This window comes from Halioxenophilus sp. WMMB6, from assembly GCF_033283405.1.
Lineage (GTDB): Bacteria > Pseudomonadota > Gammaproteobacteria > Pseudomonadales > Cellvibrionaceae > Halioxenophilus.
Genome location: NZ_JAWMQR010000003.1, coordinates 403,700 through 634,385, shown reverse-complemented (window position 1 = coordinate 634,385; position 230,686 = coordinate 403,700). Strand labels below are relative to the sequence as shown.

188 protein-coding genes, 2 tRNA genes, 3 pseudogenes and 1 riboswitch (1 of these 194 only partly in view) are annotated in these 230,686 nt (G+C 55.6%); of the genes and pseudogenes, 105 read left to right on the top strand and 88 right to left on the bottom strand.

All coding sequences use genetic code 11. The features are described from left to right. A protein-coding gene (ggpS, locus tag SBL51_RS11715) for a glucosylglycerol-phosphate synthase (protein WP_317931118.1) crosses the window boundary here: on the top strand, nt 1-2 show a 2-nt sliver of it. It extends 2,230 nt beyond the left edge of the window; only 2 of the gene's 2,232 nt are visible here; the start codon falls outside the window, past its left edge; only part of the stop codon is in view: it crosses the left edge, with 2 bases visible at nt 1-2. 129 nt (nt 3-131) lie between these two features. Here the strand turns inward: ggpS and SBL51_RS11710 are convergent, their stop codons facing one another. Further along, on the bottom strand, nt 132-689 hold the full coding sequence (locus tag SBL51_RS11710; protein WP_317931117.1) for a hypothetical protein: 558 nt from the start codon (nt 687-689) through the stop codon (nt 132-134). A gap of 797 nt (nt 690-1,486) precedes the next feature. On the opposite strand from SBL51_RS11710, the gene SBL51_RS11705 reads away from it, so the two are divergent. Next, nucleotides 1,487-2,359 carry an AraC family transcriptional regulator gene (locus SBL51_RS11705; protein ID WP_317931116.1) on the top strand — a complete coding sequence of 291 codons (873 nt, stop codon included), beginning with the start codon at nt 1,487-1,489 and terminating at the stop codon, nt 2,357-2,359. Nucleotides 2,360-2,396: 37 nt separating this feature from the next. Here SBL51_RS11705 and SBL51_RS11700 read toward each other — a convergent pair whose 3' ends face one another. The 6 genes from SBL51_RS11700 to SBL51_RS11675 all read right to left on the bottom strand — a co-directional run bounded on the left by SBL51_RS11700 (nt 2,397) and on the right by SBL51_RS11675 (nt 10,752). Continuing rightward, nucleotides 2,397-3,257, bottom strand: a complete 861-nt coding sequence (locus SBL51_RS11700) for a TauD/TfdA family dioxygenase (RefSeq protein ID WP_317931115.1) — start codon at nt 3,255-3,257, stop codon at nt 2,397-2,399. Between the two features lie 5 nt (nt 3,258-3,262). Further along, entirely contained in the window at nt 3,263-3,730 is a 468-nt protein-coding gene (locus SBL51_RS11695; RefSeq protein WP_317931114.1) for a hypothetical protein, read from the bottom strand. Between the two features lie 78 nt (nt 3,731-3,808). Beyond that, on the bottom strand, nt 3,809-5,188 hold the full coding sequence (locus tag SBL51_RS11690) for an aromatic ring-hydroxylating dioxygenase subunit alpha (protein WP_317931113.1): 1,380 nt from the start codon (nt 5,186-5,188) through the stop codon (nt 3,809-3,811). Nucleotides 5,189-5,488: 300 nt separating this feature from the next. Continuing rightward, complete coding sequence (locus SBL51_RS11685) at nt 5,489-7,891, bottom strand: TonB-dependent receptor (RefSeq protein WP_317931112.1); 2,403 nt, start codon at nt 7,889-7,891, stop codon at nt 5,489-5,491. A 554-nt stretch (nt 7,892-8,445) separates the two neighbouring features. Further along, entirely contained in the window at nt 8,446-10,092 is a 1,647-nt protein-coding gene (locus tag SBL51_RS11680; protein WP_317931111.1) for a SulP family inorganic anion transporter, read from the bottom strand. Between the two features lie 9 nt (nt 10,093-10,101). Continuing rightward, nucleotides 10,102-10,752 (bottom strand): carbonic anhydrase, encoded by a 651-nt coding sequence (locus SBL51_RS11675; RefSeq protein WP_317931110.1) that lies wholly within the window; start codon nt 10,750-10,752, stop codon nt 10,102-10,104. Nucleotides 10,753-10,889: 137 nt separating this feature from the next. Here SBL51_RS11675 and SBL51_RS11670 point away from each other — a divergent pair, with 137 nt between their 5' ends. Continuing rightward, a complete protein-coding gene (locus tag SBL51_RS11670) occupies nt 10,890-11,831 on the top strand; it encodes a hydrogen peroxide-inducible genes activator (protein WP_317931109.1) in 942 nt (313 codons plus the stop codon). A gap of 127 nt (nt 11,832-11,958) precedes the next feature. Here SBL51_RS11670 and SBL51_RS11665 read toward each other — a convergent pair whose 3' ends face one another. After that, the gene (locus SBL51_RS11665) at nt 11,959-12,510 is read right to left on the bottom strand and encodes a phosphate ABC transporter substrate-binding protein (RefSeq protein WP_317931108.1); all 552 of its coding nucleotides are present in this window, start codon (nt 12,508-12,510) and stop codon (nt 11,959-11,961) included. 777 nt (nt 12,511-13,287) lie between these two features. Next, nucleotides 13,288-13,430: riboswitch (TPP riboswitch) on the top strand. A 167-nt stretch (nt 13,431-13,597) separates the two neighbouring features. Here SBL51_RS11665 and thiC point away from each other — a divergent pair. From thiC to SBL51_RS11635, 6 genes are read left to right on the top strand one after another with little or no spacing between them, the layout of a single operon-like run. Then, nucleotides 13,598-15,499, top strand: coding sequence for a phosphomethylpyrimidine synthase ThiC (thiC, locus tag SBL51_RS11660; RefSeq protein WP_317931107.1), 1,902 nt, complete (start codon nt 13,598-13,600; stop codon nt 15,497-15,499). Nucleotides 15,500-15,504: 5 nt separating this feature from the next. Next, on the top strand, nt 15,505-16,596 hold the full coding sequence (gene thiO, locus SBL51_RS11655) for a glycine oxidase ThiO (protein ID WP_317931106.1): 1,092 nt from the start codon (nt 15,505-15,507) through the stop codon (nt 16,594-16,596). A 4-nt stretch (nt 16,597-16,600) separates the two neighbouring features. Beyond that, a complete protein-coding gene (thiS, locus tag SBL51_RS11650) occupies nt 16,601-16,804 on the top strand; it encodes a sulfur carrier protein ThiS (RefSeq protein ID WP_317931105.1) in 204 nt (67 codons plus the stop codon). Between the two features lie 3 nt (nt 16,805-16,807). Continuing rightward, entirely contained in the window at nt 16,808-17,596 is a 789-nt protein-coding gene (locus SBL51_RS11645; RefSeq protein ID WP_317931104.1) for a thiazole synthase, read from the top strand. Next, nucleotides 17,593-19,119, top strand: coding sequence for a thiamine phosphate synthase (gene thiE, locus SBL51_RS11640; protein WP_317931103.1), 1,527 nt, complete (start codon nt 17,593-17,595; stop codon nt 19,117-19,119). The genes SBL51_RS11645 and thiE overlap by 4 nt, the downstream gene beginning before the upstream one ends. Continuing rightward, nucleotides 19,112-20,278 carry a HesA/MoeB/ThiF family protein gene (locus SBL51_RS11635; protein WP_317931102.1) on the top strand — a complete coding sequence of 389 codons (1,167 nt, stop codon included), beginning with the start codon at nt 19,112-19,114 and terminating at the stop codon, nt 20,276-20,278. The genes thiE and SBL51_RS11635 overlap by 8 nt, the downstream gene beginning before the upstream one ends. Before the next feature lie 4 nt (nt 20,279-20,282). Here SBL51_RS11635 and SBL51_RS11630 read toward each other — a convergent pair whose 3' ends face one another. Next, a complete protein-coding gene (locus SBL51_RS11630) occupies nt 20,283-23,462 on the bottom strand; it encodes a multidrug efflux RND transporter permease subunit (RefSeq protein WP_317931101.1) in 3,180 nt (1,059 codons plus the stop codon). Between the two features lie 108 nt (nt 23,463-23,570). Then, nucleotides 23,571-24,767: an efflux RND transporter periplasmic adaptor subunit gene (locus SBL51_RS11625; protein WP_317931100.1), complete on the bottom strand. Its 1,197-nt coding sequence runs from the start codon at nt 24,765-24,767 to the stop codon at nt 23,571-23,573. A 437-nt stretch (nt 24,768-25,204) separates the two neighbouring features. On the opposite strand from SBL51_RS11625, the gene SBL51_RS11620 reads away from it, so the two are divergent. Beyond that, nucleotides 25,205-25,807: a TetR/AcrR family transcriptional regulator gene (locus SBL51_RS11620; protein WP_317931099.1), complete on the top strand. Its 603-nt coding sequence runs from the start codon at nt 25,205-25,207 to the stop codon at nt 25,805-25,807. Nucleotides 25,808-26,284: 477 nt separating this feature from the next. Beyond that, complete coding sequence (locus tag SBL51_RS11615; protein ID WP_317931098.1) at nt 26,285-27,880, top strand: alpha/beta fold hydrolase; 1,596 nt, start codon at nt 26,285-26,287, stop codon at nt 27,878-27,880. A 27-nt stretch (nt 27,881-27,907) separates the two neighbouring features. On the opposite strand, the gene oadA is transcribed toward SBL51_RS11615, so the two are convergent. Both oadA and SBL51_RS11605 read right to left on the bottom strand, forming a co-directional pair. Then, entirely contained in the window at nt 27,908-29,692 is a 1,785-nt protein-coding gene (gene oadA / locus SBL51_RS11610; protein ID WP_317931097.1) for a sodium-extruding oxaloacetate decarboxylase subunit alpha, read from the bottom strand. A gap of 14 nt (nt 29,693-29,706) precedes the next feature. Further along, nucleotides 29,707-31,122: an acetyl-CoA carboxylase biotin carboxylase subunit gene (locus SBL51_RS11605; protein ID WP_317931096.1), complete on the bottom strand. Its 1,416-nt coding sequence runs from the start codon at nt 31,120-31,122 to the stop codon at nt 29,707-29,709. Between the two features lie 126 nt (nt 31,123-31,248). Between SBL51_RS11605 and SBL51_RS11600 the strand changes: the two genes are divergently transcribed. Beyond that, nucleotides 31,249-32,199, top strand: a complete 951-nt coding sequence (locus tag SBL51_RS11600; protein ID WP_317931095.1) for a LysR family transcriptional regulator — start codon at nt 31,249-31,251, stop codon at nt 32,197-32,199. Here the strand turns inward: SBL51_RS11600 and SBL51_RS11595 are convergent. Continuing rightward, nucleotides 32,165-33,025 carry an alpha/beta fold hydrolase gene (locus tag SBL51_RS11595; protein WP_317931094.1) on the bottom strand — a complete coding sequence of 287 codons (861 nt, stop codon included), beginning with the start codon at nt 33,023-33,025 and terminating at the stop codon, nt 32,165-32,167. The genes SBL51_RS11600 and SBL51_RS11595 overlap by 35 nt on opposite strands. A gap of 241 nt (nt 33,026-33,266) precedes the next feature. On the opposite strand from SBL51_RS11595, the gene SBL51_RS11590 reads away from it, so the two are divergent. The 6 genes from SBL51_RS11590 to SBL51_RS11565 all read left to right on the top strand — a co-directional run bounded on the left by SBL51_RS11590 (nt 33,267) and on the right by SBL51_RS11565 (nt 41,724). Further along, nucleotides 33,267-33,845: a TetR/AcrR family transcriptional regulator gene (locus tag SBL51_RS11590; RefSeq protein ID WP_317931093.1), complete on the top strand. Its 579-nt coding sequence runs from the start codon at nt 33,267-33,269 to the stop codon at nt 33,843-33,845. 345 nt (nt 33,846-34,190) lie between these two features. Next, a complete protein-coding gene (locus SBL51_RS11585; protein ID WP_317931092.1) occupies nt 34,191-35,996 on the top strand; it encodes an acyl-CoA dehydrogenase in 1,806 nt (601 codons plus the stop codon). A 45-nt stretch (nt 35,997-36,041) separates the two neighbouring features. Then, nucleotides 36,042-38,156, top strand: a complete 2,115-nt coding sequence (locus SBL51_RS11580; protein ID WP_317931091.1) for a 3-hydroxyacyl-CoA dehydrogenase NAD-binding domain-containing protein — start codon at nt 36,042-36,044, stop codon at nt 38,154-38,156. A 36-nt stretch (nt 38,157-38,192) separates the two neighbouring features. Next, on the top strand, nt 38,193-39,377 hold the full coding sequence (locus SBL51_RS11575; RefSeq protein ID WP_317931090.1) for an acetyl-CoA C-acyltransferase: 1,185 nt from the start codon (nt 38,193-38,195) through the stop codon (nt 39,375-39,377). A gap of 9 nt (nt 39,378-39,386) precedes the next feature. Then, the gene (locus SBL51_RS11570; RefSeq protein WP_317931089.1) at nt 39,387-39,842 is read left to right on the top strand and encodes a MaoC family dehydratase; all 456 of its coding nucleotides are present in this window, start codon (nt 39,387-39,389) and stop codon (nt 39,840-39,842) included. Between the two features lie 91 nt (nt 39,843-39,933). Continuing rightward, a complete protein-coding gene (locus SBL51_RS11565; protein ID WP_317931088.1) occupies nt 39,934-41,724 on the top strand; it encodes an acyl-CoA dehydrogenase C-terminal domain-containing protein in 1,791 nt (596 codons plus the stop codon). Nucleotides 41,725-41,829: 105 nt separating this feature from the next. Here the strand turns inward: SBL51_RS11565 and SBL51_RS11560 are convergent, their stop codons facing one another. Next, entirely contained in the window at nt 41,830-42,891 is a 1,062-nt protein-coding gene (locus SBL51_RS11560; protein ID WP_317931087.1) for an AraC family transcriptional regulator, read from the bottom strand. A gap of 830 nt (nt 42,892-43,721) precedes the next feature. Here SBL51_RS11560 and SBL51_RS11555 point away from each other — a divergent pair. The 7 genes from SBL51_RS11555 to SBL51_RS11525 all read left to right on the top strand — a co-directional run bounded on the left by SBL51_RS11555 (nt 43,722) and on the right by SBL51_RS11525 (nt 52,968). Then, nucleotides 43,722-45,923, top strand: a complete 2,202-nt coding sequence (locus SBL51_RS11555; protein WP_317931086.1) for a TonB-dependent receptor — start codon at nt 43,722-43,724, stop codon at nt 45,921-45,923. A gap of 143 nt (nt 45,924-46,066) precedes the next feature. Further along, nucleotides 46,067-47,659, top strand: a complete 1,593-nt coding sequence (locus tag SBL51_RS11550) for an AMP-binding protein (RefSeq protein WP_317931085.1) — start codon at nt 46,067-46,069, stop codon at nt 47,657-47,659. Between the two features lie 321 nt (nt 47,660-47,980). Continuing rightward, on the top strand, nt 47,981-49,006 hold the full coding sequence (locus SBL51_RS11545; protein WP_317931084.1) for a phosphotransferase: 1,026 nt from the start codon (nt 47,981-47,983) through the stop codon (nt 49,004-49,006). A gap of 12 nt (nt 49,007-49,018) precedes the next feature. After that, entirely contained in the window at nt 49,019-49,996 is a 978-nt protein-coding gene (locus SBL51_RS11540; protein WP_317931083.1) for an NADPH:quinone oxidoreductase family protein, read from the top strand. Between the two features lie 27 nt (nt 49,997-50,023). After that, nucleotides 50,024-50,788 carry an SDR family oxidoreductase gene (locus SBL51_RS11535; protein WP_317931082.1) on the top strand — a complete coding sequence of 255 codons (765 nt, stop codon included), beginning with the start codon at nt 50,024-50,026 and terminating at the stop codon, nt 50,786-50,788. A gap of 12 nt (nt 50,789-50,800) precedes the next feature. Further along, nucleotides 50,801-51,562, top strand: a complete 762-nt coding sequence (locus tag SBL51_RS11530) for an SDR family oxidoreductase (RefSeq protein ID WP_317931081.1) — start codon at nt 50,801-50,803, stop codon at nt 51,560-51,562. Nucleotides 51,563-51,720: 158 nt separating this feature from the next. Continuing rightward, entirely contained in the window at nt 51,721-52,968 is a 1,248-nt protein-coding gene (locus tag SBL51_RS11525) for an acyl-CoA dehydrogenase family protein (protein WP_317931080.1), read from the top strand. Between the two features lie 71 nt (nt 52,969-53,039). Here the strand turns inward: SBL51_RS11525 and SBL51_RS11520 are convergent, their stop codons facing one another. The 8 genes from SBL51_RS11520 to SBL51_RS11485 form a co-directional block, all read right to left on the bottom strand. After that, on the bottom strand, nt 53,040-53,558 hold the full coding sequence (locus SBL51_RS11520; RefSeq protein WP_317931079.1) for a hypothetical protein: 519 nt from the start codon (nt 53,556-53,558) through the stop codon (nt 53,040-53,042). A gap of 196 nt (nt 53,559-53,754) precedes the next feature. Continuing rightward, entirely contained in the window at nt 53,755-54,930 is a 1,176-nt protein-coding gene (locus SBL51_RS11515) for a hydroxymethylglutaryl-CoA reductase (protein WP_317931078.1), read from the bottom strand. Nucleotides 54,931-54,985: 55 nt separating this feature from the next. Beyond that, complete coding sequence (locus SBL51_RS11510) at nt 54,986-55,447, bottom strand: thioesterase family protein (RefSeq protein ID WP_317931077.1); 462 nt, start codon at nt 55,445-55,447, stop codon at nt 54,986-54,988. Then, entirely contained in the window at nt 55,447-56,613 is a 1,167-nt protein-coding gene (locus SBL51_RS11505) for an iron-containing alcohol dehydrogenase (RefSeq protein ID WP_317931076.1), read from the bottom strand. The genes SBL51_RS11510 and SBL51_RS11505 overlap by 1 nt, the downstream gene beginning before the upstream one ends. Before the next feature lie 768 nt (nt 56,614-57,381). Beyond that, the gene (nagB, locus tag SBL51_RS11500; RefSeq protein ID WP_317931075.1) at nt 57,382-58,206 is read right to left on the bottom strand and encodes a glucosamine-6-phosphate deaminase; all 825 of its coding nucleotides are present in this window, start codon (nt 58,204-58,206) and stop codon (nt 57,382-57,384) included. A 19-nt stretch (nt 58,207-58,225) separates the two neighbouring features. Beyond that, nucleotides 58,226-59,071, bottom strand: a complete 846-nt coding sequence (locus tag SBL51_RS11495; protein WP_317931074.1) for a PIG-L deacetylase family protein — start codon at nt 59,069-59,071, stop codon at nt 58,226-58,228. Nucleotides 59,072-59,445: 374 nt separating this feature from the next. Beyond that, entirely contained in the window at nt 59,446-60,342 is an 897-nt protein-coding gene (sigJ, locus tag SBL51_RS11490; protein ID WP_317931161.1) for an RNA polymerase sigma factor SigJ, read from the bottom strand. Next, the gene (locus SBL51_RS11485; RefSeq protein WP_317931073.1) at nt 60,342-60,896 is read right to left on the bottom strand and encodes a hypothetical protein; all 555 of its coding nucleotides are present in this window, start codon (nt 60,894-60,896) and stop codon (nt 60,342-60,344) included. Before SBL51_RS11485 ends, sigJ begins: the two co-directional genes overlap by 1 nt. A 184-nt stretch (nt 60,897-61,080) precedes the next feature. On the opposite strand from SBL51_RS11485, the gene creD reads away from it, so the two are divergent. The 5 genes from creD to SBL51_RS11460 all read left to right on the top strand — a co-directional run bounded on the left by creD (nt 61,081) and on the right by SBL51_RS11460 (nt 66,293). Continuing rightward, nucleotides 61,081-62,451, top strand: a complete 1,371-nt coding sequence (gene creD, locus SBL51_RS11480; protein ID WP_317931072.1) for a cell envelope integrity protein CreD — start codon at nt 61,081-61,083, stop codon at nt 62,449-62,451. A gap of 93 nt (nt 62,452-62,544) precedes the next feature. Further along, on the top strand, nt 62,545-63,480 hold the full coding sequence (locus SBL51_RS11475) for a D-2-hydroxyacid dehydrogenase (RefSeq protein WP_317931071.1): 936 nt from the start codon (nt 62,545-62,547) through the stop codon (nt 63,478-63,480). A 93-nt stretch (nt 63,481-63,573) separates the two neighbouring features. Next, on the top strand, nt 63,574-64,905 hold the full coding sequence (gene yegQ, locus SBL51_RS11470; RefSeq protein ID WP_317931070.1) for a tRNA 5-hydroxyuridine modification protein YegQ: 1,332 nt from the start codon (nt 63,574-63,576) through the stop codon (nt 64,903-64,905). A 419-nt stretch (nt 64,906-65,324) separates the two neighbouring features. Continuing rightward, a complete protein-coding gene (locus SBL51_RS11465) occupies nt 65,325-65,999 on the top strand; it encodes a polymorphic toxin-type HINT domain-containing protein (protein WP_317931069.1) in 675 nt (224 codons plus the stop codon). A 15-nt stretch (nt 66,000-66,014) separates the two neighbouring features. Then, complete coding sequence (locus SBL51_RS11460; RefSeq protein WP_317931068.1) at nt 66,015-66,293, top strand: DUF2185 domain-containing protein; 279 nt, start codon at nt 66,015-66,017, stop codon at nt 66,291-66,293. A gap of 337 nt (nt 66,294-66,630) precedes the next feature. Here SBL51_RS11460 and SBL51_RS11455 read toward each other — a convergent pair whose 3' ends face one another. The 5 genes from SBL51_RS11455 to SBL51_RS11435 form a co-directional block, all read right to left on the bottom strand. Beyond that, on the bottom strand, nt 66,631-67,620 hold the full coding sequence (locus SBL51_RS11455; protein WP_317931067.1) for an endonuclease/exonuclease/phosphatase family protein: 990 nt from the start codon (nt 67,618-67,620) through the stop codon (nt 66,631-66,633). Between the two features lie 270 nt (nt 67,621-67,890). After that, the gene (gene ybaK, locus SBL51_RS11450) at nt 67,891-68,358 is read right to left on the bottom strand and encodes a Cys-tRNA(Pro) deacylase (protein ID WP_317931065.1); all 468 of its coding nucleotides are present in this window, start codon (nt 68,356-68,358) and stop codon (nt 67,891-67,893) included. A gap of 34 nt (nt 68,359-68,392) precedes the next feature. Next, on the bottom strand, nt 68,393-68,572 hold the full coding sequence (locus SBL51_RS11445; protein WP_317931064.1) for a DUF3012 domain-containing protein: 180 nt from the start codon (nt 68,570-68,572) through the stop codon (nt 68,393-68,395). 118 nt (nt 68,573-68,690) lie between these two features. After that, nucleotides 68,691-71,024 carry a penicillin-binding protein 1C gene (pbpC, locus tag SBL51_RS11440; protein ID WP_317931063.1) on the bottom strand — a complete coding sequence of 778 codons (2,334 nt, stop codon included), beginning with the start codon at nt 71,022-71,024 and terminating at the stop codon, nt 68,691-68,693. Continuing rightward, nucleotides 71,021-76,756: an alpha-2-macroglobulin gene (locus tag SBL51_RS11435; protein WP_317931062.1), complete on the bottom strand. Its 5,736-nt coding sequence runs from the start codon at nt 76,754-76,756 to the stop codon at nt 71,021-71,023. Before SBL51_RS11435 ends, pbpC begins: the two co-directional genes overlap by 4 nt. 474 nt (nt 76,757-77,230) lie before the next feature. Here SBL51_RS11435 and SBL51_RS11430 point away from each other — a divergent pair, with 474 nt between their 5' ends. Further along, the gene (locus SBL51_RS11430) at nt 77,231-77,791 is read left to right on the top strand and encodes a hypothetical protein (RefSeq protein WP_317931061.1); all 561 of its coding nucleotides are present in this window, start codon (nt 77,231-77,233) and stop codon (nt 77,789-77,791) included. Between the two features lie 8 nt (nt 77,792-77,799). Here SBL51_RS11430 and SBL51_RS11425 read toward each other — a convergent pair whose 3' ends face one another. Then, complete coding sequence (locus SBL51_RS11425; protein WP_317931060.1) at nt 77,800-78,390, bottom strand: hypothetical protein; 591 nt, start codon at nt 78,388-78,390, stop codon at nt 77,800-77,802. A 229-nt stretch (nt 78,391-78,619) separates the two neighbouring features. Next, entirely contained in the window at nt 78,620-79,255 is a 636-nt protein-coding gene (locus SBL51_RS11420; RefSeq protein ID WP_317931059.1) for a LysE family translocator, read from the bottom strand. Nucleotides 79,256-79,587: 332 nt separating this feature from the next. Here SBL51_RS11420 and SBL51_RS11415 point away from each other — a divergent pair, with 332 nt between their 5' ends. Both SBL51_RS11415 and SBL51_RS11410 read left to right on the top strand, forming a co-directional pair. Further along, on the top strand, nt 79,588-81,168 hold the full coding sequence (locus SBL51_RS11415) for a peptide chain release factor 3 (RefSeq protein ID WP_317931058.1): 1,581 nt from the start codon (nt 79,588-79,590) through the stop codon (nt 81,166-81,168). 89 nt (nt 81,169-81,257) lie between these two features. Beyond that, on the top strand, nt 81,258-81,881 hold the full coding sequence (locus tag SBL51_RS11410) for a 1-acyl-sn-glycerol-3-phosphate acyltransferase (RefSeq protein WP_317931057.1): 624 nt from the start codon (nt 81,258-81,260) through the stop codon (nt 81,879-81,881). 23 nt (nt 81,882-81,904) lie between these two features. On the opposite strand, the gene SBL51_RS11405 is transcribed toward SBL51_RS11410, so the two are convergent. After that, on the bottom strand, nt 81,905-84,709 hold the full coding sequence (locus SBL51_RS11405) for a putative bifunctional diguanylate cyclase/phosphodiesterase (RefSeq protein ID WP_317931056.1): 2,805 nt from the start codon (nt 84,707-84,709) through the stop codon (nt 81,905-81,907). Between the two features lie 626 nt (nt 84,710-85,335). Next, nucleotides 85,336-86,115: a phosphoribosylformimino-5-aminoimidazole carboxamide ribotide isomerase gene (gene hisA, locus SBL51_RS11400; protein WP_317931055.1), complete on the bottom strand. Its 780-nt coding sequence runs from the start codon at nt 86,113-86,115 to the stop codon at nt 85,336-85,338. A 277-nt stretch (nt 86,116-86,392) separates the two neighbouring features. Between hisA and SBL51_RS11395 the strand changes: the two genes are divergently transcribed. Further along, complete coding sequence (locus SBL51_RS11395; protein WP_317931054.1) at nt 86,393-86,803, top strand: TraR/DksA family transcriptional regulator; 411 nt, start codon at nt 86,393-86,395, stop codon at nt 86,801-86,803. Nucleotides 86,804-86,867: 64 nt separating this feature from the next. Here the strand turns inward: SBL51_RS11395 and purK are convergent, their stop codons facing one another. Next, nucleotides 86,868-87,950: a 5-(carboxyamino)imidazole ribonucleotide synthase gene (gene purK / locus SBL51_RS11390; protein WP_317931053.1), complete on the bottom strand. Its 1,083-nt coding sequence runs from the start codon at nt 87,948-87,950 to the stop codon at nt 86,868-86,870. 28 nt (nt 87,951-87,978) lie between these two features. Continuing rightward, the gene (gene purE, locus SBL51_RS11385) at nt 87,979-88,464 is read right to left on the bottom strand and encodes a 5-(carboxyamino)imidazole ribonucleotide mutase (RefSeq protein ID WP_317931052.1); all 486 of its coding nucleotides are present in this window, start codon (nt 88,462-88,464) and stop codon (nt 87,979-87,981) included. Between the two features lie 243 nt (nt 88,465-88,707). Here purE and pgm point away from each other — a divergent pair, with 243 nt between their 5' ends. Next, on the top strand, nt 88,708-90,351 hold the full coding sequence (pgm, locus tag SBL51_RS11380; protein WP_317931051.1) for a phosphoglucomutase (alpha-D-glucose-1,6-bisphosphate-dependent): 1,644 nt from the start codon (nt 88,708-88,710) through the stop codon (nt 90,349-90,351). A 35-nt stretch (nt 90,352-90,386) separates the two neighbouring features. Here the strand turns inward: pgm and pepQ are convergent, their stop codons facing one another. Continuing rightward, nucleotides 90,387-91,706, bottom strand: coding sequence for a Xaa-Pro dipeptidase (gene pepQ / locus SBL51_RS11375; RefSeq protein WP_317931050.1), 1,320 nt, complete (start codon nt 91,704-91,706; stop codon nt 90,387-90,389). Between the two features lie 130 nt (nt 91,707-91,836). Between pepQ and putP the strand changes: the two genes are divergently transcribed. Next, the gene (gene putP, locus SBL51_RS11370) at nt 91,837-93,327 is read left to right on the top strand and encodes a sodium/proline symporter PutP (RefSeq protein WP_317931049.1); all 1,491 of its coding nucleotides are present in this window, start codon (nt 91,837-91,839) and stop codon (nt 93,325-93,327) included. Here the strand turns inward: putP and SBL51_RS11365 are convergent. Then, nucleotides 93,276-95,057, bottom strand: a complete 1,782-nt coding sequence (locus tag SBL51_RS11365) for a putative bifunctional diguanylate cyclase/phosphodiesterase (protein ID WP_317931048.1) — start codon at nt 95,055-95,057, stop codon at nt 93,276-93,278. The two genes, putP and SBL51_RS11365, sit on opposite strands and share 52 nt — an antisense overlap. Nucleotides 95,058-95,688: 631 nt before the next feature. Here SBL51_RS11365 and SBL51_RS11360 point away from each other — a divergent pair. The 22 genes from SBL51_RS11360 to SBL51_RS11255 all read left to right on the top strand — a co-directional run bounded on the left by SBL51_RS11360 (nt 95,689) and on the right by SBL51_RS11255 (nt 128,705). Then, nucleotides 95,689-95,982: an STAS domain-containing protein gene (locus tag SBL51_RS11360; RefSeq protein WP_317931047.1), complete on the top strand. Its 294-nt coding sequence runs from the start codon at nt 95,689-95,691 to the stop codon at nt 95,980-95,982. 86 nt (nt 95,983-96,068) lie between these two features. Continuing rightward, nucleotides 96,069-96,431: a response regulator gene (locus SBL51_RS11355; RefSeq protein WP_317931046.1), complete on the top strand. Its 363-nt coding sequence runs from the start codon at nt 96,069-96,071 to the stop codon at nt 96,429-96,431. A gap of 16 nt (nt 96,432-96,447) precedes the next feature. Continuing rightward, nucleotides 96,448-98,739, top strand: coding sequence for a chemotaxis protein CheA (locus SBL51_RS11350; protein WP_317931045.1), 2,292 nt, complete (start codon nt 96,448-96,450; stop codon nt 98,737-98,739). Nucleotides 98,740-98,790: 51 nt separating this feature from the next. After that, entirely contained in the window at nt 98,791-99,327 is a 537-nt protein-coding gene (locus tag SBL51_RS11345) for a chemotaxis protein CheW (RefSeq protein WP_317931044.1), read from the top strand. Beyond that, nucleotides 99,320-99,844 carry a chemotaxis protein CheW gene (locus tag SBL51_RS11340; protein ID WP_317931043.1) on the top strand — a complete coding sequence of 175 codons (525 nt, stop codon included), beginning with the start codon at nt 99,320-99,322 and terminating at the stop codon, nt 99,842-99,844. The genes SBL51_RS11345 and SBL51_RS11340 overlap by 8 nt, the downstream gene beginning before the upstream one ends. Nucleotides 99,845-100,022: 178 nt before the next feature. Then, nucleotides 100,023-101,954: a methyl-accepting chemotaxis protein gene (locus SBL51_RS11335; protein ID WP_317931042.1), complete on the top strand. Its 1,932-nt coding sequence runs from the start codon at nt 100,023-100,025 to the stop codon at nt 101,952-101,954. A gap of 298 nt (nt 101,955-102,252) precedes the next feature. Beyond that, the gene (locus SBL51_RS11330) at nt 102,253-103,122 is read left to right on the top strand and encodes a protein-glutamate O-methyltransferase (RefSeq protein ID WP_317931041.1); all 870 of its coding nucleotides are present in this window, start codon (nt 102,253-102,255) and stop codon (nt 103,120-103,122) included. Continuing rightward, nucleotides 103,112-103,795, top strand: a complete 684-nt coding sequence (cheD, locus tag SBL51_RS11325; RefSeq protein WP_317931040.1) for a chemoreceptor glutamine deamidase CheD — start codon at nt 103,112-103,114, stop codon at nt 103,793-103,795. The genes SBL51_RS11330 and cheD overlap by 11 nt, the downstream gene beginning before the upstream one ends. 5 nt (nt 103,796-103,800) lie before the next feature. Continuing rightward, nucleotides 103,801-104,853, top strand: a complete 1,053-nt coding sequence (locus SBL51_RS11320; RefSeq protein WP_317931039.1) for a chemotaxis response regulator protein-glutamate methylesterase — start codon at nt 103,801-103,803, stop codon at nt 104,851-104,853. Between the two features lie 61 nt (nt 104,854-104,914). Then, complete coding sequence (locus tag SBL51_RS11315; protein ID WP_317931038.1) at nt 104,915-105,682, top strand: hypothetical protein; 768 nt, start codon at nt 104,915-104,917, stop codon at nt 105,680-105,682. Between the two features lie 18 nt (nt 105,683-105,700). After that, nucleotides 105,701-105,991, top strand: a complete 291-nt coding sequence (locus SBL51_RS11310; protein ID WP_317931037.1) for an STAS domain-containing protein — start codon at nt 105,701-105,703, stop codon at nt 105,989-105,991. Nucleotides 105,992-105,996: 5 nt separating this feature from the next. Beyond that, nucleotides 105,997-107,706 carry an ATP-binding SpoIIE family protein phosphatase gene (locus tag SBL51_RS11305; RefSeq protein WP_317931036.1) on the top strand — a complete coding sequence of 570 codons (1,710 nt, stop codon included), beginning with the start codon at nt 105,997-105,999 and terminating at the stop codon, nt 107,704-107,706. Nucleotides 107,707-108,218: 512 nt separating this feature from the next. Beyond that, complete coding sequence (locus tag SBL51_RS11300) at nt 108,219-109,040, top strand: sulfite exporter TauE/SafE family protein (RefSeq protein WP_317931035.1); 822 nt, start codon at nt 108,219-108,221, stop codon at nt 109,038-109,040. Nucleotides 109,041-109,159: 119 nt separating this feature from the next. Further along, nucleotides 109,160-110,320 carry an aminotransferase class I/II-fold pyridoxal phosphate-dependent enzyme gene (locus tag SBL51_RS11295; protein WP_317931034.1) on the top strand — a complete coding sequence of 387 codons (1,161 nt, stop codon included), beginning with the start codon at nt 109,160-109,162 and terminating at the stop codon, nt 110,318-110,320. A gap of 593 nt (nt 110,321-110,913) precedes the next feature. Next, nucleotides 110,914-113,469: a TonB-dependent receptor plug domain-containing protein gene (locus SBL51_RS11290; RefSeq protein ID WP_411860471.1), complete on the top strand. Its 2,556-nt coding sequence runs from the start codon at nt 110,914-110,916 to the stop codon at nt 113,467-113,469. Nucleotides 113,470-113,882: 413 nt separating this feature from the next. Continuing rightward, nucleotides 113,883-115,010, top strand: coding sequence for an efflux RND transporter periplasmic adaptor subunit (locus SBL51_RS11285; RefSeq protein ID WP_317931033.1), 1,128 nt, complete (start codon nt 113,883-113,885; stop codon nt 115,008-115,010). Between the two features lie 15 nt (nt 115,011-115,025). Further along, complete coding sequence (locus SBL51_RS11280) at nt 115,026-118,133, top strand: efflux RND transporter permease subunit (protein ID WP_317931032.1); 3,108 nt, start codon at nt 115,026-115,028, stop codon at nt 118,131-118,133. Nucleotides 118,134-118,146: 13 nt separating this feature from the next. Continuing rightward, nucleotides 118,147-119,856, top strand: a complete 1,710-nt coding sequence (ggt, locus tag SBL51_RS11275; RefSeq protein WP_317931031.1) for a gamma-glutamyltransferase — start codon at nt 118,147-118,149, stop codon at nt 119,854-119,856. 8 nt (nt 119,857-119,864) lie between these two features. Next, nucleotides 119,865-121,154, top strand: coding sequence for a dipeptidase (locus SBL51_RS11270; RefSeq protein ID WP_317931030.1), 1,290 nt, complete (start codon nt 119,865-119,867; stop codon nt 121,152-121,154). Nucleotides 121,155-121,288: 134 nt separating this feature from the next. Beyond that, a complete protein-coding gene (locus SBL51_RS11265; protein ID WP_317931029.1) occupies nt 121,289-122,008 on the top strand; it encodes a YebC/PmpR family DNA-binding transcriptional regulator in 720 nt (239 codons plus the stop codon). A gap of 348 nt (nt 122,009-122,356) precedes the next feature. Continuing rightward, a complete protein-coding gene (locus tag SBL51_RS11260; RefSeq protein ID WP_317931028.1) occupies nt 122,357-123,121 on the top strand; it encodes an MBL fold metallo-hydrolase in 765 nt (254 codons plus the stop codon). Nucleotides 123,122-123,701: 580 nt separating this feature from the next. Beyond that, nucleotides 123,702-128,705, top strand: a complete 5,004-nt coding sequence (locus tag SBL51_RS11255; RefSeq protein WP_317931027.1) for an EAL domain-containing protein — start codon at nt 123,702-123,704, stop codon at nt 128,703-128,705. A gap of 72 nt (nt 128,706-128,777) precedes the next feature. Here SBL51_RS11255 and SBL51_RS11250 read toward each other — a convergent pair whose 3' ends face one another. Next, entirely contained in the window at nt 128,778-129,800 is a 1,023-nt protein-coding gene (locus SBL51_RS11250) for an NAD-dependent epimerase/dehydratase family protein (RefSeq protein WP_317931026.1), read from the bottom strand. 314 nt (nt 129,801-130,114) lie between these two features. On the opposite strand from SBL51_RS11250, the gene SBL51_RS11245 reads away from it, so the two are divergent. The 6 genes from SBL51_RS11245 (at nt 130,115) to SBL51_RS11220 (ending at nt 134,592) form a co-directional block, all read left to right on the top strand. Continuing rightward, nucleotides 130,115-131,893: a DUF4382 domain-containing protein gene (locus SBL51_RS11245; RefSeq protein WP_317931025.1), complete on the top strand. Its 1,779-nt coding sequence runs from the start codon at nt 130,115-130,117 to the stop codon at nt 131,891-131,893. Between the two features lie 43 nt (nt 131,894-131,936). Next, nucleotides 131,937-132,203 (top strand): hypothetical protein, encoded by a 267-nt coding sequence (locus tag SBL51_RS11240; RefSeq protein ID WP_317931024.1) that lies wholly within the window; start codon nt 131,937-131,939, stop codon nt 132,201-132,203. After that, nucleotides 132,193-132,660 (top strand): DUF3106 domain-containing protein, encoded by a 468-nt coding sequence (locus SBL51_RS11235; protein ID WP_317931023.1) that lies wholly within the window; start codon nt 132,193-132,195, stop codon nt 132,658-132,660. Before SBL51_RS11240 ends, SBL51_RS11235 begins: the two co-directional genes overlap by 11 nt. A gap of 2 nt (nt 132,661-132,662) precedes the next feature. Further along, nucleotides 132,663-133,529: a hypothetical protein gene (locus tag SBL51_RS11230; protein WP_317931022.1), complete on the top strand. Its 867-nt coding sequence runs from the start codon at nt 132,663-132,665 to the stop codon at nt 133,527-133,529. 9 nt (nt 133,530-133,538) lie between these two features. Then, nucleotides 133,539-134,081, top strand: coding sequence for an RNA polymerase sigma factor (locus tag SBL51_RS11225; RefSeq protein ID WP_317931021.1), 543 nt, complete (start codon nt 133,539-133,541; stop codon nt 134,079-134,081). Nucleotides 134,082-134,181: 100 nt separating this feature from the next. Then, nucleotides 134,182-134,592: a DUF3619 family protein gene (locus SBL51_RS11220; protein WP_317931020.1), complete on the top strand. Its 411-nt coding sequence runs from the start codon at nt 134,182-134,184 to the stop codon at nt 134,590-134,592. Between the two features lie 51 nt (nt 134,593-134,643). Here SBL51_RS11220 and SBL51_RS11215 read toward each other — a convergent pair whose 3' ends face one another. The 5 genes from SBL51_RS11215 to SBL51_RS11195 all read right to left on the bottom strand — a co-directional run bounded on the left by SBL51_RS11215 (nt 134,644) and on the right by SBL51_RS11195 (nt 139,968). Next, nucleotides 134,644-134,946: a metalloregulator ArsR/SmtB family transcription factor gene (locus tag SBL51_RS11215; RefSeq protein WP_317931019.1), complete on the bottom strand. Its 303-nt coding sequence runs from the start codon at nt 134,944-134,946 to the stop codon at nt 134,644-134,646. Then, the gene (locus SBL51_RS11210) at nt 134,924-135,166 is read right to left on the bottom strand and encodes a DUF2892 domain-containing protein (protein ID WP_317931018.1); all 243 of its coding nucleotides are present in this window, start codon (nt 135,164-135,166) and stop codon (nt 134,924-134,926) included. Before SBL51_RS11210 ends, SBL51_RS11215 begins: the two co-directional genes overlap by 23 nt. A 125-nt stretch (nt 135,167-135,291) precedes the next feature. Then, on the bottom strand, nt 135,292-136,581 hold the full coding sequence (locus tag SBL51_RS11205) for a hypothetical protein (RefSeq protein WP_317931017.1): 1,290 nt from the start codon (nt 136,579-136,581) through the stop codon (nt 135,292-135,294). Between the two features lie 5 nt (nt 136,582-136,586). Beyond that, nucleotides 136,587-137,390 (bottom strand): outer membrane lipoprotein-sorting protein, encoded by an 804-nt coding sequence (locus SBL51_RS11200; protein WP_317931016.1) that lies wholly within the window; start codon nt 137,388-137,390, stop codon nt 136,587-136,589. Beyond that, nucleotides 137,383-139,968, bottom strand: a complete 2,586-nt coding sequence (locus tag SBL51_RS11195; protein WP_317931015.1) for an efflux RND transporter permease subunit — start codon at nt 139,966-139,968, stop codon at nt 137,383-137,385. Before SBL51_RS11195 ends, SBL51_RS11200 begins: the two co-directional genes overlap by 8 nt. A 285-nt stretch (nt 139,969-140,253) precedes the next feature. On the opposite strand from SBL51_RS11195, the gene SBL51_RS11190 reads away from it, so the two are divergent. The 10 genes and pseudogenes from SBL51_RS11190 to SBL51_RS11145 all read left to right on the top strand — a co-directional run bounded on the left by SBL51_RS11190 (nt 140,254) and on the right by SBL51_RS11145 (nt 148,571). Then, nucleotides 140,254-140,871: a class I SAM-dependent methyltransferase gene (locus tag SBL51_RS11190; RefSeq protein WP_317931014.1), complete on the top strand. Its 618-nt coding sequence runs from the start codon at nt 140,254-140,256 to the stop codon at nt 140,869-140,871. A 117-nt stretch (nt 140,872-140,988) separates the two neighbouring features. Then, the gene (gene iscR, locus SBL51_RS11185; protein WP_317931013.1) at nt 140,989-141,438 is read left to right on the top strand and encodes a Fe-S cluster assembly transcriptional regulator IscR; all 450 of its coding nucleotides are present in this window, start codon (nt 140,989-140,991) and stop codon (nt 141,436-141,438) included. Nucleotides 141,439-141,572: 134 nt separating this feature from the next. Then, a complete protein-coding gene (sufB, locus tag SBL51_RS11180; RefSeq protein WP_317931012.1) occupies nt 141,573-143,009 on the top strand; it encodes a Fe-S cluster assembly protein SufB in 1,437 nt (478 codons plus the stop codon). Between the two features lie 94 nt (nt 143,010-143,103). Further along, nucleotides 143,104-143,826, top strand: a pseudogene (gene sufC / locus SBL51_RS11175) (Fe-S cluster assembly ATPase SufC); the annotation flags it as partial. Continuing rightward, complete coding sequence (gene sufD, locus SBL51_RS11170) at nt 143,823-145,082, top strand: Fe-S cluster assembly protein SufD (RefSeq protein WP_317931011.1); 1,260 nt, start codon at nt 143,823-143,825, stop codon at nt 145,080-145,082. The pseudogene sufC and the gene sufD, both read left to right, overlap by 4 nt. Before the next feature lies 1 nt (nt 145,083). Continuing rightward, nucleotides 145,084-146,301 (top strand): cysteine desulfurase, encoded by a 1,218-nt coding sequence (locus tag SBL51_RS11165; RefSeq protein ID WP_317931010.1) that lies wholly within the window; start codon nt 145,084-145,086, stop codon nt 146,299-146,301. 82 nt (nt 146,302-146,383) lie between these two features. After that, a complete protein-coding gene (locus SBL51_RS11160; protein ID WP_317931009.1) occupies nt 146,384-146,749 on the top strand; it encodes an iron-sulfur cluster assembly accessory protein in 366 nt (121 codons plus the stop codon). Nucleotides 146,750-146,805: 56 nt separating this feature from the next. Next, entirely contained in the window at nt 146,806-147,339 is a 534-nt protein-coding gene (gene sufT / locus SBL51_RS11155) for a putative Fe-S cluster assembly protein SufT (protein WP_317931008.1), read from the top strand. An 11-nt stretch (nt 147,340-147,350) separates the two neighbouring features. Further along, the gene (locus SBL51_RS11150) at nt 147,351-147,761 is read left to right on the top strand and encodes a SufE family protein (RefSeq protein ID WP_317931007.1); all 411 of its coding nucleotides are present in this window, start codon (nt 147,351-147,353) and stop codon (nt 147,759-147,761) included. 6 nt (nt 147,762-147,767) lie between these two features. Next, nucleotides 147,768-148,571, top strand: coding sequence for a siderophore-interacting protein (locus tag SBL51_RS11145; RefSeq protein WP_317931006.1), 804 nt, complete (start codon nt 147,768-147,770; stop codon nt 148,569-148,571). A gap of 50 nt (nt 148,572-148,621) precedes the next feature. Here SBL51_RS11145 and SBL51_RS11140 read toward each other — a convergent pair whose 3' ends face one another. The 3 genes from SBL51_RS11140 to SBL51_RS11130 all read right to left on the bottom strand — a co-directional run bounded on the left by SBL51_RS11140 (nt 148,622) and on the right by SBL51_RS11130 (nt 153,279). Continuing rightward, nucleotides 148,622-149,821, bottom strand: a complete 1,200-nt coding sequence (locus tag SBL51_RS11140; RefSeq protein WP_317931005.1) for an MFS transporter — start codon at nt 149,819-149,821, stop codon at nt 148,622-148,624. 271 nt (nt 149,822-150,092) lie between these two features. Further along, complete coding sequence (locus SBL51_RS11135; protein ID WP_317931004.1) at nt 150,093-151,073, bottom strand: calcium/sodium antiporter; 981 nt, start codon at nt 151,071-151,073, stop codon at nt 150,093-150,095. A gap of 133 nt (nt 151,074-151,206) precedes the next feature. Next, nucleotides 151,207-153,279 (bottom strand): M13 family metallopeptidase, encoded by a 2,073-nt coding sequence (locus SBL51_RS11130; protein WP_317931003.1) that lies wholly within the window; start codon nt 153,277-153,279, stop codon nt 151,207-151,209. 380 nt (nt 153,280-153,659) lie between these two features. On the opposite strand from SBL51_RS11130, the gene SBL51_RS11125 reads away from it, so the two are divergent. Beyond that, nucleotides 153,660-154,790 carry a DUF2855 family protein gene (locus SBL51_RS11125; RefSeq protein WP_317931002.1) on the top strand — a complete coding sequence of 377 codons (1,131 nt, stop codon included), beginning with the start codon at nt 153,660-153,662 and terminating at the stop codon, nt 154,788-154,790. 30 nt (nt 154,791-154,820) lie between these two features. Then, entirely contained in the window at nt 154,821-155,600 is a 780-nt protein-coding gene (locus SBL51_RS11120; protein ID WP_317931000.1) for an ATP-binding protein, read from the top strand. Nucleotides 155,601-155,607: 7 nt separating this feature from the next. On the opposite strand, the gene holA is transcribed toward SBL51_RS11120, so the two are convergent. The 5 genes from holA to SBL51_RS11095 all read right to left on the bottom strand — a co-directional run bounded on the left by holA (nt 155,608) and on the right by SBL51_RS11095 (nt 162,097). After that, nucleotides 155,608-156,666, bottom strand: a complete 1,059-nt coding sequence (gene holA / locus SBL51_RS11115) for a DNA polymerase III subunit delta (protein WP_317930999.1) — start codon at nt 156,664-156,666, stop codon at nt 155,608-155,610. Then, complete coding sequence (gene lptE, locus SBL51_RS11110) at nt 156,659-157,243, bottom strand: LPS assembly lipoprotein LptE (protein WP_317930998.1); 585 nt, start codon at nt 157,241-157,243, stop codon at nt 156,659-156,661. The genes holA and lptE overlap by 8 nt, the downstream gene beginning before the upstream one ends. Before the next feature lie 11 nt (nt 157,244-157,254). After that, complete coding sequence (gene leuS, locus SBL51_RS11105; RefSeq protein WP_317930997.1) at nt 157,255-159,852, bottom strand: leucine--tRNA ligase; 2,598 nt, start codon at nt 159,850-159,852, stop codon at nt 157,255-157,257. Nucleotides 159,853-159,952: 100 nt separating this feature from the next. Then, on the bottom strand, nt 159,953-161,602 hold the full coding sequence (gene xrtE / locus SBL51_RS11100; RefSeq protein WP_317930996.1) for an exosortase E/protease, VPEID-CTERM system: 1,650 nt from the start codon (nt 161,600-161,602) through the stop codon (nt 159,953-159,955). Nucleotides 161,603-161,794: 192 nt separating this feature from the next. Continuing rightward, entirely contained in the window at nt 161,795-162,097 is a 303-nt protein-coding gene (locus SBL51_RS11095) for a hypothetical protein (protein ID WP_317930995.1), read from the bottom strand. A gap of 635 nt (nt 162,098-162,732) precedes the next feature. Between SBL51_RS11095 and SBL51_RS11090 the strand changes: the two genes are divergently transcribed. Then, entirely contained in the window at nt 162,733-163,668 is a 936-nt protein-coding gene (locus SBL51_RS11090) for a hypothetical protein (RefSeq protein WP_317930994.1), read from the top strand. Here SBL51_RS11090 and SBL51_RS11085 read toward each other — a convergent pair. The 6 genes and pseudogenes from SBL51_RS11085 to miaB form a co-directional block, all read right to left on the bottom strand. Then, nucleotides 163,610-164,554, bottom strand: coding sequence for a DUF6279 family lipoprotein (locus SBL51_RS11085; RefSeq protein WP_317930993.1), 945 nt, complete (start codon nt 164,552-164,554; stop codon nt 163,610-163,612). The two genes, SBL51_RS11090 and SBL51_RS11085, sit on opposite strands and share 59 nt — an antisense overlap. Further along, nucleotides 164,520-166,094, bottom strand: coding sequence for an apolipoprotein N-acyltransferase (gene lnt, locus SBL51_RS11080; protein WP_317930992.1), 1,575 nt, complete (start codon nt 166,092-166,094; stop codon nt 164,520-164,522). Before lnt ends, SBL51_RS11085 begins: the two co-directional genes overlap by 35 nt. A 57-nt stretch (nt 166,095-166,151) precedes the next feature. Next, nucleotides 166,152-167,009, bottom strand: coding sequence for an HlyC/CorC family transporter (locus SBL51_RS11075; protein ID WP_317930991.1), 858 nt, complete (start codon nt 167,007-167,009; stop codon nt 166,152-166,154). 15 nt (nt 167,010-167,024) lie between these two features. Further along, entirely contained in the window at nt 167,025-167,477 is a 453-nt protein-coding gene (gene ybeY / locus SBL51_RS11070) for an rRNA maturation RNase YbeY (protein ID WP_317930990.1), read from the bottom strand. Continuing rightward, nucleotides 167,474-168,550, bottom strand: a complete 1,077-nt coding sequence (locus tag SBL51_RS11065; protein ID WP_411860470.1) for a PhoH family protein — start codon at nt 168,548-168,550, stop codon at nt 167,474-167,476. Before SBL51_RS11065 ends, ybeY begins: the two co-directional genes overlap by 4 nt. Nucleotides 168,551-168,726: 176 nt before the next feature. Then, a pseudogene (miaB, locus tag SBL51_RS11060) lies at nt 168,727-170,175 on the bottom strand (tRNA (N6-isopentenyl adenosine(37)-C2)-methylthiotransferase MiaB); the annotation flags it as partial. Nucleotides 170,176-170,370: 195 nt separating this feature from the next. Here miaB and SBL51_RS11055 point away from each other — a divergent pair. Both SBL51_RS11055 and SBL51_RS11050 read left to right on the top strand, forming a co-directional pair. Beyond that, on the top strand, nt 170,371-170,703 hold the full coding sequence (locus SBL51_RS11055) for a DUF1820 family protein (RefSeq protein ID WP_317930989.1): 333 nt from the start codon (nt 170,371-170,373) through the stop codon (nt 170,701-170,703). A 62-nt stretch (nt 170,704-170,765) separates the two neighbouring features. Further along, the gene (locus SBL51_RS11050; protein ID WP_317930988.1) at nt 170,766-171,542 is read left to right on the top strand and encodes an alpha/beta fold hydrolase; all 777 of its coding nucleotides are present in this window, start codon (nt 170,766-170,768) and stop codon (nt 171,540-171,542) included. Between the two features lie 66 nt (nt 171,543-171,608). On the opposite strand, the gene SBL51_RS11045 is transcribed toward SBL51_RS11050, so the two are convergent. The 12 genes from SBL51_RS11045 to SBL51_RS10990 all read right to left on the bottom strand — a co-directional run bounded on the left by SBL51_RS11045 (nt 171,609) and on the right by SBL51_RS10990 (nt 181,971). Continuing rightward, nucleotides 171,609-172,886, bottom strand: a complete 1,278-nt coding sequence (locus SBL51_RS11045; RefSeq protein ID WP_317930987.1) for an aminotransferase class I/II-fold pyridoxal phosphate-dependent enzyme — start codon at nt 172,884-172,886, stop codon at nt 171,609-171,611. A gap of 180 nt (nt 172,887-173,066) precedes the next feature. Continuing rightward, nucleotides 173,067-173,885: an HDOD domain-containing protein gene (locus SBL51_RS11040; RefSeq protein ID WP_317930986.1), complete on the bottom strand. Its 819-nt coding sequence runs from the start codon at nt 173,883-173,885 to the stop codon at nt 173,067-173,069. Nucleotides 173,886-174,031: 146 nt separating this feature from the next. Then, nucleotides 174,032-174,646, bottom strand: coding sequence for a hypothetical protein (locus SBL51_RS11035; RefSeq protein WP_317930985.1), 615 nt, complete (start codon nt 174,644-174,646; stop codon nt 174,032-174,034). A gap of 336 nt (nt 174,647-174,982) precedes the next feature. After that, nucleotides 174,983-175,059: transfer RNA gene (locus SBL51_RS11030), tRNA-Met, on the bottom strand. A gap of 83 nt (nt 175,060-175,142) precedes the next feature. Then, on the bottom strand, nt 175,143-176,234 hold the full coding sequence (gene ychF, locus SBL51_RS11025) for a redox-regulated ATPase YchF (protein WP_317930983.1): 1,092 nt from the start codon (nt 176,232-176,234) through the stop codon (nt 175,143-175,145). Nucleotides 176,235-176,330: 96 nt separating this feature from the next. Further along, a complete protein-coding gene (pth, locus tag SBL51_RS11020; protein WP_317930981.1) occupies nt 176,331-176,915 on the bottom strand; it encodes an aminoacyl-tRNA hydrolase in 585 nt (194 codons plus the stop codon). 54 nt (nt 176,916-176,969) lie between these two features. Further along, a complete protein-coding gene (locus SBL51_RS11015) occupies nt 176,970-177,596 on the bottom strand; it encodes a 50S ribosomal protein L25/general stress protein Ctc (RefSeq protein WP_317930979.1) in 627 nt (208 codons plus the stop codon). A 103-nt stretch (nt 177,597-177,699) separates the two neighbouring features. Next, the gene (locus tag SBL51_RS11010; RefSeq protein ID WP_411860476.1) at nt 177,700-178,629 is read right to left on the bottom strand and encodes a ribose-phosphate pyrophosphokinase; all 930 of its coding nucleotides are present in this window, start codon (nt 178,627-178,629) and stop codon (nt 177,700-177,702) included. Nucleotides 178,630-178,766: 137 nt separating this feature from the next. Next, a tRNA-Gln gene (locus SBL51_RS11005) sits at nt 178,767-178,841 on the bottom strand. A gap of 8 nt (nt 178,842-178,849) precedes the next feature. After that, nucleotides 178,850-179,683 (bottom strand): 4-(cytidine 5'-diphospho)-2-C-methyl-D-erythritol kinase, encoded by an 834-nt coding sequence (gene ispE / locus SBL51_RS11000; protein ID WP_317930977.1) that lies wholly within the window; start codon nt 179,681-179,683, stop codon nt 178,850-178,852. Nucleotides 179,684-179,692: 9 nt separating this feature from the next. Continuing rightward, nucleotides 179,693-180,268, bottom strand: coding sequence for a lipoprotein insertase outer membrane protein LolB (gene lolB / locus SBL51_RS10995; protein WP_317930976.1), 576 nt, complete (start codon nt 180,266-180,268; stop codon nt 179,693-179,695). Continuing rightward, on the bottom strand, nt 180,265-181,971 hold the full coding sequence (locus tag SBL51_RS10990; protein WP_317930974.1) for a tetratricopeptide repeat protein: 1,707 nt from the start codon (nt 181,969-181,971) through the stop codon (nt 180,265-180,267). Before SBL51_RS10990 ends, lolB begins: the two co-directional genes overlap by 4 nt. Before the next feature lie 305 nt (nt 181,972-182,276). On the opposite strand from SBL51_RS10990, the gene hemA reads away from it, so the two are divergent. From hemA to SBL51_RS10970, 4 genes are read left to right on the top strand one after another with little or no spacing between them, the layout of a single operon-like run. After that, on the top strand, nt 182,277-183,536 hold the full coding sequence (gene hemA / locus SBL51_RS10985) for a glutamyl-tRNA reductase (RefSeq protein WP_317930973.1): 1,260 nt from the start codon (nt 182,277-182,279) through the stop codon (nt 183,534-183,536). A 12-nt stretch (nt 183,537-183,548) separates the two neighbouring features. Continuing rightward, nucleotides 183,549-184,631 carry a peptide chain release factor 1 gene (gene prfA, locus SBL51_RS10980; protein WP_317930972.1) on the top strand — a complete coding sequence of 361 codons (1,083 nt, stop codon included), beginning with the start codon at nt 183,549-183,551 and terminating at the stop codon, nt 184,629-184,631. Nucleotides 184,632-184,634: 3 nt separating this feature from the next. After that, the gene (prmC, locus tag SBL51_RS10975) at nt 184,635-185,507 is read left to right on the top strand and encodes a peptide chain release factor N(5)-glutamine methyltransferase (RefSeq protein ID WP_317930971.1); all 873 of its coding nucleotides are present in this window, start codon (nt 184,635-184,637) and stop codon (nt 185,505-185,507) included. Continuing rightward, nucleotides 185,497-186,228 (top strand): molybdopterin-synthase adenylyltransferase MoeB, encoded by a 732-nt coding sequence (locus tag SBL51_RS10970; RefSeq protein ID WP_317930970.1) that lies wholly within the window; start codon nt 185,497-185,499, stop codon nt 186,226-186,228. The genes prmC and SBL51_RS10970 overlap by 11 nt, the downstream gene beginning before the upstream one ends. 28 nt (nt 186,229-186,256) lie before the next feature. On the opposite strand, the gene SBL51_RS10965 is transcribed toward SBL51_RS10970, so the two are convergent. Then, the gene (locus SBL51_RS10965) at nt 186,257-187,621 is read right to left on the bottom strand and encodes an MATE family efflux transporter (protein ID WP_317930969.1); all 1,365 of its coding nucleotides are present in this window, start codon (nt 187,619-187,621) and stop codon (nt 186,257-186,259) included. 168 nt (nt 187,622-187,789) lie between these two features. Between SBL51_RS10965 and SBL51_RS10960 the strand changes: the two genes are divergently transcribed. Then, entirely contained in the window at nt 187,790-188,392 is a 603-nt protein-coding gene (locus SBL51_RS10960; protein ID WP_317930968.1) for a DoxX family protein, read from the top strand. Nucleotides 188,393-188,469: 77 nt separating this feature from the next. Further along, entirely contained in the window at nt 188,470-189,909 is a 1,440-nt protein-coding gene (gene rhlB / locus SBL51_RS10955) for an ATP-dependent RNA helicase RhlB (RefSeq protein ID WP_317930967.1), read from the top strand. Here the strand turns inward: rhlB and cysZ are convergent. The 5 genes from cysZ to gatC form a co-directional block, all read right to left on the bottom strand. Beyond that, a complete protein-coding gene (gene cysZ / locus SBL51_RS10950) occupies nt 189,906-190,697 on the bottom strand; it encodes a sulfate transporter CysZ (RefSeq protein ID WP_317930966.1) in 792 nt (263 codons plus the stop codon). The two genes, rhlB and cysZ, sit on opposite strands and share 4 nt — an antisense overlap. Nucleotides 190,698-190,766: 69 nt before the next feature. Next, nucleotides 190,767-191,063 carry a PA4642 family protein gene (locus tag SBL51_RS10945; protein ID WP_317930965.1) on the bottom strand — a complete coding sequence of 99 codons (297 nt, stop codon included), beginning with the start codon at nt 191,061-191,063 and terminating at the stop codon, nt 190,767-190,769. Between the two features lie 26 nt (nt 191,064-191,089). Continuing rightward, the gene (gene gatB / locus SBL51_RS10940; protein ID WP_317930964.1) at nt 191,090-192,544 is read right to left on the bottom strand and encodes an Asp-tRNA(Asn)/Glu-tRNA(Gln) amidotransferase subunit GatB; all 1,455 of its coding nucleotides are present in this window, start codon (nt 192,542-192,544) and stop codon (nt 191,090-191,092) included. Nucleotides 192,545-192,557: 13 nt separating this feature from the next. Beyond that, the gene (gene gatA, locus SBL51_RS10935) at nt 192,558-194,012 is read right to left on the bottom strand and encodes an Asp-tRNA(Asn)/Glu-tRNA(Gln) amidotransferase subunit GatA (RefSeq protein ID WP_317930963.1); all 1,455 of its coding nucleotides are present in this window, start codon (nt 194,010-194,012) and stop codon (nt 192,558-192,560) included. 63 nt (nt 194,013-194,075) lie between these two features. Further along, nucleotides 194,076-194,357, bottom strand: coding sequence for an Asp-tRNA(Asn)/Glu-tRNA(Gln) amidotransferase subunit GatC (gene gatC / locus SBL51_RS10930; RefSeq protein ID WP_317930962.1), 282 nt, complete (start codon nt 194,355-194,357; stop codon nt 194,076-194,078). A gap of 381 nt (nt 194,358-194,738) precedes the next feature. Here gatC and SBL51_RS10925 point away from each other — a divergent pair, with 381 nt between their 5' ends. From SBL51_RS10925 to SBL51_RS10900, 6 genes are all read left to right on the top strand, one after another. Further along, complete coding sequence (locus tag SBL51_RS10925) at nt 194,739-195,773, top strand: rod shape-determining protein (protein ID WP_317931157.1); 1,035 nt, start codon at nt 194,739-194,741, stop codon at nt 195,771-195,773. Between the two features lie 73 nt (nt 195,774-195,846). Then, the gene (gene mreC, locus SBL51_RS10920; protein ID WP_317931156.1) at nt 195,847-196,698 is read left to right on the top strand and encodes a rod shape-determining protein MreC; all 852 of its coding nucleotides are present in this window, start codon (nt 195,847-195,849) and stop codon (nt 196,696-196,698) included. Nucleotide 196,699: 1 nt separating this feature from the next. After that, complete coding sequence (gene mreD, locus SBL51_RS10915; RefSeq protein ID WP_317930961.1) at nt 196,700-197,188, top strand: rod shape-determining protein MreD; 489 nt, start codon at nt 196,700-196,702, stop codon at nt 197,186-197,188. Nucleotides 197,189-197,294: 106 nt separating this feature from the next. Continuing rightward, complete coding sequence (locus SBL51_RS10910; protein WP_317930960.1) at nt 197,295-197,885, top strand: Maf family protein; 591 nt, start codon at nt 197,295-197,297, stop codon at nt 197,883-197,885. A 34-nt stretch (nt 197,886-197,919) separates the two neighbouring features. Then, on the top strand, nt 197,920-199,398 hold the full coding sequence (gene rng, locus SBL51_RS10905; protein ID WP_317930959.1) for a ribonuclease G: 1,479 nt from the start codon (nt 197,920-197,922) through the stop codon (nt 199,396-199,398). 177 nt (nt 199,399-199,575) lie between these two features. After that, nucleotides 199,576-203,772, top strand: a complete 4,197-nt coding sequence (locus SBL51_RS10900; RefSeq protein WP_317930958.1) for a YhdP family protein — start codon at nt 199,576-199,578, stop codon at nt 203,770-203,772. Nucleotides 203,773-203,841: 69 nt separating this feature from the next. Here SBL51_RS10900 and yjgA read toward each other — a convergent pair whose 3' ends face one another. The 11 genes from yjgA to SBL51_RS10845 all read right to left on the bottom strand — a co-directional run bounded on the left by yjgA (nt 203,842) and on the right by SBL51_RS10845 (nt 212,881). Further along, nucleotides 203,842-204,369 carry a ribosome biogenesis factor YjgA gene (gene yjgA / locus SBL51_RS10895; protein WP_317930957.1) on the bottom strand — a complete coding sequence of 176 codons (528 nt, stop codon included), beginning with the start codon at nt 204,367-204,369 and terminating at the stop codon, nt 203,842-203,844. A 77-nt stretch (nt 204,370-204,446) separates the two neighbouring features. Beyond that, complete coding sequence (gene mgtE / locus SBL51_RS10890) at nt 204,447-205,820, bottom strand: magnesium transporter (protein ID WP_317930956.1); 1,374 nt, start codon at nt 205,818-205,820, stop codon at nt 204,447-204,449. A gap of 219 nt (nt 205,821-206,039) precedes the next feature. Then, entirely contained in the window at nt 206,040-206,309 is a 270-nt protein-coding gene (locus SBL51_RS10885; RefSeq protein ID WP_317930955.1) for an HPr family phosphocarrier protein, read from the bottom strand. 34 nt (nt 206,310-206,343) lie between these two features. Continuing rightward, complete coding sequence (gene rapZ / locus SBL51_RS10880; protein WP_411860469.1) at nt 206,344-207,210, bottom strand: RNase adapter RapZ; 867 nt, start codon at nt 207,208-207,210, stop codon at nt 206,344-206,346. An 18-nt stretch (nt 207,211-207,228) separates the two neighbouring features. Then, entirely contained in the window at nt 207,229-207,687 is a 459-nt protein-coding gene (gene ptsN, locus SBL51_RS10875) for a PTS IIA-like nitrogen regulatory protein PtsN (RefSeq protein WP_317930954.1), read from the bottom strand. Further along, entirely contained in the window at nt 207,684-207,974 is a 291-nt protein-coding gene (gene hpf / locus SBL51_RS10870; protein ID WP_317930953.1) for a ribosome hibernation-promoting factor, HPF/YfiA family, read from the bottom strand. Before hpf ends, ptsN begins: the two co-directional genes overlap by 4 nt. A gap of 129 nt (nt 207,975-208,103) precedes the next feature. Next, a complete protein-coding gene (locus SBL51_RS10865; protein WP_317930952.1) occupies nt 208,104-209,660 on the bottom strand; it encodes an RNA polymerase factor sigma-54 in 1,557 nt (518 codons plus the stop codon). 324 nt (nt 209,661-209,984) lie between these two features. Beyond that, a complete protein-coding gene (gene lptB, locus SBL51_RS10860) occupies nt 209,985-210,710 on the bottom strand; it encodes an LPS export ABC transporter ATP-binding protein (protein WP_317930951.1) in 726 nt (241 codons plus the stop codon). Nucleotides 210,711-210,719: 9 nt separating this feature from the next. Next, nucleotides 210,720-211,256, bottom strand: a complete 537-nt coding sequence (gene lptA, locus SBL51_RS10855) for a lipopolysaccharide transport periplasmic protein LptA (protein ID WP_317930950.1) — start codon at nt 211,254-211,256, stop codon at nt 210,720-210,722. Continuing rightward, nucleotides 211,243-211,833, bottom strand: coding sequence for an LPS export ABC transporter periplasmic protein LptC (gene lptC, locus SBL51_RS10850; protein ID WP_317930949.1), 591 nt, complete (start codon nt 211,831-211,833; stop codon nt 211,243-211,245). The genes lptA and lptC overlap by 14 nt, the downstream gene beginning before the upstream one ends. A 76-nt stretch (nt 211,834-211,909) precedes the next feature. Further along, a complete protein-coding gene (locus tag SBL51_RS10845; protein WP_317931154.1) occupies nt 211,910-212,881 on the bottom strand; it encodes a KpsF/GutQ family sugar-phosphate isomerase in 972 nt (323 codons plus the stop codon). A 485-nt stretch (nt 212,882-213,366) separates the two neighbouring features. Here SBL51_RS10845 and SBL51_RS10840 point away from each other — a divergent pair, with 485 nt between their 5' ends. From SBL51_RS10840 to hisD, 5 genes are all read left to right on the top strand, one after another. Beyond that, nucleotides 213,367-214,089, top strand: a complete 723-nt coding sequence (locus tag SBL51_RS10840; RefSeq protein ID WP_317930948.1) for an ABC transporter substrate-binding protein — start codon at nt 213,367-213,369, stop codon at nt 214,087-214,089. A gap of 148 nt (nt 214,090-214,237) precedes the next feature. After that, nucleotides 214,238-214,471, top strand: a complete 234-nt coding sequence (locus SBL51_RS10835; RefSeq protein ID WP_317930947.1) for a BolA family protein — start codon at nt 214,238-214,240, stop codon at nt 214,469-214,471. A gap of 48 nt (nt 214,472-214,519) precedes the next feature. Further along, nucleotides 214,520-215,782 carry a UDP-N-acetylglucosamine 1-carboxyvinyltransferase gene (murA, locus tag SBL51_RS10830; RefSeq protein WP_317930946.1) on the top strand — a complete coding sequence of 421 codons (1,263 nt, stop codon included), beginning with the start codon at nt 214,520-214,522 and terminating at the stop codon, nt 215,780-215,782. Nucleotides 215,783-215,804: 22 nt separating this feature from the next. Next, entirely contained in the window at nt 215,805-216,443 is a 639-nt protein-coding gene (gene hisG, locus SBL51_RS10825; protein WP_317930945.1) for an ATP phosphoribosyltransferase, read from the top strand. 60 nt (nt 216,444-216,503) lie between these two features. After that, a complete protein-coding gene (gene hisD, locus SBL51_RS10820; RefSeq protein WP_411860468.1) occupies nt 216,504-217,814 on the top strand; it encodes a histidinol dehydrogenase in 1,311 nt (436 codons plus the stop codon). Between the two features lie 69 nt (nt 217,815-217,883). Here hisD and SBL51_RS10815 read toward each other — a convergent pair whose 3' ends face one another. Then, on the bottom strand, nt 217,884-219,002 hold the full coding sequence (locus tag SBL51_RS10815; RefSeq protein WP_317930944.1) for a S1C family serine protease: 1,119 nt from the start codon (nt 219,000-219,002) through the stop codon (nt 217,884-217,886). Nucleotides 219,003-219,090: 88 nt separating this feature from the next. Beyond that, nucleotides 219,091-219,570 carry a YhcB family protein gene (locus SBL51_RS10810; RefSeq protein WP_317930943.1) on the bottom strand — a complete coding sequence of 160 codons (480 nt, stop codon included), beginning with the start codon at nt 219,568-219,570 and terminating at the stop codon, nt 219,091-219,093. Nucleotides 219,571-219,832: 262 nt separating this feature from the next. Here SBL51_RS10810 and zapE point away from each other — a divergent pair, with 262 nt between their 5' ends. The 9 genes and pseudogenes from zapE to SBL51_RS10765 all read left to right on the top strand — a co-directional run bounded on the left by zapE (nt 219,833) and on the right by SBL51_RS10765 (nt 227,744). Beyond that, nucleotides 219,833-220,960, top strand: coding sequence for a cell division protein ZapE (gene zapE, locus SBL51_RS10805; RefSeq protein ID WP_317930942.1), 1,128 nt, complete (start codon nt 219,833-219,835; stop codon nt 220,958-220,960). A 340-nt stretch (nt 220,961-221,300) separates the two neighbouring features. Further along, nucleotides 221,301-221,729, top strand: coding sequence for a 50S ribosomal protein L13 (gene rplM, locus SBL51_RS10800; RefSeq protein WP_317931152.1), 429 nt, complete (start codon nt 221,301-221,303; stop codon nt 221,727-221,729). A gap of 12 nt (nt 221,730-221,741) precedes the next feature. Continuing rightward, complete coding sequence (gene rpsI / locus SBL51_RS10795) at nt 221,742-222,134, top strand: 30S ribosomal protein S9 (RefSeq protein ID WP_317930941.1); 393 nt, start codon at nt 221,742-221,744, stop codon at nt 222,132-222,134. 293 nt (nt 222,135-222,427) lie between these two features. Further along, on the top strand, nt 222,428-223,021 hold the full coding sequence (gene petA, locus SBL51_RS10790) for a ubiquinol-cytochrome c reductase iron-sulfur subunit (RefSeq protein ID WP_317930940.1): 594 nt from the start codon (nt 222,428-222,430) through the stop codon (nt 223,019-223,021). 13 nt (nt 223,022-223,034) lie between these two features. Continuing rightward, a pseudogene (locus tag SBL51_RS10785) lies at nt 223,035-224,237 on the top strand (cytochrome b); the annotation flags it as partial. Between the two features lie 219 nt (nt 224,238-224,456). Then, nucleotides 224,457-225,239 carry a cytochrome c1 gene (locus SBL51_RS10780; protein ID WP_411860475.1) on the top strand — a complete coding sequence of 261 codons (783 nt, stop codon included), beginning with the start codon at nt 224,457-224,459 and terminating at the stop codon, nt 225,237-225,239. A gap of 368 nt (nt 225,240-225,607) precedes the next feature. Beyond that, nucleotides 225,608-226,240: a stringent starvation protein SspA gene (gene sspA, locus SBL51_RS10775; RefSeq protein ID WP_317930939.1), complete on the top strand. Its 633-nt coding sequence runs from the start codon at nt 225,608-225,610 to the stop codon at nt 226,238-226,240. Between the two features lie 82 nt (nt 226,241-226,322). Beyond that, the gene (locus SBL51_RS10770) at nt 226,323-226,748 is read left to right on the top strand and encodes a ClpXP protease specificity-enhancing factor (RefSeq protein WP_411860474.1); all 426 of its coding nucleotides are present in this window, start codon (nt 226,323-226,325) and stop codon (nt 226,746-226,748) included. Between the two features lie 375 nt (nt 226,749-227,123). Beyond that, nucleotides 227,124-227,744, top strand: coding sequence for a Yip1 family protein (locus SBL51_RS10765; protein ID WP_317930937.1), 621 nt, complete (start codon nt 227,124-227,126; stop codon nt 227,742-227,744). A gap of 79 nt (nt 227,745-227,823) precedes the next feature. Here SBL51_RS10765 and SBL51_RS10760 read toward each other — a convergent pair whose 3' ends face one another. Both SBL51_RS10760 and SBL51_RS10755 read right to left on the bottom strand, forming a co-directional pair. After that, on the bottom strand, nt 227,824-229,755 hold the full coding sequence (locus SBL51_RS10760) for a M48 family metallopeptidase (RefSeq protein ID WP_317930936.1): 1,932 nt from the start codon (nt 229,753-229,755) through the stop codon (nt 227,824-227,826). 64 nt (nt 229,756-229,819) lie between these two features. Beyond that, nucleotides 229,820-230,416 carry a LemA family protein gene (locus SBL51_RS10755; RefSeq protein WP_317930935.1) on the bottom strand — a complete coding sequence of 199 codons (597 nt, stop codon included), beginning with the start codon at nt 230,414-230,416 and terminating at the stop codon, nt 229,820-229,822. Nucleotides 230,417-230,686 lie beyond the last annotated feature (270 nt).

The following is a 230,686-nucleotide window of genomic DNA, read 5'->3' as shown; positions in this document are numbered from 1 at the left end:
AAACCCGGTGTGACGATATAAGCCACGCTGGGTGGTAGCGCCAAGGTGCACTTCGCCATTCTGTTCGCTTCCCTGCAAATGCTCATGCCGCCGATAATTGGCGGTATGAGCTTTTTGCTTTGCCGATGCAATTATTGATCAATAATACCCAGCGGCAGGGTTAGCCGATTGCCTTTCTCATCGGTGGGGTAGTCGATCGCCCGGTAGGCCTCCAGGGCTTCATCGGCGGTGCTGAATTCACATTTGCCCACCCGTTTAAAAAGTGCATTGGCGAAGCCGATGGTGTCGCCAAATTTTCCGTCCTCCCGCCACTCATGCCAATGGCCAGCGCCGATATTTTCCCGGGAGGCGCTGACCACCTGCCACTGCATGCCATCGTGGCCGATATCCTCGGCATAGTCGCCGTGCATAAAGATTTGGTCGCCCTCCTGGGTGGCGATACCGTTCCAGTCCGGAAAGGTATCGGATACCCAGTAGTACATCTGCTGGGTGCCAACAATGCCCAGGTTGTAAAAACATAAGCCTTGCGTCGCCAATTGTGAGTGGCTGGGGGAGCTGTCGAGATAGGCAGTAACCAGCCAGCGATTACCACTGCTGGTGAGGTCGGGGGTGTGGGGTGGCGCAGCTTGTGTGCCGGCGGCGAAGGCGAGTGTTGCGCTGGATAAGAGTAGTGCGATATTTCTGTTCATGAGCTTGCTCCTTAAGTTTTTGTCCGGCCGATCTACTGATCGGTAAACCCAGGTTAAGCATGAACGGCCTGGCTAAAATAGCGCTAATCCGGTCGAGTCCATTTCAGACAAATTGTATAAATTTATTTTGTTAATTGGTTAGCAGTCCCTGTGTGAAGACGAAATTATTGAAAAGTGGAATTTTTATTGCGAAAAATGGATAGATAAAATATCGGTGCAAAATCTGATATTTATTATTTGTATTTAGTCTTAGTGAACCGGCGTTGAAATAATTAGTACCAGTTTGGACAGTTTTCTGATCTGCATTCTCATTCCGAAGGCACCGTGCATAACCAGCCGGGTGGCAGCGGTGGGTGGGATGCTTATCGCTCGAGCTGCACTTCTTATGATTGGCTGTTGGATTCTATTAAGCGCTACCCTTGGTGCTAAGCCTCTGTATTGCACGCCGTTAAATACTAAAAATACGTTACTGCCACTGCCCGGTTAAAGTGATCGACGCTCAATTGTAGCCGATACCCGTTCATTTCCTGTTGTGTTCGTTTTCTCTCTTCTGTGGCAACTTTTATGGCAAAGCTTTTCAGACGGTAATTGCGTGGTAGTTATCAACAGACGTTATCAACAGACGTTATTGTCTGGTGGTTAGCAGTAAGGGTTATCCAGACGAATATCACTTGCCTCTTGAATTCGTCGGCCGGGGCACCTACATTCCTGTAAGAAATCAATCCGCTGCCGGCTGTTGTGGCCTTTAAGGCAGTGGTTAACCAGTTTGGCGTGTATGGTGTTAGTAGAATCCCACTATGGAACAGACCACCGAAAAGTGTATTGTGCTACCCAATGTGACGGTAGAGCTGGCGACGATCAATTGGGAGGGGGTGGAGGATACCCCCGGTTATGAAGGCTATGTACTGTCGCAACGTCTGTCGGATAACCATGCACCACTGCGGATTGGTAATGTCACTATTCCCGAGGTGATGCCGAGGGTTCGCAGTGTAGGTCTGCTACCCCCTGGCCACCCGCTGCGGCTCTTTCCTGTCGAAAGCCCATTAAAAGTAATCTACTGTTTCTTTGATATCGATTTTTTTGAGTCCACCACCGGTGTCTCGCACGAGATTTGGGAGGCTCACACCGCCGCTCTGGTGCTGATGCGCAATCAGCGTCTGGAAGTGCTGATGCAGGAGATCCATTCGGAGCTGGAGCAGCCGGGCTTCGGTTCTGAATTATTAATTGAATCGGTGACTAATATCATGCTGGTGGAGCTGGCCCGCTATATTCGCGAGCTGCAGTTCAAGGATGAAAAAAAGCGCGATGGTATGGCGCTGGCACCCTGGCAACTGCGCCGCATTCAGGAGCGCATTCAGGCCTCGGCTGAACTGGGTTACCCGGGCCTGGCGGAGTTGGCTGAGCTGTGCAACATCAGCCAGGGCCACCTGGCCCGCTCGTTTAAAGCCTCCACCGGTTGGCAGATTCACAAATACATCGCCGAAGAACGGTTGAATGATGCCAAGCGTCTGCTGGCACAAGCGCCGTTAAGCTGTGAGGAGATTGCCGTGCAGCTGGGCTTTAAAAGTGCCGCCTATTTTTCCACCGCCTTCCGCCGGATGACCGGCAAATCCCCCACCGAATTTCGTCGCAGTTTGGAGACGGGCGGCGCAGGTGACAGTGCCGGTTAACCTGCGCGGCTCTATTTTCGCTACCCCTTTTCTGTGCTTATTGAAACGGCTCTTCACCCTCTAATTTAGTGCGGTGCATTAAGCGGCCGCTGCTCGGGTCGTAGGGAGTGGCCCGGTGCATGGTGCCGGTGTTGTCCCACATCACCATATCACCCGCCTGCCACTGGTGGCTGTAAAAGAAGGGCTCACTGGTGGCCCATTCGCGCAAGCCATGCAATATCTTCGCGCTCTCTTCGGCATCGACATCCAACACCGCCTGGGCGCTATTGCCGAGTACCAGTGATTTGCGACCGGAACGGTGGCGCCACACCAGCGGTAACTCCTTACTGCCCAGTGCCATCCACTCCTCCAGTTTGGCCAGGGTTGGCTCTGGATTGTGATAGAGCTGGGAGCCCCAAAACGCGTGTTTGACCCGCAAGCCATCAATGGCCCATTGCCGATCAGCAGAGAGGGCCTCATAGGCGGCGTAGGTGTTGCAAAACTCTGTATTGCCACCAGTGGCTGGCAGTACCTTGGCGCTGAGGATGGAGGCGAGTATGGGCGTTTCCGACATGGTGCCATCAATGTGCCAGTAAAAGGCCCCTTTTAAATAGTCGGCGCGGGCGTTCTCGTTCGTATCCAGGGTTACCTTATAGATCTCATCGCCAAAGATCTCCCGGGAAAAGTTACCCAGGGTTTTGGTGAAGTCGATCTGCTCCTGGTCGGTGAGGTGTACGCCGGGAAATACCAGCACGCCGCGCGCCTCCAGCAAGCCACGCAGGGCCGAGGTATATTCGCCAGTCAGCAGCGCCGATTTATCGGCATGGATAATACTGCCGATGTTGGGTTTTATATCGGCAACCTGAAAGTCCGATTCACCTTCGCCCGCCATGTCGACCTCCGTGGATTGCTCTTCCATGATGCTTAGATAACCCCTTCGTAATTGCTCAACATGCCTGGGTCGGGGAGCTCCATTTGCAGATAGACATCCACGTGCTGCACTTTGCCATTAGCGTTAAATTCATAGACGGAGAAGGAGTTGACGCTGCTGCTGAAGCCGCCCATAACACTGCGCTCTTCCAGCTCCAAAAAGACTGTGTTGCCCACTTCGGTGATGCGTTTGAAAGAGCACTCCCACTCTGAGCCCATGGCCCAGCCCGTTAAAAAGGCGACGTAACCGCTCCAGTCCATCTCCTCTTTAAAGTTGCCAATGCGTTGGAAATCTTTGGTTTCAATAAGCTCAGCCAGTGGTGCCCAGCTCTCTTCAGAAAAGCCTGGTTGTTTGGCCTGGTCGACCAGGGCTTTCATCAACTGGCAGTAGACCAGTACCTGATGGGACTTCCCGGAATATTGGTTGATAACATCGTCGACGTTTTGCAAGGGTAAAGGCATGATTGATACTCCAGCCGCTTGGTTGCGGGCTTTTTATGATAGATACGGTCGTTATTCGGCAATTGATAATTTATTGGGTTAGCTGTTCGTTTGGCCCGCCATAAACTGGTCGACCACGGAGTGGAAGTGGGCAACACACACCTCCTCCTGGGCCAGGGTCAGTTTTTTCAGCAGTGAGTTGCGCAAGCCTTTTTGTTGGCGCGGCATCTGCTCGTAATCCTGTTGCAGGGCGAGGAAGTAGGGGTAGCTGCCTGGCTCTTCCACCTCCACCAACTCCGCGCGGAAGGCTTCGGCACCGGGCGGCAACCACATGTAACTGGTGACATGCCAAATGCAACGGTTGGGGTCCCCATCGGGGTGTGGTGTTGGCAGAATAATGTGGCACTCGCCGGCGCGCACGGTCATGAAAAAGTTGGGGAAGAGCAGATAGCCGTGGTTGTCGCTCATCTGGTCGTCGGTTAAACCGCTCACATCCAAACCACTGGCGGTGAGGGTTGCCCGGGTGGCTTGCTGTAACAGCGAGCGACCCGAGACCCCTTCGGGAAATTGATGGCTGCCATCGGCTTGCTGGTAGGGGGTGATCAACTGTTCAAACGCGGGCAGAATTGCCGCTACACCGGGGAAGGTGCCGGGCAGGGCGCGAATAGCCGCGATCTCCTGGTCGGCGCCAAAGCTGGTGTCGTTCGCGTGTTTAACATCAAAAGGGGCGACCGCCAGGTTGTGGTATTTGGGGAAATTGTAACGGGTGCGGAATGGGTCGATGACAATTACCTGCAGCAGCTCCGGGTGCACGCCATCAATGTGGTAACCCTCCTGAAAAGCATCGACCACCACCTTCCAGTTGCACTCCAGTGATTCGCGCACATCCATCACCGGTGAAAGCTTGTCGAGGTTATAAGGCTTTAGAAAGCTGACCACATCTTCGCCCAGGTAGTCGGCCAGGGGTTCGGCATTGGGGTCGGGGTTTAAAAAGATAAAGCCGCCCATGCTGTCGACCGAAATCTGCACCAGACCGTGTTCGCTTTTATCGATAGGACCAACCAAATCCGGGCGGCCAACACCAACCAAATTTCCTTCCAGATTAAAAGACCACAAATGGTAAGGGCAGGTGAAGCGGGCGTTGTTGCCCTTTTTTTCGGTGCACAAAACATTGCCACGGTGGGTACAGGCATTCACAAAACCGCGTATCTTGCCGTCGCTGCCGCGCGCCAACAGGAAGGATTGATCGTAAATACGATACTCTTTCCAGTCGCCGGCGTTGGGGATCTCATCCTCCCGGCCGGCGGCTTGCCAGGTTTTCATCCAGATCATCTCCCGCTCGCGCTCGGCGTACTCTTTGGAGGTGTAGCGATCGGTGGAAACGGATAAGTTGCTGCGGTTAAAACCGGTTTCCTGCATGCCCACGCTTTTTTCACGGCGCAGGTTGTCAATGTAATTTTCGTTACTGGCTGATTGCATGAGGTGGTTCCTCGTTATTGTTCTGTAATTATTTATTAGCGGTTTTGTTTAAATTTATTTTTTGGCTGGCTATTTTTAAGCTGAATTTTACTTTATGGTCGCTGGTGGCTGCCGTAAACCAGGCTTTGGCTATTGGCGGCTTTAAATATCAATAAATCGAAAGTCGGTACTAAAAGTTAAAGTAGCCATTTTCCGTTTCTGGCGAAGGGACGATGGTAAGATTTAACGGTAAAAAAAGAGGCTTCGCCGGCACAACTGCTGATGCCGGGGAAGCCAGTCGCCTATCACCATTGAACAAATCTAAAAGTCATACTTAACCCGGGCGCCAACCATTCTGGGCTCGCCGGTTACCCGGAAATCCATCCCCAGAGAGGGCGTATCATAGAAGCCGGTAACATTCACCGGGTACTCCTGGTCGGTCAGGTTGGTACCAAATAACAACAGGTTAAAGTTGGAGCCGGCAATGTTGTTCCAGCTGATATTGGCATTCACCAAACGCCGGGCCGGCAGCAGGCCATAGGTGCCTTCTGTGGCCAGTTGTTCATCCACGTAGCTGTAGTTCAGACCGATGCTGGCAAAGCCCAGGCTACTGGGTAGCGGCAGCTGCCAATTGAGTGTGCTCGACAGTGTGTGCCGTGGCGAAAAGGTGAGGTGACTACCTTCGGCGGAGGTGGCAATAATGGTGTCGAAGGGGCTGTCGGCGGAGATGGCCGGCAGATCGAGACTATCCAACTTGGCATCGAGGTAACTGTAGGAGATATTCAGCGCAAGTGGTTCCAGCAGTTTAAAGCTCGATTCCAGTTCAAGCCCCTGAATAATTGATGAACCTGCATTGACAATACCGGTGGTAATGGAAGCGGTGTTGGTGGAGCTGGAGAAGCCCACCTGTATCTGTTGATCGGTAAGTTCGTTGTAGAACAGCGCCAGGTTGATGAAGCCGGGCACCGGGCCTGCAAAACTCCATTTGCTACCCAACTCGTAGGCGTCGACTTTTTCCGGGTCGTAACTCTGTACCCCTTCGGCACCAAACGGGCTGATGGAGCCCTGGCGGTAGCCCCGCGAGTATTTGCCGTAGAGCATTAAATCCTGAGTCGGCAGATAATCCAAACCAATTAACCAAGTGGGTGCGTCGCTGTCGCTCTCCAGGTGTTGGTAGCAGTCGGGGGTTTGTGCGGTGGAGATAACACAGGTTTGATTGGTGGCCGGGCCAAAGGTATTGTTAGGAAAACCGGTGTAGGTGATCTGCGCGTTGGTGCCTTCGGTTTTATCTTTGGTGTAGCGCAAGCCCAAGGTCGCACGCAGTCGGTCATTGATTTGATAAGTGCCTTCGCCGTAGGCGGCCACGTTGGTGTATTCGATACGGGCGAGACTGGCTTGGGCAAAGCCCTGGCCAAACAGATCCAAACAGGCAAAATCTGAAGCTTCTGCGCCCAATTGATTGCAGGTCATAAAGGTGTTGGACAGGAGCGCGGACCAGCCATCCGGGCGGCTGTTCTCATAGTAGAGACCGGCCTGCCAGGTGAGTTGGGAGTCCATCGCTTCTCCCGAAAATTGCAGCTCCTCAACCATCGTGGTTTGGCTGTTACTGGGCAGGCCGGGTACCAGGTTGGACGGGAAGAAACTGATTATTAAATTAGCGAATTCAAAGTCGGTACCGAAGTTGGAGTTTTGTGTGGCCTGTTCCAAGTCGGCGTAGGAGAGAATATTTTTTACGGTGAAGTTATCGCTGGCACTCCAGGTGGTGGTGTTAATCACCTGCCACTGTTTTAGACGGGAAAATGGGTTCTCGGTCTCATTGGCAACCGCGTAGTAGTCGTTGCCCTGGCTATTGAGCGTGGGTTGGCAGAAGAACGACAGTGCGGAGTTGGGGTTGCAAACAAACAACCCCTGCAGGGTGCTGTTGTTTTTGGAGTTGCTGTACTGGGCGATGGTGTAGTTTTCCAGGTTGTCGGAAAGATCCATCACCAGGCTGGCACGGGCTGCGGTGTAATTAATATCGGACAGGTGGTCGGGGCCGATATCGGTGACGTTATTGATATAACCCTCCCGCTCCATATCGTCGACACCGAGGCGCGCGCGAATATTATCGCTGATCGGTACATTCACTACCGCCTGCACTCGGCGCAGATCGTAATTGCCGCCAGAGACATCGGCATAGCCCTCAAATTCATCGGTCGGTTTAACCGGTACTATTTGAATGGCTCCACCGGTGGTGTTGCGGCCAAACAGGGTGCCCTGTGGCCCTTTTAAAACCTGGACGTTTTGCAGGTCAAAAAAGGCACCGGGGCCGGCGCCATCGCCGGCGGTAATCACGGCGCCGCCGCGGGGGGCGACGACATCGGCAAAGTAGACACCCACCGAGGCGGTGGTACGAAATTCCTGATTAAAACCGCGAATGGCAAACGAAGCCTGGTCGCTACCAAAACGGGTATTAACGTTCAGTGATGGGGTGTATTTCACCAGGTCGGCAGCGCTGATTACGTTGCGTTGATCGAGGGTATCCTGATTAAAAACCGTGACCGAAATAGGAACATCCTGAATGTCCTCCTCTTTACGGCGGGCGGTGACAATAATCTCTTCCAGGTTGATTGCGGATTGTGCTTCTGCTGAAGCCATCCAGCCGGCGCTAAGGGTTGTGGTTGGCAAATACAGGGCGCAGTGCATCAGCGCATTAATTACTTTCTTATTGTGACGTCTCATCATTAGCCTCTTTTATTATTATATTTGCCCGCTGCTGCAGGTTAGCGGTATTGCATAAGACTCTTATGCTCCGGCAAAACACCGTAACCAGCGAGGCGAATCGAAACCGTAAGTCTTGGGCTCTGTTAAGTAAAGCAAGGCCCTGGGCTTTGCCCAAACTAGTGCGGGGAAATCGAAGGTAGATCAGGAAAACGAAAGTAGGCTTGGAGCCATGCCTTGGGAGCAGATTTACACTAAGGTCTACTCGGTAGGCACTGTTAATACGCTTCGGTGCTGGGGGAGGCCTATGGCTCTCGGCATCATGGTTTTTCCACTTGTCATCTGGTGAAGCCGGTACTTACGAAAAATTTACTATTTATGCCGAGTAAAAAGGTGCAGGATTAAGCGGCCAAGTACTGCAAAATAAGAGGCAGCTGAGAAAGCAGCAGTCACTCAAAAGGAAGCCATAAAAGCAGATCAACAGGCTGGCCTGGCAAGCATGGTGTTGGACTGTTTAGCTTTGGCCGGATAAAAAAAGGGCCACCGATGTGGCCCGAATTGAGGGATTAATCAGCAAATTAAGTTTGCGCCAGCGTGTGCGGGGTATTGGCTGTGGGCGGGTCCTGTTGCTGTACCAGATAGACCGCTCTTTGCAACGCCTCCAGCAGTTTGCTATAGCTTGGAATCACCTTGAAATTGGCGTTGATGTTGTTGAGCACGCGGCCAACCTCTTCATTAATGCCACACACGATAAGTTCTCTACCCGCAGCGTTGGCATCTTTGGTTACCGTCTCCACCGCCATCGCCGCTGACACGTCCATGACCGGCACCCGGCTGAAATCGAGAATCAGCACCCGAGAGCCAGGCTTCACTTTTTCCCGCACATGGTGGCCTACATCGGCGGCGGCACCAAAGCTGAGTGGTCCGCCAAAGCTGAAAATGCTGATCTTGCCGCTGCCCTGGCGTAGCAATTCATCTTCTTCCGGGTCTGCCAAGGATTCCGGTAGTTTTTTCAGCTCCTCGATTTGCAGTTGCGCCACCTGGCGAACATAGGCCAGTGCCGCAAGCACCACGCCCACACCCACGGCGGTGATCAGGTCGACAAAGACGGTCAAAGCCAGCACCAGCAACATGAGGGCAAAATCCCAACGGGGGCCGGTGTGGGCGCGTTTGAGGTAGCTCCAGTCGATAATGTCGAGCCCCACTTTCACCAAAATACCGGCCAAAACCGCGTGGGGGATATTTTCCGCCAGGGGGCCGAGTCCCAAAACCACCGCCAGCAGTACCAGCGAATGGGTCATGCCCGAGAGACGGTTTTTACCGCCGCTGCGAATATTGACCACTGTGCGCATGGTGGCGCCAGCGCCGGCGATGCCGCCGATAAATCCGGCGATGGTGTTGCCAATACCCTGGCCGATCAGCTCCTGATTACTGTTGTGGCGGGTGCGAGTCATGTTGTCGGCCACCAGCGACGTTAACAGGCTGTCGATGGCGCCAAGTACCGCCAGGATAAACGCGGCCTCCAGTACCAGCAGCAGATGGCTCTGCTCATAAACCGGCAGATGCAGGCTGGGCAGGCCGGTGGGGATCTCTCCCAACACCGGCACCGGCACCAGAAACAGACTGGCCAAGGTGCCGATAATCAACGCCGCCAGGGGGCCTGGAATAAATCTGGCCAATAGCGGCGGCCACTGATAGGCAATCAGCAGGGTGACCGCGCCCAGGGCCAGGCTGGCGAAGTTGATATCGGCCAGGGCGGTGGGCAGGTAGCCGAGGGCGCCCAAGGTGCCTCCAGGCGGTTCGTGGCCGAGCAGGCGGCCCAGCTGCAAAATAATAATGATGGCGCCGATACCGGTCATAAAACCCGAGATCACCGGGTAGGGGACCAGGCGAATGTACTGGCCCACGCCCAGCAGGCCAAACACAATTTGGATAAGCCCAGCCGCGATCACGGCGGTGAAAATCAGCGTGGCGTCGCCCGATAAGCTGGCAAAGAGCCCCGCCAAGACCACCACCATCGGCCCGGTGGGGCCGGAAATCTGCGATGGGGTGCCACCGAACAGGGCGGCAAAAAAGCCGACCGCGATGGCGCCATAGAGGCCGGCCATGGGGCCGAGGCCCGAGGCGACGCCCAAGGCTAACGCCAGTGGCAGGGCGACGATACCGGCGGTAAGACCACCGGTGATATCGCCGCGCAGGTTGGAGAGATTCAGTTTCAAATTCATGCAAGGCTCCTAGGACTGGCCAGCAATGGCAGTGAGCTCGGCATAGGCCTGCTGCAGTGGGGTGAAGCCACCCTGCAGCTCGTCGTAGCAGAGGATTTCGCCGCTTTCGATGTGATAAACCCAGGCGTGCAGGTTGAGCTGGCCGGTGGCCAGTTTGGCGGCGACAGTCGGGTGGGTGCGCAGGTGTTGCAGCTGCAACAGCACATTCTCCTGGGTAACTTCGGCCAGATGTTCGTGACCAATCTCGCCGTGGCGCTCTTTAACGACCGCCGTCGCCGCCCGGCAGTGTCCCAGCCACTCTTTGACGTGGGGCATGTTGGTGAGCGCTTCCGGCTGCATGGCTCCCTTCATGGCACCGCAGTCGGTGTGGCCGCAGACGACGATATCGGTTACACCCAGGGCCGCCACCGCATATTCGATGGAGGCGGTCGTACCGCCGGTTTGATGGCTGTGGGGTGGCACCACATTGCCGGCATTGCGACAGATAAACAGTTCACCGGGTTCAGTCTGAGTCAGCAGGTTGGGGTCAATGCGTGAGTCGGCACAGGTGATGAATAGAACCTCGGGGTTTTGACCGTTGGCCAGCTTCTTAAAAGTGTTTTGTTTGCGGGGGAAAACCTCGCTTTGAAATTTGGCGACACCGTTGATCACGTGCAGCATGGGTAGGCCTCCTTAGAGCCAAATACAAAATCCAGTGACTATTTAGCGAACGCATCCAGTGTTATCTGATAGATATATAGGAATAAATATTATCTCGTGATAACTTTATTCTATCAGTGACTTAGTAGAGAAAGAGCATGGCCAGCAAAGATCGCCTGCCGGTGTTGAACCAGATTAACTATTTTGTCGAAGTGGCCCGGCAGCAGAGCTATCGCTCGGCGGCTCAGCAGTTGGGGGTAAGTCAGCCTACCCTAACCAGCCAAATCGCCGCTTTGGAGAAAACCCTGGGGGTGACTCTGTTCGAGCGCTCTCGCAGCGGAACCCAACTCTCCCCCCAGGGGCGCATGCTGCTGGAGCCGGCCCAGGAGGTGCTGCAGGCGAGCCTGCGCTTTAGTGATCTGGCGCGGACCATGGCGGATGACAGCCAAACCACCTATCGCCTGGGGGTACCCTCCACGCTTGGGCCCTACCTGTTGCCGTATGTTTTGCCAGAGCTGCACGCCCGTTTTGCCAAACTGAAATTCTATGTGCGTGATGCGCCGCCTTTGCAGCTGGAGCAGGGATTGTTGGCCGGTGAGTTTGATCTGGTGATTTCGCCAATGTACTCGGAATCGTCACAGATCATTGCCGCCGAGCTGTTCGTGGAACCGCTAAAATTTGTAATTCCGAGCGATCACCGCCTGGCCGGGCAGCAGTTTATTGAGCCGGCGGATATCAAAGATGAGAGTGTTTTGACTCTGGAAAACAGCCACCACTTCCACTACCAGATTCTGGATATCTGCAACAAGCTGGGAGCGAAAGTACTGCGCGACTACGAAGGCACCAGCCTGGATACCCTGCGGCAGATGGTGGTGATGGGCATGGGTGTGGCGTTTCTGCCGGGGCTCTATATTCACTCAGAGTTACATCGCCCGGAAGCGCTGCATGTTTGTGAGTTATCGAATATGCCCATTGTGCGCCGGCACAGTTTGGTGTGGCGTAACACCGCCCCTGGAAGAGTATTTTTTCGGGAGCTGGCCGGCCACTTTCGGGAGATTATCGGTCAGCAGCTGGCCAGTGCCGTGAAGGTGTTGGGGTAGTCAATATAGTGGGTATTGGTAGATATCTGCGTATGAAATACATCGCAATTTTTAGCGGGCTCCCTTGCCTGGCTAACCCACTAAATATTGGTTTTCGCTGCGTTGCTCAGTGAGCGTAGAAAATCAGTTATTTAATTTCGAGCACTACCCGCACACTACTGTCCACTTCACTACTGTCGATGTAACCAATAAGTGCCGGGTTTTGCGCGACCAACCTTTTTAACTCACTACCTGAGGCAATGGCTTTGGGTGGAGTACCTTTGCCGGTAAACAGTAGCTGCGCCCAATAAGATTTAATCTGTTGGTTACTTTTTTTCAATACCTGGTTGATAAACTTCTCCCACAGTACATCTCCCTCGGCGAGCTCAACCGGAATCACCTCGGACCCATCCGGAAATGTTTTTACTTTGCCAAGATAAATTCGCGAAACATCTTCTTCACTGATGGTGCTGCTGTTGCTTGGGTGAACAATAACGGCGATATCACTCCAGGCTACGGAGGTGGCCAGCAGGCACAAAACAGCAGCGCAAATGGAAAGCAATGAATGTGGTTGTATTGGTTTCATTTTCTTAGTGTCCCTTCTTTGAACAATGCACCGACAGGTGGTGACGACAGACCATTGGCTAGCCATCACACTTACCAACTGAAAATAGCCCACTGTGTTCAGGGGCGTTGTCATACTCGATAGCAACAGTCAGGCCATTGTGTAGCCAGTTGGTAGTGGTAAAGCTGTAGGCCCGGGTGAGCTTGCGGGCAAGGTTTTCGCCTCCGTCGCCAGGTAACCGGGATGCTGCCGGGCCCACAGAGGTACACCTTGTTGCTTGCAATCTGCTTAATGCTCGGTGGGAAGTTATTGCCACTCGGGTGCCTTTCTATTCCTGGGTTAATACTGTGGTGTACTTGGTTAACTTTATGCCGCAGCTAAGCTGCGTGTGTGACAATCAATCTCTATCTCATGAACCATTGAAAGCTCTGTAGGGCGCAACTTTTCCACAGAAAACAGTGTCAATCTTTGTAAAACAAAATCCGAATCACAAAATTATTATAGAAAGGGATTGGGCAAATACTAAAAAATGTCGGGGTTTTCTCAAAATATCGATATTGGATATATGAATTGGGAATAACGACAACCGGTTTTGCTGGTGGCGCCAATTATATTATTCACTTTGGTTGGAAATTACCTAATTATTAGATTGCTTTATCTGCCCAATGAGGTGATTTTGTTGCGAATAGACTGGATTAATGCACCGGAAAATAGCGGTCATTATCAGCGGTGGCGCGTTGCTGGTTTAGGGGTTTTAGCCGACGCTATTGGCCAGTTGTGAACGAGCTTTCTCCTCGACTTTTTTCCGAAATTACCCCTTTGAGTTAGAACTCCATAACTGGCGAGTGGGTCTGTTGTTTGTGGCTTGTGCTTGCTGTTGATAATTTGTTTGGTTAGACTCGCCGCCTTCAAAGCGACTTGTCGGGGTGCTTTCCCATTTTTAATTGAACACTATTTTTTATTGTGTTCAATTAAGCGGAAGGCTGAGATGATTGTTCGAACCCGTTGCACCTGAACAGGTTAATGCCTGCGTAGGGAACAAGTGTCACAGTGCGTTGTGGCGCCTAAGTGAAGTACAACTTTTGGTTAGCAGAAGCGTGTTGCGCTCGTGGTTTTGGCTGCGGGAATCTCAGCCGTGCCTTTGCGGACCTTGGTTTGTCTATTTGCTATGGGCCCTTGGCGCGTCGGCAGGTTGCATGTGTTTATTCGATTGGAGAAACTCATGCCCAACACCGCCGACACCAGTAACTCCCAGGTTCTACAGCTCAGTAATACCAGTGCGCTTGATAGCCTGTCGAGCAATCCTTTTCCCAATTCCCGTAAATGTTATGTGCCCGCTAGTCGCCCCGATATTCGCGTCGCCATGCGTGAAGTTGAGTTGGCGGAGAGCCCCGGGCCCAATGGCTCTTTACCGGCGAACGCGCCGGTTAAAATCTACGATACCTCCGGCCCTTACAGCGACCCGAACCAGACTATCGACGTGCGCAAGGGGTTGCCAGCCCTGCGACAAGCGTGGATCAATGAACGCGCGGATACCGAAATACTGGCCGAGTTTAGCTCGGAGTATGCCCACCTGCGCGAACAAAATATGGCCTTGGAAAAATTGCGTTTTGCCTTGCAGCGCAAGCCGCGCCGAGCGAAGGCGGGCAACAATGTCACTCAGTTGCACTACGCCCGGCAGGGCATTATCACCCCGGAGATGGAGTACATCGCCCTACGCGAAAACTTAGGGTTGTCGCAGGCGGCCATGCACGCGGCGATGCAGGCACAACACCCCGGCCAAAGTTTTGGGGCCAATACACCGGACTACATTACCCCGGAATTTGTGCGCAGCGAGGTGGCCGCAGGGCGGGCGGTTATCCCGGCCAATGTTAACCACCCGGAATCGGAGCCGATGATTATCGGCAGAAATTTTCTGGTAAAAATTAATGCCAATATCGGCAACAGTGCGGTGACCTCCTCCATTGAGGAGGAGGTGGAAAAACTGGTCTGGTCCACCCGCTGGGGTGGCGATACGGTGATGGACCTCTCCACCGGCAACAATATTCACGAAACCCGGGAGTGGATTGTGCGCAACTCGCCGGTGCCGATTGGTACTGTGCCGATCTATCAGGCATTGGAGAAGGTGAATGGCGTTGCCGAGGATCTAACCTGGGAAATTTTTCGCGATACTTTAATTGAGCAGGCGGAGCAGGGCGTTGACTATTTTACGCTGCACGCCGGATTGCTGTTGCGCTATATCCCCCTCACGGCCAAGCGGCTAACGGGAATCGTTTCGCGCGGTGGTTCGATTATGGCGAAGTGGTGCTTGGCTCACCATCAGGAAAATTTTATCTACAGCCATTTCGAAGAGATCTGCGCAATTATGAAAGCCTACGACGTCACCTTCTCCCTGGGGGATGGGTTGCGACCGGGCTCCATTGCCGATGCCAACGACGAAGCACAGTTTGCCGAGTTGCGTACCTTGGGTGAGTTGACCAAGGTGGCCTGGCAACACGATGTGCAGGTGTTTATTGAAGGCCCGGGCCATGTGCCTATGCACATGGTTAAGGCCAATATGGATGAGCAGTTAAAACATTGCCATGAGGCGCCTTTCTATACCCTTGGACCATTGGTGACCGATATCTCCCCAGGCTATGACCATTTTGCCTCGGGTATTGGTGCCGCCATGATTGGCTGGTATGGCTGCGCTATGCTCTGCTATGTCACACCGAAGGAGCACCTGGGGCTGCCCGATAAAAACGACGTGAAAGAGGGCATTATCACCTACAAAATCGCCGCCCACGCCGCCGACCTGGCCAAAGGTCACCCGGCTGCCCAATTGCGCGATAATGCGCTCTCCAAGGCCCGTTTTGAATTCCGTTGGGAAGATCAATTTAATTTGAGTCTCGATCCCGAGCGCGCCCGGGAATTTCACGATCAAACTCTGCCCAAAGCTTCGGCCAAGGTGGCCCACTTCTGTTCCATGTGCGGCCCGAAATTCTGCTCGATGAAAATTTCCCAGGAGTTGCGCGACGCCTCGGCCAGTTTGGCAACTGCGTTACCCGGCGAGCGGGAAGCGGGTATGCAGGCGATGTCGGAGAAGTTTAAAGCCGACGGCAGTGAACTTTATCACCCGGTGTAGACGCGATGGCAAATTCACGCACAACCATTGCCATTGTTGGGGCCGGCTTAATGGGGCGGGTAGCTGCCTGGCGATTGTTGACAGCGGGTTACTCGGTCACCCTGTTTGATCGCGATGCCATCGCCGGTGGTACCGCTGCCGCCTACACCGCCGCCGGCATGTTGGCGCCGCTCTCAGAATTGGAGAGCGCCGAGAGCTTGGTTTACCACCTGGGCCTGCGCAGTTTGCAGCTGTGGCCTGAGTGGCTGCACAGCTTAAATGCCGGGGCATTGATGGGCAATGGTGGCACGCTGGTGGTCGCCCATGCGCAGGACCGATCCAGCTTTTTGCAATTCCAATCCAATTTAGCGCACAAACTGGCGAGCTCCGATCTGTTGCAGATGTTAGAGCAGCCAGCCTTGGCGGCGCTGGAGCCCGACCTTGCACAACATTTTTCGTCAGCGCTCTGGTTGAAAAATGAGTGTTGGCTAAATACCCATGCGCTGCTCGCGCGCTTGGCCCAGGCGATTCAATCGGCAAAAGCCGTCTGGCACAGCCAGTGCGAGGTGGAGAGCGTGGCGCCCGGACGGGTGACGGTCAATGGCGAGAGCTCAGCATTTGATTGGGTGGTGGATTGTCGCGGCCTGGGTGCCAAAGCCGACTGCGTCAATTTGCGCGGCGTGCGTGGTGAGTTGCTGGAAGTGTACGCGCCGGAGGTGAACTACACGCACATGCTGCGCTTGATGCACCCGCGCTACCGGCTCTATTTGGTACCGAGGCCCAATCACCACTACCTGTTGGGGGCGACGCAGATTGAGAGCGAAGACTACTCGCCTATTTCGGTGCGTTCCGCCATGGAGCTTTTATCTGCGTTGTACACCCTGCACCCAGGTTTTGCCGAAGCGCGGGTTGTTGGCAGCCGCTCTAATTGCCGTCCGGCCTTTAACAATAATCTGCCCGCTATCCACAGCCAACCCGGCCTATTGCGCGTGAATGGTCTCTATCGCCACGGTTATTTAATGGCGCCAGCTTTGGCCGAAGCCGTGCAGTGGCGGCTTGACGGCGAGACAGCGGCGAGCCCCTTTCCCGAACTTTTTCACACAGATTTACCAAGGTGACTTTGTGATTACAATTTTTATTAATGGCGAACGCCAAACGTTGGCCCAGCCCGAGAATTTACAGCAGCTGTTGGCGGGCCTAGCCGGTCTACCCGAAAAATTTGCCCTGGCCGTGAACGGAGCTTTTATTCCTGCGCCCGATTACAGCACTACCGCAGTCGCCAGTGGCGATGAGATTGAACTGCTTGTGCCGATGCAAGGAGGTTAGGGTATGTGGTCTTTAGCTGAACAAAAAATCAATAGCCGGCTGTTAATTGGCTCGGCACTCTACCCGTCGCCGGAAATTATGAGCGGTGCCATTCGGGCATCGGGGGCGCAAGTGGTTACAGTTTCGCTGCGCCGGCAGTTGCCCAACCATCAGGGTGAAAACAGATTCTGGCAAACCATTCAGGCTTTAGGTGTACATCTACTGCCCAACACCGCCGGCTGCTATTCGGTAAAAGAGGCAGTCACCACTGCGCAGATGGCCCGTGAACTGTTCAACACCCACTGGATTAAATTAGAGGTGATCGGCGACGACTACACCTTGCAGCCGGACCCCTTTGCACTGTTGGAGGCGAGCAAAGAGCTGATCAGCCAGGGATTTGAAGTCTTTCCCTACTGCACCGATGACCTGGTGTTGTGTGAAAAACTGGTCGCCGCCGGTTGCCGGATTATTATGCCCTGGGGCGCACCCATTGGCAGTGGCCGTGGCTTGATCAACCCCTATGCGCTAAAAAATTTACGGCAGCGTTTGCCGGAGATTACCTTAATTATCGATGCCGGCATTGGCTCACCCGCACATGCGGTGCAGGCGCTGGAGATGGGTTTTGATGGGGTGCTGCTCAATACCGCGATTGCGCAATCGCCCGAGCCGGTGGCCATGGCGCAGGCCTTTAACTTTGCTGTGCAGGCGGGGCGACTGGCCTACGATGCGGGCATTATTCCGCCAAAGGATTTAGCTCAGCCGAGCACGCCCACGTTGGGTACCCCCTTTTGGCAGCTGGGTAAAGCAGAGTGATTGCGCCACCATTAACGCACTCGTTTATTTTGGCGCGCAGGCAAAAGCCGGTGGTGTTAACCATCTCCGCCAGCGACTCTTCGGGGCTCGCGGGCAGCCAAATGGATGCCCGTTGCCTGCAGGGGTTGGGGGTCCATGCCGCCCAGGCCATGACTGCGGTCACCGCACAAAACAGTGGTGAATTTTCGGCGCTGAATGCAATTTCCGCCAGCCAATTGGAAAGCCAAATTGATGCCGCTCTGGCGCTTAAGCCGCAGTTGATAAAAGTCGGGATGCTGGCCAGTGGCGAACAGGTGGCGATGCTCGCCAAAAAACTGCCCGCATTAAAATTACCGGTGGTCTACAACCCGGTTCTGCAAACCAGCAGTGGCCGGGTGGTGGTTGATGAGTGTCTGCTGGCTCAGATTAAAAAAACACTGCTGCCTGGTTGCGATCTGATTACACCCAACCTGCCGGAAGCGGAACTGCTGTCGGGTTTAAGTGCTGATACCGGCCAGGCGAAAAATAGCGTGGCCGATGCGCTGCAATCGATGGGCGCGAAGGCGGTGGTGATTTGTGGTGGTCACAGCGCCGGGCCTTTTGCGGAAGATTTCTGCTACACCCCGGCCGCCAATTTTTCGCTGCGTAGCCCCAAGCTGGCCACGTCGCATCTGCGCGGTACCGGCTGTGCCTTTGCCAGTTTTATTGCCGGTGCATTGGCGCTCGGCTATGAGCTGCGCGATGCCCTGGTGATTGCCAAAATGGCCATGCAGGAGGGGCTGGCAGCGGGGCTGCCCATCAATGGCGAGCAGGGCCACCTGCAACCCTTGGGCTTTCCGACCAAAGCCTGGCCGCAGCTTATCGATGGGGTGATAAATCCACCGGCCAACAGTGGGCCCTTTGCTGCCTGTGTGGGTGGCGGCGAAGCGGCGTCGCTTGGCCTCTACCCAATCGTTGACCGCGCCAGTTGGCTCGAGCGGTTGCTGCCGCTCGGTGTTACCACGGTGCAGTTGCGCATTAAAGATCTGACGGGACAGTCATTGGCGGATGAAATTCACCGGGCGGTGGCACTCAGCCAGCGCTATGGCGCCCGATTATTTATCAATGACTATTGGCAGCTGGCCATTGCTGCGGGCGCCTACGGTGTGCACCTGGGGCAGGAGGACCTGCACTCGGCCGATTTGGCAGCCATCCAGCGCGCGGACTTGCGTTTGGGGCTGAGCAGCCACAGCCATTTTGAAGTTGCCCGGGCGTTAACTCTGCAGCCCTCCTATCTCGCCTGTGGCCCCACCTTTGCCACCACCACCAAAAAAATGCCCTGGCAGGTGCACGGTTTAGCGGGCTTGGCCTACTGGCTGCAAGCGCTGCCCAGCACACCACTGGTGGCCATCGCCGGTATCGATGAGCACAACATTGCCGAGGTTGCCGCCACGGGCGTCTCCGCTATCGCTGTGATTACCGCCATTACCCGGGCGGCTGATCCTGAACAAAAAACGCAGCGGCTTCTGGAATTGATTAATCAAGCGAGGAGAGCGGATGCCTGAACTGAATAACGTGTTATTTGGCCCCGATGAGCAGGCCCGCTACCTGCGTCAGTTACAGTTGCCGGGCTTTGCTGCAAAGGGCCAGGCGAGCTTGCGGGCGGCCCGGGTGCTGCTTGTGGGTGTGGGTGGGCTCGGCTGCCCGGCGGCGCAATATTTGGCAGCGGCGGGGGTGGGCCGGTTAACGCTGGTGGATGGTGATAGTGTTGCGCTCAGTAATTTAGCGCGGCAGATTCTTTTTACCGAGGCGGATATTGGCCGCAATAAAGCCGCGGTGGCGGCCAGCCGTTTAAGCCAACAAAATTCTTTGGTCACCCTTGCTGCGGTTACGCAGCACTTGGCCGAAGCGAACGCCGAGGCTCTTATTGCTGAGTGCGATATTGTGCTCGACTGCACCGATAACTTTTACACCCGCTATCTGCTCAATGATCACTGTCATCGCCTGCAGAAACCCTGGGTCTATGCCAGTGTCTTGCAATTTGCTGGACAGCTGGCACTGTTCCAGCCCAATGGGGGTTGCTTTCGTTGTCTGTTTCCGGAAGTGAGTGAGGTGGCCGACTGCAACCAGGCGGGGGTGTTGGGGGTTGTACCGGGTATTGTCGGTAATCTGCAGGCGTTAACGGCCATCAAATATCTAGCGGATTTAGACGGTGGCAAACTCAGTACACTTTTTCAATTCTCTGCGCTCGACCTGCAACTCAAACCAATAAAACTGCAGCCATCGCGCGCTTGCCCTTTGTGTGGTGGTGGGGTGAAAACAGAATGGGCATATACGCAGTCGGGAAGCGGCCGGAGCGATGTTTTTATGGCGGCCGCAGAGTCATGGCCGGGGGCACCATTGTCTGGCGACTATCAAATAGCCGCCGCACATTTTTATCAGTTTCTCGAGCGCTACCAACCGCAGTTGATTGACCTGCGCTCACCGGCAGAGCACGCCGCGGCTAATCTCGGCGGAATTAATATCCCCTTGGCGGAGGTTACTCAATGGCAGGGATGGCAGCCGGGGCGCGCCTATCTGCTCTACTGCCAGTCTGGGCGGCGCTCGCAGCTAGCCCTGCAACGCCTGCTGGCGGCGGGCTTGCCGGCCGAGGTGACTCTTAAAAACTTAGCCGGTGGTTGCGACGCGCTGGCTGGCTGGCGCTCGCAAGCCCCCGGCGCATAGCCAATCAAGCGCTGCGGTCGATGACGCCGACGGCTTGCTCATCTTGGCTCTTTTTTCTGCTCAGGCGCTGCACCAGGCTTTGGATCACCAGGAAAAAGATCGGTGTAAAGAAGAGTCCAAACAGAGTGACCCCCAACATGCCAAAGAAGACCGCAATACCCAGCGCCTGGCGAATCTCGGCGCCGGCGCCGTGGGCGATCATTAATGGCAGCACGCCAAAAATAAAGGCGAAGGAGGTCATCACAATAGGGCGCAGACGCAGGCGGCAGGCCTCCAGGGCAGCGTTGGCAATACTCTGCCCCCGGTGCAACTCTTCGCGGGCAAACTCCACGATCAAAATGGCGTTTTTGGCGGCCAGCGCCAGCAGCACAAACAGCCCCACCTGAGTAAAGATATTCACCTCGGAACCCATAATGATGATGCCGGCAATGGCGCTCAACAGGCACATGGGCACGATCAGAATAATCACCAGCGGCAGATTCAAACTCTCATACTGGGCCGCCAGCACCAGGAACACCAATAACACCGACAGCGCCATAATGGGCAGCAGGCTGCCGGAGGCGTTCACCTGCTGATAGGTGATTTCGGTCCAACTGGCGACCATGCCCGGTGGCAGTACCGCTTTCGCCGCCGCCAGCATGGTGTCGATGGCCTGGCCGGAGCTGTAACCCGCTGCCGGTTTGGCGCTGATATTGGCGCTGGGGTAACCGTTAAAGCGCTGTACGGTATTGGCGCCGTAGCTCTGTTTCAGCTCCACCAGCGAACCCACCGGCACCATCTCGCCCTGGTCGTTGCGGGTTTGCAGCACCAGAGCATCTTCCGGGTGGGCGCGAAAACGCTGGTCGGCCTGGACCATTACGCGGAAGGTACGGCCAAACTGATTGAAGTCGTTGACGTAGTAAGAGCCCAAGTAGGCTTGCAGGGTGAAGAAGAGATCTTCCAGATCGACCCCCATGCGCTTAGCCTTGGCGCGGTCGACGTCGGCCAGTATCTGCGGCGCGTTGATTTCGTAGTGGCTAAAAGCGGCTGTCACTTCCGGGTGCTTGCGCACTTCGGCCAGGTACTGCTGGGTAACGGCGTAGAGCTGGTCTGGGCCCACCGCCAGCCGATCTTCCAGCTGCAGCTTAATACCCCCCGCCGGGCCGTAGCCGCGGATGGGTGGTGCCGCCAGCGCCATCACCATGGCGCCCTCGATAGCGGCGTATTGGCGATTGAGCGCCTGGGCGATGGCCGGGCCGGAGAGTGCCTCTCCGCGCTCCTCAAACGGGAGTAAGGGGAGAAACACGATGGCGCTGTTGGAGGTGCGGGTGAAGCCATTGATGGAGAGCCCGGAGAACTGAATCGCGTGGGCTACCCCGGGTGTCGCCAGGGCAATCTCACCCACCTGCTGCACCACCGCTTCGGTGCGTTCAATGGAGGCGCCGGGCGGTAGGGTGATGACGTTGATCAGGTAACCTTTGTCCTGCTCCGGCACAAAGCCCTTAGGCGACTGTTCAAAGCTGAACTGGGCCAGAGCGACCAGGCCAACATAGACCGCCACCATTAACCCCTTTACCCGGAAAGTGCGTTTCACCACACCCAGGTAGCCGCGGCTGGCGCCATCAAAAAAGCGGTTGAAGGGGCGGAAAAACCAGCCCAGGGCGGCGTTGATCAGCTGCTGCAGGCGGTCGGGTTGATCGCGGTGGTCGTGCAGAATCAGGGCACACAGGGCTGGTGACAGGGTCAGCGAGTTGATGCCGGAGAGTACCGCGGCAAAGGCGATGGTGAGCGAGAACTGCTGGTAAAAGGCGCCGTTGAAACCGCCGACCAGGGCCGGTGGCACAAACACGGCGCAGATCACCAGAGAGATCGCCACAATGGGGCCGGCCACCTCATTCATGGCTCGACGCGCGGCGGCCTTGGGAGCCAGACCATCGCTGATACCCCGTTCAACGTTCTCCACCACAACAATGGCATCGTCCACGACAATGCCCACGGCCAATACCAGGCCAAGCAGGGTGAGGGTGTTGATTGAAAAGCCAAAGGCGAGCAGGGCGGCCATGGTACCAATAATGGAAACCGGTACCGCAATGATGGGAATCAATGCCGCACGCCAGGTCTGCAAAAAGACCAGGACGACCACCACCACCAGCAGTGTCGCCTCCAGCAGGGTTTGAATGACCGAGTGGATGGAGTTGCGCACAAACACGGTGGGGTCGTAGTTGATGGCGTAGCTTACCCCTTCCGGGAAGAACTCACTGAGTGACGCCATGGTGGCGCGCACGTTATCGGCCAGCTCCAGGGCATTGGCGCCGGGGGAGAGGAAAATTGGCAGGGCGACCGCCGGTTGGTTGTCGAGCAGACTGCTTAGCGCGTATTCACTGCCACCCATCTCCATGCGGGCGACATCGCGCAGGTAGGTGATCTGCCCGTCGCTGGTGGCTTTAACGATCACCGCTTCAAACTGCTCTACCGTCTCCAGCCGGCCGGGGGCATTGATGGCCATCTGAAACTGGCTGTTGAGCTTCATGGGCGAGGCGCCAATGGAGCCGGCGGCCACCTGGATGTTCTGCTCGCGCAGGGCGGTGACCACATCTCGGGCGGTCAGCTTTCTGGCCGCCATCTTGTGCGGGTCGAGCCAAACCCGCATGGCGTAGTCACCGGCACCGAAGATGCGTACCTCGCCGGCGCCGGGCAGGCGCAGGAGTGTGTCGCGCACCTGCAGGAGCGCGTAGTTACGCAGATAGAGGCTGTCGTAGCGACCGTCGGAGGAGAGGTTGACCACCATGGTCAGGTCCGGTGAGCTCTTTTTCGCGGTCACCCCTTGGGCGCGCACTTCCGTTGGCAGGCGCGGCAGGGCTTGGGCGATGCGGTTCTGTACCTGCATCAACGCCAGGTCGATATCCTGGCCGAGATCAAACACGGCGTTGATCGACAAGCCGCCATCCTGCTGGGCCTTGGAGTCGAGATAGATTAAACCATCAATGCCCGACAGCTCCTGCTCCAGCGGTGCCGCCACGGTGTTGGCAATCACATCCGGATTGGCGCCCGGGTAACGGGTGCTGATGGCGATGGTCGGCGGGCTCACCTCGGGGTATTCGGAGATGGGCAGTTTCATGGTGGCGATTAGGCCTGCCAGGAAGATGAACATCGAGACCGCGCCAGCAAAGATAGGCCGATCAATAAAAAAGTGTGCGAATTTCATGGTGTCGGTGCTTTTTGCGTAAAGAGCCAAACCGCCCATTGGGAGCGGTTTGGCAGAAGGTGTTGGTTGAGTGCACTGTGGTGGGGATGGCTCGCCGCCCCGCCACCGTTAAAAGCTCTGCGATACCTGTACTGGGTCCAGTGCGGCGGTGGTGGCCTCGACGGTTTGCGGTTGCACAGTAACCCCCGGACGGATTCTTGGCCCGGCGGCCACAATCAGGCGGTCACCTTCGTTCAGCCCGGAACGTATCACCCGCAACCCCTGATAAATGCCACCCAGTTGTACCGCGCGGTACTCAACCACGTTGCTGTCGTTTACCACCAGCACATACTTGCGGCTCTGGTCGGTGCCGATTACCGCTTCATTAACCAGCGCCGCCGGATAGGCATCGCTCAGCTGCATGCGAATACGGGCCGCCATGCCGGGTAGAAATTGGCCGTTGCTGTTGTCGATCAGGGCGCGGACGCGAATGGTACCGCTGCTGGCATTTAATTGGTTGTCGATGAAGTCGAGGGTGGCGCTGAAAGGAAAGGCCTCGGTTCCGGCCAGGCCGACCAGAACCTGGGGCGCTACCGGATGATCCTCTGCCCATTGGGCCAGGCCATTGACGTAGTCGATGTAACTCTGTTCGTCGGTATCGAACACCACATACATGGGGTTGCTGGAGACGATGGTGGTCAACACAGTGCTGCCGGCATTGACGTAGTTGCCAGCGGTGATATTGGCCAGCGAGACCCGGCCGGTGATGGGGGCGCGCACTTCGGTGTAGTGCAGGTTGAGGTCAGCCTCTTCGCGTGCCGCCTGGGCCGCCTGGTAGTCGGCCTCGGCCGAGCGTTTTTGGGCCAGACGACGACCGTACTCCTCTTCGGAGATGGCCTGAGCCTTGATCAATCGCTCGCCCCGGGCTGATTCCGAGTTGGCCAGTTGCAGCTGTGCTTCGGCACGGGCCAGCTCCGCGTCGGCCCGCTGTAGCGCGACTTTATAAGGTTGCTGATCAATCACAAACAGAATATCGCCGGCCTGAACCAGGCTGCCTTCGGTAAAGCTCACCTGTTGCAGATAACCATTGACCCGCGGGCGCAGTTGCACCGCTTCAACGGAGCGGAACTCACCGGTGAAGACCGACCAGTCGGCCACGGGGGCCAGGGCGACAGTTTTGACTTTGACCACTGCCGCAGGCGGCTGCGTGGCGGCCACAGCGCTCTTCTCGCCGCAGCCAACCACAGCGAGGCAGGCTGCCAGCAGGGAGGCGAGGGCGGTGGCTTTGGTGATCGGCCTAGCGCGTTGGGCAATGTTGGTAAACATTGATCGAATTTCCATTAAGTTGTGTGTTGGCTGATGCAATGACCGGTTGTATCAACGTGTTGTCCGACGGTGCCGCAGCAGTTACGCAGAGTCTGCGCACACAGAGCGAGCGTTCGTCGAGGTGCTTGTTTGGCTACCTTTCCAAGTGAAGGAACCTGGCCCAAGTACAGGAACCTGGGTGATGAAACACTGGGGCTGGGTCGGCCGTTAAGCGACTGTGCCCGCCTGGCTCTATTCACTAAAACGCAGGTGCTGGTGTCTCACCGTGAGCCGGGAGATGTTGTTATTAGAATGGTTGGTTGTTGCTGGCAGCTGAATTTGGGATTAAACCAGTAGTCGGGCTTCTTAAACGCAATCAAACTATGGTTAAATGTTACCGGTCAGTAACAGTGGCAAATGTTACTGGTCGGTCACAAGTCCGTCAAGAGGTGTGTGTAATGCTTAATTCGGTGGAATCCTCCTGCTGCCCGCAAAAGTCCAAGGTGCGCGATCGCATATTGGAGGCGGCCATGGGGCTGTTTTATCGGCTGGGCATAAAAGCGGTGGGGGTGGATGCCATCGTCAGTGAGGCCAACACCAACAAAATGAGCCTCTACCGCAACTTCGAATCCAAAGATGAACTGGTGCTGGAGTTTGTTAAAGCCCAGGAGCAGACCTTTCGCGAGCGCTGGCGGGCGATTATGGCGGAGCACGCCGAGGATCCTAAAGAGCAGATCAAACGCATCTTTGAGGCACTGGTGGAGAAGGGGTTGGCAGGTGGTAGCTTTGGCTGCTCCGGTGCTAATGTGGCGGTGGAGTTGCGCGGTGAGGAGCACCCGGCGGTAACCCACATCCAGCAGACCCGAGCCGAGGTGTTGAGCATCTTCTGCCAACTGGCCGCTGACGCCGGTGCGACCAATCCGCAGCAGTTGGGGGTGACCCTGGTACTGCTTTACGAAGGCTGTGTTTTGTCGCGCTTATCTTTTGCCAAGGAGCAGTGGCCGGCACTGCAGGTGGCGGAGATAGTCGAGCAGTTGCTCAATCAAAACTGTACCCAATAGCAGCTTAGGCTGCTTTGGCGGTGCTTTAGTTGGCTAAGCCACTATTGCAATCACCTCAGTCGCAATCACCTCAGTCGCAATCACCTCGACCTCGATCAACCGGCCACGGGCCCGAGCCCCTCTCGCCTTAGTTACAAAATTTCTATTCTGAGCACCATCCCATCCGAGCTGACCACCTGGCGGCTATTGGGGGCAGACCCGTTTGAAGTTACCGTTCGGCTGGCATTGGTTCTGCACGGAACTTCACTGCAGCGCGTCTGCAATCGCCAACAGTTTGGATACCTGGCAGCGCCGTACGGTGGGCTGAATCAGCAACCACCAGTAGTCGATGAGTTCAAGAACCGTCAGACTGGTGCCTGGCTCAGGTTGTACCGCTGCTTTTTTTAATAGTTGATGAAACTGCTAGGAGTGCTGGTCCTCTCTGTGCACCTACTCTTTTGTTTTCACATTGAATTTAAATGGCTAGGCACTCAGTTAATGACGTTAACCATTAATTTGCTTGGGGAATTAACACTGGCGCGAGATGGCCAGCCGATCTCTCTGCCCGCATCCAAACGTACTCGAGCTCTTTTGGCCTATTTGGCGCTAACGGCACGGCCACACCGCCGGGATCGGTTGTGCAAAGTGTTTTGGGAAATTCCCAACGATCCACGTGGTGCCCTGCGTTGGTCGTTGAGTAAATTGCGGCCGTTGGTGAACGACGAAAAAAACGAGCGGCTGCTCGCCGACCGCGAACGGGTCACTCTGCAGGTGAGTGATATTGAGCTGGACATACAGCAGCTGCTACGCCTAGCGGAGCAACCGGATTTGTCGGTGAGCGAGATAATAGCGCTACTGGCGCAACTGCAGGAGCCGTTGCTGGAGGGGATCGACCTGCCCGATCAGGAGATATTTCAACAGTGGTTAGCGGCAGAGCGCCAGGAGTTGGTGCGCTTGCAGGCCAAGTTGATGGCCCGTCTCGCTTGGCATATTGCGCTGCCTCTGCCGGAACGGCTTAACTGGGCGCGAGCCTGGGAGGCAATCGATCCATTTAATCCGGCTGCCGCCACACAGCTTGTGACGCTCTTGGAGTTGCTCGGCCAGCGTTTGGAGGCGGCTGATTTGAGCCATCAATTCGCCCGTCGGTTTCGCAATGCGGGTATTGCCTGGTCGGCCGAAGCGCGCAGTGGCGCTGCCAATAACGAAACCAACACGGTGGCATATAAACCGCGCGGCCGGGAGCTTTTGGCCCGGCAAAGAATTCAATTCTGCAGCGCCAGTGATGGTGCGCGCATCGCCTATGCATCGGTGGGCAAGGGTTTTCCCATTATCAAAGCCGCCAATTGGCTGAGCCATCTGGAACACGATTGGGACGCGCCCATCTGGAGCCCGCTGTTTCGCGATCTGGCCATGGACCACCAGTTTGTGCGTTACGACGAGCGCGGTAATGGCCTTTCCGATTGGAATGTCAGTGATATTTCGTTTGAGGCATTTGTCACCGACCTGGAGTCAGTGGTGGCGGCGAGCCAGTTGCAACGCTTCGCCCTGTTGGGAATTTCCCAGGGGGCGGCGGTATCCATTGAATACGCCGTGCGCCACCCGCAGCGGGTGAGCCACCTGATTCTGTTTGGTGGCTACGCGGCCGGTTGGCGCATCGGCGCCAGTGAACAGCTTCAGCGCGAGCGGGAAGCGGTAATGACCCTCACGGAAACGGGCTGGGGACAGGATAACCCCGCCTATCGGCAGATCTTCTCCTCCACCTTTATGCCGAGCGCTACCGCTGATGAGTTGAACTGGTTTAATGAGTTCCAACGGTTAACCACCTCGCCTAAAAATGCGGTGCGCTTTTTGTCGGTGTTCAGTGATATCGATGTGCGCGAGCGGCTGGCCCAGGTCAAGGTGCCAACCTTGGTGCTGCACTCCCTGGGCGACCAACGCATCCCGGCCCGTACCGGCCAGGAGCTGGCGGCCGCCATCCCCAATGCTGAATTCATTGGTCTGGAGAGCGATGGCCACCTGCTGCTTGGCCGGGAGCCGGCCTCCAAGGAGTTTGTCGAGGCGGTGCGCGGTTTTATCGCCAGCAACCGCAATTAGCCGACGCTGCTGGACTGGACCATTGGTTTAGCTGATCTCCACCAGGGTTTCGCCCGGAGTCACCCGGTCACCCTTATCGACGTATACCGCGGTCACTGTGCCGCCGATATTGGCACAGATTTCGGTTTCCATCTTCATCGCTTCGGTGACCAGAATGGCCTGGCCGGCGCTGACGACATCGCCCTCTTGCACCAACACCTCAACAATATTGCCGGGCATGGCGGCAGTGACATGGCCCGGTTCGGTGGCTTTGCGGCGACCGCCTTTTTTCTCCTCGACATACTCATTGAGTGGCTCGAACACCACCTCTTCCGGCATACCGTCGAGCGATAGGTAGAGTTTGCGTTTGCCGGCACCAAACTCGCCGGCACCGGTGATGACGATCTCGTGGGTCTCACCGTGGACATCGACGCGGAACTCGGTGGCCACGGCATGTTTGGCGTGCTCCTGGGGTGGCAATAGCGGCTCTGGCACCAGCTTGCCTTCGGCGCGCTGCTGCAGGAATTCACGGCCGAGATCGGGGAACATGGCGAAGATCAATACATCTTCGTCGCCCTGAGCGAGGGCGCCGATCTCTTGGCGCAGCTTGTCCATCTCCGGCGGAATGCTGTCGGCCGGGCGGGCGTCGCTGACACTTTCGTTGCCAATCGCCTGCTTGCGCAGCGCTTCGTTAACCGCTGCCGGTGGTTTGCCATAACCACCCTGCAGGTAGCGTTTCACCTCGTTAGTGATGGTTTTGTAGCGCTCGCCGGAGAGCACGTTGTAGACCGCCTGGGTGCCAACAATCTGTGAGCTGGGGGTGACCAGGGGCGGAAAACCCAGGTCCTCGCGCACGCGGGGGATCTCGGCGAACACTTGGTTGATGCGCTCCAGGGCGTTTTGATCTTTCAGCTGGTTGGCCAGGTTGGACATCATGCCGCCCGGCACCTGGTTGATCTGCACCGAGACATCCTCGCGGGTGAATTCACTCTCGAACTGCGCGTATTTCTTGCGCACCTCGCGGAAGTAGTCGGCGATCTCGCCCAGTTGGGTCAAATCCAGGCCGGTGTCGTAGCCGGTGCCGATAAAGGCGGCCACCTGGGATTCGGTGGCGGGGTGGCTGGTGCCGCCAGCAAAGGAGGAGATAGCCGTATCCAAACGGTCGATACCAGCTTCCACCGCCTTCATTTGGCAGAGGGAAGCGAGGCCGGAGGTGGAGTGGCTGTGCAGCACCAGGGGTAGATTGAGCTCGGCTTTGATGGCTTGTACCAGTTCATAGGTGGCGTAGGGGGTGAGCAGGCCGGCCATATCCTTAATGGCGATGGAGTCGGCACCCATATCGCGCATGGCTTTGGCCTGCTCGACAAACAGATTCAGGGTGTGCACCGGACTGGTGGTGTAGCAGAGCGTGCCCTGGGCATGTTTGCCGGATCTCTTCACCGCCTGCATGGCCACTTCAATGTTGCGCAGGTCGTTTAGGGCATCGAACACCCGGAACACATCCATGCCGTTGTCGGCCGCTTTGGCGACGAAGGCCTCGACCACATCGTCGGCGTAGTGGCGGTAGCCGAGCAGGTTCTGGCCGCGCAGCAGCATCTGCAGGCGGGTGTTGGGCAGGGCCGCGCGCAGCTGGCGCAGGCGCTGCCATGGGTCCTCTTTCAGAAAGCGGACGCAGGCATCAAAGGTGGCGCCGCCCCACACCTCCAACGACCAAAAGCCAATGCTGTCGAGCTTGGCGCAGATGGGCAGCATATCCTCGGTGCGCATGCGGGTGGCAATGAGGGATTGATGGGCATCGCGCAGGGTGACGTCGGTGATCTCGATAGGCTTCATATACTTCTCCTTTATTACCAACCGGCGTGTGCGGCTAAGGCTGCCACCAGGGCCAGGGTGACTTCGGTGGGGTGGCGATTGGTTTTGTAATTGAGTAACTCAGGGTGGTCAGGCACAAAACTGGTGTTGAAGTGGGCGTTTTGGAAATCCTCGTGGGCGAGAATCTGCTGGTAGTAACTGGCGGTGGTGCGAATCCCCTGCAGGCGCATGTCATCCAGGGCGCGGCGGCCGCGGGCGATCACCTCCTCCCAGGAGAGTGCCCAGACGATCAGTTTCAAACACATCGAGTCGTAGTAGGGAGGGATTTCGTAGCCGGTAAAGATGGCGGTATCGACCCGTACCCCGGGGCCACCCGGTGCGTAATAGTGGGTAACGCGGCCAAAGCTCGGCAGAAAGTCGTTTTTCGGGTCTTCGGCGTTGATGCGAAACTGCAACGCGAAACCGCGGTAGCTGATGTCCTCCTGGCGGTAGCGCAGGGGCAGGCCGGAGGCGACGCGCAGCTGCTCCTGGACGATATCGACACCGGTGATCTGCTCGGTGATGGTGTGCTCCACCTGCACCCGGGTGTTCATCTCCATAAAGTAGACTTCGTTGCCGGTCAGTAGAAACTCCACCGTGCCGGCATTTTCATAGCCCACCGCGCTGGCCGCCTTCACCGCCAGTTCGCCAATATACTGGCGTTGTTCCGGGGTTAACTGGGGGCTGGGGGCGATCTCGATCAGTTTTTGATTGCGCCGCTGAATGGAGCAGTCGCGCTCATAGAGGTGCACCACATTACCGTGGCCGTCGGCCAGAATCTGCGCCTCGATGTGCAGCGGGTTGACGATGCACTTCTCCAGGAAGACATCCGCCGAGCCAAACGCCTTGGTGGCTTCACTGATCACCCGGGGGTACTGCTGTTTGAGCTCTTCAGCGGAGTTGCAGCGGCGAATACCGCGGCCACCACCACCGGAGGTGGCCTTCAGCATCACCGGGTAGCCGATACCTTCGGCGACGGTTAACGCCTCGGTCAAATCAGCCAGGTTGCCTTCGGAGCCGGGGGTGACCGGTACGCCGGCGGCGATCATGCTTTCGCGGGCGGCGGTTTTATCACCCATGCGGGCAATAACCGCTGACTTGGGCCCGACGAAGGTAATCCCTTTCTGCTCGCACAACTCGGCAAAGTGGGCATTCTCCGAGAGAAAGCCATAGCCCGGGTGTATGGCATCGCAGCCGGTTTCCAGGGCCAGGTTGACGATTTTGAGGGGATCGAGGTAGCCGGCGATGGGGTCCTCTCCCAGGGAGTAGGATTCGTCGGCGCGCTTCACGTGCAAGCCGTAGCGGTCCGGTTCGGTGTAGATCGCCACCGAGCGTATGCCCATTTCAGAGCAGGCGCGGATGATGCGAACGGCGATCTCGCCGCGGTTGGCAATGAGTACCTTGTTTAACATCGGTCAGGACTCCAGCGATGGGCGGAAAAGCGATCAGGTTACCGAAATGGAGTTATTACAAAAACTTAGTATTTCTTATAAGTTTCATAAGGTATAAGTTATGAATGGGATTTATTGGGGAAAATTGTGCCGAAAACCGTTCAAAAACTGATCAATAGGCTGACGCTGAGGCAGTTGCAGGTGTTTGAGGCCGTCTATCGCGAGCGCGGTTATGGACGGGCGGCGGAGCTGTTGGGGCTAACTCAGCCGGCGGTGAGCGCCCAAGTTAAGCACCTGGAGGATGCCCTGGGCTTGAAACTGTTTGAGTTTGTCGGCCGCAAACTCTACTGCACCGCCGCCGGTGAAATGGTGGCCGAGCGGGTGGAACAGATGTTCGAACAGATTCGCGCGCTGCAAAACGGCATTCTCACCATGGAGGGGCAGGTGGCCGGTGACTTGCGTATCGCTGCGGTAAACACCTGCCAGTATGTGGTGCCCTATCTGTTGCGCCAGTTTATTGCGGAACACCCCAGTGTGAATGGCCGGGTCCACGTCGGTAACCGGGCTAATGTTATAGAGCGCCTCGCTGAAAATAGCGATGACCTGGTGATTATGAATATTGTGCCCAGTGACCGGGCGCTCTCGTCACTGCCCTTTCTCGACAACGAATTCGTACCGCTGGTCGCCGCTGGCCACCCTTTGCTCAGTGAGGAGAAGGTAACACCGGCACAGTTTATGGCTGAGCCGCTACTGGTGCGCGAGCGCGGTTCCGGCAGCCGCCTGATGTTAGAACAGTATTGCCAACAGCAGCGCCTAAAACTGGAGCCGGCTATGGAGTTGGGTTCCAGTGAAGCAATAAAACACGCGTTGTTGGCTGGTATGGGGGTGGCGGTATTGCCGCGCTTCAGTGTTATGGCTGAGTTAAAGCTGGGGTTGATGCACAAGCTACCGGTGGCGGGTTTTCCCCTGCGACGGACCATGTGCCTGGTCTACCCGAGCAACAAAGTGCTGTCGCTGGCGGCGACGCGTTTTCTCGAATTTGTACAGCAGCACCTGGCGGAGATCAGTGATTACTTTCAGGGGTTTTGGCTGAAGTAGTGCTGCGGGCGGGAGCGGGTGTGCGGACGAAGTCGACCACCAGATCCAGTACGGCACTGTTGCTTGGTACCTCGGCGTGTTTTGGCCCGGTCACCGTTGCGACCTTGGCGCCGGGCCAGTGCTGAGCGATAAGCGGGCCATTTTCGTGGCTAATGAAGGTGTCGTCGCGGCTGTGAATCACCATCAGCTCCTCGCCTGGTAGAGGTTGAAACAGGGTGGCTGGAATCTCCTCCCAGGTGCAGTGGAAGGGCTCGACCACATAATCCTGGAAGCGCTGGTAGAGCGCGCCACGTACCTTTAATTTTTTACGGATCACCATTAACGGCGGAAAAGGTTGGCTGGGTGTTGCCAGGCAGATAAATTTAGGCGCGCGGATTTTGCCTTGCGCGCGCGCAGCCATAACGGACAGGCCGCCGGCGGAGTATCCCAGCCAGCAGTAGACGGGTTCAGTGAGGCTGGCGGCAAACTGGCTGACATCGTCAATAAATTCATGCAGGCCAATATGCTTCCCTGGGGAGGCACCATGGCCGGTCATGTCGATGGCAATGACGCGAAACCCCGCGGCAACCAAATGCTCGCCCAGGGCTCCCATGTCGGCGCCGCCGGCACCCCCCCAGCCATGGACACAGATGACCAACGGGCCTTCGCCCTTGGCCCAGGCGGTATGGTCGCCGAGCCGACCATAGTGCAGTTGCTGGGCATCTGCCATAAAGCCATTGGCCTTAGCCGGTTTGCGTTGCGGCCGGCCAACCAAAAATTTCAGCAATTTAAATTGCTGCGTGGCTGGCAATAGTTGCAGTAGTAAGCGCAGTAGAAAGTTTTGCACAGTAAACCCACTCAATTTTTTTGGATAAACGGCGTTGGCTTATGCCGGGTTGGCGAAACTATAATGCGAACCACAATATGATAAAGATAATATTTTCAAAAGCAGAGCCTCAGGTGCAGTGGTTGGCTGTTTGTAGGGGGTGGCCCGGTAGTCAAAACTTATCTGGCCGCAATTTTTCAATTCTATTTTGTGCTGCTTATTAATCGCTATTGTTAGCGGTCAACGCCAGTGGTGCCATGCAATGCCATACCCTCCGGAACACAAATTAGAGAGTCGCCAAAAAATATTAACCAGCGCCTTGCAGCTGTTTACTCAGCTCGGCTATGAGTCGGTGACGGTGGATGCGGTGATGGCCAACTGCCAGATGACCCGCGGTGCTTTTTACGCCCATTTTGACAGTAAGGCGGAGCTCTATCGGCAGGCGATTCGCCACGCTTTTCACAACAGCCGAATGGTGCAGTCACAAACGAATATGGGCCCGAAAAAAGAGCGTCTGCAGCAGGCGCTCTCGGCCTACCTGAGTATGGAGCATCTGCGTGGCGACAAGCCGTGTCCGTTGGCTTTTCTGGCATCGGATATCGCTATCCGCGATGGTGAAACCAAGGCAGCATTTGCGGACGCCTATCAAACGGTCGTGCGGCTGGTGCAGGATTATGTCACCAGTTATCTGCCGATTACCCGCCAGGAGATTCTGGCGCTCTCGGCCATGGTGGTGGGCACCGTGGCTCTGGCAAGGACCATGGACAATGCCAGCCAGGCCGAGGAGATGTTGCTGGCCACACGCCGGCAACTGGCCGGCCAGCTGGCGCTTGACCTGTAACCTCCCCCTCTGATTGACACAATTATGTAAGTTAGGTTGGTGGGATTTGCCATTGTTGAAAACCACACCTCCCCTAGAATTTCCAAACCTGTTTTGCTTGTATTCGGTGCCTGGCTGCGAAGCCTGCGCTGCTATTTCCTGAGCTGTTATTTAAAGTCCGGAATTGTCTGTGCAAACACGGGTTACCATTGCCTAAGCTGGCCATTGCTGGTGAGCTGGTAGCAATCACAATAATACGAATAACTGAATTTTATTTATCAAGGTCGATATTCCAGGGGACTGGCAGCCACGGATTTTCAGGGTGTTGGTTTTCAGTGAACTTTCAGTCAGTTTCAGAGTGTGTTTATGTCGATTCCGTTACTTAACGAGCGAGATATTGATTTTCTTCTCTATGAATTTCTCAATGCCGAAGCACTGCTGTCGCGCCCGCGTTACCAGGAACACTCCCGCGAAACCTTTAATGCAACCCTGAATACCGCCAAGGGAATTGCTGAAAAATATTTTGCCAACCACGCCGCCCTGGGTGATGCCAACGAACCTCAATTTGTTAATGGCGAGGTGCAATTAATTCCCGAAACCAAAGCCGCCTGGCAAGCCTGTGCCGAGGCCGGATTTCTCGCTGCACACTGCAGCTTTGAAGAGGGCGGTATGCAGTTGCCAGAGGTGGTACTGCGTGCCGCCACCGCCTATTTCTCTGCCGCCAATGTAGCCACGGCCGCCTACCCAATGTTAACCACGGGCGCTGCCAATCTGATCGCCAGCTTTGGTAGCGATGAGCAAAAGGCATGTTTCCTGGCGCCGATGCGCGATGGCCGCTTTGCCGGCACCATGGCGTTGACGGAACCAGCTCAGGGTTCGGCGCTGGCTGATATCACCACCAGCGCTGAGGCCGCCGCCGATGGCAGCTACCGTATCACCGGGCAGAAGATATTTATCTCTGGTGGCGATCAACCCATAACCGAAAATATTGTACACATGGTGTTGGCGCGCATTAAAGGTGCGCCCGCCGGTGTGAAGGGTATTTCACTGTTTATTGTGCCGAAGTTTCTGGTCAATGCCGATGGCTCACTGGCGGCGCGCAACGATGTTGCTCTGGCCGGGTTGCTGCACAAAATGGGCTATCGCAACACCACCTCCACTGTCTTGTCGTTTGGTGAGCAGGGCGGCGCCGTGGGTTACCTGGTGGGTGAGCCACACCAGGGCTTGGCCTACATGTTTCAAATGATGAATGAAGCCCGCATCAGTGTCGGCACCGGCGCGGCGATTCTCGCCTATCAGGGCTTTAATTGCGCGCTCGATTACGCACGCAACCGCCCCCAGGGGCGCCACCCCAGCAATAAAGATAGCGCCTCCAAACAGGTGCTGATTGTCGAGCACGCCGACGTTAAACGTATGTTGCTCGCACAAAAAGCCTATGCCGAAGGCGGTTTGGCGCTCTGCATGTATGGCAGTTCACTGTTTGAAGACAGCCGCACCGCCGAGAGCGAATCGGCACGGGAGGAGGCCTTTCTGTTGCTCGATCTGCTTACCCCAATCGTTAAATCCTGGCCTTCTAAATACGGTTTAAAAGCCAATGAACTGGCCATTCAGGTTTATGGCGGAGCTGGTTACATTCGCGAGTATCCAGTAGAGCGCCTCTATCGCGATCAACGGCTCAACCCTATTCACGAGGGTACCGAGGGCATTCAGGCGATTGATCTTTTAGGGCGCAAGGTGCCGATGCGCAAGCTGGCCGGTTTTAGCCTGTTTCTGAAGGCCGTTGCCGCAACCGTTGCCGCCGCCACAGATCAGCCCGATTTGGCTGATCTGGCCGGTTCGCTGGCGCGCGCATGCGACCGTCTGCACGACGTTACGGCGGCACTGCTGCCGCGTTTGGCAGAAGACCCGGATCGCGGCCTGGCCAACGCCAGCCTCTACCTGGATGTTTTTGGTCGGGTAACCATGAGTTGGATCTGGCTGCAACAGGCGCTGGCGGCCCAGCAAGGCTTGGTGGCAGCCGGTGTTAGCGAATCCGATAGCAATTTTTACCTCGGCAAAATTCAGGCAGCCCGCTACTACATCGAGTGGGAGTTGCCAGAGATCGAACCGCAAATTGGTTTGCTGCAAGCGGGTAACTGTACCCCCTTCGCTATGCAGGATGCCTGGTTTTAATTCGCCCTGCCCAGGGGCTGACAATTACATTTGAGGATCACATTCATGGCTGAACCTGTTCTGTACCAAACACAAGGCAATCTGGCGCTGATACAACTCAACTCACCGCCGGTGAATGGCCTGGGTCAGGCGGTACGCGCAGGGCTTGCCGAGTCCGTCCAGGCCGCGCTCGCCGACGCCAGTGTCGAGGCGATTGTTATTGCCTCCAGCGGGGCAATCTTTTGCGGTGGTGCGGATATTGCCGAGTTTGCCAGCGGCAATTTCGATGCCGAGCCGCAACTGCCCGATGTGCTGCACACCATTGAAGAGAGTGCCAAACCGGTGGTCGCGGCCATTAACGGTATGGCCCTGGGCGGTGGCTTGGAGCTGGCCTTGGCCTGTGACTATCGCATCGCCGACGGCCGCGCCCTGCTGGGTCTTCCGGAAGTGAGTTTGGGGATTATTCCCGGCGGCGGTGGCACCCAGCGCCTGCCTCGATTGGCCGGCGCGCAAGTGGCTCTGGAGATGATCGTCTCCGGGATACCGGTTCCAGCCCAACAGGCACTGCAAAGTGGCTTTATTGATCGCGTTGCCGTGGAAGTCGGCACCTTGTTGGAGTCCGCCTGTAGCTACGCCCAGGAGCTGCTCGACAGCCACGCACCGCTGCGCAGCTGTGCTCAGATGAGTGTCGATACCAGTCAGCTACCAGAGAATTTCTTTGCTGAGTTTCGGAAAGCGAACGCCCGTAAAACCCGCGGCTTTTTTGCTCCGGAACGGTGTATTCAAGCGGTGGAAGCCGCCTGTGAATTACCATTGGCTGAGGGGCTGAAAAAAGAGGGCGAACTCTTTATGGCCTGTATGGCCACGCCGCAGGCGCGCGCCCAGCAACACATATTTTTCGCCGAGCGCGCCGCCAGCAAGGTACCCGGTGTAGACCCGAAAACCCCGCCGCGTAAAGTTGAGAAAGTAGCTATTATTGGTTCCGGTACCATGGGCGGCGGTATCGCTATGAACTTTGTGAATGCCGGTATTCCCACCACTATTTTGGATTTAAACGCCGAGGCATTAGAGCGCGGTATCGGTGTGATTCGCACCAACTACGAGATCACCGCCAAAAAGGGCAAACTCACCACCGAGCAGGTGGAGAGCCGCATGGGGCTGCTAGGCTCCACCACCAATTACGCTGACATTGCCGACGCCGATATGGTGATCGAAGCGGTGTTTGAGCGCATGGATATTAAAAAGAGCGTGTTCCAAACGTTGGACGAAGTTTGTAAGCCAGGCGCGATTCTCGCCACCAATACCTCCACCCTGGACGTGAACCAAATTGCCTCGGTCACCAAGCGGCCGGAAGATGTGATCGGGTTGCACTTTTTCAGCCCGGCCAACGTAATGCGCTTGCTGGAGATTGTCCGTGCCGAGAAGACCGCTGACGATGTCATCATTACGGCCCTAAAAGTTGCACAAAAAATTAGGAAGGTGCCGGTGGTGGTAGGCGTCTGTTTCGGGTTTGTTGGCAACCGTATGTTGGAGCCCTATGGCCGCGAAGCATCGCGCTTGGTCTTGGAGGGCGCCAGCCCGGAACAGATCGATCGCGTGCTCTACGACTACGGCTTGGCCATGGGCTTCTGCTCCATGATTGATCTGGCCGGCAACGACATCAGTTACCTCACCCGTCAGGAGCGCCCTGAGCTGTTCGAGCACGACCCAAGCTACGCTGCCATTGCCAATGTGCTTTATCACAAAGGTCATTACGGCCAGAAATCCGGGTGCGGCTACTACATCTACGAGGGTCGCGATAAAAGCGCCAACCCGGAAATTCCCGAAATTGCCGAGCAGTGCCGCAAGGAGTTGGGCATTGAGCGCCGTGAAATTTCCGACCAGGAGATTATCGAACGCTGTTTCTACCCGATGATTAACGAAGGCGCGCTGATTTTGGAAGAGGGCATTGCCGCCCGCTCCAGCGATATTGACCTCATCTACTGCAACGGTTACGGCTACCCGGTATGGCGCGGTGGCCCTATGCAGTATGCCGATGAGATCGGCCTGGATACCGTTCTGGCGGGTATGAATAAGTACCGCGAAGCCTTGGGCGAGTATGGCGAGCTGTGGTTTAAGCCCGCGCCTTTGCTGAAGAAGCTGGCCGCCGAAGGTAAGCCGTTTAAGAGTTTTAAAGGCTGATTTAAGCCAATTGCCAATTTTAGAAAGGAGATAAGCATGAAAGAAGCCGTTATCGTCTCTACCGCCCGTACCCCTATTGGCCGCGCATTTCGCGGTGCCCTGAACAACATCAAATCGCCCACCATGATGGCTCACGCTATTCAGCATGCGGTTGCACGCGCCGCTATCGAGGGTGCTGAAGTCGAGGACGTGATTATCGGTGCTGTGCTCACCTCGGGCACCGCCGGCGGCAACATTGCGCGCACCTCGGCGTTGGCCGCCGGTTTGCCCTTTACCGCTTCCGGCCAAACCATTGATCGCCAATGTTCATCAGGCTTGATGGCCATCGCCACCGCAGCCAAGCAAATTATGGTCGATGGTATGGAGGTGGTGATTGCCGGTGGCCAGGACAACATCTCCGCCGAGCAGGAGCGCTACTTTAAATTGGCCTCTGAGGCGCAAGACCCGAATGTGATTGCCGCCGCTGCTCACGCCTACATGCCGATGCTGTTAACGGCAGAAAACGTGGCCAAAAAGTATGGCATTAGCCGCGCCCAGCAGGATGAGTACGCGTTGCAGTCGCAGCAGCGCACCGCCGCTGCGCAGGAGGCTGGCAAGTTTGATGAGGAGATTGTGCCCATTACCGCCACTAAAGCGGTTTTTAACAAAGAGACCAAAGAGGTCACCTATGAAGAGGTGACCTTAAGCAAGGATGAGGGCAACCGGCCGAGCACCACTCTGGAAAATCTGCAGGCGCTGGACCCGGTGCTTGAGGGTGGTTGTGTTACTGCCGGTAACGCCAGTCAGCTCTCTGATGGTGCCTCAGCTTGTGTGGTGATGGAGAGCAAATTGGCCGAGCGCCGAGGCTTGGAGCCCTTGGGCATCTATCGTGGCATGATGGTGGTTGGTAATGCACCCGAGGAGATGGGCATTGGCCCAATTTATGCGATTCCTAAGCTGCTCAAGCAGCACGGTTTGACCATCAACGATATCGGCCTGTGGGAGTTGAACGAGGCCTTTGCCTGCCAGGTGCTCTACTGTCGCGACCACTTGGGTATTGATCCCGAGTTGTACAACGTGAATGGCGGTGCAATTTCCATTGGCCACCCCTACGGTATGACCGGAGCCCGCACAGTGGGCCATGCGTTAATTGAAGGTAAGCGCCGTGGTGCCAGGTTTGTTGTGGTGAGCATGTGCGTGGGTGGTGGCATGGGTGCCGCTGGCTTGTTTGAAGTGGCTTGAGGAGTGAATATGAGCGGTAACCATTGGCAGGGGTTGACTGGGCAAAATCTGGGAGCCAGTGATTGGTTTCAAATGGACCAGGCGCGCATCAACCTGTTTGCTGAAGCCACCCTGGATGACCAGTTTATTCATGTCGACCCTGTGGCTGCGGCCGAGACACCCTTTGGCGGCACCATTGCCCATGGGCTGTTAACCCTATCCATGGTGCCGCATCTGCTTTATCCGCTCTTGGCGCCGCATGTGCCAGCAGGCTCCACTTCGGTTAACTATGGTATAGATCGCCTGCGTTTTTTGGTGCCAGTGAAAAACAGCGACCGTATTCGCCTGTTGGCCGAGATCAGCAGTGCCGAGGAGAAGGAGCCTGGTCGGGCTCTTTTACGTATCGCCATCACCGTGGAGATTGAAGGCAGTGAGAAGCCGGCACTAGTCGCTGAAACACTGGTCATGATGATGGCGCCCGAGTGAATTAAAAGGTCATACCCGTAAATCAAACCGTTAATAATTTGTAATTTAATCGTCTGGCAATCTGCACTGCCGGCCGCGATGGAGAAGAGAGATGCCAGAGTACAAAGCCCCTCTGCGAGACATTCAGTTTGCTATTCAAGAGGTGCTCAACTACGAGCAGCACTACCAGAATCTACCGGGCGCCGAAGAGGCGAGCCCGGACATGGTGGCTGCCATTTTGGAAGAGGCGGCCAAGTTTTGCGAACAGGTGATCAGCCCGCTGAACCCGGTGGGCGACCGGGAAGGGTGCCAGTGGCAGGCAGGAGTGGTGACTACCCCGCCCGGTTTTAAAGAATCCTATGCGCAGTTTATTGAGGGGGGGTGGCCGGGCCTCTCTCAGCCGGTGGATCTTGGCGGTCAGGGCCTGCCTTCGTCTTTGAGTGCGGTGGTGTATGAGATGATCGCCTCTGCCAGCCACGCCTGGTCGATGTATCCCAGCCTGACCTGGGGTGCCATTAAAACCATCGCCGCCCATGCCGCTCCGGAGGTGAAAGCGCGTTATCTGTCTAAGCTGGTCGAGGGTAGTTGGTCTGGCACCATGTGTTTAACCGAGGCTCACTGTGGCTCTGACCTTGGCCTGCTGCGCACCAAAGCCACGCCCAACGACGACGGCACCTATAGCATCAGTGGCGGCAAGATTTTCATCTCCGCTGGCGAGCATGACCTTACCGAAAATATTGTGCACATAGTTCTGGCTCGGCTGCCGGATGCGCCGGAAGGGGTCAAGGGTATCTCCCTGTTTGTAGTGCCGAAGCTGTGGGTGGATGAACAGGGCGTTATGGGGGAGCCTAATGGGGTGAGTTGTGGCTCAATCGAACACAAAATGGGTATTCACGGTAATGCTACTTGCGTGCTTAATTTCGATGGTGCCCGTGGCTACTTGATCAGCCAGCCCCACAAGGGCATGAGTGCCATGTTTACCTTTATTAATGAGTCCCGCCTGGGTGTGGCACAACAGGCTCAGGCTCACATTGAGGCCTCTTTCCAGGGGGCGTTGGCTTATGCCAAGGAGCGGGTACAGATGCGGGCGACACCGCGGGTATTGCCCGATAAGCCAGCCGACCCGATTATTGCTCATCCCGATGTGCGTCGTATGCTGTTAACGCAAAAAGCCCTGGCGGAGGGGACTCGTCTGCTCAACTACTACTGTGCACAACTGGTGGATATTTCCCACGCCAGCAACGATGCCGCAGAACGGGCACGGGCCGAAAACGAACTGGCACTGTTAACTCCCATAGCCAAAGGGTTTATCTCAGAAATCAGTATGGAAGCCACCACCTACGGTATTCAGGTATTGGGAGGCCATGGTTACATCGCTGAGTGGGGCATGGAGCAGGAGTATCGCGATACCCGTATCACCTCCATTTACGAAGGCACCAATGGTATTCAGGGGCTAGATCTACTTGGTCGAAAAATTCTGGCGACCGGCGGCAAGGTGGCGGAGTCGTTTCTAACCCAGGTGCAGACATTCTGTAGCAGTCAGCACCCGGCGGCAGTGGCGCCAATGATTCCGGCGCTGGCTGACAGCATTCAATTATGGTTGGCTGTCACCGAGGAGGTGGGTGTCAAGGCGATGGCGGGTGATGTCAACGCGGTTGGCGCGGCGGCATACGACTACCTGATGTTGGCCGGTTATTGCACTGTGGGCTATTTTCTTGTGCGCAGTGCCGAAGCGGCAGCAAATAATAGTGGCAGCGGCGACCAGGATTTCTACCAGGCCAAAATCAACAATGCCCGTTTTTATATTGAACGTTTATTGCCTCGAACTCAGCTTCTGACAGCCACCATCCGTTCTGGCAGCGACAACCTAATGGCAATGCCAGAAGCCACCTTTGGCTTGTAGTGTGGCCGGCTCCGTTTAGCAGGCTGGTTACAGAGTTGGCGTTTGCAACGGATAAGGTTGATTAGGGCATTAACCGGCGCCTAGGCGCCGGTTTTTTATTGCGGCTTACTTGTGGCCATTTTTATGGCCGAGTTCCGTGGCTCGGTATTGTCCTGGTGTGATACCAGTCCACTTTTTAAAGGCGCGGAAAAACACGCTCAATTCATCAAAGCCCAGACGGTCGGCTATCTCGCGGTTACTGAGGTCGGGGCAGCCCAGGTAGTGGAATGCTGCTTCCATACGGCACTCATCTTTAAGCCGCTGGAATGAGGTGCCCTCAATCTGCAGGTGGCGACGCAGTGTGGTGACCGACATATTGAGCTTGTCGGCGACTCGCTCGGCGCCGAGCATGGTGTGGCCAACATTCTGATTGAGGATTGCTTTAACGCGTGCCTTGGTGGTTTTGCCACTGTCGACATTAACCAGCAGGCCAAAGGGGGCGACCCGGAGGAAATCCTCCAGGGTCTCTTCGGTTTGGATAATGGAGTAGTCGAGAAACTTTAATGGGAATTCAAAGCCGTTAAACGACTGGTTGAAGAGCACATCACCGGCATTGTATTGCGACATCTCCCACTCCTGCTCGGGTTGATCGAAGGTATAAAAGGTGCGCAGTGTTTGCAATTCCGTGCCAATCAACCAGCTCCAAAGGCGCTGGCCGGAGGCGATGGTGTAGCGTATTTTTACCGGCGATGCTTGTGACATGAGTTCCCGGAACTCATCGTCGTTAACCCCTTCCAAAGGCGCTAGAGTAATTCTGGCGACATTGTCGTTGATCTCCAGTCGCTCACTGATCTTAAAACCGCGACAGATGCGCCCAAATTCCCAGGCGCGAATAATGGCCTGATGCAAGGTTTTGCACTGCACTAGCAACAAACACAATAACCGAAAAGAGCCGCGACGAATTTTGCCGCCGCTCAATACGCCAAACCACTCATCCTGCATCACCCAGATGACACGTTGATAGAGTTTGCCGTAGAGCACCGCTGAAAAGTAGCGCTCGCGCTCGAGCAGTGAATGGTCGATGCCCACATCCTGCAGGAGTTGCTCGGTGTCGTAGCCCTTTTCGGCGACCTGGCGTAGTAAGGTTTTAATGTAACTGGCCGGAATGGTAATTTCTTCTTCGGTCATTCGATTCTTTCCCGACAGTTCCTGTGGCAAAAAATGTCTATTTTTGATTTCGCTGTTCATCTGCCCTGCTAATTATTCTAGTAGTTTGGCTTCTGTGGCCGACCTATTGGGTGGCCCGTGTTTGAATAAACAGTGGTTCGCATCAGCCTATGGTTTGGTGGTGATTATGGCGCTCTAAAGCGCGATACGAAGTGACTGAGTGTAAAGCGGCTGGCGGCAAAAGTAACGGAATATAGGGAGAAATGATGTGTGTTACCTTTTGTTACACCTGTCGAATTCCTGTGCGCCGGCCGGTAAAGCTTTGTTGGATAGGTAATTATCATAGGTGCGGTGCTGTAAAAGTTGACCAAACAGTGACTTTTTTAAATCAAAATCTGGGGTGTTGTTACTACTTTTCCACAGGCTGGGTGGGTATCATTTGTCGGCCATCAATTGGCAGGTGGCACGATTTTTTTTGCCAGTCAACATGGTAGAAAATGTTATTGAGGGTTACCCCCTTTGCTCTAGACTTTCGCTCAGTTGAAAGTTGTTCATAAACACTGGTTGCCAACAAGTATATGCTGGTGTTTGTGATTCGATTTCAGTGGATCAGAATTATTATTAACCGGTTTTAATCGGCTATGCATAATAAATCTGAATCGCATAATAATAACAAGGAGACATCCATGCTGCAGTGTTCATGTGGTTCAATGCAACCACACAATCCTTTAACCAAGAAATTCCCACGTCGCTTACTCGTTTCTCTTCTCGTTGGCAGTTGTGGTGCCGGTCTTAGTGTGGCCGCATCTGCCCAGGGTGAGGGCCCCAGAAAAGGCGGCTCTGCTGTCTTATTGGAAGAAATTGTCGTAACCGCTCGTAAGCGGGAAGAGAATTCTCAAGACGTACCACTGGCAATTACCGCCTATGGTTCCGATCAGCTGGATGCTTTGAAGGTGCGCGACCTGCAAAGCCTATCTGTGGGTATGCCCAATGTCTCTTTGGATGATACCGGCACCGTAAAAGGCTACGCCAACTTCTCCATTCGTGGCCTTGGCATTAACAGCTCCATTATCTCGATTGACCCGACTGTCGGTTTGTTTGTCGATGGCGTTTATATGGGGTTATCAGCGGGCCAGGTGTTTGATGTTTTTGATCTGGAAAGTATTGAAGTGCTGCGCGGTCCACAGGGGACTCTGTTTGGTAAGAATGTTACCGGCGGTGCGATTCTGATCAACACAAAAAAACCAGGTGATGAATTCGAGGCGAAGGTACGTGCTGCCGTCGATGGTGGTGGTGATGGTGGCTTGAATAGCTATTTGATGGGTACAGTCAGTGGCCCGTTGACCGATACCCTGGCCGGAAAATTTACCGCCTACTATAACAATGACGATGGCTGGTTTGAGAACAAATACAATGGCGAGGACTTTGGTGCGGCCGAACAGCAGATGTACCGCGGTGTTGCGGTGTGGACGCCAACTGCCAACACCGAATTTACCCTTCGCTATGAGCACTCTGAGGTAGAGAGTGATGGTCCTGCCGGTCAAGCGCACACCAATGGCGCCGGTACGCCTGGTGCGTGGGTCAACTATGACCGAGATAGCTTTGATTTCTCAGTAGATGAAACTGGCTACTACAATACTGATGCCGATTTTGTCAGCTTCGAAACCAATATTGATGTCGGGTTTGGTGACGGTACCATCACCAATATTTTTGGCTGGCGCTCTTACGATGCTGAATCCCTGGGTGATATCGACTCGCAACCGCTGGATATCTTTAAGGGGTATTCAAAAACCGAAGCTGAGCAGTTTAGTAATGAGCTGCGCTACACCGGTACTTTTGCCGATCGGGCTACGGTGACTACCGGGCTATTCTATTACACCAATAATGTCGACTACTCCGAAGGGCGTGATCTGGCCACGGAATTGTCAGCAGCGTTGTTTGGTGTACGTGCTCCCTTCTTGCAATTTACTGGGGGCGGCTTGTACGACGTGGAAACCGTGGGTGCATTTGCATCGGTGGATTACGACCTGACTGAGTCGTTGGTGCTAACAGCGGGTATTCGCTACACCAATGAGAAGAAAGAGGTCGAAATTGCCTCTCTCAGTCATAATATCAGTGGTCTTGGTGCTGGGTTTGTTGGCCTACCGCAATATGTACGCTCGGATATCTGTGATATCGCTTTTGCCAGTACTCCGGAGCAGGAGTGTGAACCAGACTTTGTCCATGACGACAGCTGGAGCAGCCTCTCACCCAAGTTGGGGTTAACCTATCTACTTTCCGATGATGCCCAGCTCTATACCCACTGGACTCGAGGTTTCCGCTCAGGTGGTTATAACCTAAGAAACACTTCCCTCAATCCTGATGATACCCCGGGGCCATTTGACGACGAGCAGGTGGATAGTTACGAATTGGGCTATAAGTCAACCTACAGCCGCGGTCGCCTGAACGCTGCACTCTTCTATACCGATGTCACCGATATGCAGCGGGAGCTCAATTTCCCCGGTGCGTTAGGCACGGTGCAGCTGGTGCGCAATACGGCCGATGCCACCATTATGGGGCTGGAACTTGATGGTGCTTATTCGGTAACCACCGGCCTGTTACTGACCGCGTCACTGGGTTTAACCGATTCTGAATACACCAAGGTAAAAGCCGATTTGAATGGTGATGGTGAGACCAACAATATCGATAAGAAATTGGATCTTCCGCGAGCGCCTGAGCTTACCTATAGCGTTGGTGTGGTATGGGATCTGAATGTTGGTTCTGTGGGTTACATCACCTCACGTCTAAGTTACGCCTACCGTGATGAATCTGCCTACACAGATAGCAACTATGGCTATATCACCGAGCAGGAGATTGTTGATGCCGGCATCGATTTCTATACCAATGATGGTCACTGGAATGTTGGTCTATATGGCAAAAACCTGCTGGATGAAGTGAAGCATGGTGGCGATACCCAGCTGCCGGACACCATTGCTGGTTTTCCTGCTGGTGGTACCTTCTCACCATTGACCAAAGGTCGTGTATACGGCATCGAAATGCAATATAACTTCTAATCCCTGTTTTGCCCTGTCGCCATACCGGCGGCGGGGCAAACTGCTAGTTATTCACACCACTATTTTCGGTTTGAATTGGTTCAAACGCCAATATCGATCTGAACTTTTTCCAGCTCGTGTTGCGCGATCCAGAGAGAGATGCAATGAATCTAGAGCAGACTATCCCCCAAATTATCACACCCGCGTGTCATAAATTTCGCGATAAAATCGCCTTTTCTGGCTTGGGCCAGCTTTTAACCTATGCCGACCTGGATCGTTTGAGTGATGCTTTTGCCGTTTACTTACAAAAGCATTCCGGCCTTCGGCCAGGCGATCGCATGGCCGTGCAGTTACCCAACCTATTGCAATACCCGGTAATTCTTTTTGGCGCGCTAAAGGCGGGCTTGGTTATTGTTAATACTAACCCGCTTTACACTCCAAGAGAGATGGAACACCAGTTTAATGACTCTGGAGCCAAGCTCTGGGTGGTGTCCACCTTAACGGTAGCGGCAGCGCCCGAGGTAATTGCCAACTCCTGTATCGAAAGTGTCATTGTGACGGCGCCGATGGAGATGGGGCCGTTTCTTAAACCTGCCAGCCCAGCCCCGGTTGCTGCAGACGATTATCCAGCCATGGGTGTGCCGTCAATAACCTTTAGTCAAGCGCTTTCTCTGGGAATTAATCAAATCCCCGAGCCTGTTGAGATCAAACCATCGGATGTTGCAATGTTGCAATACACCGGTGGTACCACCGGTGTTTCGAAAGGAGCGATGCTGACCCACAGAAATTTAGTGGCTAACACCTTGCAGGTGACCGAGCACTGCAACGCGATCTTTCGTGAAGGAATGGAAATTACCGTCTGCCCATTACCCCTCTACCATATCTATGCGTTTACCGTGCACTGCATGGCAAACCTGTCGAAGGGGAGTCACAATATTTTGATTGCCAATCCCCGGGATATTCCCGCGTTGGTGAACGAAATTAAGCCCTACAAGATTACCGGCTTCGTCGGCTTGAATACCCTGTTCAATGCCTTGCTGCACAGCGAGGAATTTCGCTCTGTCGATCTATCGTCGCTGCGCAGTACCACCTCTGGTGGCATGGCGCTGACATCAGAAACCGCAAAGGCCTGGAAAGAACTTACTGGTATACAGATATCCGAAGGCTATGGTTTAACCGAAGCTTCACCGACCGTAGTCAGCAATCCACCCGAAAATATCCACCCAGGTACTGTCGGCCGCCCCGTGCCAAGTACCGAAGTAAAAACCATCGATGGTCAAGGCAATGATCTGCCCATTGGCGAGATTGGTGAACTCTGCTTGCGTGGGCCGCAAGTGATGCTGGGTTACTGGCAGCGGCCGGAGGCGACAGCCGAAATCCTTTCGGAAGAGGGCTGGCTGCGTACTGGTGATATGGCAGAAATCCTGCCCGATGGTTATGTGCGCATAGTCGATCGCAAAAAAGATATGATTGTAGTCTCTGGTTTTAACGTCTATCCCAATGAGGTTGAGGATATCGCCTGTCAATTCCCGGGCGTGCAGGAGTGCGCTGCTATTGGCGTGCCTGACGATGTGTCCGGGGAAGCAGTGAAGTTGTACGTGGTCTCCAAATCGGGTGAGCTGGATAAAGACGAGCTGAAAAAGTTCATGCGTGGGCTTTTAACGGGCTACAAAATTCCCAAGCAGGTTGAACTAATTGCTTCATTGCCAAAAAGCAATGTTGGCAAGGTGCTGCGCAGAGAGCTACCGCGTCAATAAAATACGGAGTCCGACGAGCGGGTATTTCTTATAGTTTTCGAACCGTGGTTGCTTTTTGAAAAACTGCTCTTTTTCTTCTTCGCGTATAGGGCCTTTTTTGTCAGTGGCCGTGAAAGTTTTGGCCATTGGTATCGTTCACCAAATGCGCGAAAGTTGTTCGCTCGAAATGGCTGTTAGACATCCTCGTTGTTAGGCTCTATTTGTTCGAATTGTTGCCGGCTCATTTGCTAACTCCGCTTTACTAAGGTCTTATTTTGGTCAGCACGTTTTTAGGTGCGTGCCGTACAAATACCGATAACGATAAAATACGAGACGTGATTTATGTCTGACAGTACAGTCAACGAAATCGATGTAGTGCTCCTCAGTGAGTATCTGGAACGACATGTTGATGGCTTTTCTGGCCCGATAACCGCGGAAAAATTCGCTGGTGGGCAATCCAATCCGACATTTCTAATTCAAGCCGCCAGTGATCAGTATGTTTTGCGCCGGCAACCACCGGGAAAACTGTTGAAGTCGGCTCACGCGGTGGATCGAGAGTATCAGGTGCTTACGGCATTGTCACAAAGCGAGGTGCCCGTCGCCCGCGCTTTACACCTCTGCCAGGATTGCGATGTTATTGGTTCAATGTTCTATCTGATGAGCTATGAACCTGGCGAAATTTTTTGGGATCCCGCGCTGCCGGCTGTGGCTATGGATCAACGCAAAGCCTACTACTCAGAAATTATCCGCATATTAGCCGCTATCCATAATCTGGATGTCAATAAAGTCGGTTTGGCAGAGTTTGGTCGCCCCGGCAATTATTTTGAGCGGCAAATTGGTCGGTGGACGCAGCAGTATCGAGCCGCGGAAACTGACCATAAACCCGAGGTTGAGCGTTTAATCTTGTGGCTGGATGCGCACTGTCCAGCAGAGGATGGTCAGGTTAGCCTAGTGCACGGCGATTTTCGCATCGACAATATTATCTTCTACAACGGTGAAGCCCGGGGCCGGGCGGTGTTGGATTGGGAGCTGGCCACCTTGGGCCACCCGCTGGCCGATTTAGCCTACTTTTGCATGTGCCTGCGTTTGCCACCCTCAGATCACGGCAAAGGGTTGGGTGGGCTCAATCGGGTCGAGCTGGGGTTGCCCACCGAAGCAGAAATTGTTAATCAATATTGCGTGTTACGCGGTGTTCCATCCATTGATAACTGGAACTTCTATTTGGCTTTCAGTTTTTTCCGATTGGCGTCCATTGTTCAGGGCGTTTACAAGCGAGCCCAACAGGGCAACGCATCGAATGCCAATGCTTTGGCAATGGGTAAGTTGGTTGATGTTCTCGCACACATGGCCAATCAATTAATTGAATAAGAGAGATCTTCTATGAAAGCGATCGTGTGTAATGAGTTTGCGCCTATTGAAAAGCTGTCTTTTGCCGATGTGCCGGAGCCAGAACTCAATGCAGGCGAGGTCGTTGTTCGGGTTCGAGCGGCGGGAGTGAATTATCCCGATGCCTTGATTGTGCAAGGGTTATATCAGGTGAAGCCCGCACTGCCATTCACTCCCGGTTTTGAATTTTCCGGTGATGTGGAGGCGGTGGGGGAAGGCGTGCAGGGAGTTGAACCTGGTGTGCGGGTTATGGGTATGGCACCAGCCTACGGTGCTTATGCGGAAAAGGTAGCCGTGCCGGGCGTGTGTGTTATCCCCATTCCCGACGCCATGCCCTACAGCGACGCTGCCAACCTGGCCTGTGCCCATGGCACGGCGCACCACGCGTTAAAGCAGCGCGCGCAATTAAAAGCGGGTGAAACGCTTCTGGTGCTGGGCGCGGCGGGTGGAACCGGCGTGGCGGCGGTGCAAATTGGTAAAGCCATGGGAGCGCGTGTCATCGCCGCCTGTTCCAGTAAAGAAAAGCTGGATATCGCTGCGGCAAATGGTGCCGATGTGCTGATTAACTATAAAGACCAGGATCTGCGTAGTGCGGTGAAAGAGATTACCGGTGGTAAAGGTGTCGATGTGGTCTACGACCCGGTGGGCGGGGATGCCTTCGATGCCTGTACCCGCACCATGGCTCGTAACGGTCGAATTCTGGTGATTGGTTTTGCCAGTGGCAAGATTCCACAGCTGCCGGTCAATCTTACCCTGGTGAAAGAGTACAGCGTGATTGGTGTTTTCTGGGGGAATTTTACTCAGGCAGAACCCCAGGTCTATGCCGACAACCTTCGGGAGCTGTTTCAATGGTACCAAGACGGGAAGGTGCATCTGGTCACCGATGCGGAACTGCCATTGAATGAGGCTCCGGCCGCATTAACCAAACTGATGCAGCGCGATGTAAAAGGCAAATTGGTGCTTTTGCCATAAACAAGGCAGTAAATCGGGAGTGTAGACATGGCCACAAATTTATTTGATTTAACCGGAAAGATAGCCTTGGTAACCGGGGCAAGCCGAGGCATAGGTGAAGCCATCGCCAAGCTGCTTGCCGAGCAGGGTGCGCATGTAATTGTCTCTAGCCGCAAGCTGGATGATTGTCAGACGGTAGCCGACGAAATTATTACCGCCGGTGGCAGTGCCGAAGCCCATGCTTGTCATGTTGGCAGTATGGAAGATATTACGAAAACCTTCGCTTTTATTCGCAACAAACACAATCGCTTGGATATCTTGGTCAATAATGCCGCGGCCAACCCCTACTTTGGCCATATTTTGGAAACCGATCTGAGTGCTTACCAAAAAACGGTAGACGTCAATATCCGCGGTTATTTCTTTATGTCGGTGGAGGCAGGCAAGATGATGAAAGAGCAGGGCGGCGGCGTCATTGTTAACACCGCCTCGGTCAATGCACTGCAACCAGCGGAAGGCCAGGGTATCTACTCTATTACCAAGGCGGCAGTGGTCAATATGACCAAAGCCTTTGCCAAAGAGTGCGGCCCGTTGGGTATTCGGGTGAATGCCCTATTGCCGGGGCTGACCAAAACCAAGTTTGCCGGAGCGCTCTTTTCCCACGAGGCTACCTACAACAAAGTGATGGAGCAGATTCCTCTGCGCCGTCACGCGGAGCCTAAGGACATGGCCGGCGCAGTGCTTTACCTGGTCTCTGAGGCCGGCAGTTACACCAACGGTGAATGTATTGTTGTTGATGGCGGCTTAACAATTTAATGGGAGTCTCTTATGGCTGTAACCAGTTTTAATGATCGCGTGGTTTTAATTACCGGTGCTGCCAGTGGTTTCGGAAAACTGCTGGCGGAATCTCTGGCTGATATGGGCGCTAAGTTGGCCCTGGCCGATTTAAACGAAGCTGGCGTGGCAGCTGTTGCCGATCAATTGGTCAGCAGCAAGCAGTGTGAGGTGATCTACCAAGCTTGTGATGTCAGTAAAGAGGTTCAGGTGGAAGCTTTCGTTTCTGCGGCTGTCAGCCAGTTTGGCCGGCTGGATATTGCGGTGAACAATGCCGGCATCTCCGGCGATATGAAATCTTTGATCGATGTGACCGAAGCCGATATGGATCTCAACTTTGCCGTCAATGCCAAAGGGGTATTGTTTGGTATGAAATATCAGATACGGCAGATGTTACAGCAGGAGGGTGGAGTCATACTCAATGTGGCTTCAATGGCGGGTATAAACGGGGCTCCACGGTTGGCGCCGTACTGTGCCGCCAAGCACGCGGTGGTGGGTTTAACCAAAACCGCAGCCGTGGAATATGGCCGTAACAATATCCGCTGCAATGCTGTCTGCCCCTACTTCAGTCATACCCCGATGATTGCCGACAGTCCCATTATGCAACGTGAAGAGCTGTTTGCCCAAGCATCACCCATGAAACGCTTGGGTGAGGCCCACGAAATTGTACAGGCCATGCTCATGCTGATGGCGCCAGAAAATAGCTATTTAAATGGGCAGGCTATTGCGGTCGATGGCGGCAAGTCCTCGTTCTGATTAACAATGGCGGCCAGAGAGCCAGTGCTATTTTCGAGTGGTTACTTGCCAATAAAAGGTAATAACGAATCTATGTTTTGGTTGGCACTTTAAGCTGCCAACTCAGTTCCCGGGTAATACCGGGATTCTTACTCAGTGTTTATTGTTAGGGTGCTGTTATGGATTTTGCCTATTCCGAAAAAGTTGAATTGCTGCGTAAGCAGTTGTTGCAATTTATGGATCAATACATTGTGCCCCGTATTCGGGAGTACAACGAGTCAGTCCACCAGGGCATCTATCCACCGCCATTTATGGAAGATTTAAAAGCCTTGGCCAAGGAGGAGGGGTTATGGAACCTGTTCCTACCTGGGTTAAAAGCGGATGAGCCCGGTACTCCCTTAAGCAATTTAGAATATGCGCCCCTGGCTGAAATTATGGGCCGCGTCTCCTGGGCGCCTGAAGTATTTAATTGCAATGCCCCCGATACTGGCAACATGGAACTGCTGCATATGTTTGCCAGTGAAGAGCAGCGCAAACAGTGGCTGCAGCCGCTACTGAACGGAGAGATACGCTCCGGGTTCTGTATGACTGAACCGGATGTCTCCTCCTCAGATGCCACCAACATCACCATGCACATAGAGCGGCAGGGGGATGAGTACGTGATCAATGGTCGCAAGTGGTTTACCTCCAATGCTGCGCACCCCAATTGCCGTCTCTATATCGTTATGGGGAAGACCGATCCCAACGCTGACAGTCACCATCAGCAAAGTATGATTTTAGTACCCAGCGATACGGCTGGCGTTGAGATGGTACGTAACCCCACTGTGATGAATCACCTTTCACCTGAAGGCCACTGTGAAATTCTTTTTAAAGGTGTACGGGTGCCGGTTAGCAATCTGTTAGGGGAGGAGGGCAGCGGCTTTGCCTTGGCGCAAGCACGGCTTGGGCCCGGCCGAATCCATCACTGCATGCGTTCCATAGGCGCTGCCGAGCTGGCATTGGAACTGATGACCGCTCGTGCGCAGGAGCGCAAAGCCTTTGGCAAATATCTGCACCAACATGGTACAGTGTCGGAGTGGATTGCGAAGTCGCGAATTGAGATTGATCAGGCGCGCTTACTGGTACTGAAGGCCGCGTGGATGATCGATAAGCTGGGTACCAAAGCAGCTCGTAAGGAGATCTCCATGATTAAAGCAATCGTGCCTTCCATTCACACCAATGTTACTGACCGCGCGATGCAAATCTTTGGTGCCATGGGCTTAACACCGGATACCCCATTGGCCGACAGTTATATTCAGGGGCGCTGTCTGCGTATTGCCGATGGCCCGGATGAGGTGCATCTACAAACTATCGCCAAGTTGGAGCTGAAAGAGAGCGCAGGGTCTTTGGGAGTAACGGCCAGATACTTAACGCCGCCCCTGCGCTAAGGCGCCCCGCTGAAAACTGAGCAATAAAAAACCTGGCGTTGCCAGGTTTTTTATTGCCCGCGGAACTGTTGTCAGGCATTGCTGTGTTCAATGTTCGTGGTTGGTTTGCCGCTGATTTTAGCCATGATTATGCCGATGAGTAGAATGCTGCCGATGACCAAGCCACCGCCAATGATAATCTGCCCCGCCCAGAGCAGAGGTTGTGCTGGGCCAGTGCTGGCAGCCAAGCCGGTAATCAGAAAATACATAAAGGCGTAATTGTTAAATACCGCTGGTAACATCTCACCAAAAGCCACAATGGCGTAGACCGCCAGGCAGATAAATGCAATTCGGGCTGTTTCGATACCTAGCCAAGGGGCCGTTAATTCCACAAATTTTACGGTGCCCAGATAACAGGCAATGCCCACTAAACCACCGATGATGATATGGTGGGCGCGCTTTTTATCCATGTGCATTTCAAAGAAGAAGATCATCACCATAAACACTGGCCACCCAGACAGGTGCCAGCGGTGTAAAATCAATTCAATCGCCACAATGACCACCAGTAAAAATAACCCAAATATTAATCGTTCTTTATTAAAACCCGTCATCGTTATTATTCTCCGTGGTTTTCTCTTATGGTTGTCGCCGTTATCTATAGCGCTTATGTTTGAGTACTCTATATTTCTCAGCTCAAAAAATTATCGTAGTGTTAATTGTATTTCAGCTGGGATTGGCTTGTTTCAAAACCAAAATGAGCACCAGCTTTAAGGGCTGGTGCTCACTCTTTTTTGGATGATGGCTAATTTAAGGGCGGTTGCGCCCATATTGATCATGGCTGCTGACCCACTCTTCGGAAACCACCGCTGCCCCCAGTGATATCTCGCCACACAAAACCGTTGCCGCAAAAATTTCGGCGAGTTTTTTGGCTTTACCCTGTCCGTAACAGCCAAGTGCTTCCAAACACTCCTTCTGTGTGGCCAGGCCGGTGCCGCCACCGTAAGAGGCAACGATCAGTGACGGCAGGGTAACCGAGTAGTAGTAGTCGCCATCGGGTGTCACTTCGGCATAAACCAAGCTGGCATGGGATTCGGCAACATTTGCCTCATCCTGACCGGTGGCGATGAACATGGCGGCAATACCGTTAGCCGGGTGTACGCCATTGTGCACGGCACCGGCCATAAGCCCGCCCAACTGTGACGTTTTGCGGGCGGCGTACATCGCCTCCGGTGAGGTGTGTAATTGCTCAATAACCAGTTGTCTGGGTAGGGTAATCTCTGCCACCACCCGTTTGCCGCGGGTATGCAGGGTATTCAGTGCTGAGTGTTTTTTATCGGTATCCATATTGCCCGATAAAAAGTAGTAACCAATACCGGGCGGGTAGCTGTCGGCAATCCATTGGCAAGCGGCATAGGTCGCTTTGCCGGTCATGTTTTGTCCGGCAGCATCACCGGTGGTGTAGTTAAAACGCAGGTAAAGCATACGCGACGCGGAGTATTGCTCGATATTTCTCAGTCGCCCGCTGCGGGTGGTTACCTCGGCAGCGGCTTTAATGGCTGAGAAATTCTCGGTAACCCACAAAGAAAAATCCCGGGCTTCGCGCGCGTTATTGAAGGCGAAGACGGGTGCTCGCTGCATGGCATCATCGACGACAGTAGTTGTGATTCCGCCAGCCTGACGGGTAAGGCGCATGCCGCGGTTATAACTTGCGACCAGTGTGCCTTCGGTGGTGGCCATAGGTACAAAAAAATCCCCTTGGGCATGTTCGCCGTTCACGCGCAATGGACCGGCGAACCCAAGGGGTACCTGCACCACACCGGTAAAATTTTCAATGTTGCCTGGCAGAATGGCCGGATCAAACGAGAATTTACTGGTATGTTCTAATGCGGCTCCGGTCTGCTCTTCAACAAAGCGGCGTCGTTTGGCAGCTGCTTCACGAGAGTAGTCGTTGTCGCGTTCTCTTGGGATGTGTAAGGAAGTCACTTTGTCCCTCCGCTATTATTAGGTCAAAGATAATTACCCGTTGGGCAACCTGTTATTAGAATTCTGTAGCGAGCATCGCCTCCAGGGCGGGTCGCATCGCTTCGGGTATCGATACCGGTGTCTCTGTCGCACGATCAACAAACACGTGGGTGAAGGTGCCGTAGGCGGCAGCACTGTTTTCGCCGGATTTAAATATCCCTATGCCATATTGAATGGAGCTGTTGCCAATTCGGTTTACCCTAAAGCCACCCTCTATGGCTTCGGGAAAAGCGATGCCCTGTTTATAGCTGCACTGTGAATGGACGATGTAACCAATTGCCGCGCCGTGGTGGATATCCAGGCCACACTTTTGAATTAAAAAGGTGTTGGCGACGGTATCAAAATAGGAGTAGTAGTGAACATTATTAATGTGGCCGTAGATATCATTGTCCATCCAGCGAGTAGTGATGGGCATAAACCAGCCATAGCTGCGGCGCAGGGAAGGATCTACTGTGGGGGTAACACTGCCTGTAGTCATTACATGCCTCGATAAGCGTTTTCGTAGATTGCCAATGCATCTGCTTCGGTAACCTGACGAGGATTATTGATAAGTAACCGTTGCTGCATCATGGCATCTTTCGCCAGCATCGGTAAATCGGCATGGGGTACCTTGGCATCGGCCAAGGTTGCAGGCAATCCGAGTTTTTCAATCAGCTGCAGAAAATAGTCGATAAGTTGATCGGCCTTGGCGGGTGCTGCGCTGCTTAATTGCTCGGCAGGGAGGATAATTTCAGCAAGCTCGGCATACCAATTGGCAGCTGCCTCGGCATTAAATTTAAGTACGTGAGGCAGTACCAGCGAGTTGGTTAATCCGTGGGCGAGATGGTAGTGGCCACCTAAGGGGTAAGCTAACGCGTGGACCGCTGCTACCGGCGCATTGGCGAAGGCCTGACCAGCCAGGCAGGCGCCAAGTAACATGGCTTGACGCGCCTGAAGGTTGCCGCCGTTGTGAGTCGCCTCGACGATATTTTCAGCCATTAGTGTTAATGCATGGCGGGCCAGCATATCGGTGTAGGGATTTTTTTTGTGGACACTGGTGTAAGCCTCCACGGCGTGCACCATGGCATCGACGCCGGTCATAGCAGTTATAGCGGGCGGTAGTCCCAACGTTAATTCGGCATCAAGCAGGGCGACATCGGCAATTAACTCCTGAGAGACGACACCCATTTTGGTGGTCTCGCCGGTGGTGACTATGGCTACCGCGGTCACCTCGGAGCCTGTGCCGGCCGTAGTGGGAATCATAATTAACGGTAAGCGTTTGCCCCGAACCTGGTCCACGCCATAGATGTCGGCAAGCTGCTCGTTGGAGTTGGCCAGCAAGGCAACCAGTTTGGCGGTATCCATCGAGCTGCCCCCACCAAAACCGATAACACCATCAATCGCAGTCTGCTTTGCCATGGCTACCGCTTCGAGGACTATCTGCTCTGGTGGATCGGCAACAACACTACCGTAAACCGTGTGTGGCAGATCGGCGTGAATAAGCTGGTCGGTGAGTCGAGTCAGCATGCCCAACTGGACGATACCCGGGTCTGTGACAATCAGCGGGCGTTTAATATTCAGACGTTGGCAGATGGCTCCTAGCTGAGCAAGACTCCCTGGCTCGCTAACAATGGTGCGGACGGTGTTGAAGGTGAATGCTTGCATGGGCATATTCTGCTGTGGTGACTGGTAACCGTTTTAATAATTATTTTTCTGTTAGTGGTCTGGCAGTTGTTGTGCGCCTGCGTAAGGTTCGCTGGCTGAGTCGTTTTACTAAAATTATTTAACCATTTCTGTTGTTTGAAAATTTCAACAGTTGGAAACTTCAATGGTCGGAAATTTTTATGGCTATTGCGTTTGCTTGTGTTCTTGCCTGTTTTTCCGCCTGTTTTTCTGCGTGTTTTTCAGCCGATTTGCTTGTCTATTTTGTTCTGCAGAATACGGCGCGGACAATGTGCTAAAGATTAAAAGTTTGGGCAATAGGAACAATAGCAATTTCAACCATAGTAGTGTGCCAAAAGGATCGAGGGAAAAGTGAGCGGCGGGCGCCTGGGCAGATCTACAGGGTTGGACTTTAAAGTGAGTGCCATAATTGGTTTGGGCCCCAAGGACGCCCTCAGGACTGCTGGCGAGGTGGTGTGGGGGAGTAGATAATAGCTCGCTTGCTAACCCGCAGTGGCGGCCCAATTCGAGGGTGCAGGAGTCATAAGGTCATGGCGTTTGTCCGCCGATTAGCCAGTGGGATTTGTAAAGAGGTGGATGGTTGGTGCTGCCAATAACCAAAAATTCCAGTGCCGCAAACAAAGCCAAGCCAGTGAGCCGTAGCGACGATAGCGAAATCTGTTGCAGTGGGCAGCCCACTGCAACAGGCTCTCTAAACTACGGCTCCGGCCCTGGGCTTATTATTAAACTGCGCTGTGTATAACCACTTATTCAGTTATGAAACCATGGATCTTCATCGGCGCTACCGCCGTGCTTGGCGGCGATGGAGTCGTTCTGCAACTGCACCCACTGGTAGTAGTCGAGGTGTTCCAGTTGCGAGGCCGCCGCCTCGTCCAGAATAACCCGCACCCGTTGGTGCTGTTGTAAAACGGTTGCCGGGTGCATGGCTGAGATCGCCCCCTCCACCGTATCTTTGATGGCTGCCGCTTTGTGCTCGCCGGTTGCCAGCAGCAGTATGCGGCGGGCATCGAGAATAGTGGCGATACCCATGGTCACTGCCATGTGTGGTTGAAAATCGCCCTCGTTAAAGAGCCGGCTGTTGTCTTCGAAGGTGCGTTGGGTAAGCACTTTTACCCGGGTGCGCGAGCCCAGGCTGGAGCCTGGCTCATTAAAACCAATATGGCCATTACCGCCGATACCCAGTAGCTGCAGATCAATACCGCCGGCGGCGACGATGCGCTGCTCGTAATCGGGCCCCACCGATCTTGGGTCCTGGCCGGGGGAGCACTCTGGCAGATAGGTACGCGCCGGGTCGATATCAATGGTATCGAACAGGTGTTTGTTCATAAAACTGCGGTAGGAGTGTGGGCTGCTCGACTGCAGCCCAATGTACTCGTCCAGATTAAAACTGGTTACCCGCTTGAAGCTGATCTGGCCTGCCCGAAAGCGATTGATGAGCACCTCGTAGGTGGCGATGGGGGTTGTGCCTGTGGCCAGCCCCAATACCGCCCTGGATTTAAAATCCAGCAGGTTACAGATCATATCGGCGGCGTACTCGGCGACCTGCTGGCTATCTTTAAAGATAAAAACTTCCATGCTGCTGCTTCCTTGGGTGTCAGGTGTTAAAGGCTTGCCAATGTGCACGGACTTCCCGATCAAAACTGGTCAGGATAGTCTGCCAATAGTCGTCCACTGTGAGTGTCTCGTCGGCCACCAGCGGCATTAGGTCGAGGGCAAAACTGATGGCGCTGACGGCATCGGTTTGGTGGGATTCGGCAAAGGTGGCATGCGCTTTGGAACGGGCCAGTGCTGCCTGGTCATACTGTTTGCCACCGGCAATTTGCGAGGCGAACTGGCCAATCAATGCCTGCCGAAGCTGCGGGTACGGGCTCACATCCAACACCGCCTTATAGGTTGTCGGCAGCCAATCGAGATCCCGCCAGAGCTCCCCGCCCAAAATGTGTAGCGGGCGCTGGGTGGCAGCCATTTTGCGAACTGCGGCCAGGCTCTGCAGACAGCAGCCAACATGGGTCTGGTGGCGGTCGATAAAGTTGTGCAGGTAGAGGGTGGTGGGCTGGCAGGCGTTGAGCAGTTGCCAAAGTTGGTCAATTAACTGCGCATTGCTGACAGCCTTAACGGCGGCGCTTGCTACCCCCAGTTGAATCACCGCACTGTATTGCCCGAGCTCGGCGGCGGCAATCTGCTCCTGGCGACGGATGGCCACCATTTCGGTGTCGCTGTAGTGGCCGAAGGGGCCACTGCGCGGCGAGCCGGCACCATCGCAAATGACGATTCCGGTAAACCATATATCTGGCTGCTGATAACCGGCGGCAATGCCGTGGTAGGCCAACAGCTCAAGATCATCGGGGTGGGCCACTATCGCCAGGTGGGTGGTGCGCGCCAGCGCCTCTGGCAGTGGTGTGCCATCGGGTATATGGATATCGAGCTGGTCAAATGTCATACCATTACTTCTGCTGCTGAACCGACTGTCTGCAACAACTATCGGCACTGATTCTCTCTGTTGCAAGTGGGAAAAAGGCGAAACATCGGAATTAAATGTAATCAGGCGGGAATGCAGGGGGCGGGCGGCATAGCGTTTATTAGCAATTCGGTTGGCTTAAAACACCCTATTTGTGCCGAGAAAGTGGTAATACGCGAATATTTTGCGGATTAGTGGTCATTACCCAGGCGGTTGCTACACTCAAGAATAGCGCCCTGGTGCCGTTACCCTGTTCATTGTCGGGCACCGGCCGCTCGCGCAAAAACAGAACTGTTAGCCGGTGAGTACCGGCTCTTAACAGAGAATGCTGGTAACCCAGTCAGTATGAGGTGCACTTATGAAAGCTTTTCTGCAACTGTTTCTGATACTCGAACCAATTTGTGCGGATTACGCACAATGTAAATGTGGTTGATCCGATCATCACTGCAATCGATGGTTAACAACTGCTCCAGTTGGTTGTTAACACTCGCCACCAGGCTGGGTTGGCCATTGACCAACCCCAGCCAGCCGGAAACCTGAGCCCTGGGATCCAACTTGCGGTGAAACACCGCCACCAGGAAACGGATAATCTTTTCGGCCCCGAAAATCGGCCGCAGGGCCGCCAACTTAATGCCGCCGCCATCGCTGGTGAGCACCGCATCTCTGGCCAGCAATTTCGTTAACGCCTCCACATCGCCTTCGGCTGTCGCCTGCAGAAAAGCACTCAGCAGCTGTTGATGCTGGGCTGTTGATGCGCGTTTACCTGGGCGGGCGTCAGTCACCGAACGTCTGGCCCGGCTGGCCAGCTGGCGAACGGCCACCTCGGAGCGCCCCAGTATGCTGGTAATCTCCGGGTAGGAGTGGTCAAACACCTCGCGCAAAATAAATACCGCCCGTTCCAGTGGTGTTAATCGCTCCAGCGTAAGCAGCAGCGCAAAGGAGAGGTCTTCGGCGTATTCGGTCAGAGCCTGGGCCGATAAATAGTCGCTGTCGATAATGGGTTCCGGCAACCAGGGGCCCGTGTAGCGCTGGCGTCGGTTCTGTTCCTGTTGCAGGCGGTCCAGGCAGAGGTGCGAAACCACGGTGGTGAGGTAGGCATCCGGGTTATCGATGGTGGTCATGTCGACCCTCTGCCACTTCAGCCAGGCATCCTGCAGCAGGTCCTCGGCGTCTGTCAGTGTGCCCAGCATGCGGTAGGCGATGCCAAGCAGACGTGGGCGGTTGCGCTCAAAATCAGACGCCAGTGCCATCATCACGCCCGACCCTCCATGTGTCGTCCCAGAGCAATAGTGCTCTCTCCCAATTGCAGTTGTGTGCAGGCTTGGCTGTGGCCGAGCCCTTTTTTTACCATCGGGTATAACCGGGCCGCCTGAGTGACCACGGCCAGCTCAACCAGGCCGCTGTCACCAAACCGCTGCACGATGGCCTGTTGCGCTTCGGGCAGTGTGGCGCTGTTGGCCATCAGCGCCTGTGCATAGTGGTAGGCCAGGGCGTTATCCGGGCTTAATTGTTCCGGCTTGTGCAGGAGCGCGGCGCGTATCTCGGCCTCGGCCATGCCGGCCTCGGCGGCTATCTGTACCTGCAGCTGCAGGCAGGGGCCGCAATCCTCGTGGCGCATGGCTACCAGCTGCGCCGTGCACTTCACGCTGGCAGGAATCCGCCGGGCTTTACCCAGGCGATTGCCAATCTGTAAAAATTGGCTGGTCAGTGCCGGTTGATGCTGCAGCATGTAGTAGAGGTAGCTGACGTCGTAGTGATAGTGGTTGCCAAAACGGGTGATCATTTTGCGGGTAAGCCAGTTTCTCATGGAATCTCCTTGCTGGGGTTGTGATTAACCCCTTGACGCTATCCACCCCCGGTTTGTGACAAATTATTTTATTTTTTTGTCGGTCCTATTCGCGAGCATGGCCGCTGCCACAATTAGCCATAATTCCACCCCGGAAAAGTCAGCATTGCCCGTTAGGCTGGGCGGACTACTCAGGAGGGGTGTTATGCAAAAACAGTTGGCGATTAAAATTTTAATGATTTTTGCACTGGCGTTGCTGGTGTTGATTCCGATCTCGATGGTAAGTCACAAGGTGAGTGAGCGCTACAGCTACCAGTTGGCCGCCAAGGCCTCGGTGGCGGAGAGTTGGACTGGGTCACAGCGCCTGATGACACCGGTGCTGGTGATTCCCTACCAGGTGGCGGTACCCAGCCGTTCTGCAGATGGTGTGCAAACCGAAAACCTGGTGGATAGCCGGTTGGTGATTCCCGCCCAGGCGGCGGAGATCAATACTGTGGTTGATAGCCAGTACCTGATGAAAGGCATCTACAAAATTCCGGTCTATAACAGCAAGATTTTACTGCAAGGCCATTTTGCCGCCGCCGATATTCAGAGCAAGTTGCGCTCAATTGAGCAGGAGGAGCGTTTTCACAGTGTCGGCACGCCTTACCTGTCGCTGCATGTGGGTGACGTGCGTGGTATTGATACCGCGCCCAAGGTGAGCATCAATGGCGAGCCGCGTCCTGCGCAACCCGGCAGTGGTATGAGTGGGTTGGCTACCGGGGTGAGTGTTTATTTATCGAACCTGAAAAACAGTGAACAGCCGCTTCACTTTGCGTTTGAGTTGTCGTTGCGTGGCACAGAAGAGTTAACGTTTATTCCCGTGGGCGACGAGGTGAAGGTGACTATGCAGTCCACCTGGCCACACCCGGAATTTATCGGTGCCCAGCTACCTGGCACTCGCGCGGTAAGCGACGACGGCTTCAGCGCGGCCTGGTCAACCACGCAATACTCCAGCAATAACAGCAATCTCATTAACCGCTGTTTTACCGAGCGCCAGTGCGAGCCCATTCTCACCAGTGGCTTTGGTGCCCGTTTGATCGAGCCGGTGGATGTCTATCTGCAATCGGAGCGTACGGTGAAGTACGCCATGCTGTTTATCGGCTTGAGCTTTATCACCTTTTTTATTTTCGAACAGCTTAAGCGCATTCGTATCCACCCCATTCAATACGCCTTTGTCGGTTTGGCAATCTCGCTTTTTTATCTGCTGTTGATCTCCCTGGCCGAGCACATCGCCTTTGGCCTGGCTTATGCGCTCGGTGCCGTCAGTTGCTGCGGGCTATTGCTCTTTTACGTGCGCCATATGCTGCACAGTTTTCTCTCGGCACTGCTGTTTGCCACTATGCTGCTGGGGTTGTATGGCCTGTTGTATGTCATCGTGCAGGCGGAGGATTACGCTCTGCTGATGGGCTCGATTTTGGTATTCGTCATTCTCGCCGTAGTGATGATGGTGACCCGCAAAATCGACTGGTACGACCTGGCCGAGGCCAGCCGCAGCAATTCGGCCAATTTGGAATTGAACTTCGCCGCCGATTAACCGGGCTTTCGTCATTGACTGCCGGGCGGCCAGGCTTTTCAATAACCGCCTCGTTTGATTATTTGGCTCAGGTATTGGTTGGAACAGCTCGGCATGAATGGCAACACAGGATTTAAAGCGGTATTTCTGGATGCCGCCACCCTCGGTGACGACATCGATCTCGGCCCCATTCGAAGGGCGGTGGCCGAGTTGCGTCTCTACCCGGGGACAACACCCGAGCAGTTGCTCGAGCACCTGGGCGATGCCGAGCTGATTCTCACCAATAAAGTGGTCATCCCCGCCAGCGTGATGGCCGGCCGCAAAGCCATACTGGTGCTGGCCACCGGCACCAATGTGGTGGATGTGGCCGCGGCCGAGCAGCTCGGCATTCCGGTGATGAATGTGGTCAATTACGGTACGCAAACGGTGGCCCAGCACACCCTGATGCTGATGCTGGCCCTGGCCGCGCGTCTGCCGCGCTATCAACAGGCGGTGGCCGCCGGCGCCTGGCAACAGAGCCCGCTGTTTTGCCTGATGCAATTCCCCACCACGCAGCTGGCCGGTAAAAACCTGCTGCTGGTGGGCTCCGGTACCCTGGGCCAGGCGGTGGCCAAGCTGGCGGAGGCGTTTGCCATGCGTGTGCAATTCTGCGCCCGCCCCGGCGCCACAAACGACTCCCGGCCAAGCTTTGGCTCGCTGTTGCCCGTGGCGGATGTCATCAGTTTTCACTGCCCGCTAACGCCCCAAACTCAACAACTGTTAAACCGCGAAACCCTGGCGCAGGTAAAGCCCGGCTGCCTGGTGATCAACTGCGCCCGGGGCGGTGTTATCGATGAGCTGGCCTGCCTGGCCGCGCTGACGCAGGGGCGCCTGGGTGGCCTGGCGGTGGATGTGCTGCCGGCGGAACCGCCCAAAGATGGCCACCCGTTATTGGCCGCGTTGAATGAGTCGCTCAACCTGATTGTCACACCGCACAATGCCTGGATCAGCCCCGAAGCTCGCCAGCGCATTGTCGATCTGACGGCGGAGAATGTTCTTCGTTTGTCCTAGCTCAACTGCCGGGCAATCAGGCGTGGTCCGGGGACTGGGTGGCCCCTATAATCCGGCGCCTCCCATTAACCGGCCCCCTAATATACTCCCGTCATGACTATCGAACTTCTCTCCCCCGCGGGCACCCTGAAAAGCATGCGTTACGCCTTTGCCTACGGTGCCGATGCCGTGTACGCCGGCCAGCCACGCTACAGCCTGCGGGTGCGCAACAACGAATTTAACCGCCTGGAGAATATCGCTTCGGCGATAGAAGAGGCCCACCAGATGGGCAAGAAGTTCTATCTGGCCTCCAATATCAGCCCCCACAACGACAAGGTACGCAGCTATCTGCGCGACCTGGAGCCGGTGATCGCCATGCGCCCGGATGCGCTGATTATGAGCGACCCGGGGCTGATAATGCTGGTGCGCGAGGCCTGGCCGGAACAGGAGGTACATTTAAGCGTGCAGGCCAATGCCGTTAACTACGCCACCGTCCGCTTCTGGGCCAACCAGGGTATTCGCCGGGTGATCCTCTCCCGCGAGCTCTCCCTGGATGAGGTGGCCGAGATTCGCCAGCAGTGCCCGGATGTGGAGCTGGAGGTGTTTGTCCACGGCGCCCTCTGCATCGCCTATTCCGGCCGTTGTTTACTCAGTGGCTACATGACCCACCGCGACTCCAACCAGGGCGCTTGCACCAACAGCTGCCGCTGGCACTACAACGTGCACGAGGCGCAGGAGAACGAGACCGGCGATCTGATTGCCGTTGACGCCGAGCACTGGTTGCCGGAGAGCGAAGTGCCGGCGGTGTTGCTGCAGGAGAAGAGCCGCCCGGGTGAGTACCTGCCCGCCTACGAAGATGAGCACGGCACCTACATCATGAACTCCAAAGATCTGCGCGCGGTGCAACATGTACAGCGGTTGGTGGAGATCGGTGTGGAGAGCCTGAAAATCGAGGGGCGCACCAAATCCCACTACTACGTGGCGCGCACCGCCCAAGTCTATCGAGCGGCGATTGATGCCGCGCTGCGCGGCGATGGCTTCGATATGAACTGGATGGCGGAGCTGGAGCACCTGGCCAATCGCGGCTACACCGAGGGCTTCTATCGTCGCCATGTACCCAGCGAATATCAAAATTATGAGCAGGGGGTATCGGCCAACACTGCGCAGCAGTTTGTGGGCGAGGTCACCGCCATCAACCGTGCCCACAACAGCCTCACCATCGATGTCAAAAACCGTTTCTGTTTGGGCGATGAGATGCAACTGGTTACGCCAGCGGGCAACTACACCTTTTCCCAATTTGAGCTGTGCAACAGCGCCGGTGAGCCGATAGAGGTGGCGCCGGGTTCGGGCCATGTAGTGCAGCTGGCGCTGCCGCAAATCGCCGAGCTAAGTGACGACGCACTCAACTACGGCTTGCTAATGCGGCACCTGCCTAATCAGTTGTAAGTACAAAGGGTCATAGGCTGATCAATGCTCTGCTCATCCATCTCACAGGGCTAAATGGTCTTCTGTTCATCTGCCTCTGTAACGCTTGATTTGTGAAGCGCATCAGCTAATGAGTGCTGCGGATTCTTTTAGCCACAACAGAGCCACCTGCTAGCCTTTTACCGCTATGCCCCCAGGCTATCTTCCAGTGAGCCATGCTATCGTCAGTGGCCCATGCTATCGCTCCTTGACCTTGTGCTATCGCTCCCAGATCTCTCGCTATCGCTTGCTAGCCCCTCGCTATCGCTTTTGGGCTTTCTCTGTTTGATTATCGCTATGAAAAGTGAAGTGTCAGTCCGCCATTTTCATTTTTCCATTTTCGAAAATGAATAATCCTGTCTGCCCGGACATAGTTCTGCCTATCCAATAGTATCGAAGATGTGGTGCTTGGTGAAAAACTCTGGGCGAAAAATGTGGAGACTGGCGAACAGGATTGGAAGCCGGTTACCAAAATCTTTATAGAGCCGGGCCGCGGTATCTATGAGATTAACCTGCTAGGTGGTGACGGTTTTGAACAGAAAATCGAAGCTACGGATGATCACCCGTTTTATGTGGTGGGGCAGGGTTGGAAAGCTACTATTGAGTTGGAAGTTGGTGATCGTATTGAGACCGATGGCGATGGGCCTATGGTCGTCGTCTCTGTGGTTGATGAAGAGCGGCAGGATTTAACTTATAACTTTACTGTTGCGGATTTCCATACTTATTATGTTACTGAGCGGAATGTTTTGGTGCATAATTGTTCGATTGGTGGTGGGGATGTTGCAAAGAGTGCGACTAAAAACAGAGTAAAACTGCGGAAGTCAACTCGTGAGCAGATAGATGCAAATCAACCCAAGAACGCCAATGGAGAAATGGTCGATCCACATTCAGGCGATCCGCTTAAACCAGGGGAGATTGATGTTGGACATAAGCCTGGGCAGGAATGGCGAAAGCGTGCGGTGATGCATGAAGAACGGGGAAGTACTCGGAGGGAGGTTATTGAAGCTGAGAATAATCCCGACCTGTATCATCTAGAAGATAGATCAAGCAATCGCAGTCATCGGTACGAAGAATAATTCGCGGTGGAAAATATGAAAATTGGCTATGTGATAATAAGCAGCGAGATTGTGTTGTCAGGAAAACCAGTTGGTTATTTCTATCGAGAAGAGCCTGATAACGAAAATGATAGTGGATGGCGATTTTTTTCTGGAGATGAATCCCAAGAGTTTGCTGATGATCCGCAAAATTTTATGATGTATAACGTTTCTACAATAGTTGAATTAGATCCATCTGTTGCAAGTTATTTGCGCCATGAACAACCGGTGGCATTCGAAAGAAGCGGTGAGGCATTTATACAAGTTGAGGAATAAGTTACAAAGAATGCAAGCAAGTCTATGGGGAATCAAAATAGGACATGTCTTTGGGGGCAGGCCTTACATTTGACATATGTGAATGTAAGGCCTGATAAACATAAGGCGACCTCACCCCAGTCACGTGCCTTTCTGTGAGTGAGACGTACAATGATCGTCGACCAAAACAACTCATTGGAGGCTGCCATGCCACTCTACTGCGGAATCTATTTGCGCTCAAACAATTCCTTAATATGCGTAATCAATGAAAAAGATAAACGCTTAAAAGAAATTAATGAGGCGCTCAACTACGGTTTGCTGATGCGGCATATCCCTAGTTAATGGCGACCGGAATCCGCTAGACATTAAATTCCGCTAAAAAAGGCGCATGGTCGGACTCCGGGTATTTTCGGTCGGAGGCAAACGGCAGGCTCTCATCGTGCAGATTTTCGTTGTGAATGTGGGCGCTGTGAAAATAGGGCAGCAGCGCCTGGGAGATCAGCATATGGTCCAGCAAATTACCCCGGCCCTGGTGCAGGTGCGAGTAGCGGATTGACTCGGCAATGCCGAGGCTGCAGGGCACCAGCACCGTATGACGCAAATCCGGATTGTCGGTGTTCTCCACCCGGCCACAAATAGCCTCCACCGGCACCTCGCCGGGCTCGGAATTAAAATCCCCACAGACAATAATTTTGGCATTCGGGTCCTGCGTGAAGAGCTGGTCCAGCAGAATGCGGGCTTCCAGCGCCTGGCCCACCCGTTTGATGGAGGAGAGGAAGTAACCTTCGGCCCAGCCGGCGGCGCTTCGCCAATGGAAGCCCAGTTTTTGGCCGGGGATGTTGGAGGCCAGGCGGGATTTCAGATGCAGATTAAGAATATGTACCAGCCCCAAGTCTGGCACCGTCACCTGGGCATGCAGAATGGGGCGTTCCCAGGTCACCTCTTTGGCGTCATCTTCGCCGGGTTGGGCGGTCACCTTTCGGTACTGCAGGGTATCGATCACCGAATTGCGGTACTGATTAAAATCGAGGCCAAACAGCGGGTTCACCAACACCAGCAGGTTGCGCACATCGTAGGGGGTGTTACTGCTGGTGACCGTGTGCGCCTTTAAATAATTTTGGTAGCGGGTACCGCTGAGCACCTCGTCCAAGGCGGCAAAGTTGCGCTTGGGGTTGCTGGAGGTGTGCTCGGGCAGCTCTTGGGCGTGCACCTCCTGCAGGCAGAGAATGTCGGCATCAAGGCGCAGCAAATTACGCCGCAGCACCGGAGCCCGCTCAGCCAGAATGGGGTTTTTGCCGTCGGGTTTATCGTCCAGATTTTCCACATTAAAGGTTGCGATCTTGAGCATGCTCTTCTCCTCCGCCTTGATTGCGTTCGGCTGCCACCGGGGCACGGATTTATTATTGAATAACGGTTAGTAGCACTGTGCACAGATGGCGAAGAGAGTACCACTTCCTGTTAATGGCGGAGCAGTTGTAATTAATTTTGTGTGACGCCATTGCTCAGGTTGGGGCTGTAACCGGAATAATGCGAAAGCCAAACGGAGTAATGCTATTAGCGGAGTTCGTGTTATTTCCCGAACGGCTAAAGAGGGGTGGTGGCGTTGCGCAGGGAGCTGTTAACGGCCGATCTCGCCCAGGCTTCCGCGGGTAAGCGTCAGCAGGTCGTTGGCCGCGAGTTCAATCTCCAGCCCGCGCCGGCCGGCACTGACGTAGATGGTGGGGAAGTCGTTAGCGCTGCTGTCGAGCACGGTGGGCAGCAATTTTTTCTGGCCCAGTGGGCTGACGCCGCCAAGCACGTAACCGCTGCTCTTCTCCACCAGTTTTTTATCGGCCATGGCCACTTTTTTGCAGCCCAGGGCCTTGGCCATTTTTTTCAGGTCCAACTGCCCGGCCACGGGTACCACCGCCACGGCCAGCTGCTTGTTGTCATTGGCCACCACCAGGGTTTTAAAAACCCGGGCTTTGTCCAGCCCGAGCTTTTGCGCCGCCTCCTCACCGTACGATTCGGCATTGGCATCGTGTACGTATTCGTGCACCTGATAGGCAATATTGAATTTTTTGGCGAGGTTGATAGCCGGGGTCATGGGTTTAATTGCTCAACAGCGGGCTAGGGTCAAATTAGTCTTTGCTGGCTTTAAAAATACAGTACTTGGTGTAATCCGCCGCTTCATTGGCTGTCCAGTCGCCGGAGGGCTTGTCGGCCATTTTCTTGCACCAGGCGTCGCTGCCGACTTCGGGTTGGCAAGCGGCAAGCAGTGCGGTGAGGGTGAGGAGGGTTAAAGCGGCGATCTGTTTCATACCTGTTTCCAATGCTCGTGTTTAATGAACCCGATTCGATGGGTTATCCGGCCGCAGAGAATAATACAAAGCGGGCCGGCTCTCCAGCCGCGTTAGCAGGCTGGCATTTGAGCAATGGCTAGCGGTCGGCCTTCAGCTGTACCTTGTGGCTGGCGCTGCGGCCCAGGTCATCGACCACGGTAATCTGATAACTGCCCGGTTGCCCCTGCCAAAACAGCGTCTCATTTTTTTTGCCCGAACCAAAGTAGGCATCGTCAATAAACCAGTGCACCTGCTCGACATCGCCATCGACGGTGGCGGTTAGCGGAATGGCGGTTGGCTGCTCGTCCGACAGGCGCACGATGTAGTCCAGGGATGGGCGCGGCGAAACGATAATGGGCGCTTGGCCACCGGCGCTGGTCTGGTCCAGTTGGCAGTCGCTGTCGAACGGTGGCGGTGCCTGAAAGGAGATGCCGGCCTGATTAAAGATGGCCACCAGGTCCGAGGGCCAGAAGGCATAAACCTTGAGCTCACTCGCCTCGCTGCTCTGCCAACAGGCGCGCTTGCCGGTTTTGGGGTTGATGGCCACCGGCCGGTAGATATTGGAGAGCTTGATGGGCGAGACGCCGGGAATAAACCAGGCCGATTTCGCCTGTGGGCAGTACTTCTGGTAGAGATCGCCGGTGTCGGCGCAGACCTGCAGTTGCTTGATGTTGAGGCCGCTCATATTGAAGGCATCGCTCACCTGCCAGCCGGGCCCGGGTTGCAGGGCATTGAACAATTTAAAGAGCAGCGGCCCGGCGGCGGTGCGGCCAATAAAGGATTGGTTGCCACTGCCGTCAAAATTACCCACCCACACGGCCAATACATAGGGGCCTGAGACTCCCACCGCCCAGGCATCGCGAAAGGCCCAGGAGGTGCCGGTTTTCCAGGCTACCTGGTTGTGCGCCCGCTCACTGTCGATCGCCAAACTGCCGGGGGCGGGGTTGTCTTTCAAAATATCGAGGGTCAGGTAACTCGCCTCCCGGCTGAGCAGCCGCCGCGCTGGCGCGCGCTCTGCGTTGGCCAACAGCCGGGGTTGGCTGTAGTCCCCGCCATTGGCAAGCATGGCGTAGAGCCCGGCCAGCTCCAGCGCAGTCACCTCACCGCCGCCGAGGGCCAGGGCCAGGCCGTAGTGCTCGGCCGGTTGCAGGCCCTCTACGCCGGCGTCGTGCAATAGTTGATAAAAGCTGCGGTTTTGCAGTTCGGCCTGCAGCGTTACCGCCGGCACGTTGCGGCTCTCAATCAGCGCCCGCCGGGCACTGATGGGGCCCAGGAACTGCTTGTCGTAATTCTCCGGGGTGAAGCCACCGTACTGCCTGGGGGCATCTTTCAGCAGGCTCTCCGGGTGGATCAGCCCCTCGTCCATGGCCAGAGCGTAGACGAAGGGTTTCAGCGCCGAGCCGGGTGAGCGCTTGGCGGTGGTGCCGTTCACCTGCCCCTGGATGGCGTTGTTAAAGAAGTCGGCGGAGCCCACCATCGCCTCAATCGCCATGGTCTGGTAATTGATTAATAGGGCGCTGGCGTTGTGGATACCGCTGTTGCCTTTGGCGACCACGTAGTCGGCCAGCACCTGGCCAAGCTTCTGTTGCTGGCCCAGGTTGAGGGTGGTGGTGATCAGGCCGCTATCCCAATAGGGCAGTTGCGACTGCAGGTAGTTGATGAAATGGGGCGCTTTGAAGGGCAGCGCCTGGGGGCCGGTTACGGCCAGAGGCAGCTGAAAATATTTGGCGCGGGCCACCGACTCCGGGTGCTGCTCCTGCCAGCGCTGCCAGAGGCGCTCGCGGGCGGCCAACAGCGGCTGCTGGTTCTTTTTAGTGGGGGCGCGCTGATTGGGGTTTTGCGGCACCACTGCCAGGGTTAGCGCTTCCACCAAATTGAGCTGGGCGGCGGGTTTGCCAAAGTAGATCAGGCTGGCGGCGCCTATGCCTTCGATGTTGCCGCCGTAGGGCGCGAGGTTCAGGTAGGCTTCCAGAATCTCCTGCTTGGAGTAGTGGCGGGAGAGCTGCAGTGCCCGCACTATCTGTTCTACCTTGCCCAGGCCGGTATTGGAGGCGATGCCCCAGCGCAGGCGCGCCACCTGCATGGTGATGGTGGAGGCGCCCACCCGGCGATGGCGATCGATATAGGTGGCATAAAAGGCCCGGGCCAGGGCTGGAAAATCGACTCCGGGGTGTTGGTAGAAGTGCTGATCCTCGTAGAGCAGGGTGGCTTCAACAAACTCAGGGCTGATCTTCGCCAGGGGCGTGTAGATGCGATAGCGCTCATCCTGGGCCAGGGTGAGTTGCAGCAGCTGGCCGGAGCTATCCAGGTAGGCTTTGGAGTAGGGCACATAGTGCTTTAACTCCGGAGTTGGGCAGAACAGCCAGCTGAGGAAAAGCAGTACGGCAATCACCGCCGTAACCCGCGCGGTGATTGTCAGTGTGCGCCTCATTGTGAGGCCGTTACCGTAAATTGCCCGGCGGCGGTGTAGGCGCGCACGCTGCGGTCGTACATGGCTTCGGCGTAGGCCGGTGGCACCACAAACTGCCCGGCGGCGGTCAGTTTCACCCGGTAGGTCAGCTCCCGTACGGTGCGATCAAAGCTGCCGTAAAACACCACCCGGTCTTCTCGCACGTCGACATAGTCGGCGCGCCAGCCCATGGTTTTGCGGGGCACGGAGCTGCGGATAATTTCAAAGCCGCCCGGCAGCAGATCAATCACCGCCACATTGCTTAACGGCTGCTCGGTTAAGGCTCGAATTTTCACCTTAACGTTGAGCTCGCGGCCCTGCTTGAACTCATGCACTTCATTGCCGGCGTCATCAAAATATTGGCGGCTGATCTCCAATCCCTGGCGCAGGTCGCTGGTGGGCAGTTGTTGATCAAAACCGTGTTGATTGACCAGGTAGAAGAGCGAGCTGTCGCCATCGACCGCCACCGATTTTAGGCCATTGCCAAGCAGCGCATGGCTGAAGGGGGTGGGCAGGGTGGTGAGCGACTGTTGCTCGCCGGCGGCGTTGGTGGCCAAAAAGCGAATGGCCGCATCGGTGGCTTCGGCGCCGCTGATTTTGCCATAGGCACTCAACGCCAATATGGCATAGGCCGAGGAGATGGTGTTGTAGTCACCTTTAAAGATTTTACCGGTGAGCTGCTCAATAAATTCCCCATCCAGCCCGGCGGCCTCTTTTTCAAAGTGTTTGGCCAGCAGGTAGACATACTGCGCGTCGATTGCCAACGGCGAGTGGTAGTCGTCTGTGGCCGGGTAGGGCGCTTTGGGTCGATAGGCCTTCACCAGGCGCTCGGCCTCGTCGCCCATCTGCAGCATCTGGTAGGTGGCCGCCATGTAAACGGCGGTAATATCCTGGTGCCAAGCTTTGGGGTTCTGATCTTTGAGCGTCTCTTCCAGGTCGACCAGTGAGTTGGTGGTCACCTCACCCATACGCGTCAACAGGTAGATGGCGTTGGCGCGGTTGCGGGCCTGCTGTTGGCTATGGCTTGGCTCGCTGGCAAAGCGGCTGAGATAGCGTTGGCCGCGGCTCAGGATATCGGCCGGCACCGGGTAGCCCTGTTCCGAGGCATCCAGCAAAAAGTGGAGCGCGTAGATCGACGGGTAGTCGGCCGCTTCGGTGAGGCCGGGCCAGAGGGCAAAGCCACCATCGGCGGTTTGGCGCTCGCGCAGCCGGGTGATCAGTTGATCGAAGTGCTGACGTACCTCGGCCTGTTGTGCGCGATAGCCCGGGTGGGAGAGCAGTGCCATTAACGGGAATACCTGGCTCACCACCTGCTCGGTACAGCCGTGGGGGTAGTGTTCCAGGTAGCGGGTTAAACCATCCACCAGCACCAGCGGGCTGGCCGAGGCTGCCACCGACTGGTCGGCTAGCTCGGGCAGCAGCTGGCGTGTCAGTGGCAGCTCCACCTTGTGCTTATCGCTGAAGCCGCTGTCGAAACTGGCGTAGTAGGGGATGGCCGGGCGCACGCTCAGGCTGACACTGCGTGTGGCCTCCTCCTGGCCGTGGCGGGCGGTCAGGGTGAGGGTGGCGGCACCGAGCTTGTCGGTGGCACGCACCATAAAGCTAAAGCTTCCCTCATCGCCCTCACCAATGGTCAGTTGCGCACGGCTATCGCCAACAATGGCCAAATGCTCCGAGCTGCTCACTGCCACCTCAATTTGGGCATCTTTACCCGAGCCCTCAATAATATTGGCGACCCCGACCGTCACTTTAAATTGATCGCCAGGTGCGGCCTGGGTGAGCACATTGGGTGAAATGACAAACGGGCCGCGTACCAGCGCGGTGGAGCTGGCGGAACCGACCGCGTCATCGGCGACGGCCACGGCCATTACTTTCAGCTGGCCGGCAAAGGTGTTGGGCACAGTAAAGCTGACGCTGCGCTCTTCGCTATCGGCATCGACAATGCCCGACCAATAGACTGCCGGGGCATCGGTTTTGCGGGCAAATGGATTGAGATTTTTGGCGAGCGCCTCGGCCATCATCATGTCACCACCACTGGCGGAGAGCCGGCGCTGAATGGAGACCTCCGGCAGAATCAAGTCCAAAATCTGTTGGGTCGTCACATCCAGGGCCCGTTTTTTCAAAAAGTGGCCAAGTGGGTCTGGGGTGTGCACACCGGCCACCTGCAAAATACCCACGTCCACTGCAAACAGGGCGATTCTGGCCGGTTGATTGGTTTGGTAGTGAATGGCCATCGGCTTGCCCGGGCGCACGATTTTGTCGTGCGTTAATTCGATCTCCACCCGGCGGCGGCTCTTATCAATGGAGAAGGGCTCCACCGCGTAGCTGAGCGGGCTGGTAAAAATCTCCTCGGAATCCGGTGCCCGCACAAAGGCGACATTGACGTAGGCATTGCCTTCGAGTGTCTCTGGAATTTTAATGGACTGCAGGCTGCTTTCGGTGGCTGTTTTAAACCACTGGTGGCTGATGACGTGGTCGCTCTCGAGTGTGATCAACCCGGCCCCGGCGTAGGGAGCTTTGATGTTCATCTCAATAGTTTCGCCTGGTTTGTAGTCGCTTTTATTCAGCTTCAGCTGTAACTCGGCAGATTTATCGATAGTGCCGGCCAGGTTGGCAAAGCCCACCACACTGTAGGGCACACGTGCCAGCCGCTGTTGTTTGCTGTCGGTTACCTCGAGCCAATAGTCGCCGGGTGTGTGGGTGTCGAGCTTGAGCTCGGTACCGGCTTTGGCAATGGTGAAGGCTTGGCTGTTGATGACCTTCTTCCGCACTACGGTTTGGTATTCATAGGTGCCATTGCGCTGCCGTACCAGGGTGGAGATGGGCTCCTGTTGAATTACGGTGAGTGTTAAATCACCGGCATCAATTGGCGCCAGTGTGTTATCGATGGCGATAAAACTGACCGTACGGGTACTGTCGGCATTGATGTAATCGAGCTTGCCATCAGCCTGATAGCCAACCAATTGCGCCAGTGGCGAGACCAGCGCGCGATTGCTGGCAAAGACACTGCGGCCACCATCCTGGTCGAAGCCCTCAGCGGTAAAGTTCAACAGGTAGGTGCCTTGGTCGAAACGGGAGAGATCCAGTTCAAACTGAGCCAGGCCATCGGCATCGGTTTTCTGCTCCGGCAACTCGGTATCAATCGAGAGCGGTTCGCGATCTTTATCGAAAAAGGGATCGGTAAAGTGGTAGCTGCTGTATTCGGCAAATTTAAAATTAAACGGCTGTACACTGAGGTTGGCCAGCATGGTGCGCTCCTGGGCGGGGCTGCCGAACAGGTTCTGCAGTTGGGTTTGCGCGGTGATTTTGGCCGCTGTTGACCAGCCGCGCTCGCCAACATTTTGCAGTTCGCTGGTAATTTTCAGTGTGTCTGGTTGGAACTCCTCCACAGAGAAATCAACGTAACCCAGCTGCCGGCCGCGGTAGCGGTTGTCGCGCACCAGGTAGAGCGCGGCACTGTAGTCTCCGGTCTCTGTGGTGGCGCTGGTGGGGAACTGAAATTCTGCAAAGCCTTTGGCCGGCAGTTTGAAGCGGTGCACCTTTACCTGGTTGCCGCGCGGCCCGCGAATGGCCAACTCCACTGGAATTCGCTCCACATTGGCCAGGTTCGCCTGCTTGACGATGATGCCCAGGTTGGCCGCTTCGCCCGGGCGGTAGATGCCGCGGTCGCTGAAGAGATAGGCGTTGAGCGAGTCGTCGTAATAGTCGTTGGAGTGTTCACCGCCAATATCGAAGCGCGACAGATTTATTTGGCGGGTGTAGCGCTCGAAGGGAATAAACGAGGTGTCGCCCTCTTTGGTTACCAGGTAGACGGTGGGGAATTTTTCATCCTGCAGGCCGTCGGTTGCGGGAATATGCAGGTGGCCGCTGCTGTCGGTTTGCGCGCTGAACACCGGCAGGCCGTTTTTACCCAACAGCTGCACCTTAGCCGCCGCCACCGGGGCGCCACTGGCGATCGACTGTACATAGATATCGTGGCTCTGGTCGGCGTTATCTTTAACAATTAATCCTAAGTCGGTGATCAATACCAGGCGTTGATCGCGGGCGTTGTAGATCTCTTGCTCGTTGGTCTGGTTGTAACCGGTGGCGGTGACAAAAAAGAGGCCGAACCGGTTGCGCTCTTTGGCCAGGTAAGGGCTTAGATCAAGCGCGGCGTAGTTGGCCTCTTTGGGGTGCTTGGGGCTCAGCCGCACAATTTTCGTGTCGAAGCTGGCGATATTTTCCGGATTAAAATTCCAATTATTGAAATCGGGGTTGTTGATGTCACCGTAGGTTTGGCTGACCAGGTGGCTGATCTGTCCATCCAGCAGGCGGCCAATCGAGTATTTGATGGCGGGCACGCCCCGGGTGATCAGGCTGATGCTGTGCTCACCGGAGTTGCTCAGCACCGAACCCTCGCCGGCAATGGTCACCTCCTGCGGATAGTTGGGGGTGGAGAGCAGGTCGTCGTAAAACGAGGCGTGCACAAAGTTGTTAACCGAGCGCAGGCCGCTGTCGATTTTCAGGTAGAGCTGGCGATATTCGGGCGCTTCGATTTTTAGGTTGTACTGCTTGGCGGAGTCGCGCGCTGTTTCGAGCAGGGTAAACTCCAGCTTTTGGCCGCGTGTAAGCACTGCGTCGGTCACCTCCCGCGGGCTGCGCCAGTAGGCGCGGTTGCCATCCTCGTGCTCTTTGGGCAACAGATAAATCGCCAGCTTATTGAGCAGCTCCGTGCGTGTGATGGCATCGGTAAATTCCAGGGTGATTATCTGCTCGGGCTCATCCTTGGTGTTGCGCACAATGTCGGCGCTGGCATTCACAGTGAGAAAACTGAAGAGATCCGGCACCACCACTTTTTCCAACTCAATCTGGCGTGTGCCGGCGCCACCCAACAGCGATTGCACACCGGGCTCAATAGCCAGGCTCATGTAGTTGGTTTGCTCTGGCAGGGTTACCGGCTCGGACTGAATATAGGCCTCCCGGTTCTGCTCGTCGTAGCTCACCGTAAAGTGGTAGGTGGTGGGTTTGCGGTCGATGGTCTCGTCGCTGGGGCGCATAGTCATCTTCAGGTGTGACTCCAGCGAGGCTTTGTCCACCGGATGGCTGAAGGCGATGGTGGCCACCACCCGTCGCACCGACTCTTCGGTAGGATCCTGGTAGAACTCCATCTGGATAAATTCTGCGCTCATCTCCGGCGTGCTGACCAGCACCGGCTCGCCGTTTAACTCGGTGTCGGGGGTAAATACAGCAGGATCAAACTCCACTTCGTATTCGGTGCCGGCTGGCCAGTCGGTTTCCGGTACGAACTCCAGAGTACGATCACCCAGCCAGTACCAGTGACCAGCTTTGGCGGGAGAGAGGCTGATACCGGAGACCACCTCCTCCCCGACCAGGTCGATACGGGCCACGGAGGGGTCGCCCTCCGGGCGGGGTTGTTCTGGCTTGAGTAAGCTGAAATCGTAGTTGAACTCCAGGTAGAGAGCACTGGGTTCGGCCCCGGGGTAGTTGGGGGTGGGTTCAATCTCTGAAGTGTGCACCGCCACCAGAATGGGCTTGGGCAGTGATTGGTAGTAGAGGTAAGCGACCACGCCGGTCAGCACCAGCACGCTAAAAAGGCCTGAAGCAAGATTGTGGCGGCGGACAGAGCGCAGTAACAGGCGCAGCCAGGGTGGTAAATTCCAGGAGCCGACAAAAAATGCCAACAGTTTGAATGGAAGGAGGAGTACCTTCTTCATAGTGGTTCCTTGAGTCTCTTATGAATTTCCCTGCCTGGAAGGCAATACCTGAATTGCGCTACCTGGGCGGTCTGACTGCACTGACAAGTGTCGTTGCACGCGGCTGTACCGGTTAACTGCCTGCTATAGCATAGCAGGCTGTCTGGTCGAGAATGTGGCAAATCCTGGCATTGGTGGGATCAATTCTGCCGTGCGGCCGCCAAGGTATCGCTCGGCCCGGTGCTACAGGCGTTGGACGGACCGGAGGCATTTTCAGACAACTACCGCGGTAAGGGGCTGGCCGGGCATGGCCGATGTGGGCTTCAGCAACCGCCAGGCGATGGTTGCCGGGGCACTACCTCACTGTTGCAATTGACACTCTATTTAGTGAAGCTTGGCTGGTCGGCGGCAGTGTCCGCCAAGCCTATTCAAGTAATTACCGATCAATAATTAAAAAAGTGAGTAACACTTTACTTGCACGCAATAGGGGGCTGCATGGCAACGGATCAAATCGGTACAACCGGGCGTAAGGAGAAATTTCGTATCTTTCGCAAAGCGGAGGCCGACCCGGCCGCCGGCATTCCGATAATGAGCTATGAGCCTCTGTCGGAGGTGGCCGCCGCGGGCGCAGGAGAGTTGATCGCTGCCGGTATGGAGCATGGCCATGAGAATCGTCTGCTGTTTGCCGGTGGTGGTATGAGCCTCACCTATGTCTGGTTTAAAAGCGGCTACCCACTGCCGCGCCACAGCCACAATTCCGATTGTCTCTACTATGTGGTGGGCGGCTCGTTGAAAATTGGCCACGAAGAGCTGCAGGTGGGGGATGGCTTTTTTGTGGGTGCCGATGTTCCCTACAGCTATGTGGCCGGGGCCAAGGGGGTGGAGGTGTTGGAGTTCCGCGCTTCGGAGAGTTTTAACATTAAAATGTTGGCCGATAACCCGGCGTTTTGGCAGCGGGCACTGACCACGGTGGTGGCTCACAGCGCAGAGTGGCCGACGGAGAGCCGGCCGGGTGCTGTGCTGGAAGCTGAATCGGCAACAGCCACTGGTGATTAGCGCCGGTATTACTCGTCAGCGCCGGAAGCGTTGATGATATTGTTAAAACTGAAGCCGCGATCGATCTTGGCCAGCTCTTCCGATACCTCGACAGACAACTCCGCAACCGGCTTATTGGAGTAGATCACATAGCGCATCAAGGTTTCGGCGTAGGTCTGTTTATCTTTGTACTGGGAGTAGAAGGCAAACATTAAAGCGGCAATGCCGGTGACAGTGGTCTGTACCGTGGCGGATTTTATCCACTCCCACTTGTCGAGCCGCTCCTTAAATATCACCGTCAGCGAGGGCCACAGCAACACGGCAATGCCGGCCATCAGCGATAGCCAGAAAAAGCACTTATTCAAAATGGCGTAGCTGCGGGCTTTGATATAGACATCCATCGCCAGCAGATAGCGCCGTTCCGCCTCCGGCTTCTGCTCGGGGGCGGCCTGGTTCTTCATCGATTCCGCATAATGGATTAACAGCGACGCGCTGGTCTGATTGGGTGAGAAGCTTTTATCCGGAGACTCTTGGGCCGCGAGATCCCCAACGGCTGTGAACACGGGCAGGACGAACAGGGAGAGTGTCAGTAACAGGTGTAGTGCAGTTGGTCTGAGCATGATGGGCACCCGATGAAATGGGAGTGAAATCTTCGGCCCCTGCCGCGTTGCTATGTGTACCTTGATGCAAATTCTATCTTGGCGGGTTTAACGCGCGGGGCGTGCAGGCCGGCAAGGGTGTTTGCGCTTGCCGGCCTTTGCTTGGGACCTCTTTCAAAACTTCTCTTCGAACGCTTAAACAGCTGCCTACGCTACCGCGCAGTGGCGCCAGCGGCTACTGGCAGGATTGTTAAATTTGGCTGCTCAGGGCGAGTTTAATACCAAAATAGGCAAACAGGGCTCCACCGGCCCGGTTCAGCCAGCGGCTCACATGGCCACTTGCCTTTAATCGCCGGCTGGCCGAGGCGCTGGTCCAGGCCAACAGGTGGCACCAGAGCATACCGCTGCAGTTAAAGATCATCCCCAAGACGATAAATGCCAGTGCCTTATTGGCGGACTCCGGCTCGATAAACTGCGGCACAAAGGCGAGAAAAAAGAGGGCAACCTTGGGGTTGAGCACATTGGTGAAAAAGCCCTGCCGGTAGATCACCCTCAGCGGAGTTGGCAGTGGTGTGGCCACGGCCCCCTCGCTTGGCTTACCGCGGCTGATAATCAGAGTCATCGCCATGTAGAGCAGGTAGAGCGCCCCCAGGTATTTGACGACCGTGAACGCCAGCGACGAGGCGGCCAGCAGCGCCGAGAGGCCAAACGCGGCAATCAGTACATGCACGATGATGCCGCTGCCGATGCCCAGGGTCGCCGCCGAGCCCGCCTTAAAGCCCTGGCTGGCGCTGCGGCTGATCACAAACAGTGAATCGGGGCCGGGCAGGATGTTGAGCACAATCCCCGAGCCAATAAAGAGCCAGATATCGTTGATGCCGAGCACAGGCGCACCTCGCTGTTGTTTTGCCGTTTGTGGCAGCTTTGGGTAACGATGCCAGGAGTCGTTGCAGCCCCAGCGGTGGCCTGGTTTGGCTGACTGGGGGCCGGATGATTATCGGCCAGTGCGGCTGTGCTGCCAATGCCGAATCGCCTCGGCCGCCAATAAGAGGCGGCCTGATTCATGGCTGTCGGTGGCAGTGTGCGGCGAGGGTGTGATTGGCGGAGTTAGCCAGTATAATGCGCGGCTATTTGGTTGGCTGCCGCCAACGCCCCGGCTGGTTTCTACAGCCCCGGTACTCCTGGCACCCGGCCCGCTCCCAGTTTGGATCCATAGGTATGTCTGAAGCCAGTTTTATCCAGGAAGTAAATCAACGGCGCACCTTCGCCATTATCAGCCACCCCGACGCCGGTAAAACCACCATGACCGAAAAGCTATTGCTGTTCGGCAATGCCATTCAGCTGGCGGGTTCGGTGAAGGGCAAGCGCGGCCCCCATGCCAAGTCTGACTGGATGACTATGGAGCAGGAGCGGGGTATTTCGGTTACCTCGTCGGTGATGCAGTTCCCTTATAAAGGGCGCACGGTGAACCTGCTTGATACCCCGGGGCACGAAGACTTTTCTGAAGATACCTACCGTACGCTGACCGCGGTCGACTCGGTGTTGATGGTGATCGACGGCGCCAAGGGTGTGGAGGACCGCACCATCAAGCTGATGGAGGTCTGCCGCCTGCGCGATACTCCCATCCTCTCGTTTATCAACAAGATGGACCGCGATATCCGCGACCCGGTTGAGGTGATGGATGAGATCGAGGATGTACTCAAAATCGCCGCCGCGCCCATCAACTGGCCACTGGGCATGGGTAAGGAGTTCAAAGGGGTTTACAACTTCTACACCGATACCGTGCACGTCTACCAGGCGGGTATGGGTCACACCATCAATGACGATATCCGCATACAGGGTCTGGACAGCCCCGAGTTCGACAAGCTGATGGGCTCCTACGCAGACGACGCCCGGGAAGAGATCGAACTGGTGCGCGGCGCCACCCACCAGTTCGACCAGGAGGAGTACCTGGCCGGGCGCCTGACGCCGGTCTTCTTTGGTACCGCCTTGGGCAATTTCGGGGTGCGCGAAATGTTGGATGGTTTTGTGGAGTGGGCCCCGGCGCCTCTGCCCCGGCAGACCAATGCCCGTCAGGTTGAACCCACCGAGGCCAATTTCTCAGGTTTTGTCTTTAAGATTCAAGCCAACATGGACCCTAAACACCGGGACCGTATCGCTTTTATGCGTATCTGTTCCGGCAGCTACACCCAAGGCATGAAGATGCGCCATGTGCGAATCGGCAAGGATGTAAAAATTGCCGATGCCGTTACCTTTCTGGCCGGCGATCGCAGCTCTGTGGAAGAGGCGGTGTCGGGCGATATTATCGGCCTGCACAACCACGGTACCATTCAGATTGGCGACACCTTTAGCCAGGGCGAAGAGCTGAAATTCACCGGTATTCCGCACTTTGCGCCGGAGCTGTTCCGCCGCATACGCTTGAAAGATCCACTCAAAACCAAGGCGCTGCAAAAAGGGCTGCAGCAGCTTTCGGAAGAGGGTTCCACCCAGGTGTTTTTCCCGGTCAACAACAACGATATTGTGGTTGGTGCCGTGGGCGTGCTGCAGTTTGAGGTGGTTGCCTATCGCCTGAAGGATGAATACAAAGTGGAGGCGATCTACGAGCCGGTGAACGTTAACACTGCCCGTTGGATTGAAGGGGCCAGCAAGGATATCGAAGAGATCAAACGCAAGGCCAGCGACAATATCGCCATCGATGGCGGGGGCCATCTCACCTATCTGGCGCCGACCCGGGTCAATTTGAATCTGGCCGAAGAGCGTTATCCAGGCATTGATTTCCGGTCTACCCGCGAGCACTAAGCGGCGGCCTGGCGGCTTGCGAGGCCGGGCGTGTGATTGGGTGAAAGGCGTAATTGGCAACTAAATAAAATTAAAAAAATAACACCACTATGCAAGAGCTGATAAAAAACTACACCCTGCCGCCGGCAATGGCGGTGGAGGCGTTCACGCCACCGGCGGCCATGCCGCGCATGGGCAACCGTTTTACCCGCTGGCTGGGGAGCCGTTTAATGGCGCTGATTGGTTGGAAGGTTGCCGGTGAGCTGCCCAACCACTCCAAGTTGGTGATTGCCGGTGCGCCGCACACCTCCAACTGGGATTTTGTGGTGGCCATGTTTCTGGTGATGGCGTTGGGTGTTAAGTTCTCCTATCTGATGAAAAAAGAGGCGTTTATCTGGCCCTTTAAAGGGCTGTTTATGGCGTTGGGGGGTATTCCCATTGATCGCTCCCGCGGCGACCAGGTAATGGTGCAGATGAAAACCTGGTTTGCCAATAATGATCACTGTTGGGTGGCGATTACACCGGAGGGAACCCGCAGCCAGGTGGAGAAATTTAAAACCGGGTTTTTGCGTATTGCCGAAGCGGCCGAAGTGCCGGTGTTACTGGTGGCTTGGCACTACCCGAAGAAGACTTTTTATATCTGCCCGCTTGCCAATTTAAGCGGTGATATCAACGAAGATGTCGCGGCCATCAAAACCTTTTACGACACCCATTTTGTTGGCCGTAATCCATAAGCCGGCGGCGGCGAAGGGCAGTATCAGGAAGCGACAGAAAAGTTGGATAAGACAGAAGCCAATGGCTGAGGCTTGCCAATTTCATAACCCTGGGCAAAGTTAACGCCCATCGCGGTTAACAGCGAGAGGGCGTATTGATCTTCCACAAATTCGGCAATGGTGTGTTTGCCGAGCCCCTGCGCCACCTCATTGATGGCTTTAACAAACAGCCGATCTTCAACATTCTGCGCTAAATTGCGCACAAACGAGCCATCGATTTTAACGAAATCCACCGGCAACTGCCGCAGGTAGTACCAGGACGAGAAGCCAACGCCGAAGTCGTCCAGCGCAAATTTATAACCGAGCCGGCGGAAGTTGGCGATCTCTCTGGCAGCGACCGAAACATCTTCCACGGCGGAAGTTTCGGTCAGTTCAAAAATTAATTTCGATTTATCCTTAATGCGATTTTTACAGGTCGCCTCGACAAACTGCACAAACTCCTTGTTGGAGACTGCCCGTGCCGAGAGGTTGACCGACAGGCTGATATTGCTGTCGAGCTGGTGCATCTTCTCCAGGGCATCCACTGCCAGGCGCACTACTTGGTGATCAATTTCGTAGATCAACCCGGTTGACTCCGCCACCGCGATAAAGGTGTTGGGGGTGCTCAGCGTGCCGTTGTCCTCTTCCATGCGCAGCAGGGATTCGAAGTGCGAAATTTTTTCGCCGTGAATATCGAGTATGGGTTGGAAATGGAGGACAAACTTTTGCTGCTCCAGGGCGTGCTCAATTTTCTGTTTCCACGCCTGGCGGTTGTAGAGGTCGGCCTTGTCGGTGGCGTCGTCGGAGTAGACCTGCCAACTACTGCGGGCATTGTTGGCCGCTTTGGCGCGATACATGGCCAGGTCAGCGTTGGCCATCAACTCATCAATATTGCGGCCGTGGTCGGGAAAGAGGGCAATACCAATGCTCAGGCTGATTCGGTGGGTTGAGCCCTGGCTTTGGTACTGAACATTTTTGGCCGATTCACAGAAGGTTTCGGCAAATTCCAACGCCTCTTTGTTGCCACAGTTGAGTTTGATAATGGCAAACTCATCGCCACCCAAACGGGCGACCACATCGGTCGGGTCGCAGAATGCCTGCAGCAGGGCGGCGACCTCGCGCAGCAGCTGATCACCCAGCGGGTGGCCACTGGTATCGTTGACGGTTTTAAACTGGTCGATATCAAAAAAGATCAACGCACCGCGCGCGCTGGCTTTATGGGCGTTGGCCAAAATACGCATAAATTCCAATTGGAAGCGACGACGGTTAAAGAGCTCCGTGAGGGAGTCGTGGTCGGCGAGCCAGGCCAGGTTGTGCTCCGCTACTTTACGCGCGGTGAGATCCATGCCCACCGAGAGGATAAGGTTCTCTTCCGAGACTGTGCTGGGCAAACGGGTGTGATACCACTCCATGTGAATCTTGTCGCCATGGCGGTTGGTCAGATTTAACTCCTGGTTAAATTCATTGGCTCGGCCGCCGCTTAACTGTTGCAGCCCCTCCAGAAACGCATAGCGGTCGGCGCTGCCCAGGAGCCGGTCAAAGTGGGTGGCCTGGAAGTTGACTTCGTCCAACTCAAACAGGCGCAGCCCTTCGGAGTTGAGCATTTTAATTTGGCAGTCGTAGTCCTGGGTAAGGATAACCACGTGCACGTTGTTCAGCAGGCTGGTGATAAAGTTGCGCTCCTGCAGCAGCTCCTGACTGCGGTTTTTCAAACGTCTGGTGCGCGACTCGACAATTTTATCGAGCTCAGCCAGGGTTTGGGAGAGCAGGAAGCTGGCATCGAACAGGTTATGAATTTCGCTGCGAATAATGTCGCGTTTATGTTTGGCGGAGAGCAGTGGGTTAATATTTTGGCGGGAGTCGCTGGCCAGCTTGGGCAGCGCCTTGGCCAGGGTCTGCAGGCGCATCATGGGTTGCCAGAGCATGGCCAGCAATACCAGTTCGGTGAGCAGAAAAGCCGAGATGGAGACCACAATCTGGTAGTTGACCGTGTCGTGCAATTTACCCAGCTCCTGCGAAACGTCATCAATAATGATGATCGCCGCGGAGTCGTTTTTGGTTTCGGAAAGGGTGATGAAACTGAATTCGTAGGCGCGCTCTTGCCACTCATAGAGGGTGCGCTGGGTGGCCACCGATTTGAAATCAAACTCGCTGGCAAAGCTTTTTAGTAGCCGCGCGCGATCGTCGCCGCCGGTGAGAGCGCCCAGGGTGTAGTGCCAGGGCAGGGCCGCCAGATCTATGTTCTCCTCAACAATTTCGGTGTTGATCAAGAGGCCGGTGTCGACATCGGCATTGGCTTGGAACTGCAGCAACGGCTCCGAAATCGAGGTGGTCAGCACCAGCAGGCCCATCTCTGAGAGCTCGGTGGCGACCGGGACTATGGTCAGCTGCACACAGCTATCACCGCACCATACTCGGCTGATGGGGGTTTCATTGACCTGGGCACCGGTCAGCCAGGTTTGCGGCAGCTGTTCAATGGCAAACGGCTGGCCCCAGGTAACCTTCCGGTTCAATTCATTGGCCAGCAGTGTGATGCCCAGAACACCCCACTCGCTGTGCAGCTGTTCCCAGTTCAGGTTGAGGTTGCGGCGCAATGCGTCGAGTTTATTGGCTTGGGGGGAGTGGAGTGCCAGGCTCTGCATCTGGCTGGCCAGCCGCTGCAGTTGTTGATTGGTGGTCGCCAGTGCGGCATTGATCGCCTTTTTGCGCTCGGCGAAGACCCGCTGGCGTTCAATAGAGAAGCTCTCCTGCAGGTCGCGCTTGCTGTTAATCGTGAGAACGCTGAAGCCGGCGATAAGAACGATGCTCACGCCGATGACAGCCTGCCACTTTAAGCTAAGGTAACCTTTTGCCTTCCCTGTTCTTCCAGTCAAAATACGGTGGCCATGTTGGAGAATCGTTAAGTGGTTCTTTAGCTGCGTCCTGTACGATTGTCTGTGGGTAGAGCGCTTTGCGTAATCGAATCAACGCAGTACTGCAGCGTAGCAATATTTAATCAGTGAAAAATTGATACCGGCCACAGGGTGAGGATTAATACCACTTATAGCCAATAGTTTACTAATGGGCCATTATTAAATACTAATTTAGGTCTAAGCGCGATAGGCACGGCTACTGCCAATTGGCATCTGGCGGTTGTTGTCACTGAGCTCAGCCTGCGCTAAGGGCTTGGCTGAGGACTGCGGGGGGTGTGGCGGGGAACCCACTTTGTTGCTTTGTTGCTTGGGTGATTGGTTGCGCAAGGCGAAGATCTTGCCTGGCAGGTTGATTTAAGGTTGGGCGAACCGGCTGCCCTACCTGTCATAATTTACAGGTCTGCCATGGGTGCGTCGGGCTCTGTCGCCCGGCGGCAAATTTTACCAATACTCCTTTCACTCCCACCGTCCATTCGCCAGCTGTTGAGCACTTCGTCGCCGGTGACTTTTAAGATGAGGCCAGCTTAGTGGCCCGATGCGGCCTGGCCTTGGCTGCGGTTCCAGGCGATGCACTCGTCCAGGGTGATGCCGTTACCACCAAAGATATCCAGTGCACTACCTATAGTGATATCCACCCGCCCCTGGGAGAGTTTGTGCACCATTTGCAGGTCCTCCTGGTTGCGGGCACCGCCGGCATAGGTAACCGGTATCGGGCAGTGCTCACCCAGAAACTCAATCAACTCGGTATCCATTCCCCCCTGTAATCCTTCGACATCGGCCGCGTGCACCAGAAATTCACTGCAGGTTGCCGCCAGACGTGCCAGAGTCTCGGCGGTGATCTGGGTGCTGGTCACTGTCTGCCAGCGATTGGTGGCAATATTCCAACCGGCCTCTGTGCGCCGGCAGCTTAGGTCGAGTACCAGCTGCTCCCGCCCAACCTGTGCTTGCAGCGCCGCCAGTCTCGGCCAGGAGAATTGGTTATCGACAAACAGGTAGGAGGTCACTATCACATGGCTGGCGCCGGCGTTTAAATAGTCGCTGGCGTTGTCGGGATTAATACCACCGCCATACTGCAACCCGCCCGGCCAGGTAGCCAGTGCCAGCTTGGCCTGTTGCTCATTGCCTGGCCCCAAGCCAATCACATGGCCCCCGCTAAGGCCGGACTCCTTATAGAGGTTGGCGAAAAAGTCGCTGCCCTGTTCACTTTCGAAATTGGTGGTGGCGCCCTGTTCGGTCAGGCTGCCGCCGACAATCTGCTTCACTTTACCCGCGTGCAGATCAATACAGGGTCGAAATAGGGTCATGCTACTCACTCGCTATGGAAGGTTGGCTGGGCATTATACTGCTATCGCCGCCACAGTGGTGGCCGTTGTCGCGGTCGTTGCAGGCGCCGGCCAGGCGAGGTTCGGCTGTCATAGAACTGCCAAAACAGCTGGCTATATTGGCCGGCAGTTTGGCAACCGGGAAATCTGGTTGCCGGCTAGTCAGTCTGTGCCCACTGATGGCTTACACGCCGGGATTCGAAAGCAGGTGGCGCAGCCTAATTTCTAAGACAGGGACGCCAGCCAAGGAAACCTCGCCATGCTTACACAACAACAACTCTTAGCCATGTCCGACGACGACTACATGAACCCCCAGCAGCTGCAGTTCTTTAAAGCGCTGCTGATGCAAAACAAACTGGAGATAGAGTCTCAGCTGCAGACCACTCGGGAGGAGATGGGCAGCTACGTGCGGGAGGCCGATGAGTTGGATCAGGCGCTGCTCGAAGAGGAGAACCGGCAGCGTTTGCGCATGGCGGACCGCCAAACCAAACTGCTGCGCAAAATTGTCTCAACCATCAATCGTCTGGATGAGGGCGACTACGGTTACTGTAAGGTGAGTGGTGAAGCCATTGGCCTGCAGCGCCTACTGCTGCGGCCAACGGCGGATCTGTGTGCGGAGGAGAAGGCGCGCCAGGAGACCCGCGAGCACCACTATGCCAAGGTGCGCTAGCACCCCTAGGCGTAGGCTGCGCTAGAACCCCTGAAAGGATCTTGCGCTAGCGGGCGGTAAGAGGCTAGTTGCCAGCCGCCGAGTTCAACTCGCGCAGCGACCAGGCGATGGGCTCCTGGTAGTCGTCCTCCAACAGGCCGGCCAGAGCTTGCAGGCTGGCCGTCAGTTTGGCGGGCTCGGTGTGGCTGAGGTTGATGTGGCCAACTTTGCGGCCGGGACGCACCGCTTTCTGGTACCAGTAGACCTCGGCACCGGCGACGGAGAGCCACTGCTCATTAAATTCAGAGCCGATCAGGTTGATCATCACGCTGGTGGCTTTGATCCAGGGGGCGGCCAAGGGCAGGCCGGCCACGGCCCGCATATGGTATTCAAACTGGCTGATGGAGGCTCCCGCTTGAGTCCAGTGACCGGTGTTGTGCACCCGCGGTGCCAGCTCATTCACCATCAGCTGCCCGCCCTGGCGAAACAGCTCCATCCCCATCACACCCACATAGTTCAATTCGCTGAGCAGGCTGCCAAGCATGGCCTCGGCTTCGGCCTGCAGCCCCTGCAGACGGGCTACCGGGCTGACGGTGGCCCGTAAAATCCCATTGGTATTGAGGTTAAGGGTAAGCGGGTAGAAGAACATCTGACCGCCGGCGTCGCGGACACCTACCAGGGAGAGCTCTTCATCGAAGTTAATGGCCTGCTCGGCGATGGCGTGGTCGTGCCACTGGTCGGGGATGACGGTGCCCAGCGGTTGGTGCAGCCAGTGTTGGCCGCGGCCATCGTAACCACCGCTGCGGCGCTTCAACAGTACCTTTTCACCCAATTGGGCGTGCAGCTCATCGGCACTGCTTGAGGCCTCTACCGGCCGCCAGGGGGCGGTGGCGATGGCCAGGGAGTCGAGCAGCTCTTTTTGGGTTTTGCGATCGGCCAGGGTAGGGAAGACCGGCAGATTGACAAAGTTGGGGTGGTTGGCGAGCTGGGTGGTGATGTCGGTGGTGGGCCACTGCTCACGCTCGGCGGTGACCAGATCATCGGCGGCCAGCGTGATCGGGGTGGTGGAGTCGATATCCACCGGCTCGACATCGAGCCCCAGTGGCGCGGCCGCGTGTTTCAACATGGCGCCCAACTGGCCATTACCCAATACCCAAATTTTTGCCATGGTGCTCTCTACCGCTCGATGAATAAGGTTAACGGGGGTCGGGGTTGTCCAGTACCGCCTGCGTCTGCGCGGCGCGGAACTGCTCAATACGCGCGGCCAGCTGGTCGTCAGTGGTGGCCAGAATCTGCGCTGCCAACAGGCCGGCATTAAAAGCGCCAGCGCTGCCGATGGCGAGGGTACCCACGGCGATGCCTTTGGGCATCTGTACTATAGAGAGCAGGCTGTCTTTCCCGCTCAGGGCTTTGCTCTGTACCGGCACACCCAGCACCGGCAGGCGGGTTTTGCTGGCGATCATACCGGGCAGGTGGGCGGCGCCACCGGCACCGGCAATAATCACCTTATAACCGGCGTCGGCGGCGGTATCGGCAAAATGGATCATCTTATCGGGGGTGCGATGGGCGGAGATCACCTCAACATGGTGGTCCACGCCCAACTGGCTCAAAATTTCGCTCGCTTCTTTCATGGTCGGCCAGTCACTGGACGAGCCCATCACCACGGCAACTTTCGCACTCAAAGGCAGGTCTCCTGCAATTTTTGAAGTCAGATCAGTGGTTAGAATTTAACCCCCGAAAATTGGAGGGGGCGGATTATAAAGAGTCTGTGCCAGAAACTGAACCTAAAATCTCTGTTCGAACAGGGCTGTGCGGACCAGCAGACGCCCCTGGGGTGGGCATGACCGCCACTAATCCCTAGGCGGTGGGCATTTACCACCATAAATGGTGTAATTGTGCCGGTTTCGGTAAAAGGATCAATTACCATGGCATTACACCCTTTGGCGGGGCAGCCCGCACCTCTGGATACCCTCATCAATATCCCTCAGCTGGTTAGCGCTTACTACTGCTTAAAGCCGGATGTACAAAGCCACCCCGAGCAGGCGGTCAGTTTTGGCACCTCCGGCCATCGGGGCAGCGCGCTCAACGTCAGCTTTAACGAAGATCATATCCTGGCGATCAGCCAGGCCATTGCCGAGTACCGTAAAGGGGCCGGTATTAGTGGGCCTGTCTATGTCGGAAAGGATACTCATGCCCTCTCCGAACCGGCATTTATCTCGGTGTTGCAGGTACTGGCGGCCAACGGTTTGGTGTGCCGGGTACAGGCGGGTGACGGCTACACGCCAACACCGGTGATATCCCACGCCATTCTCACCCACAATGAGGCTGGCACTGCTCAGGCCGATGGCATTGTTATTACCCCCTCGCACAACCCACCGGCGGATGGCGGCATCAAGTACAACCCACCCATGGGTGGCCCGGCCGATACCGACATCACCGGCTGGGTGGCCAAGCGGGCCAATGAGCTGTTGGCATCCGGCCTGGCAGGTGTCGAGCGTATGGCGATCGCGGAGGCTAAATCAGCAGGCCTGATTGAAGAGTTCGATTACATCGACCACTACGTTGGCCAGTTGGACCAGGTGATCGATATGGCGGCCATCGCCAAGGCGGGTGTGCGTATCGGTGTCGACCCGATGGGCGGTTCCGGTATCGCCTTCTGGCGGCCGATTGCCGAACGCTACGGCCTGGATATCACCGTGGTCAATGAGAAGGTCGATACCAGTTTCGCCTTTATGCCGCTCGATAAAGACGGCAAGATCCGTATGGACTGCTCCTCCCCCTACGCCATGGCCAACCTGCTGAAGCTGCAGGATCAGTTCGATATCAGCGTGGGTAACGATCCGGACTACGACCGCCACGGCATCGTCTGTGCTGGCAGTGGCCTGATGAACCCCAACGCCTATCTGGCCGTGGCTATTCAATACTTAATTGACCACCGTCCCCAGTGGCCGGCCGATTTGGCGCTGGGCAAAACCCTGGTCTCCAGCGCCATGATCGACCGGGTGGTGGCAGGCAAGGGCCGGGTGCTGTGTGAGGTGCCGGTTGGCTTTAAGTGGTATGTCGATGGCCTGTTCAATGGCAAGCTGGCCTTTGGTGGCGAAGAGAGCGCCGGTGCCTCCTTCCTGCGCCGGGATGGCCGTGTCTGGAGCACCGACAAAGATGGCTTTATTTTGGCGCTGCTGGCGGCGGAGATCTTAGCAGTAACCGGCAAGGATCCCGCCGCCCACTACGCCGAGCTGACCGCCCAATACGGCGAGCCCCTCTACCGCCGTATCGATGTGCCGGCTACGGCCGAGCAGAAGCTTCGGTTGAGTAACCTGAGCGAGTCAGACGTCGACGGCGATGAGCTGGCCGGCGACCCCATTGTGCGAGTACTGACCAAAGCGCCGGGCAATGGTGCGGCGATTGGCGGCCTCAAGGTCGAGACCGCCAACGGCTGGTTTGCTGCCCGTCCATCCGGCACCGAGAACATCTACAAAATCTATCTGGAGTCGTTCACTGGTGCCGACCACCTGGCCCAGCTTGAGCGCGATGCCAAGGCGCTGGTCGATAAGGTGCTCTCTGCCTAAATCTTGTTATAAGCAGTGTCTGGCCAAAGGATTAGCTAGTGGGCCAGTGTGGCAAAGGCGGTGCGGGTGAGGTTGTCCGCACCGTCGTCGCTGACACAGACGTTGTCCTCAATGCGAATGCCACCGTAGGGCAACATCGCCTCCACCAACTCCTGATTGATACAGCGGCGCTGGCTGTCGCTCGCCGCCTGCAGCAGTTGCGGAATAAAGTAGAGCCCCGGTTCGATGGTGAACACCTGATTGACTGCCAAGGTACGGGTTAGGCGTAAAAATGGATACTCCTCCGGTGGTGGCTGGATTGCGCCCTCGGGGGTGTGCTGCCAGCCGCCGCGATCATGCACCTGTACGCCCAGCAGGTGACCAACCCCGTGCGGGAAAAAGATACCCACCAAGCGCCCGGCCACCGCCTGTTCGGCGCTGCAACGCAGAAAATTGAAATCCACCAACAGCTGGCCAATCTCCCGGTAGGCCTGTTCGTGCAGGCTGACGTAGTTAATGCCCGGCTTGACCGCCGCCACCAGCCTTAACTGCAGTGCCTCCATGGCGTTGATCAACTCCTGAAACAGCCCCCCCTTGGCGCAATAAGTGCGACTGATATCGGCGCAGTAGCCGGCATAGGTGGCACCGGCATCGATCAGCAGGCTCTGCGGGTTGGTGAGGGTTCGCTCACGCTGGGTGTAGTGCAGCGTGGAAGCGTTGGCATTACAGGCGATGATGTTGTCGTAGGGGAGCTCCTCCTCGGTGGCGGCAATCGCTTCCAGGTAAGCCAGGTGCAGCGCCAGTTCACTGGTCGGCCGCTGGCAATCGACGCGCACCCGTTCGTGGCCGCGGGCAGCGATCAGGTTGGCTCTGGCAATGCAGGCGATTTCGTAGTCGGTTTTTACCGCCTGCTGGAAATCGAGGCGATTCAGCAATGCCGGCGGATTGGCGGTGGCCTGGTCGACCAGCTCGGGCCGCTCCCCCAGGTAGGCAACCAGAGAGTGATTGGGCAGCTCGGCGTAGAGCTGGTCACGGTCGTGGTAGTTTTCGATCTGAAACTGGCCGTGCAGGCACTCATCGTCGATACCCGCCACTGCGTGCCAATAATCCCTGGGTTGATAGACCAGCAGCCTGGGCTTGAGGCTGCCCTCCTCAATAATAATGAAGCTGTCGGGTAGCTGTTGCAGCGGTGCCAGGCGGGCCAGGTAGGGGTTGAGTCTGAAGGGATAGCTGGTATCGTCCAGAAAGCGGTACTTTAAGCCGCCACCATCAATCACCAACTGTTCGAACACTGCTTCCCCCAGAGCCTGGTGGATCTGGTTGAGGCGGTGAAACAGATGGATGGCGTAGAGTTCGCGAAATTCGTTGGCTATCACTTTAGGTCTCCTCGTTTGGTGGGCGCTTGAGCGCCTGCCTGGCTGTTGATCATAGCTGGAACGCCCAGCAGAGCGTAACCATCAAAAAAGGGCGCGTGCGCTACTTCATCAATAAGGGATTACCGTTTTTATGTTTGCAACAGACCTGGCCGCATTCAATGGCAGTGTGGTAGCCACCTTTCTTATCTATCTATTGGCGATGTTTGCCATTGGTTACTGGGCCTGGCGTTCAACCAGCGACTCCGCAGATTACTTTCTGGGCGGGCGCAGCCTCTCCCCCTGGCCGGCGGCGTTGAGTGCCGGGGCCTCGGATATGAGCGGCTGGTTGCTGTTGGGGCTGCCAGGCTACGCCTATATGGCTGGATTGGAGGCGAGCTGGATTGCCCTGGGGTTGTTAATCGGCACCTGGGCCAACTGGCAGTTTCTGGCGGCTCGCCTGCGCGACTTCACCGAGCGCTACCAGGATTCGCTGACTATTCCCCAGTACCTCAGTAACCGTTTCCACGACTCCAAACGGCTGTTACAGGGGGTTTCTGCCCTCTTTATATTATTGTTCTTCCTGTTTTACACCAGTGCCGGGCTGGTCGCCGGGGGCAAGTTGTTTAATACGGTTTTTGGCCTGCCTTATCAGTGGGCGGTGGTGTTGGGCTGCCTGTGCATTGTTGGCTACACCTTCTTTGGCGGCTTTTTGGCCGTGGCCTGGACGGACCTGGTGCAGGGGCTGTTGATGGCGGCGGCCTTAGTGATTGTGCCGGTGATTGGCTGGCAGTCGTTAAGCTCGGGGCTTAGCAGCCAGCTGGACGAGATCAATCCGGCGCTGCTCAATGCCTTTAGTGGCAGCGATGGCCAGCCGTTGGGCTGGATTGCGCTGGTCTCGTCACTGGCATGGGGGTTGGGCTATTTTGGTCAGCCCCATATTCTCACCCGTTTTGCCGCGATCCGCAGTGTCGCCGATGTCCCTGCCGCTCGGCGCATTGCCGTGACCTGGAGCGCCCTGACTATGATCTCAGCCCTGGCCGTTGGCCTGGTAGGGGTGGCGCTTACCCGCTCTCAAGGGGTGGTGATAGCCGATGCCGAAACCATTTTCATGGTGCTCGTGAATACACTCTTTCACCCAATTGTGGCCGGTATTCTCCTGGCGGCGATTTTGGCCGCGATTATGAGCACCGCCGATTCCCAGCTGCTGGTCTGCTCCTCGGCACTGGCTGAGGACCTCTACAAGCAGTTTGTCCACACGCGGGCGAGCAACAACCATGTGTTGTGGGTGAGCCGACTGTCAGTGGCGTTGGTGGCCCTGGTCGCCACCTGGTTGGCCATGGATGACAGTAGCTCTGTGCTGGGCTTGGTCTCCTACGCCTGGGCCGGTTTTGGTGCGGCTTTCGGGCCGGTGCTGTTGTTCAGTGTCTACTGGCGGCGGAGCACCTTTGCCGGGGCCTTGGCGGCCATAGTTACTGGCGGGGTGACGGTGGTGGTATGGGCGCAGTTGCAGGGCGGCGTGTTTGATCTTTATGAGTTGCTGCCGGGGTTTGTACTGGCGAGCCTGGTGATGCTGCTGGTGTCGAGTGTGACTCAGCCACCGCAATTGGGTGAGGCTGATGACTTTGCGATGGCTGGCGACTGAAGGCGATTGGTGCGGATGGTGTAGGCAATGGCATCGTCGATGGTCAATGGTTTTGAGTAGAGGAACCCCTGCAGGTACTCACAGCGGCGCTGCTTGAGGAAATTGGCGGCGTCTGCGGTTTCCACCCCTTCGGCGACAACGGCTTTATCCAGGTTGTGGGCCAGGGAGACCATTGCCCGGATGATGGCCCGGTCTGACTCCTCGTCATCGAAGTGGCGAACAAACGACTGATCAATTTTCAGGGTGTCGATGGGCAACTCTTTCAGGTGGTTCATCGATGAGTAGCCAACACCAAAATCATCCAGTGACAGTGCACAGCCCAGCTCTTTGATACCGGCCAGTGTTTGAAAGGTGAACTCGCTCTTCTCCATGAGTGAGGATTCGGTGATCTCCAGATGCAGGTGGTGAGAGGCGATGCCGCCCTCGGCCAGAGTTCTTTTTAAACGGCGGACAAAGTTTGGATCCTGCAGCTGCATGGGGGAGATGTTAACGCTGATCCAGGAGCGCTTATCCACGCAGCCGAACGATTTTAATTTTCCGAAATCGAGACAGGCCTGCTGTATAACCCAGGAGCCGATAATGTGTATCATGCCGGTCTCTTCCAGCAGTGGCACAAACTCCGTGGGTGACACCATCTCCACGCCGCTACGGTTCCAGCGCAGCAGTGCCTCGTAGCCGCGCACCCGGTCGGTGGTGGCTTCAATAATGGGTTGGTAGTGCAAGAAAAACTCGCCGCGCTTAAAGGCGATGCGAATACTTTTTAACAGCTGTATGCGGCGCTCGGCTTTACGGCCCAGGTCGCGATCAAAAAAGCTGGTGCAGTCACCGCCTTTTTTCTTCGACTGCTTTAAGGCAGAGTTGGCCTCCTGCAGGAATTTATCCGGGCTCGGGGCGCGGCCTTCACCATTGTAGTGGGTGATACCAATACTGCAGTGAGCCTCAATATGTTCTCCGGTGGATAATTGAATTCCACGTCGGATCGATTGCAAAATTTTATCGGCCACCACGGCAGAAGGGATCACCCGGTTGTCTTTCGAATTAATCACCAACACAAATTCATCGGCACTCAGGCGCGCCACAAAATCGTTGTTTCGCACGCACTGTCGCAGGTTGCTGGCGAAATGTGCCAAAAAGTCATCACCCTTTTGGTGGCCAAGGGTGTCGTTGATCATCTTGAAATTATCGCAGTCGACGTAAAACAGCGATAAGTGGAATTGTAACCGTTCGGCCTCGGCCAATTGTCGTTGTATGTAATTCATAAAGCCGAAACGATTGGTGAGACCGGTGGTGGAGTCTAGATGAGTGGTTTCTAATGTTTGCAGGGTGATCTGCGTTCTTTCAATGGCATAGCGCATAACCCGCGCTAAATTTTTGGGCGTGAGTTCATCCAGGGTTAGATAGTCACTGGCACCGTGTTTTACACAGCCGGCCGCCTGGCTCTCATATTGGCTATCGGCAATGATTACTATCGAACTGCTGGGCGCGGTTTGGTGCACTTCAGCCAAGTAGGCAAAACAGTCCTCCTGGGAGAAGTCGAGACTAAGCAGCACAATTTCGAAACGTTTGAGATTGAGGAATTCATTGGCTTCAGTCAGCGATTGAGCTCGAAAGGCTCCCACCAGCGATGAGCGCAGCAGATGTTCAGCCGGGAGCTTTAGGGTGTTGAATACCGCTTGAGCTTTAGGGGTGTTACCCAACTGTAGAATATTAAGTCCATTCAGGTTGGTCATTACTGCTTACCGGACATTTATCTAGTTTAGGTTCCAAGGGACAACCTGCGATCCGACAACGTCGGCTTCACCAATAGTGTTTGTGACTTAATTAAGGAGTGCTAGATAACTATCTAGTCAATGCCGACCGGTCTGTCAATTTCGGCTTGGTTGAGGTGATAACCAGTGCCAGAAAGTTGATAAAAGGCCTAATAGTTAATGGTCGTACAGGTGAAAACTTACACACCTGCGTAGCTTTGTCAGGCTAGTATTTCTGACAGATTTAATATCAAAACGAAGTAAATTCTTACGCTTAAAATCTCTTCCGGTAATTTTGCACGCCGAATTTCTGCGGTTTTTCGTACATTCAAGCAATCGTCAAGCAATTTATAAATATTGCGTCTACGCTTATTAGCACTAGCTTGCATTAGGTCTCCCCATTGATGTTCAAGGGGCTGCTTCACCCCACTTGCAGTGAGCTCAGCGCCACTGACTACGGGTGGTTACAGCCGGGATTCAGCGTGAGTGGAATAGGCAGAATTGCCTAAAGTCCTGCCCTTGTACGCCGATAGAGATAGGTGAAGTGACGGTAATCCGGCAGCAACCGCTGTGGTTTTTGGATTGGTGTATTGCGTTTTTAGGTCGACAACGGATGGCAGATAAAACAGTTTTCTCTTGCGGTAGCACGCTCGATATCCAGCAGGCCGCAGCACTGCATAAGCGGTTGAGCAAATCCATGCAGAAGGCGCTCACCATTGAGTTGAAAGCCGACAGTGTGGTGAAAGCGGATACCGCCGGCTTGCAGATGTTTGTCAGCCTAAGGCGGGAGTTGCATACCTTAGGGGGTGAATTGCTGTGGCGTAAGCCCAGTGCCGAGCTGAGGCAAGCCGCCAACCTGTTGGGGTTAACGGAACAGCTTGGTTTGAGTCCGGTTGCGGGCAGCTAGTTGTCTGGCAGTGTGATTCGGGCAGCCAGGGATGCTGCCTGAGGCGTGAAGACGTTATCTAAAGTTTTTTGTTGAGGAGTAATTGCATGGCTCGAATTTTAATCGTGGATGATTCTGCCTCCATGCGTAATATGGTTGCGGCAACACTACAATCGGCTGGACACCAGATTCAGGATGCTGCCGACGGCCAGCAGGCATTGAACAGTGCCAAGGGCGACCGCTTTGATGCGGTAATCACCGATTTAAATATGCCGATTATGAATGGCATTGAGCTGGTGCGAAATCTGCGTTCCCTACCCGATTACAAGTACACCCCGATTTTATTGCTCACCACCGAATCTTCCGTGGATAAAAAAAGCGAGGGCCGCAGTGCCGGTGCCACCGGATGGTTGGTGAAGCCGTTTAACCCGGAAAAGCTATTGGCAACGGTCAACAAGGTTCTCGGTTAGAGAAAGGGTTCGGGCCATGAGTATTGATTTCAAGCAGTTTTATCAGGTCTTCTTCGAAGAGAGCTACGAAGGCCTCGATATTATGGAGCAGGGGCTGCTGGAGATCAGCAAGGTAGGCATTACCGACTCCGAGTTAATCAATACCATCTTTCGAGCCGCACACTCTATTAAAGGAGGCAGTGCGACCTTGGGCTTCTCTGAGATGGTTAGCTTTACCCATGTACTCGAAACTCTGCTGGATGAGGTGCGGGAAGGGAATCGCGAGCTGACCGCTGAAGCCATTGATCTGCTACTGCAATCCTGCGACGCCCTGCGAGAGATGGTTCGTTCGCTGGAACAGGAGCAACCCATCGATACCACCACCAGTCAACCACTGCTGGTTGCCTTTGAAGAGCTGCTCACCGACCACGTAGCACCAACTGATGGTGAAACCACTGCCGATGTGGGCGCATTAAGTAATCAGGCCAATGCTCTGGAAGAGACCTTCTTTGGTAGCGATGGCGCTATGTTGAGCACTGATCGCGACGCTGAAATCAATACTGAAACCGATAGCGATATTGCAACCGACAGCGCCGCTGCCTGCGGTCGCTGGCTAATCGACTTCAAACCCCAGCCACAAATTTTGTTAACCGGTAATGAACCCCTGCGTATTTTTCGCGAGTTGGAAACATTGGGTGACCTTACTGTTATCGCCGATGTTACCGGTGTGCCGGAATTTGACCAGTTAACCGTTGATGAGTGTTTTATCAGTTGGCGATTGCTGCTGGCCTCAGAGGCTGACCACGACACGATTCAAGAGGTGTTTGATTGGGTGCTGGACGAGTGCCAGCTGGAGATTCGGCGGGTTAATGACGTTGAAGCGGCCGCCGTGCAGGCCCCGCAACCGAGTCAATCGGCGGTGACCGATGTGGCCGAGGTGATCGCCGCCGAGGAAGAGCCCACCGAGCAACTGGTGGGTGAGGTGGCATTAGCGCAGGTTACCGCTCCTGTCGCTGCCAGTTCGGCTAAGGATAAAACCGGCTCGCCCTCTGCACCCACTAAGACTCCTGCCACTCCCGTTAAGGCCGAGCCCACCAAAGGCGATGCCGTTGCGATGACGGGGGGTGGTTCAGGCCCCTCCATTCGAGTGGGTATCGATAAGGTTGATAATTTAATTAACCTGGTTGGTGAATTGGTGATCACCCAGTCCATGCTGTCGGAGCTCGGCAATAATTTCGATATGGAAAAGTTGGAGCGACTTGCCAATGGCCTGGAACAGCTGAAACAGAATACCCGGGAGCTGCAGGAGAGCGTGATGCGCATCCGCATGCTGCCGATCAGCTTCACCTTCAATCGTTTCCCGCGCATGATCCGGGACTTGTCGATTAAAACCGGTAAGCAAGTGGATCTGATCTTATCGGGTGAGCAGACCGAACTCGATAAAACTGTGATGGAACAGATCGGCGACCCACTGGTGCACCTGGTGCGCAACGCGGTGGATCACGGTTTGGAGCTGCCCGACGAGCGCTTGGCAGCGGGTAAGCCGGAAACCGGCTCAATCCGTCTTAACGCGGAGCACAAAGGCGGCAACATCGTTATTGAGATCACCGACGATGGCCGTGGCTTGGACCCGGAAAAAATTCTAAACAAAGCCCGGGAGAAGGGCATTGTTGCAGCCGACCAGGAGCTGTCGGATGCAGAGATTTATGAGCTTATATTTGAACCAGGCTTCTCAACGGCGGCTGAGGTGAGTGATCTTTCCGGTCGCGGTGTGGGCATGGATGTGGTGCGCCGCAATATTAAATCGCTGGGTGGGCGTATCGAAATTGAATCTCACCTTGGCCAAGGTTCCACCTTCCGTGTGCATCTGCCACTGACGCTGGCGATTTTGGATGGCCAGCTGGTGCGCGTTGGCCGGGAAGTATTTGTTATACCCTTGGTGGCCATTGTTGAATCGCTGCAAATTAAAACCGATCTGGTCAATCGGGTCTCGGGCAATATGGTGTTGTACCGTTTGCGTGACGACAACGTGCCCATCATCCCCGTCTACCGGGAATTTAATATCCAGGCAGACAACACCGAATTGGAAAATGCTTTGCTGGTGGTGGTAGAGGGTGATGGCTGCAAAATTGGCTTGTTGGTGGACGATCTGCTGGCACAACAGCAGGTGGTCATTAAAAGTTTGGAAAGCAATTACAAACGCGTTGACGGGATTTCGGGTGCGACGATTCTGGGTGATGGCTCCGTGGCGCTGATTTTGGATATCCCGGGCTTAATTAAAAACGCGGCCCGTCCCCGTAAACGAGTACACAGCAGCCGGGCTGCCTGAAGATTACTTCAGCAGGATTTGGCAAGCTTTGGCAAATAATTGGTAGGTTAGATGAACGCTGTTATAGAAGTGCCGGAAGTAGGATCGCATAACAGTAAAGAGCTCTCGCTGGAGGGCATCGATTTCATTACGGATGGCGATCAATATCTCACCTTTCGCCTGTGCAATGAACACTATGGTGTTGATATTCTCTCGGTAACCGAAATTCGTGGTTGGGAAGTGCCAACACTAATACCCAATTCACCGAATTATGTTAAGGGCGTTATTAATTTGCGCGGTGTGATTGTTCCTATTCTCGATCTGCGTATTCGCTTCCAGATTGGCCAGCCGGACTACACACCAACGACTGTGGTAATTGTGTTAGCTGTGAAAAACGACCGTATGAACTGCACCATGGGTTTTGTTGTGGATGCGGTGTCGGATGTGCTGAATGCCGAAGCCTGCGATATCAAACCGGCGCCCAACTTCGGAGGCCTGGTAGAGGCGCACTATATTCAGGGGTTGGTCAATGTCGGCAAAAATGTCGTCACCCTGTTGCATGTGGATCAACTGTTAACGCTGGAAGAGGAGGGTTCCGCACATGAGTAGCCTAGCACAGGAGTACCTCACCTTTCTGCTCGACGGTGAAGAGTTTGGTGTTGATATCCTCTGTGTGCAGGAAATTATGGTGTGGACTCCGGTTACCGTTATTCCTGGCACGCCCGACTACCTGCGCGGTGTTATCAACTTGCGTGGTTGCATTGTACCCATTGTTGATATGCGTCAGCGCTTTGGTCGGGCACCGGTCGACTACACCGAAACCACCGTGGTGATTGTTTTGCGCACCAGTGATGGCGAGCGTAGTGTGGTGGTCGGTCTGGTGGTGGATGCTGTGTCGGAAGTGTACAAGGTGGCGTCGGTCGATATCAAAGAGGCCCCGGATTTCGGCGGCCACATCGACAGCCGTTTTGTGCGCGGGCTTGCCACCGTCGATAACAAGCTGATTATCTTACTAAACGCCACCCGTCTGCTGAATGTGAAAGATCTGTATGGTGTGGTTGCTCAGGCGCGCCCGGTACCCAGCAGTGAATCTGCGGCAGACCGGCAGCCGGCAAACTGGTCCTAGGGAATGCGCGCCAGGCACAGTCATGCCTGTAGTGAACGAATTAATCAGCACCGATTTATTCAACTGTACGAAGTTAAGAACAATTTAATACTGCCGATAGATTTACATCACCGCTCTGCGACTGAATATAGGCTAGGGCTGAACGATGGTAGTCGATAACTCTTTGGAGAGGTTAACAATGGCAACTGATGAGAACAGCCAAGTGCAAGATAACTCCACTGTCTACCACAGTGCGTTAGACAACATGCTCACCGCCGTGATGATGGTGGATCGGGATTTTAAGGTAACCTACGTCAACAAGGCGACTCTTAAGTTACTGAAAACCCACGAGCATAAATTTCAGCAGGTCTGGTCCGATTTTGAGGCGAACGAGAGGTTTCTGTTGGGCCGGTGTATCGACACCTTCCATAAGAACCCCAGCCATCAGCGCGCCCTGTTGGCGAACCCGGCCAATTTGCCCTTCAATACCGATATCCGCGTAGCCGACCTGATTATTGAGTTACAGGTAACCGCTATTGTCGATCGCAATGGTGCGACTCAAGGTTTTACCCTGGAATGGTACGATGTTACCGAAAACAGGAATCGGGAGATCGAAGTAAACCGTTTAAGCAATGCGGTGCACGGTATGACCACCAACCTTATGATGGCCGATAAGGATGGGTGTATTGTCTACATTAACCCCGCATTGCGTAAAATGCTGGCGCGCCGGGAGCATGAGATAAAACGAATTCTGCCAGCCTTTAATATGGATACCCTGGTTGGTTCCAATATCGATATCTTCCACAAAAACCCCTCGCACCAGCGCCGAATTCTGGCTGACCCCAGTAACTACCCAATTCGCACGGAGATCGCTGTCGCCGATCTGAAATTCGACCTGACCGCACTGCTGCTGACCGACTCGCGGGGCAACAGTATTGGTACCGCGGTGCAGTGGATCGATATTACCGATGAGCGCAGTGCCCAGAATCAGATTGAGAACCTGATTCAGGCGGCGACCAACGGCGAATTGAGCCATCGTATCGATGTCTCGACCTACGAAGGATTTACCCGGGCATTGGGTGAAGGTATCAACGGCTTAATGGATGCGATTGTGCGCCCCATCAGTGAGACCATTACCGTGGTGCAGGCGCTGTCGGAGGGTGATTTAAATCAGACCATGGCCGACACCTATCAAGGGCAATTTGCCCAGCTGGCCGAGGCCATGAACCACTCCATTACCAATCTGAGCTCGATGGTTACCGAGATCCGCTCAGCCGCTACCAATGTCTTCAGTGCCGCTCGGGAAATTGCTCAGGGTAATGATGACCTGAGCCAGCGTACCGAAACTCAGGCCTCAAGTCTGGAAGAGACCGCATCAGCCATGGAGGAGCTCAGCTCCACCGTACAGCAAAATGCCAAATCCGCTTCGGAGGCAACCGCCAAAGCCAACGATGCCATGGAGAAAGCGCGCAATGGCGGCGAGGTAGTGAAGAATGCGGTGGCTTCCATGGAGGAGATCAATCGCAGCAGTAAGAAAATTGCCGATATTATTGGTGTTATCGATGAGATCGCCTTCCAAACCAATCTGCTGGCGCTGAATGCGGCAGTAGAGGCGGCGCGGGCCGGGGAGCAGGGCCGGGGCTTTGCCGTGGTGGCCGCCGAAGTGCGTAACCTGGCACAGCGTAGCGCCACTGCCGCCAAGGAGATTAAAGGTTTAATTAACGATAGCGTCGATGCGGTTGGTAAAGGCGCGAAGCTGGTGGACGATACCGGTGAAACCTTTAACGACCTGGTAAGCGCAGTATCGGAAGTGGTGACTATGGTTTCGGATATCGACTCTGCTGGCCGTGAACAGTCGGCGGGAATCTCCGAGGTAACCAAAGCGGTATCGCAAATGGATGAGATGACTCAACAGAATGCGGCGCTGGTGGAGGAGGCATCCGCCTCCAGCCGGGCCATGGAAGATCAGGCGAAATCGCTGCTCGACCAGGTGGGCTTCTTCCAGGTTGAAGATCAACCCGCAGAGGTGGCCAGCTTCAGAGCCGCGGCCAAGCGCCGGCCACCAGCACCGGCCGCTCGCCGGCCGGCCAGAGCGGCTATGCCTGTCGACGATGAGTGGGAAGAGTTTTAACCAACAGGCGGGATGCTTCGTAAATGGCCAAGCTGATAACTTATCGGCTTGGCCTTTGGTTGTTAGCCGAAGCGAAAAGGGGCTGACGCTGGAGCGCGGCCGGTTCATCGGAAGAGCGGATAGTTCATATAAACAGTGGCGATATGTTAAGCAGGATGAAAGGCTGCACGCCAGGCAGTGGTCGCCGGGGATTATACACTCTCTCCTTCGTTATCACTGGCTGTTGCGTTGTAACGGCAGCCTGCCAGTTGCATGCCATTGAGATTGAACGCGGGTGTAGGTTTGCAGAGGGTTAATAGTGAGCGCCCCACGAGCAGAACAGTACAGCCTGAATGCAAAGCAGTTTAAAACGCTTTGCACCATGGTCTACGACATGACTGGTATCGTTTTGGCCGATAGTAAGCAGGAGATGGTCTATCGACGTTTGATGCGCCGTATCCGGGAGCTGAAGATAGCGAGCTTCTCCCTCTATTTCGATCTCTTGCAATCCAACGAGAGCGATGAGCTGAGGCATTTTGTTAATGCCATCACCACTAATCTGACCAGCTTCTTTCGTGAGTGCCATCACTTCGACTATCTCAAAGAAAGTTTTCTTCCCTCTCATCTGACCAGCCAAGGGGCCAATTCGCGTCTGCGCATATGGTCCACGGCCTGCTCAACAGGCGAGGAGCCCTATTCAATCGCCATCACACTGGCTGACTTCTTTGGCGGCAAGTTATCCGGTTGGGATGCCAAGATCCTCGCCACCGATATCGACACCAATGTTCTGGCTAAGGCCAAAGCCGGTGTTTATTCGGCTGACCGGGTAGGGAATATTGAGCCAGAGATAGTTAGGCGCTGGTTTCTTAAAAGTAAAAACAAGAGTACCACTGAGGTTAAGGTATCTACTGCACTGCAGTCACTGATTACCTTTAAGCCGCTCAACCTGATTGGGACCTGGCCCATGTGCGGTCCATTTGATGTAATATTTTGTCGCAATGTACTGATCTACTTCGATAAAACAACACAGCAGGCGCTGTTACATCGGTTTGTCGAGATGTTACGCCCGGGAGGGGTGTTAATGCTGGGCCATAGTGAAAGTGTCGCCAAAGGCTATGAACAACTGTTAGCGGTGGGAAAAACCACCTTTATTAAACGAACTGAAGCGGCGTTGGCACATGCACGTTAGTGATGAAAAAGATCTTGGCAGAAAGTCGCTGTTTGACAACAAACCGTTGCATGGCGCAGAGGCCACCTTGTCGGGCTTTGAACATGTCAATCGGTATTGGGATCGCGCCGCCTCTGTTGTGGTTGCCAAAATTCTGCCGGGTGAGTTTTATGTCACCAGGAACCCAGAGGTCATCGCCACGACGTTAGGTTCTTGTGTGAGTGCCTGCCTGTGGGATGAGGTGAATGGTATAGGTGGTATGAACCACTTTATGCTGCCCCTGACTGACGTCGAGGCATCGAAGGTAACCTGGGGCAATATCGTTAGTGATGCCACCCGCTATGGTAATTACGCCATGGAGCATCTAATTAACGAAATGTTGAAAAATGGCGCGGCCCGGCGCAATTTGCGCGCTAAGGTATTTGGCGGCGGTAAAGTTTTGAATCAGCGCAATGATGTTGGCCGCAAGAATGCCGATTTTGTCCTGCTCTATTTGCATCAGGAGCAGATAGAGCTAGTCGCTCAGGACTTGGGCGATGTTTACCCGCGCAAAGTACTGTTCGATCCATTAACCGGCAAGGCTCGGGTGAAGAAAATTCGCTCGATGCACAACGATACCATTATCAACAGGGAGCGTGACTACCAGCAATCCATTGGCACTAAACCGGTGGAGGGGGATATCGAGCTCTTTTAACGCTTATGAAGCCTATTCGAGTACTTATTGTTGATGACTCGGAGCTGATCAGACAGCTGTTGTCGACGATCTTGTCTGGCGATGATCACATCGAAGTGATTGGTGTGGCGGAGGATCCCTATGAAGCTCGTGACAAGATCAAAAAATTAAGCCCGGATGTTATCACCTTGGATATCGAGATGCCGAAAATGGACGGCATCACTTTTTTGAAAAATATTATGCGCCTGCGTCCCCTGCCCGTGGTCATGGTATCGACTCTTACGGAAAAGGGGGCGGAGATTACCATGGAGGCGCTGGAGTTGGGGGCTATCGATTTTGTCGCCAAACCCAAAGTCGATCTGCTGTCGGAGTTGCCCAGAATGGCCGGGGAGATCTGCGCCAAGATCAAGCAGGCGGCGCGGGCGAAAGTAAGCAACCTACAGGTAGAGGAGCGAATCCGGGTGGCCGGCAGCCAACCGGCGCGCGCACAATTTAAACGCAATGCGCTGGATCTGATTGTGATAGGTGCCTCTACCGGTGGGACCTTGGCATTGAAGGATGTGCTGAGTGATCTGCCGAGCCTGATGCCTCCGATAGCGGTTGTACAACATATGCCTGAAAAATTCACCACATCCTTTGCCGACCGGCTCAATCGAACAAGTGCCTTAAATGTTATCGAGTGTGACGAGAGTGGTATGACACTAAAAGCAGGCTCTGTTTATATCGCTAAAGGTGGTGAACATATGAAGTTGGTACAACGTAATGGAGGCTTGATCAGCTTGTTGGAGAGCTCGCCACCGGTCAATCGCCACCGTCCCTCCGTCGATGTGTTATTTGATTCTGTGGCAGCGATGGAAAACTTAAAAGTGTTAGCAGTATTGCTTACCGGCATGGGGGCTGATGGCGCCAACGGTATGGGTAATTTAAAAGATCATGGGGCAACAACCGTCGCCCAGGATGAAGCCTCGTCCATTGTTTGGGGTATGCCCAGAGTGGCCGTGGAAACGGGTGTGGTTGATAAGGTTTTGCCACTTAATAAAATCGCTGAATATCTTGTTCACTATTGTTACAAACATTAAGAGTGTCGAACGGGGTTGGCCGGTTGGCCCCCAGCGTCACTCTGTTAATTTGAGTTATCTAATGAGTTTCCAGAATTTTCTAAAGTGCCACCTGCTGCCAGTTTTGGGTTCGGCCCTGCTGGCGTTATTCATCGTGGTGGGTGTGAGTCAATGGCTACTTGGCATATTGGCAGTGGCCTTGGTTCCCTTGTGGTATTTCACAGTTAGCCGAATCTCTGTCAGCACTGCTGATAGTCGACCGGGTAAAAATTTTGGTTTTAGTGATCTCTTTCACCGGGAGATGTCTTCGATCGGTGATAACATTGAGCAGATTTTGAATGAGGAGTCGGCTCACATCAATGAGCATATCCATCGTATACGCAGTTTAATCCAGGACGCCACGCTCGATTTGCAAGCGAGTTTTAGCGTGATTATGGCCCAATCGGAGCAGCAGTCTTCGCTACTTTATGCGCTCGCTGCTGATCAGCAACAAAATCAGTGCGAAGTGTCTGACAGTGTAATGACGGCAGTTAATGTCGATGCGGCCAAGGTTCTGGCCGAGTTGACTAAAACCTCTGAGCAGATTCATGCTGAGGTGAATAATTCCATTCGCGCACTACAATTTGACGATATTGTCAGTCAGTTGTCTGGCCATATTCAGCAACGCCTGGAGCATATCAACCAGGTGGCGCTGGTGGCACACTCCGATGTGGCCTCGGCTACACAGGTTAGCGATTTAACCAAGGTGGCAGAAAGGTTAGCTGCCATGCGCACATCATTTCACGCCCAGAACCTATCGGCTAAGGTTGCACAAACCGATATGGACGAGGGCGACGTAGAACTGTTCTGATAGGGAGTGTTGCAGTGTATGACCATTACAACGAATGCGGTAGATGGTGTTGTTACAATTACTCTGGGTAACAGTTTCGATTTTGACTCAGTAGTTGAATTCCGGGAGGCCTATGTCAGTAATCCCGGCGCAGAGTACCAAGTTGATTTTCGCAATACTGAATATATGGAAAGCTCCGGCTTGGGTATGTTATTGAATATGCTGCGTCACACCGGTGATGGTTCTATTATCCGCCTGATTAACTGTCGGCCTCATATTTTGAAAATATTGCAAATTTCCAACTTTCAGCAGAAATTTGAGATCGGTTAATCGTTATGGCGGTATTAATTGTCTCTGACGACCAGGCGCTTTGTAGTCAGGTAGCAAAGGTCGTGGAGCAGTGTGGCCTGGAGGCACTGGCGGTTGCTGCTAAGCATTTGAGCCAGAGCTTGCAGGACCATTTTCAGTATCTGCCGGCGCTGGTGCTGGTTGACTGTAGCAAACGGGCTTCGGCTGGAGCCGGCGCACTGGCCGTGCTCGATGAGTACGCTACCCGCCGAGTGGCTGACTTTGGTTCAACCTATGACTCGATGCTTTTTGCGATCACCGAAGACGATGCTTGGCTGCCGCCAGCAGCACTCTCTATTGCGATTGATGACGTAGTCAATACCCCCATTAATGCGAATCTGCTGGCCTTGAAGATCGCTTCTCACCAGCGCAGGCAGGCGCGTTTCCGCCAGGTTGATAACGATAGGCGAGCGTTGCTGCACCATCAGGAAAATCTTAAGGTGGAGCAGCAGTTGCTGCACAATATTTTCAATCGTCAGTGCCAGCAGTTACTGCTTGACCTGCCCAATTTCCGCTATCAGATTTCCCCCATGTCACTGCGCAACGGTAACTTCCTGCTAACTCAAGTCAGCAGGACGGGCAGCACCTACCTGGCCTTGGGGCAGATCCACGCCCGTGGCCTGCCAGCTGCGGTAGGGGCTTTGAGCCTGTTCCCGGTGTTTCGGGCGATGGCGGAGAAAGGTCTGCCAGTGGGCAGTATTGCGGCCGAGTTAAATCGGGTTGCCCGGCAAAATTTGCCGGAGACCATTCCTGTTGCCGTTACACTGGTGGAGCTTAACCGTGGTGGCCAGCAGCTTACCGTCTGGTCTGGTGGCATGCCCAAACTGATTCTATTGGACAGTGCCTGTCGCTTGAAGCAGCTGCTCAATTCCGATCGGCCCCCTTTGCAATCCTCTGATGATCACCAGTTTTGCCAGGATGTGGATCTTTATCGAGTGGAGCAGGGTGACCGCCTATTTCTGGTTACCGATGAATTGTTACAGATCACCAACTATGAAAACATCGCCTACGGTTGGGACCGCTTGTTGTCACTCTGTGATGGTTTTGCTGCGGATCTGTTTCAGGCAGTCGCAAAATCCCTGGAGCAGTTCAATGAGGGGGCCAGTCAGCTGGGTGATATTACTCTGGCTGAACTGGTTTGTGAGCCTTTGGCGGAGGCGATGGCCCAGCCGCAAGGGGATGAGCCGGTATCGGCGATCAATTGGGATCTCTCCATCGAGCTGGATGCCGATGCTCTACGCCGGACCAACCCGGTTCCACAGGTCATTCGCATGTTGGCTAATGTCGATGGGCTGGCCCGCCATCAGGACTTTCTCTCCACCATCTTGACGGAGCTCTACAGCAACGCCCTGGAGCATGGTGTCCTGGGACTGGACTCACAGATCAAAGCGACAGAACAGGGTTTTCTGGACTATTACCAGCAAAGAACCGAGCGCCTCGCCGAACTTAACTGTGGTTGGATTAAGATCCAGTTGGCCTATTTGGGTGAGCGCGTGCTGCTCACGGTTCAAGACAGCGGTGCGGGGTTCGACTATAGCCAGGCAGCGCACATGGACGATGAACGCACCTTTGGTCGAGGTATGGCGATCGTGCGGGCACTCTGTTCCCGTATTGACTTTTCACAGCAGGGGGCCTGCATCCAGGTAACCTACCCGCTTAATCAGGAAAGCCTCGACGTCCAGCCGAACGCCTGCTAAGTGCGTCGGTATCAGGCAATTCCACCCTTAAAAATCCTCTCCAATTAGTCAGGTTGGCTTTTGTTAAAGGCAATCTAGAGGGCACCAACTTTGGTAGTGCCTCTGGCTATTTGACACAAAAGTGCCCAAATAGCCCCGGTTCTAGGTAAAACTGCCCCCCTGAGCAGCCCCATAATAAGTCATTCTCCGTCCCCTAAGGCACCAAGATGGCCCTCAATTGCTTTTTTGACTCGTTGGACAGGATTGGAACAACGCTGGAGCCCCGAATTTCGGGGCTTCGCCGCTTTTGGAACAGTTCTTGTAAAGGAGATTGGCGATTTTTGCTTTTCTCGGGTTGTAAGTTCTATGTGTTTGTTTGCTTGTCCACGTTTCCTTGGTGTTGATGTTTGTGGTTATCAGGGAGGTGGCTGCTCCTGACGTTTACCATTGCTCGCTATCGTTTGTGATAGCTCCTCTACCAGCTCCGCATTTGCGGAAAAACCCATGAGAAACATTTTGTAAGGCCCGAGGCAATGGAACTCGAATTAGTAGCATTTATGGCTGCCCTGTTGGCAGCAGGCAGTATCGCCGGTATTACGGCAGGTTTATTTGGTAACGGTGGTGGCTTTGTTGTTGTGCCGGCGTTACTCGCGGTATTCCCTTTCTTTACGGATGACCAATCGGAACTGATGCGGGTTGCCATTGGGACATCGTTAGCATCCATTATTATTTCCAGCGCCAGGTCGGTTCAGGCTCATAAAAAGAAAGGGGCGGTAGATTTTCAAGTTTTGAAAAGCTGGAGTATCTGGCTGCTTGTGGGAGTGGGATTTGGTGTTTTGATCGCTTCACAGGTACACAGTGAAAACCTGGTGGTTATATTCGCTTCAGGTGTTTTGGTCTACTCCATCTACTTTTTGTTTCCTCATTGGTTTAAGCCAAAGCGGACGGATATTGAAATGCCCACTGGCCCGTTTCGCGCCGCGCTGGCTACGTTTCTTGGCGGCTTCTCATCGCTGCTGGGCATTGGCGGTGGCACGATCACAGTGATTACCATGGTGATGTGTCATCGAACTGTGCACCAGGCTGTGGCCACAGCGGCCGGCGTGGGTTTTATTATTGGTTTGCCTGGCGCAATCGGGTTTGCGGTGATGGGTTTTCACCATGCCAATCTACCCTGGGGTTCTCTGGGTTACATTAATATTCCAGCGTTAATTGCTATTGCTGCAGCTTCAATCATTACTGCACCCATTGGTGCAAAATGGGCCCACAACCTGAATGAACTGCATTTGAAAAGATTGTTTGGCGTTTACCTGATAATCGTATCCGCAAATATGTATTACAAGGCCTTGGTATAGTCGCCGCTCACCGTTAATAAAAGTGGGTGGCCGGACTGGATTAGTCCATTGAGCTTAAAAAATTTAGTTTAATAAATTGAGTAAACAGTGGTGCAGCCACACTAGTGAGGAGATGAGACATGAGCATACAATTCAATCGACGAGGATTCCTGAAAGGTGCTACGGCACTGGCGTCCGCAGCCTCTGTTGGTGGTCTTGCACCGAATATCGCTTTGGCCAGCGATATGAAAGTGCCCGCTGATTTATACGGGCCCACTCCAGATATTGCCAAATTAAATTCCAATGAAAACCCTTATGGCCCAAGCCCTGCGGCATTGAAAGCCATTGAAGAGGCAAGTAAGCATGGTGCTTACTATGTGAGTAAATCTGTTCGCATGTTGGTTGACATGATTGCCGAGCGCCATGGCCTTACTGCGGAACAAATTTCACTCTCCTCTGGTTCCAGTGGCATCCTTACCTGGACTGCCATGGCTGCGGCCAGCAAAGGTCGCATTTTAGGCCCGGACCTGTTCTGGGATACCACTGCGCGCGCACCACAGCGCACCGGTGCCCCTGAGCTGCTGCGTACCCCTAAAACTGCCGATATGGGCATTGATCTGGACGCTATGTATGACATGATTGACGATAGCGTCAGCATGGTGCAGGTCACCAACCCCAATAACCCAACGGGCATGTTGATTGATACCGACAAGCTGCGTGAGTTTTGTAAGAAAGCCTCGAAGAAAACTCTGGTTCTGGTTGACGAAGCCTATAACGAGTTAACCGATTTCACCGAGAAAAACTCCATGATTCCTTTAATTAATGAAGGCTATAACGTCATGGTTGCTCGTACCTTCTCCAAAATTTATGGCCTGGCCGGTATGCGCGTTGGCTATATGATGGGCAGTCCGGAAAATATCCAGTGGGTTTCCGGTTACGGTGCCGGTTACTTCACCTTAAACCAAGCTGGCATCGCCGCGGCTATTGCTACCTACAATGATTTTAAATTCCTTGATTATGTGAAATCTAAAGTGGTTGAAGCTCGCGAAATTGTTGCCGATGCGGTAAAAGCAAATGAGCTTAAAGTGCTGCCATCACAGACCAACTTTATGTATGTTGATTTGGGTAACCGTAGTGCCGAAGTTTTCCGCCAAAACATGGAAAAGCAGAAGGTTCTTATCCGTGGTATTTACCAGGACTACACGAACTGGTCTCGTGTGAGTATGGGCTTCATTAAGGACGTGGAGAAATACGCGAAGGCTATGCCGAAAGCACTGGAAATGACTCCGCTTATAGGCTAGGTCATAATTTTTTGCACGGGCTTTGTTGTAAGACTTTAGTCTAAAAAGCCCGAATAAAGTGCTCTTTATAAAAGCCCTGTCGAGCTGTCGGCAGGGCTTTTTTTGTTATTAAATCAGTAGTTGGCGAATATTCATATCGTGTTCATATTCGAGCACATGACAGAAAATGTGCACATTGCTAGTGCGGTATTTTTGAATAAATAAAAAATCTATCTAACAGCCGGTTTATTAATTTCCTTAACGATAAATTACCCCCTTATAACTCGCACTGCAGATAGCGCCCATGCCGCTATTTTCCAGTTTGCCTAATTAAATAGATAAAAAATTAAACTTTTTCGGGAACTATTCTGCCTCGTGTTAACCGGCTTGGTACGGGCTTTGCTCTTGGAAGTTGGAGTCGAAATGCTGTTCGGCCTGTTAGCAATGGAGTTGCTGTCGAAAACCATCAGGGATTATCTGAGAAGCACAGCCAAGACTAAGGACGGTCGCAGAAAAAATATGGGTGGCAACTGCTTCTCAAAATGACTGGCCATTATTAGGTAGGTCTAATTGTTTACACATTAACCTTAGGCGAGAGGCTCTGGAGATTAGCCATGAAGAAATTTAAGTCGCAAATATTGCCGATTACTATTGCCGCAATTTGCACACAGGGTATGGCCGTACAATCGGTCTTTGCCCAGGACGAGGCCGATTTAGAAGAGGTGGTTGTTACCGGTACCCGTGGTAAACCCCGTTCTGTTGCGGACTCCCCGGTTCCCGTTGATGTATTCAACGCCGATCAAATCAAAAGCGTATCCTACACCGACACCAACGATATTATTCAAACTCTGGTTCCCTCCTACGCCGTAGGCCGTGCACCAATCGCGGATGGTGGTACTTTTATTCGTTCCGCTACTCTGCGCGGTATGCCATCCGATAAAGCGCTGGTACTGGTTAACTCAAAACGTCGTCACCGTTCATCACTGGTTTCTATCGGTGGTTCCGGTGTACAGGGCCCTGATATCGCTACCATTCCCGCCGCTGCACTGAAAAACGTGGAAGTGTTGCGCGACGGTGCTGCCGCTCTGTACGGTTCCGATGCCATCGCCGGGGTAATCAACTTTATCCTGAATGACAACGCCGAAGGCGGTTCCATCAGCCTGGATGCCGGTGAATATTACGAAGGCGACGGCCAGCAGATGACTCTGTCCGGTAACGTTGGTCTGCCCTTGGGCGATGCCGGTTTTGTCAGCATTTCCGGTGAATTCTCCTCGCAGGATTTTACCTCTCGCTCCGAGCAGTACTGTGAGAGCTGGTTCTGTGTAACCGACCAAAGTGCCGAATACCAGGCAGCGGCCAAAAACGCTTCACTGGAAGGCGATGTGGTTCAGCCTTGGGGCCAACCCAATGCCGAAGCCACCCGTTTCTTTGTTAACTCTGGTTACGACATCTCCGATACCACTTCACTCTATGCCTTCGCTAACTACTCAGAAAGTGAAGCGGACGGTGGCTTCTTCTATCGTTACCCAGGTAACGGCACCATTGAAGAGCTGCGTAATGCGGACGGCTCTATCTACACTCCACAGGACAAATTCCCTGGTGGCTTTACTCCGCGCTTCTTTGGTGATGTAACCGACTACTCATTTGTTGGTGGCGTTAAGGGCGAGTTCACTGATGGCTTTAGCTACGATATCAGTGGCCGTTACGGTTACGATGAGATCTCTTACACCCTGAAAAATACTGTCAACCCATCCTTGGGTATTGATAGCCCCACCTCCTTCAAGCCAGGCGACCTGAGCAACGAAGAGATTCAATACCAAGCTGACTTCGCACTGGATCTTACCGATACCATGGTGCTCTCTTTCGGTGCTACCTATATGAAAGAGACCTATGATGTTAAGGAAGGTGAAGAGAGTTCCTACGTTGCTGGCCCGCATGCATTGTCCGACCCATATGATTTGTGTGTCGACGGTGGTACCACACCAACTGCGGCTGGTATTACCGCCATCGCTAATGGCTCTTCTTTAAACTGTGCTGATCCCAGTGACCCTGTCTACAAGGTTGTGGGTGTAGGTTCCAACGGCTTCCCCGGCTACTCACCAGAGTTCTCAGACTCTTACGATCGTGACTCTTATGGTATCTACGCCGACTTGTCTTACGATGTTACCGACAAGTTGTTCCTGGAAGCGGCCATGCGCTACGAAGACTACTCTGACTTCGATGCTGAATTAGTGGGTAAATTGGCTGCCAAGTACTCTATCACTGACACCTTCGGTATTCGTGGTTCTATTGGTACTGGTTTCCGTGCGCCAACTCCTGGCCAGCAAGGTACTACCAACGTTTCTACCCGTCTGCCTAATGGCCAGCCTGTCGCTACCGGCCTGTTCCCAGCTGGTGGCCCGGTTGCTCAGGCGTTGGGTGCAAAAGAGCTGGAGCCAGAAACCTCTACCAGCTACACCTTGGGCTTTACCGGTGAAACTGGCCCGGTCAGTTGGACCTTGGACTTCTACCGCATTGAAGTAGCAGACCGTACTTACGCGGTATCTACTCTGCCGGTATCTACGGATCCCAACTCGGCTGGTTACGATAACTACTTAGCACTGAGTAATGCGGGTGTTGCCGGTGCGGAAACCATTGGTGGTGTATTCTACTTCGCCAACGGCTTCGATACGCTCACCCAGGGTATTGACCTGGTGGCCAGTATGCCGATTGATTGGTCTGCCGGTATTACTGACTTGACTGCATCTTTCAACTACAACACTTCAGAATTCGATTCCGATCCTAGTGAATACCTGAACGCTGAAGATCAGTTTGACTTTGAAAATGCAACACCAGAGATCCGTGGTGTGATCACCGCGCGTCACTCCTTCGAAGCTCTGACTCTGATGCTGCGCGCCAACTACTACGGTTCCTATGAGGATGCCAACGGTGGTTCCAGTATTTCAGCGGTACAAGAGTATGGCCAAGAGGTGATGTTTGACCTGGAAGGTACTTACCACTTCAACGATACCTTCAGCGTGACTTTGGGTGGTCGTAACATCTTTGATGAGTACCCAGACAAGGCAGACAAAGAGATTAACGACTACTGCTGTGGCCGTGTTTACTCTTCCAATACCATCGTTCCATGGCAAGGTGGTTACTACTTCCTGCGTTTAGACGCAGAGTTTTAATCCAGCCAAGCGCGGGTAATCCACTCGCCACGGTGTGGACAGCGTGGATTAACTTAGCAAAATTGAAAAAGGCAGCTTCGGCTGCCTTTTTCATAGGATTGAGCGCATCGTGCAATAAATCAGGATATCCCAACGTGGGCACAGCGCCATGGTACAGCGTCGTACCATTGAACAGATTGTGGCCAGTTGTTCTATATTTCCCGGGAAAACCTATTGTTAGTGATGTGTCTACGCTATTATTAGCGGCCATTTACCTCCCCTAATCCTTATAACTATAGCCGGGCAGCATGATTGCCTACAGGTGGGGGGTAAGTACGGGTAATTCGGGTGTTATTTGTATTGGCGATAGTGTTGTCGGAACCCGACTACTACGCAAAGTCCATATTGGGATAGCAACAGAGAGTATGAAGTCAATGAGCCGTTTTAGCCCACCCACACCCATTAATAACCGTATAAAATTTCTGTTTTCCAGCTTGTTAGTGGTGCTGTGTGTGAGCCTTACCGCCTGTTCAAAGGAGGCGGCACCGACGGCGGCTCCCGGCGCCGGCCGACCGGCACCACTGGTGGTGACCGGCACTGTTGCGGAGCAGTTTATTGTCGATGAGATCGATGCAATTGGTACGCTGCAGGCTAACGAGTCGGTGATTATCAGCGCGGCGGTAACAGAGCCTGTGGCCTCGGTCAATTTTGTCGATGGCCAACATGTTAAAAAGGGCGATATTCTGGTTACCCTCATCAGCGATGAGCAGACCGCCGAACTGGCCGAAGCCCAGGCCAACTTGCAGGACGCCATTCGCCAACTGAAACGACTGGAAGGTATTGGCAGCAACCTCGCCTCCAAATCCGATATCGACGCCGCGCGTACCCGTGTCGATGCCAATCAAGGCAAACTCGAGGCGATTAAGGCGCGTTTGAAAGATCGCCTGATCACCGCCCCCTTCAGCGGTGTGCTCGGTTTCCGCCAGGTCAGTGTGGGTGCCCTGGTTACCCCGGGAACGGAAATCACCACTCTCGATGATATCAGTGTGGTGAAACTCGATTTCACCATTCCGGAGATCTATCTCGGCAAAATTCACAGCCAAAACCTGGTTTCCGGGCAGAGCCCTGCCTGGCCGGGCGAGGCGTTCAACGGCCGGGTTACCTCGCTCGATAGCCGGGTCGACCCCGACACCCGCGCTATCCGCGTGCGCGCTGAAATTCCCAACGCCGAGCATAAGCTGCGGCCCGGCATGTTGGTCAATGTCACCTTGTATACCGATCAATACCCTGCCCTGGTGGTGGAAGAGAGCGCGTTGATTCAAACCGGCAACCGCTCGTCAGTCTATGTGGTGAAGGAAGACGCTACCGTGGAGTTGCGCACCGTTGCTATCGCCAAGCGCCTACCGGGGCTGGTGGTGGTGAGTTCGGGGGTGGAGCGTGGTGAAACCATCGTCGTGGATGGCACCTTGAATTTACGGCCGGGTGCCAAGGTGCGGATTGCCGGCTCGGAACAGTCCAGCCTGGTCAAGCGTGAGCTGCCAAGCTCCGATCACCGTTCTTAAATAGGGAGACAAACCATGCTCCTATCGGATGTCTGTATCAAACGGCCAGTGTTCGCTTCGGTTATCGCCTTATTGATGGCGGTGTTCGGGGCCTTCGCCTTTACCCAACTCTCCACCCGTGAATACCCGGATATCTCGCCGGCGGAGGTTTCGGTCAGCACCTCCTACCCGGGGGCCTCGGCCGATATTGTCGAAAACCGCATTACCCAGGTATTGGAAAGCGAACTGAGCGGTATTGAGGGCGTTAAAGCCATGCGCTCCAACAGTATCGATGGCCGCTCCAGTATCAATATCGAATTTAATTTAAGTCGCAACATCGACGAAGCCGCCAATGATGTGCGCGATTATGTCTCCCGTGTGCGTCGACGATTACCCGACGAGGCGCTGGATCCACAAATCAGCAAGGCCGACAGTGACGGCCGGCCAGTGATTTATATCAGCTTGGTGTCGGAATCCTGGTCGATGATGGAGCTGAGTGATTACGCCGAGCGTTATGTGAAAGATCGCTTTAGCGTGATACCGGGGGTTTCGTCGGTCAATATTTTGGGGGGCGGCAACCCCTCCATGCGCATCTGGGTGGATAAACACAAACTGATCGCGCGCAATTTAACGGTTATTGATGTACTCAATGCGCTGCGCCGGGAAAATGTTGAGCTGCCTGCGGGACGCATCGATTCCGAAACCCGGGAATTTCCCGTGCGCATCGTGCGCAATTATCAATCGGAAGCGGATTTTCGCAACCTCGTCGTCAAGCGCGGCGATGATGGCCATCTGATTCGCCTGGGTGAGGTGGCTCGTGTCGGCCTGGACCGGGAAAATATGCGGCGTGTGTTTAATGTGAATGGCGGCGATAGTATGGCCATTGGCATTATTAAGCAGTCCACGGCCAATACGGTAGCAGTGCTCGATGGCATTCACGCCGAAATGGAGGCAATCGCCAAATCCCTACCACCGGGAGTGACCATTACCTCCTCCGGCGATGCCTCAGAATTTATCCGCGCGGCGATCAGCAATGTGTACAGCACCATTTTTGCCACTATCGCGTTGGTGGCTTTCGTCATGTGGCTGTTTTTGGGTAACTGGCGCTCGCTGTTGATTCCGGTGGTTTGTATTCCGCTGTCGCTATTGGGTTCGTTTATTGCGCTCTGGCTGTTTGGCTACTCTGTCAATCTGATCACGCTGCTGGCGATGGTGCTCTCTATCGGTATGGTGGTCGATGATGCCATCGTCGTGCTGGAAAATATTCACCGCCGGGTAGAGGAGGGCGAACCACCTCTGCTGGCCGCCTACTATGGGGCGCGCCAGGTGGGCTTTGCGGTAATCGCCACCACCATGGTGCTGGTGGCGGTGTTTGTACCCATTGGCTTCCTTGAGGATAACACCGGCCAGATTTTCTCGGAGCTGGCAGTGGCGATAGCCGCAGCGGTTATTGCCTCTACTTTGTTGGCATTGACGATGGTGCCGATGATGTGCAGTAAGCTCCTGCACAAGGGTGATAGCAATAACTGGATGATTCGCAAAGTTGAGCAGGCCATGGATGCCATGGCCTGCGGCTATGAAAAAAGTCTGCGGGCTACTTTGAAATTTAAACTGATGCCGCTGCTGTTGGCGGGACTCTCTCTGGTTGGTTCCTATTTTCTATACCAAGGTCTTGAGCAGGAGTACGCTCCATCTGAGGATCAGGGCACCTTAATGGCTTTTGTGCGTGCCGAAGAGGGCACCAACGTTGCCAAAATGCGTGAGATTATCAAGCAGCTGTTACAGCCCATGGAGGCTGGCATTGAATCGGGCGAGTACACCCGTGTGCTATTTGTCTCGCCCTCCTTTGGCTCGCTAACGCCCAACTCCGCATTTTCACGAATTTCAGTGGTTAACTGGGATCAGCGGGAAGATTCTGTGTTTGATATTCAACGAAAGTTGACGGCGGCCTGGGCAGAAATCCCCGGTATTCGCGCCATGGCGTTTGTCCCCAATGGTTTGAGCCGCAGTGGTGGTAACACGCCCATTCAGTTTGTTATTCAGGGTGATACCTACGATCACCTGATTGAGTGGCGGGACATTATTATGGATGCCGCGCGCAGCAGCGGCCTGTTTACCATCATTAGTTCTGACCTTAATGAAACGCAACAACAGATCCACTTGAGTGTGGATAAAAACCGGGCCGCCTCTCTCGGTATTTCTGTGAATGATGTTGGCTTGTCGCTGCAGGCGCTAATGGCCGAGCAGGAGGTCTCCCAGTACGTATACGATGGGTTGGAGTACCCGGTGATTATGGCGGTGGAAGATGATCAGCGTAATACCAGCGACGATATCAACAATATCTATGTGCGCTCCAATAATTCCGGCAAATTAATCTCTCTGGCTAACCTGGTTACCATTGAAAACCGCGCCGATATCTCCTCCCTGCAGCGTTATAACCGTCTGCGGGCGGTGACCATCAGTGCCGGCCTGGCACCAGGTGTCAGTTTGGGTGAAGGCCTGCAATTTCTCGAACAGGCGGTAGCCGACAAACTGCCACAACAGGCACAGATCGACTACAAAGGTGAGTCTTTGGAGTTTAAAGAGTCCACCGGCGGCATTATTTTTATTTTTGGTTTTGCGCTGTTGGTTCTGTTTTTGGTCATGGCGGCACAATTCGAAAGTTTTGTGCACCCCACGGTAATTATGTTTACTGTTCCTCTGGCCATTGCCGGCGGTCTGTTAGGGCTGTGGATTACTCAATCGAGCTTTAATATTTTCAGTCAGATCGGTTTTTTAATGCTGATCGGTGTGGCTACCAAAAACGGTATTCTGCTGGTGGAATTTATTAATCAGATGCGCGATGAAGGCGCCGCCTTTGGTGAAGCCATTGTCACCGCCTGTAAAATGCGCCTGCGCCCGGTGCTGATGACCACAGTGTCGACCGTGGTGGGTGCGATTCCCCTGGTGATGGCCACTGGCCCAGGCGAGGCTAGCCGTAATGTATTGGGTATTGTGGTTCTATTTGGCGTAAGTATTGCTGCGCTGCTGACTCTGTACGTGGTGCCTGGTTTTTATCAACTGCTGGCTCGTCGCACACAATCGCCAGAAGCGGTAGCGAAAGAGCTCGCCAGTTTGCAAGCCAAGCACCAAGCCATTCACTAAGCTGGGAAATGTAATGTTGCTTCACCGAATTAAATCCGTTGTTGTTTTTTCATGTCTGGTAACGCTGCTTGGTTGCCAAACCGCCCCCAACTTTCACACTGCAGAACCTACCGGTTTGGTTGGCCACCAGGCGATGGTGGTCTCGGCCCGGCAGGAGGTGTCGGATATCGGCCTGCAGGTGATGGCCGAGGGCGGTAATGTCTTTGATGCAATGGTGGCGGTGGAGATGGCGCTGGCAGTCGCTTACCCGTTTGCCGGCAGCATGGGCGGCGGTGGCTTTGCAGTCTATCGCCTGGCCGACGGTGAAACGGGGGCTTTGGATTTTCGGGAAAAGGCGCCGGCAGCGGCCCATCGCGATATGTACCTGGATGAAGAGGGCAACGTGATTCCCGGTATGAGCCGCGAAGGGGCTACTGCCGTAGGCGTGCCCGGCACCATCGCCGGTATTTTTGCTATGCATGAGCGATTTGGCACCAAGCCAATGGCAGAGTTACTGCAACCGGTGATTGAGCTGGCGGAAAAAGGCGTGGTGGTTACCGAGTATCAGCAGGGGCGTTTGGCCTCGGCACGGGAGAAGATCGCTGCGGTGAGTGGCAGTGGCTCCAAATTTGCCCGGGAGTTCAGTGTCGGTGAAGTGGTGCCGCGCCCGGCCTTGGCCGAATCTCTACGCCGGATTGTGGCCGGTGGCCGCGATGAGTTTTACAAAGGCGAGATGGCCAAACAGATCGCTGAGTTTATTCAGGCCAAGGGTGGTTTCGTCACGGCCGAAGACCTCGCCAATTACCAGGCCGCCTGGCGCTCACCGATTCAATTTCACTACAAAGATCTCAATATTATTTCGATGAGCCCGCCCTCCAGTGGTGGCATCACGGTGCAGCAGATCCTGCAGATGGTGGAACCCTTTGATGTGGGGCAGTACGAGCATAACAGCCTGCCGATGGTGCAGTTGTTAACCGAAGCCGAGCGCCGTGCCTTTGCCGACCGCAACCACTTTTTGGGTGACCCGGATTATGTCGATATCCCCTACGCAGAGATGACTGCCCCCGACTACCTGGCCGAACGCATGGCCAGCTTCAGTTTTGAGGCGGCCACCAAATCGTCCGAGGTCGGCCATGGCGACCTGCAAACGGCCGAGAGCAGCGAAACCACTCACTACTCCATCGTCGACCCTTACGGCAATGCGCTGGCGGCCACCATCACCATTAACGGCGCCTACGGCTCCAAGCTGTTCAGTGATGAATTGGGCTTCTTTTTCAATAACGAGATGGATGACTTCAGTGCGAAACCCGGTGTGCCGAATATGTTTGGTTTAACCGGCAGCGAGGCCAACAGTATTGCGCCGGGCAAACGCATGTTGAGCTCCATGACGCCGACCATTGCCGAGCGCGACGGCAAGCTGTTTATGTTGGTGGGTGCGCCGGGTGGTTCCACGATTATCACCTCGGTGTTGCAGACCATCCTTAACGTCTACGAGTACGGCTACAGCATGCAGGACGCTGTCAACGCCCCCCGTTTTCACCACCAGTGGTTACCGGATGTGATCCTCTTCGAGACCGAGGGCTTCGAAGCTTCGCTGTTGGAGGCGTTGCAGGCCAAAGGTTACACGGTGAATCAGGGGCGCTCCCCGGTGATTGGCAAGGTCGACGCCATTTTGGTGCTGGAGGATGGCAGCCTTGAGGGTGGGGCTGATAAACGCGGTGATGATGCCGCCGCTGGATTTTGAGGTTCACTATGACTTTACGTACGATTCAATACCCACTGCTCACCCTGGCACTTGCGCTGGGTATTACCGGCTGCAGCAAAGAGGTGCCGGCCCCCGAAGCGAATGTTGCAACACCTCCGGTTGCGGCTAAAGCTGAACCCGCCCCCACGTCCGATCAGATTCACCAGCAGCTGCTTGCCCTGGATACCCACATCGATATACCCACGACACTGGGTACCGAAGGGGCTGATCCAAGCCTGGATGGCCCTATGCAGGTTGATCTGCCGAAAATGCGTAGCGGTGGTTTGGATGCGGGCTTTTTTATTGTCTACGTTGGCCAGGGGCCATTGGATGAGGCCGGTTACCAGGCCGCCTACGACGAGGCTGAGCGCAAATTTGCCGCCATTGAGCGGATGGTCAGCCAAAACCCCGATGCGATAGTGTTGGTGAAAACTCCGGCTGAGCTCAAGGCCGCTGTCGCCGAGGGTAAGCTGGCGGCGGCCATTGGTATCGAAAACGCCTACCCGCTTGGGCCCCACTACGAGCACCTGCAGGAGTTTTACGACCGCGGTGGTCGCTATCTCTCCCTCACCCACTTCGGCCATAACCACTTTGGTGACAGCTCCTCGGCCAAAGGTGAGCAGAACGGTGTCGCCGAGCCGGTTAACCACGGCTTGAGTGAACTCGGCCTGAGCCTGATTGATGAGCTCAACAAGCTCGGCATCATGGTGGATGTATCCCACACCTCCAAAGAGTCCACCCTGGCAGCGGTGGCCCGTTCAAAAACCCCGGTAATCGCCTCCCACTCTGGCGTGAAGGCACTCTTTGATCACCCCCGCAACCTCTCCGATGAGGAGCTTCAGGCCATTGCCGCCAAGGGTGGTGTGGTGCAGCTGGTGGCCTTTGACAGCTATATGCGAGAGATGAGCGAAGAGAACAAAGCGGCCGTCAAAGGCGTGCGTGAGCAGATGGGGCTGACCGCCCCGGATTGGTACAAAACCGCCAGCCAACAAACGCTGCACGACTTCCGCGCGGGCGTGGCGGCGCTTAATGAGCAGTTTCCGCGGGCATCGATCTCCGATCTGGTCGACAGTATTGATTACGTGGTCAAGCTGGTCGGTATCGACCACGCCGGTATCGCTTCCGATTTTGGTGGCGGTGGCGGCGTAGAGGGGTGGGATAGTGTCGAACAGACCCCCGCGATCACCGAAGAGCTGCTGTTCCGTGGTTACACTCCGGAAGAGGTGGAGCAGATCTGGAGTGGCAATCTGTTGCGGGTTTGGGCTGAGGTTGAGGCCTACGCCGAGGCCCAGCGCTAAGCAACTAGCTGGCGGGGCACGCTATCCCCGGCCTGTTTGTGGTTTTCTTGGTACTCTCGCGGCGCTCTTGGTTCACTAACGGCGTCTGGGCGGGTAAAATCCCCGCGTCCAAAAACATGTAAGTGAGGCAGAGAATGGGAAGAGCCTTCCAGAACCGCAAAGAGTCCATGGCCAAAACCTCCGATATGAAGGCCAAAATCTACAGCCGCTATGGTCGTGAGATCTACGTCTGTGCCAAAGCGGGAGGGGTTGAGCCGGACGGCAACTTGGCCCTGCGCAGCCTGCTGGATCGCGCCAAGAAAGATCAGGTGCCCGGTCACGTCATCGACAAAGCGCTCGATAAGGCCAAAGGCGGTGCCGGCGAAGATTTCAGCCCTGCCCGCTACGAGGGGTTCGGCCCAGGCAACACCATGGTGATCGTGGAGTGCTTGACCGATAACCCCAATCGCACCTTTGGCGATGTCCGTCAGTGCTTCAACAAGTGTAAGAGCAAGATTGGCAGCCAGGGCGCTGTTGGTCACATGTTCGACCACAGCGGTATCCTGGTCTTTGCCGGCGACGACGAAGAGGCCGCCCTGGAGGCCCTGATGGAGGCGGATGTTGAGGTGAGTGATATCGAGTGTGAAGATGGCAAAATCACCGTTTTCGTACCGCACACCGAACACTACAAAGCTAAAACCGCGCTGATTGAAGCGATGGGTGAAATCGATTTCGACGTCGATGAGATCCAGTTTGTCGCCAAGGAGTCGACGGCGATTGCCGGTGAAGATGTGGAGATGTTTGAGAAGTTTCTCGATATGCTCAACAACGTCGACGATGTGCAAAACGTCTATCACAACGCTGAGTTCAGTTAGCGCCTGCCTGTTACATCGCACCAAAGAAAGCCCGTTAAGGGCTTTTTTCATTCTGGGCCAGGCCACCGCTACTGCAAATTTATACGTTGGTTCTGTCCTGGCGTCTGATGCCACACAGGCCATTGCATTTCGATTGATCCCAATCAAGTTCCTGCCGACTTTTCATTTCTTCTGGCGATAACAAATTAAGCTTGTTATAGGCAACAGTCATAGCTCATCTGTTTATTACGTGACTACAGTAACTGCATCACTGTTTGGCTGCTTTGCGGTCGGGCATGGGCAATCTATGACTATACTCATTGAATGTTTATTCAGATTGGCGACCAAAGCGGTTAGAGGTTTAGGACGATGACACAAAAAGTACAGAAACTGTTCGAGCAGGATGATCATGTCTGCCTGTTTATTACAGGGCTTGTCGATGGCGAGGGCATTCCCAGTAATCAGTTTGTGGTGGTGGATCATGGCCAGGCGGCACTGTTCGACCCAGGTGGCGACCTAACCTACACACCCTTGTCGATTGAGTTGAGCAAACACATTCCCCTGAAATCGCTCAGCTTTATTTTTGCCAGCCACCAGGACCCCGATATCATCACCTCACTGCCGCGCTGGTTGATGCACACCGACTGTAAGGTGGTCAGCTCCAAACTTTGGTCTCGCTTTTTGCCACACCTGGTTTCCGGTTTTGTCTCCGGCAAGATGAACAAGTCCCTTGATCAGCGGCTGATTGAACTACCCGATAAGGGCGGCTCCATCCGTTTGGGTGAGAACCCCATCAAGGCCGTGCCCGCTCACTTTCTGCACTCGGTGGGTAACTTCCACTTCTATGATCCGCTCTCCAAGATTCTCTTCTCTGGTGATGTGGGCGCTGCGGTAACCCCTGGCGATGACCATATCCCGGTGGCCAGTTTTGCCGAACACCTGCCACGTATGGAGGGGTTCCATCGCCGCTATATGGCCAGCAATCGCGCCTGCCGTATCTGGGTTGAGCGGGTTCGGGCCCTGGATGTGGAGATGCTAATCCCACAACACGGCAAACCGTTTATTGGCCGGGAGATGGTGAACCAGTTTCTCAATTGGTTTGAACAGCTGGAGTGCGGTATCGACCTCATGTAGTGAAACCCAGGTTTTGAATGCCGTTGGTTGCGGTGGTTATTACCGGCAAGCTTCGCCCCGGCATTCAAACTGACAGCGTCTTTGTCTCTCCCTGAACAGAAACTTTCCCCGAACATCAATAACTCTACCCGCTTCCTCCCTTTGTAGGCTGCCAAGCTGCTTATGGACGCTACCTGGACTGCCCGGCATAACTGCTCGGCGCTTATTTCGAAAAAATAGGGCTATAACGGGCTGCTATTGCTCTCTTACGGGTTGTCGCCTAAAGTTGAATGCACAAGGTGTGATTTGATAGCGCTTCTGGCCGTGCAGCGGTAGCCATTGGCGAGGTTTTAAAGTCAACAGCTAACAAGGATGTTTGTAGATGCTGATCGATAATCATCGTGTTGATTTCATCTGGGTCTGGTTCGGCTCGGATGTATTAGCAATAACAATAATTAATAACGCTAAAGCCCTTATCCAGAATGATGAAACTCAGTAATCCATGTGAGTCGCAGGTTAACCCTATTTGTCTTCAGCCGCTGGGCAATCGCTCGCTGTTAGAGTGTTCTAGCAGCGTTAGCTGTGTTGGTGGATAGAGCCTATGAAAGCGGGTCTATTCACACGTATGGTGGTATCGGTCTGTATTGCTACGATCATCGCCGATATTTTTGCCGCAGTATTGACGTTGACCTTAGGCTTGGCCCGAATAGAGCATCAGTGGGGGCCGCGAGTTGAGACTACCCGCACGGTGATCAGGCGCTCGTTGGCGGCCGCCATTGAAGCTGGCCAGCAGCAAAATTTGGACAGCTTTGTCGATGACTATATGCAACTGGCGGGTGTTCAATCGATAACCGTCACCTCCCCAGACGGTACTTTTCAATCCAAGTTATCGGTGCAGTTGCGCCGGTCGGCACCGGTATGGTTTACCCAGCGCTTTGGCCTGCATGATAGGCTTTTCAAAGACACCATTGTCTCCAGTCACGGCGTGCCCCTGGCCGAGATGGAGATGGTGCTCAGCCGGTTACCCTACGCCAACGGCCTCTGGGAGCTGCTCTTCTTGCAGCTGTTTGTCCTTTCCGCTGCAGCCATCCTGTTGTTGGGGATTGCGCTTTTCCTTTTACACCGAAATTTAAAGCCGATAGCCAGTCTGGTGGCAGCCACCAAAGCGGTGGGGGATGGCGATTTTTCAATTCGCCTACCCACCGTGGGTATTAACCCTGACTTGGCGCCAGCATTTACTGCCTATAACGAAATGGCTGGGGGAATAGCGTCGCTGGTGAGCCGGCTGGATGATCGGCAATCTTTTCTGACCAACCTGTTTCAATCGGCACCCGTAGGTATTGTTCAGATTAATCCCAGTGGCGATATCAGCTTTATTAACAGCGCTTTGCGTGAATTTGCCGGCATTGAAACTAGTGATATTAAACGCTCCGAATTATTAGCGCGGGTACACCCGGAAGATCAACAGCGTGTTTTAGACTACTGGCAGTCGGCGGTGGTCACCGGTGAATTGCCGACACTGCACTATCGTTATCGGAAAACTAATGGCGATATCACCTGGGTAAAATCAGACGCGGTTAATCTGATAGATAGCCAAGGTGAAACTATTGCGATCATCGGGTTTATTACGGACACGACGCTGGAGCAGAATTTACAACGGCAGGCGGAGCGGATTTCGCGCTACTACCTCACGCTAAGCCAGATCAATTCCGCCATTATCCACAGCGCCAATGAAGCGGAGTTGTACTCCACCATATGCCGTATTTTTGTGGAGGTTGGTGGCTTTTTCAGTGCCGCCGTGGCCACTGTGGATTGGCAACAACGTGTGGTAAATATGTCCACCATCTTCAGCCACGATAAAGGCGAGGGCAGCCGTGGAAAGGTGGTGATCTCGCTGGATAAGCCTGAAGCCATGAGTTTTACCCTGCTGGCGATTCTGGAAGACAGAAACCTGACTACCAATGATTACGGTAATTATGAGCGGGTTAGCCAGGGCTATCGCGATAGCAATCAATTGCTCAAAATCTCCTCGGTTAGCTCCATACTCTTCAAGCGCGACGGTAAAACAGTAGCGGCCTTGACAGTCTCTGCGCGAGAAGCCGATTTCTTTACCAAAGATATTATCGAACACCTCGAACAGGTGGGCGTAAATGTGTCACATGGCCTGACCAGCATGCAGCGAGCCAGGGAATTGAGTCAGGCGATGTCGGCGGTGCAGCGTAGCGAACAGCGCCTGGATATTACTCTGCGCAGTATTGGCGATGCGGTTTTGGTGACCGATGCCGAGGGGCGAATCACGCTGATGAATCCTGTGGCTGAGAAGCTAACCGGCTGGCTGGAGGCAGATGCCCGCGGTCGCACTGCGGATTCGGTGCTCAACATCATTAATATGGAGACCCGTCAGCCGCGCGAGAGTCCAGTGCAGCGAGTGTTACGGGAAGGCACGGTGGTTGGCTTAGCTAACCACACCCTGCTGATTGGGAAAGATGGAGAGGAGCGTCCGATTGCTGATAGCGGTGCGCCGATTCGATCCCGGGACGCAGACAGCGTCGATGGTGTGGTGTTGGTGTTTCGTGATCAGAGCGATGAGTACCAAATTCAAAAGGCGCTGCGAGAGAGTGAACAACGCTACTCAACCATGGTGGAAACGCTGCCTATCGGTGTTATCGTCATTGACCCGATCAATGAGAATATCTTTGCCAACAGTGAATTTCGCCGGGTGGTGGGGGTTGATAAACCGGTGATTGAGGCCGATGAAGTCATTGCTCATGTGCACCCGGACGATCTTCCCCGCGTCCGGCAATATTTTGCTGAGGCGACGCTTTCCAATCGTACACTCTCTACGGATTACTTTCGTTATCAACATGGCGATGGTTCAGTCATTTGGGTTAAATTACGGTTCAGTGCCACCCGGGATGAAAACGGCAATGTCATCGGGTTTATTGGTGGTGTGTTGGACGTAAGCGCAGAGAAAGAACATCTACGTCAAATTGAGTCGCTCTCTGTAATGTACGCCACCTTGAGTCGGGTAAATTATCTGGTGGTGCAAGCGAGTAACCAGCAACCGCTGATTAATGAAATTTGCCGCATCATTGCCGAGGTACCCGATTTCGATTATGTGGCCTATCACCGGGCGGACTGGCAACGGCGGGTATTTACCCAAGAGTGTGAATATGGCCGCTTGCAATTTTCTGCTCAGCGTTTTCAACAGGTGTCGGAAGCGGATCTGTCGGCGCGTCAGAAATTGTTGTCGGCAATGTTCGAAGGTAAGTTGGTTTGTGTCAATGACTGTAGCTCCGACGAGCGGCTCTTTACCGAGCCAAGAAATTTTGCGATCGAGCACGGTATTAATTCGGTGGTGATTACGCCGGTAAAGCTGGCCGGGCAGGTGGTTGGTACCATATTAATATTTTCCAGCCAAAAAAATATCTTCACCGATGATATTGTTGAGCTGATTGAAGAGGTTGGTGAAGTAACCTCCTATGCCTTGAATAAGTTAGATGCTGCCGAACAGAAGCAAAAGGCCGAGCTGGCGTTGGCTCGCAATGAAGAGCGACTGCGTCTGGGGTTGAGTGTCACGCATACCGGTATGTTTGAGGTGAACTATAACTCTGGCCGGGTCTTCCTCGATGAAGTTTGCATGCAGTTAATGGGAGGTAGTGGCGACAGTTTAGAGGTTGGGCTGGATGAGTTGTCGACTAAACTGTCCTCCCAGATTTGTGACAAATTGCTGGAGATAGTCGAGCAGTGTGTAGCCTATAATCGCGCCGACACCTTCTCGGGTGAGCTGCAAATTGATTCTCCCGGCAGCGAGCCTCGTTGGTTGGCTGTTACGGGTGCGAAAACTGAAGAGCGGTCCAGCAAAGGAAACCCTGTGCGGTTGCTGGGAGTGATGTATGACATCACTCTGAAAAAGCAGCAGGACGAGCGCGAGAAGCTGGCGGCGTGTGTGTTTGACCGCAGCAGTGAGTCTATTTTTATCATCAATGATCAGCGAAAGATTGTGATGGTAAATCAGGCTTTTTGTGGTACCTATGGTTATCGCGTGGAGGAAGTCCTTAACCGGAATGTCCGTATATTGCAGGCGGGACCTCAGGTTGAGAGCTTCAGTGCCGGGGTTGGTCAGGCTCTATCCCGTGTTGGCACTTGGCAGGGTGAAGTGTTGCGTAAACGCAAAGATGGTTCTTTCTATCCGGCGCTGGCGGTTGTTTCTGTTGTTAAGAACAGCCAAGGCGTACCCACCCATGCGGTTGTGCAGGAGCTGGATATTTCTGACCGCAAGGAAGCCGAGCGCCGCATCAGTAACCTGGCCTACCATGATGAATTAACCAATTTACCCAATCGCAGTTTATTACGCGACCGGGTGCAGCAGGCCATTGTTAACGCCGATCGTGAGCACCACCCTTTGGCACTGCTATTTTTGGACCTGGACCACTTCAAAAATATTAACGACTCCTTAGGCCACTCAGTGGGTGATCAACTGCTGCGCGAGATCTCCAACCGCCTGCTGCTGGCTATTCGCAAGGCCGATACCGTTGGCCGTTTGGGCGGCGATGAATTTTTGATATTGCTGCCGGAGGTGAACGCCGATGCCGCCGCGCACGTGGCCCAAAAATTGTTGGAGGAGTGTACCCGCCCCTGTGTGTTGGGCATTCACACCCTGAGCATTACCCCGAGTATCGGTATTGCCATGTACCCGCGTGATGGTTACGACTACGACGAGCTATTGAAGAAAGCCGATACCGCTATGTACCGGGCCAAGGATGAGGGGCGCAATGGTTTCCGCTTCTTTACGCCGGAGATGAACCATGCGGTTTTCCAACGCATGATTTTAGAAAGTGCACTGCGCAAGGCGATCGAAAACAACGAATTTGAACTGCACTATCAACCAAAGTTCTCAATTCAGACGATGGCGGTGGTGGGGGTTGAGGCGCTGTTGCGTTGGCGTCAGCCGGAGATGGGGACCATCTCCCCGGCACAATTTATTCCTGTGGCGGAAGATTCCGGGCTGATTACCGATATTGGCCGCTGGGTTCTGTTGCAGGCCTGTATGCAGGCGAAGAAGTGGCGGGCAGAAAATCTGCAGGGGGTTAAAGTGGCGGTCAACTTTTCCACCCGCCAGTTCACCAACCGCAGTGTTGAACAGACTGTTTTTGATGCACTGGATGAATCCGCTCTGCCCGGCGATGTGCTGGAGATTGAAATCACCGAGAGCCTCCTGGCCCAGGATATGGACTACATCTATTCGGCTCTGCACTCTTTGAAAAGTCGCGGGGTTTCTATCTCGGTAGACGACTTTGGTACCGGTTATTCGAGCCTCTCCTATTTAAAACGTTTCCCCATTGACCGTTTGAAGATCGACCAATCGTTTGTGCGCGACCTCGGCTCTGATCAGGATGATCGCGCCATCGCCGAGGCGGTCATCACCATGGGCCACAGCCTGGGTATTAAGGTGATTGCCGAGGGGGTTGAAACCAGCGAGCACCTGCAGATTTTACGGCAGATGAATTGTGATGAAGTACAAGGCTATTACCTGGGCCGCCCCATGGCCGCAGATGAGGTGACCGCTATTTTGCGTAACGGCTTTTACGATAAACCACTCTGACCCTTGCCATTGGCAAGGTTGTGGCCCGGCCATCGGCAGGAGTCACCGTCACCGAGCCCGCCACGGACACTGCTAATTGGCCGGTTCTTTCGTCTCCCGCTGAGCTTTAAACCAGGTCACTGCATCAACCACTGTCTCTTTGATGGGGCGCGGTTGCCAGTGCAGCTGTTCGCGGGCCTTGCTGTTATCCAACTCTTTAAAGGCATCCGATAGATAAACGGCGTCGGTACTGAGCAGGTAATCTTTCTTACCCAACAACTTACAGATGCGTTGCGCACACCAGGCCACCGCGTAAGCCACTTTTTGCGGTATCAATTTCGGTGGCGGCGCGCCGGTAACACTGGTTGCGATCTGATAAAAATCGCTGTTGTGGATGTACTCATTGGCAATGATGTAGCGCTCACCCAAGTGGCCGTAGCGTTCGGCCTGCAGTGCCGCCTGGGCGACATCGCGAATATCCACCGTCGGTTGTGCGGCGTCGAGTACATATTTCATGTGGCCGGCGGCGACCTCCCACAAGGCTCCGCCGTGGGGTGTAGGGTTGTAATCTTCCGGACCGTAGGTGTTGGCCACGCACAGGGCGACACCGGGTAAGCCCTTTTCACGGCAGTAGGCCAGAAACCGGTTCTCCGCCTCCAGGCGGGCCAGAATGTAGGTGCAGGCCTTATCGCGCCAGTTAAATTCGATATCTTCGGTGACCGGGCCGTTGGGGTTCTGCCCGAGGGTGCCCATGGTGCTGGTGAAGATAAAGCGTTCGATACCGGTCTCCAGGGCGGCGTCCATGGCATTCACCAGGCCATCCACGTTGGTGCGATAGATTGGCGCTGGGTCGGTGAGCCAGAAGCGGGCGTCGAGAATACTGAAAAACACCGTACCGCAGCCGCGCATGGCGGTGCGCAGTGACTCCGGGTCTGCCACATCACCGTGAAAGATCTCTACCGCTAAATTTTCAATGGCGGCTTTGTTGCTGCTTTCACGCATCAGCACGCGCACTTTTCTGCCTTGGGCCACCAACAGGCGGGTGATGTGGCTGCCAACAAAACCGCTGGCACCGGCGACAAGGACCGGTTTTTCTAAGTAACTTGGCTCGGCCATAACCGATAATGCTCCGCTTGATTATTATTTGTGCAGTTTGCTGGCTGCTGTTTTTATTGAGTCGTATTGAGTCGCCATTCTCCCCGATTGCGGGGATAGTGCCAACTATCTAATTCCTGCTTTCAGTCTCATCTTTTTTTCTTCTCCCCGGTCAACCATATCTTTCCTGAAGCGTTTTAAGTGCGAGACAGAGGATCTGTCCGGCGCCGGCACAATTTCAATTAACGATAGCGAAGGTGAGGATCGAAGCGATGAATGGTTTTGGTTGTGGTTGGCTGGTAGGCGGCCCACGGTGGCTGGCGGCCGCTGTTTTAATGTCGAGTTTAGCTCTGGCCGCCTGTGGTGGTGGCTCCTCCGATACTGGTTCTGCGGGCGATGAGCTGAGCGATGTGGAGCAGAAGGGCACGTTGGCGCTGGCGCTCACCGATGCCGAAGGGGATTTCCTGGCTTACCGCGTCGCGGTGGCGAGTATCGCTATGACCCGCAGCGATGGCGCGCTGGTGGAGGTGCTGACTGACGATACCGAGGTGGACTTTGCCCAGTATGTGGATGTCAGCGAGCTGGTCAGCGTTGGCGAGGTGCCGGCGGGCCGGTATAGCCAGGTGGCACTGGTGCTGGACTACAGCAACGCAGAGCTGGTGGTGCAGTCGGAGTCTGGCGAGGCTATTACGGCCAATGCGGTCGATGGCAACGGCGAGCCGCTGACCAGCCTCACCGTCACACTCGATTTTGGCACGGATATGGGTGTGGTGGTGAGCCCGGGGGTGGTTTCCCAGGTCACCTTGGATTTTGATCTCTCCGCTTCCAACCAGGTAGTGATTGCGGCAGACCAGGCCGAGGTGACGGTCGAGCCACTGCTATTGGTGAGCTCAGCCGAGTTCGAGCCCAAGCTGGTTCGCGCCCGGGGAGTGTTGGAGGAGGTCGACCAGGCGGCCAGTGAATTCAGCCTGGATCTGCTGCCGTTTCGCCGACGCGCGGGCGAGTATGGTACCGGCCTGGTGAGTGTTACCGGCCAAACCAGCTACCTGGTCAACGGTACAACCTACCTCGGTAGTGATGGCCTGGCCGCGTTGGCGGCAGCCGCCGGAAGCGTGCCTGTGGTGTGTGAAGGGGAGTGGGATTTTGAGGCTGGTACCTTTATCGGCAAGCGTGTGGTGGCGGGTTCCAGTCTGGCCTTTGGCGAGGCCGATGTCGTGCGTGGTGTGGTGTTGGCCCGCGCTGGCAACCACCTAACCATGAGCGCGTCGGTGGTGGAGCTGGCGGAAGGTGAATACTTCTTCAGCCCGCGCCTTGAGTTGCAGTTAAGTGATGCTGTGCAAGTGATTGTGCAACGGCAACAACTGGCGGCAGAGAACAGCAACGCAATTTCGGTGGGTTCAGTCATTACCGCTGTTGGCGAACTGAACGAGGAGGATCTGTTTGCCGCCGATAGCGTGCACGTTTGGCAGTCGGGCCTGGCCGGTACCGTGGTTGCGGCGAGCCCCTTGGTGGTGGATTTGCAACTGCTCTCCGGCCACCGACCGGGTGCCTTTGATTTTGTCGGTACCGGTAGCAGCCTGGCCACCGATGCCGACCCCGACAATTACGATGTGGCCACGGGCAGTTTGGAGTTAAGCGGCCTCAACCTCGGCGAGCCGGTACGGGTACGTGGCTTGGTGGCTGATTTTGGTACCGCGCCGGAAGATTTCCTGGCGACTACTCTGGTGGACGCCGGTGGCTTGCGCGCTCATCTGTCCCTCGGTTTCACGCTGATGGGGGCTGAGGGGGTCTTTACTGATCTCACCGATGATGGGGCGTTAGTCACACTGGCCGGCGTGGGCCTGCGTCATCACATCGAAAGGGGTGGCATCATCAGTGATCCGGTAGCATTATTTAGCGCATTGCAGCTACACCCGGCCGGTGACGGCGGCACTTACGCCATTAGTCTGCGTAACAAAATAATGCTGTATGACAATTTTGCAGACTTTGCTGGCGCTTTGCAGATGCAACTGGCCGAAACTCCCAAGGTTCGACGAATCGAAGCCAGAGGCACCTTTGATGATGAGCAGGGTGTGTTTAGTGCTTATGCCATGGCGGTGGTACTGATTAATTAACAAGGTGTTGGTGCAGTATGAGCCAATGCCAGCTCCGGTGATTATGCGACCAGTAAAATTCCTACTCCTGTTTTTGTTGGTTTGGCCCAGTCGGCATCTGCTTGCCAGCGAAAACGAGAACAATGTGTTAGTGGAGAAGCCGCCACCGGCTTCGCTGTTGGAAATGCTCGCCGACTTTGGCGATGTGGATGACGAAACCTTTGAATTAATTGTGTTTCATGGTTTGGATGATTACCAAAAACAGCAGGCGAACCGTGCCCAAAAAGAACCGAGCAAGCGAGTTGAAGTGGAGGTGGAAGGTGAACAGTAGACGAGTCTGGTGCAGCCTCTGCTTCCTGATTTTATGTTGGAGTCATGCCGTGCTGGCACAAGAATGGAGTGAATTGCGACCAGAGGTGCAAGCCACCTTGGCCAATGTGGAGCAGCGTTGGGCGGGGCTTGATCAGGCACAGCGCCAGCGCTACTTGCAGGGTGCCGAGCGCTGGCTGGCCATGTCGCCCCAGCTGCGCGAGCGCGCTCTGGTACGGCTGCAGCGTTGGCAAAATTTGAGTGACGAGGAGCGGCAGGCGATTCGCGCCCGCTTCCAGCAGTTTCAAAGTTTAACGGATGAACAGAAGGCGCGTGTCCGCAAACAGTTTCAACGTTATCAATCTCTACCCGAGAGCAAGCGCGAAGCACTACGCAATCGTTGGGAGAGCCTGTCGCCGGAAAAAAAACGAGAGCTGATCGAGCGTATCCAGGATCGCCGTAACCGTGGGGGGGAATAGGCGTGCAGGTCAATACCAAATTATTGCTCGTATTGTTCGGTGGGCTGTTAACGGCAGTTGTGCAAGCCGATGAGAGCGAGTGGCTTGGTGCCGAGGCACCCAAACATTCGCTCGGTGTGCGCGTGGGTGCCGATACCGAAAATCAGACCCTGGCCGGCGCCGACCTGCAGCTAGGCCTGCCCAATTACAGCCAGATCGCCTTGGCCTATTCCGCGACCAGTGTTGATGACGATGGCGCGGCAGCCGACAGTCGCCATTGGTTAGCCGCCTTCACCACCGACCCTATCGCCAAATGGAGCCTGGCGGCGGAGTATCGCAGCGCCGTTGAGGAGTCGACTCTGGAGACTCGCGATTGGGAGTTTCAGGCGCAGTATTATCCGGGCAGCTGGTTGCTGCGCGTTGGCTTCATCACCGGCCAGGTAGAGGCCGATAACCCCTTTGATGGTGTCCGCGGCCGCGATTTTCGTGATCCGGAATTTGATCGTTTGGGGTTGAGCCTGCTCTACAGCGGGTATGCCGGTAATTGGCGTTTGGATTTAAGCGGTGTGACCTACGATTACGAGGAGAATATTCCCGAGCAGATCGGTAATCGGCGCCTGACTTTGTATATGGCACAGCGCACGCTCAGCGGCCTGCTCGATTTAACCGATCATCGCCTGGGCATGGCAATCAATTACCAGCGCAACAACTGGGCGTATCAGGTGGGCGTGTCGCAATATCAATACGCGATTACGGAAGAGAAAGAAAACAGTCTCTCGGCCGGTGTTACCTATTATCTATCCGATACTTTTAGCTGGTCGGCTTTCGCAGCCGGAGGCCTGGAGGACAACATCTACTATGGTGAGTCCGCGCTGCGCTTCCATTGGTGACCGTTGACCATGGCTGAAAATTGGCAGTTGGACCAGTTCCTGGCGTCGATCCAAAACCGGGCCTTTGTCACGGCGCGCCTGGCAACCGGCAACGCGGATGAAGCCTTGGATATTGTTCAAGACAGCATGCTGAAGCTGGTAAAAAGTTACGCTAATTACCCGCAAGCCGAGTGGCCGGCGCTGTTTCAGCGGGTATTGCAAAATACCATTCGCGATTGGTATCGCCGGCAGAAGGTGCGGCGCATTCTGTTTTGGTGGCAACAGCAGGATGCAGCTGATGATCAGGCAGAGTTGATCGAGCCCGGCGAGAATGGCACGACCCCCATGGATGCGCTTATTAATGGTGAAATTAACGCTCAGGTGGAAGTGGCCTTGCGTCACTTGCCCGAGCGCCAGCGACAGGCTTTTCTGTTGCGCGCCTGGTGGGAGCACAGCACCGAAGAGACGGCGGCGATTATGGGCTGCTCCACGGGTAGTGTAAAAACCCACTATTCAAGAGCATTGAAAGCCTTGCAGCTACAGTTGGACAACTTGGCCGTGAGTGCCAGTTGAATTTAGCCCAAGGCAGGATTGGGTTGTGGGATGTTTGGTCATAAAAGGAACGGGCCAATAGCGGAATTAGCCAAAGTAAAATTGGCACTTGAGGTAATCGATGAACAACGACAAGCAACAATCAGCAGAGCTGACACCGGAAGCTAAATTGGTGGTGGATTCTCTGCAGGCCAGTAGCGAGCAGTTACCGGAGTCGGTGGTGAGCCGCCTGCATCAGGCCCGGCAGAAGGCGTTGGCCGCTAATGTTGAGCCGGCCCGGGGGCGGGGTTTTGGTTTTTCCGCCAAGCAAACGATTGGGGCCGGTTTGAGTTTTGCCGGCTTGGCCGCGGTAGCGCTGGTGCTGTTAAATTCCAGCCCGCAATCCATTACCACCCCGCAACCTATTATCGCCACAGAGCCACCTGCCGTTGCCGGCGAACTGGAGTTGGTATTAACCAATGACGACTTCGAGCTGTTGGCCAACGACCTCAGCTTTTATGAGTGGTTGGCAGAGCAGCCGGATGCCAGCTGAGCGGTGCGTCGGCCTCCGGCTACAGCGGCACCATTTGCCTGTGGCTGAAGGCTATACCGTCGGGCAGAATTTATCCTTTAATAGCATCATCAGATTGAGTATGTCGGGATCGCTGATGGAGTAGTAAACCGTCTGCGCCACCTTTCGATTTTTCACCAGCCCCTGTTTGCGCAACACCGACAGGTGTTGCGAAAAAGAGGATTGGCTCAAGGGAAATGGTTCGTGCAACTCACCAACACTCATCTCACCGTCCGCCAGGCGGCATAAAATTAACAGCCGATACTCGTTGGCCACCGAGCGCAAAAACTCAGCGGCGCGAACAGCATCTTGCTCAGGCAGTTGTGGCATTTCCATCTTGATTTTTACTCTTGTAGAGTTCTACCTCGGTTTTTACACCGAATACTTTTTTCATAACAATGGTCGCCGGGCAAAAACCGGTGAACGACTGTTGAAACAGGTTGGCACCGATAAATACCGTAAACCAGACAAAATAGGGGTGTACCCAGACTGTCAGGGCGACCGACAACAATACCATAAAGCCCGCAAAGGCTGTTAACGCGCGTTCAGCACTCATCTCTCTTCTCCTACTGCCGATTAAAAACCCGATGATCATTCACATCGGTTGTTGCATTTCAATATCGCCACGCATTCGCTAGGCAGGCGAATGGCCTGGCAATGGTTGGTCTCTGTTCGAGCGCGTTAAAAGCTGTAACGCACTCGAGCGTAGAGATTGTTGTTCTCTTCAAACTGGCCGAAAAAGGTGTGCTTGTCTCTACCTTCAAACCAGTTCACGCCGCCACTCAGCTGCCACTGATCATTAAACCGATAGCTGGCCGTGGGCCGCCAATAGCTGTCGTGATCAGAGGGGGAGTAGAAGAGGAACAGCCCCAGGGTCAGTTTGTCGTTCTGGTTGCGCCAGGTGAGCCGGGTGGTGACCACGGTACGGTTCTCTTCAGGTTCCAGGTTGGCGGCCGGGGAGTTGGCCAGCAGCGCCTGGTAATCTTGCGTCTGTTCCAGATAGAACTGCACGGAGCCGGTTAAACGGGTGACCAGTTCCTGCTCATAGCCCACCAAAAGACGCCACTGGCTGTTGCCGATGGCCGGGTTATCGCCGTGGGTATCATCGGCGCTCAGGTAGTAGGCGGTTTCAACGTTGAAGATCCCTTTCAGCAGCGGCTGCCGCCAGGAGGCGCCCAGGCTCTGCAAGCGGCTGAAGGTGTAGCGGCCTTGCTGGTCGATGGCATTGGGGCTTTTAAAGAAACCATCGTAGCCGTACAGGGCAAATTCACTGCTGCCAAAATTGCGATAGAAACGCAACGCCCACTCGTCGTCATTGGGGGCGTCGGCATAAAACGACGGCGCGGCCGTGGCGCCCTGGCTGCGATCAAAAAAGGAGAAATAATCGCCGTTGATGTAGTTGTCGGGGTCGAATTCCGGCGTCCACACCAGATCAAAATTGATGATACTGGTGAAGTGGGAAAACTTAATGGCGTCGGATGGAGCCTTTAAATACTCATCCTGGCGACCGGCAAAAAACGATTGCCAATCTTTGGGGAAAAAATCATTCAAGAAGATATAGTCGCCGGTGCCCCAAGTCAGAATCTGTCGGCCCAGTTTAACGTCGAAACGGCTAAAGGAGGTCTGCGCCGAGGCCTCGCGCAACTCGTCCCGCCACTTATCCAAAACACCGTCGTAGTAGAGGTCGCCCTTGGCGGCGAAGTTCCAGCGTTGCCAGTAGTGGCTGGCCTCCAACCGTACGCGGCTGTCCATCACGCTGGTCTCTTTGTTGTAGTCACTATTCTGTAGACGAACACCGGCTGCCTGCTCGATAAAGCCGTGCAGCCAGGGGGCAGCCGGCGTCTCATCCTCCTCCCAGGCGTCGGCCCAGAGGTCGGTCTCTTCCTGGGCCAGGGCGTTGGCGGCCCAACTGCCACTGGCGGTGAGCAGGATGGCGGCAACCAGTTTTTTAACTGAGTGGTTCTGTTTCATTAGTGCTATTGCCCCAATTCCAACCACTGTCTTGGTGGTGTGCGCAGACTGCGCTCAGAGAAGATATCTTCGGGCAGGCCGAGGTTGTATTTGATGTGGCGAAACTGCATTTCGGTGGCGCCGCCGTTTAGCAGGTCCTCAATGCGCGAGTAGGTGACGGTTGGGTAACCTTGAATGGTTTCCACTTTCAGTGCCTGCACTTTACGGTAGAGGCGATCCTGGCTGTCGAAAAATTCGATCTGCATGGGAATGAAAGTGGTTTTATCGATCTCCACCACATAGCGGGAGAACTCCACACTGCTGGGATCTTTGGGGGTGGCTCCCAGCCGATAGAGGCTGTCGGTCTCTTCGACTAATTGAAAGTCGTCGAGCTCGGTGTTGCGCCCGGAGACATCTTCATAAAAGAAGTTGGAGCCCACAAACGAGGTGCGTTTGTCACCGGCGGAGATGCGTTTTACCAGGTCAAGACCGGGCAGGTACAACCAGCGGTCGTCATCGGCGTCGGTGCGTTTAATTACGCGAAAGACGGTGTCGCGCACGTCGGCCGGGCGCGAGAAAAAGACCATTAAATCCTGCTCGCCACCATCGGCGCGGTCGCGGCGCAAAATGGTGAACTGGCGGGTCTGCTTGCGGCCCTGGGCATCGACGATCAGCATGCGCGCTTCGGTGCGGCCATCATCGCCGGCGTAGTAGGAGGCGAGTTCCGCTTTCTTAACGATGTCGCGCACAGAGGCATCGGTTTCGGCAAAGGCACTGGTGTGGGCTAGGGCCAACACCGAGGTGAGTGCAGCTGCGAATAATTTACGCATGATGAGACTCCTCACTGGTTTGGGGTGCGGTTTTAAACAGCTGCTTCTTGAAAGGTGCAGCCACCGCCGGGATAACAATTAAGGTCACGATCGCGGAGATCGCCATAATGCTGCCGAGCAGTACACCGACGGTGATATAAGGCACCAGCGGGGCAAACAGCAGGGGCGTAAAGCCGATGGCAATGACAATGGCGTTGCGCGAGATGGCTCGCCCGGGCTCTTCAAACATCTCGGCCATGGTCGCCGACCAATCCTGGGTGCGGGCAAAGGTGGCGCGCAGGCGTTCGATAAAGTGGATGGCGAAGTCCACCGACAGCCCCAGGGTGAGCGCCGATAAAATGGCGATGGGCATGTCGTAATCCTTGCCGATTAAACCAACCAGGCCGTAAATCAGGCTGATGGTCAGGGTTAGTGGCAACATCGCCAGCAGGCCAAAGGCCACCGAGCGGAACAGGAAGATCATGATGACCAGTACGGTTATGAAGGCACCGATCAAACTGCCGATCATTCCCTCCACCATCTGTTTTTGCCAGATCACATTCAGGTAGGCCTTGCCCGCCCAGCGATAGGTCAACGCTTGGGGCAGCGGGTTGGCGGCGACATAGTCGGCCACCAGGTTCACTACCGCGGTCATATCCTGGTTGTCGCCACTGGTGAGCTGCAGCCAGATCAAACTCTGTTGATAATCGGGCGTAACAAAATGCCAGAGATCCTGCGGTCGGTGGGAGGATTGATACTGCAGCAGGGTCTGCGCAACGGCATTGCTGGAATCGGGTATAACGAAGTCACTATTTTCCCCCGAGCGCAATTCACGGTTCACCGTTTTGACGATATCGGCCAGGCTGTTGGATTTGCCCACCAAGCCGCTGGCTTGCAGATGGGCCTGCAGTTTTTCCATGTAGTGCAGCACTTCGGGGGCAACAAAGGCCTTTTGCTGGCTGGTGATTTTATCCAGCTCATTCATCAGATTTTCCAGCAGACCGGCATCCTCGTCACCGGCACTGAACAGCTGATCATCCACCTGCAGGGCGATATCGGTCAGGTCAATGTCGGCGGTATCCGTGGCTGCCAATTGCGCTTGCAAGTCGCCAAGCCACTGCTTAACAGAGTCGTCACTGGCCTGCTGCTGTGCATTTTGCAACAGCGGTTGCAGGCTGGCTTTGATGTCGTTGTGGCTGCTTAATACCAGGTAGGCATCGTAGGTGCCGGCAAAGTGCTCGTTCAACACCCGGTCGGCAACGCGCAATTCGTGGCCTGCTTTAAACCAGCGTACCGGGTTGTCGTTAATTTTAATTTGGCTGATGCCATAGACCGAGATGGCAAACAGGGCGGCGAAGCCGGCGATCCACCAGCGCCCGTGGTGGCTGGCAACATGGCCAAATTTACGGATCACACCAGCCAGTTTTGATTGGCTGGGGTCCGGTTGCTGCGCGGTTAACTTGGCCAGATTCTTCTCGCTCAAGCCACTGATGTAGGCCGGGATAAAGGTGATGGTCAGGAGGAAGGCCAACATGATGCCGCCGCCGACAAAAGCACCAAAGATCTGCACCGGTGGAATAGGGGTCATCATCAGCGACAGGAAGCCCACGGTGGAGGTGATGGAGGTGTAGAGCATGGGGGTGAACAGATGGCCCATTACCTCCTCAATGACCGCTTTGGCATTGTCGCCCGGTTTATAGCGGTCGGAAAACTCCGACAAAATATGGACCGAGTCGACCACGGCTATGGGCATTAAAAAGATGGCGATCATCGACGACATGATGTGCACGGTAAAGCCGGCGCCAATCAACGCCCCCATGGTGATCACCACGGTGGCCATGGCCACCAGCATCGGCGCGGTAATAAAGGCGACGTTGCGGAAAAAGACCCACAGCAGCACGAAGATCATCAAACCGGCCAGCGGCGCGGAGATACCCATCTGGATAAACATATCAACGCCGAAGCGGTCTTCCGCCACCGGCAGGCCGGTGATGTGCCACTGGTCGCCATTGGCGGCGGAGGCGGGCAGCTGATCGATAAAGCCCTGCACCTGCTTGGCAATGGCCCAGCTGGAGTTTTTGTTCTCCAGGGTGATGTAGATAGCAGCGGCCTTGGCGTCGCCGGAGACCAGGGTATCGTTGAGCAGCGGAATACGTTCGGCGTTGGTTTTAATCTCGCCGGCGGCGGCCGCGTCGGCAGGTGGTTGGGGCATCATCCACTCAAAGCGCAGTGTGCCTGGCTCGCCTTGGCTGATGTTATCGACATTGGCCAGCGACATCAGGTCGCTGTGCACCACCCCCTCGAGGCTGTCGGCAAATTTCGTCACCTGGTAAACGGCGTCGAGCGTGGTGGGATTGTAGACCCCTTTGTCGTTCACCACGCCCACCACTACCGTGTCGCGCATGGCAAAGGTCGATTTGGTGAGGTTGTGGAACTGTCGCTCCGGATTGCTGGCCGGCAGCATATTCTCTGGGTCGGTGTCGACATTCATACGGGGGAATTGGCTGAGTGCGGCCACGGCGAGCAGCGCCACCACCCAAAAAACAAGTTTGCGATGCCCGGTGGCAAAGTGGACCAGCTGGCTGGCTTTGGAGCTCATGAGGGGTTACCTATTTCGTAAATATCTAATTTAGATTTTTTCGATTATAGGGTTGGTCGGTACGATTTCAAGAACTATTTCGTATTATTCTAAATTAGATCAAAACGTTGATTGCTTAGGCCAAAAACTGCTGGGTGGGGTGGCGTGGCAATTATCCTGTCTTTGCCGGGAGCTGTAGCAGGCTTAGATCAAATCGTGGTTGAAACTCGGCCCTGGCGAGATCACCCCAGTCGCCTTGTGATCGGTTACCATTGTCCCCCTTTGCCAAACACAACAGGAATAACAATGACAATCGCGCTGCCGGCCAACATCGATTCAGTCAAGGGATTTTTAGATAAAGAAGAGGGGCAGGCGCTGGTGGAATACGCCCGTGCCGCCTGCGCCAAGCTACCGGCGCTGGAGGTGGGTAGCTATTGTGGCAAGTCGACCCTCTATCTGGCGGCGGCCTGCCAGTCGGTGGGCAGTATCGTTTACGCGGTGGATCACCATCGGGGCTCCGAGGAGCACCAGCCGGGGGAGGAGTACCACGACCCGGTGCTGTTCGACAGCCAGGCTCAGAAGATGGACTCATTCCGTGAGTTTCGCGCCAATATCGATGCCGCCGGCCTGACCGACAGCGTGGTGCCGATTGTCGCCACCTCGGCGGTGGCCGCCAAAATGTGGCAGACGCCACTGGGATTGGTGTTTATTGATGGTGGCCACAGCGAGGCGGCGGCTCAGGCTGACTACCACGGCTGGGCCAGGCACGTGGCTCCAGGCGGCTTTTTGGCCATCCACGACCTCTTCCCCAATCCGGAGGAGGGTGGCCAGGCGCCTATTAATATCTGGCGCCAGGCCCAGGCCAGCGGCCTGTTTGAGTCGGTGGAGGTGCGCAAGACCCTGGGTATTCTGCGTCGGATATAACTCATAGTTTAGTAAATTAGTCGGATAAATGGTTGACTAAAAAAGAGGGTTTTATGACAATACCAAGTCCTTTAAATAGTTTTATAAACAACCCTGATTAAAATTTCGGAGTGGACTATGCGGCTAACTACGAAGGGGCGCTACGCCGTCACAGCAATGTTAGATCTGGTTATTCATAGCGATAGCGGCCCAATTAGCCTGGCGGATATCTCCAAGCGCCAGGAGATATCACTCTCCTACCTGGAGCAGCTCTTCTCCAAGCTGCGCAAGCAGGGACTGGTGCGCAGTGTGCGCGGCCCGGGCGGTGGTTACAACTTGAGTCGCGAGCCCGACACCATCTTCATTGCCGAGATTGTCGATGCGGTGAATGAATCCATTGATGCCACCAACTGCGGTGGCGCTGGCAACTGCCACGCCGGCGAAGTTTGCCTGACCCACCACCTGTGGACTGATCTCAGTGCGCAAATTCACACCTTCCTGAGCAACATCAGCCTGCAGAGCCTGGTGGATCGGCGTAAAGCCGATGAAGAGCCCGAGCAAGAGCAGATTCTGGAGATGCTGGGCTAGGTTCACTCATCGGAAGATTCTTTGGCTTGCCGCCCCGGGCCGCTAGGCAGGGGGCGGGAAAGCTGTTAAAAAGCGCACCCCAATAGATACCGTAAGAGTATTGAGCGCTTGTTTCGTGATTAGCGAGTTGTCCAATGACTGAAGAAATTAACAAGGCCCTGGAGCGAAAGTACGAGGCAGGCTTTGTCTCCGCGATCGAGTCGGAGACCTTCGCCCCCGGCCTAAATGAAGAGGTGATCGCCCGCATTTCGGCTGTGAAGGGCGAGCCCTCCTGGATGCTGGAGTGGCGTCTGAAGGCCTTTGCCGCCTGGCAGCAGATGGAGACCCCGGAGTGGGCGCATCTCCACTTTCCGACCATCGACTACCAGGCCATCTCCTACTATTCGGCGCCGAAAAGCATGGCCGATAAACCCCAGAGCCTGGATGAGGTCGACCCGGAGCTGTTGGCCACCTACGAAAAACTGGGTATTCCGCTGCTGGAGCAGCAGATGCTGGCCGGCGTGGCGGTGGATGCGGTGTTCGATTCAGTATCGGTGGTGACCACCTTCCGCGACAAGCTGGAAGAGGCCGGGGTGATCTTCTGCTCCATCTCCGAGGCGGTGCACCGTTTTCCCGAGCTGGTAAAACAGTACCTGGGCAGTGTCGTGCCGCAGAAGGATAACTACTTTGCCGCCCTAAACTGCGCGGTGTTTACCGATGGCTCGTTTGTCTACATCCCCAAAGGGACCCGCTGCCCGATGGAGTTGTCGACCTATTTTCGCATCAACGAACAGAATACCGGCCAGTTTGAACGCACCCTGATCATCGCCGACGAGGGCAGCTACGTCAGCTACCTGGAAGGCTGCACCGCCCCGCAACGGGACGAGAATCAACTGCACGCGGCGGTGGTGGAGCTGGTGGCGCTCGATAACGCCGAGATCAAATACTCGACGGTGCAGAACTGGTACCCGGGTGACGAGAACGGCAAGGGCGGTATCTACAACTTTGTTACCAAGCGCGGCATCTGCCATAACAATGCCAAAATCAGCTGGACCCAGGTCGAGACCGGTTCGGCCATCACCTGGAAATACCCCAGCTGTATTTTGAAAGGTGACAACAGTGTGGGCGAGTTCTACTCCGTGGCACTCACCCGCGGTGCCCAGCAGGCCGATACCGGTACCAAGATGATCCACCTGGGCAAGAACAGCCGTTCGACCATCATCTCCAAGGGGATCTCCGCCGGGCGCAGCAACAACGCCTATCGTGGCCTAGTGCGTATGAATCCAGGGGCGGAAGGGGCGCGCAACTTTACCCAGTGCGATTCGCTGTTGATTGGCGACCAGTGCGGCGCCCACACCTTTCCCTACGTGGAGAGCCGCAACCCCAGTGCCATCGTCGAACACGAAGCGACCACCTCCAAGGTGAGTGACGAGCAACTGTTCCTCTGTCAGCAGCGGGGGCTGGATGCCGAGAAGGCGGTGTCGATGATTGTTAATGGCTTCTGTAAAGAAGTGTTTAAAGAGTTACCCATGGAGTTTGCCGTGGAAGCGGGCAAGCTGCTGGAAATCAGCCTCGAAGGCTCGGTTGGCTAACGAGGGGAGAGAGTTAATGTCGAACGAATATCTGTTGTCCGTCACCGGGCTCAAGGCCCGGGTCGAGGAGAAAACCATCCTGAAAGGGCTGGACCTGAATATCAAACCCGGCGAAGTGCATGCCATTATGGGCCCCAACGGCGCCGGTAAAAGTACCCTGGGCTATGTGCTCTCCGGCCGCGATGGCTATCAGGTCGAGTCGGGAGAAGTCACTCTCGACGGCCAGAATCTGCTGGAGTTGGCCATTGAAGAGCGCGCCCGCGCCGGCCTCTTTCTGGCGTTTCAATACCCGGTGGAGATCCCCGGGGTGAGCAACCTGGAGTTTCTGAAAGCAGCGGTGGACGCCCATCGTCAGGCCCAGGGGCAAGAGCCGGTCAGCGCCAAAGATTTCCTCAAGCAGGCACGCGAGGCCTGCAAGCAGGTCAATCTGCCGGCGGAATTTCTGAAGCGCGGGGTGAACGAGGGCTTCTCTGGCGGAGAGAAGAAGCGCAACGAAATTATGCAGATGCTGCTGTTACAGCCCAAGCTCTGCATTCTGGATGAGTCCGACTCCGGCCTCGATATCGACGCCCTGAAGGTGGTCGCCGATGGCGTCAACAGCATGCGCGACGGTCAGCGTGCCTTCATAGTGGTTACTCACTATCAGCGCCTGCTCGACTACATCAAGCCTGACTACGTGCACGTGCTGGCCGATGGCGCCATTGTGAAGAGTGGCGATGCCAGCCTGGCCCTGGAACTGGAAGATCAGGGCTACGCCTGGCTGGCCGAGCGCCGCGCCCAGGATCCGGTCGAGATGCATCATGAGGTGAATCAATGACCAACTGGTTGACCGAAACCGTCAGCCGGGGCATCGACGCCAGTGACTGGTTGGCCGAAAACCGGCGCCAGTCGCTGCTTAAACTGCAGGACCGCACCTGGCCGACCCGCAAAACCGAAGCCTGGCGCTATGTACCGCTGGGAACGCTGGAGCGGTTGCAGCCGGCTGTGGCCAGTTCCGCCGGCTACAGCGCCGAGGCGATTCCCGATCTAACCACCCTCGATCTGGTGTTTGTTAACGGCGAGCTGCTGTCGCTACCCGATAACCTCCCCGCCGGTGTCACCATTGAGCCCCTGGCCGAGGTGAGTAGTCGCCAACAGGCCTGGGCCGAATCCGTTTTCAATGCCGCCAAGCCCGATCGACACCTGTTTGGCCTGGCCAACGATGTGCTGGCCAAGGCTGGCGTGGTGATCGCCGTTGCCGAGGGTGTGCAGCTGGCCGAGCCCATTCGCCTGCTGCATTGGCAGAACGGTGGCGAAGCCCACAGCCGCCACCTGGTGCAGCTGGCCGATGGCAGCAGCGCCACGGTTATCGAACAGCACCTGGGCGATGCCGCCAGTTTTAACACCAGTTTCGCCGAGTACCTGATTGGTGCCCGGGCCGAACTGCAGCACTACCGCTTTGCCCTGCAGACCGGAGCAGCTATCAATATTGGCGGCTGCCACTTCAACCTGGCCGACCACAGCCAGCTGCGTTCGACCTTGGTTGGTTTTGGCAGCGATCTGGCGCGCCTGGATGTGGATATCAACCACACCGGCGAGCACGCCGAGGTGTTGCAGAACGCCATCTATCTGCTGGCCGGCAAGGAGCTGTTCGATCTGCACACCAATGTCGAGCATATGCGCCCCAATGGCATCACCGAGCAGAATGTGCGCGGCATTGTCGGTGATCACGGCAAGGCGGTCTTTAATGGTCGCATCCATATTCACCGCTACGCCCAGAAAACCCTGGCGGAACTCAACAACCGCAATCTGCTGCTGACCCGCACCGCCGAGGTCAACACCAAGCCGGAGCTTGAAATCTACGCCGACGACGTGCGCTGTGCCCACGGCGCCACCGTCGCCGAAATGGACGACAAAGCACTCTACTACCTGCAATCGCGCGGTGTCAGTGAGGTGGATGCCCGCATCATGCTCAACTTCGGCTTCATCAACGAACTGATCGAGCAGATCGAGCTGGAACCCTTGGCGGCTTGGTTGCAGGCGGTGTTGAAGGATCGCTTTGCCAGCCTGCGCCAGCAAGTGCAGGGGGTGTGATATGGCCCTGGATATCGAAGCGCTGCGCGAAGAGTTTCCCATTCTGAAGCGCGAGGTGGACGGCAAACCGCTGGTCTACCTCGATAACGCCGCCACCACCCAAAAGCCGCAGTGTGTGATCGATGCCATCGTCCACTACTACAGCTACTACAACGCCAATGTCCATCGCGGTGCCCACCGCCTGGCCGACGAGGCCACCAAAGCCTTTGAAGAGGCGCGCGACATCCTCGCCAGCTTCATCAACGCCTATCAGCGCGAAGAGGTGATCTGGACCTCAGGCACCACCGAATCGATCAACATCGTCTCCCACGGCCTAGCCCAGCTGCTGCAGCCCGGCGACGAGGTGCTGGTGACCGAGATGGAGCACCACGCCGACCTGGTCACCTGGCAGCAGGCCTGTCTGGCGGCCGGAGCCAGCCTCAAGGCGGCGCCCATCCTCGACAGCGGTGAGCTGGACATCGGCGCCTTTGAGGCGCTGCTGGGGCCACAGACCAAACTGGTTGCCTTTCCGCACGCCTCCAATGCCCTGGGCACGCTCAACCCCATCAAGGAGCTCACCGCCAAAGCCAAGGCCGTCGGTGCCTGGGTGTTGATCGACGGCGCCCAGGGGATTGCCCACGAGACGGTAGACGTGCAGGCCATCGGCTGTGATTTTTACGCCTTCTCCGCCCACAAAATTTATGGGCCCATGGGCATCGGTGTGTTGTGGGGGCGGGAAGAGCTGCTGCGGGAATGGCCGGTGTGGCAGACCGGTGGCGAGATGATCAGCACTGTCACCTACCAAACCGCCACCTGGAACCAGCTGCCCTACAAATTTGAGGCCGGTACTCCCAATGTGGCCGATGCCATCGCCTTTGGCCGGGCGGTGGCCTGGTATCAGCAACTCAATAGAGAGGATGTGCACGCCCACGAGCAGGCACTGCTGGCCAGTGCCAGCCAGCAGTTAGCGGCCATCGAGGGGTTGACCCTGGTCGGTACCGCCCCCAGTAAGGTCTCCGTGGTGAGTTTCATTATGGCGGGTGGCCACCCGGCGGATATCGGCTTTCTGCTGGATCGCCAGGGCATTGCCATTCGTACCGGTCACCACTGCGCCGAGCCGTTGATGAACCGCTTGGGGCTGCCGGGTACGGCGCGGGCGTCGTTTGCCATCTACAACACCCAGGCGGAGGTCGATGCCCTGGCGGCGGGCCTGCGCAAAGTACAGATGATGCTGATGTAACAGTAAGCCGCCGCTGTGGCAGGGCCACGCCCGGTGGTAAAAGAGTTATCAACCGATCATTTCGGTTGCTTTTGGAGAAACTATGTCGGTCTCAACCTTCGACCCCAACGCGCAGGCGGTAACCGTTACCGAAAAAGCGCTGCGCTACTTCCACCGCAATGCCAATCAGCACAGTGGTGGCGATAACCACTGGATTCGCTTAAGCGTTACCACCAGTGGTTGTTCCGGCTATGCTTATGTACTCGACTTTGTCGAACAACCTGATGAAGGCGATCAAATTATTGCCCTCGATGACCAGCTCAGCCTGGCGTTAGACTCCGAAGCGGTTACCGTTTTGCGCGGTACGGAGATCGACCTGGTCACCGAGGGGTTAAATCAGGTGATTAAATTCAATAACCCCAATGTGGTTGGCCAGTGCGGTTGTGGTGAAAGTTTTAGTGTGAACTAGGGCGGCCCAACAACGCCCTCGGCAATTCACCCCTATTTCGGCTGGAGCAGTCAACGATGGAACAGAAAATGGTGGTTACCCAACGGGATTGTCCGGCCCGTCGAGTCCCCTCTGGCGAAGCCACAACTATCCCCGCCCACCAATTCGTCACAATTAACCAGAGCCTGGGCGGCAACTACACCGTCACCTTTCAGGGTAATATGCTGCGCATCGACGGCACCGATGCCGATGCCATCGGCCAGGAGCCGGAAAAGCTGGAGTTTACCGCCCCTGTGAACGGAGAGATTGCCGAAGAGCAGGTCTGGGCGGCGCTGAAGACGGTGTTTGACCCGGAGATTCCCATCGACCTGGTCGAGCTGGGGTTGATCTATGAATTGCAGATCGACCAAAGCGCCAAGCGGGTCGACATCAAAATGACCTTAACGGCACCCGGTTGTGGCATGGGGCCGGTGTTGGTCAGCGATGTGGAATATCGCGTGGGCAAGGTGCCCAATGTGGAGTCCGTGGCCGTGGAGCTGGTGTTCGACCCGCCCTGGTCGCGGGAGATGATGAGCGAAGAGGCACAGCTGGAAGCCGGCCTCTTTTTTTAACAGCCAGTGTTATGTCCAATTTAAATACCGAAGAGATTATCGACGACCTCAGTTTTTTTGATGACTGGGAGGAGCGCTACAAATACATCATCGATCTCGGGCGCGAACTGCCGGCCATGGCGCCGGAGCTGCACACCGACGATCGCCTGGTAAAAGGCTGCCAGAGCAGCGTTTGGCTGGAGTCGCAGGTTAACAATGGTGTCTATGACTTTGTGGTCGACAGCGATGCCGTCATCGTGCGCGGCTTGCTGGCCTTGGTGCTGGCCGCCTATAACCACAAATCCGCCGCCGAAATTACCAGCTTCGACATCGACAACTATTTCACCACCCTGGATTTGGAACGCCACCTAAGCCCGACACGGGGCAACGGCTTGCGCGCGATCGTCGGTAAGATCCGGGCCATGGCCAAACAGGCCCTGTAGGCATTTATGAAAAAAAACCGTTTGTTAACGCTGATCGATAAACAGCTGGTGGGTGCCAACTCACTGCGTCTGGTTTTTGCCGGCGATGACCTGGCCGATTTTCCCGAGGATCAGGCGAGCGGCTACGTAAAACTGATGTTTGCCGCCGAGCCCGGCGGTGAGATCGATCCCTCTCAGCTAGAGAACGCGGCCTATTTTAAGGCGTTGCGCAAACGCACCTTTACCATTCGCCAGTACGATGCCGAGCAAAAACGGCTGACGGTGGATGGTGCTTGCCACAGTTTTGGAGAGCCCGACCAGGGGCCGGCCAACCAGTGGTTACAGCAGGCGGAGCTTGGCGATCAGATCTGGGTGGCCGGCCCCGGCGAAAAGAAATTAATCAATACCCCGGCGGACTGGTACTTTTTTGCCGGCGATATGACCGCGCTGCCGGCCATCGCCGTCAATTTGGAACAGCTGCCCCAGGAGGCCTGCGGCTACGCGGTAATCGAGGTGCTGGACTTCGCCGATATCGCACCACTGGCGCGGCCCGACAACATCGCTATTCATTGGGTGGTCAACGGCGCACCGAAGAGTGCCAATACACTACTGTCCGATGCGGTGCGGGAGCTGCCCTGGTTGGAGGGTACGCCCGCCGTCTGGGTGGCAGGCGAATTCGAGATGATGCGCAACCTGCGCGCCTATTTTAAAAAGGAGCAGCAGGTACCCAAGTCACTGGTCTACGCCAGCAGCTACTGGAAAATCGGCGAAAGTGATGAGGGCAACAAGGTTGCCAAACGTTTGGATGAAAAGGCCGAAGAGCAAAGCTGATCGTTAATCGCGCTGTCCGGCGCGATACTTCCTAAAAAACTTGATTCCCCTCAGCCGTTAATTGGTTGCCGCTCCAGGCAGAGAACAGCGGCGCCGGCGATCAATGTCACCAGTGCCGCTATGGGCAGGAGTCCCAAGCTCAGCCAGGGGGCGGCCAGTGCCGTACCCAGGGCGGCGGTCAACATCACCAATAAAATAATCAAGGCCGAGGCGCGGGCGCTGTCACTGCCGGCGGCCTGAATAGCGGCAAAAAATCCCGGTGGCCCACGCACGCCCAAACCCAAATTGACGATGGCAAACAGTGCCCAAATCATGGCGGCCTGAACCACACTGCCGATCAGCTGCATGACAATGGCGTAGATCAACAGCAGCGCCGCGCCGATAAACGTCAGCCAGGTACCGGTATTGATCATGCGCGCCTGGCCGAATTTGGCCACCCAAAGATGGGAGCTGCTGGCGGCACAGATAAACAGGCCAACGCCAATAATCTGCATAATGACAAAATCCTGAATGCCCCCCGCAAGCGCGCCCACCATCAACGCGGGCGCGGCAAACACAAAGGTGAGTAGCGCACCCAGGGTAAAGGCCTGGCTGAAGGCCAAGCGTAAAAAGCGGCGGTTTTTTAACAGGGCGCCATAGTGGTGATCGGTGGAGAGCGGTGCGATGCCGGGCAGCAGGCGGTACAGGGGCAGCCACAAAATAATTAACACAACAGACAGCAACGTCAGCAGTGTAAAGCTGGCCTGCCAACCGGCAAAGGCCAATAACCAGGCGCCGAGTATGGGGGCCAGTGCCGGCGTTAAGGATTCAATGCTGCCCATGGCGCCGAGCGCGGCGATGGCCCGGTTTTCCGAAAGCAGGGCACGAATCATTCCCGGTGCAAACACGGCGGCGGCGGAGCCGGCTAACCCCTGAAAAAAACGCAGCACAATCAGCCAGTTGATCTGCTCGCATAAAATAGCTAACAGCGACAGCAGGCCATAAACAAACAGGGAAAAAATCAGTAATTTCCGTTGATCAAAACGGGCCCCCAATTCGCCAAACAGCAACAAACCGAGACCGCTGCCGGCAACAAAACTGGCCAACACCCACTGTGCCGCCACCGGTGTACCGTGCAGCTCCTGCGCCAGGCTGGGTATGGCCGGCAATACCAAATCAATGCCGGCCAGGCCAAGTATGGTGCCGCCTAAAATCATGCAGATAAGGGTAAATTTCCGGTGTCGAGTTAGGGCGATGGTTACTTCAGACATGACAATAAAAATAGGCTTGGCACTGCAGATAGGGTGAGCTGAAAAATGTACACAGTTAGATCACCGCTGTACAGCGCGAGCCGGCTAATCCAGCGGTCACGACGCAGTGGCGTCGTGCAAAGCGATCCTCGAGTAGAAATGGGTGCGGGGAATAGCACTGGCGGAGAAAAACTGGAGGAAAATATTGGCACAGGCACCTCATTAGGCGTGTGCCTGTGCGAAAAAATAGTCGGCTATTACACCTGGGCTCAGAATTTATTGGGCGGTCCAATCAGGCCGGGTGGTGAATGGTGCTGGTTACCAGCCAAATGTTGTAGCCGGCAAAGATGATTAAGAGGATCACCGCCTCAAAGCGATTAACCCGGCCTTCACCCTTAAAGCCGTAGGCCATGACAAACAGCGCGGCCATCAACACCATCATGGCTGGCCAGTCGCGCGTCATCACTTCGCTGAGCATGCTGGGAATGGGGTGGATAACCCCGGCAATACCAATCACCGCCAGCAGATTAAACATATTGGAGCCCACCACATTGCCGATGGCGATGTCGTGCTCGCCTTTGCGGGCGGCCACCACCGAGGCGGCCAGCTCCGGCAGCGAGGTGCCCAGGGCGACAATGGTCAGGCCGATCACCAGGTCACTAACGCCCAGAGATTGAGCGACTGTCACCGCTCCCCAAACCAGCAGGCGAGAGCTGGCGACCAACAGCACTAGGCCCGCGGCCAGCCAGAAGAGGGCCTTGCCGAGGGACATGGACTGCTCGGTCAACTCCTGTTCGGTCTCTTCGCCGAGGGCGTCGCCCTTGCCGCGCAGGCCGCTGACAATCGACCAGCCAATCAGGGCAAAGAAGCCAAGCAGCAGAAGCGCAGCTTCCGGGCGTTGCAGGGAGTGATCGAGCAGAAAAGCACCGGTGATCAAACCGATAATAAACAGCAGGGGCAGCTCACGTTTGACGATCTTGGAGTGCACGGCGATGGGGGTAACCAGGGCGGTAATGCCGAGAATCAAGCCGGTGTTAACAATGTTGGAGCCGAGGGCGTTACCGAGAGCGAGATCCGGATTGCCTTCAGAGGCGGCCATGGCGGAGACCACCATTTCTGGTGCGGAGGTGCCGAAGCCGACAATCACCATTCCGATCAACAGGGTGGGCATGCCGGCATGGCCTGCGGTGGCCGCGGCGCCATCGACAAAGCGATCCGCACTCCAAACCAACAGCACAAATCCCGCCAGAATCGCCAGTGAAGCGAGCAACATGTAAACCCCTTAATCCGGAAAAAGGCGGTAGCCTACCGCCTGGGTGAAATTGCGCAAGTGCTAAATGTAGGTGGGAAGCCGGCGTAGACATGGCGCCGGCTTTTGCTGTGAAGAGAAGGTAAACCGGGCTGGGTTACCAGATTTTTACGCGCTCCTCGGGGGGCAGGTAGAGTTTGTCGCCCTCTTTCACGCCAAAGGCTGCGACAAACTCCGGCATGTTGCGCACCACGCCATTGACGCGAAATTGGGCTGGGCTGTGGGGATCGGTTTTCACCCGGTTACGCAGGTTTTCGTCGGTGTATTTGGAGGCAAACGCCTGTGCCCAACCAAAAAAGAAGCGCTGCTCACCGCTAAAGCCATCAATGGCTGGCGCTGGCAGGCCATTGAGAGAGAGCTGATATGCCTTGTAGGCGATGGTCAGGCCACCCAGGTCGCCGATGTTCTCGCCCAGGGTTAACTGGCCGTTGACGAAGAGATCGGGCAGGGCTTCGAATTGACCATACTGTTTAACCAGGGCACCGGTACGAGCGGCAAAGGCCTCGCTGTCGGCGGCTTGCCACCAATCATCCAGCTTGCCATCGCCATTGTAACGCGAGCCCTGGTCATCGAAGCCGTGGCCCATCTCGTGGCCAATTACCCCGCCAATCGCGCCGTAGTTGACGGCGTCGTCGGCATCGAGGTTGAAGAAGGGGGGCTGCAGAATGGCGGCCGGGAAGACGATCTCATTCATCAGCGGGTTGTAGTAGGCATTGACGGTTTGCGGCGTCATAAACCACTCGTTGCGGTCGATGGGTTTGCCGAGCTTGTCGATCTGCTGCTGGTATTCAAAGTTGGCTCCGGCCAACACATTGGCAACCAGGCTGTTGTTGGTCACCACCAGCGCGCTGTAATCCTTCCAGACATCGGGGTAGCCGATTTTGGGGATGAATTTATCCAGTTTGATAATGGCCTGGGCTTTGGTCTCCTCGGTCATCCAGTCGAGCCCCTGAATGCTTTGGCGGTAGGCCTCGCGCAGATTTTCGACCAGGGTCACCATGCGCTCTTTGGCCGCGGGTGGGAAGTGCCGCTCAACGTAGAGTTTACCGATGGCTTCGCCCGCGATGCCGCTGGCAAAGCCGATACCCCGCTTCCAGCGGGCCCGCTGCTCTTTGGTGCCGTAGAGGGTGGCGGAGTAGAAGTTGTAGTCCTCGGTCTCCAGCTCCTGGTTCAGGTAGGGGGCCAGGTAGGTGAGGCTGCGCCACTTGAGGTAGGTTTTCCAATCCGCCAACGGAACAGTGGCAAACAGCTCATTGAGGTGGGCCAGGTAGGAGGGTTGACCGAGAATAATCTCGCCCTGCTCGGCCACCTGGCCGGCACTCAGGAAGGTGTTCCAGTCGATATTGGCGTAGCTGCTGGCCATAGCGCTGGGGGTGGCGGGGTTGTAGGTTTTGGCGGCGTCGCGCATCTCCACCCGGGGCCATTGGCCTTCGGCCAGTTTGCTCTCCAACTCGAAAATGGTCGCCGCGCTTGCCTCAGGCGCGCTGTCGTCGACCAAGGTGAGCATATTGGCCAGGTGTTGCTTGAAGGCTGCGAGAATCTCCTGGCCCTTGTCGCTCTCATCGAAATAGTAGTCCCGGTCGGGCAGGGAGAGGCCGGTTTGGTAGAGGTAGACGGTGTACTGATCGGGATTTTTCTTGTCGGCGTCGACAAACAGCGCCATGGGTGCCAGGCCGGTCTGCATCCAGGGCTGGGCCATAAAGTCAAACAGTGCCTGGCGGTTATCTATCTGGTCGATCTGCTCGGCAATGGCCTGGTAGGGGGCGCTACCGGCTTTGGCAATGGCGGCTTCGTCCATGAAGGTTTGGTAGAGAATCTTCACCTTTTCAATTTCCGGTGACACTGGCTTGTCGCTGGCCAGCAGCTCCTCCATCAACTCCTTAACGCTCTTTTCCGACTCATCGCGCAGGTGGATAAAACTGCCATACGAGGAGCGGTCGGGCGGTATCTCCAGTGATCCGAGCCAGGCGCCGTTAACAAAATCGTAAAGATCATCCTGCGGGCGCAGGGAGTGGTCGAAGTGATCGTCGGTGAGGCCGGAAACGGGTGCATTACTGAGCTTTGTGCCGGGTATGACGGTACCGGTGTCGTCGCAGGCGGCCAGCAGGGTGGTCGTTGCCGCGGCCATTATCAGCCCGGCCCTGAGACGTTTGAAAGCGATCAGTTTCATGCATTTTCCTCTCTGATTTCGGTGAAGTGTACGGGGGTTGTTTTAACCCGGTACCCACATGGCCAATAGCGGCCTACCGGGGTTTTACAATGTTTTGCGTTTGCCGGCCAGCCAGAATGTTTTTTACGGCGCCAGACTGTGACAGAATGGTTGCGTTATGAGTTCACTGCCCGGTAATACCCGCCAGGGCAAGGCCGATGATCAGGGCACTAATACCAATAACAGAACTCAAGCTGCCGGATGCTGCAACGAACGATTTGCCCATTCCCTGAAGGATTTTTTCCGCAAGGTAACCAATGGGTTTCTATGAACTACACTGAATAACAAACCTACGGCTTATTAGTTTTATTAGTTAGTTCTTATTAAGTGGTGGCAAATTAATGTTGGCAAAAGCCTCCGGGGTCCGTGACTCTACCGGTCTCCCACACATGCATAATGTCAGTTTGGAATTCAATCAACAGGATGTTCGCCGCTTGGCGGTGGTGAACGAGTCGATACCGGTAGCAGACCAACTCGACAAGGGTTCCATGCTGGTACGTATCGAGCGCTTCGGTTTCTCCTGTAACAATCTCTCCAGTGCCTTGGCTCCAGGCCTTAACTGCTCCTGGCCGCAACTGTTTGTTGGTCGGGATGGCCGCCGCTGCCTGCCGGTGTGGGGTTATGCCGAGGTGGTGGAGTCCAATCGCGACGGGTTGGCCCCAGGCATGGGGTTTTATGGCTGCTTTCCCATGTCCCGCTTCCTGATGATCGATACCCGCCAGAGCGCCAATGGTCGCTTCAGCTTTGGCTTTGATCAGGCGCTACCCAACAATGGTGCCAGCTTGCCCACCTTCACCGCGGTGGAGAGCTTTGCCGATATCGATATGCAGATCTTGCTGCGGCCGTTGTTAAGTGCCGCCTATCTGATATTGCAGGAGTTGATTGAGAGCCAGTTTTGGCAGGCCGGCCAGATTATTATTACCAGCGCTTCCAGTAAAACGGCGATGGGTCTCTCTTACTTTTTGCAGGAGTATTTTCACCGTATAGGGATGGAAAGCTCACCACTGGTGGTGGGATTGACCGCTGCCCGTCATCAGGCGTTTGTTAGCCAGAACGGCCACTTTGATCAGGTGTTCAGCTACGAACAGTTTCGCCAGATGGAGCCGGCGGAGAGCGTGCTGGTGGATTTTTCCGGCAATCACCAAGTGCAAAGCATGATACATTACTACCTCAAACAGCGCCTGATCTACGCCTACAACCTTGGTTCCTGTCATTGGGATCAACAAGCGCCGACCCGGGCCGAGCGCCCGGAAGCGGAATCCTTCTCGGCGGTGGAGTTCTACCGCCAACACTCCGCCAACCAAGATCATCTAAACCACCAGTTCCAGGAGAGCTGGAAGTCCGCCTGTGAGGCGTTTGGCCATTGGCTACAGCCGCGCTTGGTTGAAGGGGTAGAGGAAGTGCGCTGGGTGTATGAACAGATGCTGGCGGGTAAGGCGACCCCGGAGGTGGGCTACCTCTGCCAGTTGTAACAACCCAGACCCCTACTGTGGAGGACGAGTTTGATCAATTGGCAACAACACTACGCCGCCATCTGGCGCCCCAAACATAATCACCTGCGACCGGTCGCCCGCCTGGACCCTATTCGCCTGGAGCGGCTGCTCCAGGTCGACCGCCAAAAACAACTGCTGATCACCAATACTCAACGCTTTTTGGCTGGCCAACCGGCCAACCACGCCCTGCTGTGGGGAGCCAAAGGCACTGGTAAGTCGAGCCTGATTAAAGCCCTGCTCAATGAGTACGCCGCCGATGGCCTGCGGGTGGTGGAGGTCGACAAGGCCGACCTGATCGACCTGCCGGAGATTGTCGACCATATCCATATGGAGCCCTACCGCTTCATCCTCTTTTGTGACGACCTCTCGTTCGATTCCGAAGAGACCAGCTATAAACACCTAAAGAGCGTGTTGGAGGGCTCCATTGAGCTGCCGCCGGATAACGTCGTGCTCTACGCCACCTCTAACCGCCGCCACCTGGTACCGCAAACCCAGGCCGACAACAATGAGACCCTGGCGGCACGCATGGCCGATACCAGTGTCCTGCACTCCGATACCGTGGAGGAGAAGTTGTCCCTGGCCGATCGCTTTGGCCTGTGGCTCTCGTTTTACCCGATCAGTTGGCAGGAGTATCAGGCGGTGGTCGAGAGTCTGTTTGAAGGTGTGGAGTTGGCTATTTCCAGGGAGGAGCTGCTCGATGCCGCCAAGCTGTTTGCCCGTTCGCGCGGTACCAACAGTGCCCGTACCGCCAAGCAGTTTTACCAGTCGATGGTAGAGCGCAAACGTTGATGTTGCGTTAGGCCTCTTCGTCGAGGGCGAGGAGGTCGAGGCCGGGTGGCAGACACACCGCGCCGGCCAGGTGGAGTACCAGATCCTTCAACTCCGACCAGGGGTCGGCGCGGCGCATCCCCTTAATGGCGCGATCAATGCCATAAGCTTTACGCAGCAGGTGTTGGCTGTGGCGGGCGGAGATGCGGCTAAGTGCCTGGCGCATGATCGGTTTGCGCTTCTCCCAAACCCGTAGCTGATTGAGTGCCTGTTCGATGGGACGGCCGCTCTGCAGCAGTTCATGCAACTCGGCCAATGTGCGTATCTCGCGCGCCAGCGACCAGAGAATAATCACCGAATCGGTACCCTCGCTCTGTAAACCCACCAGGGTCTTCACCGCGCTGGCTGCATCACCGGCCAGAGCCCGGTCGACCAAGCTGAACAGGTCATAGCGGGCACTGTCGCCCACCAGGTTGGCCATGCTGGTGGTGTCGATCAGCTCCTCCTGGCCCACCAGCAGTTTCAGCTTTTCAATCTCCTGGCTGGCGGCCAACAGATTGCCCTCAACCTTGGCTGCCAGAATCTCAATCGCCTCAGACGAGGCCTTCAAGCCCGCCTGACGCAGGCGTTGGTCGATCCAGGCGGGTAGGGCATCCACCGTCACTGGCCATACCGTCAGCAACACCGCGTGTGGATCGAGCGCTTTAAACCACTTCGCTTTCTGGCTGTTGCCATCGAGCTTGGGGGTGGTGATCAACAGTATGGTGTCGTCGGGAATTTCACTGGCGTAGTGGCAGAGTGCCTGGTTGGCCTCTTCGTTGAGCTTGGCCTTGTAGAAGTGAACTTCGATCAGTTTGCGTTCGGCAAAGAGAGAGAAGTTGGCGGCGCCGGCCAGCAGCTGCTGCCAGTCGATGGTGCTGTCACCGTAGTAGCGCTCGCGCTCGCTAAAACCCTGTTCCGTGGCCGCCCGGCGGATGGTGTCGCAGGCCTCCTGCTGTAGCAGCGGTTCGTCGCCGGCAATAATGTAGACCTGGGCCAGCGGTTTGCGACAGTGGCCGGCGAGCTGTTCGGGGCGGAGTTTATTCATCCAGGGATTCGTGGGCCACGGGTGTGGGGGAGTCGGGAGCGGATGAGTCGGAAGCGGGTGCCGCGGTCTGCGCGTTCTCCACCGCATAGCGGTAGCCGCGTAAGATCTGCTGCACCACTTCGCGTCGAATCTCACTCTTCAACAGCTGCTCCTCCTCCGCCTTGGCGGCGACATTGTCGCGGTCGTAGTTGTAGCTGCGGGTGACGCTGATTGCCACCGGTTCGACAACCACCTGCCCTGCGGGGGCGATGATGCTGTAGCTGAGTGACAGTGTCAGGCTGACACTATCGGCAACGGCATCGGAGCCGAGGCTGGAGACCCGCCGATCCTCGTTGGCGGAGGTCAGGTGCAGGGTGTAGCTGGTGGACTTATCCGCGCTCAGCTCAACCCCGCTTTGGGTAAACAGTCGCTCCAGCTCCCGGCGCAGCTCCACGTTCACGCGGCTGTCGGTGAGGTGAATGCGGCGAGCCTCTTCACTCAGATTGAGGTCGCCGCGCAGGTGCCAGCCACAGCCAGTCAGGCCGGCAGCCAGTAATGTTGCCAGAGCCAGCAGCAGCGCTCGAGGGAAATTCGACACAATCACTTAGCCTATTTCACCGCAAAGGTGACCAGCTTGCCGGGCACCACTTTGCTCATTTTGATGGTCATCCCTTCCAGGAACTTGGCGACATTGGGCTCGGCCTTGGCTGCAGCCAGGATGTCGTCATCGCTGGCACTGGTGGCCATCTCAATCTGGCCGCGGATCTTGCCATTGACCTGGACCGGGTAGACCAGGGTGTCGCGTACCAGGGCATCGGCGTCGGCTTCAGGCCAGCTTTGGTCGACCAGATCGCTGCCATGGCCTAGGGCCTGCCACAGGCTGTGACAGATGTGCGGCACAATGGGTGACAACAGCAGGGTCATGCTGGTCAGGGCTTCGCGCTCAACGGCAAGGCCCTGGGGCGTGGCGCGGTCGGCCAGGCGGTTGGCCTCGTTGAGCAGTTCCATCACCGCGGCAATGGCGGTGTTGAAGGTGAGCCGCTGGCCGAAGTCGTCACTCACTTTAGCGATGGTCTCGTGTACCTTGCGACGCAGCTGTTTCTGTTCGGCGTTGAGTTCGCCGGCCACCAGGGCCGCCGGGGAACCGGCCTCGAGATGGGCGTGCACGGTTTTCCAGAGCCGGCGCAGGAAGCGGCTGGCGCCCTCTACGCCGCTGTCGTGCCACTCCAGGGTCTGCTCCGGCGGGGCGGCAAACATGGCAAACAGACGCACGGTATCAGCACCGTACTTCTCAACGGCTTCCTGTGGGTCGGCGCCGTTGTTTTTCGATTTGGACATTTTAATGGTGCCACCCAGCTGCAGTGGGCCGGCTTCGGGATGACTGGCGGCGATAATTTTGCCTTTGTCGTCCTTCTCCAGTAACACCTCGGCGGGGTTGTACCAGGTTTTGGAGCCATCCTCGTTTACCTGATAGAAGGATTCGGCCAGCACCATGCCCTGGCAGAGCAGCTGCTCAAAGGGCTCATCGCAGCTGACCAAGCCCTCATCGCGCATCAGCTTATGGAAGAAGCGCGCGTAGAGCAGGTGCAAAATGGCGTGTTCGATACCACCCACATACTGATCCACCGGCAGCCAGTAGTCGGCCGCCTGCTTGTCGATCATGCCACCGGTAAACTGCGGGCTGGTAAAGCGGGCGTAGTACCAGCTCGACTCCATAAAGGTGTCGAAGGTGTCGGTTTCGTGTTCGGCGGTAACGCCATCGATAGCGTCAGCCTTGCGCCACTGCGGGTCGGCTTTAATGGGCGACTGCACGCCGTCCATTTCGACTGCCTCTGGCAACAGGATGGGCAGGCGCTCGGCCGGTACCGGAATCTCTGTGCCGTTGGCCAGGTTGAGCATGGGGATGGGGCAGCCCCAATAGCGTTGGCGGGAGACACCCCAATCGCGCAGGCGATAGTTGGTCTGCACCGAGCCCTTACCGTGCTCGATCAGGTATTGGCTTATGGCCTTGAACGCCTGGCCGAAGTTGAGGCCATCCCACTGCTTGAAGCCCTCGCCAGAGTTGATCAGCGTGCCTTTGTCGACAATTGCCGCCTGGCTGAGGTCGCCCTCGGCGTCGATCACCTGCACGATGGGCAGGTCGTATTTTTGCGCGAACTCGTAGTCGCGTTGGTCGTGGGCGGGCACCGCCATTACCGCACCGGAGCCATAGTCCATCAATACATAGTTGCCCACCCAAACCGGCACCGGCTCGCCAGTGACCGGGTGTTTGGCCTTAAGGCCGGTATCCATCCCCAGTTTTTCCATGGCGGCCATATCGGCCTCGGCCACACTCTGCTTTTTGCACTGGGTGATGAATTCGCTCAACGCCGAGTTGCTTTGGGCCAGCTCCAGGGCAATGGGGTGCTCGGCGGCGAGGGTGACGTAGGTAACCCCCATCAAGGTGTCGGGGCGGGTGGTGTAGACGCTGAACGACGCCATGCCGGCCACGGGGGCGAGCAGTTCGAAGCTCATCTCCACCCCTTTGGAGCGGCCAATCCAGTTGCGCTGCATGGTTTTCACCTGCTCCGGCCAGTGTGGCAGCTTATCGAGGCTATCGAGCAGCTCCTGGGCGTAGGCGGTGATCTTAATGAACCACTGGGGGATCTCTTTACGCTCGACCACGGCGCCGGAGCGCCAGCCGCGACCGTCGATCACCTGCTCATTGGCCAGCACCGTCTGGTCGACCGGATCCCAGTTAACGGTGGACATCTTTTTGTAGACCAGCCCCTTCTCGTACAGGCGGGTGAAAAACCACTGCTCCCAGCGATAGTAGTCCGATCTACAGGTGGCCAGCTCCCGGCTCCAGTCGATACCAAAGCCCAGGCTGCGCAGCTGGCCTTTCATATAGTCAATGTTGGAGTAGGTCCACTTGGCGGGCGCGGTTTTGTTTTGGATGGCGGCGTTTTCAGCCGGTAGGCCAAAGGCATCCCAGCCCATGGGGTGCAGAACATTTTTGCCGAGCATGCGCTGGTAGCGGGCGATCACGTCGGTGATGGTGTAGTTGCGCACATGGCCCATGTGGCACTTGCCGCTGGGGTAGGGGAACATCGCCAGGCAGTAGAATTTCTCTTTGCTGGTGTCTTCGGTAACTTTGAAGGTTTGGTTGGTATCCCAAAATTGCTGGGCTTCGGCCTCGACTTCTGCGGGCTGATAATGTTCTTTCATCGGTGCTGGGTGACCTGTTGGCTAGTCGGTACTGGAAATAAAAGCGGCAATTATAGAAGTAAGCTACTGAGAATGCGATGGCGTGGTGATTTTCGCCTGGTTAGAGGTACGACCACTGGCCAAAGAGGATGGCATAGAGGCACAAACCGGCATTGGTGGTGGCGTGGGCGATGATTGCGGAGGTGATATTGCCGCGGTAGCGGGCAACGGCAAACAGCACGCCGACCAGGGCGCCGGCCAGCCACTGGTTGTGAATAGCACCAAAGGCCAGACTCGAGACAATCAAGCTCAGCCAGTGGAAAGGTAGCGGCTGGCGGTGATCGATCGGTTGGCCGGCAATGCGAGCCAGCAGATAGGAACGAAACAGTAACTCTTCAATGATTGGGGCAATCACTATCGAACCCAGGCAGCGGATGGCCACCCATACAATCGAGAGGGCGAGCGCGCCTTCACCCAGGCTGGCGGAGAGAGTTTGGTTAAAGCCTGAGTCGGTGGGAATCAGAAGCAGCCACAGCGCCAGCCCCGCCAGGCCCCACAAAATTGCTTCCGGCAGGCGGGTCGGCGTGGGTATTTGCAGGGTTCGCCAGAAGTAGAGCAGCGCGGCACCGCCCAACAACGCCTTGATTGGGTAGAGCCAGTTCAGTGGCCGACTCTCCAGGCCCATGATGAGCGCACCCAGCAGAAACAGAATAAAGCTGATCAGTATGGCCGAGGCGGTATCCCGTTTTAACGGCACTGCGACGGGTGCTGTTTGGCTCTGGTGTTTAAACCAGGGGATGCGGTTAAAGCCGTAGATAATGGCCATGGCCAGGCCGATAAAGGTGAACCAGCCGGCCTGGCTGTGAAAGCCGCCAATAGCGAAATCGGGAGAGACGAACTCGCCCAGCAAAATAAGCAGGGCGATACGTACCACGTTGAGCAGCCAGCTCAAGACAGCCGCCAGTGGCAGCAGAATCAGTGCTTGGGGAAAACGCAGCTGGTCGCGCTGAATATAGAGGTAGAGCAGGGTAAAGCAGACCGCGAGCCCCATCCCTTCCACACCGGAGCAGGTGGCGGAGATATGCACCACAAACTGATCAACCCCCAGATAGAGCTTTTCCGGAACCGAGTAGACCGCGGGTACAAACAGCTGCAGCAGCCATTCGCTGGCGGCAAAGGTGGGATAGATAAACGTCGGCCAGAGGCTTTTCGATAGCAGAGAAACGGCGGTGACGATGGTTGCCACCAGCGCACAGAGCAACAGTGCCTGCTTTTGGGCTGCGCCAAAGTGCCACCAGCTCCGCAGGGGCAAAATCATCAACAGTACCGTCAAGAGGACCGTCAGGCCACAGGTCAACCAGAGCAGGGTGGCCAGGCCCAGGTTACCCCCGGCATCGGTAGCCATCGGCTTAAAAATCTGGACGCTAAGGCTAAAAAAGAGCGCATAGGCAATCAGGTTGATTGCCAGCTTAACAATCAGAATGAGTGGAGATTGTGCCTGGCTGTTTTGTAAGCTGGCCGGCAGGGGCTCCGGGCTGGCGATACGGATCAGCAGGTAGGCCCCGGCGGCCACGGCGGACCATTGGATCAGCAACGCGGCATGGGACAGTATCCAGACCAGGGATGCGTTGCGGTTGTCGGCAATGGTGGCCGCATCCATCAGGGTGCTGATCAGCAATACCTCTGCTAACAACAGCGCTATCGCCACAACTTTTATCAGTGTGGTCGTACGCATCGTTTGAGCGTGGGGGTTGCTGTCGTTGACATTCATTATGTGGGAATCGGGCAACAAATTTGGCTGGTGGGAGGAGAATTGGCTACCACAAGGAGTATGTCAGAATATTTGGCAAGGGCTAGTGCTGATGAGAGATGGCTTTTGCAAAAAGCATTTACGGGTGGCTGGAAGAAACAGAGCCGGCCACAATGGCCGGCTCTGTGACTACTTAGCTAGAGTGCTCGTTAACTAAGGTTCTTTACGACGGCGACGGCGCTCGGCTGTCACTGCCAAAAGTCCAATAGCCATAGAACCTACCAGCGTTGCTGATGCCGCGTTCAGTTCCGGCACGTTGCTGGGCTCTCTCGAATCGCCTTCCGGTGCTGTATTACACTCCTGGAAGAAGAATGCGAAAGAGCTGCTGCAGACGTCCCATGAACCGCCGCCGTCACCGTGATGATGGCTGCCGTCACCACCGCTTCTTGCGAAGGCGGGTGTGGCGGCTGCCATGCAGGTGGCAAGCACAGCGATCTTTAAAGGCTTCAATCTCATTCCTTTTTCCCCACGATTAGTCCTGATCCTTCGTCAGCCAATTCAGTCAAGGTGACCCATAGTTGGGCGGCCACATTCCGTTTGACCAAAACCGACCTACTTTCCGATTGTGTTCCAGAAAAACAGAAAATCTCACCTTTACCTGGGTAGGGTTACATAGCCATTTAATTAGGAAATGGTAATGTAAGGTGTCAGTAATGTTAACCGGTTCACAGAAACATAGTATCAATCGAGTGAAAAACCGTCGATATATTGAACAGTATCTTTTCACTAAATTTACATTGACCAGTCGGTTAACCCCTGTGTAATGCCATTCAGGTGTATCGGTGTTTCTATTTAGGTGCTTTTTGGTGCATGTAAAATAAGTTGGTGTTCTTCGGGTGCGTCGCTATGATCATTTCTGTTGCCTGCTTCTAACTGAATGGTGCCGGCGGTGTTATATTCTGGTGCCTGCTCGAGAGATTGTGCACCGCTTGGTATAGCTATTGCTGGTGATGCGGTGACAGCATTGGTGGCTTCAGGGAGGCGTCACCTTGGTCTGCTGTTTGAGTGAATCATCTCAGCTGGAAAGGTGAGTGGTTGCTTGAAAAGCTTTCAGTGCAGAAGGTTGTGACCAAGACCAAGATGGAAAACCATTGAATAAACAGATCAAAATAGAAAACAACATGAGCAGCGGTGATTTAGTTGTTGCCTGTAAAGGTTACAACGAGCGCCTTCTCGCGCTCAGCTTAATTAAACAGATCAGCCATTTGTGCCGTGATATTCAGCGGCATCGCGGGTTGGGAATGTCCCTGATTGCTGGCTACGAGGAGTTTGAGCCTGACTTTACCAGTCTGCAGTTGCAGGTTGGCAGACGTATGAAGGCGTTGCAGGCATTCTCCCTACAATCCAATAATCTTCTCTCCTCCACTCAGTTGGAAAAGCTGAGTGCCGCCTGGACGGTTATTGAGCGTGATTGGCAGGGCGATTCGGTGATGGAGAACTTCGAGTACCACTCCCATTTTATCGAGCAGCTACTACAGCTGATGATGAACTTGGCGCGCTTTCTGGAGCGACCGGTTGCTACCGAATTCGGCGAGTCGGCACCGGTGGCGACGCGTAATGTGGAGCCCCGCAAACAGCAGATCAACCAGGTTGGCCTGTTGGTCTTTGTCTGTAACCAGCTGCCATCGCTGGTGGAGTTGGTGGCTAAAATCCGGGGTTTGGCCACATTGGCGGCCAGTCGCGGCAGCCAGGATGAGTTGGAATCGAGCAAGCTGCGCTACTTTATTCAGGGCACGCGGGTGCAGCATGAAAAGGTACGCAGCCAGGCTGACCGGTTGCTGGAGATTACCCGCGACGCCATCCGGAATTTGCCACTGATCAAAGCCTATGAATTCAAATTGATGTTTCTGCTGACCACGGTGGAGAAAGAGATTCTGGAGCCGAAACTGATCAATATGAACAGTCGCCAACTGTTCGACTTGGCCACCGAGACTATCGATGTCTACCTGAAGGTGGTGGATGAAGGGCTCACTCAGCTGCAGCTCTGGCAAGAGGAGTCTTTGGAGCAGTGGTTTCAATACGGCTGATTGCACTGGCCTGTTCAGCTCTGCCGGCGAGGTAACGGAAGTCGCTGGCATAACCCGCCAAGCGGCCTAGCAGCCGCTTTTTTTGTGCCTCGGTTAAACTGCCGTGGATGGTTACGATCATCTCCCGCCACGCCTGACGGTTGTTGGTGGTCAGGCGTTCATGCTCCCGGCTGAGGTATTCCGGTTGCGCAAAGATCAATCTGGCTGCGCGCCGCAGATTATCGTGCTCGCTTAAATCGGTGCGCAGAGCCTGTTCAAATTGGTACTGCCAAATGCGCTGCTGCTGCAGGGTAAGCACCGCCAGGCTGGCCTGGCCCCGGGCCCACTGTTCAACAGTGTCAACCTGTGCCGGGGTCAGCTTGCCCAGCACGCTCTCCAGGTTCTCTAACGTCTCTTCTGCCCTTTTGCGGGGGATTTCGTCGCTGCTGAGGGCGACATACTCCTCTTGGAAGTCGCCACTCTCCTTCTGCAGCTGCGTGACAATCTGGTCTATCTGTTCCTGGCTCAGGGTCGCCAGTATGGCTTCGGCGATGGGTATTAACCGCGCTTCAGTGCGCTGCCAGAGTTGGCCGATTTCGCTGAAGGCCGCAGTTAAATCCTCGGTACTGATGGTCTCACCGGCGAAGGTGGTGACGGTGGCGTCGAGCAGGTGGGCGTAGTCGTTCAGTTCGTGGGCCTGGTGCCAGCGCTGAAACTCTTTGGTTAGGCGGGTGAGTTGCTGTTGCTGCTGGCTGTCCAGAGTGACGTAGTTTGCCGTTTGCCAGCGCAGCCAGTTGTCGAGAAAGCCATAGGCCAGGCGAACCCTGCTGCAGCTCACCAGCAGCGTGGTGAGCAGAATGATCAACGCCCATCTAAGTGGGCTTTGCCAGCGATTTTTTGTCTGCATGGAGATCTCGGTTACGAGTTCGTGCACGCCAAGCCAAGGCCAGGAAAGCCAGCGCCATGGCCCCAATCAACGGATTATTTCGCCACAGCATGTAGGGGGTAATCCCGGCCCTGGGTACCACTTCGCCGATCAATACCCGGCGTTCAAATTGCGGCAGGCGCGTGCGAATGTCGCCTTGATGATCGACCAGTGCGCTGATGCCGTTGTTGGTGGCCCGGATCAGGTCGCGCCCGGTTTCCAGTGCGCGCATCTGTGCCATCTGCATATGTTGCAAGGGGCCGATGGAGTCACCAAACCAGGCATCATTGGAGATGGTCAATAGTACATTGGCACCCTGGGCGTGGCGGGCAATCAGAGCAGGATAAGCGACCTCGTAGCAGATGTCTGCACTGAGCAGGGTATCACCGAGCAGTAGGTTGGGCTGTGCACCGTGGGATGGGGCAATGATTGAGGTGGGCATATTGAAAAAGTCGAGCAGACCGCGCAGCCAGTGCCCAAGCGGCACGTACTCGCCAAAGGGCACCAATCGGGATTTACTGTACAGCCCCTGGCCGATGCCGCGGGCAATGATGCTGTTGTGAATCTCGCCGGTGTCGGGCGCGCGATAGAGTACGCCGGTGATCAACGCGGCGTTATTGGCTGCCGCCCTCTGGCTGATGTCGTTCAGGAAAGGGACTGCATTTTCATACAGCATGGGTAGCGCCGCTTCCGGCCAGACGATCCAGTCTACTTCTGGCCACAGCGGGTCGCTCAATGACTGCAGCAGCCGCAGGGTGGGCAGGCGCTCGGCTGGTGCCCATTTTAACTCCTGGGGGATATTGGGTTGCACCAGGGCTACGGTTTTGCTGTTGCCGGCGGGTTTCGTCCACTCCACTTGGACCATGCCCAGGGCTGATAACCAGAGTGCCATAAGGGCCGTCAACAGGCCGAGAGCCGCAGGCCAACGGCGTGCCAGGGCCAAGCGGCCAAGGGCGACCAGTCCGCTGCCGGTGACCGCCACCGCCCAGCCAACCAGTAACACACCGCCCACCGGCGCCAGCCCCGCCAAGGGGGTATGCAGGTGGCCGTAGCCCAGGTACAGCCAGGGAAAACCCGTCAATAGCCAGCCGCGCAACCATTCGCCAAACAGCCAAAACAGGGGGGCGACCACTGTCAGAGTGACCGTTAAATTGGTACTGCGAAAGCGCTGCCAAAAGCAGTAGGGCAGTGCAAAAACCAGCGCCAACCCCCCGACAAACAGACTGGTGAGCAACAGTGCCAGGGCTGTGGAGGCCATACCGAAGCCGTGAATACTGACATAAACCCATGAGGCACCCACACCAAACAGGCCACAGCCAAACGCCAGCGCAGACCAGAAGTGCCCGCGTGTCTGCAAGGTCAGAAGTGTGTTGAACAGGGCGACACCGAGCAACCCGGCTGGCCAGTAGTCAAAAGGGGCGAGTGAGAGGGGCACCAGCCCGCCTGTCACCAGGTTGGCCAATAGCAGTAATAGGGTTTGGGGGCGGAAGCAGCCCGCGCAGAGGCGGGCGAAACGGGTCACAGACGGGAGACCTTTTGGCACTCTATATCCCTATATCCGTATGTTCGGATAGCCAGACTAACTTTGAGGAAGGGTCAATCGTACCAGGTGAATTTGACGGCTGTCTGCGTAGAGAATACGAAACTCAAAGCCATTCAATTCAACATGCTCATTGCGGCTCGGCAGGTGGCCAAAGGCCCGTATCAATATGCCGCCGATGGTATCGAATTCGTTGTCGTCAAACTTGGCGCCAAACTGCTCGTTGAACTCCTCAATGGGCAGCAGTGCTTTGATGACGTATTCGTTATCGGAGACTTTTCGAACAAAACCGTCGTCTTCGTCTTCGTCGGTTTCGTCCTCGATATCGCCCACGATTTTTTCGAGCACATCCTCAATGGTTACCAGGCCGGCAATAGCACCGTACTCGTCGATAACCAGGGCCATGTGGTAGCGATTCTCGCGGAACTCGCGCAGTAACACATTCAGGCGCTTACTCTCGGGAATGATGCTGGCGGGGCGAATAATCCTCTCCAGCGAGAAGTCCTCTTTGCCGTTTAAGATCAGCGGCAGGAGATCTTTGGCGAGCAGAATCCCTTTGATGTCATCCACGGATTCGCCAATAACGGGGAAGCGGGAGTGGGCGGATTCAATGATGATTGGCAGGATCGATTCGGGGGTGTCATCCAAGCGCACCACGGTCATCTGTGAGCGCGGTACCATCACCTCGCGAACCTGGCGCTCTTGAACATCGATGGCGCCTTCAATCATGCTAACCGCTTCTTCGTCCAGTAGCTGGTTGGCGGCAGCATCTTTAATAATGTTGAGTAAGTCCTCGCGCGATTTGGGCTCGGGTGAGAAGCCAGACATCAATCTGACTAACCAAGACTTGTCGTGGTGGCGCGAGGACTGTCGACTACTCGACGGGTCTTCGTTCATTAGAAGCAAACTCTCCTAAGGTTGTTGCTGATAGGGGTCACCAAACCCCAGTTTATTTAATATTTTAACTTCCAGTGATTCCATCACCTGGGCTTCGTCCTCTTCTGTGTGGTCGTAGCCCTGTAAATGCAATACGCCGTGGACGACCATGTGCGCCCAGTGGGCATCGGCTGTTTTCCCCTGCTCGCTCGCTTCGGCGAAAACCACCGGCGCGCAAATAATGATGTCGCCGAGGAGGTTCAGCTCAATACCTGGCGGCAAATCGGCAGGGAAAGAGAGCACGTTAGTGGGTTTATCCTGGCCGCGGTACTGTTGGTTTAACGCGTGGCTCTCATCGCGCTCGACAATGCGGATGGTCAGCTCTTCGTCCCCGTTCGGGTTCTGAATTGCCGCCGCCGCCCACTGCTGTAACTGCGCTTCACTTGGCAGCCCGGCATCGGCGCAGGCTATTTGCAGATCGAGCATCATTCCGGGCGCTGATTGGACGAGGACTGGTCGTTCTGTTCGGCGCGGTCGTAGGCTTCAACAATGCGTTGTACCAGGGGGTGGCGAACCACATCCTTGGCGCCAAAATAGGTGAAGCTGATCCCATCAACGCCATCGAGCACCTCAATAGCATGGCGCAAACCCGATGCCTGCCCACGCGGCAGGTCGATCTGGCTGGGGTCACCGTTAATCACCGCGGTGCTGCCAAAACCAATGCGCGTCAGAAACATCTTCATCTGCTCACGCGTCGTATTCTGGCTCTCGTCCAGTATCACAAAAGCGTTATTCAGCGTTCGCCCGCGCATATAGGCCAAGGGGGCCACTTCAATGACATTGCGCTCAATGAGCTTGCCGACGGTTTCAAAGCCGAGCATCTCATAAAGGGCGTCGTAGAGTGGCCGCAGGTAGGGGTCAACCTTCTGCGACAGGTCCCCGGGCAGAAAGCCCAGCTTTTCACCGGCCTCAACCGCTGGTCGAACCAGCAATATCCGCTCTATCTGGTCTTTGAGCAGTGCCTCTACCGCACAAGCCACCGCCAGATAGGTTTTGCCGGTCCCTGCAGGACCAATGCCAAAGTTGATATCGTTGCGCTGTACCGCCCGCACATAGCGCTGCTGATTCTTGCCGCGGGGTTTGACGGTACACTTTTTGGTGCGGATCAGGGTGAGTTGATCGGCGCTGCTGGCTTCGGCCAGGCTGTCGAGGCTGGCCTGCTGCAGCGCCAAATGGACCATTTCTGCCGTCAATGGTTTGTCTTCGGCGGTCTCCGCATAGAGGTTGGCGAGTAGCATTGATGCCGCTGCCACTGAAGGCTGAGGGCCGCTCAGGGAGAAGTCACCGCCGCGATTGGCGATGGTAATTCCCAAACGCTGCTCGATTTGGCGGATATGTTCGTCGAATTGACCGCACAGGCTAGCCAGGCGTCGGGTATCAGCCGGCTCCAAAGTCAATGTTTGGGTGACACTTTCCAGGGCGGGACTACTGGCCTGGTCGGTAGGTGTGGTAGTGGCTTCCGGCTCGGTAACGGTGGAAGCCGTGGGTGTTGAATTGTTCAATGGTGGCTTTTAACCGTCCTTACGGTTACGACACGGTCTTGTAGCGTAAACGATTACTGCGTTACTGAGAAGCCCAAACCATGCCTTATATCGCAGAGTTTTAACCGGTAACGAAACTCAATATTCCGGTTACTACCCGGGCCTCCTCTGGGTTGGGGTTAAAAGTCGTCGTCCAGCTCGGAGGCGAGCAGCGAGCCGCGCAGTGAGTTGGGTAGGGCCTCTTCGATCAAAATGTCAGCAAAATGGCCGATCAGACGGGTATTGTCACAGCGGAAGTTGACCACCCGGTTGTTCTCCGTACGCCCGGAGAGCTGGCCTGGATCCTTTTTGCTGAAGCCGGTTACCAGTACCCGCTCGGTATTGCCCACCATCTGCCGGCTGATGCGCTGGGCCTGGCTGAGCAGCTGTTGTTGCAGCCGCTGCAGGCGTGCTTTTTTCAGCTCTGGGTCGGTGGTATCGGGCAGATCTGCGGCCGGTGTGCCTGGGCGCGGGCTATAGATAAAGCTAAAGGAGGTATCGAAGTTCATCTCTTCGATCAGCTTCATGGTGGCTTCGAAGTCGTCTTCGGTCTCACCGGGGAAGCCGACAATAAAATCGGATGAGAAGCTGATTTCCGGACGAATGCGACGCAATTTGCGCAACTTGGCCTTGTATTCGAGGGCGGTATGGCCCCGTTTCATGGCCATAAGAATACGGTCGGAACCGCTTTGCACCGGCAGGTGCAGGTGGCTGACCAGCTCCGGCACCGATTCATAGACGTCGATCAGGGCGTCGGTGAACTCCACTGGGTGGGAGGTGGTGTAGCGAATCCGGTCGATGCCCGGTACTGCAGCCACGCGGGTGATCAGTTCGGCTAAGTCGATGGTTTGGTCATCAGCATCGGCACCCTGGTAGGCATTTACATTTTGGCCGAGCAGGTTGATCTCGCGTACTCCCTGGCGGGCAAGGTGGACGATCTCTTTTAGCACATCAGCCACTGGACGGCTGACCTCCTCGCCACGAGTGTAGGGAACGACACAAAAGGTGCAATATTTGGAGCAGCCTTCCATCACCGAGACAAACGCAGTAACGCCATCGGCTTCGGGTTCGGGCAGGCGATCGAACTTTTCGATCTCTGGGAAACTGATATCGACCACCACCGCGCCATCGCCGCGTGGGGCATCGATCATCTCGGGCAGACGGTGGAGGGTTTGTGGGCCAAAAATCAGGTCGACAAAGGGGGCGCGCTCGGCAATTGCCTCACCCTCCTGGCTGGCTACACAGCCTCCCACGCCAATGATGACGTTGGGGTTCTCCTTCTTCAGGTGTTTCCAGCGGCCGAGCTGGTGAAACAGTTTCTCCTGGGCCTTCTCCCGGATAGAGCAGGTGTTGATCAGCAGGACATCGGCCTCTTCGGGGTTGTCGGTGGTAACCAGGTGGTGTGATTCGCCGAGCAGATCGCGCATGCGGGCGGAATCGTACTCGTTCATCTGGCAGCCGTGGGTTTGAATGTAGAGCTTTTTGGTACCTGCAGCGGTGGCCGCCAGCGGCTGATCACTGCTGGCCAGAACAGAGGGCTTCGCATCAGCGGGGTCGAAAACCGCAACACCACTTGTTTGGGATGCGCTTTGTTCAATTGGGGGCATGCCGGCTACCTGTATAAAATCTAACCTAAAAAAGGAGGGCGATTATAGCGGCACAGACCGCAGGCCGCCAGGGCGGGGGTGGCTGAAACAGGCGGAACTGCTCCAATTAATAGCGCCAGTGACCTTGAATTAAACTGTGCCCAACCCAACTATGCTATGCTCCTCTATCGCAGTCTGCTTGCTGAAGTGAACATAATGAGTAATGCCCCTATCTATAAAGTGATTTTCTACAATCGCTCCCAAGTCTATGAGATCTTCGCGAAAGCCATCTACCAAAGCGAAATGTACGGTTTCATTGAAGTGGAAGAGTTTGTCTTTGGTGAGCGCTCGCAACTGCTTGTGGATCCGGGCGAAGAGAAACTCAAGACCGAGTTCGCCGGGGTAAAGCGCTCCTACATTCCCCTGCAGGCCATTATCCGCATCGATGAGGTCGAAAAGACCGGTACCAGTAAGATCAGCGAAGTTAAAAGTACCGACAAGATCGCCGCCTTCCCGTTTCAGGGTCAAGTTCCCCAGGGGGATGCTTAGGCCCTGGCGCCATTGGAGCTCGCTCCATTTCCTATTGGTACCAGTGAATACTGGGGTTCACCTTGCAGTTAAATTTCAAACGATACAGCGATTCCGGCCCGGCCCTGGTAATGATGCACGGGCTGTTTGGTTCCTTGGAAAATCTGGGCGGCATTGCCCGCTACCTCTCTGAACACTATCGGGTCTACAGCCTGGACATGCGCAACCATGGCGCTTCACCCCACGCCGACGATATGAGCCTGGCGGCCATGGCCGAGGATGTGGCGGAGTTTTTGGTATCGGAATCGATTGATAGTGCTCATCTGCTTGGCCACTCGCTGGGTGGAAAAGTGATGATGGAGCTAGCCTTGAGTAACCCGGAGCGGATTGATCGGGTGGTGGTGGGTGATATCGCGCCGGTGGATTACGGTGTGCCGCGCCACGACGATGTCTTTGCGGGGATTGAAAGTCTCGACTTGAGTACCCTCACTAAGCGCTCCCAGGCGGAAGAGGTGGTCGCCCACTATATTCAGGAGCCAGCCGTACGTAGTTTTATTCTTAAAAACCTGGTGCGCGACAGCAATGGCGGCTATTACTGGCGCATTAATACGCCGGCGTTGAAGAGCAACTACCCGAAATTGATCGGCGCCAATCGGGACGACACCCACTTCGAACGGCCGGTGCTGTTTATCAAGGGAGAACATTCCGACTACCTGACCAACGCCCACAAGGGTGAGGTGCTGAAGCGCTTTCCCAAAGCCCAGGTGAAGGTGATCAGTGGTACCGGGCACTGGCTGCACGCCGAGAAACCAGAGTTGTTTGCCAAGCTGACCCACAACTTTTTGCAGGGGCGTGCCTAGCGGCTTACAAAAAGTGTGTATAAAACAAAAAAGGGCCGTAAGGCCCTTTTTTGTTTTTAGCTACTATCAGGCGGACAGGCGTTGTCGGACGCTGGCCAGCTTCACGCACAGAACAAAGATCTGCATCGCGGTTTCCAACTCTGCCAGAGAGGGCACACTGGGAGCAAGACGGATGTTGCGATCTTCCGGATCCTTGCCATAGGGGTAGGTAGCACCGGCTGGGGTCAGTTTCACACCGGCCTCCGCCGCCATCTTCACCACGCTTTTGGCCAGGCCAGGCAGGGTGTCGAAAGAGATGAAATAGCCGCCCTCCGGGCTTTCCCAATTGCCTAAGCCGGTGCCGGCCAGATCGTCGTTAAGGTATTTCAGTACCATATCGAACCTCGGTTTGAGAATCGCCGCATGCTTCTGCATATGGCTTTCCAGTGTGGCCATATCGGGCAGCATGCGGGCATGGCGCAGCTGATTGACCTTGTCCGGGCCGATGGTGCTGACACAGAGTGAATTTTTAAAGGTCGCCAGGTTGCCGTTGGTTGCCCCCAGAAAGGCGACGCCTGCTCCGGCATGGGTGATCTTGGAGGTGGAGCAGAACTGCACAATTGAGTGCTCGGTGCCAGCGGTTTTAGCCAGGTTCATGATGTTGGCCAGCGCTTTGGGCTGATCGATAAGATCATGCACGGCATAGGCATTATCCCAGAATACTAAAAAGCCTTTGCCGGCCACTTTGGGCAGTTCGGCGATGGCTTGTACCACCGCATCACTGTAGATAATGCCGGTAGGGTTGGAGTACTTGGGCACACACCAAACCCCTTTTATCGATGGGTCGCTCTTCACCAGTGCCTCCAGTTCGGCCATATCCGGGCCATCGCTGGTCATAGCCACCGGCACCATCTCAATGCCGAAGGCTTCACAGATGGTGAAGTGGCGGTCGTAGCCTGGCACGGGGCAGGCCATTTTAATTTTACCTTCGTGGCGCCAGGCGGATTCCGGGCCGGCAAAGCCCAGTTCGTAGGCCTGATAGACGCATTGGTACATCAGCGTCAGGCTGGCATTGCCACCGGCCAGAATCTCATCTTCGCCAATACCCAGAATGGCAGCGCCCAGGCGTTTGATTTCGGGCAGACCGTCCAGCCCACCATAGTTACGGCAATCGGTGCCATCCTCTGCTTTGTAGTTGCCCGCAAGAATACCATCGAGGGCATCGGACAGGTTGAGCTGCTCGCTGGAAGGTTTGCCGCGGGTTAAGTCCAGCGACAGTTTTTTCTCCTGAAAAGCTTGGTATGCGGCGGCCAGCTCGACTTCCAGGGATTGAAGTTGATCTTGTGACAGAGACTGAAGTTGCAATTTGGACCTCGGACATGTGGGGTGGGGCGTAAGTGCGGGGCATTATACTGATTTGGAAATTTGTCCCGCAATTACCATCAGCGTAAAAATTGGTCGCTGATTGACCTGAACGCCACTGAGCCGGTTATCGCTAGGCGGGGGAGGTTGGCAAACCCGGCTTAACGCCGGGTAACCGCTGCATTAGTGGATCAAATCATCAATATCAGCGTCGATGGTCTGCAGTTGATCGATATTGGCCATCAACTCAACCAGGTCGATATCCAGACTCTCGGCGATGGCGCTGGGGAATGCGCCGAGAATCTCCTGTTTGGAACTATCGGATTGGTCGGTGAGGTAGATAGCAATGGCATTGACCGCCGCCAGGGGAGTGGCGTGGTCGGCGCTGCAGGGCTGGTTTTGCCAGCGGATTCCATCGGCAATGGCGGCAGGGAACTTCCAGCGTTGCGCCAGGGATTCTCCGGTCTGGGTGTAGTCAAAACCAAGTTGGTTGCGTTGCAGGTCAATACGGTTGGCCCCCTCATCCACCAACAGATCTATCCCCCTTGCCTGGTCGGGTAGCAGTATGTGAATCAACAGGTCGCCAATGGCGTTCATCATGCCGCAGGTGAAGGCGATTTCCGGGTTAACCCGGGTGTACCTGGCCACCCACTTGGCGCGATTGGCAACCATAAAGCTGTGGCGCCAGAAGTGTTTGATATCAAAGCCAACGGGTGCCTTAAATGCGCCAGTGAGGCCGGAGGCGAGCACCAGCGTGCGCAGAGCGTCAAAGCCCATGCGTACGATGGCATCGTTGACACAGCCAATGTTGCGATTGCCGCCGTATTTTGCGGAGTTGGCCAGCCGCAGTACTTTGGCGGTGAGGGCCTGGTCGGCGGAGATTTTTTTGGCAATGTCATCAATATCGAAATCGTCGTGGGAGAAGGATTCGATCAGTTCTTGTACCACTTTGGGGATGCTGGGCAGATTGGCAGCATTGTCTATGAGGGCGCTTAATTTCACGATTGCTCCTGATTTTGTTATGTCCTTTATTAGGAACGTCAAATTCAGAATAGATTAGTGCCGACAAGCTTGCGAATCGTGATGAAAAAATAGGCAAAAAAAAGCCCTCACAAGGAGGGCTTCTATAGTTAGGTTGCTCGTTGCGCTTAGGCTAAAGCGACCTCTGGTCGGCGGCTACGGTTTGATGTCAGCGCCAACAGGGCGGCAACCAGGGCAAAAATCAGTACAGCCCAGGAACCATTCAGCTCAGGCACCCCCGCCACAGTGGCGTAATCCTTCACTGAATCCTCGTTCGGTCCTACTGTTTGGGCGCGAATGGCTACCAGTGAGAAGGTGCTTGTGCTCAGGCTTTGGCCGAATGTGGGCAGACCAAAGTGAAAACTGGTGATGGTGTCGGTGGCACCATTGGAACCTACTGAGAAGGAGTAGTCTGGGGTGATGCCAGTACCGTTCCAGTTACAGAAAGCATCACAAGTGCCAAAAACGGGATCTGCGGCATAGCTCTTGATGTCGTCTAAGATAGAGGCGCCATAGTCGATGTTGGTATCAAAGCCAAAGCCGACGATGTCGCCAGTCAGGCCAGGGTCACCGATATCGACGCTGAAGTAGAAGAAGCCGGCATCGGTGGTGTCATCGACACTAACCTGCCAATCAACCTGGTTGCTGGAGTTGTAGGTCCAGTTGGTGAAGTTAACGGTGGTGGCTTGTGCGCTCACCGCCATGAGTAGTGCAGCTGCGGTTAGTAAAGTAGAGCGAAACATGCGATTTGTGCCTCCAGCACTTTAGGATTTTGTGTCCGGGTATTTGATGCTTGCGGCGACAATAATAGCATTTTCTATAACCCAATCCACAAAAATTGAAGGTAAATGGCTCAAGTGGTTATATTGTTTTTTTATAGAGCTATAGAAAATCGGATATAACACAAGTCGCTAATTTTAAAGGATATATTACCTGTTGGTTATAAAGTGCTTGAAGATAGTCGTTGCAAATATGTCTGCTGCTGGTGAGTTGAGCTTGATTAAAAAGGGGGCAGATGGGGGGATTGCGGAGCCGAAGAAAAAGGCTGGTGGGATAACCCGACCAGCCTTTAAAAAGAGTGGTAGCTAGGGGGAGACTTGAACTCCCGACCTCAGCATTATGAGTGCTGCGCTCTAACCAGCTGAGCTACCTAGCCACAAATCACCTAACTCGGTGAGGGCGCGAATTATCAGGGAGTACCCTTGGGCTGTCAAGGGTAGATCCGCCGCACCGGGTGAATTATACGTTAAAACGGAAGTGAATAACGTCACCGTCTGAAACTACATATTCTTTACCTTCGAGGCGCCACTTGCCGGCCTCTTTGGCGCCTTGTTCGCCCTTGAACTGCACAAAGTCGTCGTAGGCGATCACTTCTGCGCGGATAAAGCCCTTTTCGAAGTCGGTGTGGATCTTGCCAGCTGCTTGGGGGGCGGTGGCACCAATCGGAATAGTCCAGGCGCGTACCTCTTTAACACCGGCGGTAAAGTAGGTGTGCAGGCCCAGCAGTTCATAGCCGGCGCGAATAACCCGGTTCAGTCCCGGTTCCGTCATGCCCAGGTCGGTCAGAAATTCCGCTTTTTCTTCGTCATCGAGTTCGGCGATTTCGGCTTCGAGCTTGTTGCAGATGGCCACCACAACGGCATTTTCGCCGTCAGCAATCGCCTTCACCTGGTCGAGCAGCGGGTTGTTCTCGAAACCCTCTTCATCGACGTTGGCGATGTACATGGTCGGCTTGAGGGTTAGCAGGCTCAGCGGTTTGAGCAGGGCCAGCTCGTCTTTGTCCAGGCCGAAAGCGCGCAGGGGTTTGGCTTCATTCAGGTGTGGCAGAATCTTTTCGCACAGCGCCTTCATCGCCTGCGCCTGCTTATCCTGGCCCTTGGCAAGCTTGCTGTAGCGGGTAAGGGCTTTTTCCACGCTATCGAGGTCGGCCAGTGCCAATTCTGTGTTGATCACCTCGATGTCGGAACTAGGGTCAACCTTGCCCTCAACGTGGATGACGTTACTGTCATCGAAACAACGTACCACGTGGGCAATGGCCTCGGTTTCGCGAATGTTGGCCAGAAACTGGTTGCCCAAGCCTTCACCTTTGGAGGCGCCGGCCACTAGACCTGCGATATCGACGAACTCCATGGTAGTGGGCACCAGCCGTTCAGGTTTGACGATCTCGACCAGTTTGTCCTGGCGCAGATCTGGTACCGGCACTATGCCGGAGTTGGGTTCGATGGTGCAAAACGGGAAGTTCTCTGCGTCGATACCGGCCTTGGTTAAGGCGTTAAACAGCGTTGACTTGCCGACGTTGGGAAGACCCACAATGCCACATTTAAATCCCATATTGGTCTCCTTAGACGAATTGGCGGCCCATGCCTTAAAGGCCCGGCATTCTACACTAGAACCGGGTGCAGGGGTGCATCTGGCCGGCGAACTTGCTCAGCTGGTGGTATGTAATTGCTGCATTGCCTTGGGCCATTCGCCGGTGACTAAAAGCGGAACAACACGGCTGGCTTCGTAGATGGCATCTGCAGTGAGTTTGAACTCAGATTCCGGCGCTCTTTTCAGCACGTATCCGCTCACCTTTTTGGCGTCGCCCGGGTGGCCTATGCCGAGCCGTAGGCGGGCAAAATCCTTGCTGTTGGCCAGCGCAGAGATGGTATCGCGTAGGCCGTTGTGGCCGCCGTGACCTCCGCCAATTTTAAGGCGGGCGACACCGGGTGCCATGTCGAGCTCATCGTGGGCCACCAGGATGGCTTCGGGGGGGATTTTGTAGAAGTTGGCGGCGGCGGCAATGGCTTGGCCGCTGCGGTTCATAAAGGTGGTGGGTATCAGAAGGCGCAACTCTTTGCCGCCGACCATAATACGGCCAGTGAGCCCGTGAAATTTGGCTTCCGGTTTGAGTGTGCACTGGTATTGATCTGCGATCAGCTCGACAAAGTCCCAGCCGGCATTGTGGCGGGTGTGTCGGTACTGCTCGCCGGGATTACCCAGGCCAACCAGGAGTTTGATGGGGGTATTCATAACAGGGATGGTTTGAAAAGTGGGCGAGGGTAGCCCCTCGCCCGTAACCGCTAATTACTCTTCTTCAGCAGTCTCTTCGCTGTCGGCAGTTGAGCCGCCGCGAGTTTTGGAGATGGTAACAACGGCCAGATCGTGGTCTCCGCCGTGCGCCAGATCTACCGAGCTGACACCTTTAGGCAGGGCCAGTTCAGAGATGTGCAGGCTATGGCCCACTTCCAGTTGTGCCACATCAACTTCAATAAACTCAGGCAGATCCGCTGGCAGGCAGGTGATATCCAGCTCAGTGATGTTGTGGGTAACAACACCGCCTTGCTGCTTAACACCAATGCTGCTGTCTTCATTGATGAAGTGCAGAGGTACTTTGGTGTGCAGCTTGTGATCGCTGGAGACGCGTTGGAAGTCTGCGTGCAGGACCAGTGGCTTGGCTGGGTGGCGTTGCAGATCTTTCAGAATAACCTGCTGGCTTTCAGAGCCGATATTCAGGGTAACAATGTGGGAATAAAACGCTTCATTCTCCAATTGTTTCATCAGATCTTTGTGAGCCAGTGAAATTTGCAGTGGATCCTGGTCGCCGCCATAAATAATGGCTGGCACCAAACCCTGTTCGCGACGCAGGCGGCGGCTCGCACCTTTCCCTGACAGATCGCGAAGCTGCGCGTCTAGTACAAAAGCTTCAGACATTTGCTCGTCCTCAGTAGGCACACTCCCCTTGCGACCAGGAGATGCGTGCAGTTGTGTTAACCACAGCTATTTATAGTGTGGTATGGGTCTGTGAGTGCTGTTCCTAGCGGAACATTGCGCTCAGAGATTCTTCATTGCAAATTCGGCGTACGCACTCGGCCAGCATGGGCGCCAGGCTCAACTGACGAATTTGCGGCGAGGCTTGGGCCTCGGCGCTGAGCGGGATAGAGTCGGTAACCACCAGTTCATCCAGCTCAGAGTTGTTAATGTTGTGCATGGCATTGCCCGACAGTACCGGGTGGGTACAGTAGGCCACTACCTTTTCGGCACCAAAGGCTTTCAAGGCTTTGGCGGCACCGCACAGGGTGCCGGCGGTGTCGACCATGTCGTCGACCAGCACACAGGTGCGGCCATTGACGTCACCGATCAGGTTCATCACCTCGGCGACATTCGCACGTGGGCGGCGCTTATCGATAATGGCCAGGTCGATATCCAGCTGTTTGGCCACAGCCCGGGCGCGAACCACACCACCGATATCCGGTGAGACCACAATCAGATCTTCGTAGTGGCGGCGTTCGATATCGGCCAGCAGTACCGGAGAACCATAGACGTTATCCACCGGTACGGCAAAAAAGCCCTGAATCTGTTCGGAGTGCAGGTCGACGGTCAGTACCCGATCGACACCCACAGCGACCATCATGTCGGCCGTCACCTTGGCGGAGATCGGCACGCGGGCGGATCGTACGCGGCGGTCCTGACGGGCGTAGCCAAAGTAGGGCACCACGGCGGTAATACGCCCGGCTGAGGCTCGGCCCAGCGCGTCAACCATGAAGATTAACTCCATCAGGTTGTCGTTGGTGGGCGCACAGGTGGGTTGCACGATAAAGACATCCCGGCCGCGAACGTTGTCGTTTAACTCGACTGTGATCTCCCCGTCGGAGAATTTACTCACAGTGGCGTCACCCAGTGGGATGGCGAGTTTGTCCGCAATTGCCTGAGCAAGGGCCGGGTTTGCGTTCCCGGAAAACAGCATTAGATCAGCCACAAGCCGTACCTTTGTGGTTAGTAATGTTATCGATTGAGCTAAGACCGGAATGCACCAGAGTCTGGTGGGAATATCTCAGTGTGTTATGGGTTGTCATAATGCCTTGGTACCACACTGAAGAAATATGGCTGGGGTGGAAGGATTCGAACCTTCGCATGACGGGATCAAAACCCGCTGCCTTACCGCTTGGCTACACCCCAGTAGCAAATTACTTCGGAAGCAAGTCGAACACTGGTGAACGATTAATGCCCTTGGCCACGAAACCCTGAACGCCCGGTGGGCGCTGCTCAAAAACTGCCTCGGCAGACGCTTTGTCTTTCAGTGCCAAAAACACACAGGCACCGGTGCCGGTCAGTGTGGCAGGGCCAAATTGACCTAGCCAATTCAGAGCAGATTTCACTGGCGGATAGAGCTCGCAAACCAGTGCCTGGCAATCGTTTTTAGTGCCTTGCTCGAGAGAGGCCGCTACTTTAATGACGGGCGTGTCTCTTGTCAAACCTTTGTGAGAAAAAATCTCTGCCGTGGAAACGTGGCAGTCGGGCGCCAGCACGACATACCATTTCTCAGGTAAATCAACCGCTTGCAGTAACTCGCCGACACCTTCGGCGAAGGCGGAGCGACCGTGGACAAATACCGGTACGTCCGCCCCCAACTGACGGGCCAGTTCTAACAGCTGCTGTTCAGGCAGTTGCAGTTGCCAAAGAGCATTGAGTGCCAGCAGTGTGGTCGCCGCATCTGAGCTGCCGCCGCCAATGCCGCCGCCGGCTGGAAGTCGCTTGTCGAGGTGAATTTCCGCCCCCACCGGCCTGCCGGCATAACTCTGCAAAAGCCTGGCGGCCCGCAGTACCAAGTTGTTATCCCCGGCGAGCGTGGCATCGCTACAGGTGAAGGCGAGCTTATCACTGGATTTAAAGTGGAGTTGGTCGCCAAAATCGAGCAGTTGGAAGAGGGTCTGCAGGTTGTGATAACCGTCCGACCGGCGACCATTGATGTGCAGGAACAGATTCAGTTTGGCGGGTGCGGGGAGTGTGAGTTCGGGCATGGTGTTCGACTATTGTAACTGCCAGTCCTTGACCACCAGCAACAGGGATATTGTATCGGTTTTGGCGACTAGCCGGCTGGGCAATTGCCAACTGGCGACGGCTTGATAGCGGCTTAGTTCTACCTGCCAGCCAGCCTGGCTGATTTTGGTGATGGCGCCCAGTTCATCTCTGGTGATGGCATCGACGGGCACCAGGGGTGAGGGGACCCCTTTGGCCCAGTAGGCAAAGTGTTCCACGGGCACGCTCCAGCCCAGCTCACGCAGCATGATCTCCTCTGCGGAAGCACCCTGCAGGGTCTGCTGGCCACGGGTGAGGGCGATATGATCCTCAGAGCCCTCGATTTCAGTGCTGCCCTGGCCAAACAGGCCGCTCAGTTTAATGAGGAAGTGATCCTGGTCCTGCTGCCAGGAGAGGTAGGCATTGACGCGGTCATCCGGCAGTGTAACTCCCAGTTTGCCTTCCATAGCCCAGCGTTGCAGGGTGTCTGCAGTTTGCGGGGGTAGCAGGCTGGGGTGGGTGGCACAGGCGCCGAGTGCCAGGCTGATCACCAGCAGGGCGCCGCGTGTGCAGTGTCGCCAATTCATGGTGTCGCTTTCAGGCGCTCCATAACCTTGGGAATGATCTCGCTTGCAGGGTTGAGGCGCAGCCCCTCTTGCCAAACGGCCTCGGCCTCCTGCTCGGCGCCGGTAACCCAGAGCACTTCTCCCAGGTGGGCGGCGACTTCATGGTCGGGGAAGGCCTTCATGGCTTCTCGCAGGCGGGATATGGCCTCTTCGAAGTTGCCCATGCGGTATTGTACCCAGCCCATGCTATCGATAATGGCGGGGTCGCCCGGTTTCAGGCTTAAGGCCTGGTTGATCAGGTCGAAGGCCTCCTGATACCGGTTGGTGCGATCTGCCAGGGTGTAGCCGAGGGCGTTGAGGGCGGTGGCGTTGCTGGTGTCCAGGTCGATAATGGTACGCAGGTCGGACTCCATCAGTGCCAGGCGGTTGCGCTGTTCATTCAGCATGGCCCGGGCGTAGAGCAGAGGGGCGCTCTTGGGGTGAAAGGTAAGCCCTTCGGTTAAGACCTCGACCGCCAGATCCAGCAGCTGGTGCTGGCTGAGCACTTCGGATTCGGCCAGATAGAGGCGCTCTTCCTGGTTGCTGTAGTTGCTGCGCAGCTCTTGAAAGCGTTGGCGTACGGCGTCGAGGTTGCCCTGTTCGATGAGGATGTCAGCACTGCGGCCGAGAGCGACCATGAAATCGGGGCCAGAGTCGACCTGCTGGTAGTGCTCCAGCGCGGCCTGCTTATCACCCTCTTTATTGGCAATTTCGCCCAAATAGAAATGGGCGGAAGGGCCACGGCTGGGGTGTTCCAACAGCTGTGTGAAGAGCAGCTTGGCGGTGCTGAGATCGCCCAGTTCGTTGTTGATCAAAGCCAGCGAGAAGATGTAATTGGCATCACCGGGTGACTGTTTGAGCAGAATTTCAAACTGCTCCCGGGCGCCATTGAGGTCGTGATCCGCCAGTAGGCGGGCGTAGTCGAGGCGCAAGCGCTGGTTGTTGGGGTTGCGCTCCAGCAGCGCCTGCAGACGCTGGCGGGCCTCCTGCTCTCGGCCCAGCTGCTGTAGCACCTTGGCCTCCAGGCTGGCAGCACTGATGTTGTCGGGCTCTTTTTTCAGGACGGCTTCGGCAATGGCCAGAGCCGCATCGTACTGTTCGGTGGCCTGTAGCAAGAGCCCTTTACTGATCAGCAGCTCGGTCTGCTCTGGGTTTTTGTCGGCCAGGTCGGTGTAGGCGGCCAGGAGTATCTCGCGCTGGGGTTGCGGCGCCTGGGAGGCTCTGGCAGCTATGGTTTGGAAGATCGACTGAGCCGGGCTGCGCGCCAGCGGTAGGGCAATTTCAAAGGCTTCGGTGAGCCTGCCCACCTGGGCCAGCTCATTGGCGGCGATTACCCGTGCTTCCAGGTTGCTGGGCTCCAGCTCCAGCCACAACAGTGAGGTGCTCAAGGTCGCCTGGCTGGCACCCAAATAGCGGGCGATACGGGTGGCGCGGGCGGCGACGGCTGGGTCGCGTGTGGTGTGAGCCTGTTGTACATAGTTGCCGAGGCCAATTTCGTAGCGGCCCCGGTCCAGGGCCATATCGGCAACTAATAAGGAATAGAGGGTTTCTGGCTCAAAGTTTTTGTACACTACCGGCTTTTCAGTGGGGAGGGCGCTCTCCTCCACGGGTGTTGAGGTAGTTTCGACGGGGGGAGATTGCGTGGCACAGCCCGTAAACAAGCCCGCGGTAAGCAGTGCTGCCATCAGAGGTGCAATGCGCATCGAATTAGGGGTTTTTTTGCCAGTTAAATTCAAGCCGGGTAACCTATGCTTCAATGGAGCTGCTGTTCGTGTACTGAAAAATCAGTATAAATGCACTATGAGTGAAAGTCCTCTTTTTACACCTAACCGGGCATATATGCTGGCTGGCGTGTCTCAAAACTGCAAAATGCGTTGATTCGACGGTGCGGATGCACAGCCTAGGCAAGGTTGGGCAGCAAAAGCCTTGTCAGTGCTCACGAAGATACGGAAAATTCACCTTTTGATCGGCAGTTGGCCCCTATAGTTCCATGACCCTTCTCGCGTTAGGCATTAATCACAATACCGCTTCGGTGAGCTTGCGTGAGCAGCTGGCTTTCAGCCCGGAACAGATGGAGTCCGCTCTGCAAGATGCCCAGCGCGCCGGTATTGGTGAAGTGGCCATACTTTCAACCTGCAACCGCACCGAAATTTACGCCCCATCCGCCGTGCAACCCGAACAGATCCTGGAGTGGTTGCATCAATATCGCCAACTATCCACTCCTGAATTGTCCAGTTGCTACTACGCCAAGCAGGGTGATCAGGCGATCAACCACATGATGCGGGTGGCGGCCGGGCTGGACAGCCTGGTGCTGGGCGAGCCACAAATTCTGGGGCAGATGAAAGCCTGTTACGCCCATGCCAAGGAGTCGGGAACCGTCGGTAGCACCCTGCACGATGTCTTTCAGCAGGTGTTTGCCATCGCCAAACGGGTACGCACCGAAACCACCATTGGCCAGAACCCGGTTTCGGTGGCCTACGCCGCCGTGAGCCTGGCTCAACAGATTTTCAGTGACTTAAAACAGGATACCGCGTTGCTCATCGGTGCTGGTGAAACTATCGAACTGGTGGCCAAGCACCTGCAGGAGCAGGGGGTTAAATCGATCATCGTGGCCAACCGTACGCTCTCCCGGGCCGCGGAGCTGGCGGATCAGTTTGCCGGCCAGGCGATATTGCTGGAAGAGATCCCCGATGTGCTGGCACGCACCGATATCGTCATCTCCTCCACGGCCAGCCCATTGCCCATTTTGGGCAAAGGCACGGTGGAGCAAGCCCTGAAGCAGCGCAAGCACAAGCCCATTTTTATGGTTGATATTGCGGTGCCGCGCGATATCGAAGAGCAGGTTGGCGAGCTGGCCGATGTTTACCTCTACACGGTGGACGATCTGCGCGGTGTGATTCAGGAGAATCTGCGCTCCCGGCAGGAGGCCGCCGAGCAGGCCACGGGTATTATTGAAGAGGGTGTGCAGGCCTACCTGCACGGCCTGCGGGTGCAGGATTCGGCCTCCACCATCAAAGCCTATCGCCGCAAGGCAGAGAAGTTGCGCGATCAGGAGCTCGACAAAGCGCTGCACTCTCTTACTACCGGCAGTGATCCGGAGCAGGTGTTGCGCCTGCTGGCACGCAACCTGACCAACAAATTGTTACACGGGCCCACCACCAAAATCCGCCAGGCCAGTGCCGATGGACGGATGGAACTGCTTGGCTGGAGCCAGGAGCTGCTCGACCTGGACGAGCAAGATTTAAACTAACGCGAATCATCTATGAAAGAATCGATATTAATGAAGCTGGAGCTCCTGCAGGAGCGCTATGCGGAAGTTTCCGCCCTGTTGGGTGAGGCGGACGTCATCAGCGACCAGGACAAATTCCGCAGCCTCTCCAAAGAGTACGCCGAGCTGGAACCGGTGGTGAAAACCTTCGGTGACTACCAAGCCGTGGTCGATAACATCGCCACCGCCAAAGAGATGCTGGGCGATGGCGACGCCGATATGCGGGAGATGGCACAGGAGGAGCTGAAAACCGCCGAAGCGGACCTGGAGCCGCTGGAGATGGAGCTGCAAAAACTGCTGTTGCCGAAAGATCCCAACGATGAGAAAAACGTCTTCCTGGAGATTCGCGCCGGTACCGGTGGCGATGAGGCGGCTATCTTTGCCGGCGACCTGTTCCGCATGTACAGCAAATACGCCGAAACCCAGGGCTGGCGGGTGGAGTTGATCAGCGCCAACGAGGGTGAACACGGTGGCTATAAAGAGGTGATTTCGCGGGTGGTGGGCCAGGGGGTCTACTCCAAGCTGAAATTTGAATCCGGCGCCCACCGGGTGCAGCGGGTGCCGGAGACCGAATCCCAGGGTCGGATTCACACCTCGGCCTGTACCGTGGCCATCATGGCTGAGGCCGATGAGCTGGAAGAGATCAATATCAATAAGAATGATCTGCGTGTCGATACCTTCCGCGCCAGCGGCGCCGGTGGTCAGCACGTTAACAAAACCGACTCCGCCATTCGTCTTACCCACCTGCCAACCGGTATTGTGGTGGAGTGTCAGGATGAGCGCTCCCAGCACAAAAACCGTGCCCGGGCCATGTCGCTGTTGGCGGCCAAGCTGAAATCGGAGCAGGAGTCCGCCGCGGCTCAGTCGATTGCCGACGAGCGCCGTAATCTGGTGGGCACGGGTGATCGCTCCGAGCGAATTCGCACCTACAACTACCCTCAAGGCCGGGTTACCGACCACCGCATCAACCTCACCCTCTACCGCCTCTCCGAAATTATGGAGGGCGACCTGGGCGAGGTGGTAGGCGCTCTGGTTAACGAATATCAGGCCGATCAACTGGCGGCCCTGGCAGGCTGATCGATGCTGGCTGCGGGCAGCTCCATCGCCACCTGCCTGCGCTGGGCCGGTACCCAGTTGAGCGAGAGTGACAGCCCCCGACTGGATGCCGAACTGTTGCTGGCCTTTACGCTCGAGCGCGAGCGTACGTATCTCTTCACCTGGCCAGAAAAGCCGCTGGCTGAGGCGGAGCTGCAGCAGTTTGCCAGCCTGGTGGCCGAGCGCCGCCGCGGCGTGCCGGTGGCTTATCTGCTGGGCCGGCAGGGTTTCTGGGATCTCACCCTGACTGTTACCGGTGCCACCTTGATTCCCCGGCCGGAGACGGAGCTGCTGGTTGAGCTGGCCTTGGCCAAGCCGGTGGCCGGCACGCAGGTGCTCGATTTAGGAACCGGCAGCGGCGCCATTGCCCTGGCCCTGGCCAGGCAACGCCCCGACTGGCAGCTGTTGGCGGTGGATAACAGCGCCGAAGCCCTGGCGGTGGCGCGCCACAACGGGCAACGCAATCACATTGGCAATATCACCTTTCTGCAAAGCGACTGGTTTGCCGGGCTGCCGGAGGAGAGCCACTTTGGGATGATCGTCAGCAACCCGCCCTATATCGATGCCACCGACCCCCATCTGCAGCAGGGCGATCTACGTTTCGAGCCGGTTACGGCACTGGTGGCGGCCGAAGCCGGGTTGGCCGATATCCGTCGCATCGCCAGCGACGCCCGGGCGCACCTGGCACCCGGTGGTTGGCTGCTGTTTGAGCACGGCTACAACCAAGAGCAGGCCTGCCAAGAACTGCTCAATGAGCTGGGTTATGCGCAGGTCGCCTGCCATCGTGATCTCAACAACAACCCCCGCGTCAGCGAGGGGCAGTGGCCAGGGGAGGTAGGTGCAAGCCATGCGCGATGATCAACTGCTACGCTACAGCCGTCATATATTACTGCCGCAGCTGGATGTTGAGGGACAGGAGCGGTTGCTGGCGGCCAAGGTGCTGGTGGTCGGTGCCGGTGGCCTGGGCAGCCCGGTGATTCTCTACCTGGCCGCCAGTGGCGTAGGCGAATTGATTGTGGTCGACGACGACGCGGTCGAACTCTCCAATCTACAGCGCCAGATCGCTCATCAAAGTGGCCGCATTGGCGTTAACAAAGCGCTGTCGGCCGGCGAGTCGGCGCGGGCGCTGAACCCGGATGTGGTCTGTCATGCAATTGAAGCGCGGCTAAGTGATGCTCAGGCGGCGCAGTGGATTGCCAAGGTGGATGTGGTGGTCGACTGCACCGATAACCTGGCCAGCCGGCTGCAGATCAATCGGCTCTGTTATCAGCTGGCGGTACCCTTGGTGAGCGCCGCCGCCATTGGCACCGAAGGGCAGCTGCTGGTGGTCGATAGCCGGGCTGGCTCGCCCTGTTACCAATGCCTCTATGATGAAAACACCGAGCTGCAACTGAACTGTGCCGAGAGCGGTGTATTGGCTCCGGTGGTGGGCGTGCTGGGGGCGTTGCAGGCCCTGGAGACCATCAAGGTGCTGAGCCATGCCCACGAAACCGGGGTGCTGCACCTGTGGGACGCTTGGGCTGGCCAATGGCAGCGGCTAAGCTTTGCTCAGCGGCCGGATTGCCCTGTCTGTGGTTAACCCCGAACGATCCTGATCACAAGTCATCTCATGCCGCATGCTGCTGCAGTGCTGCTGTGCTTGCGAATCGACGGCTGATAATGTGTAAGCGGGTGTGTAACAGCACCGCCGCCGTCATCAAGCCGCACACTATCCCCAGCCAGAATCCATAAACCCCCAGTTGCAAGCCGTGGGCCAGCAGCAGGCCGATGGGGAAGCCGCACAGCCAGTAGGCGGTCAGCTGCAGCAACATAGGGATTTTGGTGTCACCAAAACCGCGCAGGCCACCCCAGGAGGAGACCTGCAGGCCATCAAACAGCTGGTAGAGCGCGCAAATCAACAGCAGCTGCGCGGCGATGGCCTGTACCTCCTGATCCGGGCTGTAGCGCTCGGCAATCCAGTGGCGCGCCAAGATTGTGAGCAGGGCGGTCACGGCCGCGATGCAGACCGCCACCTTGGTGCCGGTAAAGGCACTGAACACCGCCCCGACCTCTTGCCCGGCACCGCGCAGCTGGGCCACCCGAATACAGACCGCAACGCTCAACCCCAGCGGGATCATGTAGACAATGGCGCTGAAGTTAAACACCACCTGATGGCTGGCCAGGGCGATGGGGCCAAACGGCGCCAGGGTCAGGGCGATGCTGGAGAAGAAAAAGACCTCGCCACCGGCGCCAATGGCCAGCGGTAGAGAGAGCCCCAGCTGCTTGCGAATACTTTTGGCGTGCGGCATCCAGGCTTTGGTGAAGAGGTGATAGCGGCGGTAGCTGGCCCGGGATTGCAGGTAGAGCGCCAGGGCAATGGCCACCAGCCAGTAGGCCAGTACACTGGCCCAGGCACAGCCAATCGCCCCCAGCTGCGGCAGGCCAAAGTGGCCAAACACCAGGCTGTAGTCAAACAGCGCGTTGAGCAGAAACAGGCCGATGTTGGTGATCATCGCCAGGGTGGTGTCACCCACCGCTTCACAGGCACCCTGCATCACTGCCGTCAGCACAAAGCCAAAACAGCCGAGGGTGAGTATCGTCAGGTAGCGCCAGGCGATTTCGGTCACGGGGCCCGGGGGTTGGAGCGCACGCAGCCACCATTGGCTAGTGGCCAGCAGTAGACAGATGCAGGCCGCGGTGGCAAAGCCAATCCAGGCGGTTTGGTGCACCTGAAAGCCAATACGGGAGAAGCGACCGCCGCCGTGCAACTGGGCAGCGATAGTCACGGTGGCGCCGCACATCCCCAGAATAAACACCGACAGCCCCGACCAGATACTGGCGGCGATGGAGAGTCCCGCCAGGTTTTCGGTGCTCACCAAGCCGGAGAAAATAGTATCGGTGGCAGCCATGCCGATGATTGCCATATGGCTGATGATCAGTGGCAAACCCAGACGGGTAACAATCAATGCTTCTTGTACGGTACTGCGGCTCACGGGAGGTATCGATCAGGAGTGTGGGGGTGGATTGCCTACATCAAAAGCCTGTGGGGCATTCAAGGGTGGCGTGATAAATACGTTATTTCTTGCGCGGAACTGCACTCGTTGAGCTAGAGTCCCAGAACGTCGCTGAATATTAACTGTTATTCCAAGGGAGGGATACCTATGAGCCTGCTGGCACCTGTCAACAACACCTATCGATCGTCTGTAAACCTGTTGGAGCACGCCGGTGGCCTTCCCCTGTTACTGCTGCGCCTCTACCTGGCGCCCATCATGATGCAGGCGGGCTGGAACAAGTTTGCCGCCTTTGATGCCACCGTCAGTTGGTTTGGCGATGGCTTGGGGCTGCCCTTACCCTGGCTGATGGCGCTGCTGGCAGCGGGCACCGAGTTGGTCGGTGGTGCCCTCTTAATTGTGGGGTTGGCCACGCGTCTGGTCTCCATCCCTTTGATGATCACCATGCTGGTGGCTATTTTTACCGTCCATTGGGATAACGGCTGGTTGGCGGTTTCAGATGCCAGCAGCTGGTTGGCGAACGATAGAGTTGTGGAGGCTGTCGAACGCAAGGAGCGGATCAAATCAATTCTGCGGGAGCATGGTAATTACGGTTGGTTGACGGGCCGTGGCCCGGTCACCATCCTCAATAATGGCATCGAATTCGCGGCTACCTACTTCATTATGTTGTTTACGCTGCTCTGCTTTGGCGGTGGTCGTTACCTCAGTTTTGACTACTGGATAGCGCGTTGGGCGGCTCGAAGAGGCAATTAGTCGGCAATTGGCCGCTCAATAACCAATTTGGCTGTGATACAATCCGCCGCGACATTTATCAGCTGCGAGCATTTAATTTGATTGGCCAGAGATATCAGTACTTCCCACTACTGGCGCCGGTAGAAGATGAAACGGCGTCAGGCGAAGCCAGCACCCAACCCGGTGATTCCGAATCTTCCAAACCCTCACGCTCCCGACGCCGTCGTCCAAAACGCGAGTCGACCTGGAGCATTGAGCAGTTTCAGGTAGAGCCGGCGGAGGGCAAAACCCGCTTCCATGATTTGGATCTGCCCGAATCTTTAATGCATGCTATCCACGACCTGGGCTTTGAGTACTGCTCCCCCATTCAGGCGCAGGCACTGCCCTACACCCTGGATGGCCAGGATGTGGTTGGTAAGGCGCAAACTGGTACCGGTAAAACCGCGGCCTTCCTGCTGGGGATTATCGACGACTTCCTCTGCCACCCCTTGGAAGGTGAGCGCTTTGCCGGTGAAGCACGGGCACTGATTCTGGCGCCGACGCGCGAGTTGGTGCTGCAGATTGCCGACGACGCCAAAGCCCTCTGCAAATACAACGATCTGGAAATTCACACCCTGGTGGGTGGCATGGATTACCAGAAGCAACAGAACCGCCTGGCCGATCGTCTGGTGGATATTCTGGTGGCTACCCCGGGCCGGTTGCTCGACTTTGTCGGCAATGGCGACGTTCACCTGGATCAGGTGGAGGTGTTGGTGATCGACGAAGCCGACCGTATGCTGGATATGGGCTTCATTCCCCAGGTGCGTCGGATCGTTAAGGCGACCCCGCAAAAAAGCCATCGCCAAACTCTGCTCTTCTCCGCCACCTTTACCTACGACGTACTCAACCTGGCCGAGCAGTGGACTGATCAACCCATTAAGGTGGAGATCGAACCTGAGTCCGTGGCCACCGATACGGTTACCCAGCACGTCTATCTGGTCTCCAGTGAAGAGAAGTTCACCCTGCTCTACAACCTGCTGCAGCAGGATGATGTTGAGAGCCTGATTGTGTTTGCCAACCGCCGGGATGAGTGTCGACGCCTGCACCAGAAGCTGCTCGATCACGGCTTTAAGGCCGGGCTGCTCAGTGGCGAGATCAATCAGAACAAGCGGGTGAAAACCCTCGATGACTTCAAGAAGGGCGAGTTGAAAGTACTGGTGGCCACCGATGTGGCCGGCCGTGGTATTCACATTGGCGGCATCAGCCACGTGGTGAATTTCACCCTGCCCGAAGAGCCCGAGGACTACGTGCACCGCATCGGTCGCACCGGCCGCGCCGGCAAACTGGGTACCTCCATCAGTTTTGCCTGTGAGGATGACGCCTTCCGCCTGGAGCCCATTAAAAAGCTGTTGGGTGAAGATCTGAAATGCGAGCAGCCACCTGAAGAGCTGTTGGCAACCCTGCCCGAGGTAAAATACACCGCCGTCGCCAGAGCACCCCGTTCGGGCTCAGGTGGTCGGCCACGCCGTGGTGGTAGCGGCGGCGGGCGCCGCCGTTAACGGCGCAAGCGTGCCTTAAACTGTTCCACTTCCGGCTGGTTGGTGAGCTCTTGTAACCAGAAGAGCGTGCCGCCAGCCACCGCTGCCGGGGCTACCAGAATATTGAGCACCGGCACCATCAGCCCCAGCAGTGTCAAGCCGCCAAAACCCCAGGCGCTGTAGCGGCCCTGGCCCATGGCTCGCCGAAACAGACCAAACTTCAAACGGTAGTTGTCCGCCGGGTAGTCGACGTATTGGATCGACATGCTCCAGGCCGCCCACAGTGCCAAAATAACCGGTACAAAGAAGTTGGCGAGCGGTATAAAACCGAGAATAAAGGCGACGATTAAGACCAGTAAGCCGCGGCTAACAAAGTACCAGAGCTTTACCAGTTCGCGGCCCATGGTGCGCACAATCATGGTGGCGATTGATTCCGGTGGCGGTGCCTGGCCGGTGAGGTGTTCCTCTATCTTTTCGGCCAGCAGGCCGTAGAAGGGTGCGGCCAGAATATTGGTAATCAAACTGAAGCTGTAGCCATAAACCACCACGGCCACCAATGCCGCCGCCAGCCAGATTACCACCGCCATGGCTTTAAGCAGGGGTTGCAGCCATTTCCAGTCGGGTAACAGGCCGATAATGGCCTGCACGGCGGGGTTGAAGTAGGCCACCATCAACGCCGTCAGAATTAAAAAGATCAGCACATTAACCACGACCGGAACAATAACGAAGTGGCGGAAACGGGGTTCAAAAACGAGCTTGGTGCCGTCCAGCAGATAGCCGGCACCAGTGATGAGATGGTTGTTGTTCACGCGGGATCCTTGCGATGGCTTCTGCCGATAGGACATCGACCGGGCCGGTAAGGTTTACTCAGCTTCCTTCTATTCGGCCCCTTTTTCGGCCAATAGCTGAGCGTAGTCGACCCCCAATCGATGGCTGCGGATCTGTTGCAACAGATTGCGCCCGTCCGGCCCCGGTGCGTTGAGGTCGCGGCCTTCGGCGAGGAAGAACTCAATAAAGGTGGCAAAGTTGTCGATGTTCATGCCGCGGTAGGCCTTTTCCAACACGTGAAAATCGCCGTTCACCCCTTCTGGTGGCTGGAAGTTCAGGAAGCTTTTTACGCGCGCGTCATCGAATACCTCGCCCAGAACTTTTTGCTTATCTTTTTTTAACGCCATATCTCAAACCTAAAATACGTGGTCAGCTAAAGCAGTTCGTTTAGCTTTTTCAGAAGAATTTCGTTGATTGCCTGTGGGTTGGCCTGGCCTTTGGAAGCTTTCATTATCTGGCCAACAAAATAACCGAGCATTTTCGGGCGTTTGTCCGGATCGGCGTTTTTGTAGTTGTCCACCTGCTTGGGCGAGGCTGCAATCACCTCGTCGGCCATTTTTTCCAGGGCGCCGCTGTCGGAAACCTGCTTCAGCCCTTTGGCTTCAATGACGGCATCGGCACTGTCGCCTTCACCCAACCATAAAGCCTCGAACACCTGCTTGGCGATCTTGCTGGAGATGGTGCCGTCTTTGGTGCGGATAATCACCCCGGCCAGCTGCTCGGCAGTGACCGGGCTGTGGGCGATGGTTTTCTCTTCACTGTTCAGGCGTGCCGACAGCTCACCCATAATCCAGTTGGCCGACTGCTTGGCATCCTCGGTGAGTTTGCACAGGGCTTCAAAGTAGTGGCTGGTGGCCAGGTCGCCGGCCAGAATGCCAGCGTCGTAGTCATTCAGGCCGTAGTCGGCCAGGAAGCGTTCGCGGCGGGCCTCCGGCAGCTCCGGCATGGTGCTGCGCACGGCTTCAACATAGGCTTCGTCGATCACCACCGGCAGCAGGTCGGGGCAGGGGAAGTAGCGGTAGTCGTTTGCCTCCTCCTTGCTGCGCATACTGCGTGCTACCTTGCGGTCGCCGTCGTAGAGGCGCGTCTCCTGAATGACGCGGCCGCCGGATTCGATGACATCGATCTGCCGCTCGACCTCCAGCACAATCGCCTCCTCCATAAATTTGAAGGAGTTGAGGTTTTTGGTTTCGGTGCGGGTACCAAACTCGGCTTCGCCAACCGGGCGCACGGAGATGTTGACGTCGAAGCGCATGGAGCCCTGGCTCATTTCGCCATCGCAAATACCGAGGGAGGTGACCAGACCGTGCAGCTTTTTGGCAAAGGCCACGGCCTCTTCGGGGCTGCGCATATCGGGCTCGGTGACCACCTCAATCAGTGGCGTGCCGGCACGGTTGAGGTCGATGCCGCTCATGCCGTGAAAATCTTCGTGCAGCGACTTGCCGGCATCCTCTTCAATATGAGCGTGGTGAATTCGAACACGCTTTTCGCTGCCGTCGGACAAGCTGATCTCCACCTCGCCAGCGCCGACGATGGGCTTGGCCAGCTGAGTGGTCTGATAGCCCTTGGGCAGGTCCGGGTAGAAGTAGTTTTTGCGCTCGAAGATCGATTCGTGGTTGATCTCGGCATGGATGGCCAGGCCAAACATCACCGCATAGCGGAATGCCTGCTCGTTGGCCACCGGCAATGTGCCGGGCAGGGCGAGATCGACCGCGCAGGCCTGAGTGTTGGGCTCGGCGCCAAAGGCGGTGCTGGCGGCAGAGAACAATTTCGATTTAGTGGCCAGTTGAACGTGCACTTCCAGGCCAATTACGGTTTCCCATTCCATCTGTTAAACCTCCTTAGTCCAGGCCCGGGGCGGTTAGCCGGTGGAAATCGGTAACCTGTTGAAATTGGTGCGCCAGGTTGAGCAGCTTGGCTTCCGCGAAAGCCGGGCCAATTAACTGCAGGCCAACGGGTTTGCTGTCGACCAGGCCACAGGGAATGGACAAGCCGGGCAGGCCAGCCAGGTTGGTGGCGATGGTGTAGATATCTTCCAGGTACATGGCCACCGGGTCGCTGCCCTTGGCACCAAATTTAAAGGCGGGCGAGGTACAGGTTGGCCCCATGATGACATCCACCTCGGCAAAGGCTTCGTCGAAATCTTGTTTGATCAGGCGGCGCACCTGCTGAGCCTTGTTGTAGTAGGCATCGAAGTAGCCGGCCGAGAGGGCATAGGTGCCCACCAGAATACGGCGCTTCACCTCGTCGCCAAAGCCTTCGGCCCGGCTGCGTTTGTAGAGATCCTGCAGATCTTTGGGGTTGTCGCAGCGGTGGCCATAGCGGACACCATCGAAGCGCGACAGGTTGGCAGAACACTCGGCCGGGGCAATCACGTAGTAGGCGGGCACCGCCAGATTGCTGTGGGGCAGGCTGATCTCTTTGATCTTGGCGCCCATCTTTTCGTATTCGTCGATCGCTTCCTGCACCTTGGCGGCAACCTCAACGCTCAGGCCATCGCCAAAGTACTCCTGCGGGACACCGATAGTCGTGCCGGCCACTGGTGTTGCCAGGCTTTGGTTGTAGTCCTCCAGCGGGGCGTCGACACTGGTGCTATCCAGGGGATCAAAGCTGATCAGGGTGTTCATCATCAGCGCGGCGTCGGCGGCGGTGCGGGTGAGCACCCCGGCCTGATCCAGGCTGGAGGCGAAGGCGATCATGCCGTAGCGCGAGGCGCGGCCATAGGTGGGCTTGATGCCGGTTAAACCACAGTGGCTGGCCGGTTGGCGAATGGAACCGCCGGTATCGGTGGCGGTGGCGCCGGCGGTCAACAGGGCGGCCACAGCAGCGGCAGAACCACCGGAGGAGCCGCCCGGCACACAGCGATGATCCCAGGGATTTTTCACCGGGCCGTAGTAGCTGGTCTCGTTGGAGGAGCCCATGGCGAACTCATCCATGTTGAGCTTGCCCAAGACCACAACGCCCGCCTGCTTGTAGTTCTTCACAATGGTGGCGTCGTAGGGCGATATGAAATTCTCCAGCATGCGCGAACCACAGGTGGTGCGAATACCCTCGGTACAGAAGATATCTTTGTGGGCGATGGGAATGCCACACAGCGGGCCGGCACTACCGGCGGCCAGGGCGGCATCGGCGGCTTCGGCCTGGGCCAGGGCTGCTTCCGGGGTAACAGTAATAAAGCTGTTGAGTTCGCCATCCAGGCGCTGAATGCGATCCAGATAGTTCTGGGTCAGCTCGACACTGGAGAATTGCTTCTCCCGCAAGCCCTGGGCGAGTTCCGTGATTGATAAGTGGTGCATGTAGATGGGTGCCTGTGACGTATATTTCGCAATGCTGCTGTCGTAGGGGGAGTTGTCTGCGCTTTAATCGATAACTTTGGGTACCAGGTACAAGCCTGCTTCGGCTTCCGGCGCCAGTTTTTGGAAGGCCTCGCGGTTATTGGGCTCGGTGACCTGGTCGGCGCGCAGGCGCTGGACGGTATCCAATGGGTGCGCCATGGGTGTTACACCACGGGTATCGACGGCCTGGAGTTGGTCGACCAGAGCGAGTACGTCGCTGATACGCGCGGTCACTTCGCTGATGTGGCTGTCGTCGATCTCGATTTTGGCCAACTCAGCCAACTTATGTATTTCGGAAGGATCCAAGAGTGTCTCCGTTGTGTTTGCCAAGCGCAGTGGCGGTTAGCAATCGGCGGTTGTAATAAACAAGGGGCGCCATTTTACCGCCCAAGTGAGGACAATGACAGGCCTTTGATTGTGCACCAGCCGGTGGCCAATGTGCGCATGCGTTCTCGCCTGCGCAAGCTGTGAAGCTGTGCCGGGGTAGAGCCGCATTTGTGCCTTGCTCAAAGCGGCCCCCGTTGATAGAGTGCACGCACTCTGCCCATGGCCAATTTTTCCATATTAAACAGCATGATCGGGGGATTTAACTGCTGTTTTCCGCGAAAAACGACTATAAGTAAATACAGCGTTTTCATTTATCTATTTTTTGCAAGCATTTGATCAAGGTATAAGAATTTTATGTTACTGCCCAAGCGTCTGCGTGGCATGTTTTCCAACGACCTTTCTATCGACCTGGGAACCGCCAATACTCTTATTTATGTTAGGGATCGGGGTATTGTCCTCAACGAACCGTCTGTGGTCGCTATTCGAACGCATAACGGCCACAAAATTGTTGAAGCCGTGGGCATTGAAGCAAAACGCATGTTGGGCCGCACCCCGGGCAACATCACCGCCATCCGTCCCTTGAAAGATGGCGTCATCGCCGATTTCCAGGTGACTGAAAAGATGCTTCAGCACTTTATAAAAAAGGTACATGAAAGCAGTTGGTTTCAGCCCAGCCCACGCGTGCTCATCTGCGTGCCCTGTCTCTCCACCGAGGTTGAAAAGCGGGCAATTCGCGAATCTGCCCTGGGTGCTGGCGCGCGTGAAGTTCGCTTGATTGAAGAGCCCATGGCGGCAGCCATTGGTGCCGGCCTGCGGGTCGAAGAGGCGAGTGGTTCCATGGTGGTGGATATCGGTGGTGGTACCACTGAGATTGCCATAATTTCACTCAACGGTGTGGTCTACTCCGATTCGGTACGCATTGGTGGCGACCGCTTCGATGAGGCTATCGTCAACTATGTGCGCCGCAACTACGGCAGTGTGATTGGCGATGCCACGGCCGAGCGTATCAAGCAGGAGGTGGGCTGTGCCTACGCCAGCAGTGAGGTGCGCGAGATCGATGTCCGTGGCCGCAATCTGGCGGAAGGGGTGCCGCGCAGCTTTACCCTCAACAGCGATGAAATTTTGGAAGCCCTGCAGGAGCCTCTGGCGGGTATTGTACAGTCGGTGAAGAGCGCTCTGGAGCAATCGCCACCGGAGCTGGCGTCGGATATCGCGGAGAGTGGTATCGTCTTGACCGGCGGTGGTGCCCTGTTGCGCGATATCGACCGTCTGCTGAGTGAAGAGACCGGCCTGCCGGTGATTGTGGCGGAAGATCCCTTGACCTGTGTGGCTCGTGGTGGTGGCCGCGCGATGGAGTTTATGGATACCCACCGTATTGATCTGCTTTCCAGTTAATTGCCAACTGCTCCGCTGGCCCTGGCTGGCAGGGCTAATAAGAGAGATATGAAAGTAACCCGGGTGCTTAGTTATTAAACCGCTGTTTTCGAAAGGCAGTTCCAGCCTTTCCCGCCTCACGCTATGGATTCTGCTGGCCACAATAACGCTGGTGCTGATCGACGTCTTTACGCCCTGGCTTGCTCCGCTGAAAGCCAGGCTCAGCACCACCGCCATTCCCTTCTATTGGATTACCAATATCCCCAACCGCATCAGCGAGTGGGGCCAGGATAACCTGGTTACCCGTGAGCAACTGATCGAAGAGAACGAGTCTCTGCGTCAGCAGTTGCTGATTCTGCAGGGCCGTTTGCAGGGGATGGCGTCAATTACCACGGAAAACGTCCGCCTGCGGGAGCTGATGAACTCCGCTGAATTGGTCGCCGAGCAGGTATTGGTGGCGGAGCTGATTGGTGTCTCCTCCGATCCGCTGGTGCACAAGGTAATTGTGAATAAAGGCTTGGTTAATAACGTCTATGTTGGCCAGCCATTGCTGGATGCCTACGGTTTAATGGGCCAGGTGGTGGCGGTAGGGCCTTACTCCGCCGAGGTGATGCTGATCACCGACTCCACCCACGCGCTGCCGGTGGAGATCAATCGCAACGGTATTCGGGCCGTGGCCGAGGGTACTGGTAATTTGGAAGAGCTGATGTTGCGCCACGTCTCCAACACATTGGATGTGGTGGAAGGTGACCTGATTGTCAGTTCCGGATTGGGCGGCCGCTTTCCGCGTGGCTACCCGGTGGGTACGGTCAAGCGGGTGATCCATAACCCCGGTAAACCTTTCGCTGATGTGATTGTCCGGCCTCAGGCTCAGCTCAACCGCAGCCGCCACGTTTTGTTGGTGTTCCGCGGCGAAGCTATCACGCCCACCAGCGCCGAGCCCTGACATGCAGGCGGCCCCGTCGCACAATCGCTGGCTGATCGCACTCACCTTTCTGTTGGGGCTGGTGCTCAGTGTGGTGCCTATGCCACAGGATATGAGCTGGCTCAGGCCGCAGGTGGTGGTGGTAATCTTTATCTATTGGTGTTTGGTGTTGCCGCATCTGGTGGGGGTTATCTCCGCCTGGTTGGTTGGCATTGCCCTGGATGTGGTCACCCACTCGGTACTTGGCCAGCACGCCCTGGCGCTGGTGGTGGTGGCCTACATCTGCCTGCTCTCCTATCAGCGCATTCGCAGTTATCTTTTTTGGCAGCAGTCCATGTGGGTGTTCATCATGGTCGGGATTCACCAGCTATTTGTGAACTGGGTGCATAGCCTGGGTGGCCATTCCGCGCCGCCCAGCCGTTTTCTGTTGCCCGCGCTCTCCAGTGCTCTGCTCTGGCCCCTGGTCTACACCCTATTGGAACGGTTGCGCATTAAATACCGCATCAGTTAGTTTCTACAGTTGGCATTGTCTATCCGTTTGGTCTGCACGGCTGCCCAGGAGTCAGGCAGCCCAAGCAGCTCTTAACCAAAGCAACCACCAGCAGAAGGGAATTTTTGTGCCAGCCTATGATCTGATTCTGGCTTCGCAGTCACCACGACGGCGGGAGATATTGCAGCAGATTGGCGTTCGCTTCTGTGTGCAGAGCGCGGATATCGAGGAGCGACACGAAGCCCATGAAGCAGCAGCGCAATACGCCCAGCGCCTGGCGGAGGAGAAAGCCCTTACCGTTGCCCGATTACGCGGGGATGGCATACCAGTGCTGGGTGCCGATACTATTGGGGTTTGTGCCGGTCATATCCTCGAAAAGCCGGTTGATGAGTCGCACGCACGGGCGATGCTACAGCAGATGTCCGCGACCACCCACCAGGTGATCAGTGCGCTGGCGATAACCAATGGTGAACAGCTGGCTTCGGCGGTCTGCACCACGCAGGTGAAGTTTCGGGCACTAACCGATGCCGAAATCGCCCGCTACTGGCAGACCGGCGAACCGCAAGATAAATCGGGTGGCTATGCCATTCAGGGGTTTGGCGCAGTCTTTGTGGAGAGTATTACCGGCAGCTACAGCAATGTGGTTGGCCTGCCCATAGAGTCCCTGGTACCGCTGTTGCAACAGTTTGCCATCCCCTTCTGGCAAACGCCGACCTAGGAACGAAACTGCTGGGAATGCAGAAGTAACTACCATGAGTGAAGAGCTACTGATTAACTTCGCCCCCACAGAAACCCGCGTTGCGCTGGTTGAGAACGGGGTGTTGCAAGAGGTTTACATCGAACGCACCCAGAGCAAGGGGTTCGTTGGCTTTATCTTTAAAGGTAAGGTGGTGCGGGTACTGCCCGGCATGCAGGCGGCGTTTGTCGATATCGGCCTCGGTCGCGCCGGTTTTATTCACGCGGCGGATATTGCCCCGCTGGATGAAAACGGCATGGAGGCGCGCACCAGTGAAGTCCCCGATATCCGCGACATCGTGCACGAGGGCAAAACCCTGATTGTGCAGGTGATCAAGGATGCCATCGGTACCAAAGGCGCGCGGCTTACCACCCATCTCTCGGTGTCAGGCCGCTACCTGGTCTACATGCCCCAAACTCAACATATCGGTATCTCCACCCGCATTGATGAGGAGTGCGAGCGCGATCGGCTGCGTACCCTGGTGCAGAAGGCGGTCGATGAGCTGCCGGTGAAGCCCGATGGCGGCTTTATCGTGCGCACGGTGGCGGAGGGGGCCAGTGAAGAGGATCTGGTTGCCGATATCCCCTTTCTACAGAAACTCTGGGCCGACCTGGCCGTGCGCATTAAAGAGGCCCCGGTGCCGAGTGTCATCTACGAAGATCTGCCGCTCTTTATGCGCACCCTGCGCGACCTGGTCAAGCCGCACATTGAGAAGGTGCGGGTCGACTCGCGTGAGGTCTATGGGCGTATGACCCAGTTTGCCAACCAGTATGCGCCGGAGATCGCCAAGCGCATCGAACACTACCCCGGTGAACGGCCGCTATTCGATCTCTATGGTGTCGAGGATGAAATTCAAAAGGCGCTGAATACCAAAGTGCCGCTCAAATCCGGTGGTTATCTGATTATCGAAACCACCGAGGCGATGACCACGGTAGACGTCAATACCGGCGGTTTTGTCGGTCATCGCAACCTGGAAGAGACCATCTACAAAACCAATCTGGAGGCCGCCAGCGCCATTGCCCGCCAGCTGCGCCTGCGCAATATCGGCGGCATCATTGTGGTCGATTTCATCGACATGAAAGAGTCCGAGAACCAGCGCCAGGTGCTGCGGGCGCTGGAGAAGGCGATGGAGAAAGATCACGCCAAAACCAGCATTACCGGCGTCTCTGAGCTGGGCTTGGTGGAGATGACCCGCAAGCGCACCCGCGAGTCGCTGGGCCAGATTATGTGTGAACCCTGCCCGGTCTGCCTGGGTAGGGGTAGTTTGAAATCGGCGGAGACCATCTGCTTTGAGATTTTTCGTGAGATCTTGCGTGAGGCGCGCACCTACGACACCAGCAAAATTCTGGTGCTGGCTTCACAGTTGGTGGTCGATCGACTGCTGGATGAAGAGTCTGCCAATGTCGCCGACCTCGAGGCTTTTATCGGTCGTGAAATACAATTTCAGGTGGAAGCCATCTACAATCAAGAACAATACGACATTATTCCCATCTAACCCGGAAGTGGCGTTAGCAACGCTTACTAACATGCAGGGAGGCATGCACGTAACCTTGAAATCCAGCGGGATAGCAGAAACTCAACGGTTGCGTCGTCTTTGTACTATAAATTGCCAAACGGAGTACCCGGGTTCCCCGTCTGAGTGGCAGGTTGCGGCCGCTGCTCACCAAGCATTATGAAAAAGTTTTTAGCCAAGTCTGCCCACTATTTTTGGATCTGCTTTGCCGTATTACTGGTGTTGGCGGCTGTTCTGGTGCAGTTGGCGCGCGAATTGTCCCCCCTGTTAAACAACAACAAAGATGCCATTGCCGAGCAACTGGCCGGCATGCTGCACAGCCAGGTCCGTCTGGGTCATCTGGAGGCGGAGTGGGAGGGACTATCGCCCAGTATTCGGATATTGGATTTAGGGCTCTACCCAGCCGATGCCGATCTGGAACTGAACCAGGCGAGCCTCTCCGTGGGCCGGGCCTCTCTACGCTTGAATCTGATGCGTTCTGTGTTCCAGGCGCGCTTGGTGATCGAGTCGGTAACCCTGTCCGACACCCATGCCCGGCTGCAGCAGGATAAAAACGGCGATTGGCACCTGTTCGGTATCGCCAATACCGCCCAGGGTGGCGGTTCCGCTATCGACGACCCGATGGACATCTTCCTGCTGGCCGATCAGGTTCAGGCGGATGATATCTCCCTCGTCCTGGAAAACTACTTTGGCAACCGGGTTAATTTTGCCATCACCACGGCTCAGTTTGAGAACGGCAACCTCTTCCATAGGCTGCGCGCCAATCTCACTTTGGAAGGTGAGCCTATCGCGAATCTGGTAGTGGAGGCCAAAGGCGACCCCCGCTCCAAGGGCGAGCGCGACATGCGCGCTTACCTCTCCCTGCGGGACCTGCCCGTCAAACGAATTCAAGATCTGTTGATCTCCAGCGGTTGGAATATTCGTGGTGATGAGCTGCAGAGCAGCCGCTTAAACCTGCAGGCCTGGCTGGAGCACGATCGCCTGGGCCACTATCAATTAACCGGAGAGGTAGCCCTGGGGCTGGTGGAGACCAACCTGAAAGACAGTATTGCGTTACCGAGCCGGGTCACCGGCCAGTTTCATGGCGATGTCAATTTTGCCCAGCCGGGGTTGGCGCTGTCGATGCAGGTTAACGACCTCGCCATCGCATGGCCCGAGCTGCAGCTCTCGCCCATGAACCTGCAGTTGGACTACGGCTCAGCCGGCTGGCAGGTGCTGGTGAACCGGTTGGATTTGCATGAGTTTACCGAAGCGGTGGCGGCCTCTGGCTACGAGAATCACCTGCTTAATTCGGCGCTCGAGAGTCTCAATGCCCAAGGCACAATGAACAATATTCTGTTTCAGCTGCCAGCCGATGCCCCGGCTGATTTCAATCTGCAGGCCAATCTGGCCGATGTGAATGTTGATGAGTGGCGCGGCACGCCGGCGTTGAGTGGCGTCACCGGTTTTCTCTCCACCGGCGCGATGGATGGCTACGTTAAGCTGGAGTCAGAGCAGCCCTTCAGCGCCTTTTTCAAAGAGGCTTACGATCACTCGTTAAACTTTGACAGCGTGGCTGGGGCGGTGCGCTGGCAACTGCGGCCGGAGCAGAACGCGATTTACGTCAATTCGGGTCTGCTGCGCCTAACGGAGGGCGACAGCGACGCCAGGGCGCAATTCCGCCTCTACGTGCCGTGGAAGAAAGGTACTGCTCCCATGGACATGACTCTGGCGGTGGGGCTCACCAATGGTAATGCCGAAGACCGCTTTACCTATGTGCCCAAGGTGCTGAGTGAAGAGCTGCGCGACTGGCTGGCAACCAGCATTTTGTCGGGTCAGTCATCCGAGGGCGGATTCCTCTTTCGCGGCCGCTTTGGTGGTGAGTCTGTGGAATCGGTCACCCAGCTGAAACTGGCGGTAACCGAGGGTGCAGTACGCTACCACCCGGATTGGCCTGAGGTGAGCGATGTCACCGGTACAGTGGTGGTCAACAATGGCGAGGCCCGGGTGGCGGTGGAGCGCGGCCATTTCTGGAACACACAGGTATCCGCCACCCAGTTATCCGTGCAGAGCCACAATCACGAGTTGGTGCTAAAACTGGATGGCCGAGCCGAGGGGCCTGGTGAAGATGGCCTGCGTCTGCTGCGGGAAACACCTCTGCATGAGGTGCTTGGCACCGCCTTTGACGACTGGCAATTGACCAGTAAATTTCGCGGTAGCATAGCCCTGACGGTGCCGCTTAGTGGCGAGAGCCAGCAGCAGGGCTATCAGCACGTGCAGGTGCAGCTGAAGCCGGGCAGTTTAACTATGGCTGGGCTTGGTCTCACCTTCTCCTCCCTGAGCGGCGCCATCAGCTATGACTCCCGTGACGGGTTAAGCAGCCGCGGGCTGGCCGCCAAATTGTGGGACGAGCCGGTGCAGGTGGCCATCAAAAGTTTCCCTGTCAACGCAGAGCCCGCTAAAGAGGGGGCCACTGGCCACCACGATATTGAGGTTGGTTTTCAAGGGCAGGTGGCGGTGGCCGGTTTACAGAGCTGGTTAGCGCGGCCGGAGCTCTCCTTCCTGAGTGGCAAAACTGCGGTCACCGGTGCGCTGACCATTCCCGATCGCAGTCGCAATCCCGATCTACCCAACGCCACCCTGGCTCTGCAAGCTGATCTGGTGGGGGTAGATATCAACCTGCCTGGAGAGTGGGCCAAGGCGGCTGAAGTGCCCGCAGCCTTGGCGGTCTCAGTGCCCATCTATGGTGATGCCTACCAGGTCGATCTGAACCTGGATTCAGCGATAACGGCGCAGATCAACCTGCAGGAGAGTGGTGTTACCTCGGTGGCGGTGGGGCTGCATACTGCGCCACAGGTTATCGACCGGCAAGTCAACATCGCCGGCACCACCCAACAGGCTGATGTGGAGGCGTGGCTTGAGGTTATTGATCGCTACCAGGCTTATGCCGAGTTGTTGAGTGGGGAGGATTCTGTTAGTGGCGAAGGCGACCAGATGCCGGTGACGCTGAGCGTCAATATAGAACAGGCCGAGTGGCACGGTATTACCGCCGATGAACTGTTGCTGCAGGCCGAGCAGAAGCGCGATCACTGGTTGCTGAACCTCGATAGCGGCACCGTTACCGGTCAGTTGCAGATTCCCGTCGCCGAGGAGGAGCCTCTGATTGTCAATCTCAGTAGCCTGCATCTGCCGGCGTTCGACGAGCCGGAAGCCGAGGAGTCCACAGAAACTAGCGGAGTTGCCGAACAACCCGCCACTGCAGAGGTTGCGGACACCGGGGGGGTAGCAGAAGCGAATGCAGATCCCGCCGAGAGTGACGATCTGCTGGCCGATGTCGATTTTAGCCAGCTGCCGGCCATGGATGTCACTCTGGATGGGCTCTATTTTGGCAACGAGGACTACGGTAATTGGCGTTTCCGACTGCGCCACCAGGGCGATGGCATTGTTCTGGATCAGATTGAAGGCTTTGTGCGGGGGGTGTCGGTAACCGGCACTGGCGAGAAAGGTGCCGAACCCGGAGCCAAACTGTTGTGGCAGCGCACAGATACTGGCGATAGCTCCCACTTCAGTGGGCGCCTGGTGGCCAGCGACCTGCGTGAGGTGCTATATCTCTGGCAGAAACCGGAGCTATTGGAGACCTCCAAGGCGGTATTTACCAGCCAGCTGAGTTGGTCCGGGTCGCCGGCTGCTATCGACTATATGCACCTACAGGGCGATATCGATGTCGATATCGCGCACGGGCGCTTTATCCAGGGGGTAGAGGGTGGTGGCGATGCGCTACTGCGCCTGGTAGCGCTGTTTAATTTTGACTCCTGGGCCCGTCGCCTGCGCCTGGGTATGTCGGATCTGGTGGATAGCGGTTTGAGCTTCGACAGCATAGACGGCACTTTGCAATTTAATAACACAGAGCTGTTGTTGTCGGACCCGCTTGTCGTAAAGGCGCCCTCCAGTACTCTGCGCTATGCCGGCGTGATCGACTTGGCTAACGAACAACTCGACACCAAGCTGGTGGCGACCCTGCCGGTGGGCGGTAACCTGACGTTGATTGCTGCCCTCGCGGGCGGCCTACCGGCGGCGGCGGGGGTGTGGGCGGCCAGTAAGCTCTTTAAAGACCAGGTGAATCGGGTGGCCAGTGTCAGCTACAGCATTACCGGCAGTTGGGCAGAGCCCGATGTGGAGTTTGTGCGTCTGTTCGATAACAACACCAAACAGGCCAATAAGAAGAAGGGGGAGGGTGAGCAGCCTGAACCCGGCACTACGGTGGAAGAGGCACCCGCTGAAAGTTTACCGGTGGAGGTGCCGGGACCGCTGCCAAGCGGGCCGGAACCACCAGCCATTCAGCCGGAACCGGAAGCAGCGGTCTCCGCGGCGCAGTGACCATTGCCGAGCGGTTTTGCTGTGGCCAGTTGGCTGCTTGTTGGCAGGCCTATTGAGTGGTAAACGCGGTTATTGATCGTGCTGTTGAATGGTATCCCGCAACCACTGAAACAGCTTGCGCGCGGCCATAACCTGCTGCTTGCTGGGCTCCTCCGACTTAGCTTTAGACGCTTGGCAATTTCTGACCAGCTGCCGTAACTGTTGGCGATCGGCTGCGGGGTAGTTCGCCATAAACTGCTCGGCTTGCGAGCCATCGGCGATCAACTGGTCGCGCCAGTGCTCACAGAGGTGGTGCAGCTGGTGGCTGCCTTGGCTTTGCTCCTGTAGTGCCTCCCAGGCGGCCAACAGGGCATCGCTGTCCCCTTGCCGAATCAGTTTGCCAATAAACTGGATGTGCCGTTTGCGGGCACTGTTCGCTTTCATCTTTTGTGCTTCGCCAACGGCCGTGCGCAGAGCGTCGTCCAGCGGCAGCTTAGCCAGCTGCTGGTTGGAGAGCCGGGTCAGCTGCTCCCCTAAATCCTGCAGTGCCAACGACTCTTTCTTGCGCTGGGTCTTGCTGGGTGGCAGATCAAAATCTTCGTCAAAACTGTCGTTCATGGTCAGTGGGTCTTGTTTGTTGCGGCTGCTGGGTGATGACGCAGGTTTACACTCCTGGTCACTCAACGGTACTGGGCTCAGGCATAAAAGTAGGTGGCCAGGCCCAGAAAGGCGAAAAAGCCCACCACATCGGTGACGGTGGTCAGTGCCACACCGCCGGCCAGGGCTGGGTCTATGCGCATGCTCTTTAAAATAATGGGCAGCATGGCGCCGGCCATGGCTGCAAAAATCAGATTGATTACCATCGCCGCCGCGATAATACCGGCGATGGCGGGATCGTCAAACCAGAATCCGGCGATCAGCGCCATAATGGTGGCCCACAGCAGGCCATTGATGATCCCGACCTGCACCTCCCGGTTGAGCAGCCAGGAGAGGTTGCTGCGGCCAATGTGGCCAAGCGCCATACCCCGGATCACCACGGTCAGCGTCTGGCTGCCGGCGACTCCCCCCATGCTGGCGACGATGGGCATCAGTACCGCCAGGGCGACCACCTTATCGATGGTGCCCTGGAAAATATTGATCACCGAAGAGGCGATTACCGCGGTCAGGAGGTTGATACCCAGCCAGATCGCCCGCCGCGGCGAGGTAGTGCGCACCGAGGCGAAGGTGTCGGAGTCTTCATCCAGACCGGCCAGGCTCATCAGGGAGTGGTCTGCCCCCTCTCGGATAACGTCAACCACGTCGTCAATGGTGACCCGGCCCAGCAGTTTACCGCTCTCATCCACCACCGGTGCCATTACCCAGTCGTGGTGTTCGAACAGGCTGGCCACCTCCTGATCTTTCATTTTGTAGGGGATGGCCACCACGTCGGTGTCCATCAGCTCCCGTACCGTCATGCCGGGGTCGCAGGTCAGCAGCTTGGAGATGGGTAACAACCCCAGGAAGATATCGCCACGGTTGACCACCACCAGACTGTAGGTGGAGTTGGGCAGCTCTTCGTGGCGGCGCAGATAGCGCAGCACTACGTCCAGTGTGATATCGGGGCGTACGGTGATGGCATCGGTGTCCATCAAGCCGCCGGCGGTGTCCTCGTCGTAGGAGAGGATCGACTCAACCCGGGAGCGGTTTTGAGTCGACATGGCGGCCAGAACTTCCTGGATAACCTGGTCGGGGAGCTGTTGCAGGATGTCGGCGACGTTATCCGCCTCCAGCTCCTCGGTCATGGCGGCCAGTTCGACGGAGTTCATATCCGACAGCAGCTGTACCCGAACGCTCTCTGGCAGCTCCTGGATGACCTCACCTTCCAGGTCTTTATCGACTATCTGCCACAACAGCATCCGGCGATTGGGTGGCGAGGAGCTCAGCAGGTGGGCTATTGCCGCCGGTTGCAGGCTGTTGAGCATGCGCCGGGTGGAGGAGAAGGCACCACTGTCCAGCGCCGATAACACCTCTTTCAACTTGGAGTGGGTTTGCCCAGTGAGGATATCGGTGCTGACTTTGTTATCGGCCATAGACTCGAATTCGATTTAGTGAGGTAGGAGCGATGTGCGGGAGTTTTCTGGATATTGGGCTGCCCGGTGGCTTGTAGGGTGCTTCAGTCCTGCCGTATTTGGGCGGCCAAGTTCCAATAAAAACAAGGGCTTAGTTTAGTTTCTGTTCGTGTTGGCTGACAAGCGCGGGCACTGGGTGATGATGAATTTTCTGCCTTTTTTAAGGCGCCAATGAGGAAATTAGTGCTCTTCCTCAAATTTATTGGCAAACAGGAGGGCGATCTCATCAATGGCTGCCTGTTCGTCGTCGCCATCGGCTTGTAACACGATCTCTGAATTGCATGAAGCTGCCAAAAGCAGAATGGACATCACGCTTTTGCAGTCGGCGGTTTTGCCATCGAAAACGATGGTGATGTTGGCCTGATATTGCGTCGCGGTTTTAACCAGCTTGGTGGCGACCCTGGCGTGCAGACCCTTGCTGTTAGTAATGGTAATGGCTTGTTGTAGCATCTTCTTTATTTGTAATTGTTAGTGAGTGGTGGGCTTATCCGGACGGCCCGGCCAGGGTGAGATCCCGGTGGCGTACCAATACGCTGGTATGTTCGGCGCTGAAGCGCGCCGCTAACTGTTTGCAGAGATAGACCGAGCGGTGCTGACCGCCGGTGCAGCCGATGGCAACCGTGATGTAACTGCGATTGCTGGCGGCAAAATGGGGCAGCCACTTCTGCAGGTAGAGGGTGATGTCCTCCAGCATCTCCAGCACCAAAGGTTCTGCCTGTAAAAAAGCTTCGACATTTTCATCCAGGCCGCTGGAGTGCTTTAGGTCGGCCTGCCAATAGGGGTTGGGCAGGCAGCGGGCATCGAAGATGAAATCCGCTTCGGCGGGCACCCCGCGTTTAAAGCCAAACGACTGGAACTGAATAGCCATGCCCAGATGCTCGGCCCCGGTGACCCACTTCTGGATCAGGTTGCGCAGCTCGTGCAGGCTCAAACCGCTGGTCTCGATCACCTGGTCGGCCAGGTCGTAGATGGGCTGTAGCAGTTCCGACTCTTTGGCGATAGCGGCTTTGAGGTCAATGGCTGTGGAGCTGAGCGGGTGTTTGCGCCGGGTTTCACTGAAGCGGCGCAGAAGGATATCGTCGCGGGCATCCAAAAAGATGACCTGTACCGATTTGCAGCCCTGCTTAAGCTGCTTTAACACCTGCGGGAAATTGCTGAGCTGATCGAGGTTGCTGCGGGTGTCGATGGTGACGGCGTAGCGCTTGCCGGCGTTGGATTGCGCGCTGACCAGGTGCACCAACAGGCCAATAGGCAGATTATCGATACAGGTCATGCCGGCATCTTCCAGCACACGCAGGGCGCTGCTGATGCCCGAACCGGAACGACCACTGATAATCACTAGTTGCATCATTGCACCCTAGTCGAGGTGTTAGTCTACTGCGATGAGAGTCTGGTAGAGCTCTTCGCTGGATTGGCACTGTCGAATTTTGCTCAACAGGTCGGCGTCTGAAAAAGTTCGCGCAATGGTCGCGAGTGTTTGCAGGTGGGTGTCATCTGCCTCCTCTGGTACCAGCAGGGCGAAGATGGCGTCTACGGGGGTGTCATCAATGGCGTCAAAGTCGACTTTATCCGACAATTTAAAAAAGGCACCCATGGTGCCCGCGCAATTTTCCAAACGGCAGTGTGGGATGGCAATACCATGGCCAATGCCGGTAGAGCCAAGCCGTTCGCGGGCCATTAATCGCCGAAACAGCTCTTCGGCATCCAGCACGGGGATGTCTTCGGCTATCAATTTGGCAATGGTTTCGAGGGTTCTTTTTTTGCTGATCCCCTCCAAGCCGCAGACAACACGGCTTGGAGCGAGAATAGAGGACAGTTTGATAGTCATCGATGGCTGCTGATTTTCTCTTTGTGCTTGAGGAGCTGTCGATCGAGCTTGTCGGTTAGGGCGTCGATAGCCGTATACAGGTCATCCGATTCGCAGTCAGCAAAAAAGTCTTTGCCGCTAACGTGGATCGAAGCTTCCGCTTTTTGTCGCATTTTTTCAACCGAGAGAATGACATTCGTACTGGTTATCTGCCCGTGGTGTTTATCCAATCGTGACAGTTTATTTTCTACGTAGTCCTTGAGGGAGTCGGTCAATTCGACATGATGCCCGCTGATTGTAATTTGCATTGCAGTTCCTCTTTGTCGATAGGGTTCGGTGAGGTACCGAACCGGTTGCTTGAGGCGGCCTGAGCCGCCGTTACTGCGCTATTCACAAGAGACTAAACAGCGCAGCAGAAACCGATAAATCCTATGTCGTTACACCAATCGCTTACGCTCGTTAGAGGCCGCGATGCCGAGCGACTCGCGATATTTCGCAATGGTACGACGGGCAACCTGGATACCCTGGTCTGACAGAAGGCTGGTGATTTTGCTGTCGCTCAGGGGTTTTTGCGGGTCTTCGGCGGCGACGAGTTTTTTGATGATGGCGCGGATAGCGGTGGAGGAGCACTCCCCGCCGTTATCGGTGCTGACATGGCTGGAGAAGAAGTATTTCAGTTCAAAAATACCCTGCGGGGTGTGCATGTATTTTTGGGTGGTGACGCGTGAAATAGTGGATTCGTGCATGCCTACATCTTCGGCGATATCGTGCAATACCAATGGTTTCATGGCCTCTGGGCCAAAATCAAGAAAGCCCTGTTGTTTGTCGACAATACAGCTGGCGACCTTGAGCAGAGTTTCGTTGCGGCTTTGCAGGCTCTTCAAAAACCAGCGAGCCTCCTGCAGGTTGTCGCGCAGGAAGGTGTTGTCTTCACTGCTGTCTGCGCGTTTAACCAAGTTGGCGTAATTACTGTTAATACGGATTTTAGGTGCGATGTCTGGGTTTAGTTCCACCAGCCAGCGTCCGCTTTTTTTACTGACAAACACATCCGGTACGATGTAGCTGGTTTCGCTGCTGCCAATCAGCTCACCCGGGTGTGGAGTCAGCTGTTGGATCAATAAAATCGCCTGTTTTAGCTCGTTCTCTTTGATGCGGCAGCGGCGCATGATCTGTTTGTAGTCGCGGTTGCCGAGCTGTAGCAGGTGTTCGCTGACGATCATTTTAGCGGCGTCGAGGCATGGCGTATCTTTGGCGAATTGATTCAGTTGTACCATCAGGCACTGCGAGAGGCTCTCGCTGCAGGCGCCAATGGGGTCGAACAGTTGCAGACGGTGCTGGACGGCGAACACTTCGTCGATGTCGAGCCGGTCGTGATCGTCTTCGTCTGTGGCGGCATCCACCTCATTAGGCGCTTCCCATTCGCTATCGTCCGCCTCTTCTGGGGTGCCATCCACCACCCGCGCCAAGCCGCGGTAGATATCTTCAATGGGGGTGGAGAGCAGGCCGCTGGGCTCAACGGCATCGATGATGGCCATCGCAATCATGCGATCGCGGTCTGACATGGGGGTGAGGTTAAGTTGCCAAAGCAGGTGTTCTTGCAGGGTTTCGGTGTTGTCTATCTGGCTGTCGAAGTAGCTGTCGTCGCGCTCGGGGCCGACATTGCCGCTACCACTGCCTTGGTAGATGTCGTCCCAATGGGTATCGACGGGGAGATCTTCGGGAATGTTCTCCTGCCAGTCAGCCTCTTCTTTGTTGGATTCGCTGATGGTTTCGGTGGCGCTGCTCTCTAGCTTGAGATCAGCGTCGGAGCTGGATGAGCTGTCGTCACCCGAGTCTTCAGACTCGCTCACCTCCAACATGGGGTTGGACTCCAGCGCCTCTTGAATCTCTTGCTGTAGGTCCAAAGTTGAGAGTTGCAGCAGGCGGATGGCCTGTTGCAACTGAGGGGTCATCGTTAACTGTTGACCGAGCTTTAGTTGTAGAGACTGCTTCATATACGACGGTGTATCCAATAACGAAGACGGAAACCGGGGGTAGCTTCAATCTGCTATCGGCAGTGTAGTATTGAATAGGTCAGCTGTGCAATATATTTAAGCAATTTTTATGCCTAGAATTCATTCGCTGGAAGTTTTATCAGGCAGGAGTGGGAGATTTGTGGCTGATCGGCGATGTCTAGCGGCTATTTACTGCTGCCGCGCGCGCTTGAGAGGAGTTGCTTTGCGCCTGCCCCGTTTGCTTGCAACCCTGTGTTTGGGTGGCTTTGGGGTCGATGGGGCTTATAGTCGCGCAAAAAGTGGTTGAGGTAAAGAGGGTGGGCTTTATAACTTGAAGCTTGCGCCAAGGTAGGTATCTCTAACCAACTGATTATTGAGCACTGTCTCGGCATTGCCTTCGGCGATAATGTGGCCGCCGCCAACGATAAAGGCCTTCTCACAAATATCCAGGGTTTCGCGAACATTGTGGTCGGTAATCAAGACGCCAATGCCGCGTTCCCGGAGGTGTTCGATAATCTGCTTGATATCGGCCACCGATTTCGGGTCCACGCCGGCGAAGGGTTCATCCAATAAGATGAAGCGGGGTTCGGCCGCCAGCGCTCGGGCAATCTCTACCCGGCGCCGTTCGCCGCCGGAGAGCGCCATGCCCAGGTTATCTTTGACGTGGGTGATGTGGAACTCCCTGAGCAGTTGATCGCAGATGGCGCGACGCTGTTTGCTTTTGAGCTCCTGGCGAGTCTCCAGAATGGCCAGAATATTGTCGCGCACACTCAATTTGCGAAATACCGAGGCCTCTTGTGGCAGGTAACCCAACCCTTTGCGGGCGCGGCCGTGCATGGGGAGGTTGGTGATATCTTCACCATCGATACTGACTGCGCCGCGATCGGCTCGTACCAGGCCGGCGATCATGTAGAAACAGGTGGTTTTGCCGGCGCCGTTGGGGCCGAGCAGGCCGACAATCTGCCCGGTGTTGACTTCGATGGATACATCGGTGACCACCGGTCGCCCGCGATAGGCTTTCGCCAAGTGCTTAGCTGATAAACATCCCATGGCGTTGGCTTACTGTTCGGTGGTGGTCTGGTTGGGGGGAATGACAATGTTGACCCGCTCGCTGCCGCCGGCCTCGGCGAGGGCGTTTTGCATGTCGTAGCGGATGGTGTCGCTGGTGATCAATGAGCCATCCTGGTCGATGCTGGCGTTGTTGATCAGGTGTACGATCTCCGAGCCCACCTCATACTCAATGCGCAGGGCTTTGGCGGTGACTACGCCCTGGTTGGCCTTGGGCTGTTGTTCAAAGATAGCGGGCTTGCCGACGGCGGTGATCTCTTTTATCCCCTCGTTGGAGTGGCTGACGGTAATGTTGTCGGCCCGGATCACCAGGCTACCCTGGATAAGGGTGGCATTGCCAATAAACTGGGTGACGCCGGTGTTCTCATTGCGCACGGCGCGATCGGAGTTGATCTTTACCGGTTGTTGCCGGTCATCGGGCAGGGCGTTGATCTGGAAACTGAGGCTCAGGGCTGTGGCGAACAGGAGCAGGCTCCTGGCCAGAAGCCGCCAAATAGGGGCGTGTGGGGCGCTATCAGCGGGGTTCATAAACACCTTGTACCTGTGATTCCAAACTTGAAACGCCTGTCAACATGTTGATGTTCAGGCCCACCGCACTGGCGATGCCCTCTGGGGTGCGAATGTTAACAGCTTCGCTGGTAGTTACCAGTTGCTTCTCTGGGTAGATCTCCAGCTTCTGGGTGGCAACCTGATACTCATCGGAATCTGTGATCGATTGGCTTACCACCACATCCCCCCATAGAGTGATCAACTCACCATTGTGTTCCGTGCGCCCATGTTTTGACCGGAATACCCACGGTTGTTCGTTATCTTTGGCGTAAATGGTGAGTTCGGGTTGCGCCAGGTCGGTGTAGCCGCGCTGGAAATTTAGCGGCTTGTTGTTTTTATAGCGCAGGAACTGTTCCGCCCGGTCGACCTTGAGCAGGTACTGCAAGCGGCCTTCGCTGCCATATTGGCGGGTGGATGAGTGCTCAATCACCGCGATGGGGGTGCGCTCGGTCGGGATTGCCAATGGCGCCACCTCCTCCCCGGGGGGCTGAAGCAGGAGCAGGGCCACCAGAACCAGCGCGCCCACAATTGCCAGGGTTACCAGCGTCCTAATCACGATTGCTGTTCCATTGCATAGCTGACGTTATTGATTAACAAAGGTCTGGTGGCGCCAAAGGGAACCATGGCGGTACTTAGACCACCCCGGCACGTAGCAGGTCGTGCAGATGAATGATTCCGGTCAAGCCGTGTTGTTCATCGGCGACAATGGCAGCAGTGATTTTTGTCGATTCCATCAGGTTGAGTGCCTCGACGGCGAGCATGGTACGGCTGACGGTTTTGGGGTTGCGGGTCATGACGTCGGTCATGATGGCCTGGCTCAGGTCGGTGCCCAGGTCGACGTGTCGACGCAGGTCGCCATCGGTGAATACCCCGACCAGTTGTTTGTCGTCGTTAACCACTGTGGTAATGCCGAATCCCTTTTCGGTCATCTCCACCAGTGCCCGCGCCAGGGGTGTGCTGGGGGATACCACCGGCACCTCGGTGTCTTTGTGCATGATGTCTTCCACCTTCAGCAGCAGCTTGCGGCCCAGAGCGCCACCGGGGTGGGAGAAGGCGAAGTCTTCCGCGGTAAAACCGCGGGCTTCGAGCAGTGCCACGGCCAGGGCGTCGCCCATCACCAGGGTGACGGTGGTGCTGGAGGTGGGTGCCAGGTCGAGCGGGCAGGCCTCGGTTTCGACGCCGATATCCAGGTGAATTTCGGCCGCTTGAGCGAGGGGGGATTCGGGGTTGCCGGTCATGCTGATGATGCGGGTACCCATGCGCTTAAGTACCGGCAGCAGGGTTATCAGCTCGGCCGAGGTGCCGGAGTTGGAGATGGCTAATACCACGTCCTTGGGGGTGATCATACCCAGATCGCCATGGCTGGCTTCACCGGGGTGAACAAAGAAAGCGGGTGTGCCTGTGCTGGCCAGGGTGGCAGCAATTTTATTGCCGATGTGGCCGGATTTACCCATGCCCGAGACGATCACCCGGCCTTGGCAGCCAAGTAACAGACTGCAAGCCGCAGCAAAGGAGGAGTCGATTCTGGACTCGAGAACATTGATGGCAGCAACCTCCATCTGTATGGTGCGCTTGGCAGCCGCTATAAAGGTGTCTGAGTGCATGGGGTTTGGGGTGGCTTTTTCGGTCATCTTCTCTGAATTTCGTGCACTGGGTGCAAATAGGTGGTTAACAATCGTGCTGGGCTGGCCCAGAGGTGCAGCATCATACCAGCCGTGCCGATTAATTTCGCCACCGGTGACGGTCAATTTGCTTTCGATGCAGCGGTTGCCTCTCTCATGCTGTTGGCGGTGCGCAGCAGGGCCGGTCTTCGACCGGCTGGGCGTTGTTGGGTTTCACTGGTGGCGTGAATCCGCACCCTGCTGTGCGAATGTGTCGCCCACCCAGCGGCTGGTCGCGGCCAGCGCTCTAATTGCTGTGTAGACCTTTTCCGAGCTTTGGGTGTCGAACGCTTATCTTTAAACAGCGTGATCGCAGTTATATTTTTAGAGCCCGTTGTTATTTGAGAATAGGCCGTCTAACCGATAGAATCGCTGGCCGCCTAACCGGGGCGGCCATTAAAGAATGGTGAACTGGAGACGTACAAACAATGACAAAGCCATCCCAGCGCAACTATGTCCGAATCATTGCAGCTAACTTTGCCGCCGTATTGGCGCTGCATAGCATGGGCAGCTTCGCTGCAACAGAGGCCGCGGCTGCCGCAAGCAGTGCGGCGCCGGCCGAAGCCACTGCCACAGTCACAGAGCACGAATTTGTCATTCCTACACTAAAAACCGACGCCGAAGAGGTGACCGCTCATGAAGTGGTGAGCCAGGTGACCGACGCGGTATTGGCAATTGTCGCCAAGGTGCAAGAAGAGAATGCCGACGTCGATGAGGCCGCGTTGGCCTTGGATGAGCTGCTCTCTCAGGTGGTGGACTTCAAGTTCATTATCCTCAATGTTATGGAGCAGAATGCCCGCACCGCCTCGCGTGAGCAGCTGCAGGGCTTTGCGGATGTATTCAAAGCCGGCTTAATTGAGACCTACGCCAAAGGTATGACCAACTTTGTCGGCTATGAGGTGGCGTTGGTGCCGCCCGCTGACAATACCGTTGGCATGAAAACCGTGAATGTCCAGCAGGAGGTAAAGGGAGCCAATGGTACTTCTGTGGTCTCCTATACCATGGCTATCGACAAGAACAACCACTGGGTGCTGCGCAATATGGTGCTCAATGGTATCAACCTGGGTAAGCAGTTCCGCAATCAATTCCGGGTGGCCATCAAGAAGAACGAGAACGATCTCGACAAAGTTATCGCCCAGTGGAATGCCTAATTCACACAGATTGATACCAATATTGGCCTAACTCACCTCTCAAGGCTGCATTTTCCCGCCTCTTTCTATAAACTACCGCGCCTCTGTTCGCAGGGGTGCCGGTCACCGTTTTGCGTAAACTCTTTTTCTTTGTGATGAGGCCAGCGCTATGCTCGAAGTCGATATCAAACAGCTGTTGGAAGGACAGTTGGAAAACTGTGTTGCCGAGGTACAGATGGAAGGTAATCATCTCAACCTGGTAGTTATCAGCAGTCAGTTTTCCGGGCTGAATCCAGTTAAAAAGCAGCAACTGGTCTATGGCATACTGCAGCCTTATATTGCCAGCGGTGAAGTTCACGCGGTTAATATGAAAACCCTCACGCCTGATCAGGTCGGCAGCTAACTCTAGAGGCAGGCTCAATACACGTGTTCCGTTTTGCAGGCAGCGACCATGGATAAACTCATCATAAGGGGAGGCGGCCCGCTGACAGGCGAAATCCGCATCTCTGGTTCCAAAAACTCCGCCCTACCCATATTGGCGGCGACTCTCCTGGCCGAGACCCCGATGCAGGTGGGGAATCTGCCGCATCTGCACGATGTCACCACCATGTTGGCGCTGCTGCGCTGCATGGGTGTGGGCGTGACCATCGACGAGAAGCTCTGCGTTGAGGTGGATAACAGCACTATCTCCGACTTTACCGCGCCCTATGAGCTGGTGCGCACCATGCGCGCCTCCATTCTGGTGTTGGGGCCCATGTTGAGCCGCTTCGGCGAGGCCAATGTCTCTTTTCCCGGTGGTTGCGCCATCGGCAGTCGGCCGGTCGATATCCATCTGCGCGGGCTGGAGGCCATGGGTGCCACCATTGATGTCGACCAGGGTTACATCCGCGCCCGATGTGATGGCCGCCTGAAAGGGGTTCACTTCTTTATGGATACCGTCACAGTGGGCGGTACCGAGAACCTGATGATGGCCGCGGTGATGGCCGACGGCACCACCATTCTGGAAAACGCCGCCCGCGAACCGGAGGTGGTGGATCTGGCCAACTGTCTGGTGGCCATGGGCGCTGATATCTCCGGTATCGGTACCGATACGCTCACCATTCGCGGTGTTTCCCACCTGCACGGTTGTCGTTTCGATGTGATGCCGGATCGTATCGAAACCGGTACCTATCTGGTGGCGGCGGCGGCCAGCCGCGGCCGTGTAAAACTGAAAGACACCAATGAGAAGCTGCTTGAATCCGTGCTGCTTAAGCTGGATGAGGCGGGAGCTTATATCAGCACCGGCGCCAACTGGATTGAGTTGGATATGAAAGGTAACCGGCCGCGGGCGGTCAGCCTGCGCACGGCGCCCTATCCGGCTTTCCCCACCGATATGCAGGCGCAGTTTTTGGCTATGAATGCAGTGGCGGAAGGGACAGGTGCCGTTACTGAAACCATCTTCGAGAACCGGCTGATTCAGATTCACGAGCTTAATCGTATGGGTGCGGATATTCGCCTGGAGGGCAATACCGCGCTGGTGACCGGAGTCGAAAAACTGAAAGCGGCACCGGTGATGGCCTCTGATTTGCGTGCCTCGGCCAGCCTGGTGATTGCCGGGATGGTGGCTGAGGGCGAGACTCTGGTGGATCGTATCTACCACATCGACCGCGGCTACGAATGTATTGAAGAGAAATTGCAGCAGCTGGGTGCCAACATTCGACGAATACCGGGCTAGTGGCAACTGGAAAATTTCTGTTATGAGTCAACTCACCATCGCCTTAACCAAGGGCCGAATCCTTAAAGAGACGCTGCCACTGCTGGCTGCAGTTGGCCTGGAGCCGCTGGAGGATATCAGTACCAGCCGCAAGCTCACCTTCGAAACCAATCAGGAGGGGGTGCGCTTTATAGTGTTGCGCGGTGTGGATGTAACCACCTACGTCCAGTTCGGTGCGGCAGACATGGGTATTTCGGGTAAGGATATGCTGCTCGAGCACGGTTCGGAGGGGATCTACGAGCCCCTCGATCTCGGCATTGCCCGCTGTAAACTGATGACCGCCGGCATTAAAGGCCAGGAGCTGAAGTCCGGCCGTATTCGAGTGGCTACCAAGTTCGTCAATGTGGCCAAGCAGTACTACGCCTCTCAGGCGCGCCAGGTGGATATCATTAAACTGTATGGAGCAATGGAGTTGGCGCCGATTATTGGTCTGGCGGACGAGATCGTGGATATCGTCGATACTGGCAATACCCTGCGCGCCAATGGCCTGGAGCCGCGCAACGCCATCGCCGATATCAGTTCCCGGCTGATTGTTAACAAGGCGGCGATGAAGATGAAATATCAACAGATTCAGCCGCTCATCGAGTCGATGCGCGCTGTGATCGAGGCCTCTGCCGGCTAATTATTTGGTGGCCAATACGCAAAATTGGCGTGTTCACCCCGTTACTAGGTAGATGAAGTTATGCAGCAACCGCTTCCCATGCGAGTGTTCAACACCCAGCAGGCTGATTTCGAACAGCAGCTGCAGGCGCTATTGGCCACAGACTTGACCGTGGCCGACGGTGTGCAGACGGCCGTTGACCACATCATTGCCGAGGTGCGCAGCCGAGGTGACCAGGCGTTGGTTGACTTCACCGCCCAATTCGATCGTTGGCAGCCACAGTCGGCGGCCAGCCTGGAGGTTCCCCAGGCGGCACTGACGGCGGCGCTAGAGCGGATTTCCGAGCAGGAGCGAGAGGCGCTGACGCTGGCGGCGGAGCGTGTTCGCCAGTACCACGAGCATCAGCGCCAGGAGTCCTGGCAATACACCGAAACCGATGGCACCGTGCTTGGCCAACAGATCACCGCCCTCGACCGGGTAGGGGTTTATGTGCCTGGTGGCAAGGCCAGCTACCCGTCGTCGGTATTGATGAATATCCTGCCTGCCAAAGTGGCCGGGGTGGCTGAAGTGATCATGGTGGTGCCCACGCCGGATGGCGTGGTGAACGATATGGTATTTGCTGCGGCAGCCATTGCCGGCGTTGATCGGGTGTTTGCCATTGGTGGTGCCCAGGCGGTGGCGGCTTTGGCGTACGGCACCGAGAGTGTGCCGCGGGTGGATAAGATCGTTGGGCCGGGTAACGTTTATGTCGCCTCGGCCAAGCGGGCGGTCTTTGGCCAGGTGGCGATCGACATGATTGCTGGCCCCTCCGAGATATTGGTTGTCTGTGATGGCCAGACCGATCCCGACTGGATAGCGATGGATCTCTTTTCCCAGGCCGAGCATGACGAGCTGGCGCAGTCCATTTTGCTGGCCTACGACGATGAGTTCATCGCCCAGGTGCAGGCCAGTGTTGCCAAGTTGCTACCGCAATTGGCGCGCTCCGAGATCGCCCAGGTGAGCCTGGCCAACCGCGGTGCCATCATCCGTGTGGCTGACCTCGACGAGGCGATGGTGCTAACCAATCGCATCGCTCCCGAGCACCTGGAGCTCTCCATCGCCGAGCCGGAGCAGTGGTTGCCGAAGGTACGTCACGCCGGCGCCATCTTTTTGGGCCGGCATACCCCGGAGGCGTTGGGGGATTACTGTGCCGGGCCAAACCACGTATTGCCCACCTCGGGCACTGCACGCTTCTCCTCGCCACTGGGGGTTTATGACTTCCAGAAAAGAAGCTCGATTATCCACTGCTCACCGGAAGGGGCAGCCCAGTTGGCCAAGGTGGCCTCTGTGTTGGCGCGTGGAGAATCTTTAGAGGCTCACGCCCGTTCGGCGGAGTATCGCTACAAGCCTTAGATTCGGGGTTTTTAACCCCTGAGCTTATGGTTTTGATTGCTGAGCTTGGTGTTAACCCCTGGTAGTGGGTTAACCAGAGATGACGGGCTTTTCCGCCAGCATGGCGGTTAAGCGCAGTTGTTGACCGTTGCGTATTACATCCACAACCACCTCTTCATTGGGCTTTTTGGCGGCAATCTGGTACATGCCATCGCGGCCATTGCCTACCGGCAGGTCATCGATATGAGTGATGATGTCGCCGGGCTGCAAACCAGCCAAATGGGCCGGTCCATTCTTGTAAACATTCACCACAATAACGCCGTTACCCGCCGCCAGGCCGATAGAGCGCGCCACGTGGGGGTTGAGCGATTGCGCCTCTACCCCCAGCCAGCCGCGGATAACGCGGCCGTTTTCAATAATATTGCGCAGCACCTGCATGGCTTGATCGGATGGGATGGCGAAACTGATGCCGACGGAGGGGGCGCTGTCTTCTAGGATGGCGGTGTTGATGCCGATCAGCGCGCCATGGGCATCCACCAGCGCGCCCCCGGAGTTACCGGGATTAATGGCGGCATCGGTCTGAATGTAGTTCTCGTAGTTGCTCAAATCCAGGCCGTAGCGGCCGGTGGCGCTGATGATACCTTGGGTGACCGTTTGGCCGACGCCAAAGGGGTTGCCAATGGCCAGAACAACATCGCCAATTTGGGCGGCAGCTGGTTTGCCGAGGGTGGCGGGGGTGAGGTTGGGTAGATCCACCTTCAATACCGCTAGGTCGGTTTCGACATCTCTGCCCACCACTTCAGCCAGGGCTTCCCGGCCATCGTTGACCAGCACGACAATCTCCACGGCCCCTTCAATCACGTGGTTGTTGGTCAGTATGTAGCCATCTGTGTTGACGATAACGCCGGAGCCAAGCGCTGACTGCATCCGCTCCTGCAGCGCCCGATTGGCGTTGTTGAAATAGTGGCGAAACAGCGGGTCATCCATAAAGGGATAACGGTGTTTCTTGGGCAGTTTGCGGGCGTAAATATTGACCACCGATGGTGCTGCCGTTTTAACGGCTTCAGCGTAGGAGGCTGGAGCGGTCTGGTTGACGGAAGGGGTGTTGATAACAGTTTGATGCAACAGTGGTGCTACCAAAACCGCAATCGCGGCAGCGATTAAACCGGTGGAGACCGGCCAGGCTATGTAATCGAACACTCGTTTCACAGAAATACCTGTGCGCTGTGTGGAGGGGGGGCAAATTATAAGATCTTTAAGCCCCTCGCCATAGAATTAAAGGTGGTTGGCTGTCGCTTCAGCTAGTTTTTGGGAATTTGGACTCTTCCAATGACTCCGCTTGGGCTGGGTCGTTGAGTCCGAAAGATTCGCTGAGAGTGCCTTTCTCCGGGGCCCAATCTTTGGGAGGCTCGATTTGCGCATCGGCGGCCAAGAGATCGCCGGCGTTTTCGGCATCCAGCCACTGCCTGTTTGACTCCCCCAGAAACTGTCGGCCTACCTCTGGCGTGGCCAGGTTGACGGCGCCACTGGCAAGATGCTCGTGCACTTCGCGATAGCTGGCGGTTAGGTTGTTCACCAATTCAGAGGTTTTTTCAAAGTGGTGGGTAACCTGGCTTTGATAATCTTTGAGCTGTTGTTCTGCAGCCTGCAGGCGTGTCTCCAGGGAGCGCTTGTTTGCGCTCTGTGTGCCGACGTTACCCAGTACTAGATAGCCAATGATTGCTCCGAGAATCAGGCAGACTAGGGCGGTGAGAACAAGGGCGGACAATGAAAACACGATTAGCTCCAGAAAAATTAAGCGTATTGCAGAGGGGGAGATTAGCATTGACGTTAGACGTCAGGAAATGGTTTCAGCCAAAGATTGTGAGCTCCCCGGTGAATTTGACAACGGTGGTCAATCTTTTCTAATTTCATTTGGGTGATATTAGAGCGGTGCTATTATAAGCTTTTTTCCTTTGCCGTGTTGGCCGATTTTATCCTAGTTGGCCAGCTGGAATTGGATGCCCTCTATTAATTTGCTAATTCCCCAAGTGGTTCGGATGTATACAGGAATTCAAGACTCACCCCTCGCTCGTTATCAACGCGATCTGGAACGCCCGGAGTTCAATTTCGACCCAGCTCAACAGGAGGCCGTAGAGAAGTTACAAGTGCTCTACGATGCGCTCATTGCCCGGCACTACACTGCTGCCAAGCCGGGAATTTTGGGGCGGCTGCTAAGCTCCAGCAAGAAAAAGCCCCAGTCTCCGGTTAAGGGGCTCTATTTCTGGGGAGGAGTGGGGCGCGGTAAAACCTATCTGATGGATAACTTTTTCGAGAGTCTGCCGTTTGAGCACAAAATGCGGGCTCACTTCCACCGCTTTATGCGGCGCGTGCACAGCGAGTTAAAAACTCTGGATGGCCAGAAAAACCCGCTCGAGATTGTCGCGGATCGGATTGCTGCGGAGGCCTGGGTTATCTGCTTTGATGAGTTTTTTGTCTCGGATATTACCGATGCCATGATTCTGGCTACGCTGCTCGAGGCGCTGTTCCGGCGTGGAGTCAGCCTGGTGGCGACCTCCAATATTGTGCCGGATGGCCTATATAAAGATGGCTTGCAGCGAGCCCGCTTCCTGCCCGCCATCGAACTTCTCAATGTTCATACTGAGGTGGTGAATGTGGATGGCGGGGTCGATTACCGCCTGCGTGCGTTGGAGCAGGCTGAACTCTACCATTGCCCTCTGGACGAACAGGCCGATGCCAGTCTGCGGCGCAGTTTCGAGAGCCTGGTGCCCGACCTGGAAGAGGTGCAGGAGAATATCGAGATCGAAATCGAAGGCCGGGCGATTCGCGCCAGGGCTGAGGCGGAGGATGTGGTCTGGTTTGATTTCAGGGCGGTCTGTGACGGCCCCCGCTCCCAGAATGACTACATTGAACTGGCCCGTGAGTACCACGCGGTGCTGATCTCGGATGTGCCGCAATTGGGGCGCGACAGCGATGATATGTCCCGTCGGTTCATCAATTTGGTCGATGAGTTCTACGATCGCAACGTCAAGCTGGTGCTCTCAGCGGCGGTGCCGTTGCCGGATATCTACTCCGGTGGCAGGCTCAGTTTTGAGTTTGAGCGCACCACCAGCCGGCTGCTGGAGATGCAGAGCCGGGAATATCTCTCCCGCCCCCACCGGCCCTAGCGCAGGCGGCGCCCACTGTGGATGGGCTAAACCTGTCTTGGCTGCTGTAATCGCTTGGTTGGCGGGTTACTGGGGCTCTTGTTATTTTCTGTCGTCTCATTTAGAATCCGCGCTCCTTTTTGCGCTACCACTCGGTCTATGCCAAGGCGACTGTTTACAGGTGTCATTCGGCAGCCCAGCGGCGGTGCTACAAAATCAAGATGGTAAGCCTGGTCGTGTTTGCGATCCGGTTTTTATTTGTTGCCCCTACATTTGGGGGAGGCCGATTGGCCAAGGCGGCAGTTCCTGGAACCTCTTCGCCGTGAACCAACTTTTGATCAACCTAATAGGCAAATACAACATGAAGACTATCAGTGCCAAACCAGAGACCGTTCAGCGCGACTGGTATGTTGTCGATGCAGACGGCAAAACCTTAGGTCGTATGGCGGCGGAAATCGCCAGCCGACTGCGCGGCAAGCACAAACCCGAATACACTCCTCACGTTGACACCGGTGACTACATCGTTGTTATCAACGCTGAGAAAGTGCGCGTTACCGGCCGCAAGGCAACCGACAAGATGTACTACCATCACACCGGTTTTATCGGCGGTATCAAATCCATCAGCTTTGAGAAGCTGATCGATAAAGCCCCTGAGCGCACCATTGAAATCGCCGTCAAAGGCATGCTGCCCAAAGGCCCCCTCGGTCGTGCCATGTTTAAGAAACTGAAAGTTTATGCAGGCACCGAACATCCGCACACGGCTCAACAGCCGCAAGAACTGAATATTTAATAGGGGGATTCCATGGCTGCAACTCAATACTACGGAACCGGGCGTCGTAAAACCTCTACAGCCCGCGTCTTCATTCAGGAAGGTAGTGGCAACATTTCGGTAAATGGTCGCTCTTTGGAGGACTACTTTGGCCGTGAAGTAGCACGCATGATCGTTCGTCAGGCTCTGGATGTGGCGGATGCCGCAGACAAGTTCGATATCAAAGCAACCGTTAAAGGCGGTGGTAGTTTTGGTCAGGCCGGTGCCATTCGTCACGGTTTGACTCGTGCTCTGATGTCCTATAACGAAGAGCTGCGCAGGCCACTGCGTGAAGCCGGCTTCGTTACCCGTGACGCCCGTGAGGTTGAACGTAAGAAAGTGGGTCTGCGCAAAGCTCGCAAAAAACCACAGTTCTCCAAACGTTAATACACTGCCCGGGGTCGCCTGCGACAGTGCTGTTAGAGAAAAAGCTCGGGACTACCCCCCGGGCTTTTTTTTGGTTCGCAATATGTATGCGAAACCATTAAGGTATGTGCGCTTGATTGAGGTCAACGAGGTAATCAAGGGGAGCTGCGATAGACATCGCAGTGATTGTTTACCGATTTCAAGTTATATACCATGTCGCGATTTAAAATTTTATCTAATAACACAATCTGCTTAATTTTGTGACTCACCCCAGCTATCAACACGATAGAGCACCTGAAATGGGAGAAAACCTCATGAGTGAAGACGGTGTAAATGCCGGTCGACGCAAGTTCCTAACGGCAGCCACTTCTGTGGTCGGAGCTGCTGGCGCTGTAGGCGTCGCTGTGCCGTTTGTCGGCTCCTGGAACCCCAGTGCCAAAGCGAAAGCTGCTGGCGCTCCGGTAACAGCCAACCTTGGTAAATTGGAGCCTGGACAGATGATTACCCTGGAGTGGCGGGGTAAACCGGTCTATGTCGTACGCCGTACCCCAGAAATTCTGGCTGGCATTCGAGAGGTCGACGGTGATGTGGCTGACCCGAATTCCGATGAGCCACAACAGCCTGACTACGTCAGCAAAGATTACCGCTCTATTAAAGATGAGTTTTTAGTGTTGTTAGGCCTGTGCACCCACTTAGGTTGTGCGCCTACGTATCGACCAGATGTCGGTGCCGCGGATCTCGGTGGAGCCAAATGGCAGGGTGGTTTCTTCTGCCCTTGTCACGGTTCCAAATACGACATGGCTGGTCGGGTCTATAAAAATGTTCCCGCCCCGCTCAATCTCGAAGTCCCGCCCTATTCATTCGTCGGTGATTACGTGATCACCGTCGGTGTCGATCAAGAGGCTTAAGTCAATGACCAAAATGCTGCTCAATCTGTTGAATTGGGTCGATGCGCGGCTGCCTGTGCAGCGTGCATGGGATACCCATATGGGCAAATACTATGCCCCGAAAAACTTTAACTTCTGGTACTTCTTTGGTGTTCTCTCTCTGCTGGTGTTGGTTAACCAGCTGTTGACCGGTATCTGGTTGGTGATGAGCTATGTGCCCACCGCCGAGGAGGCCTTCGCTTCTGTTGAATACATCATGCGCGATGTCGACTTCGGTTGGATTATCCGCTACATGCATTCCACCGGCGCATCTGCATTCTTTATTGTGGTCTACCTGCATATGTTCCGCGGCCTGCTTTATGGTTCCTATAAGGCGCCACGGGAGTTGGTTTGGATTTTCGGTATGACCATTTACCTGGCTTTGATGGCCGAAGCCTTCATGGGTTACGTGCTGCCTTGGGGGCAGATGTCCTACTGGGGTGCCCAGGTGATCGTCTCCCTGTTTGGTGCTATTCCCGGTATTGGAGAGGACCTGGTGCAGTGGATTCGTGGTGACTACCTGATCTCCGGTATCACGTTGAACCGCTTCTTCTCCCTACATGTGGTTGCCATTCCCATTGTGCTGTTGGCACTGGTGATTCTGCATATCCTGGCGCTGCACGAAGTGGGTTCCAACAACCCCGATGGTGTGGAGATTAAAAAGAACAAAGACGCTAACGGTATTCCGTTGGACGGCGTGGCATTCCACCCTTACTACACCGTGCACGATCTGGTGGGTATTGCGGTTTTCCTGTTTGTGTTCTGTTTTATCCTCTTCTTTATGCCCGAGATGGGTGGCTTCTTCCTCGAGCACGCCAACTTCGAGCAGGCCAACAACCTGAAAACGCCTCCGCACATTGCGCCGGTTTGGTATTTCACACCTTTCTACGCCATCTTGCGGGCAGTCACCCTCGTTATTGGGCCTTTGACTTCGAAGTTCCTTGGTCTGGTGGCTATGGGTGCGTCCATTGCTGTGCTGTTTGTTCTGCCTTGGCTGGATAAGAGCCCGGTTAAATCCATCCGCTACAAAGGCTGGCTGCCCCGCGTGCAGTTATTGACCTTCGCCGCCATGTTTGTGGTGCTGGGTTACCTGGGTGTGCAGGCTCCGACCGAAGGTCGTACCATGCTGGCGCAGTTGGCGACTGTTTACTACTTCGTCTACTTCATCCAAATGCCGGTGTTTACCAACCCAACCAAGAAGCAGACCACTGTTGTTAATATGGTGGTGGCTATTATCCTGGGTGGCATTCTGGTGAAGATGTCATTTGGTCATCTGGATGCTGAAATTCCAGTGATGGTGCGCATTCTGGGTATTTACCTGGGCTTGATGACTCTGCTGACTCCTTGGCTGACCAATCGCGACAGCGTGGCTGAAGAGCCAAAACGAACCAAGTCCCATGGCTTGCCGGGTATTTTGGTGTGGGCTGGTGTGGCGTTGTTTGCGCTACTGGCCTTTCTGCCAATCAACGCCGTTGCCTCCGAAGGTTGTGGTGAGATTGCCTGTGACCATGTTGAGATCGATCTGCAGGACAAGGAGTCTCTGCAGTCTGGTGCCAAATATTTCGTCAACTACTGTATGGGTTGCCACTCTGCCAAATACTCTCGTTGGGAGCGTGTGGCCACTGACCTGGAGATCCCCGAAGATCTGATGATGGATAACCTGGTGCTGGGTGAAGACCGCATTGGTCAATTGATGAGTATCGCCATGCCGGCCAAGGAGTCCAAAGCCTGGTTTGGTGCTACGCCTCCGGATTTGACTTTGGTGGCACGTGCCCGTAGCCCGGAGTGGTTGTACACCTACTTGAGAAACTTCTACCAGGATGACTCCCGTCCCACCGGCGTTAATAACAAGGTATTCGACAAGGTTGCCATGCCTCACGTATTGATGGAGCTGCAAGGGCTGCCAGTGTGTGCACCTGGCCCTGCTCATGATGAACATGGTCATGTTATTCGCAATGCCCTCGGGGAAGCGGTCGCCGATGAAGAGTGCGGCAGCCTGGAGATTGGTGAAATTAAAGGTTCCATGTCGCCCGCTGAGTTCGATGAGGCGGTAAAAGACCTGGTTGGCTTCCTGGAGTATGTGGCAGAGCCGGCAGCGGAAGATCGCGAGCGTATCGGTGTTTACGTGCTGCTCTTTATTGCTGTCTTCTTTGTATTTGCTTACTTGCTGAATCGTGAGTTCTGGCGAGGCATCCACTGAGTTAGGGTGTAACAGCTAAAAAAGGCGGCCTATGGCCGCCTTTTTTGTTGGCCGGCATAAGTATCTGGCAGATTTTGCCGATTGAACGGTGGCATAGCGCCGCGGGATGCAGGTAAGTGGGTGGTGTAGTGGCTCAATGTGGCACAACGCCGACAATTGTTTCGAATCCCTACCACATTTCATGTCTGATTTGCGCTATAATGCGCGGCTTTGATTGAGGTTATTGGCAGATGGTTGGCCTTGCCTGGGTGGTGTGGTATGGCACCTTGCGCCGGGGTTGATCCTAAGTTCCTGCGCCTATTCGTGACATTTGCGATCTCCCTATAACTTTAAATTTACGTTTCTATTTGATAATCGAGGTGCCATCAATGGGAGTTGTTGCAAAACGCTCATCCATGACATATTTTTCGGACGCTCAGGATCACTACAGCCACAGAGTACGCATTGTGCTGGCAGAGAAAGGGGTTTCTGTCGATGTGATCGATACCGATCCCAAGAATTTGCCAGAGGAAGTGACTGACCTCAACCCTTATGGCAACCTGCCAACTTTGGTAGACCGTGAGCTGACTCTGTACGAAACCAAAGTAATGATGGAATACCTTGATGAGCGGTTTCCTCATCCACCTCTGTTACCTGTCTACCCTGTTGCACGTGCGCAAAGCCGTTTGTGGATGTACCGCATCGAGAAGGATTGGTCGCCCCTGGTAGATATTATTGTCTCTGGTAAAAACAAAGAGGCTGCCGCGAAAGCGCGTAAAGAGTTAAAAGACAGCCTGCTTGCCGTTGCCCCAATTTTTGCTGAAATGCCCTACTTTATGAGCGAAGAGTTCAGTATTGTGGATTGTTGCCTGGCCCCGATTCTTTGGCGTTTGGATGCCATGGATATCAAAATCCCCAAAACCAAGCAATCTAAGCCATTGTTCGATTACATGGATCGGTTGTTTGAGCGTGAGTCCTTCCAGGCGAGCTTAACCGAATTAGAACGCGAGATGCGACTCTAGTTTTGACCAGTGGCCACTCGGGAGCAGGAGCTCTCGAGTTTGAGTGATTCAGTTTTGTCTAAGTTGTGGCAACGTGGCAGAAATCATGGCAATGTCCTCTATCAAACCCTACCTCATAAAGGCTCATTATCAGTGGATTGTGGATAACTCCTGCACGCCCTATCTGATGGTTGATGCCTATTCCGAGGGGGTTTCGGTTCCTCAGCAGTACGTTAATAAAGATGGTCAGATAGTCCTCAATATTTCGCCCTCTGCCGTGGTTGGCCTCTCCATGGATCTTAAAGCCATTGCGTTCAATGCACGCTTTGGCGGTATGCCTATGGATATCTATGTACCCTGTTATGCAGTAGTTGGTATTTATGCCAAGGAGAATGGCCGGGGTATGATGTTTGAGGTGGAGCAGCCTCCCGAACCGGAGCCGCCCAAGCCCTCTGGCGAAGTTCGTTCAATCAATTCCAACAAGTCAAAATCGCCAGACGCAAAACCCAGCCTGCGTATTATTAAATAGCGTTCAGAGCCGTCCTGTCTCTGTTAATTGGCCGAAGGTTCCACTCTGGAACCTTCGGTATGCGTGTCCCTTTTCTTAAAAATTATCGAAAGATTCAGCCTGATTATTGGATTAATTTAGGTCGTGTTTTCTATTGGCTCTATAGAGCGCTCTCTTAGACTAATTATTTATAGTTATTCCGAAAGATTTCTGTATTTGGGTATAGGGAAATTAGAAATAGCTCTTAAATAGTGAATTGTTGAAAAAATATTCAACTTCCTGCTTAGAATCACTTTTTTAATGAAAAGATCTTATTGGAGACCGATTGCGTCCTCGCTAATACTGAAAGGGTTGTTATCACTATAAAAGCAATCAACAGCGTACTAGGAGAAGCCTATGGCCATCTTGGAGCATACTCTCGGAATTATGATCCATCCCGACCGTGAGTGGCGTGCAATCCGCAGCGAACGTCACTCTTTCATTCAAGTATTTGTAAGTCATGTGCCAATTCTGGCACTCATCCCTGTGATCAGTTCCTTTATTGGAGTATCCCAAGTTGGGTGGTCGTTCGGCGATGGTACCGCAACAAAACTAACCCCTATCAGTGCATTAAGCCTGTGTGCAATTACCTATTTTGCGCTGCTGGCTGGTGTTTATATTCTCGGGGAGTTTATCAACTGGATGGCGGCCACATACGGTGTTCGCGACGATGCGGAAAAACGCCATTATGAAGGCACCGCGTTGGCGGTTTATGTAACCATACCAATATTTCTTGCCGGTATTATTCAGCTCTACCCAAGCATCTATTTGAATGCACTTGCACTTTGTATTGCCGGCGCTTATTCGGTCTATTTGATCTACGAGGGAATTCCAATTTTGATGAATATTCCCAAGGAGCGCGCATTTATGTACGCAACTTCCGTGGTCACCGTTGCATTGGTTATTGCCGTGGTGGTGCGTGTTGGTTCCGTATTGCTCTGGTCCTTGGCGGTATCCCCCATCTATATTGACGCTTAGCGGTCATACAGCATAAAAAAAACCGGCTTTCAGCCGGTTTTTTTTATGCGTACCAATTGGCGAAAGGGCGTTTTATCGCTCAAAAGTGTTTGATTGCCAGCGTGATATTGGCTGGTAATGGGCAATCAATGCACAAGGCCAGCGTACGAAGCAGAACGATTTCATCTGCAGTTATCTGCCCATCCATTTGAATCATGCCTGCAACAGCCTTCAATAATTTCGGTCTTGCCAGTGGTGCGACGCTTTTTAAGGCTGCCAGACATTGGGAAAGCTGCTTAACCGATGCCTCATGCCGGGCAAGAATCTGCAATTTGTTAAACAGCTGTTTGGCTGTAGCAAACTGTTGATCAATTGCTTCATTGGACGCGTTACTGTTGTGGGCAATAAACGAAAGTAGAACAGAAATGCTGTGGTTAATCTGGCGTGTGTTGGCCAATAATTTAGAGGTGGAGCCTACCGCACAAGACTGTTTAACCAGTTCGAAAACGCACCACTCAAATAACGTGATCTCTTCATCTGCTGAGATTAAAAATTTTACATTACTGAGAAACACCTGTTGTTGGCGTGCGGACATTCTGCGCAGTGTAGCAAGGCTTTTTAATAGCAGTATCCACTGTAACGATAGTGGCAATTGCCTGGTGGCCGAAAAAATCTCGTGCAGTTGCTTATAAACCACCGGGTGGCTTTTTTCGGAGAGGTGGGCCAGCTGTGTCTGTTGTAATGTTTGTTCTTTGTGTAACAGCAGGCCATAGATAATTGCCCGGCCGCTGAAAATATCTTCAGCGGCATTGAGCAAGGCTTCTGGAATCTGCTCTATTTGTTGCCGGGCCGCAGTAAGTTGTTCGGGCGTTAATTCAGAAGTGGCCGCAACTTCGCTGGCCTCTGCCCGTGGCGAAACAGCCGCAGTCAAAGGTGAAACCGATGGTCGCTGCTTTTTGTGGAAACCTGTTATGGTTGCGTTGGTAGTCTCTGGCACAGCGCGGCTAACAAAGTTTGGCGCAATCCGGTTAATTCGCTCGGTGATGGGCGGGTGGGTGGCAAATAGCTGGTTGAAGCTGGACCGAATGCCCTGGCCAAAGAACATGTGGCTAAATTCCGCAGCCTTCTCATGCTGCCAAAGGCTGCTCTGTTGTTGGATGGCCGCCAGCGCACCGGCGATGCCATTGGGGTTGCGTGTATATTGCACGGCTGAGGCATCTGCCAGAAACTCCCGCTGTCGGCTGGTGGCCGCAGCAATCATCCGCCCAAACAACGTGCCGGTATAACCAATTACAACCAGCGCCAAACCCAAAAGGGCAACACGCCCATCCCGTTTGCGCGAGCGGCTGTGGCTAAAACTACTGCGCCGAGAACCTCGCAACAGAAAGCGTCCGGCCAAGCCAATAACCAGTATGCCACTGAGCAGGCTCACCAAGCGCAGGTTGAGCCGCATGTCGCCGTGCAAAATATGGCTGAACTCATGGGCTACTACGCCCTGCAACTGTTCGCGGTTGAGGGCATCCAGCGCTCCTTGAGTAATGCCGATAACGGCATCCGTTGTTGAATAACCGGCAGCAAAGGCATTGATACTGCTCTCTGGGAATAGATAGACATCGGGTACGGGTGTGCCGGAGGCGATAGCCATCTCCTCCACCACGTTCAATAGCTGTTGCTCTTGCCCGGTGGCGAGATCACGATTGATCAGCCGTCCGTTTAATGTGGCTGCCACGGCCTCGCCACCCCGCTTGAGTTGATAAGCCTGAATCAAACTGGCAAGGGCGATACTGGTTGTGATAATCAAACTGGAAGCCACAACCACCTTGCCACTTAAGCTGGCCCACCAGGCCTGCCACAGGTTGCCACCGTATTCGCCTGCACCCAGTTGGCTATGGTCGCCGATTTCAAAGTAGTGCAGAAACAGTGTTGCCACTAACGAGGTAATCACTATCAAACTGATTACGGCCGCGATGAGCAGTGTTACCAGCAGCCAGGTATTGCGTCGGGCTTGGTCCTGGTGGCGAAAAAAGTCCATGGCTTACTCTTGAGGCTGGTGGGAACTGCGCTTGACCAGATTGCGACTGTCCTGACTGTAGTGGTTAGAATTTAACCTGTGGCGCGGCCTGGATGGCGGCGCTATCGGCAAACTCCAGCAAACTGGCATCCTTGGCGTGGCCAAAGGTCGAAGCCAGCAGCACGGGTGGGAAGCTCTGTTTGTAGCTGTTGTAGTTGGTGACGGCATCGTTGAAGGCCTGGCGGGCAAAGGCGACCTTGTTTTCAGTGGAGATCAGCTCTTCTGATACCTGTGCCATCGAGCTGCTCGCCTTTAGCTCCGGGTAGGCTTCTACCACGACGCTAAGCTTGCCGAGTGCGCTGGCCAATGCTCCTTCGGCGTTTGCCAGCCCGGCGACGGCAGCGGCATCGCCCGGGTTTTTAGCGGCGGCTTGCAGGCTGCTGAGGGCCTGATTACGGGCACTGATAACCGCCTCCAGGGTCTCCCGCTCGTGCTTGAGATAACCTTTGGCCGTCTCAACCAGGTTGGGAATCAGGTCGTAACGCCGTTTCAGCTGCACCTCTATCTGAGCGAAGGCGTTTTCGAAGCGATTTTTGAGGGTCACCAACTGGTTATAGATGCTGACTACGTAGAGTAGTACGCTGATTAGAATTACCAGGATGACGATAGTCGATAGTGTCATTAAGGTTCCTTGAGGAGCTTTAGTGAGGTTTAGTGGTTATTTTGTCGAAATGTCTATTAAAGGTGCCAAGGTGGCGATGCGAGCTGTGACCAGAAGTTGATTTTCTGGTATAAAGTGGCCCCCGGCAGACGATGACCTCATTTTAGTAGCGGGCGGGCCCGCTGAAAGAGATTCCCTGCCACAATGTACCCTGATACATTGCGGTTGGTATTATAACCACGTTTTAAAGTAAGTCTCGTCGGGGTCAAGACCCTAACTCAGAACCGATTA

Bases quoted from the DNA above. Each gene is read 5' to 3' on its own strand.
- SBL51_RS11710 (WP_317931117.1), bottom strand. From the start codon at position 689: ATGAACAGAAATATCGCACTACTCTTATCCAGCGCAACACTCGCCTTC.
- SBL51_RS11705 (WP_317931116.1), top strand. From the start codon at position 1,487: ATGGAACAGACCACCGAAAAGTGTATTGTGCTACCCAATGTGACGGTA.
- SBL51_RS11700 (WP_317931115.1), bottom strand. From the start codon at position 3,257: ATGGAAGAGCAATCCACGGAGGTCGACATGGCGGGCGAAGGTGAATCG.
- SBL51_RS11695 (WP_317931114.1), bottom strand. From the start codon at position 3,730: ATGCCTTTACCCTTGCAAAACGTCGACGATGTTATCAACCAATATTCC.
- SBL51_RS11690 (WP_317931113.1), bottom strand. From the start codon at position 5,188: ATGCAATCAGCCAGTAACGAAAATTACATTGACAACCTGCGCCGTGAA.
- SBL51_RS11685 (WP_317931112.1), bottom strand. From the start codon at position 7,891: ATGATGAGACGTCACAATAAGAAAGTAATTAATGCGCTGATGCACTGC.
- SBL51_RS11680 (WP_317931111.1), bottom strand. From the start codon at position 10,092: ATGAATTTGAAACTGAATCTCTCCAACCTGCGCGGCGATATCACCGGT.
- SBL51_RS11675 (WP_317931110.1), bottom strand. From the start codon at position 10,752: ATGCTGCACGTGATCAACGGTGTCGCCAAATTTCAAAGCGAGGTTTTC.
- SBL51_RS11670 (WP_317931109.1), top strand. From the start codon at position 10,890: ATGGCCAGCAAAGATCGCCTGCCGGTGTTGAACCAGATTAACTATTTT.
- SBL51_RS11665 (WP_317931108.1), bottom strand. From the start codon at position 12,510: ATGACAACGCCCCTGAACACAGTGGGCTATTTTCAGTTGGTAAGTGTG.
- thiC (WP_317931107.1), top strand. From the start codon at position 13,598: ATGCCCAACACCGCCGACACCAGTAACTCCCAGGTTCTACAGCTCAGT.
- thiO (WP_317931106.1), top strand. From the start codon at position 15,505: ATGGCAAATTCACGCACAACCATTGCCATTGTTGGGGCCGGCTTAATG.
- SBL51_RS11645 (WP_317931104.1), top strand. From the start codon at position 16,808: ATGTGGTCTTTAGCTGAACAAAAAATCAATAGCCGGCTGTTAATTGGC.
- SBL51_RS11635 (WP_317931102.1), top strand. From the start codon at position 19,112: ATGCCTGAACTGAATAACGTGTTATTTGGCCCCGATGAGCAGGCCCGC.
- SBL51_RS11630 (WP_317931101.1), bottom strand. From the start codon at position 23,462: ATGAAATTCGCACACTTTTTTATTGATCGGCCTATCTTTGCTGGCGCG.
- SBL51_RS11625 (WP_317931100.1), bottom strand. From the start codon at position 24,767: ATGTTTACCAACATTGCCCAACGCGCTAGGCCGATCACCAAAGCCACC.
- SBL51_RS11620 (WP_317931099.1), top strand. From the start codon at position 25,205: ATGCTTAATTCGGTGGAATCCTCCTGCTGCCCGCAAAAGTCCAAGGTG.
- SBL51_RS11615 (WP_317931098.1), top strand. From the start codon at position 26,285: ATGACGTTAACCATTAATTTGCTTGGGGAATTAACACTGGCGCGAGAT.
- oadA (WP_317931097.1), bottom strand. From the start codon at position 29,692: ATGAAGCCTATCGAGATCACCGACGTCACCCTGCGCGATGCCCATCAA.
- SBL51_RS11605 (WP_317931096.1), bottom strand. From the start codon at position 31,122: ATGTTAAACAAGGTACTCATTGCCAACCGCGGCGAGATCGCCGTTCGC.
- SBL51_RS11590 (WP_317931093.1), top strand. From the start codon at position 33,267: ATGCCATACCCTCCGGAACACAAATTAGAGAGTCGCCAAAAAATATTA.
- SBL51_RS11585 (WP_317931092.1), top strand. From the start codon at position 34,191: ATGTCGATTCCGTTACTTAACGAGCGAGATATTGATTTTCTTCTCTAT.
- SBL51_RS11580 (WP_317931091.1), top strand. From the start codon at position 36,042: ATGGCTGAACCTGTTCTGTACCAAACACAAGGCAATCTGGCGCTGATA.
- SBL51_RS11575 (WP_317931090.1), top strand. From the start codon at position 38,193: ATGAAAGAAGCCGTTATCGTCTCTACCGCCCGTACCCCTATTGGCCGC.
- SBL51_RS11570 (WP_317931089.1), top strand. From the start codon at position 39,387: ATGAGCGGTAACCATTGGCAGGGGTTGACTGGGCAAAATCTGGGAGCC.
- SBL51_RS11565 (WP_317931088.1), top strand. From the start codon at position 39,934: ATGCCAGAGTACAAAGCCCCTCTGCGAGACATTCAGTTTGCTATTCAA.
- SBL51_RS11560 (WP_317931087.1), bottom strand. From the start codon at position 42,891: ATGACCGAAGAAGAAATTACCATTCCGGCCAGTTACATTAAAACCTTA.
- SBL51_RS11550 (WP_317931085.1), top strand. From the start codon at position 46,067: ATGAATCTAGAGCAGACTATCCCCCAAATTATCACACCCGCGTGTCAT.
- SBL51_RS11545 (WP_317931084.1), top strand. From the start codon at position 47,981: ATGTCTGACAGTACAGTCAACGAAATCGATGTAGTGCTCCTCAGTGAG.
- SBL51_RS11540 (WP_317931083.1), top strand. From the start codon at position 49,019: ATGAAAGCGATCGTGTGTAATGAGTTTGCGCCTATTGAAAAGCTGTCT.
- SBL51_RS11535 (WP_317931082.1), top strand. From the start codon at position 50,024: ATGGCCACAAATTTATTTGATTTAACCGGAAAGATAGCCTTGGTAACC.
- SBL51_RS11530 (WP_317931081.1), top strand. From the start codon at position 50,801: ATGGCTGTAACCAGTTTTAATGATCGCGTGGTTTTAATTACCGGTGCT.
- SBL51_RS11525 (WP_317931080.1), top strand. From the start codon at position 51,721: ATGGATTTTGCCTATTCCGAAAAAGTTGAATTGCTGCGTAAGCAGTTG.
- SBL51_RS11520 (WP_317931079.1), bottom strand. From the start codon at position 53,558: ATGACGGGTTTTAATAAAGAACGATTAATATTTGGGTTATTTTTACTG.
- SBL51_RS11510 (WP_317931077.1), bottom strand. From the start codon at position 55,447: ATGACTACAGGCAGTGTTACCCCCACAGTAGATCCTTCCCTGCGCCGC.
- SBL51_RS11505 (WP_317931076.1), bottom strand. From the start codon at position 56,613: ATGCAAGCATTCACCTTCAACACCGTCCGCACCATTGTTAGCGAGCCA.
- nagB (WP_317931075.1), bottom strand. From the start codon at position 58,206: ATGGAAGTTTTTATCTTTAAAGATAGCCAGCAGGTCGCCGAGTACGCC.
- SBL51_RS11495 (WP_317931074.1), bottom strand. From the start codon at position 59,071: ATGACATTTGACCAGCTCGATATCCATATACCCGATGGCACACCACTG.
- sigJ (WP_317931161.1), bottom strand. From the start codon at position 60,342: ATGATGGCACTGGCGTCTGATTTTGAGCGCAACCGCCCACGTCTGCTT.
- SBL51_RS11485 (WP_317931073.1), bottom strand. From the start codon at position 60,896: ATGAGAAACTGGCTTACCCGCAAAATGATCACCCGTTTTGGCAACCAC.
- creD (WP_317931072.1), top strand. From the start codon at position 61,081: ATGCAAAAACAGTTGGCGATTAAAATTTTAATGATTTTTGCACTGGCG.
- SBL51_RS11475 (WP_317931071.1), top strand. From the start codon at position 62,545: ATGAATGGCAACACAGGATTTAAAGCGGTATTTCTGGATGCCGCCACC.
- yegQ (WP_317931070.1), top strand. From the start codon at position 63,574: ATGACTATCGAACTTCTCTCCCCCGCGGGCACCCTGAAAAGCATGCGT.
- SBL51_RS11460 (WP_317931068.1), top strand. From the start codon at position 66,015: ATGAAAATTGGCTATGTGATAATAAGCAGCGAGATTGTGTTGTCAGGA.
- SBL51_RS11455 (WP_317931067.1), bottom strand. From the start codon at position 67,620: ATGCTCAAGATCGCAACCTTTAATGTGGAAAATCTGGACGATAAACCC.
- ybaK (WP_317931065.1), bottom strand. From the start codon at position 68,358: ATGACCCCGGCTATCAACCTCGCCAAAAAATTCAATATTGCCTATCAG.
- SBL51_RS11445 (WP_317931064.1), bottom strand. From the start codon at position 68,572: ATGAAACAGATCGCCGCTTTAACCCTCCTCACCCTCACCGCACTGCTT.
- pbpC (WP_317931063.1), bottom strand. From the start codon at position 71,024: ATGAGGCGCACACTGACAATCACCGCGCGGGTTACGGCGGTGATTGCC.
- SBL51_RS11435 (WP_317931062.1), bottom strand. From the start codon at position 76,756: ATGAAGAAGGTACTCCTCCTTCCATTCAAACTGTTGGCATTTTTTGTC.
- SBL51_RS11430 (WP_317931061.1), top strand. From the start codon at position 77,231: ATGGCAACGGATCAAATCGGTACAACCGGGCGTAAGGAGAAATTTCGT.
- SBL51_RS11425 (WP_317931060.1), bottom strand. From the start codon at position 78,390: ATGCTCAGACCAACTGCACTACACCTGTTACTGACACTCTCCCTGTTC.
- SBL51_RS11415 (WP_317931058.1), top strand. From the start codon at position 79,588: ATGTCTGAAGCCAGTTTTATCCAGGAAGTAAATCAACGGCGCACCTTC.
- SBL51_RS11410 (WP_317931057.1), top strand. From the start codon at position 81,258: ATGCAAGAGCTGATAAAAAACTACACCCTGCCGCCGGCAATGGCGGTG.
- hisA (WP_317931055.1), bottom strand. From the start codon at position 86,115: ATGACCCTATTTCGACCCTGTATTGATCTGCACGCGGGTAAAGTGAAG.
- SBL51_RS11395 (WP_317931054.1), top strand. From the start codon at position 86,393: ATGCTTACACAACAACAACTCTTAGCCATGTCCGACGACGACTACATG.
- purK (WP_317931053.1), bottom strand. From the start codon at position 87,950: ATGGCAAAAATTTGGGTATTGGGTAATGGCCAGTTGGGCGCCATGTTG.
- pgm (WP_317931051.1), top strand. From the start codon at position 88,708: ATGGCATTACACCCTTTGGCGGGGCAGCCCGCACCTCTGGATACCCTC.
- putP (WP_317931049.1), top strand. From the start codon at position 91,837: ATGTTTGCAACAGACCTGGCCGCATTCAATGGCAGTGTGGTAGCCACC.
- SBL51_RS11365 (WP_317931048.1), bottom strand. From the start codon at position 95,057: ATGACCAACCTGAATGGACTTAATATTCTACAGTTGGGTAACACCCCT.
- SBL51_RS11360 (WP_317931047.1), top strand. From the start codon at position 95,689: ATGGCAGATAAAACAGTTTTCTCTTGCGGTAGCACGCTCGATATCCAG.
- SBL51_RS11355 (WP_317931046.1), top strand. From the start codon at position 96,069: ATGGCTCGAATTTTAATCGTGGATGATTCTGCCTCCATGCGTAATATG.
- SBL51_RS11350 (WP_317931045.1), top strand. From the start codon at position 96,448: ATGAGTATTGATTTCAAGCAGTTTTATCAGGTCTTCTTCGAAGAGAGC.
- SBL51_RS11345 (WP_317931044.1), top strand. From the start codon at position 98,791: ATGAACGCTGTTATAGAAGTGCCGGAAGTAGGATCGCATAACAGTAAA.
- SBL51_RS11340 (WP_317931043.1), top strand. From the start codon at position 99,320: ATGAGTAGCCTAGCACAGGAGTACCTCACCTTTCTGCTCGACGGTGAA.
- SBL51_RS11335 (WP_317931042.1), top strand. From the start codon at position 100,023: ATGGCAACTGATGAGAACAGCCAAGTGCAAGATAACTCCACTGTCTAC.
- cheD (WP_317931040.1), top strand. From the start codon at position 103,112: ATGCACGTTAGTGATGAAAAAGATCTTGGCAGAAAGTCGCTGTTTGAC.
- SBL51_RS11320 (WP_317931039.1), top strand. From the start codon at position 103,801: ATGAAGCCTATTCGAGTACTTATTGTTGATGACTCGGAGCTGATCAGA.
- SBL51_RS11315 (WP_317931038.1), top strand. From the start codon at position 104,915: ATGAGTTTCCAGAATTTTCTAAAGTGCCACCTGCTGCCAGTTTTGGGT.
- SBL51_RS11310 (WP_317931037.1), top strand. From the start codon at position 105,701: ATGACCATTACAACGAATGCGGTAGATGGTGTTGTTACAATTACTCTG.
- SBL51_RS11305 (WP_317931036.1), top strand. From the start codon at position 105,997: ATGGCGGTATTAATTGTCTCTGACGACCAGGCGCTTTGTAGTCAGGTA.
- SBL51_RS11300 (WP_317931035.1), top strand. From the start codon at position 108,219: ATGGAACTCGAATTAGTAGCATTTATGGCTGCCCTGTTGGCAGCAGGC.
- SBL51_RS11295 (WP_317931034.1), top strand. From the start codon at position 109,160: ATGAGCATACAATTCAATCGACGAGGATTCCTGAAAGGTGCTACGGCA.
- SBL51_RS11290 (WP_411860471.1), top strand. From the start codon at position 110,914: ATGAAGAAATTTAAGTCGCAAATATTGCCGATTACTATTGCCGCAATT.
- SBL51_RS11285 (WP_317931033.1), top strand. From the start codon at position 113,883: ATGAGCCGTTTTAGCCCACCCACACCCATTAATAACCGTATAAAATTT.
- SBL51_RS11280 (WP_317931032.1), top strand. From the start codon at position 115,026: ATGCTCCTATCGGATGTCTGTATCAAACGGCCAGTGTTCGCTTCGGTT.
- ggt (WP_317931031.1), top strand. From the start codon at position 118,147: ATGTTGCTTCACCGAATTAAATCCGTTGTTGTTTTTTCATGTCTGGTA.
- SBL51_RS11270 (WP_317931030.1), top strand. From the start codon at position 119,865: ATGACTTTACGTACGATTCAATACCCACTGCTCACCCTGGCACTTGCG.
- SBL51_RS11265 (WP_317931029.1), top strand. From the start codon at position 121,289: ATGGGAAGAGCCTTCCAGAACCGCAAAGAGTCCATGGCCAAAACCTCC.
- SBL51_RS11260 (WP_317931028.1), top strand. From the start codon at position 122,357: ATGACACAAAAAGTACAGAAACTGTTCGAGCAGGATGATCATGTCTGC.
- SBL51_RS11255 (WP_317931027.1), top strand. From the start codon at position 123,702: ATGAAAGCGGGTCTATTCACACGTATGGTGGTATCGGTCTGTATTGCT.
- SBL51_RS11250 (WP_317931026.1), bottom strand. From the start codon at position 129,800: ATGGCCGAGCCAAGTTACTTAGAAAAACCGGTCCTTGTCGCCGGTGCC.
- SBL51_RS11245 (WP_317931025.1), top strand. From the start codon at position 130,115: ATGTCGAGTTTAGCTCTGGCCGCCTGTGGTGGTGGCTCCTCCGATACT.
- SBL51_RS11240 (WP_317931024.1), top strand. From the start codon at position 131,937: ATGCGACCAGTAAAATTCCTACTCCTGTTTTTGTTGGTTTGGCCCAGT.
- SBL51_RS11225 (WP_317931021.1), top strand. From the start codon at position 133,539: ATGGCTGAAAATTGGCAGTTGGACCAGTTCCTGGCGTCGATCCAAAAC.
- SBL51_RS11220 (WP_317931020.1), top strand. From the start codon at position 134,182: ATGAACAACGACAAGCAACAATCAGCAGAGCTGACACCGGAAGCTAAA.
- SBL51_RS11215 (WP_317931019.1), bottom strand. From the start codon at position 134,946: ATGGAAATGCCACAACTGCCTGAGCAAGATGCTGTTCGCGCCGCTGAG.
- SBL51_RS11210 (WP_317931018.1), bottom strand. From the start codon at position 135,166: ATGAGTGCTGAACGCGCGTTAACAGCCTTTGCGGGCTTTATGGTATTG.
- SBL51_RS11205 (WP_317931017.1), bottom strand. From the start codon at position 136,581: ATGAAACAGAACCACTCAGTTAAAAAACTGGTTGCCGCCATCCTGCTC.
- SBL51_RS11200 (WP_317931016.1), bottom strand. From the start codon at position 137,390: ATGCGTAAATTATTCGCAGCTGCACTCACCTCGGTGTTGGCCCTAGCC.
- SBL51_RS11195 (WP_317931015.1), bottom strand. From the start codon at position 139,968: ATGAGCTCCAAAGCCAGCCAGCTGGTCCACTTTGCCACCGGGCATCGC.
- SBL51_RS11190 (WP_317931014.1), top strand. From the start codon at position 140,254: ATGACAATCGCGCTGCCGGCCAACATCGATTCAGTCAAGGGATTTTTA.
- iscR (WP_317931013.1), top strand. From the start codon at position 140,989: ATGCGGCTAACTACGAAGGGGCGCTACGCCGTCACAGCAATGTTAGAT.
- sufB (WP_317931012.1), top strand. From the start codon at position 141,573: ATGACTGAAGAAATTAACAAGGCCCTGGAGCGAAAGTACGAGGCAGGC.
- sufD (WP_317931011.1), top strand. From the start codon at position 143,823: ATGACCAACTGGTTGACCGAAACCGTCAGCCGGGGCATCGACGCCAGT.
- SBL51_RS11165 (WP_317931010.1), top strand. From the start codon at position 145,084: ATGGCCCTGGATATCGAAGCGCTGCGCGAAGAGTTTCCCATTCTGAAG.
- SBL51_RS11160 (WP_317931009.1), top strand. From the start codon at position 146,384: ATGTCGGTCTCAACCTTCGACCCCAACGCGCAGGCGGTAACCGTTACC.
- sufT (WP_317931008.1), top strand. From the start codon at position 146,806: ATGGAACAGAAAATGGTGGTTACCCAACGGGATTGTCCGGCCCGTCGA.
- SBL51_RS11150 (WP_317931007.1), top strand. From the start codon at position 147,351: ATGTCCAATTTAAATACCGAAGAGATTATCGACGACCTCAGTTTTTTT.
- SBL51_RS11145 (WP_317931006.1), top strand. From the start codon at position 147,768: ATGAAAAAAAACCGTTTGTTAACGCTGATCGATAAACAGCTGGTGGGT.
- SBL51_RS11140 (WP_317931005.1), bottom strand. From the start codon at position 149,821: ATGTCTGAAGTAACCATCGCCCTAACTCGACACCGGAAATTTACCCTT.
- SBL51_RS11135 (WP_317931004.1), bottom strand. From the start codon at position 151,073: ATGTTGCTCGCTTCACTGGCGATTCTGGCGGGATTTGTGCTGTTGGTT.
- SBL51_RS11130 (WP_317931003.1), bottom strand. From the start codon at position 153,279: ATGAAACTGATCGCTTTCAAACGTCTCAGGGCCGGGCTGATAATGGCC.
- SBL51_RS11125 (WP_317931002.1), top strand. From the start codon at position 153,660: ATGTTGGCAAAAGCCTCCGGGGTCCGTGACTCTACCGGTCTCCCACAC.
- holA (WP_317930999.1), bottom strand. From the start codon at position 156,666: ATGAATAAACTCCGCCCCGAACAGCTCGCCGGCCACTGTCGCAAACCG.
- leuS (WP_317930997.1), bottom strand. From the start codon at position 159,852: ATGAAAGAACATTATCAGCCCGCAGAAGTCGAGGCCGAAGCCCAGCAA.
- xrtE (WP_317930996.1), bottom strand. From the start codon at position 161,602: ATGAATGTCAACGACAGCAACCCCCACGCTCAAACGATGCGTACGACC.
- SBL51_RS11095 (WP_317930995.1), bottom strand. From the start codon at position 162,097: ATGAGATTGAAGCCTTTAAAGATCGCTGTGCTTGCCACCTGCATGGCA.
- SBL51_RS11085 (WP_317930993.1), bottom strand. From the start codon at position 164,554: ATGCAGACAAAAAATCGCTGGCAAAGCCCACTTAGATGGGCGTTGATC.
- SBL51_RS11075 (WP_317930991.1), bottom strand. From the start codon at position 167,009: ATGAACGAAGACCCGTCGAGTAGTCGACAGTCCTCGCGCCACCACGAC.
- ybeY (WP_317930990.1), bottom strand. From the start codon at position 167,477: ATGATGCTCGATCTGCAAATAGCCTGCGCCGATGCCGGGCTGCCAAGT.
- SBL51_RS11055 (WP_317930989.1), top strand. From the start codon at position 170,371: ATGAGTAATGCCCCTATCTATAAAGTGATTTTCTACAATCGCTCCCAA.
- SBL51_RS11035 (WP_317930985.1), bottom strand. From the start codon at position 174,646: ATGTTTCGCTCTACTTTACTAACCGCAGCTGCACTACTCATGGCGGTG.
- ychF (WP_317930983.1), bottom strand. From the start codon at position 176,234: ATGGGATTTAAATGTGGCATTGTGGGTCTTCCCAACGTCGGCAAGTCA.
- pth (WP_317930981.1), bottom strand. From the start codon at position 176,915: ATGAATACCCCCATCAAACTCCTGGTTGGCCTGGGTAATCCCGGCGAG.
- SBL51_RS11015 (WP_317930979.1), bottom strand. From the start codon at position 177,596: ATGTCTGAAGCTTTTGTACTAGACGCGCAGCTTCGCGATCTGTCAGGG.
- SBL51_RS11010 (WP_411860476.1), bottom strand. From the start codon at position 178,629: ATGCTGTTTTCCGGGAACGCAAACCCGGCCCTTGCTCAGGCAATTGCG.
- ispE (WP_317930977.1), bottom strand. From the start codon at position 179,683: ATGCCCGAACTCACACTCCCCGCACCCGCCAAACTGAATCTGTTCCTG.
- lolB (WP_317930976.1), bottom strand. From the start codon at position 180,268: ATGAATTGGCGACACTGCACACGCGGCGCCCTGCTGGTGATCAGCCTG.
- SBL51_RS10990 (WP_317930974.1), bottom strand. From the start codon at position 181,971: ATGGCAGCACTGCTTACCGCGGGCTTGTTTACGGGCTGTGCCACGCAA.
- hemA (WP_317930973.1), top strand. From the start codon at position 182,277: ATGACCCTTCTCGCGTTAGGCATTAATCACAATACCGCTTCGGTGAGC.
- prfA (WP_317930972.1), top strand. From the start codon at position 183,549: ATGAAAGAATCGATATTAATGAAGCTGGAGCTCCTGCAGGAGCGCTAT.
- prmC (WP_317930971.1), top strand. From the start codon at position 184,635: ATGCTGGCTGCGGGCAGCTCCATCGCCACCTGCCTGCGCTGGGCCGGT.
- SBL51_RS10970 (WP_317930970.1), top strand. From the start codon at position 185,497: ATGCGCGATGATCAACTGCTACGCTACAGCCGTCATATATTACTGCCG.
- SBL51_RS10960 (WP_317930968.1), top strand. From the start codon at position 187,790: ATGAGCCTGCTGGCACCTGTCAACAACACCTATCGATCGTCTGTAAAC.
- SBL51_RS10945 (WP_317930965.1), bottom strand. From the start codon at position 191,063: ATGGCGTTAAAAAAAGATAAGCAAAAAGTTCTGGGCGAGGTATTCGAT.
- gatB (WP_317930964.1), bottom strand. From the start codon at position 192,544: ATGGAATGGGAAACCGTAATTGGCCTGGAAGTGCACGTTCAACTGGCC.
- gatA (WP_317930963.1), bottom strand. From the start codon at position 194,012: ATGCACCACTTATCAATCACGGAACTCGCCCAGGGCTTGCGGGAGAAG.
- mreD (WP_317930961.1), top strand. From the start codon at position 196,700: ATGCAGGCGGCCCCGTCGCACAATCGCTGGCTGATCGCACTCACCTTT.
- rng (WP_317930959.1), top strand. From the start codon at position 197,920: ATGAGTGAAGAGCTACTGATTAACTTCGCCCCCACAGAAACCCGCGTT.
- SBL51_RS10900 (WP_317930958.1), top strand. From the start codon at position 199,576: ATGAAAAAGTTTTTAGCCAAGTCTGCCCACTATTTTTGGATCTGCTTT.
- yjgA (WP_317930957.1), bottom strand. From the start codon at position 204,369: ATGAACGACAGTTTTGACGAAGATTTTGATCTGCCACCCAGCAAGACC.
- mgtE (WP_317930956.1), bottom strand. From the start codon at position 205,820: ATGGCCGATAACAAAGTCAGCACCGATATCCTCACTGGGCAAACCCAC.
- SBL51_RS10885 (WP_317930955.1), bottom strand. From the start codon at position 206,309: ATGCTACAACAAGCCATTACCATTACTAACAGCAAGGGTCTGCACGCC.
- rapZ (WP_411860469.1), bottom strand. From the start codon at position 207,210: ATGATGCAACTAGTGATTATCAGTGGTCGTTCCGGTTCGGGCATCAGC.
- ptsN (WP_317930954.1), bottom strand. From the start codon at position 207,687: ATGACTATCAAACTGTCCTCTATTCTCGCTCCAAGCCGTGTTGTCTGC.
- hpf (WP_317930953.1), bottom strand. From the start codon at position 207,974: ATGCAAATTACAATCAGCGGGCATCATGTCGAATTGACCGACTCCCTC.
- SBL51_RS10865 (WP_317930952.1), bottom strand. From the start codon at position 209,660: ATGAAGCAGTCTCTACAACTAAAGCTCGGTCAACAGTTAACGATGACC.
- lptB (WP_317930951.1), bottom strand. From the start codon at position 210,710: ATGGGATGTTTATCAGCTAAGCACTTGGCGAAAGCCTATCGCGGGCGA.
- lptA (WP_317930950.1), bottom strand. From the start codon at position 211,256: ATGAACCCCGCTGATAGCGCCCCACACGCCCCTATTTGGCGGCTTCTG.
- SBL51_RS10845 (WP_317931154.1), bottom strand. From the start codon at position 212,881: ATGCACTCAGACACCTTTATAGCGGCTGCCAAGCGCACCATACAGATG.
- SBL51_RS10840 (WP_317930948.1), top strand. From the start codon at position 213,367: ATGACAAAGCCATCCCAGCGCAACTATGTCCGAATCATTGCAGCTAAC.
- SBL51_RS10835 (WP_317930947.1), top strand. From the start codon at position 214,238: ATGCTCGAAGTCGATATCAAACAGCTGTTGGAAGGACAGTTGGAAAAC.
- murA (WP_317930946.1), top strand. From the start codon at position 214,520: ATGGATAAACTCATCATAAGGGGAGGCGGCCCGCTGACAGGCGAAATC.
- hisG (WP_317930945.1), top strand. From the start codon at position 215,805: ATGAGTCAACTCACCATCGCCTTAACCAAGGGCCGAATCCTTAAAGAG.
- hisD (WP_411860468.1), top strand. From the start codon at position 216,504: ATGCAGCAACCGCTTCCCATGCGAGTGTTCAACACCCAGCAGGCTGAT.
- zapE (WP_317930942.1), top strand. From the start codon at position 219,833: ATGTATACAGGAATTCAAGACTCACCCCTCGCTCGTTATCAACGCGAT.
- rplM (WP_317931152.1), top strand. From the start codon at position 221,301: ATGAAGACTATCAGTGCCAAACCAGAGACCGTTCAGCGCGACTGGTAT.
- rpsI (WP_317930941.1), top strand. From the start codon at position 221,742: ATGGCTGCAACTCAATACTACGGAACCGGGCGTCGTAAAACCTCTACA.
- petA (WP_317930940.1), top strand. From the start codon at position 222,428: ATGAGTGAAGACGGTGTAAATGCCGGTCGACGCAAGTTCCTAACGGCA.
- sspA (WP_317930939.1), top strand. From the start codon at position 225,608: ATGGGAGTTGTTGCAAAACGCTCATCCATGACATATTTTTCGGACGCT.
- SBL51_RS10765 (WP_317930937.1), top strand. From the start codon at position 227,124: ATGGCCATCTTGGAGCATACTCTCGGAATTATGATCCATCCCGACCGT.
- SBL51_RS10760 (WP_317930936.1), bottom strand. From the start codon at position 229,755: ATGGACTTTTTTCGCCACCAGGACCAAGCCCGACGCAATACCTGGCTG.
- SBL51_RS10755 (WP_317930935.1), bottom strand. From the start codon at position 230,416: ATGACACTATCGACTATCGTCATCCTGGTAATTCTAATCAGCGTACTA.